Here is a 230,686-nt window from a genome sequence, read left to right as displayed (position 1 = left end):
AGACAGGTAGCAGGCCTTACCGCAAGAGAAATCGAATTCCTCGGTTATTGCCACCAGGACATTTCTTATAAAGAAATTGCAGAGAAAATGATTTGCAGCGAGCGCACCGTTCATTCGTATCGGGACAAATTGCTTTTAAAGCTGAACCGCAAATCAAGGAATGGCCTGACTGCCTACGCTTATGACATTGGTATTATTACAGGTTAGCGACCGTTATGCAGATTTATGTTCATCCTTTTCTTCTAGTCCCCCCTCCCGCTGAAGCCTGCATTTTATCCTCAAGCAGCAGGCGTGATTTGACCGGGTCGGCTTCTATTTCCGCAACGAGTGTTCTTACCAGGTTGGTGATATCATTTTTTACGATGATGAAATGATCGGCAATCTCCTGCTCTGTTACCTTATTAGGGTTGGGGATATCAACAAATCTTTCCGACTCCAACTTTAAGGCCTGGTGATCATTCTGAATCTGAGCGTGAAAGATCTTTTGCTCAATAGGTTGATCTGGATTATCGGCCACGATACCCACAAATTCGCCAGGTGATAAAGTAGCAATAGTGGAAGCGGGAATAGCGCTGTCCAGTTGGGTTGATTTGCTTACAGAGGTGTCCTGCCGGTTGATACTAATGCTGTCACGCTGCTGTACAATTTTACCAAAACGCTCAGACAATTCTTTAGCCGTAGCACCAAAGCTTTGACCGGCAATAATATTACCGCAAAGGTTCATAAGCACATCCGCCTGCTCCTTTCCATAGTCTTTTACTAATTGCTGATAGGTTTGAACGCACAGTATATTGGAAATTAGATAGCTTCTGCAAACTGCTATAAAATTATCCAGGCCATTTAGAAAAATACTCGGCAGCTCATCTATAATAATACTGCATTTATTCTGCCCTTTTTTTAGGATGACTCTTATTAATCGGAAAACATAAAGCGAAAGCACCGCTCCATAGGTCATCACTTTCTCCGGGTTATTGGCAGCACACACGATCTTTGGCGCTGCAGGGTCATTGATGTTCAGCGAAAAGTCATTGCCTGTTAAGACATAATAAATGGAAGGCGAAGACAGGCGCGCCAGTGCGATCTTAGCAGATGCTACCTGTCCTTCCAACTGCTCCATTGCGCGGTTCTTAAAGGCACTGATGAAAGGATTGATCAATGCTTCAATATCCTCATCTGTAGCTAAAATAGGAAACAGGTCCCGGTAGTCCGCCTGCATCAGCTCGATGGCATGAGGCAATGTACAGTATTTGCCATCCTGGTATTTTTTTAAAAACCAGATGACTGCCGTTAGCAGGTTGATAGGCGATTCCACGAAAAATTCGCCTTGTTTCTTGATCCAGTCACGATTTAGTCCCAGTAGTATTGTCCGCGAAGCTTCAGTGGCATCTGTTATATCTCTCATTGCTTGAGGCTCCAGCGGATTGCAGCGGTGCATTGGCGTATCGAAATTGATCACATAAAACTTAGGAGGTACCTTGTAATAGCCTTGGTATTTTAAAAGGTAATTGTAGGCGATCCGGGACAGGTCATCGTATTTAAAATCGTAGAGGAACATAGAGAATCCTTTGCGGATTTGCTGTTCAATGACACTACGAACGACATAATAACTTTTGCCTGCTCCAGGGCTGCCTAACACAAGGCAGCTTCTAAAGGGCGCGACATTAATCCAGCTATTTCTAAGCTTTCCACCATAACGGTAACGTGCCGGGAAGTTCAGTGAGTATTGATCTTCCAGCAGTCGCTCCTCCTGGGGAAAGGTTTCATTTTCTTTATTGAAAATGTCTTTACGCAGTTTGGTTTTCAGCAAACGAGAGAGATAAGTCCCTCCTGAAATCATCATCAGATAGCCTATTGAGGTGGTAATCATGTAACCCGCTGCTACCAGGTTTGTACCGCCCGGAACAAAAAGAAACAGATTAGCCAGGAAATAGAGCGCCAGTCCGCAACCACAATAGGCAAGCGCGGCCTTCAGGTTGACCGTTCCATCTTTTTTGCCTTTAACTCCAAAAAGGAATATGATCAGCAGGACCAGAGAAGAGCTTTTAGCCAGCATCACCGATTGAAAAAAAGGGAGCCGCCTGATATTTCCAACCAGCCGGTCGGTGATCGAAGCCGTCAGTTCCCAGGTGTTAAAAGCCGGGTAGCAAATAATATAAAAGTGAATAAGGAGCACCGCAATGCTCAATAACCGGGTGAAATCAATCACCGATCTTAGTCCTTGTTCGTTTTCGCCTGTCATTGCTCAATTTTTTTAAGTGAAAAAATTGAGAGGGTCGGTATAACAGCGAATCAAACCGGGCATCAACTGTAACGCCGATGATGCAAGCTCAGCGTTTCCGCTTGCGCTTAGGGCGTTTGCTTACATAAAAAGCAATATCCTGTTGCTGGGCTTCCAGGAGGATTTTAATACTATTAAGGAAGGGAGCCGCAAGAAAAGCTCCCGGCAGGGTCAGCTTAGCTAATTCGTTGATTCCATTAATCAGGCCGGCCGTAAGATGAAGCCTGAAGTATTTTTCTATATGCTGTGGAACTGTTACATAGGAAAATTCAGGACTTTCTTTTGAGCCAACAGTGAAGGATTCTGCATCGGAGTTTCCGTGAAGCAAGCGAAGGCCTTGGTTGTAAAGCTGGCCGATAGTAGCAGCGATTCCCAGATCAAAATCTATTTTTTCAAATGCTTTTTCAGACAGGACTTTATTTTTTTGGATTTCGCTACGGAGCTCTTTATCATCTGTTGTGAGACGTGCCAGCAGCTGAGCAGCACTGTAATTTTTTCCCAGATCACTACCATTGAATACGGACATGGAGCGGTGATCGACAAAAGTGACGCCATAAATACGTTCCGGGTTTCGCCTGAATACTACATCAATGTTATCTGCCTTTAGTGCAGCTACCAGCTTGTCCGCATCCTTTACCTCTGTAACAGCTTTATCGATAGCGTTCTTTAACGGCGTCTTAAAACGCCAACGCTGCTCGGCATTCTTTACAAATTTTTCCTCAAGACTGGGAAGCGTTGGTTTACTGTAGATAGCACTGGCTTTAATGGGAACACCCACCTTATTACCTTTCGCATCAGTAATAAAGTAGCAAAGTCCCTTTGCGGCAAACATTTTACTGTCAGGCTCGCCCCTGTCCGCAACCACGTTAAAACTTCGAAGTACCGCGTTTAACTCAGCTAGCGTTGTAAAATTATATTCTCTTACTACTGTCCTTACAATATTAGAAATCGCTTTCTTGGTTCCGCTTTTGCCGTATGATGCGGCTTCCAGGTCAGCAGGTTTTAAATAAGGGCTGTCCTTTTCCCGCCCTTCCGAGGGGACCAATCCAAACCGTTGTTCTATCTCCTTTCTAATCGGCTCTGACTTTTCCTTGCCGATATTATGAAGCGAAATGCGCTGACCATCTGATTGAATATTGGTGGTCACAATGTGCATGTGTGGGTGACCTGCATCTGTATGTCGGTATACCAGGAAGGGCTGCGCGCCTAGTCCGATTCCCTGCATATACCTTTCAGCAATCTGTGTCATTTTTTCGTCGGATAGCTTTTCGGCGGGCTCGAAATTCAGCGAGATATGAACGCAATTTGTTTTTGCGCGGCTATTGCCGGCGGCTAACCGCTCCAGCCGTAGCAGGCGCCCCTTAAAGGTCAAATGCTCCGGCGACGCCGTATATCCCTGTGCCCCGATAAGTGTAGCTAATCCCTTCCTTACCTTCTCCTCGTTATAATTAACGGCCCCTTTTATCGATTTTCCGGTGACAATACGGGCTACCATTTTGCATAAATTTTATCGATCACCTGCTGAATACAATCAATTTTTGACAGCAAATCTTTCTGAAGTTCTGTGCAGGTCTTCAACCAGAAATCTTTATTTGGAATATCTGACAGCTTGTGTATGCGTTTAACCACCTGGTTAAAATTGTTGGATATGATCATTAGTTGCCTGCGGTTTTCAACCAGCTCCTCTATGGTTTTACCTCTTGAGGGGTCTACAACAACCTGCCTGATGGCTTCGCCCAATAATACTGTTCGTGCATAATCACTCAAGGATCGGTTAAGCGTTTTTTGCTGTCTTCTGGCAATTTTTTGATGCTCATTTTTGGTAAGCCTTACCGTTAACCATTCGGTTCTCCGGTCGCTATCCGGGGCTTGGTCCTTACTCGTTTTCATTAGTCCATATGATTTAACTGACAGAATAACCGAGTTCCGAGCGTTATTGTAAAATCCTCTTGCGACTTCGGAGCAAAGGCAAGAGCCGTTTGTGCCACAAACGTACATCTTGCTCCTTTCAAGAGGAAGGTAAACGGCTTCGCCGGGCTTCGCTTTGCCGCCGGTATAAGGCCTGTAAACAGGCTATTCTGTCAGTATGATTAAAAGATATAGTTATTCGACTTTGGGTCAGCTGAATTTATTGGAGTCCTTTCAAAGCGTGCGCTAGAAGGGCCACAGACTCTCGAAGAACTTTTCCACGCTGGCGATGGCCGACAGTACCCTGGCCGTGTGTTCGGAGTGCCCGTCTTTTTTTGCTTTCATGTAAGCGCGGGCGTCAGCAGATACTGCTTCAATGCCGCCTTGAGTCACCTGTGTAGGAGACAGAAAGGGTACAAAGAAATGCAGATGGGTATTGATGGTGTGTAAATTAAACCATCGGTAGGCAGAGCTGCCCGCTACAGCAAGGGTTCCCAACACTCGCTCTTTTGCCTGTGCAGAAAGATCTTCATTAATGAATACTTTCTCTTTTAACGACTCAATATCTGCTATAAATTGTTCGTAGCCGATGCGATCAGCCTGTTTGATCATCTTGAACAGCTGCACAAAAAAGGGATATTCCGGCGCTTTGGGGTCCAGCATTTCCAGCGGATTGGCGGCCGTTTTATTAATGCTTACCAATAAACCAGGTGTCACTTTTTGTATTAGGGCCACGTCAACCGGGTAGTGTTTTGCATAGACGTGCATAATGATTTTGTGCGCCGGTTCGCTGTTACGAGTACGATTGTTAAGCGCGTACACCAGCGCCGAATCTAACATCATGTTGTGGTAAATACCGGTACTGTCGTAATCATTTTTTGTAAGTCTTCCTGCGCTATTAGGCATACTTACCAATGAATTTTGTTCGTCCTGAACTGGAGTGCTTTGTTTTTTCTGACAGCTAAGCATTGCGATTACGGCAACTGCCAGGAGCATTTTTGCTTTCATGTTGATTTGTTTATATGGTGATAAAATGTTTACGGTAATTATGGAAACGGGACGAATGGGTGGTTTTTATCAGAAGTCCGGCATATAATCGAAGGCTTCGTAGGCCCAACTGCTGGTAGCGGCGGCTTCAGTAATGGCTGTCGGAAGGTCGTTATCTGTAACGATTGTTTCTACCAGGGAAGTCATGTCCGTCATCGCTGCGCCTACAGCCCTTATCAACTTCCAGAAGAAGCCGCGGGATGCGGTACGGCCGTCAGCAGACATATTCAGCTCCTCATCATTCAACCAGTAATAAGTAGAATGCCGGGCAACGGAAGCGGCGGACAAAAGCAGCTGCTTTTCCTTTTCCGAGAAATTAGCATCCTTGAGAAAGCCGTCTTCCATCTTAACGAGCTGGGCCTTGAAAGTTGAAAATTCGCCGTTGTCTTTTACAGTTTTAATCTGCTTGTAAATTCCAACGATCGCATTTCTGGCGTCGTTGTTAATGGGCAGTCTTGACAAGTTACCCAGGTAACGACTGGCAGTATCAGAAATAACATGATAAACGGCTTTATCCAGCTGCTCAATGTTTGTATGTGTATTGGTGTGTCCCATTAGGAATACATTACGTCCCCTTACGGTATTCTCGCCACCATTTTCAAGATACTGCCTTACCATCGCTAGCAACCGATTGTGCTCTTTGCCTACAAAATCATAAGGATTTAAATGATTATCGGGAGATACGTTTTCCCGGGCAATCGCATGCCCGATTGGTTGAGGTTGAGTGGTAGCTTCATTTATTTTGTCTTTTTTGGAACAGCTTGCTATTCCAACCGATGCAACAAGAAGCAGCAATAATTTTAGTGTTTTCATCTTTTTATGATTTAAAATGTTTGAAAAAAGTTTGTCCCGTTTTGTCCCGTTTTGTCCCGTTTCCCATAATATTTTGTCCCGCTTTTTTTAAGCGTTTTGTTGACTATTAATGTCTTGTAGAAATTTTTTGTCCCATTTCTAAGCATTGTAGCGTTATGGGACAAACTTTGAATGTCTGTGTTACTGCTTGCTTTCATCGCTGCTTTTGTCTGCATCCAACCAGCGATGAACCGTTGATTTACTTTTGCCGAGTATTACCGCAATCTCCCGGAATGTCTTGCCCTGCTCCTGCAGCAGCCTTGCGATATCCTGCTGCTCATCTTTTTGCCGGATGGTCTTCAGACCTATATGCTCGGCTTCGTTCACATGCTCCTCCACCACTTCAAACCACATAGTATCGGGGTTTAACCGCAGCAGCTTGGCATCATCAGCTTCTTCAAAGTGGCGGGACTTTCCCCGCTTCAATAACCGAAGGTGTTTGCTCTGTCCACTTTTTCTTAAAAAGAAATCTCCATCTGAAAGATCAGTTTTAACGCCGCTGCCGGTTTGCAGATCGCTATCGCTCAAGAGTGATGAAGTATGTTTTCTAAAATGATCGGTTATAACAATAGCTGTCTTTGAGCTTTCGCACAACGCGAGTAAAGTGTACATCATCCTGGTGATCTCTTTATTATTATTGGTATCAGTATCGGTAAAGGCCATCCTGAGGTTATCGATAACGATAAGCACCGGCTTGATACGTTCGACGATCTGAAGTAGCGCAGGAAGATCTTCAGTCAAACTGTTCTTCGTAGTAAATGCTCTGGCTTTAAACCGTTGCTCCGGCAAAAAGGGGCAGGTATTTCTTAGTTCTAGTAATCTTCTGCGTATTGTTTTTTCAGACAGTTCATTGTTAATGTAAAGCGTATTACCGTGTAGGGTAATGGGCTCCCCCAGGAACGAAGGCAGCTCTGAAGCGACAGCCATACAAAGCTGTATACAGAAATAGGTCTTACCGACGCCTCTCGGTGAGGGGAAGTGTATAAGTGTTCCTTCAGGGATATAGTGTCCCAACACAAGCTTCATATCCTCCAGCAACTTCGCTTCCTCTGCCAGCTTTGCAAATGATTTAAGTGTCGGCTTAAAGTAAAAGGATACTTCGTCTGTTATTTTTTTTGTATTACCCATTGCCCCTCAATTGATAGCCCGAAGGAAGCTGAAGCCTTAACTTTAACTCTATGGTTTGTGGGCGCGAAGCCAATTGATACATCCATATCCATTTATTAGCGACCGTTTTCCAACTACGGATGGGCAGGCCTTTCTCCGTTTTCCATTTACCGCGTTGCTGGGATGCAAAAAATGCTTCCGCTGCTTTTCTAACCAGTCCCTTCTGATCGAAGAAGATAACGACTTCGTTAAGTGTCGGAGTACAACCGGAAGCTTTGCCTCTTGCGCTTTTGTTCGTTCCCATAGTTTTTAAGAATTTTTAGAGGTATGTGGCTGCGAAGCCAGCAATCGGGTGATTTCGCTGGAGTCATAATAAAGCACGCCACCAATCTTAGTGAAGGGAAGTGTTTTTTTCTTACGGAGAATCTGTAATGTGCTAGTCGAAATGTTGAGTAGCTTTTTAACTTCATGACTTTTAAGCCAACGTTTGACCGGCTGTCCGTGAAACTCTTTGAGAAGTAATCTGATGTCAGAGAGAAGCTGCTGACGGAAATCGTAAAGATCCCCGAGTGTAATGAGCCTGGTAGAAAGAAGCTCATTACCTTCCCGGCCCTGGTGATAAACTGCTGAAGACATATAGAAATGTTTTCAGCAAAACTGGCTTCGCGTGGCGCCGGTAACACTCAACCTGGGCACTGGTAGTGTGACAATTCCACGACATCGTAGAACTCGTTAGCGGTCTGCTTATAACGTTAAACGGCAGTTGTCATACAAGCCGATTAGTTATTCAATGATTATTAAATTAAACTATAACTTGAATGCCCGATGTCACTATTTATCTGGTATCAAAAAAATCACTATTTTGATGAGTAAAATTGATTATGGGGTCATATTCCGAGTTATATATTAGCGGCTATCCCACGTTTCCCATTAAAAACTCTTACAATCTTCAGATTGTAAACCATCTGTTTCAACCGGAGGATTATATTTCAGAGAGGCGTAAGTATAAAACAAAAAATAGATTGACCTGGGGAGACAGCTATGTTAATAGCAGGGGCACTTTCATTTTTAAAGGATTTAGGCAAACGGTTGGTGTTTGTAAAAGTCGATTGGCGATATTTGGGATGAACATAAGGGCCGCTAGGACAAACTTCATGGATGCTAGGAAGATAGCGGGAGAAAACCAGTATTATAATCAGGAGTATGACTTTTCCATTTCAAAGGTTTCGTTTAAAGATTACTACTTAGAACTTAAATCGATAATTAACAATAAGGCAATTGACTACACCGGCGACAGAAATAGCCTGCAGACTGCTCTGATAACAGATGGACTTTATGTAGCAGGGCAATCTATTCCTGCTGCACTATATTCTATATTAAGCTGCGTCAATGACGATGCCATTGTCGAGTATGACCTTTCCGACGTGATTGACGGAGGGTGGGTCAAGCCCAAAGTCGCTGATAATATCACATCAGAAAAAATAATAATTCTAACAGAGGGCAAAACCGACGCTATATTTATCAAAAAATCTTTGCAACTTCTTTATCCGCATCTTTTTCCTTATTATCATTTTATGGATTTCGAGGGCTATAGAGTTGAAGGGGGAGCATCAATCCTCGTGAAAACGTTAAAGGTCTTTGCTGCATCTAATGTCAAGCATCCAATAATTGCGCTTTTTGATAACGACACAGCAGGTATTGCAGAAATGAAAAAAATACCCGCCAAGCTGCCAAATAACATTAAAGCTCTAAAAATGCCAGACATAAACCTTGCAAAAAAATACCCAACAATAGGTCCCGAAGGAAGCAAACAGATGAATGTTAACGGACTGGCATGCAGTATAGAACTTTATTTAGGGAAAGAAATACTTTCTAAGAATGGCTACTTGTCAAAGATAAAATTGATCAGTTTTGATAACTCACACGGAACATACCAGGGAGTTCTCGAAAACAAAGGAGAAGTTCAAAAGATTTTCACTAAAAGAATGAAACGTCAAGAATATTGGGAAATGCCTGAAATGAAAAAACTCCTAGAGCATATTTTTAGAGCATTTGATAAATAATACGTTATTGTAAAACGACAATATGGCTTTTGCAGATACACCACAGATAGATAGGTATTCAATCAATAGCAATAGATCAGAGCTTGCTCTTGAAGCAGCACTCAATCAATCTTCAGGCTTCATATGTCGAAAAGATATTCCTGACAAAGGCTGTGACTATGACATTGAACTGATCACGGATGGCACTAATGCATCGAACTGGAGGTTTGGCCTTCAGCTAAAAAGTGTTGAAAAACTTACGTTAGTTGCAAACAACGAGTATGTTTCTTATTCTTTTGAAACTTCCCGCCTCGGTTATTTAATGAGAAGGCCCTTGGGAGCAGGGGCAATTGCTCTATACTCGATGGTCAGCGACGTGATATATTTTGATTACGTAGACAATATTTATAATCGTCTCATGGAAGAAAGGGATTCGACAGACTGGATGCAAAATGATAGCGTAAACATTAGGATACCAATATCAAGCATTTTAGATACCCATGGTATTTCAGAACTCCACAGAACATTTTCAAACCGGTTTCTCCGTGGCTCGGTGCTACTTGCCTCTCATGGCGACAAGTATGGCCTACCTACTACCAACATAACAGGTGAAGTCAAATACGACTGGAACAACTTAGAAGACATCAAAAAGATGTTGCGGGAGTACGGTCTACTTCTGTTAAACAGTTACGATCTTACAATCGTCTATGATTTAATTTCTCAAGTTTCGCACAAGGAAATTTGTGCCGATCCCGAACTGTTAAAAATTGCCGCTATCACCTATTGCGAAGTTGGCATGTACGCAGAGGCGTCGCTTTACAATAAAAGATTTACCAAATCAGGAGCAGATTTGCTTTCCGATAGTTTGACAATGGAATATGTCGCATTAAAGATCGATCTCGGATTGGGTAAAATCACGTGGGCGGAATTTTCTGATAGTGCAAAGCTTGTTGTTTTAAGGGATACCAGCGAGCAAAATGCAATTACTGTCGAAATAAATCTTATTTTTTCGGAGTTGGCCGAATTAAAGATTAATGACGACGCGTCATCAGATCTATTAGAACGAATCAACTCGGTTTTTGAGCGGATTGACAAAAGTGAGTCTATCAAAGGTTCTGTGAAGGTGATGCTCAAGATATGGAATGCGGAGAACTACGGCATATTCGTTGATAGAATAAGCTACAACGAAATCACCAATTTCAAGCTCCAAGAAACGCTTGGCGTTACGGCCCCAAAAGAAGATAGAATTGAATACGTGCAAAGAGCTATCAATAGAAGCAGTAATTTTTTAGCGATAATCTCGAAATTAAACGAAGAGGTTGAAAAAGAGAAATCGAAGTTGGGCGGAGCCTACTTAAGGGCCTTGCTAAGTCGAAATTTTTTATCGAAGGAGTTAGAAAATATAGCATTGAATATCACCAAGTCCGAAGATAGCCACCGAAGCTTAATTCACAATCGTATCTCACTCGCCTTAGATGCTCACGATAGATTTGTTTTACTTAATCACTACAGAGAGGCATATACTTCACTCTGTGATGCTCTAGAGTTGATAAAGGTATCGAGGAAGTATTATCGATACGAGGACTCATTTGAAGAGTCAAAAGGTCTTGAAATAAAAGAAAAAATGGAGCAAGAGTTTGGCTTTCCGCCTTACAAAATGGTAATAGAAAATTTGTTGGAGAAAGTAAAAAACAGTGCAGAGTCCGACAATCATGCTGAAGACTATAAATCGCTTGCGAATTTTACAGACGAACAGTTGGAATGGTTTGCCAAACGTCTTCAAAATGCAATGCAATTAGCCCCATCATGTCTTGTCAACGTTCTGGCGGAACTCAAGGCCTATAGAATTTTTGCAAAACGCTGTACAAATTCAAACATAGAGTTATTACAGTTAAATGAAACCGGCTATCTCGAGCCGGTTCGATTTGTACTTAGAACTAAAGACACTAATATCCAAAGTGTCGAAAGTCAAGATGTTGAATATTTACTTCAACAATGGGGTATGTGACAAAACCGGTTACCTTGAGAAAGCACTACTATTATTTGGCTTGGTCAATATGTTCCTAGGACTAGTCTAGTATACTGCAGCTAACTAATTTTGTAATTCGTTGCCTTTTAAGGCATGCCATTGTCTGGTGTTATTGAACGAAATATTGTCAGGATTAAGAGTTTCTGAAATAATTTGATCGTCTATTCCGAGTTGTCGCAATGCAAAAGCTATTTTGAATAGCTTTTCTTCCACAAAAGGCTGATCACTTTCAGGCAATGGATGAGTCATGTACTTCTTCAGTATCCACACTAGCAATTCGGAATGATTCGCGAAGGAAGGCAAATTTTTCTCATCAGTTATCCAGGCCGAGACATAAGATAAACAAGCTTCCAAAGAAGGACCTACCTGGAGCAACAACTTATTTAATATCAGGGCAACTGCTTGTTGCTCAAAAACCTCAAATTCCAATCGTTCCGAAAGTTCGGCAAGAGCCCAGATTACAGACGTGCTTTCTGAACTGCTAAGTCCTTCCCTAAAATCTGAAAATCCGGTGTGGGCAGCATAGAGTAGTTCTACACTAGTTAGAGTCATGGTATAATCGGAATGAACTTCTAAATCACCTTTGTAAAAGCGCAGAAATCTAATCATATCATGTACAATGCTTGTAAAATCTACGATTGAGTTTCCTTTTGAGGGACTCACTCTTTGAACCTCCGAAAGAGCTCCTTTTAATTTTTCATAAATCTGCCTCAAATCCTCTTTGCTAAAGGTCAATCCATGTTTAGGATTGTTTCTCAACGAAAATTCCATGATAGGCAACACTTGTTGTCCACCATGAATTTTTCTACCTTCTATGCCCGTTGCCCATAGTTCAGTGTGATTTAAAACTGCCGATCGAATTTTGTCCATGATACATGGATCATTTTCAGAAAAGAAAAGGGCAACTCGAAGAGACCTACTGTTACTTAGCTTTTCAAAATCCAGATCTTGCAAATGAAGATAAATATTATTAAGTTGAGCTTCGGACAACAAAAAGAAAATATTACCTAGTGTAAAAAGTGCGCTTTCGGGATCATTACCAAGATTATCTATTATGTGATCTATCTCGTGCTTAGCTGCTTCTGGAACTTGATCTATTTTCTTACTTTTCAGAATCCTGTTTGAATTGAGATGATATAGATATGATATGACTGAGTCAGGATTACTCTGAAGCTTAGCTAGTATATCAATTATAATTCTAAAAGCAATTTCACCTTTCTCAATAAATTTGAGACCTGCGTTGATATAGGATTCACAAACTGTGTTGTACTCTTCAAAGGCCTCTCCATTAGCAACCAAAGTAGTCCAAGTAGCTGCAAAGTCATCTTGCCATTGAGACGGAGGGACTGAGGCAAACAGTTCTGTTAGGAATACCATCGCCGACTTAGGCCGGCTTTTGAAAGCGTTAAAAGTAACCTTGACAATAGCGTTACGATGCTCTTTTATTTTAACTGACCAAGCAAAATCTTGCGCCGTTCGTTTTTGAATATTTTCATTCCGATATTGCATCGCATAGTATAGGAAAGGAAAAGGAAATTGTTCGAAGCCCGCTTTGAAAAACTTGTACCAAGTTTCTCTTTGGACGGTAGAAAGAATCCCAATTTGCAGAGGAAATCCAAAATTTATTATTAATGATAGAAACTGGAATGGGGGAAGTTTCCGGAATGGATTCATGTTTGCATAACTGTCAGAAGTAGAAAACCGACCACGTCCATAGGGATGTGTATCTTTCTTTTCTCTTCCAAACGAGTCTACCAACAGGTCGATCAGTTCAAAGAAGGACGTATACCCGGCCTTTTTATATTGCTCTATTCTATTGCGTAATCTGTCTTCGCTAGACCAGCTGTTACTAAACTTGATCAAACGTAGCAGTTCAAGGGAAAAAATTCGCTGTTGTTCAGTGATTAAATTGGAAGCTATTTGAACTTCTAATAACTCAACTGCGCCTTCTACGTTAAACTGGGATAAAAAACCAGCCTTTACATGCGTTTGCTCTATAGGTGGATGCCATAAATTCAGAGACCTTTCCAATCCGTCATAGTCCAATGTGAAAGCGCAGCGTAAAATGCTACATAACATGCTGCTGGGATCGTCAGAAAAGGGTTTTCTCAGAATACTATCAAACTCCTGAAGGCGTGTAGCATCTTCTTTTAAAGTATCTATTGCTACAAGTTCACTTACAATTTCTGGTTCTACAACACTACCGATGGGAATATAGAGTTTGCCAACCAAGTGTGTGAATAGCTTAAACAAATTATTACGACTATCTACATTCAGTCCGGAAAGAAATTTATTATTTATAAGAGTTAGAAAACGGTACTGACCGTATGCACTGTCCTGTGACAAATTCGGAACGGTAATTTTTGACGCAATTGCTGCAATTTGTGCTGCGCTCTCCGAAATCTTCTGATCTTTAAACTTAAATCCATCACTGTCCAACTTTGCTACGTCGTCCCAAAGATGCTGCCATTGTTCTTCGAAAACTGATTCTCGCGGTTTTATAGGTATTGAGATTGAGTCATGTCCTGCCAAAAAATCAAACAAAAGTTTAAGTGCAGAGCCATAACGATTCACTTTGTCTATTATTTGGCCAGTTTCTTTTTCTAGGAAACTAATTACTTCAGGTGATAGTAGCGAGACCTTTCCGATTCTATGATTTTCATAGTATAGCTGTCGGTCATCATTTTTTATGTCGCCATCGCTCATTTCGACGAGATAAATCTTATAATCAGGCTGTTGGTCAAAAAGTGACCCTGATCGGTAAAGTAAATCTCTTACCCAACTGATCCAGGCAGTGAAATTTGGATCAACACCCGAAAAGCCAATTAGGCAAAAAGATTCCTGCAACAACGCAATTCGCATAAGCTGGGTGAAAGCTTCATGTTTATATGGATAATGTTCATAATGCTCTGCAGAAATTATATATTGTTTCCGAGGATCGTTATCAAAGCCGAACTGGTAGCGACTACGTTCCTCTATCGTGCGCAAAGATCCATGGAGCTTTATTATATTCTTATTTTTTTTAAGACTCAATTCCGCGCCACGAGTTACCAAGGTATAACAACTATCAGCTTGAATTTCATTAACTGCGTACTGCTGTTGCTTATTATGTATTTCTGTTTTATCCTGCCTTATTTTATTCTGCAACTCTTTTAGGTCGTTGGATAACTGCTCTCTTTGTTTAAAAAAGTCCTCCGAAGGACCAGTTCCTTCAACCAGAGCGCCGCTGCTGTCCTGTTGATTTAAAACCGTGTCTAAATCATTTAACCTCTTGTTGATCTCCTGTTCCTTTTTTGTAAATTGCTCCAGAGATTGCATAAGATCATGAATTCTATCTGCTAATGCTACATTCTCCTGCATCAACTTTGTGTGCAAATTGGTGTCGACACTTGCTTCTAAAAGAGGGTCATAATTTGTAGTAAAGACATTATTCCAAGGAAAAGAAAGCAAGGTTCTGTGGAGGTTGAGCATATCGTCCGACAATAATATCCGCGTGTCATCGTCATTGATTAAATAATATAGCCCATCGTTCCCTTTTTCAATGGGAGTACGTTTTTCAATATAAGTGACAATTGCTTCTTCATACCCTTTCCTAGAAATATATTCTGAAACGACCTTTAAGTATCCCACCTTTTCAATCATCTTTTGCGTTTGTAGCCGAAGAGCTTGGGCACGTTCGCCCTCTGGCAAATCTTTCTTAAGTCTGCTTTCTATTTCATCCTCATACAGTTCATAGACCAGATCCTGCAACAATTGTATCCAATCCGGAAACTTTGCACTTACATTTTTGCTAAATCCTGCGCCTACTAAGAGAGACATTTTCCTGTTAGCAAGCTTATTTCTGAGCGCCTGTAAATTTTCAATTTGACCCATGTCTGGCTTTGATTTAATTTTTGAAAGATAGCAAACTAACTATTGATATTGTATAATTTAGATCAATCTAATTTAACGTTAGTTAGATGCCAACCAATCTGTGTTCTGTATTTTGATATTTTGAAATAATATTGCACGACGTTATTCAATAATGAAAATAAATTTGTTAGAGCAATGGAAAAGTGATCTGATCTATCGATCTTCCCCACTTCATATAACCCCAGGGTTCGTGAAGCGCGAAACGATTGAAAGGATATATTCCGTTTTGACAGAAACATTTGGCACAAAATTCTTTAACATCCAGCAGATCGGAGTATCGCTTACTAGTAAAAACTGGCTGCACCAGTTGCTCGCTAATAAAGAAAAAATTGGAAGTATAGTTTTGCTGGCCGACTACGCCGATCTTATATTATATGCTAAGTCGTTAGCGCCGCAATACTATAACCAATTAAAAGAGTTACGCCAAAACCCAGACAGCTTAAGAAGTTATTTCTTCGAATTGTATACCTTTCGCTTGTTGGACAACAATAATATTTCCAACGAGAAAAAAATAATTGAAGGAAATCAGGAACGAGAGGGTGTTTGTGCGATCGGAGGAATTGAGTACCTTTTCGAGTGCCGGAAAATCTATATTCCTAACATTCAAGTACTAGATGTAAAAAAGGATCTGTTAGCATTCTTGCTTCAAAGATTTTCAAAAATGAAGGCCGGTCTAGGATTCATCCTATCGATTAAATTTAAAACTAAGCCGGACAATTCTCTTAAATATAAGTTTATGCAGAGAATTGACGTTTTTTACAACGGACTAAACAGTAAATCGTTTAGTTCTATAAACTACCTAGACGAAGATGAATTCGGCTATTTGAGGGTTATAGATTACAGCGTAGAGTCTTTGCTTGAAATCAAAACAGACGAAAACTATGATATTTTATTCTACGTTATTCCGCCGAGCGTGACAACTCCAGGAGTAAAAGGTTTTTATAGAGCTAGCGGAAATGTGACATTTTCGGTTAGCTCGTCGACCTTAATAGAGAGTTTATTCACAAAGATCGCCGAGAAAAGAAAGCAAACTCAAAACAGTTCATTTAAGAGAAAGATATTCTTTTTTGATAACGAAATTTTCGAAGAAACCAGGATGGGAATGTTTCAAAATTTGTACGAAGAAGAAAAAGACATCATCCAAACTCGCATTAACGAAAGTAAATTCAACGACATCCTCTGTATAGTTTCAAGGCATTATAAAGACAATTTGATTCAAACTGAGTTTCATATATTCTGCAAGGAAGAGGACGCGTATGTAAGAGAGGAATTGGCAAGATTAAAAATCTGATCAACAAAAAGTACTTCATTAAATGTAAATCGCTCACTGCAATCTCCAAAGGGCGGTAATAAATACACTACTACAACGCTGCCAATCTTAATCAGAAGGAAGCTATCGTTGGAATCCGATAGCCAAGAATAATTGGCAAACCTGGTTATATCCGTTTTAGAAAGATATAGGCATCTTTCTTACCGCAAGAGCTTTTTTCACAAGCCTAATATCTGCGTATTATACAGAACTAGGGACAAAAATGGGTAGAACTAAAATCAGCCAGCTCTTTTCATTTCATTGATATCTTTTGTACGGTCTTTGAACGAGTCAGCCAACTTTTTGGGCTCTATAACTTTACCTTTTATGTAAGCAACTAACGCATTTAATATACTTTTGGAGCTGTTAAATGAGTCTTGCTGCTCCAACAGTTCTATGCATTCATGTAAAACCGAATCTGGTAGTTTTAGCTTCCTAATTGCTATCGCGTAAAAAAATTCGTTGATCGCTTCCGAGTGCTCATCTTCTAAGTGAAGAATCATATCACCCAAAATAGATTTCATCTGAAGCGCCATTTCTTCAGAAAGGATAAACTTCAGTTCTTCGTTAGTGGCCGCTCTTAAAATGCACGCCTGTATTACTCCATCATTGAACCTAACAAAATTACCAGGTTCAATGACATGACGGACGTATTCGCTCTGCTCAAACTTACCCTTACTCCGCATTTCATTTAAAATAGCCGATACAATAAAGTAAACTTCAGATTGTGTAGCCAAATCAAACGGCCTATCGGCCGGAGCAAATGCAAACCCATTGTTTAGCTTGAGCGGTCTCCCCGCAAACGACCTAAAAAATAGATTATTTTCAAGTCCTTTAGACGATGCGCTATTATTTAACTCCTCTTCTCTCAACTGACAATATTCAATTGCCGGCGCAAATTGTCCCCCAAAATTCTCACAATATTCTTGAAGTTCCTTTACAAAATCGAGCTCCTTATGCCAAGGTGTCGTATTTGCGTCGTTAACGCAGGTAATGCTCTCAACGTTAATTGATCGATGAGTGCTCTTGCCAAACTCTCCGTATCCCAGATTGTTCTCCAAAAATTCTTGTCGCTCTTTATCTTTCGTTCGTGCCAAAAATGTAAAGTACATTCGACGATAAGTCAACTCAAAGCTTCTCAAAGCCCTACTAAGAAACAGAAGATTATCCCCGGTGACAATTGAAGAACTTACAACTACAATAACACCATATTCTTTTGGATTTATAGTCCCAATTTCTGAAAGGGCTATTACATTTTTCTTTTCGAAATTGATTCCTGAGTTTGCTAGAACTTGAATAATTAAATCAGCCAACAATGATGAAGCATTATCCGGTAATACAATCATGTATCGTAAAGATGCTGGTATATTCTGTTGTATAAATTTCTCTAGTCGTTCAAAAATCTTTTTGGAATATTCCGAAGTGTATGTTTTCGTTAGCCATTCTGAAAATAGCTGCTCGACGTTCACGTACACCTCGTATTTTTTGTTTCCGGTCCCTTTTCCATCCTTATAAAAGGCTCGAATTATACTCGGGTCATCTTTTTTTGATTTATAATAGTCGCCAAAATTTTTAAGAAAACTAGGCTTGTCATTTACTGTGATCTTAACACCTTTGACACTCGGCTTCTCTAGCAAGAACACATCACCCTCGACCTTCAATGGAGTAGAGCCATTGTCACAAAGCTTGCACTGCAATCCCTTTTTAACATTATAGCTCACAAACTGATCCAGTCCTTTAGGATTGCTGTCCTTATCATGGTCAAGCTTGCAAACAACCTGCTTTTGATATCTGCGTTCTACTGAAAGACCGTATATCACTGCTATATTTTCCAAATCAATATTTCTGTTTCTATTTTCCTCAGTCATACGCGTAATGATACTACCAGAGGTTGAGGACGATATTAGAAATAGGCTGTCTCTACTTGCTTTAAATTTCGCTTTTTCAAAAAGCTCGTATGACCCAAAGCTTTCCACATGGACAACGTCCATCCCCAGTCCTAATTCTTTCAAAATCGCAATGAGAGCATAGGCCAATGAGTTGATAGATGATGTATCACAATAAATGGTCGAAAACTTTCTGCATTTAAAGTGTCGAGCTATTGCCGAGGCTATGAACATTATCTCGGCACCATTCACAAGCACATTGCCCGTTCTAAGGAAGCGGTCGCAATGCTTGCCGGAAGGAAACACAAAATGATGAGCTGCCTGAGAAATTATTAATCCTCCATGCTCACTGAAAATTTTCGACATTCCTCTTCGGTAAACTTCGTTGAGAAAGTCAACCGACATTGTTTTACCAACTACCTTATTAAGGTTTCCAGTTCCTTGCAGTACATATATTGACAGGTTCTGGTCTTGGTCGTCTATTTGAAACTTAGGGATATAATTGTAGACAGATGAGCCAGACTTAAACATATCCTTAATTTCAGTTTTATTGTAATCGAATCCAAGGATCAACAGGTGATCTGGTAATGAACAATTAAAAAAGTAATCTCGTAGTTGTATTTGGAAATTGTCTATATCGACGCCTACTCCTTTGTAAGGAAAAAATAGCACCAAAAAGTTGGTAGGCTTACTGCAGTCCCCCTTTTGCACATTCTTAATAAAGTTGAAAATATATGAGGTTCTCATGGTTTATTAGTATTTGGTAGTGGAAATGCGAGGGTAATCAAGGCACCTTCCGACTCATTTGCAGTGGTAAATGCATGATTACTGTGGGATATCCAATCTAGCAATTCAATATCAGGATCACCATTGGTTGGAGAAACAGGATGCTTGGCTAAGTCTCGATAGAGGGAGCATCTATTTGTCCTTATTTTTATAAAGCCGCGCAGCTTGCTCAACACAACGAGCACTTCATTTAAACCAAAACCCTTTTGTTCTCCCTTCCAGTCGTCTACGGAGGTTGACCCTTTTCGTAGGCATTCTTTTACAGTAAGGACTTCATCCTGAATTTTAACATCAGAGTTCCAATTGCTACCCATAAAACGTTTTACCAGTCCTGGCCCGCTGTCGAAAACGGAAATTTCCAAGAAGAAAGCTTGTTGCTCTGCAACACTTCCATAGTACTTTGACAAACCCAAATGTCCATCAGCCTTTTTTTCTAAGCTTTCCTTAGTATCTCTAAGCAATTTAATACATACTCCACGGGTATTGGGTGAAAGAATAGTTGAGTTAATAGCATCTGACGTTGCATGTTCATCCGTATTCTTAAACAACTCCCATATTATCTGGTCTATTTCATCACCAATCGAGCTAACAACAGTGTTGAACCGTGTCTTATAAATCTTGCCAACACTGAGAAGGGCACGGTAAATAGTATTTTCGAGTGCAGATGGTGTCTGAACGAAATGTTCGTGTGTAGGATAAAACCAGTGAATTAAGCCTTTTTGTTTTGAATAATGATCAAAACAAGTCAGGTAGACTTGGTCATTAGGCAACCCTTGTAGAAATTCAATTTTCTTGTTCATCCTCTCTGTGTGAGGTTTTAGAACTGCCTTTAGATTTACGCCATCCAGGTCAACAATTTCAACTTTTTTCCAAATTGTAGAAAGTAGAACATACGCAAAAAAAGATTCAGCAAAAGTGTCGATTGCCTTTGAATTATTCTTAGTCGTCTTTAGAATGAGTTTCCCAGGATTTCCTCTCATCCATTTGAAAAATACCTGTAAAACTGATACCTCTATACCAAAACCTTCGAAAGTAAGTTTTGGCGGAAGTTCAATATCTTTTGCAACGCCAACATCGATACTGTTTACAGCGTTTAAAAGCACCTCAACCGCATTGAAATTTAGCTTTGAGGGTATAGGTATACTACTCATTAAGTTGTATGTTTTAACGTTTTGGAAAATGCGTATAGGAATCGCCAAAAGTAGTTGGTCGTTTTCTACAATAGGACGGCATTTCTTTCCAGATAGAGAGTCCTTTCAGAAATATTCGCACATCCTTTCGTGGGCATCTAATTTTATTGATTCGAGCAGTAAAACAGACCATTACTCACGCAATTCACTAATTAGCCATTCTGTTCGTTGTCTTGCGACACTAATAATATCAAGATATGTTCTGTACTTAACGTCATCGCGTTCATTGTGCGAACTCATATTTTGTATAACACGTCCTCCTAACAAAACAATTTCGATTTTTTGGTTATGAAAATAAGAATTTAATTCATCTCGATATTTTATTGCTTGGTTTTCAGTATCTCGATTCAGTGTAAAACTTGGTCGTTTAAATTCGATCAAACACAACTGCCTGCTTAACGTCCTTCCGAACATCAGGTCCGGTCGATCGTCAGGGATCTCTCCGCTATATATCTTACCAAGAACATCATTTATCGCTTTCTTCATCCCAATGTCAGAAAACATAACTGAATAGTCATCACCAAGAAGCCAAGTGTTGTTTTCGAAAGCTCTATGTATTGTCTTCTCAAGCGTTTTCGGATTGTCAATTAATAAATTTAATTCGTCTAAAAAACGGAGTCTATTTATAGCTTGACTTGCAACAATGCTCATTTCTAATAAGCCAAACTCTGACAATGCATCTGCAAACCTTTCTACATCTTCGTTTCGAGTATCTTGAATATTCTGAATAATATCCCAGTAATGATCTTTTTCCATTGCTGCAACCGCCACGGAAATTACAGTACTGATTCGATCATCTGTTTCTCCGTAAAACTTTTCCAGAATTTTATAGAGTGCCTTTTCAGCAAACGGCTTTTTATACTCCGGCAGCTTCTCGAGCTCAAGGTTGATTTTTCTCTGATACCTAGCTCTGGCCATCCTCATATCTGTCGAGAAGACTTCATCAACAGAGCCCTTAAGATTTTCTTTTGTAGCTTCCGATATACTTTCAAACAGTTTGCTATTGTCTATAACAGCTCCAAAGTCCGCTGTAATATCATCCTCTAAAGCATCACAAATTATTTCGCCATATACGCGGCTCTGCAGTTTTTTCGGAATAATTTCATCATCAGATAAAAAGTTTTGTGGACGTCCAATAATCTTATTATTTACCCGAACAGCAATTCCCGACTGTTTAAGCGGCTTTTCTGTTATTGTGTAATTCAGCATTGCATTTTTTCCGTCCGGCAACTTGATTACTGTCGAATACGCCTTCCCTTGTAAATCTAAGACGCCAATACTCTCTCCATTAATAAATATGGAAAAGTCTGCCTCTCTTCCATAATCCCTAATCAATATTTCCTTCAGTCGTTCCGGATTGGGATAAAACATGTTTTGATTTAACCCTTCAAGGGTAATTGACGTACCATGCTTCGTGGGTTCACAATCATTTACTTCAATTGGAATAGGAAACTTTTCAAGATCATAGCCAGCTTTTGCCAAATCTGACTTATTTATCACTAACGTAGTTCGTTTCCCAGCGGAAAACGTTTCTAGAGTCATCTGATCTGCAACCATAAGGCCCGCGAACTTCCCTATTCCTTTACGCCCTTTTACTTTTCTTTTTTTTGAAATGGACAGTCCACCTTTTCTGGAGGTTCTGCTATTGGCAATATTTAGGTATTCATTTCTTACTTCTTTTTCCTTCATTCCCGCGCCATCATCGGTAATAATTACTTTTGGGTGCTCTGCTAATTCTGATGGCAGGTGTATGTAAACCGATTCAGCGTCGGCATCATAAGAATTATCAATTAGCTCTTTAGTTGCTTCTTCGATTGATCGGTAGGTTTCACCCAGAAGTTCCGCAAGCTTTGGATGTACCGTAAAATGAGCGGCTCTCGTCATTGGTGTCAATTTTTGAAATGGGTTTGATTCGCCACGAACATCAAATATCTAAAATTTTTCTTATTTTTTACACTTGCCGGATGTTCAAGGATCATTAAAGTCTCATCCTCAATGTAAATCGTCAGAAAGGTTGATCTTCAGTTGGCTCAAACTCTTGAGTTTCATCTTCATCTTGATCTTCATCAGTATCCTCATCTTCGGCTTCCACTTCTCTTGACAGTGACGTGCCCTGTCCGTCAATACCGTCACTATCGTCATCTTCTTCGTTGGGCTTAAAAAAAGTCACGTCATTCAATAATAGCTGTTCGAAAAATTTATCATTTTGAACTGAAGTCTGAGATCTTCGCAACCAGGTGCCCGCAACACCTTCGTATGCAATGAGCCAATGTTCAGAATAAAGATTAGCACTTGTAACAAGAGAACGCCACCTAGCTTTATCGAAACTCAACTCGGTCAAACCTTCACGCTCTAATGCCAATAGAATGAGAATTACGAAATCATTTTCGCAAGAGTTTAGTTGCCGAACCAATGTTTCCGATAATTCATATTTAACTTGATAATAGAACCATAATGCCCATACCACTTCAAAGTGGTTATCGTGTGTAGCATGATAAGAGATGAAAGAGTCAAAGGCCTCTTTAATGATTGCCTTTTGAATTCTCCTCGGTGCGGACGAGTTCGTTTTTAAAAGTAGGTTCACTACCTGAACTACTACTTTAGGCTCTAAGACAATTGAATTAAGCAGAAACGCTTGAAATATTTGCCAATTCGATCGGGCAACTCTTAATGATCTTAGCTTCGCTACGGCATAAGGCAAAACCATGTCAGCGGGGCATGACCTTGCGAAACTGAAGACCATATCAAAGAAAGCAATAAGATCAAAACGTTGTTGACCATCATCTCTTCGAAACTTGAATGACCGTATTCTAGCCTTCCATTCGCTTTCCAAGATGTCCGGAAGCTCCAAAATCCGTTCTTTTGCCTCGTTGAGTTCAAGTTCATAAGCTCTTAGCAAACGCTGTAATACGGATCTTCCTTTCTCAGCGTCGCCATGACTTTTAAAAAACAGAAAATAATCATCAACATTCCGTATTCCTTTAAAATCCGATATTTCGTTCTGTAGTTCCTCATCAACTTTAGCAAGAATTAGCTCAGAAATAATCCTACTACTATCGGGTCCAATAGGTAGGCCTAATGTCTGTTTGTCTTGACAATTTCGAACCAACATGTCTATGAAATTTCCATAAAGACTGTTTCGATTATTTGCTTTCGCAATGGTTTTGCCATGAATCGCCCACGGGATACTATGAGTGTAAATGGATGCATAAAATCGAGTGACATCTACGTTCAGCAGGTATCTATAACCCGAAGACCTGAGAATTCTCTCGTCGATAAACTTTTTAAAATCCGGTTTGGCGATGTACCGATGATTATCATCATTATAGTCCTCGTAAATAGATAATTCAGATAACTTGTGAATCTCCTCAAGCTCCGATCGGTGTTGGACTAAAGCTTGAGTTAGTTGTAGGTAGTGAAAAGGTCCAGGTACAGTTAAATTCCTGCGATATCCTTTCGTATGCGGAATCGAAAAGGGTAATAGTTTTGAGGAAGAGGGAACGCGGTCATCTCCTTGTAAAAAGCTAGATAGATTGAAATTGCCTCTGCGCACAATATACTCAAGGTCGACGCTAGAAAAGCACGCAGGCAACTCTTCAGGAAAGTACCCAGAGCTAACAAACTTCCCCCATAGCCGTCTTGATAATACGTCCATATTAAAAATATTGGATCATCAAATTACATAAAATTAATTTATCACAAAACTTCCGACATAGACAAATTGCTAAAAGACTTTCCTACGGATAAGGTCTCATTAACTCATTATGTCCATGCCTACGTGCCCTGCCTAAGTTGGCCATTGTGAAACAACAGTGCCTCAACCTTGTCCATATTTTTACTTATCTTCCTCTTTGTAACCTTTGCATACCGCTCTGTTGTTCGGATTGATTTGTGACCTAGCATTTTACTCACAGTTGATAATGGAACATCATTCTCTAGCGTGATAGTGGTGGCAAACGTGTGTCGAGCATCATGGGTAGTAAGATCTAATGATATGCCACACGTCCTTGCAATTAGTTTCAAATCGCTGTTATAAGCCTGATTGGATGCGATCGGCAGTAGCTTATTGGAAACAAGTCGGCAAGGATGACTATTGTACCGTTCAATAATATCAACCGCGATAGGAAGTAAAGGAACGCGTTCGGTAAAGCCTCCGGTATTTACGGTCTTAGTCCTGACAATCTTTAACCATTTCTTTCCATCCAGGCCAGTATATATATCATCATATGTAAACCTTCGCACCTCTTCATATGCGTAACCGGTGAAGCAACTAAAAATAAAAGCATCCCGCTTCTCGTTTAGCGCTTCTCCAAAATCTGTATTGATCAGTTTATGGATATCTACCATTTCCAAAGCTGCTGGCTCTGGCTCAATGTATGTACACTTGAATTTATGAAGAGGGTTGATTAGTTGGTACCCATTTTCAACGGCGCGATCATACACCTGTTTGATCAACTTAATATGCTTCATGGCGGCGTTGTTATCGCAGACATCAACTATAGTTAAGTACTCATAGATTTCTTTGGCATATTTGATCTTGATGCTACTTGCAGGTAAATCGGCGTCTTTAAAACGATACCAGTTAAACGCCTGGATTTTTTCATGAGTAGCACAATGACGTCTAAAAGTTGAAAAGGCGCAAGTACCAGCAACTGCTCTTCTCAAATAATAAAGCAGAATTTCAAAAGAGAGGTCAAGTAATGCCACTTTCGGTATGTCGATACTTTCAAAATGTACAGCTGCTTTTAAGGTAGCTCTTTCAATATCCGTCTTAAGCTGATCATAATTTTTTTCATACTGCGCAACATGATGGGCTTTGACCAACTCATGCTTGAATTTACCCAACTTTCGTTTCTCCAAGTCTAATTCCTTCGCGCGTTCAGATAGTGCTAATACGGTTTTGCGGATATCAAAATCGTTAACCGGTTTTGCTGTTAACTGACCTCCCTTACTACCAATGATAGAAGCGGCTACCTGATCGGAACCGCGAACAGGTATAACAGACTTTGGCTTTTTATCACTAATCCCTTTACGCTTCTTGTATTCATCTCGTAGCATGTCAGAGGATACTGTTTTACCTTGCAATTCCAGCACATCATAAAGCTTCAATAAGGAAGCCTTGATTTCGGTAAGTTCATTATTTACAGCTCTTGCTTGATGAGTTTTTGACGTAATAATTTTTCTTTTATTACACCAGTCTGTAACAAGACATTGTTGACCGGAGGAAAACTCTTTGCGGTCTTCATTAATGGTGATCCGGATGTAAATCGGAGCCAGGCGGGTGGTAGGATTTTCCCGCTTACGGCTGAGGAAAAAAAGAATCGAAAGTTTCTCGTTGACTTTCATAAATGAGAATTTTTAAAATTAAAAATTGCTCACCTTATCCAATCCTGGCGGCCAAAAAGGGGACCTAAATTTAGCTTATAAAAGAAGTCCCCTTTTAGGTCCCCTTTTTTTTCAGTTAGTTTAATATCGGTTCGATATGAGTTTTTTTACAGACGGCTCCGTATCATTAGTTTAAACAAAAACAGCACTCAATAATGAGTGCTGTCTGTGATTCCGCTGGGGCTCGAACCCAGGGCCCCAACATTAAAAGTGTTGTGCTCTACCAACTGAGCTACGAAATCAACCTGTTTTTTCCCGTTTGGGAGTGCAAATATAGAAACCCTGAGCCATTGCACCAAACTTTTTTTAAATAAAATAAAACTTTTTTTTCACCCCGGTAATTTCTCTATAGCATACCCTAACTCCTTCAGCCTGTTAATCAACTTACTTAAGTGATCGTACAGTTTATCTCTCCGGCGTGGATCGGTACCTAAATGTATCAAAACAAAATGACCGTTCAAGCCCTGTTCCCGCTCGCGTTCAAATAGCTTTTCTTGCAAACTCTCACTACTGCGATAGTTAAACAATTCAGGCCAGGTATAATCTGCATTGGTACCCGTACCAGGTGTAAAGTTAATAACCTGAAGTCCCCTCTCATTACACCAGCGCACCGTTTCTTTATTGTACCATTCATATGGAGGGAGATACCATCCTCCACTTTGTGCACCTGCTTCTTTTAATGCCAACAAAGACCGGTCCAAATCACGCTGAAATGAATCCTTTGTTACCAGTAAAGAATCCCTTTTGCTCCAGTCAGCATACAGCAGGTGACGATCCGAATGAGAACCCAGGTAATGCCCCTCGCGAACCATCCGTTGAACGATATTTTTAAACGCCTTGTTACGTATAAAATCACCCGTAAGAAAAAAGCTTCCCTTCACCTTGTGTGCTTTCAGTGCATCTAATATTTTAATGCCCCCTTCGCCGAATTCATGTGCAGAAAAAAGGAGATAAATTTTCTTCTCCCCCGGATTGAGCTTGATAACAGCACCTTCGGCATCATATATTTTATTTTGAATATTATTATCCTGAAGCGAAGACAAATAATAACTCAGGCTGGCTGTCCCATCCATGGTTGGCTCATTGGTAGAATAATCGCCAAAATCATCATGATACACTACGAGGCTGGATTGAAAATCTTTAAACTCGTCTTCGGTATATAGCTTTATACCGATCAGTTTATTCCAGATACTGCCATATACAGGCCCGTCTACCAGCCCCCCGGATATTTTGTACTTATACAGGTAAGTAAACGCCGAATGTGGATCCTTAGGAGCTACTCCTTTTTCCGGCAAATCGCAGATCATACTGGTGCCCCAGGGATTACAACCCAATAACCAATCTCTCATAGCGGCTTCCGCTTCATTATACCGTTGGTCACCAGTTAGTTTTTTATATAAGCTTATTTGAGTCAGCATGCCCACCACCAGGTTGTTGGAGCACCAGATAAATGGCACCCCGTTTAAGAAAGGAGTTCCTTTACCGCGCTCCACAACTTTATCGATACCCTGCTTCATAAAAGAGAGATACTCATTCCTGTTATCCGGATCCAGCTGCGCACCCCAGTAATGGCCCAGGTTTACAAAAGGATACCATTGGTAATGATTGGCAGTATCAGCCCCCATCCATGGAGTAACCGGCTCCATCCTTGCATATTGAATAGCTTCACCCAGGTACTTCTTTTGCTTCGTTAACTGGTATAAGGAAAGCGCCGCCAGCTCCATATCATCGGCATCATTATCTTCTGCGTATATGTAAGGGGCTTTAACGGATAATGTTTGTGTATTGCCCGGGTACTGCCTGCCAAATGCATAAGCATCTTTAGCTTTCACAACGAGTGTTTGAGCAAATGAAGGATAAAACCTTTTCATTACAATAGCACCCAAAGCAAAAGCCGAAGCAAATTTGCCTGCAGAAGAAGCTACACCTCTTGTTTTATTTTTATACTTCTCACCCTGTGGTTGCCCCGTTATAAAATATACCGGCCTGGCAAAGCCCTTGCCAGGTCCATATTTCACACTATCTTTCGTTGGAAGCCGTAAACCCGCATGATCCCGGTCATCGGCTAACTGGTTATAATATTCTTCTCTACCCGGATTCATTTTTACCAGCCAGTCCAAACCCCACTTAGCCTCATCAATAATATCAGGGATCTGATTAGCGCCTTCATTACCCCAGGCATCATAATGATCAGAAAAACTCTGCGGGTTTTGTGTATAGGCAAAAAGCATCTGGTAAGTAGCATTGGCTGATGTGGGAAGGTACTGTAAATAATCAGACGCATCGTGCCAGCCTCCTGATACATCTATATAGGTGGAGTCTTTGGAACCGTCCTTATGGTACATAATAAAACCATCCTGCCGATGACAACTATCTTTTAGAAAAGGGTTATAACCGCTTCGTTGCTGCCGCATATACTTTAAAATAAAATCGGCCGCTCCGTTATAAACCTTATTTTGAATACGAAACCCGGGAGACTTCACCCCTCCGGCTTCCAGGTAATAAATCCCTTCTTTATGGAATGAGGAAAAATCAAGTCGCCAGCTTTGCTGAAAAGCTGCATAAGCTCCGGCTGCCAATGTGGGTCCGGTCCAAACAGCTTCTCCTGTACCGGCATCTATGAGGTTAAACCGGGCAAAGGTGCGATCATCTTTAGCGACCAGCACGGCTACTTTAACGCTGCTATTTGCATATCCCAATTGATTAATTCGTATCCACGCCCGTTGGGCTGTTGTATGTATAGACATCAGGCTGATCAAGAGTATATAGACGGATCTAATCATGATTTGATATTTGAAACTTACCGAGATGTAATTTACTTTCTCAAATTACACAAAGGAGAAGGAAAAATTACACCAAAGATTACTCTTGGCCAAAGACCCCTCCGAACTGGTGTCGTCCGTGCGGGCAATAAAAATATACAAGAGAATTTACAAAAAATCAAAAGGGCCGCCTATATTGGTTTTTGCCGTTTTATAAGTAGGTTTGCCAAAATCATCTTATCCTGTTTTAATGAATGTCCATTTCAAAGACAAAGTAGCGGTTATAACCGGCGGTACCGATGGCATTGGCAGAGCTCTTGTAGAGACTTTACTCAGCTATGGCGCCAAAGTGGCTACCTGTGGGCGCAGTCACGACAAGCTTTATGAATTACAGGCGCAGCACCCTTCACTGCCTTTACATACACTGGTGGCAGATGTGAGCCAGGAAGCCGACTGTAAAAAGTTTATCGACTCTACCTTAAAGGTCTTTGGCCGGATTGATTTACTGGTAAACAATGCCGGCATCAGTATGCGGGGCTTGTTTAAAGAGCTCGAATTGGAGGTGATTAAAAAAGTAATGGATGTTAACTTTTTTGGCGCTATTTACTGCACGAAATTTGCACTGCCAGCTTTAATCGAAAGCAAGGGCACTATAGTAGGCATTTCGTCTATAGCGGGCTACAGGGGCCTTCCGGGCAGAACAGGTTATTCGGCCAGCAAATTCGCACTACAGGGCTTCCTTGAATCGTTGAAAACTGAATTGAAAGATGACGGGGTGCATGTAATGTGGGTGAGCCCGGGCTTCACGGCTTCTAAAATAAGGGACCATGCATTGAACGATAAAGGAGAGCAACAGAAGGAGAACCCGATGGATGAAGGCAAAATGATGACCGCAGAAGAATGTGCTGTGCTGTTACTGGATGCTATCAGGAAAAAGAAAAGAACCCTGGTATTGACATTTACCGGTAAAGAAACCGTGTTCCTGAACAAGTTCTTTCCGGGATTAGCTGATAAGCTGGTACATAAGTTCTATTTTAAAAATAAAGAACTTATTAAATAGACCGTTTTATTACAGCTGGCATAAATTAGTATCGTATATAAAAAAATATATAAATTGCATCGCTCCATTAAGAAGCGGACTGGCAGTAACTCCTAAATGAACTTTGTAACACTTACATCAGATATCGGGCATAACGACTACCTTATCGGGGCCATAAAAGCTCAACTGCTGCAAGCAAGCAACGATCTGCAACTTATAGATATTTCTCACAACATAGCTCCCTTCAACTTTCCGCAGGCTTCTTATGTATGCCGTGGAGCATTTAAGAATTTCCCCGAATTTACTTACCACATCATACTTGTTAACCTGTTTGATAAAAAGCCAAAAAACCTTTTGCTGGCTTTTCATAAAAACCAATATATATTCTGTGCCGACAATGGTTTGTTGAATATGATACTGGAAGAGAAGCCGGATATGGTAATGGGTATTAAACTGGATAAAGCTGCGAACAAGAACACATTATATTGTACCAAGGTCATTGCAGAAACTATCGCCCGTTTAGCCAACGGAGAGTCTATTCAAAAAATTGGCATTCCTGATGTCAGTTTTGTTGAAAAGAATCCGCTGCTTCCACTGGAAAGTGCCAATTTTATTGAAGGGCAGATCATCTTTATCGACAATTTTGAAAATGTTGTAGTGAATATTACCAAAAAACAGTTTGAAGACCAGCGCCAGGGTCGGGGTTTTAAAATTGTGTTCCTGCGGGATGAAATGATCAATAAAATCAGTGAATCTTATGCTGATGTTCCCGAAGGCGAAAAACTGGCGCTTTTCAATAGTGCCGACTATCTTGAAATTGCGATCAACAAAGGCAATGCTGCGGGGCTATTTGGCTTAAAAGGCTACTCAGACAAGGCCAGCCGCTCTTCGGTGATTATGCAAAACCAGCTGTTATACCAGACGGTGAAGGTTTATTTTGAATAAGCAGGTGTCGCTCCGGTATATTTTACGTAATAATTTAGCAGCCATGAAAAAAAACATCTTGCACTTCCTGCTTCTACTCGCTTCATTTGACATATGGGGTCAACACCGTTCAAAAAAAATGATACACAATTAATCGCTATTCTCGATACTATTTATAACGCTGATCAAATCGACAGGGTTAATATGGCTGGAGTTCAAAAGCAATATGGATTGCAGTCCACGCAGGTCGATTCATTATGGAAAAAAATAAACGTTCAGGACTCTATCAATCTCATCAAAGTTAAAAAAATCATCAGCACTCACGGGTGGCCAGGACCTGATAAAGTTGCCGAACAGGGCGCACGAACCATCTTTCTTGTTATCCAACATGCTGATTCCTTAACTCAGGTAACTTATCTCCCTTTACTACGCGAAGCAGTGAAAAAGGGAAAAGCGCGGCCCCAGGATCTTGCTTTACTGGAAGACAGGATATTGACCAAACAAGGTAAAAAGCAGATATATGGTAGCCAACTTACGCAAAGTGGTTCAGAAAGAAAGTCCGTCTTTTTTCCTATAGAAGATGAAGCCAATGTAAATAAAAGAAGAGCCGCTGTGGGACTGGAGCCTATTGAAGACTATGCAAAACGTTTTGGAATTATCTATGTTTCTCCTGCCGCTCCTGCCCAGGAGAAAAAATAATAAATATAATACTTATAACTCCCCGCAATTACGCTGCAGGCACTGTCCAATCCTAACTACCGGTCACTTTGCTCATCCATATTCAAATTGCTATCAAAAGGACTTTTTGTAAAGGGATAAATGCTTTGTTTTACAAATCCCTTAGGATATTCAGCCTCTCTTACACCTGTTCCGGCCGGCCATTCTTTACCAGGTAGATAATACGTACCAAAAATCCAGTCGATAAAGGGGAAGATAGAAGCAAAGTTTTTACCGTAATATTTAGGATCCTCGCAATGATGCCAGTGGTGGTATTGAGGGGTTGTAAAGATATATTTTAAGAAACCGAAATTGATCCGCACATTAGAGTGAATCAACACCGCATGTACTGCAATGAAAATAATATAAGCATTAAACACCGGCTGCGAGAAACCCAGTATATACAAAGGTACAAAAGTCATGGCCCTGGTAAAGAATATATCGATAAAATGGGTACGGCTACCCGCCAGCCAGTCCATATTTTGGGTTGAGTGGTGTACAGAATGGAACCGCCATAAATACACATGGTTATGAAAAATGCGGTGTGCCCAGTACTGAAACAGGTCAGTGGCAAAAAATGCCAGTAATAAGCCTAAAATGAACGGAAGATCAGCCACCCAGGCATGCACTTTATCCAAGCCGATCCAGCCAAAGAACAACATGGCCGGCTTTTGGGTTACCACCCCGAAAAATTGAATAAACAAGTGACTGATAGCAAAATAAACCAGGTCGGTTCTCCACTCTTCATGAAACCTCGATTGTTGATTACGTTTAGGAAAGAATAACTCGAGTGGTACGAAGATGACGGCCATTAACAGCAGATCCAGGAGCAGCCAATCCAGCCCGATATGCCAGGATGTTTTCTCAACACTACGCCCTTCCATGCCGAATGCACCTAATACAACCGCAATGCCCGATAAACCAGCGCCCATTGCAGCCAGTTTGATCTTTTTGCTTAGAATCAAACTGAGCAAAGCAAAAAAGAAAGCTGCAATCACTACTGCCGTGATCAATGTGGCCATGCTTTCACCGGTGTACACTTCCCTGAACTCTGGAGTAGTTAACCGTTCGGGATACCGGAAGCACAGCATACCCCCCAGTGCAAGAATTGAAAGAAAAATGGAACAATAGCCGCTGATATACCCGCGGCCTATTTTTAGTCGTTCATATTTAGCCATAAGTCAATAAATCTCTCTGAACAGTGAAATTACTGATTTGCTTTACAATAATCAGAACAGTAAACAATCTCCGGCCCGATAATAAATGCCGTTAAAAATAAAAACGGATCTGCTAAAAAGCAGCCGGTTTCAATCTTAATCCCAGTGTTTCTTCTAAACCAAACACCAGGTTCATGTTGTGCACGGCCTGCCCGCTGGCACCTTTTAAGAGGTTGTCCAACGCAGAATGCACCACCAGCTTATTACCTGCTTTTTCTAAATGAATAACCGCCTTATTGGTATTTACCACCTGCTTTAAAAATACAGATGTTTTGCTTACCTGTGTAAATGGATGATCTTTATAAAAATCTTCAAACAAAGGATATAATTCTTCTAAAGCCAGATCAGTAGTAACCGTAGAGCTCACAAAAATCCCCCTGGTAAAATCGCCTCGCCAGGGCACAAAACTCAAATCAAAATCAGTATCGTCGCCCTGCAGCTGGTGTAAGGATTCGCCTATTTCTCCCAGGTGCTGGTGTGTTAAAGTTTTATATGCCTGAATATTGTTAGCTCTCCAGCTAAAATGAGAAGTAGCGCTTAATGATTGGCCTGCCCCTGTGCTACCGGTAATGCCTGTTGTATAAATGTCTTTTAATAACCCGGCTTTTGCCAGTGGCAATAAGCCTAGTTGTATTGTGGTAGCAAAGCATCCGGGGTTCGCAATATTTTGGGCACTCTTAATTGCATCTTTATTCAACTCAGGCAAACCATATACAAAAGTGCGGTTAATAGCCGCCTGTACATTATCTTTTCTTAAACGAAAATCGTTAGCCAGGTCAATAATCTTAATGGAATCTTTAACAGGCTCCTCCTGCAGGAATTTAGTAGATTCGCCATGACCGAGGCAAAGGAACAGGCAATCAATATCCTGTAATACTTCGCCACTAAATTTCAGATCTGTATCACCAATCAGGTCTTTGTGTACTTCATAAACATATTTACCGGCATTGCTGCGACTGTGAATATAACCAATATGCACTTCCGGGTGATTGATCAATAACCTGATCAACTCCCCTCCTGTATATCCTGCTCCGCCGATGATTCCTACGTTTATCATAATTATGAAGTTGATAGTTGACAGAAACGTCAGATGATAGTTATGACTTCTTCCGTCAACTGTCATCTATTAACTGCCAGCTCTATTTAGAATTCGCTTGCGTTCTTTTGATTCACGCTTTCTTTTACCAGGTGGTAAATGGCTGTCTGATTGCCAAATATACGCGTAAAGCCTTTTACATCATCGCCGGTAAAACCTGCATTCATTTCACCATAGCTACCAAAAGCACTGTTCATCAGGTCAAACTCACTTTCAATGCCTATTACCTGGTAACGATAAGGATGTAACTGTATAAATACTTTGCCCGTTACATTACGCTGGCTACTTTCGAGATATGCCTCCATATCGCGCATTACCGGATCCAGTATCTGCCCTTCATGTAACCAGGTGCCATAAAACTGCGATATCTGGTCTTTCCACTGTAACTGCCATTTGCTTAACACATGCTTTTCAAGCGCATGGTGGCCTTTTAAGATCAGCATAGGTGCCGCCGCCTCAAAGCCTACACGGCCTTTAATACCAATAATCGTATCACCTACATGAATATCGCGACCGATACCGTAAGGACCGGCAATGGTTTGCAAATACTGGATGGCTTCTGTAGGATGATCAAAAGATTTCTCATTTACTTTCACCAACTCTCCTTTTTCAAATTCCAGGGTTACCTCTTCACTACCTGTTTTAGTAACCTGGGTTGGCCATGCTTCTTCAGGTAATAACCCTTTCGAGTTCAAAGTTTCTTTTCCACCCACACTGGTGCCCCAAAGCCCTTTGTTAATAGAGTAAACGGCTTTTTCGAAATTCATTTCAACACCTTTGCTCTTCAGGTATTCAATTTCCGATTCACGGCTCAGTTTCAGATCGCGGATCGGCGTGATAATCTCTGTGCCTGGCGCAATGATATTTAACACCATATCAAAACGTACCTGGTCGTTACCCGCACCTGTGCTGCCATGGGCCACGGCATCAGCGTTCAGGTGTTTGGCATAGTCAGCAATATGAAGCGCCTGGCTTAACCTTTCGGCGGAAACACTTAAGGGATAGGTATTATTTTTTAAGATATTACCAAATACAAGGTATTTGATAATAGAGTCATAATAGTTTTTAACGGCGTTTACTGTTTTGTGCGATTTCACGCCCAGCTTTTTTGCATGAGCTTCTACCTGCTCTAACTCCTGCTCGCTAAAACCGCCGGTGTTTACGATAATGCTATGCACTTCATAACCTTTTTCTTCGGTTAAATACTTTGCACAAAAAGTAGTATCTAAACCGCCGCTGAAACCTAAAACAACTTTTTTAGCCATCTAATAATTTATTTTAATGAAAAAGTGAATTAAAAAATACTTTTAACGATGAGCCTCCGCCACCATTCTTTTCTTTGCGGCGAAACGGCTTTAAAAACTTCCATTGTTTAAAACGTAACAACCGCTCGAGGCTCGACTGGTTCTCTTCAAAGAAAGCTTTTGTTTCTTCAGGCTCATAATGATCTTTAGGATCATATAACATGGCCGTACACATACAGTTCTTCCTTTCCTTGCTCATCAGGATCTCGTAGTTCACACAACTCTTGCATCCCGCCCAAAATTGCTCATCCTGCGTTAACTCCGAATAAGTAACCGGCTCATATCCCAGTTCGCTATTGATCTTCATTACAGCCAAGCCGGTAGTTAAACCAAATATCTTCGCCTGGGGATAAAGCTTCCTGCTTAAATTAAAAATGGTTTGTTTGATCTTTTTGGCAACGCCACTTTTACGGTAATTGGGCGATACGATCAAACCTGAATTGGCAACATATTCGCCGTGGCTCCAGGTTTCGATATAACAAAATCCGACCCAGTCGCCCCCTTTGGTAAGAGCTATAACTGCCTTTCCCTCATCAATCTTCATCTCAATATATTCGGGACTTCTTTTGGCGATGCCTGTGCCTCTTGCTTTGGCCGACGACTCCATTTCATCGGTAATGATGGTAGAGAATTTCTTATCTTCAGAGTTTGCAACTCTTACTATAATTTCCTGATTGTCCACTATTTGTATTTCTAAATTGTGTTGGGTGCCTGCCCGAAAGTTTGTTAGGTTCCGAATTTTTCCACTGACAGGCGCCTCTGGCGATAGGTATGTCCTGTCAGCATATAGGACAACAGCGTTGCGGACGTGGCGAAAATATAAACACATCAAAGCCAACCGCGTACACACCGGTAGTGATATCCGGGTGAAACATAAAATGTTTGGTATGACTTAAAAGATTGTTCATATAAAAACAAATAGTACTTTAGAGCCGCAAATTTAGTGCAATAAATTAATATTGTATTATTAAAATTTAATTAAGTAAAACCTTTTTATGCCTATAGAACCCATTCCGGCATCAACTGTGCCCCCGAAGAAACGCCGTGGCTGTGCCAGGTACTTTTTCATGGCTGTTTTGGTCATTTTATTGCTGGGATCAGGCTATATCTATTGGAAATTCTATTATCCTTACACCTCAGACGGCGTCAAGTCGGGCTATTTAAATTTTGCAGTGGAAAAAGGCCAGCTATTTAAAACCTTTGAAGGAAAGCTGATACAGGAAGGGATAAGAGGTTCCGCAACCGGCGGTGTACAGTCTAATGAGTTCGAGTTTTCTATAAAGGATAAAAAAGTATTTGATATCCTGAAAATGAACTCGGGCAAGCGATTCGACCTTCATTATAAAGAATACAATGGCGCCCTGCCCTGGCGTGGAAATACCCGTTACATTGTTGACAGCATTATCTCTATGAAAGAGGCCACGCCGGCATCAGGCTTTTAACAGGAAAATTGCAGGCTTTTTATGCAAATCGATGGTTTGCTGCTGCCATTGCTGCACCGTTAGTGTTTTAATTACTTCGTCGGGCCCGGTAATATTAACAGCTACGCATATTCGGGTGGCGGGCTGGCAGGTTTTTAACAGGGTTTCCAGCATCTGATTATTGCGATAAGGCGTTTCAATGAAGATCTGCGTACTGTTTTTCTTATTCGACTCCAGCTCCAGCTCTTTTACCGCTTTTATTCTTTGCTGGTTATCTATCGGAAGATAGCCTGTAAAAGCAAATTGCTGCCCGTTCATACCACTGGCCATTAACGCCAGTAAAATAGAGCTGGGACCAACCAGAGGTGTAACTACCGCTCCCATTTCCTGGGCGACCCCTACCAGTATCTGTCCAGGATCGGCCACGCCAGGACACCCGGCTTCGCTGATAATACCAATGGTTTTACGCTCCTTTAAACAGGCCCGAAAAGCCTGGACCACCCCCTGCTCCGCCTTTCCTATCGTGAACCATTCGTAGTCATCAATAACAATTTCTCTTTTTAGTTGCTTGATGTATCGCCTGGCCGAGCGTTCATTCTCGACAAATAACACATTACATTTCTCTATTGCTTCCAGCAAATAGGCCGGTAGCACATGTAATGCATCTTCATACAAAAAAGTGGGAATAAGATAAACCTGTACAGACATAGCGATTATTTGCACAATGATACTACAATTAGGCGTTTTACGCTTGTTGAACTCTTCGCCTATCTGCCTTACACCACACCTTGCGACAACATGGCTTCCGCAACTTTTACAAATCCTCCTATATTAGCTCCTTTTTCGTAATTGATATGCCCGTGCTCGTCTTTGCCGTATTTAACACAGATCTGATGAATATCCATCATGATCGTTTTGAGCTTGTGATCCACTTTCTCCCTGCCCCAGCTGTAGCGTAGTGAGTTCTGCGACATCTCCAGGCCAGAAACCGCTACACCACCGGCATTGGCCGCTTTACCGGGCGCATATAATACTTTTGCATTATTAAAAGCTGCCACAGCCTCAGGCGTACAGGGCATATTAGCCCCTTCTGCAACACAATAACAACCATTGCTGATCAGCATTTCGGCGTCATCCAAAGCCAGCTCGTTTTGTGTCGCATTGGGCAGGGCTATGTCACATTTAATCTTCCAGGGCTTTTCTCCCGCATAATATTCGCAGCCAAAGTGGTCGGCATACACTTTAATACGGCCCCGGCGCTGATTTTTCAGTTCTTTGATAAACTCCAGCTTTTCCTGGTCTATCCCCGACGGATCGTATATAAATCCTTCAGAATCGGACATCGTAAGCACTTTAGCCCCATGGTTGATACATTTTTCTGCAGCAAACTGTGCCACATTTCCCGAACCGGAAATAAGTATCCTTTTACCAACAAGGGTCTCTTCCCTGTCCTTCAACATTTCTTCCACAAAATAAACCAACCCGTATCCCGTTGCTTCAGGCCGTATCAAACTACCACCCCATTCGAAAGCTTTGCCGGTTAACACACCATTAAATGTCCCCGTTATCCGCTTGTATTGTCCAAATAAATAGCCAATTTCTCTTTTACCCACACCTATGTCGCCGGCGGGTATATCTACATCATTTCCTACATGCCTGTACAACTCCGTCATAAAGCTCTGGCAGAATTTCATGATCTCGTTATCAGACTTATCCTTTGGATCAAAGTCTGCCCCACCTTTTCCTCCGCCCATGGGCAAACCCGTGAGGCTGTTTTTGAATACCTGTTCAAAAGCCAGAAATTTTAAGACGCTGAGTGTAACAGTTGGATGAAACCGCAGCCCTCCTTTGTAAGGTCCTATCGAACTGTTCATTTGAACACGAAAGCCCCTGTTGACCTGTACCTCACCGTTATCATCTAACCAGGGAACCCTGAATATCACCACGCGCTCCGGCTCGGCAATACGTTCTAATATTTTACTGTTTTTATACCTGGGCTGCGATTCTATATAAGGAATAAGTGACTCTGCTACTTCAGTAACGGCCTGTAGAAACTCCGGTTCTCCTGCATTTCTTTTACTAACCAGTTCCAGAAACCGGGTGGTAGATTGATTCATATTGCAACAAAAATTTACATTAACCGGAAAAGTACATAAACACTAATTAATGATCACTATTTTTTTTAGATTTTTTTCAATGCAATGCCATTAATTGATAATAAATATTTACCACAGCATAGAAATATTAAACAAAACTCCAGGTTTTACAAAAAAAAGCAGCCCTCGTGAGCTGCTCCAATCAGTTCTTATAATATTACAGATCAATTCTGTGTTTTACTGCCATAAGCCAGGTCTCCGGCATCTCCCAATCCCGGTACAATATAGCCCTTCGCGGTAATTTCCTCATCAATATCCCCGCACCAGATGGTTGCTTCAGGTACTTCGCGTGTTACGTATTCCAAACCGTCTACACATGCTATTGCAGCAGCAATATGAATATCCTTGGGCTTACCCTCATTTTTCAGGAACTGCACCGTTTTTACCAGCGAAGCTCCGGTAGCCAGCATTGGATCCGAAATAATAATAATACGGTTGTCCAGCTCCGGCGTACTTATATATTCAATCTCTATTTCGAAGCTACCATCTTTGTGATGCTTGCGGTAGGCCGATATAAATGCATTATCGCCTTTGTCAAAATAACTCAATAATCCCTGATGCAAGGCCAAACCTGCACGCAAAATGGTGGCCAATACGGGCTGTTCTGATAGCTTTTTGCTGTTAGAAATACCTAAAGGTGTTTGCGTTTCGACTATTTCGAAGGGTAATGTTTTACTTATTTCATAGGCGATCACTTCGCCAATACGCTCTAAATTGCGCCTGAACCGCATACGATCGTTCTGCACTTCCACATCCCTCAATTCACTTACCCAGTTACTCAGCAGGCTATGACTCTCACTTAAATTTATGATCATTGGTATTGGCTTTTTTTGTTGAGCGATATAATTACTGGTGTGTTTTATTACTTTCGCAAACATACAGGATTTTATATTTTTTATGAGCCCGGCCTGAGAATATAAATGATAGCCCCGCCCGGGCAGGGGCCGGCGTTTGGTGCAGCAGGTGTCGCACCCTTTATTATGGCTCAGGTCGTTGGTCTGCTGGATATCTGCTGTTAAAGCGCTCCTGTCCTTTTTATTACTTAAATTGTTTTAGAACTACCATGGTTTATCGTGCTATAGGCTTAATGAGCGGCAGCTCCCTCGACGGATTGGATATTGTGTTTGCTGAAATTTTGGAAAATGGGGGTAAGTGGAGTTATGAGCTGGTTCATGCGGACTGCATCCCTTACAGCAGCGAATGGATCGAGCAATTAAAAAATGCCACTTCGCTTTCTGCATTAGATTATCAACTCCTGCATACAGCATATGGCCATTATATAGGTCAATGTGTTAATGAGTTTATAGAAAAACATCAGTTGCATTTTAAAGTTGCTGTTATCGCATCGCATGGACATACTACTTTTCATATCCCTGCAAAAAAAATGACGGCACAATTGGGAGACGGGGCTGCCATTGCCGCAACTACCCAGTTGCCGGTGGTTACAGACCTGAGGGCGATGGATATTGCCTTTGGTGGCCAGGGAGCGCCTATTGTGCCGATCGGGGAGCAACTGTTTTTTTCTAATTACCAATACTTCCTTAATATCGGTGGCATTGCCAATATTTCCATTAGCAACGATGGTTATAAAGCCTTCGATATTTGTGCGGCTAACCGTGTTTTGAATATGCTGGCCAACGAAGCCGGACAAGAATTTGACAGGGACGGTGCATTGGCCAGAAGCGGACAGGTAAACCAGGCACTGCTTAATGAACTCAATGGCCTGACTTATTACACCCTTCCTATCCCTAAATCATTAGCCAATAGTTTTGGTACTGATACCGTATTTCCTATTATCAAGAAATACGGACTAACTACTGCGGATGCCCTGCATACTTATGTGGCCCATATTGTAAGGCAGATTAAAAATGCTGTTATGAGCAACCGGGTATCTGCTAATGGAGAAGAACAACTACTGGTAACAGGCGGTGGCGCATTAAACGGTTATTTGATAGAACGCTTACAAGAAGCACTGGGGTCTATAAAGGTTATCATCCCGGATGAGCAATTGGTTCAATACAAAGAGGCACTAATTATGGCCTTAATAGGTGTATTGCGCTGGCGCGAAGAATACAATGTACTGAGCTCGGTAACCGGGGCAACACGTAATAGCGTAGGTGGAGCTATGTGGATGGGACAGGAGGAATAAGGAGGGACGACAGCGGACAGTTGATAGCAGACAGAAGGCAGATGAAATTTTGTGCATGATCGTTCACAGATAAACGCTTGTAGCCGATACTGATCAGCTATGAACTATTGGCTATGAACCATGAACGTTCCCTTCCTACATCATAATCTTTACCACCATTTCCTTTAACAGTTCGGCATCCTCTACCCTGGCGGTATTAATGCCCAGGCTTTTGAGGTTGTAGCTATGCAGCAGCAGCAGTATTTTCTCTACATCCCGGAAGCTGTAAGTTTTTGAAGCCTGTAAATAACTCTTTACGAAAAATGGTCCTACACCAATCTGTTTGGCAATAGCGTCTTCTCCGCCGGAGGCGCCATAAACCATATAGGTTTTATTGAAAAAAGAATACAGTGAGGGTAATACGAGTTGAATGGGCGCTATTTTAGGGTTGGCCGCAAAATACTGGATGATACGTACCGCTTTGGCCAGATTACGTGTAGCAATAGCGTTCTGCAACTCAAATACGTTAAACTCCTTACTGATGCCTACATAATTCTCTACATCTTCTTCGGTAATGGATTTCCGGGTGCCCAGGTTAATGAGTATTTTATCAACCTCATTTTTAATCCGGCTCAGGTCATTACCAATATGGTCTACGATCAGGCTGTTGGCCTTTGGCGATATCGTATAACCCATACTTTTTACAACAGTATTCACCCATTCGGGCAGTGCATTGTCGTATAACTTCTTGGTAACAATATATTCCGTTTTGTCTTTTACCAGTTTGGCAAACTTGGTGCGTGAATCCAGCTTCTTATCCTTAAATGCTACCAATAATATAGTAGATGATAAGGGTGTCTGAATATAGGGCTCCAGCTTATCTACATCTTTCATTTGCTGGGCCTCCTTTACAATTACAACCTGCCTGTCAGAAAACATAGGATACTTGCGGCATGCGTTTAACACATCGGGCCAGGCAGCGTCCTTCCCATAAAAAATGGTGAGGTTAAAAGAGGCTTCACTTTCGCTAAGAATATGATGTTCTGCATAATTTACCAGTTGATCTACATAGAATTCCTCGTCGCCTTCTATCCAATATACTGGTTTATAAGCATTTTTCTTCCAATCTGATATTACCTTATCCACGGACATGCACGCAAGATAATTTTAAATCCCAAAATATTATCAAAATAACGAAGACAGTACCAACCTTTCTTGATTTGGCATAATTTATGTTTTGACTGTAAAGACATTTTTAGAAATATTAGGAAATTCTTTAACCTACTGCGTTAATTTGCAGTTTTTTAGTGCAGTTTTTAAATTAAAAAAATTATTGTTTTATGGCAAACACAAATTATCCCTCTGCCTCTCAGCAGCCATCCAATAATACGCCCTCTGGTTCCAACGGTGGTAGAAACCTTATTATCGGCCTCCTTGTTGCCGCATTACTTGGAACATGGGGCTTCATGCTTTGGAATAAAAATTCGGGCTCTGAAGGCGGAAATGTCTTTTCCGGTACAGATGCTCAGACTGAAACAGTCATGTCTGAATCAGATTCGTTAAGACAAATGTTTAACCTGGCTGAAATGCGCCTGGACTCTATTACAGGAGCTAATAATAACCTGCAGGGTGAAAAAACAGCTTTGCAAAAAGAGATCGATTCAAGAAAAGCTGAAATCAATAAAATATTGAGCAGCAATAATGCTACAGCTGCTGATTTGAAAAGAGCACGCCAGCTGATAGGCGAACTGAATGGCCAGATCGGAAGACTGGAAGCTCAGGTTACACAGCTTAAAGGCGAAAATCAGGAGTTAACAGCACGCAACACGCATTTAACATCTGAAAAAAACGTGTTGAGCCAGAACCTGGACATGCGCACTGCAGAAAATGATGAATTGGCTAACACTGTTGATGTAGCCAGCACATTGGCAGCATCAGGTATGTCAGTTACTCCTTTGAAAGAAAGAAAAAATGGTAAAGAGAAAGAAACCAGCTTTGCCAGAAAAGTAGATAAATTACAGATCGCCTTTAATATCGAAAACAGGATTACTACTTCAGGTCCTGCCGATCTTTACGTGATTGTTACTGACCCTAAAGGCGCTATTGTTCAGAATTCTGAATTAGGCTCAGGAGCCATGACTACCCGCCAGGATGGTGACAGGAACTTTACAGCGAAAATCCCTGTAGAATATGAAACAGGTACCCGTAAAGGCGTTTCTTTCCCCATTAAAAACCTGGAAGGCTTTAAACCCGGTGATTACAAAATTGAAGTATATCATAACGGCTTTAAAATAGGCGAAGGCATCAGAAGCCTTAGGAAAGGAATCTTTGGTTAATAACATCAGAAACCCCCAATATAAATGCCGCCTCAAAAGGGCGGCTTTTCTTTTGATGTATTTCTATATAAAGGTTGTATAAATGAAATTGACAGCTATCACTTTACAACATATGTTCGCAAAAATTGTGGCCCCTTTATCAGGTAAAGCTAAAACCAGCGAAAGGTTTTCACATGAGTTCTACATAGTCGATATGAATTAGAGCCGGGATTTGACAGACATATCACTGATAGTTTTTTAGTCTGCTTATATTATACTGGCATATATTGGTGTAAAAAGGCAGGTCAAACGTATCTGAAAACTTACACGTGAAAGCCCCAATCATACGTAAAGAGCCGGCCTTATTATAGCAAATATGGGTTTAGATAGTTTTAAAAATCCCGCCGGATGATAAAGTAGTGGTAAACCAACCATCAAAATAAGATGCACTTACACCCTGGTACAAAGCAATTTATATTAGTTAACAAACCCCCAGAAAATACCGAATCTGATGATTAAGCCTGCATAAGGATAATCGGGCGTTGCAAAATTGTTATTGGTGAATCCATAAGAGGTCTTGCCATCTACACCAACCAGGCTCCTGAATGTATTGAGGTTTTCGGCACGCAAAAATGCCCTGAACGAATTGATCCGGAAATGAACAAATGCTGCGATATCGGGTAGTTTATATTTTACCATAGTACTGTCCTGGTAAAAAAACTGTCCCAGCAAAGGTGAATAATTATTGGCTTTATAATTAGTGCGATACCTTGTATCAAAACCCATGGCAATTTTGAGATTATTGAAACCCAGGTTGCCTTCGTACATAATACGGTTGCGGGTTAACCAGGAAGGTACATTTACCGGACCATTGCCAATTACCTGTTGAAAATAGTTGTCTGTTATCCATTTGAACTGGTCTTTTTTGCCAAATGCAAATGTTTTATGGGCAGATATCTGCAATAAATTAAATAAGGGGGCCTGGTTGATATTGTAAAAATCAGTATAATAGATATAATTATTCACCAGGTAGTAGTGCCCGGTTAACCTCAACTTCAGCAAAGGCTGATATAGCGTAGCATACAGGTGCGTACTGTTCTCCTTTTTGAAGCTTACTGTATCCTTCATATAGTAAAACGAACTATTGGGATTCGTAATATAAGAAGGACTTCGGTTTACATTTTCAAAACCCAGCTTAAGCGACCCGATTTTCTCGCCGAAAGAGCTTTGAATACTGGCAGCCGCATCGTAGTCTCCTGCGTTCATTCCAATAAAATACAGGTTACCCCTGGCTAAAAGGTCCCAACGTTGGTTTTTGGTGCGGTTTCGATACTCGCCATGTCCCATCAGGTTATAACCCTTATTGATCCTGTCATCGCTGTAGTTGATACCATCCGTGGTTTCAGTAACCCCATCCCTGAATGTTCCCGTTAAGTTTTGCAGGGCAACTCCAAGCTTCAAAAACTGTTGCGTATTCTTTTCGTCAGGGAAAGTGTAAATGGAGAAGTCATTCATTAACTCCTTCCAAAAGTCTTCTCTTCGAAAAAGGGAATTTACTCCAGGCAGATCATAATACTCGTTATAATATTCTGGCCGCGGGCTAGCATCTGAAAAAAGATATTTATAGGCGCTGTATCGAATGGTATGCTCTAACCGTACACGAGGGAAAAACAGCGGTATTACCGTGCTGTCGTTTACCAGCGAATCTTTACGTCCTAGATCGTATTGATGACGCATTACGGCATTAAAATCTTCATAAGTATTACCTGTAGCGATATCCGTGTTAAAAATTCCGGATCCAAAACCCGACTCCCCACCTAATTTGGTATTCACCCTGGACCGATCAGCAAAGTCGGGATTATCGATATAATTCTGATCGTTGAGTATACCTCCGCTTTCGCTACCTTTTAGCTTGTTGGCAATGATGGCTACATAATTGGTATATCGCCTGTCCTGGGTTTGAAACCAGTTGGTTATGGCGTAATTATTATGACTGGTTTTTTGATTACGATAAATACCCGGAGCACCAACCATCCTGTAATGAACGCTGGCGTTCCACTGGGGTTTAATGTTTTGTGTATGCATCAGCTCAATCATTTGTTCGCTGCGCGTACCTAGCAGGTAACTTATTTCCGAGTAGGGCCTTGTAACTGTAAAAAAACGGGCTTTATCTACCGTAAATTTATAAATATCATACGCATGAAAACCGGCATCCCAGCCCGATTTCATAGTAGGAGAGAATAAAAAAGACTGCGCTGCCGCACCTGTATTAGTAAGGTGATAATAGTCTGCCGGAATGGGATATTTTACAGTAAAATCATTAATGGTGGAATCCACCCGGTACGCTCTTGCGGTATCGAGATATCGATAGCTAATCGTAACCGAGTCTTCAAATTTATTCCGTCTTCCTATTGAGTCAGCTCCTCCCCCGGCGTTCGCAATACCTCTGAACCTGTCGCTAACACCCCTGACAGGGTTTTGAGCATATATAGAAAAGCCCACTAAAACCAATACCAGTAAAAAAATACCCCTCATTGAATCTCTATAAAGCTTTTATCAATTCAGTGAATAAATGTGCCAGTTTAGGCTCGGCTGCGTTAGCAGCTTCCAACACTTCCTCATGGGTAATCACATTTTCTTCATCCCTGATACCCAGGTCTGTAATAACACTCACTGCAAAAACTTCCATTCCCATGTGGTTCGCTACAATGCACTCCTGTACCGTGCTCATCCCCACTGCATCAGCCCCTACAATTTTTATCAGCCGGTATTCGGCCCTGGTTTCGAAAGTAGGTCCTGTTACCACAAAATAAACGCCTTCATGTAATTTAATAGAAGCAGCCTGGCCTATTTCTTTGGCCCTGGCAATCAAATGCTTTTTATAGGGTTCGCTCATATCGGGAAAACGGGTACCCCATTCTTCTATATTTTTACCTATAAGCGGGTTAGGCGTACTGAAACTGATATGATCGTTAATAATCATAATATCTCCCACACTAAAGGCCTCATTAACACCGCCCGCCGCATTGCTCAGTAAAAGCGTTTGTACGCCAAGCATTTTTAATACCCTTATCGGGAATACCACTTCCTGCGGAGTATAGCCTTCATAATAATGAAACCGGCCACTCATGGCCACTATCTTTTTACCCGAAAGCTCGCCGAAGATCAATTTACCCGAATGTCCTTTAACCGTAGACACCGGAAAATGGGGTATATCAGTATAAGGCACTTCCTTTTCTATCTTTATTTTTTGTACAAAATTGCCCAGCCCGCTTCCCAATATGATCGCCACCCTGGGTTGCCCTTCATATTGAGCTTTTAAAAAAGCAGCTGTTTCATTTACTTTTTGTACAATAACCTCACTCATACGGATATTATTTTAAGTGAGCAAATATAGTGAAAGGGAATAGCTTAGCAGAAGTTCAAAACGTTAATACCTTTGCAGCCGCTAGTTTTATTAATATTTTAAGACAAAACAGTTTGTCCGGCGCAACAGGGAGGGATTATTGTATGAAATTTCAGATCAGGGAATATAAAGAATCAGATCAACCATCGGTGCTGTTGGTTTGGGAACGATCGGTATCGGCCACGCACCATTTTTTGTCACGAAAAGATTTTGACGCCATTAAAAACATTGTAGCGCAAATACCTTTTGCAAAGCTGAATGTGCATTGCCTGATTGTTGAAAATAAAATAGCGGGTTTTATATCCGTAATTGAGAGAAAAATAGAAATGCTGTTCCTGGCCCCGGAATATATAGGCAAAGGACTGGGTAAGGAATTGCTTCAGTTTGCATTACGTAAATTGGGAGCCTGCCAGGTAGATGTGAATGAACAAAATGAGCAGGCTGTTCAGTTCTATAAGAAATCGGGATTTGTTGTTTCAGAACGATCAGCAAAAGACGATCTCGGTTTCGACTATCCTTTGTTAAAACTGCGCCTGCAACAAACTGAGAAGTAACCATTGCAGTTAATAGTTACCCATAACAGGTAATATATCAAAAAGGCATTTAAACATTGTTGAGGCGCTGCCCTTACACGAGGGCAGGCATTCACGGGAAATCGGCACTCAATGAAATTAAAAAGAGCCTGCCCATATTTGCAGACTCTTCTTTATATGTACGGAGCAATTACTTGTTATATTGAGCATTCAGCTTGTCGATCTTTTTTTGTATTTCGGTGATGTTCTTTTCCGACTTCGCCAAACTTTCTTCTTTATCAGCCACTTTGGATGTTAATCTCACCGCCTGCTTATTATCGCTGGATGCACGGTCGGCGTCCTTTTTCGCTTTTTTAGCCGCACCCGGGTCACCTACATTTGCCGACATCTTTGCTGCCGCTTCTTTGCTATCAGCCGCTGACTGTGCCGCTTTTTCATTTGCTTTCTGTAAATCCGTTTTGAGATCGACCAGATCGTTCTGGTTTTGGGCCAGCTTTATTTTTTCTTCGTATAAGTCTACATTTAATTTTGCCAGGTCCTTATTATACTGTAACACCTTGATCGAATCTTTGGAAACCGCTGTCGTTTGGGCATCTGCAGCCATACCCAATCCCATGGTGGTTAAACTCACTAATAATAGTTTAATGTTTAAGCATTTCATATTAAAAATTTAAGCTGAAGTTGCAAAAACATTGTTTACAAAAAAGCAATATTCGACGAAATGCCCGATTCATTCTGTGAAGCAGAACACCAGGTCAAACTTTGAATACAAACTTTAAACTTTCCTCTTATCTTCGTGCCAAAAGTTTTTTACTATGAACCTTCATGAATATCAGGCGAAAGAGTTATTAAAAAAATACAATGTTCCGGTGCAGGAAGGCTACGCATGCAGTTCTGTTCAGGAAGCTGAAGAAGCCTACCGTAAGATAAAAACTGACAGCGGCAGTAAGTTTGCTGTTGTAAAAGCACAGATCCATGCCGGCGGTCGCGGAAAAGGAACTGTAAAAGAAACAGGCATAAATGGTGTAAAAGTTGCGAAATCTTTAGAAGACATACAGGAGTTTGCACAGGGCATATTGGGTGGTACCCTTGTAACCGTTCAAACGGGACCTGCGGGTAAAGTAGTAAACAAGATATTTGTAGGCCAGGACATGTACTATGATGGACCTAGCGAAAGACAGGAGTTTTATCTTTCTATTTTGTTAGATCGCTCAAGTGGTAAAAATGTGATCATGTACAGTACCGAAGGCGGTATGAACATCGAAGATGTGGCGCATGATACACCTGAAAAAATATTCAAAGAGTTTGTTCATCCTTCAGGCGGTCTTCAGGGATTCCAGGCAAGAAAAATTGCTTTTAACCTGGGATTAAAAGGTGAAGCATTTAAGAACTGCGTAAAGTTCGTGATCAATTTATATAACGCTTATGTAGGATTAGATTGCGGCATGCTGGAGATCAACCCATTGTTCAAGGCTGCCGACGATAAGATCATTGCAGTAGATTGTAAAATGAGCCTGGATGATAACGCGATGATTCGTCACGCCGACCTGGCCACTTTAAGAGATATTACGGAAGAAGATCCAACAGAAGTAGAAGCAGGTAAGCACAACCTGAACTTTGTAAAACTGGATGGCAATGTAGGTTGTATGGTAAACGGGGCCGGGCTTGCAATGGCTACTATGGATATGATCAAATTAAGCGGTGGTGAGCCAGCTAACTTCCTTGATGTAGGGGGTACTGCCAATGCACAAACTGTTGAAGCTGGGTTCAAGATCATTATGAAGGATCCTGCAGTAAAAGCTATCCTGATCAATATCTTCGGCGGTATCGTTCGTTGCGATCGTGTAGCTGCTGGTGTTATTGAGGCCTACAAAAACCTTGGCAATATTGAAATCCCTATCATCGTTAGATTGCAGGGAACCAATGCTACAGAAGCTAAGAAGCTAATTGATGAAAGCGGCCTGAAAGTACAATCTGCGATTCTCTTAAGCGAAGCAGCAGATCTTGTAAAGAAAGCAGTAGCTTAATAATACATATATAAGCAGCTAAATTTTATTATTAAAAGCCTGTAAGAGGTTCTTACAGGCTTTTTTGTTTTTGGTTTTTAACGAATTTCTAATCCCCTGCCGCCGGCTTTGGCCAAGTTATTGTAGCGGTAGGCTGGCAATAGAAAAACTTACACTAAACCTTATCGAACAAACTATGTTATTGAAGCTAAACCGAGGAATACTCTTCTTTGTATTCCTTCTCTCCTCTTTCAACTTTGTACAGGCTCAAAATATCAACGGAAAAGTTATCGGTAAAACCGGTATCGGCTTAAGCGATACTTATCTTTTTAAAACAGGTTCTGCCGACACTGCCATAACAAATACGGAAGGCATTTTTAGTTTAAAAGCCACCCGGGGAGATTCTGTACAAATAAGAAATAGCCTGCTGAATTTAAACCTGTCTTTTGTTGTGCCGGCTGCAGACAGCATTCTGATCAATATAAAAGACAACAGCGAGATTGAAGTAGGGAGCTGGAAAAAGAGCAGTAGTATTAAAGACTCCATCACCGGCCAGGCCCAGACGGTGGTTGATTCGGTAAAAAAACAATCGGCTGTGCAAACCAACAATGCCACAGCCGCTAATGGTGCCGACAGCGCAACCACAACTGCAGCAGTATCTAATACAGGAGACACTATTTTTATAAAAGGTACCGTAACTAACAGTGCAGGAGAGCCCCTGCCTGCTGCCAGTATTGAATATCCCGATGGGAAATTATACACTGCAGGAATTGATGGTAGTTTCTCCATCCCTTTTATCCCCAATGCCAAAGTGCGTTTTTCGGCCGTTGGTGTTGCAGCGCAGGAACGAACACTTACAACCGCTAATGCATTAACGATACAATTGCAGCAAACTACACCCGAACAACTCGAAGAGGTAACCGTAACAGCATTAGGCATCTCCAAGAAAAGCAGGGCGGTTGGATATGCAGTATCGGAGGTAGATGGCAGCGATATCCAAACGGCCAAAGAAGTAAACTTCGTAAATAACTTAGCGGGGCGTGTAGCTGGTGTTCAAATTTTAACTAACAGCGGCTCGATGGGCGGCTCTACCAAAGTTAACATACGTGGTCCTAAATCTATTCAGGGTGACAACAATGCCCTGTTTATTGTTGACGGCATCCCTTTCAGCAACTTAAATACAAACTCCTACGGTCAGCAAATTGGTGGTGGGGGTTTTGATTACGGCAATCCCATCCAGGATATAAACCCTGATGATATTGAGCAGATATCCGTACTAAAAGGTGCGGCTGCCACCGCTCTTTATGGAAGCCGGGGACAAAATGGTGTGGTTTTGGTGACCACCAAAAAATCGGCCGGCGCTAAAAATTTCGGAGTTAACTACAGCTTAAATATACAGTCAGACAAAGTGTATATTTTACCGGAATATCAAAACCTTTATGGAGGGGGTAGTAACGGGAAATTCGATACACTATGGCAGAGCAAAAACCCTGATTACTTTTTATCTGCAGGCGCAGCTACCTATAACGACCCCGTTAAGGGCGGATATGATTTAATGCCTGAATTCAGTGTGGATGAATCCTGGGGACCACGTTTAGACGGAAGGCTGGTAAGGCATTACTGGTCATTCGACAAAAACAAAGGCAATCCGGATTTTGGTGTTACGGCTCCGTGGTCACCTCAACCAAATAACGTGAGGGACTTTTTCCAAAGCGGACTTACCATCACCAATAGTATCAGTATGGGAGGAAGTAATGACCGAGGATCTATACGTATCGCATTTGCAGATACCAGGCAACGCTTCGTATTACCCAATTCAAAATTAGCACGTACCAATGCAGGGATCAACGGAACGTATAAAATAACAGATGATCTGATCGCTTCAGCAGGTGTACGATATGCCTACACTGAAGCTAAAGGCAGACCTGGCACAGGTTTTACCGGCCAAAACATGATGATGCTCTTTAGCGAGTATGGACAGCGCCAGTGGGATATGAACAGGATGAGCGACTATAAATATGCTGACGGTACCCAGAGAAGCTGGAACAGGCGTTCATTTGCTAATGACACGCTGGCATTTTCGAACAACCCATACTGGACCCGATTCGAAGAATACCAGAATGACAGCAGAAGCCGTGTATTCGGATCCTTAGGGCTCGACTATACTGCTACAGACTGGCTTACATTGAGCACCAAGGTTTTTATGGATACCTATAACACTGTACAGGAGGAGAGGTCTGCTAAAGGCTACTTACCAGGAAGCTACCTGCGCAATACGATAGACTTTAAAGAAATGAACTACCTCGCTACCGCAAACGTAAGAAAAGATATCGGCGAGAAGTTTAATGTTAATGTAACAGTAGGTGGCAATATTATGCGTCAGGACGCCAGATTATTTACGGGCAGTACAACCACCGGCTTAGGTTCTGCGGGAGTATACACCCTGACCAACAGCCTCGGGCCGGTTTTAATAACAGAGCAAAATCCACGCAAACAGATCAATTCGGTATTTGGAACAGCGACTGTTGGTTTTACTAATAGTGTATTCCTTGAGTTAACGGGAAGAAACGACTGGTCATCTACCTTGTTACGCAACGGTCGTCCGCGTGCTTACTTCTACCCTTCAGCTTCAACATCTATCATTTTTTCTGACTGGATCAAAAATGCAGAGTGGTTAAACTTTGGTAAGTTAAGGGCAGGTATTGCACAGGTAGGTAACGATACTGACCCTTTTAACCTGTTTACCGTATACCAGGCTCCTGTTCAATTCAGCGGGCAATCAATGACAGGGGTTGATCCCACCCGGAGAAACCCCAACTTGCTGCCTGAAATGAGTACGGAAAAAGAAGCAGGTATAGAACTGAAAATGTTCAATAACCGCTTTGGTATAGACTTTACTTATTATGATCGCATTACCAAAAACCAGATTATCTCCATCCCTGTATCACAAACAACAGGTTTTACCAACTCCATTATTAACCTTGGTAAAATCAATAACAGAGGTATTGAATTACGGGTTGACGGAACGCCCGTAAAGTCTCAAAACTTTAGCTGGAATATTGCAGTTAATTTCTCCAGAAATATCAATAAGGTTCTCGATCTGGCGCAAAATGGACAGGAAATTACCGACCGGGTTGTGATAGGCCAGGAAAGAAGAATGACTCCCCCGGTAGCTTTAGTTGCAGTGAAAGGCCAGCCCCTTGGTACGTTGTATGGATTTGATTATGCATACGATAACCAGGGACGTAAGATACTGGACTCTGCAGGTCTGTATCAGCTAACCAGTACAACAGTTCCTCTTGGCAGCGTGTATCCTGATTTCGTAGGAGGTGTTACCAATTCTTTTACTTACAAGAATATTTCTTTAAGAACGCTTATTGACTTCAGCCAGGGTGGCAAATTCTTTTCCTACACTAATATGTATGGCAAATATTCGGGCCTGCTGGCCGAAACAGCGGAAAACGGTGTCAGGGAAAACGGTGTGCCGGTATCTGGTGTAGTGAAGCAGGCTGATGGCAGCTACGCCCCTTACGCTATGAATGTTCCTGCTAAAACCTACTATCAGGCAAATTTTGGAAGAAATAATAATGTGCATAGCGCTAACATTTATGACGCCAGCTACATTTATTTAAGAGAAGTAACGTTGGGTTACCAGCTACCCCAAGCATGGTCGGAAAAAATCAGCTCCGACAATATTACTCTTTCATTGTATGGAAGAAACCTATGGCTAATTAAGTCTAATGCGCCGAATGTAGATCCTTCCAATTTGGCAAATGGTTCGGGCAACATACAAGGCTTCGAGGGAGGTGCCCTGCCCTCTGTACGTTCCTTTGGTTTAAATCTCAACATTGCTTTCTAATTCAATACTATTAATGATGAAATACCTATATATAATTTCCAGCATCTTTTTTTTAGCTTCGCTTGGCTCCTGTAGCAAATTCGAAGAGCTTAACACTGACCCTACCAAACCCACCGATGCCACTACATCACAGCTGATACTTTTCGCGGAAAAGAAAGCTTCAGACATCCTATATAATACTTTTACCAATAACCGTGTAGGAATGCACTATGCGCAGTACTGGGCAGGAACCGATTCTAAGCAAGACAGCCGGTATAGCTCTTCTGATGCAGGCTCTGCAAACTTATGGTCCATGTATTCTGTGGTACTGCCGGCATTAAAAGAAATAGAGATCATTAACGAAAGTGCTACTAACCAGGCAACAGCAGCCAATCAGAATGCCGTTGCAGGCGTGCTGCGTGTTTGGGTCTTTCACATGCTTACTGATGCTTTTGGCAATGTTCCCTATTCAGAAGCTATAAGCGAACAGCCCTTACCGGCGTACGATGATGCAGCAACTATTTATAAAGACCTTCTTGTAAAATTAGACGGGTACCAGGCGCAGCTCAACCCATCAAATCCTTCCTTTGCAACCGGTGACGTATTATATAAAGGCGACGTGGCTAAGTGGAAGAAGTTTGCTAATTCGCTTATGCTTCGGATGGCTATGCGCATGAGCAATGTGGATGAAGCTACCGCTAAGCCATATATTGAAAAAGCGATTGCGGGCGGTGTTATTGAGAGCAACGCAGATAATGCACTATTTCCTTATACCAGCAATGCTACAGAGGCTTTTCCTTACAATAATATAGAGCGGGATCCTGTACAGTTTGTGGTAACATCCACATTAATTGATTATATGGTTGCCACGGGCGATCCCCGCTTGCCAATGTATGTCAGAACTGTGGCTGGTGTTTACAAAGGTGCTCCTTATGCATCGGGCGACAATAACGCATCAGATGCGAATAATTTTTCGAAACCTTCCTCAAGAGTTTATAGTCCCAACTTTCCTGGTATTCTCTTTACGGCTTCTGAGGCACTGTTTCTAAAAGCGGAAGCCGCCGCCAGAAATATAACTACCGGAAGCGCAGCCACGTTTTATAACAATGGCATCAGAGAAAGTATGAATTTCTGGGGTGTATCGACAGACAATGCTACGACCTACCTGGAAAGAGTCCCTTACAATACAGACCGCTGGAAAAATAGTATCGGCACCCAAAAGTGGCTGGCCTTTTATATGCAGGGGATGCAGTCGTGGTTTGAACGTGTAAGATTAAACTTCAACAAGCCGGACGGCACACCTCTTTTTATTGCTCCTGTAGCAGGTTCTTTAGATCCTACCGTGTCAATGGTACCCAATCGCATCACCTACCCAACAGCAGAGAACAATACAAACCGGGCTAACAAAAATGCAGCCGCCCAGGCTATTGGCGGCGATACCAAAGGCACTAAGCTCTGGTGGCAAAAATTTTAAATCAGTTGTTACTACATAAGCCTGAATGAACTTCAGGCTTTTTTTATAAATAAACTTTATCATTCGTGAACCTTTCAATATTTGTTTTGTTTGTCTTTTGTCGCATGCGGGTATAAGTGCTATGTAAAAAAAATCAAGGTTCACTTGAATTTCTCAACCTTATCTTTTATGTTTGCGAACATTCAGGATTAAGCATTAGCCAATACCCGTTGTTGTAAAAGACTTCATGAATCGCGTAACACACATACTGTTATTTCTTTTACTTCTTTTTGGCAGCTCTTTCGAAACCATCGATATGGTTACGTACAAAGGGCCGCTGAAGTGTGGTGACAATAAACATCAATCTAATAATAAAGGTGACCACCAGGATGTAGCTGTTGATGATCTCATCATCTTAAAATATCGTAATCTTAATTTAAAAGGAGCGGCTGCTAAAAGAACCGCTGCCTTTTATTACGATTTTACCGACGCTGCATCTGCCATATATCAATCGTCACTTTTCGGCGCCGTATCGAACCAGCCCAGGCAACTAGCGGGTTTCGGGCATTTACACCTCTATTACATTTACTGATTCTCCCTCCTTTTCGCGTTGTGCAACGCATAAGCGTTGAACCTTTTAACAGGAAGGACTCTTCTCGCCTGTTTTATTCACCAGAGTTTACACTCCGGCAGGATCTTCTATTCTTAAAATTTAATCATGAATCAGCAAAAAAAGTTTTTCTTATATAGTGTTATATTATTTTTAGCAGCCGGATGCAAAAGCATGTCGCAGGAAAAGGCTAATAAAGACCAGGACAAAGCTTACCCGGTGATTACCATCGCCAAGCGCGACACTACGCTAAGCATCCCTTACGTTGCCGATATACAGGCAGGTAAGAATGTCGAAATTCACTCGCGCATTGACGGTATACTTAATAAGATTTATATCAAAGAAGGACAGCATGTAAAAAAAGGACAGCTATTATTTAAAATAAATGACAGCGAATTAAGAATAGAGCTCAATAAAACTACGGCGGCCTATAAAAGCGCCATGGCCGATGCGCGGGTAGCACAGGTAGAAGTAGAACGTGTGCAAACATTAGTGGAGAAGGGTATTATTGCCAAAACCGAATTAGACCTCGTCACTGCCAAATACAAAGCACTGCTGGCTAAAGCCGATGTGGCGCTGGCCGATAAAAACGCCGTTAACCAGCGCATACAATACACCAGTGTCACAGCACCTTTCGATGGTATTGTTGACCGTATTCCATTAAAAGAGGGAAGCCTTATTACCACCAGCTCATTTTTAACTACTCTTTCGGATATCAGTACCGTTTATGCCTACTTCAATATATCTGAGAATGAATTTTTCCAGATACAAAACGGAGTTAACGATAATAAAGATATCGTGGCAATTAATCTTGTTTTACCCGACGGTTCACAATACCCGCAGGAGGGTGAACTGCAATCAGCCGAAAGTGAGATTGATGAAAATACCGGTAATATAGCTTACAAAGCAAAATTCACTAACCCGGCCGGCCGCTTAAGACATGGAGCATCAGGTAAACTCCTGATCACCCGCCCCTTACAGGATGTTATTTTATTACCTCAGAAAACCGTTTTTGAAATACAGGATAAGAACTATGTTTTTGTGGTAGATAAAGACAACATCGTACGCATGAAAAGTATACAGATCTCTCAAAGACTGGCCGGCTACTACGTGGTTACCGATGGTCTGCAGCCCAAAGACAAGATCCTGTACGAAGGTATACAAACCGTAAAAGAGGGCGACAAAATTACGCCGCGCTCGGCTTAATCATCTTATCCATATAATATATGCAAACGGCTCGGTTAGTAATGATTGAGCCCTGCATCATCATTTTATTTACCTGAAAGCTATAACATGGTTGAAACTTTTATACGAAGACCCGTGCTATCACTGGTCATCTCAATAATTATAACATTAATTGGTGTACTGGCACTTTTCCAGCTACCTATCACCCAGTTTCCCGATATCGTACCTCCCTCGGTAGCCGTAACAGCCCGTTACACCGGCGCCAATGCCGAAGTATCTGTAGATGCGGTTGCGCTTCCTCTTGAACGTGCTATTAATGGTGTTCCGGGCATGACTTATATGTCTACCGTAACCGGTAACGATGGCGTTACCATGATCACGGTTTATTTCCAGGTAGGCACAGACCCAGATGTGGCGGCAGTGAATGTACAAAACCGGGTAACTACAGTACTGGACGAGCTTCCCGAAGAAGTGATTAAAGCCGGTGTTACCACAGAGAAAGAAGTAAACAGCATGCTGATGTACCTGAACATCACTAGTTCTGACAAAAATGTCGATGAGGACTTCATCTTCAACTTTACCGATATTAATATTCTCAAAGAGTTAAAACGTATTGATGGAGTGGGACGTGCAGAGATTATGGGTGCCAAAGACTACGCGATGCGGGTATGGCTGAACCCCGAAAAGCTGCGCGCCTACAACGTTTCAACGGATGAGGTGATCACTGCATTGCGTCAGCAGAATGTTTCGGCAGCACCTGGAAAAACCGGCGAAAGCTCCGGCAAAACCAAGAGCGACCTGCAATACGTGCTTCGCTATACCGGTAAATTCTCTGAGCCTAAGCAGTATGAAAATATTGCGATCAGGTCCAATAGCGATGGTTCTATATTAAAACTGAAAGATGTAGCAGATGTTGAGTTTGGCGCTATGAGCTATAGCATGGTATCCAAAAGCGATGGAAAGCCCGCGGCTTCTATCATGATCAAGCAACGTCCGGGATCGAATGCCAGCGAAGTGATCGATAATATCAAAGCCAAAATGGAAGAATTAAAAGGCTCCTCCTTCCCTCCTGGCATGGAGTACAGTTATGCTTATGATGTATCCCGCTTTTTAGACGCTTCCATAAGCGCCGTTTTAAAAACATTAATAGAAGCTTTTCTTTTAGTGGGCGTAGTGGTGTTCATTTTTCTCCAGGACTGGCGTTCTACCCTTATACCCGTATTAGCAGTGCCTGTGGCTCTTATAGGCACACTGGCCTGTATGTCAATGCTAGGCTTCTCTATCAACCTGCTTACTTTGTTTGCACTGGTTCTGGCTATTGGTATCGTAGTGGATAATGCCATCGTAGTTGTAGAGGCCGTGCACGTAAAAATGGTGGAAGAGCACCTGCCTCCGCTGGAAGCAACTATTGCAGCTATGAAAGAGATCACCGGCGCTATCATCGCCATTACCCTCGTAATGTCTGCGGTATTTGTACCCGTAGCATTTCTAAGCGGTCCCGTTGGCGTATTCTACCGCCAGTTTTCATTAACCCTGGCCTTCTCCATCGTTATTTCGGGTATTAATGCATTAACACTCACTCCGGCACTCTGCGCTATCATGTTAAAACATACTACTCCTGGTAAGAAAAGCTGGCTTGGCCGTTTCTTCAACTCTTTCAACCGCGGATTTGACAAGACGACTTCAAAATACCAATCCGTTTTAAAGCGCATTGCCGGTAAAAACATCATTACACTAGGCATGCTTGTAGCATTCTTTATTCTTACATGGGGTGCAGGAGCCGTATTACCAGGAGGTTTTATTCCAACGGAAGACCAGGGAATGGTATACGTAAACGTGACCACACCTCAGGGAGCCACTGTTGAACGTACCGAGAAGATCCTCGACGATTTAAATAATGCTACCAGGGACATTGAAGAAATAGAAAGCGTTACCACCCTGGCAGGCTATAGTCTTACCAACGAAATCGCCGGGGCTTCCTATGGTATGGGTATGATCAATCTTAAGTCGTGGAATGACAGGGAGCGAAGCGTTGCTGAAGTGATTAAGGAAATTGAACAGCGCGTTGCTACATTAACCGACGCCAGGGTGGAAGTATTTGCGCCACCAACTGTACCGGGCTTTGGTAATACCAGCGGTTTTGAATTACGCCTGCTCAATAAGGGAGCCGGAGATATTGGTGAAACTTCAGACATCACCAAAGAATTTGTTCAGGCCATCAATAGCACTGAAGAAGTAACCAATACTTTTACCAGTTTTGATGCCACCTTCCCGCAATACCTGATACATGTAGACTACGACATGGCGGCCAAAAAAAATGTTACTGTTGATAATGCCATGGGTACCCTGCAAACATTGCTGGGTAGCTACTATGCCACCAACTTCATCCGTTTTAACCAGATGTACAAAGTGATGGTGCAGGCAGGCCCACAGTTCAGGGCAGAGCCGCAGGACGTATTGAATCAATACGTAAAAAACAGCAATGGAGAGATGGTCCCCTTTTCTTCTTTCATCAGGCTCGAACGCCTGTATGGTCCGGAGCAGCTTACCCGTTATAATATGTTTACCTCCGCCATGATCAATGGAGAACCGGCTCCCGGATACAGCAGTAGCGATGCTATTAAGGCCGTTGAAAAAGTAGCCGCTGAAAAACTACCACGCGGATATGATTTTGACTGGAGTGGCATGACCCGGGAGGAAATACTTTCAGGCAACCAGGCTGTATACATTTTTGCCTTATGTCTTTTGTTTGTGTACCTGCTACTGGCAGCACAGTACGAAAGCTTCCTGCTTCCGCTACCGGTAATCCTTAGTTTACCTGCAGGCATATTCGGTTCTTTCATCTTCCTTAAAATGGCAGGACTTGACAATAATATATATGCCCAGGTTGCCCTGGTGATGCTGATTGGCCTACTGGGTAAAAATGCTATTCTTATTGTTGAGTTTGCTATACAAAGTCGCAAAGAAGGAAAGCCGGTTTTGGAGGCAGCGATAGAAGGAGCTACGCAAAGATTAAGGCCTATCCTGATGACTTCTTTTGCCTTCATCGCCGGGCTGATCCCGCTTTGTATTGCATCAGGCGCCGGTGCCAATGGTAACCGGTCAATAGGTGTGGCAGCCTCCGGTGGTATGTTGATTGGTACCCTATTTGGTCTGCTGATCATACCCGGACTGTACGTGCTTTTTGCCCGGCTGTCAGAAAGGAAAAAGAAAAAACCAGTTGTAGTGTCATTACCCCAATCTCAAAATGCAGACAATGAAAAGAAATAAAATAATCATACCGGTTAGCATCTCATTACTGGCCTTTGGCTGTAACGCCCCAAAGCTGAGCTCGGTAAAAGAAATAAAACCTTTACCAGATGCATACGAAGCTAAAATGCCGATCGATTCTAATAATGTTGCGAGACTGCATTTCAGCGACTTCTTCCAGGATCCCGACCTTATCGCCCTGATCAATAAGGTACTTACCAACAACCTGGACAACAAGATCGCCTCGGAGAGAATTAAAATAGCTACGGCTTACCTGGAAGCTAGGCAAGGAGCGCTCCTGCCTTCAGTTACTGCAGGTTTAAGGGCTTCCGGAACGCACTATGGTAAACATACTATGGAAGGGGTTGGTAACTTCGACACCAACCTCTCACCTAATATTGATAACAGCCAGCAGATACCTACTTTCATCACTCCAGATTACTGGCTGGGATTGAGCGCCTCCTGGGAAATTGACCTTTGGGGAAAGCTGAACAGTTTAAAAGGTGCGGCTATGGAAAGATTCCTGGCCACTCAGCAGGGAAAGGATTTACTGAATGCAGCGCTGGTAACGCATACGGCAACCTTATACTATGAGTTAGTTATGCTGGATAAAGAAGTGTCGATCCTGAACCAGAATATCAAACTACAGGAAAAAGCGCTGGAAGTAGTAAAGATACATAAAGAAGTAGGAAGGGCTACCGAGCTGGCGGTTCAGCAGTTTGATGCACAACTATCTAATACAAAGGCTTCCTTATATAGCATCAAACAGGAAATTGTAGCTACAGAAAACAAATTACTGGAACTTACCGGCAGCTATACGGGCGCTATTAAAAGAGGTGCTTCCATCGATACCAGGTCTATCCAATACCTGGCGCAACATGGCAACCCCAACCAGCTGCTGGAATACAGACCCGATATCAGGATGTCCTATCATGAACTGGCTGCATCACATGCCGACGCTAAAGCCGCCCGGGCAGCCTTCTTCCCCAGCCTGACAATCGGCGCTTTTGCAGGGTTCAACTCATTCAACGCGGAGAAACTGTTTAACCCCACTTCTATAGCTTATCAGTTGATTGGAGGCCTTACTGCTCCGGTATTTCAGAAACGTCAATTAAAAGCAGGCTTTAAAGTAGCAACAGCCGAACAGGAAATTGCTTTTCTTAACTACCAGAAAACGGTTAATGGGGCCTTTCAGGAAGTGAAAACCTTACTCAGCTATATCGCCAATAACCAACAGATTTTAACTGAAAAAAGAAAGGAAGTATCGGCTCTTGATAAAGGCTTGCATGTATCGCAGGATCTTTATGTGAACGCCTATGCAACTTACCTTGAAATTATCGCAGCACAAAAAAGTAAGATCAATGCAGAGATGGATTTAATCAAGACAGAGCGTAATCACGTGAACATATTGATACAACTATATAAAGCCCTGGGCGGCGGAGCCGTTGGATCGTAGCCAGATTTTTTATGTTGGGTTTCAAATAGCAGCGGAACGAAAGTGACGCTGCTATTTATTTAGAGGCTATTGCTGATATTGAAGTAAAGCGGCCAGTTCCCTTATACGTTGTTCAGTGATCCAGTTCAGCCACTGTTGTTTTTTTACATCCGGTCTCATCGCATATAATAGCGCCGCTGTTTCATCGCGGTAAGGGATCCAAAGTCTCTGCGTTTTTCTCAGTCCATCTGCATTCACTTCTGTATTAAAATCTGTCAGCGGTTTTTTCCTAAGCTTTATTAATACATCGTTATACACCGCATTCAACCGTGCATCATTATCCTTCATCTCTGCTACACCCTTAGGCAGTTTTCCGCTGTTCAAATTTTCTATCAGTTGTACAAATTCATTTTTTTGCTTTACTAAAGACTCCGTTGCCCAGGCTGCATAGCCACTGCCTCCATGCAACTCTTCGTTCCATACCTTTGCCTCCAAAAAGTTGGCAGTAGCTTTATAAGACTGCTTCAGGTATTTGCCGCTTCCATTTTTAAGACGGGCCGTCAGCAGGCTCAGCCTTTTATGGATTTGAACTTCACTGTCAGCGGCACCTCTCCTGGCACAGTAGCCCATACCATAACCGCTGGTTACATAGTGGCATATATTAAATTCAAACTGCTGCTTCCCCTTCCACACTTGGTAGGCCGTATCTATAGCAATCATTAATTCAGCGGGTACACCGCCGCCACGACTGATCAATTGCAAAAGCAGTTTATTATCCACATCGGCAAAGCGCCCTTTCCGTTGCGAAGCCGCTTCAGCTATTTCCCAGACCGAATAAAACTGATTCATTTTACCCGTATCAATGTCATATTTTTTCACGAAAGCATTCGCGTCAAAGGGTCCGGCTTCGGCAGCATATTTAATACTCCTGATACGTCCTGCTTCGTTGTAAAATTGCATTGCCGGGTTGGCTTGCTTTCCTTTCTCATAGACGGCTAGTATCGAAAAAAGATCAGCTTTAAATAAATTGTTTTGCCTGAAAAAAGCCTCATCTAAAAAATAGCTCATGGCCTCTCCATGCCCCTTCAAAGCTGCTTGCTTGAAATGAAAAACGCGATCATTATCGGCCAGGGCATACCTGTATGCTAAATAAAAATGAGCATCTGCGTTATTCAATAGCGCCGCCTTCTCATATAAGACCTTCGCTTCCTGCTTTTTATCCTGCTCGTATAAAGCATTTGCTTTCTGCACGCACTCCACGGTAGACTGAGCATGGGTAAATCCAACATTACAAATGGTCCAAAAAATAAATAAGCTACATATGCGCATGAATGATTGATTGATCTTATAACGAAGATAGAGATTATACCGGCCCCAAAAGACTACAGAAATTAATACAAAAAAGCGAAAAAATGGTACAAAAAAACAGGCTGTGTTTGCATATGAATGACTTCTTTTGCAAACTGATTGTTTTTAACCGCCATAGGCAGCCCCCCTGCCGGCAGAAAAAATTAAACATGTCTTTAACCGGCACAGAGCTCTTAAATACAAAAAAGCATTTCGAAACCCTTGATGGCCTCAGGGGTATAGCTGCCATAGCTGTAGTGGTATTCCATTTTATGGAGTTTGCAGCACCTAAATATGAAGATAGTTTTATCGGGCATGGTTACCTGGCAGTAGACTTTTTCTTTTGCCTTTCGGGTTTCGTAATAACCTATGCCTATGATGAAAAGATCAAAGAGATTGGATTGGGGCGTTTTCTTAAGCTTCGCCTGATTCGTCTCCATCCCCTGGTTGTCATCGGCTCGGTTATTGGCCTGATCGCTTTTGTGTTCGATCCTTATAGTAATCTCTATCAACAGTACGGCTTAAAGAATGCGATGCTGATGTTTATCTCGGGCAGCACATTAATCCCCTACCCCCTGGTGCAGGAACGCTATTTTAACCTATTCCATCTCAACCCGCCTACCTGGTCGCTGTTCTGGGAATATATTGCCAATATCTTTTATGCCTTACTGTTTTACAGGCTGAAGAGATATGGCCTGCTGCTGCTAATGATTGCTGCAGCATTTCTTCTTGGCTACGAGTCTTACAAATCAGGATATATTGGTGTGGGTTGGAGTGGCGATAATTTCTGGGGCGGTGGCATCAGGGTACTCTATTCTTTTCTTGCAGGAATGTGTGTGTACCGTTTTAAATGGATCATCAACAACCGGCTGGGATTTACCTTCATTAGCATTTTACTGCTGGCATCCTTCCTGGTGCCTTATACAACAGCAACCGCTCCCTTTGTGGATCCGTTGATCGTTATTCTTTATTTTCCTTTAATTGTAGCTTTAGGCGCTGGTATTTCATTGAAGGGAAGGGCGAAAAAGATCTGCGAATTTTCAGGTGCTATTTCCTATCCATTATACATGGTGCATTATCCCATACTATGGCTGCTCTTAAGTTACCTGGAAAAACATCCGCTTTCAATGGATCAAATGTGGGTAGTGATCCCTATTGGAACCGTACTGCTCATTGTATTCGCCTACATCATTATGATCGGGTTGGACATTCCTATCCGGAAATATTTAAGAAGAAAAATAGATTAAGATAGTTGCTGTTTATGGTTGGTTAAATTGTAAAATCCACCGGCTACTCTACAATTTTTTGCTTCACTTTTTTGAAAAGATTCTTCACTTCTTTAGCCTTTCCGGCTACAATGCTTTCGTTATCGCCGGAATCTTCGTCCCGCTCCTGTTGCTTACCGCCACCAGCGCTACCATTGCCCTTGCCCGATGACATAGCAACGTCTTTGTATTGGGTCATTGTCGTTTTCTCCTTTGCAATTATTTCGCCCGCCAGCCATTGTTTTACAAAGCCGGTAACCACATCATTCACCTCTTTACCGGCTCTATAAATCACTTTCCATTTTACCGGTCTGGCTTCATAAGCAGGGTTAACAAATGTGCGGCTGCCGCCAGAGCCAGTTATTTCCGCTTTAAAGTCAACTGTTGCTGCTAATGCCAGGTACTCCTGCAAACGTTTCTTTACCATTACCGCCGGATCGGCCGGGTACATTTTTTCCCACCGTGTTTTATTAGGTGTAGGATCTTTTTGCTGTTGTATCTGTAGCTTTTGTTCTGCAATGGCTTTTTTTGCTTCGGCCAGTTGCTGTTTGGTCATATATCCAGCTGCCTGCGTCAGCGCCTTCTCAGCCTGTACTAAACTTTTTTCAATATTCTGAACTTCTGCCAGGGATAACCGCGGGGGTTCCGAAACCGGTTTTGTTTTAGCCCGAAGCTCCGTATACGCTTCAATAAACTCATGGCTATTGATATACTCTTTTACATAATTACAAACATCTTTGGCTACCGCGGCTTTATCACCTGCAACCATGCTTTTCAGGTTGCGTATATACGGTACTTTAAATGATTTTAATTGCGCATCTAAAGAACTTCCTCCTACATCTTCTACGGCATCGCTTCCGATCGGTGTGGCATCAAAATTCCCCACCAGGTTCTTTAAAATATAGTTTTGGGCATTACTATGCTTAATACCCAATTCGTTAATAATGTCCCTAACGGCAATAAAAGCCCATGTACTCAACGCGAGTACCACTAACAGTGTAGCCTGAATCCGTTTCATAACTTTCTATTTATTGATTGATATAATAAGTTTAAACAAACGGCTCAATAACTATATTTCATCCTCGAAGTATCTGTGCGGATAAGCTTTGCAGCCGGTTGATCATAAATATTCCATACTTCTTCAGTTACCAGTCCGGCTTCGTTTACCTGATACTGATACTCCCAGGTTTGGTAAAGTAACCGGGTTAAGCGATTATAGTAGCTCCTTTTCTGCACCAGGTTTTTCAAAGCTTTTCCAAACCGGTCAGCCAGGCTGGTTTTATAAGACAGCTTATCGGGGATAACAGTGAATTCAAATACAATGGAATCCCGCCGGTTTTGTGAAGGCGTAGTAAAATTCCTGAAATGATTGATCCAGTATTTATAGTTGCCGTTTTCATAGTACATATTGTAGTCATTCTCATAAGTAATATAATTACTGGTCATCCTGGTACAGTAGCCTGCATTATCATAATAGTAGTTGCTGATATTATTGATCGTTTTATCTGCCCTCATACTATATACAGAGTCTATAAAGCCATTGGCATGTACCCGCATATAGCCTGAAAAAGAAGGTTGATTATTAACAACGACCGAACTATTGTAAAATCCATTGCCTTTGGTATATGTTGTTGTATATACAGAGGTATTATTGGAATAACGGGTGGTTTGTATTACTTCGTTGCCTTTATATATAATCGTTGTGGTATCAGTACCCGAAGCTGATATGCGAATCACCTCAGAAAGTTTGTATTCCTTTGCTGCTTCGCCTGGCTTTGCAATATCATCCGATTTTGTACAGGACACCAACAAGAACATCATTGAAACTATTGTACAGGAAGAGATCCTTTTAAAAATTGTTTTCATTATAATTTAAAATTGGTAACGAGATCATTTGCTTTACTCTTCACAGGCGGTCCACTTCCCCGGCGCTATGCTAATAGTGGATGTGGCCGTAGAGAAAGCCGGAGACAGTATCAATATACTCTTAGACTGGGCATAAGCCACTCCACCGAAATTCAATGTATTCAACTGTACTTTACTAAGCAATTGTTCATCGCTAACAGCAGCGGATTTAGGTAATACACAAACGAAAATTACCGGGGCTACAGCGGTATAGATCTCGCCACCCGGATCCGTAAACTTATCGGTGTTTGCATTAATGGTATAAGCAATAGTAGACCAGGCGCCGCCCAAAACAGCAACAGCTGTTGCATTAGCTGTCCAGTTAATAGCTTTCTTATACCTTATTGGCCTGGCATCAATGGGGAATGTTCCGGGCATGGCGATGCTATTGAGTAGCCAGGAACAGCCGGTGTAAGCACCTGCACTGATAGCCGTAGTAGTTACCGTGGCAAACGCAGCGCTGCTTCCATCCGTTGGCCTGATGGAAATTCGTACACCGCCCACTAATAAGCCATCCCTCCAAAAGGCGCCCTGCATAAAGTCGTGTACATTAACACAGATATTTTCGGGTGCAGGCGGAGCCGGCGGAATGGGTGGCTCTGGCTTTTCGGAAGGCCCCATCGTAAAATTCAAAAACTCCTGGAACTGTATCCCTTTTCTAAGGTTCTCCGGAAAAATATTTAATATTGCCTGTTGAAATTTTTTTTCGTCGATAGCGGCTTTCTCCCACAATTCTTTAATAAAGGGATAGAACTCTTTTCGCAAACGCTCCACTGCCCGGATCTGCAGCTCAGGATCTTTTAAACTCTTTGCATATGCCACGGCTGCTTCATATTTTTTGAAATTACCGGTTCCGTCACTTTCAATTGCTTTTTGTAACTGGTTACGAACGGGCTCCAGTATTTCACTTAAATGCTTTTCAACCTCTTCATTGATATGAGTGTTCACCGGCAATTGCTTTAGTAACGTGCCATCGGCTTCACGGGCTTTGTCACCCTTGACTGCAAGTTTTTCGTTTGCTATTTTTGGGGTATATACATCATTGTCAGTTGATAGTTTATCTCTTTTTGTACAGGCAAATAATACAAGCACTATGGAGAGTTGGAGCATAGTTTTTTTCATGATCATTTTTTTAGAGGGTTATTGTTTAATAGCTTTAATTGTTTTAGAATAGGTTTTTACTCCATCTTTGTCGGTTTGTACGATCCTCACGAATACATCATTCCGGCTGGTATCCAAAAGATCATTAGCGGATTTGTTGCACGCAAAGAATGCCCATATCAGTAATGAAAAGAGCAGGTATAGTCGTGTCCAAAGCCTACGACTGCGACAACTTAGCAACGACAGTAAAATAAATATGGAAGCGCCAACAGTCCCGGCGTAAGTGCGCGCAAAGCGATATTGAAGCGGAACACTCGAATTACCGTCCTCTGCCTGCGTTACTATCTTACCGCTGATAATAGTAAAAGAATTGCCGTCGGCCGATGATTCTACCTGGAAATAAGCATTATTGGTTTCGGCCTGCGATGTCCAGTTCACTGCTAATATACCATTACTAACAGAAGCCTCTACCGCACCAAAAATTACGGGCAGCGCTATGGGTTCATCTCCGGCTTTCAGCCAGAATCCACTAAATCCGGTTGTAAAAAAAACAACTTCCCAACGGTTGGCAACATTATCCCAAACAACTTCCTGCGGATGTATCGTTACAGGAGCCCCCGTATACTGGTTTATTACCCCGTTGCCATTACCACTTCTCTTTTCAATGTAGATATTTCCCCTGTAATTGCGGCTATCATTGGCATCAACCGGTAACAGTATTTTAGGCCGTGTAGCATTGTAGCTGTCAAAATCCTCCTGGCTAAAAAATAAGGTAACTCTTGCGGTAGCATTGGATGGATTATTCTGAGGCAGTATATCGTAATGTCGTCTTACATACCTTCGGTCCTGTGTTTCATTTACCCAAACTCTTACTGTGGTAAGACCGTTCAAGGGATCAGGTGTATTGGTCGTATTGATCATGGCAATAGCCGTATTGCATCCTGATAAATAATAGTTATAGTTGCCATCGGCTGTTTGATTAACCGTTGCACTACTATTTCCTGTAGGTATAAGGCCAGGCATTTGCGGCCCCTCGGAGATTTCAACAGATACGGTTGTTTGCTCATGTCCACTGGTGATCAAACAGGTGTATGCTCCGGGTAACAGATTATTGACCTCGGCGGTTCTCAGGTTACCCGGGGTCCATAAATAGGCGTAAGTGCCGTCACCTCCCGAAGCAGTAACCCGGGCAGTGCCATACCCCTGAAAGCAGGTAATATCCGTCTTGCTTATTTCGGCATTCACAGGGGCTGTCCAGCTGATAATAACCCGCCCGTCAGCACCGCTCCTATGGTCGCCGCCACCGCCGCCCGGAGCTGCGCCGGCAGTTGACGGTATGGTATAAATGATATATTCAATAGAGCCGCTTCCCCCGTTTCCTTCGCCACTGCCGCCCGTGTAGCCACTACCAGACATACCATTTGCTGTTCTGGTTGCAGACCCGCCACCACCACCACCATTACCAAATGACTGACCAGGATCCGACCTCACACCATTGCCGCCATTGCCTCCTCGAAAAGTACCTGTACCACCGGCACCTCCAAAAGTATTTACCGCAGCACTGCCTATTCGCTCAAAGCGTGCTGCCTGGCCGCCCCCGGCCACTACCCCACCTGCAGAAGAGCTTCCACCCGCCAGGGCTACCCCTCCTCCTGCACCCACAATAACATTAATACTAGTACCCGGAACAACGGTAATATACCCCCTGGAGAAACCACCGCCGCCGCCGCCGCTTCCGGAATACCTGTAATTAGCAGCCCCTATCGTAGAGATCGTGCCACCTCCGCCGCCGCCCCAGGCCTCCACATATATTTTTGTAATCCCTGCAGGAACCGTAAAGGTTCCGGATGCGTCAAAGGTTTGCGAACCGCTTTGAGCAAATAGAATCACCCGGAATAATAAGATGCTCATCAACATACAATACTTCGGCAATTGCATATAATAGTTTTTATGAAAAGAGATGGATATCAATGGGCTTATTGCCGAATAGCGGTGATGACTTTTGAATAACTTTTTTGGCCATCCGCATCAACCTGTACTACGCGTATGTATAGATTCTGATCACTGCTATCAGCGATATCATTACCGTTCTTTCTGCAAGACAAGACACTCAGGGTACACACCATTATGACGAAACTCAACAGCCATAAGGATTTGCGTTTTTTAAATGTTATTGACAAGCTTAAGAACAGCAGAGCCAGACCCTGTAATTCCACGTAGCTTTTGGTAAATGCGTATTGAAGCGGGATGTCGGAGTTACCATCAAGGGCTTGGGTAAAAACTTTATAGCTGATCGTTACGAAATGCTTTCCGTCTTTCGATGCTTCAACAAGGTAATAAGCATTATTGGTTTCTTTTTGCGAAGTCCAGTTTACCGTAAGCGCGCCATTTCTCAGAAAGGCATCAATGGTTCCAAATGTGACAGGCAATACCTGGTCCTCATCCAGCTTCACCATCCACAGATCGGCAGAGCCATGTGCCCCAGAAATGTCACCATCATTTGAATACGTATGGCCTGCCGCCAGATAACCTCCGTCTGCTCCCCGGCAAATATCATAGAAGATATCGTTGGAGCTTCCACCCAAACATTGCTGCCAAAGCAAACTTCCGTTATTGTCTAATTTAAAAATCCAGGCATCTTTGGCACCTCCCTTGTATCCGGTAATATCTCCATCTGTTGATCCGGTCTCGCCAGCAACCATGTAACCTCCTTCCACCTGTATAATCTTCCTGGCAATATCGTTGTTGGTTCCTCCAACCGCCCGGGTCCACACCGTGTCCAATAAACTATTTAGTTTAACAACCCAGGCATCCGACCCGCCTTTATATCCATGAACATGATCCACATCTACCCCAGACGCATAGCCCGCAACGATATATCCTCCGTCCGAAGTTTGAATAACCGACTGCCCTCCTTCGTATCCCGGGGTGCCCAATTCCTTATCTGCAACAACAGCGCCCTGGCTATTTAATTTAACTACCTTCACGTCTGCTCGATTGGCTGTCGTTGCTTCACCTGTAATAATCGCACCGCCATCGGCAGTGGCGTCTATTGAGTTAACGGCGTATGACAAGAAAGACAACCATACATTAATACCGTCTGATGTATATTTAGCTACAAAATTGCTTCCTCCTACCCAATACCCTCCGCCGGCGGCCTCGCTAACAGCACGTCCTGTTGAACCTGCAACAGTCTGCCATTCTATATTCCCGGCTTCAGACAATTTCACCAGCCAACCACCCGAACCGGTTGTAACATCACCATCTACTATATCATTAGCGTTATTTCTGCCAGTGAAAATATAACCGCCGTCAGAAGTTTGTTTTATATCATTTATCAAATCAATGCCAGAACTACCATACCTTTTTTGCCATTCAATATTACCGTTTGATGCCACTTTAACGATCCAGCAGTCATCCTGCGAATATCCGGGCACCCCGGTCAGATTCCCATCGGTTGAATTGGTACTTCCTGCAATTATATAACCACCATCACGGGTTAGTTCAATGGAGTAAGCACTTTCCTCACCACCTCCACCTATAGCACGCTGCCACTGGGTGGCAGGGGCCTGGGCATTTACGCCTGATACAACTGCATTTAGCATTACTAACCCTGCTATGAAAAATATTTTCATCTGCTTGTTTTTTGTTCTGTAAAAGTGCCCTGTATATGAGCTTTTTCTTATCCTGTAAAAACAGGATATTGAATGAAACCGCATCGCTCATTCGGGCGATACAGCAGTAGTATTCTGCTTATTATTTTTGATAACGCTATGCAAAGCCTATAAATTCCTGTAAAAAGGGGAGTAATTTCATTAAATTCAATTCGTTTATTTGTAAAAACAGAAATATGCGATGGATGTCCACTGCCCAAAGGTTTATAATAGTTGCAGCAGCAATGGGGTATGGATACATAGGAACCGCTCAAACGAAAGTGCTTGATAGCATCAAGGCTGAAATCAATAAACATCCGCAAAGAGATACGTTGCGGGTGAGGATAATAACAGATTATGCACGGGCTGCACTAAACGGAAATACCTCGCAACTATTGCCCTATCTCAACGAAGTAATCAGTATCAGCAAAGAGCAAAACTACCGCAAGGGCCTGCAGGCAGCCTATCACTATAAGCAGATTTATTATTCGGATAAGGAGGATGCAGAAAATGCACGGGCTTACGCTGATACAGCTTTCATGCTGTTAAAGAAAGACACTTCCAAATTCGCGGTAACCTCTTTAGCATGGCTGCACAATAATGTTGCAGGTGACTATGCCAAATTAGCCGATTACAAGCGGGCTATTGATCATTTAACACAAGCAGCTATCATTTTTGAAAAAATAGATCCCGATGCTTTAGCCTCTGTCTACGGCAACATCGCGATCATGTATGCCCAGCTGCTATTGCCTGAACGGGCAATGGAATATGACAGAAGAGCCATTGCAGCAGCAGAGAAAGCTGGAGATTCGTTGAGCTTTGCGCGCCGCAATATAGGCTATGTATCGAGATTACTGGATGCACAAAATTTCAGAGAAGCCACAAAGATCCTGGATAAAATTGAACCTGTTGTTATGAGGCTTGACAATAATGCAACCTATATCTTTTTTTATCAGAACAGGGGGCTTGTAAGCAAACATGAAAAACAATATGAAAAAGCTATTAGTAATTTAAAAAAAGCATACGATTATTCGCTTCAAAATGATAACAAGCAGCTGGAACTAACGATTCTGGATCCACTTAGCGCTGTGCTCACAGAATCGGGGAAACTAAAAGAGGCCAAGCAATATCTCGACTCATTGCTTGCCAAATCTGTGGCCTTTAAAATTCGAACTGCAGAATTAAATGCTTATAATAATCTTGCCCATTGGTACATGCAAAATAAAGACTATGAAAATGCCAATAAATTTCTTTTTAAAAAAAATAAGCTTATCCGACAGCCTTTCTTCCGAAGAGATGAAAGAAAATATTGCCGTTATGGAAACGCGGTTTAAAGTGCAGGGGAAAGACAACGAGATAAAGATATTGCAGGATGAGAAGGAAATACAACAATTGTCTATTCGTCAGAAAAATACGCTGAATTATGTCTTATTCGGCGGCGCTGCTGCCCTTTTAGTTATTTTGGTATTGGGGCTACCGAAACTACAAAAAACCGCCAAAAGCTGCAACTACAGCGCATTACAGAACTTGAAACCCAGCAACAATTAACCGCCACTGAAGCTGTATTACAAGGGGAATCACAGGAACGTACCCGTCTCGCCAAAGACTTTGCATGATGGTTTGGGTGGCATGCTCAGTGGCATAAAATATGCTTTAAATACCATGAAGGGAAATCTAATTAATGACGCCTGAAAATGCGCAGCTTTTGAACGCAGTATAGACATGCTGGATAGTCTATCCAGAAATGCGTCGCGTGGCTCATAATATGATGCCTGAAGCGTTGGTTTAAATTTGGTTTGGACACAGCCCTGCAGGATTTCTGTTTGCATATATCGCAAAGCGGCGCCCTGAAAGTCTCTTACAAGTCTATAGGACTTAACGATATTCAGTATAGAGCAAACCAGTTGCGGTTACCATTTACCGCATGTGCAGGAAACTGATCAACAATAGCATAATGGACAATGCAGCGGCAAAAACCGCCATTGTTTCAATTAAGTGTTACACGATCACACGCTATCTGTAACCGTAGAAGACGATGGTAAAGGGTTTGACCACCACACACTTAAACAAAGCAGCGGTATAGGATGAATAATATTGAAAACAGGATCATTTTTTTTAAACGGCAAACTGGATATACAATCTCTTAATAACAAGGCACGTCTGTTTTGATTAGAATTACCTTTAACCTGACAATAGTGTAGCCAAACGCAAATGGCACAATGCAAATCAATCTCTTTTATAGTTGGATGATCACTATTGATAAATAAGAAGGCATCCAATCGCTACTGGTGCAGGGAAAAAGATATCAACTGGATGGGACATGCCACCAGTGCCGGCGTCCTGCCTGGCTTTCCTGAAAAACCATCAGCCCGATGTCATTTTAATGGACATTAATCTTTCCGATAAAACGGGGATCGATCTGTGTAAAGAGTGAGAAAGTACTTATCCTTCAGTTTTTATCATTGGACTCAGCACTTTTAACCAACATAGTTTATCAGCAAAATGATGGATAACGGGGCGTCCGGTTATATATTAAAAAATGCCACCCCGGCCCGAATTGATGGAAGCTATTCGTACCGTTATAAAAGGAAGGTATTTTTTAGTAATGAAGCCGCTCTTGCTTTGCAACAAAGTCCGGATGTTCATAATATTATTCTTACCCGCGCGAAAAGGAAGTATTAGAGTTAATTGCCGATGGCTTTACCCAATAGTGAAATTGCCGGGAACCTATATATAAGTATCACTACAGTTGATACGCACGGAAAAACCTGCTCGTAAATTTGACAGCGGAATGTAGCCTCATTAGTGCGGAAAGCCTCTCAACTCAACCTTATATGAACGAAAGCTGTGTTTATTTATGCCTGTTGCCTGAATGCCGGTAATATCCTTTTTTTCTCCTGGCAGAATTTTGAGGTGCGGGGTTATACGCCGGCTGTTGTCCTGAGGTGCTCAGGTATCGTCATTTTATCAACCTCCTTAGCAATCAATTTCTCAATGGCCTGAAACTTCCGTTGCTCCTTGGGATTCACAAAAGTAAATGCACTACCGGTTGCTTCCGCCCTGGCAGTACGTCCAATCCGGTGTACATAATCTTCACCATCACCCGGAACATCAAAATTGATGATCAAATCGATATGGTCTATGTCAATACCTCGTCCCAGGATATCGGTTGCCACCAGCACAGGTAGTCTTCCGCTACGGTATTGCATTAGCACGTCTTCCCTGCTATCCTGTTCCAGGTCGCTATGTATTTCGCCCGCTTTAATACCTACTCTTCGCAGATCCCTGGCGAGCTCCTTTACTTTTACCTTACTGCCGCAAAAATAAGAACGCCTTTATATTGTTTTTCCTTAAGCAGGTATTGTATCAAAGGAATTTTTTGCTCATCGTATACCATATAGGCCTGCTGCAATATCTTTTCAGGCGGCTTGCTCATAGCGATGCTGACCTCAACAGGATCTTTCAATATATTTCTTGCCAATATTTTTATTTTGGGAGGCATGGTTGCCGAAAACAGCATGGTTTGCCGTTCCTGGGGTAGCTTGCCGATGATAAACATGATGTCTTCATAGAAACCCATATCCAGCATGCGATCAGCTTCATCTAACACCAGGTAGCGTAAAGACTGTAACTTAACATAGCCCATTTTAATATGAGCCATCATTTTCCCGGGCGTACATACCACTATATCAGCCCCCATGGTCATCGCTCTCTTTTCCTGTATAAAATCATTACCATTACCTCCGCCATATACAGCAATAGAGCTCAAATTGGTGAAGTAGGAAAGTCCTTCCAGGTGCTGGGATATCTGGATCGCCAGTTCACGGGTAGGTACAATGATCATTGCACTGATGCCGTTACTGCTGGTTTCTTCTGTAAGTAACCTGTTGATGAGCGGCAATAAAACGCAGCTGTTTTACCGGTGCCGGTTTGCGCAAAAGCCAGTATATTTTTGCCATTAAGTATATGGGGAATAGCCTGTTCCTGTATAGGAGTAGCCTGTTGATAGTTGGAGGCTTCAATGCCCTCCATTAAACGATCGTCAAAACCAAATTCTGTAAATTTCAATTGTTTGTTGGATTAAAAATGAGCAGCAAAGATACCCTTGTTTAACTCATTGTATAGATATGTATTTCGCTGATACAAAACGATGCTCATGAATATAAATCAGGTTGGATAATTGTCATTGGTGTGTCAGGCATAAATTTCATTTTGTTACTGCTAGGGGTAGCTGGCGTGTTAAGGTGGGCCCTTCGGCGAAGGGTCGTGGCATAGGCTGGTCGACTTGTTGAGCTATAGGCACACAAAAAAGCCTCACAAAATTGTGAGGCTTCTGTAAAAAGAATGGCAGCTACCTACTCTCCCGCATTGTGGTGCAGTACCATCGGCCTTAAGGGGCTTAACTTCTCTGTTCGGTATGGGAAGAGGTGAACACCCTTGGTATAACCACCATAAATTCTTGAGTTGACAGGTTTATAAGTATTTAGTTAACAGGTAAGTCCTTATTAACTTGTGAACTTATCAACTTTTCAACTTGAATAAAATAACATATTGGAAAAAGAAAAAAATTAGAAGAGTACCTAACAAAATAAAATTAAAGCGTACGGGCAATTAGTACTACTCGGCTTTGATGTTACCACCTTTACACCTGTAGCCTATCAACGTAATAGTCTCTTACGGCCCTTAAAAGTAAACTCATCTTGAGATAGGTTTCACGCTTAGATGCTTTCAGCGTTTATCCTGTCCGTACTTAGCTACTCAGCATTGCACCTGGCGGCACAACTGATACACCAGCGGTACGTACGACCCGGTCCTCTCGTACTAAGGTCATGTTCTCTCAATTTACTAACGCCCACCACAGATAGGGACCGAACTGTCTTGCGACGTTCTGAACCCAGTTCACGTGCCACTTTAATCGGCGAACAGCCGAACCCTTGGGACCTTCTCCAGCCCCAGGATGTGACGAACCGACATCGAGGTGCCAAACCTCCCCGTCGATATGAGCTCTTGGGGGAGATCAGCCTGTTATCCCCGGAGTACCTTTTATCCTTTGAGCGACGGCCCTTCCATACAGAACCGCCGGATCACTTTAGCCGACTTTCGTCCCTGCTCGGCCTGTTTGCCTCACAGTCAAGCTCCCTTATACTAATGCGCTCTGCGTACGATTACCAACCGTACTGAGGGAACCTTTGCAAGCCTCCGTTACTCTTTAGGAGGCGACCACCCCAGTCAAACTACCCACCATGCACTGTTTCCCGCGAGGGATTAGATCCTAAATCAAAGAAGGTTGGTATTTCAACGACCGCTCCACAATGGCTGGCGCCACCGCTTCATAGCGTCCCAACTATGCTACACATCCGTAATTCAAAATCAATGCAAAGTTATAGTGAAGGTTCACGGGGTCTTTCCGTCCCGTGGCGGGTAACCGGCATCTTCACCGATACTACAATTTCACCGGGCTCGTGGAGGAGACAGCGTTCAACTCATTAGACCATTCGTGCAGGTCGGAACTTACCCGACAAGGAATTTCGCTACCTTAGGACCGTTATAGTTACGGCCGCCGTTTACTGGGGCTTCAGTCAGAAGCTTTGGATTACTCCGAACATCCTTCCTTAACCTTCCAGCACCGGGCAGGTATCAGGCTCTATACGTCATCTTTCGATTTTGCAGGGCCCTATGTTTTTGTTAAACAGTTGGTTGAACCATTTTACTGAGACCTACCGAAGTAGGTATGCTTTATCCCGAAGTTACAGCATCAATTTGCCTAGTTCCTTCTCCACGGCTCACCCGAGCGCCTTAGAATACTCATCCCGTCTACCTGTGTCGGTTTGCGGTACCGGCCGCTATGCTCGCTTTTCTTGGAAGAACTTTCACACTTGCGCTTCACCCGAAGGATCCACTCAGCTAATCCGTCAGCCTGTAGTGCTAGCATTCTCCGTCACTTTTAATGCATAGTGGGCGCAGGAATATTAACCTGCTTTCCATCGTCTACCCCTTTCGGGTTTGACTAAGGACCGGGCTAACCCTGATCCGATTAACGTTGATCAGGAACCCTTAGACTTTCGGCGATAAGGTTTTTCACCTTATTTATCGTTACTTATGCCTACATTTTCTTTTCTAACCGCTCCAGCATACGTCGCCGTACACCTTCGATGCAGTCAGAATGCTCCCCTACCGATCATGCGCCTAGCGCCGATCATAGAGCTTCGGTTCATAGTTTAATACCCGATTATTTTCCGCGCAGAGCCTCTCGACCAGTGAGCTGTTACGCACTCTTTAAATGAATTGCTGCTTCCAAGCAAACATCCTGGCTGTTATAGAAGCTCTACATCGTTTGATTAACTTAACTATGCATTGGGGACCTTAGCTGCTATTCTGGGTTATTTCCCTCTCGGCCACGGACCTTAGCGCCCGCAGCCTCACTCCCGGTAAACATCTGTTAGCATTCGGAGTTTGTCAGGGTTTGGTAGGCGGTGAAGCCCCCTAGCCCAATCAGTAGCTCTACCTCTAACAGACTTTATAAACCGAGGCTGTTCCTAAAAACATTTCGGGGAGAACGAGCTATCTCTCAGTTTGATTGGCCTTTCACCCCTATCCACAGGTCATCCCAAGACTTTTCAACGTCAACGGGTTCGGTCCTCCAGTGTGTGTTACCACACCTTCAACCTGCCCATGGATAGATCACAAAGTTTCGCGTCTAGCCCCACTGACTAAGCGCCCTATTCGGACTCGCTTTCGCTACGGCTCCGTTGTTTAAAACTTAACCTCGCCAGTGAGGACTAACTCGTAGGCTCATTATGCAAAAGGCACGCCGTCACAACATATAGTTGCTCCGACCGCTTGTAGGCGTACGGTTTCAGGTACTATTTCACTCCCTTATTTAGGGTGCTTTTCACCTTTCCCTTACGGTACTGGTTCACTATCGGTGTCTGAGGAGTATTTAGCCTTACCAGATGGTGCTGGCAGATTCAAGCAGGATTCCTCCGGTCCCGCCCTACTCAGGATACCACTCGTCCACATCAATTTCTGCTTACGCGGCTTTCACGCCCTATGGCTTAATTTTCCAAAAAATTCAGCTTGATGATGCTTTCTAAATGTGGTCCTACAACCCCGGCTCCGCACGCGAAGCCGGTTTAGGCTCTTCCCTGTTCGCTCGCCACTACTTAGGGAATCATTGACTTATTTTCTTTTCCTCCGGGTACTTAGATGTTTCAGTTCTCCGGGTTGGCTCTCTTTCGAGTGATACGTCTTCAACGTAACAGGTTGTCCCATTCGGAAATCCAGGGATATAATACTCGTGTGCAGTTCCCCCTGGCTTATCGCAGCTTACCACGTCCTTCATCGCCTCTCAGACCCAAGGCATCCACCATACGCCCTTAATTGCTTTAAAAAAGTTTATAAAACTTAATTAATATGAGGCCAGTATCTCTACTGGACTTTTTTATTTAGTTTGTTGTAGTTGTTACCCGACCACATTGCTTCAGACCAACCAAAAATTTTGGTGATATAATTACAATTATGATCGATAAACTATGTTAGGTACTCTCCTAACAATATTTTTTCCAATATGTCAAAGAACTTTTAATCAATTTGCCAATCAGCTAATATGCTAATGTGCTAATGATCGTAGTTGATAATATGGTTGCGAACCATCAGACCTTAAAACTATTTTTAAGTCATTATCAGTATGTAAAGAACTATTCTGTGAGGCTTCTTTTAAAACATTACCTCCTACTTTGTGGAGGATATCGGAGTCGAACCGATGACCCTCTGCGTGCAAGGCAGATGCTCTAGCCAACTGAGCTAACCCCCCAGAGTTTTAGTAGACCCGACCAGATTTGAACTGGTGACCCCTACATTATCAGTGTAGTGCTCTAACCAGGCTGAGCTACGGATCTGTTTACTAATGTGCCAATTTGCTAATATGCTAATGTGCTAATGCTTATCAGCTTTTGGCTTTAGATTGCCGCTCTCAAATTTGGCCATCAGGTCTTATGTAAAGAACTTTGTTTAAGTTGACAGGTTTACTGGTTGAAAAGGTAAAACCCTTATTAACTTTTCAACCGATCAACCTTTCAACTTCAATAATATTGAAAGAAAAGGAAACAACAGCACAGATAAGTGCTTGCTCTAAAAAGGAGGTATTCCAGCCGCACCTTCCGATACGGCTACCTTGTTACGACTTAGCCCCAATTACCAGTTTTACCCTAGGCAGCTCCTTACGGTTACCGACTTTAGGTACACCCGGCTTTCATGGCTTGACGGGCGGTGTGTGCAAGGTCCGGGAACGTATTCACCGTATCATTGCTGATATACGATTACTAGCGATTCCAGCTTCACGTAGTCGAGTTGCAGACTACGATCTGAACTGAGAGTAGGTTTTTGAGATTAGCTTCACGTCACCGTGTTGCGACTCTTTGTCCTACCCATTGTAGCACGTGTGTAGCCCTGGGCATAAAGGCCATGATGACTTGACATCATCCCCTCCTTCCTCGCGTCTTACGACGGCAGTTTCACTAGAGTTCCCAGCGTTACCTGATGGCAACTAGTGATGGGGGTTGCGCTCGTTGCGGGACTTAACCCAACACCTCACGGCACGAGCTGACGACAGCCATGCAGCACCTTGCTTTGTGTCTATTGCTAGAAATACCGCTTTCACGGTACGGCACTCGCATTCTAGCCCAGGTAAGGTTCCTCGCGTATCATCGAATTAAACCACATGCTCCACCGCTTGTGCGGACCCCCGCCAATTCCTTTGAGTTTCAACCTTGCGGTCGTACTTCCCAGGTGGGATACTTAATGCTTTCGCTCAGACACACACAGTTTATCGCGTATGTCGAGTATCCATAGTTTAGGGCGTGGACTACCAGGGTATCTAATCCTGTTTGATCCCCACGCTTTCGAGCCTCAGTGTCAATATATGTGTAGCCAGCTGCCTTCGCAATTGGTGTTCTATGTCATATCTAAGCATTTCACCGCTACATGACATATTCCGCTAACCTCCACAATATTCAAGACTAATAGTATCCATGGCAGTTTCCGAGTTAAGCTCAGAGATTTCACCACGGACTTACTAACCCACCTACGCTCCCTTTAAACCCAGTGAATCCGGATAACGCTTGCACCCTCCGTATTACCGCGGCTGCTGGCACGGAGTTAGCCGGTGCTTATTCATATGGTACCGTCAGTCGAGAAAGAATTCCCTTTTTTCGTCCCATATAAAAGAAGTTTACAATCCAGAGGACCTTCATCCTCCACGCGGCATGGCTGGTTCAGAGTTTCCTCCATTGACCAATATTCCTTACTGCTGCCTCCCGTAGGAGTCGGGCCCGTGTCTCAGTGCCCGTGTGACTGGTCGTGCTCTCACACCAGTTAATGATCGAAGGCTTGGTGGGCCGTTACCCCGCCAACTACCTAATCATACGCACACCCGTCTTCTAGCGTGTTGCCACTATAATATCAGTGAGATGCCTCACCAACATGTTACGGGGTATTAATCCAAATTTCTCTGGGCTATCCCCCACTAAAAGGAAGGTTGTGTACGTGTTCCGCACCCGTTTGCCGGTCGCCGGCGGTATTGCTACCCCGCTGCCCCTCGACTTGCATGTATTAAGCCTGCCGCTAGCGTTCATCCTGAGCCAGGATCAAACTCTCCGTTGTAAATGAGTTTGATTGCTGACTATTAAAAATTCTCAAGAAGAAAAATTAACGTGTCAAAAATCGAATGTTATTTGCTTTTGACTTACCTTTCGTGTCGTCTTACGACGATTTGATTGTGCTATTGTTTCCAAACTTTCAAAGAACTTACAACCAATTAGCTAATTTGCTGATGTGCTAATATGCTAATGATTAAAGTGATAATTATGGTTATGAACCACCAGACCTAATGTCATTATCAAATATCTAAAGAACTAATTTCTAAACTTAATGAGCGTAAAATACTACCCCGATATCTCATCATCCGCGGGCTTACCACTCATGGGCGACTCTCTCGCTCCTTTCATCTTTCCTATAAACTTTCTGAAGAACCAAACAACTTTCGTAGTGTTGTTTTTTAATTGGGATTGCAAAGTTAGTATCTTTACTTCAATCTGCCAAATTTTTTCGAAACTTTTTTTGAATTTATTTCTAAAGAATCAATCTCTAAAACCAATCAAAAACCTCTCTAAGAACTATCCGATCAATTATTTTCGGACGGCAAAGATAAGGAGAAATTTCGAAACTCAAACCAACTTTCTTAAAACTTTTTTTTCAAAGCTTTCTAAAGACGCAGACTTAACTGCAAAGGTGGGAAATAAGCGGAATGCTTAAAACTTAAGACATTCATTATTAATTTGTTATCCAGTACCCTAAGGGCTTTTCTAAGAACTTCTTTTCCGCTTTATCTCTCAAACGGGATGCAAATGTAAAAGCTTTATTCTAATTAACCAAATTTATTTTTAATAAATTCAACCTAACCATCTCTCTGCCAAACAATTACAACACTTTAAGAACTACGCTATTCGCTAACGGGTTGCAAATATAGAACTTCTCACAACATCACAAAACTTTTTACACAAATTATTTTAAAAAAAATTGAAAAAGGAGACCTTATACCTGCCCTACATGCCGGTTATTAGCAACTAAAAATCTCGTAACCAGGACTTTATATAGAAATATCGTTTCATTGGCGATCGTCATTTTTGTCAATGTAATAATCGACAAAGGCAATTATGATCCGAATACCTCGTTATGCTGCTCTGCCACCCTTATAAAAGTGGTTCGTTTGGTCAATTCCTTCAGCCGGGCAGCCCCTACATAAGTACAGGTAGAACGAATGCCACCTAACAGATCTTTTAAGGTATCAGCTACCGCGCCCCGGTAAGGAATCTTTACCGTTTTACCTTCTGACGCCCTGTAGTTGGCTACCCCGCCAGCATGCTTGTCCATTGCAGTTTTTGAGCTCATGCCATAAAACAGCTTGTACTTCTCATTGTTCTCCTCGATCACTTCTCCCCCGCTTTCGTCATGTCCGGCCAGCATACCGCCCAACATCACAAAGTCAGCTCCTGCACCAAAAGCTTTGGCTACATCTCCGGGCACTTTACATCCCCCATCAGAAATGATCTGCCCTCCTAAACCATGCGCCGCATCCGCACATTCTATGATGGCAGATAACTGGGGATACCCCACTCCTGTTTTTACCCTGGTAGTGCATACCGATCCCGGACCAATGCCTACTTTAATAATATCGGCGCCAGCCAATAACAATTCCTCAACCATCTCTCCTGTTACCACGTTGCCGGCGATGATTGTTTTGCCGGGATATAAGCTACGCGTTTGTTTTACAAATTGTACAAAATGTTCGGAGTAGCCGTTGGCTACATCGATACAAATAAAATTGAGTTGTGGGTACCGGCTCAGCAATAGTTGCAGCTTATCTGCATCGGACTTACCGGTACCTGAACTTACGGCAATATATTGATATAGTTCATCGTCGGCGCCATCTAAAAAAGCGCTCCACTCTTCAATGGAATAATGCTTATGAATAGCAGTGATAATCTGCTCGGCAGATAGTGCCAGCGCCATATCAAATGTTCCCACAGTGTCCATGTTGGCTGCTATAACAGGCACTCCCCTCCAGGTTTTTCCCGAATGTAAAAATGTGAAATCACGTTCCAGTTCCACATCGGCCCTTGTTTTCAAAGTAGATCGTTTAGGGCGTATCATTACATCTTTAAAACCTAATTTAAGCTCATACTCTATTCTCATATCACTGATTTATTGAAATAATAGAAAAGATATTCAAATTATCTGACTTAACAGACCTGCGATCATTTAACGAAATGCAAAAACAGGGCAAAAAAATAGGCTGCCTCTGATGAGACAGCCTATTTTACAGCTTTTGCTATAATTATTTTTTACCTGCTGCTGCTTCTTCCTGTTTTAATTGTCTTGTCATTACCACAGAAGCAACCGGGATACGAGGAGAGTTCAATATCTCCATATCCGGAGCAACGATATCTTCGATCCTGATATTTTCGTTGATCTCAAGATTATCAATAGGAACTTCAATTGTTTCAGTTAAATGCTTGGGTAAAGCTTTTACTTTTACCGATTTGATTTTAGAAACAAATCTACCACCGGCTCTTACACCTTTAGAGGTTCCTGTGTATTTAAGAGGTACAGTAGCAATAACTTTTTTGTCTTCTACCAGCTCTAATAAATCTACGTGAATTAAGGCATCAGTTACTTTGTCAAACTGAAGATCTTTCAAAATGCATCTGTAAGTTGTTCCATCCACTTTAACTTCCGCTACCTGGAAGTTAGGTGTATACACTAAAGGCTTAAACGCTGCAGTAGACGCACTGAAGTTTACTTCTTTAGCACCCCCGTAAATTACAGCAGGCACATTTCCCTGAGAGCGAACCTGGCGGGTGGCTGACTTGCCAAACTCGGTCCTCAGTTGTCCTTCGATTGTAATTGTTTTCATTTTTATTTTGTTTTAATATTTACTAACTCGTTCTCAGGTTTGAGTGCACAAATAAACTTGTGATACTCTTGTTTTCGAAAGCATGCTTGATCGCTACCGCGAATAATTCAGCCACTGAAATAACTTTTATTTTTGGGCTTTCCTTTTTCAAGGGAATGGTATTACATACTACCAGTTCCTCTAACACGCTGCTCTCTATATTCTCGTAAGCTTTACCGCTCAACAAGGGGTGCGTTATCATCGCTCTTACACTATTGGCCCCTTTTTCTTTGATGAGTGAAGCACATTTGGCCAATGTACCACCGGTATCGCAGATATCATCAATGATCACCACATCTTTCCCTTCTACATCACCAATTAACCGCATGCTTGCTATCTCGTTGGCGCGCTTCCGGTGCTTATCACAAATCACCATATCCGCGTTAAAATAGCTCGCAATTTCCCTGATTCTATTGGTTGCTCCCACGTCAGGGGCCGCAAAGGTAAGGTTTTTTAGCTGTAACTTTTCAATATAGGGAATGAAGACTGCATGACTGTCGAGGTGATCCACCGGGATATCGAAATAGCCCTGTATCTGCGGAGCATGTAAATCCATGGTTACAATACGATCCGCTCCAGCTGCTGTGAGCATGTTTGCCACCAGTTTACTACCGATAGCTACCCTAGGACGATCTTTCCGATCCTGCCTTGCATAACCGTAATAAGGCAAAACGGCTATTACTTTATAGGCCGATGCTCTCTTTGCGGCATCGATCATCAGCAGTAATTCCATAAGGTTATCTCCGGGGGAGTAGGTACTTTGTACTAAAAAGATATAATCTCCTCTCACACTTTCAAGGTAATTAGGAGAAATCTCACCGTCTGCAAAGCGTTGAATGCTAAGCTTTCCGGGGTCGCAGCCAAAATGTTTTGCTATTTCTACTGCCAGTGCTTCGGATGCTGTTCCCGAAAATATTTTAGCAGCATGGGGAATCGATTGAGCTTTATGCATTGTATTCGTGAATGAGCGGCGAAGATATTTTTTTTATTCAATTTATGAGGTTCAAAGCTTTTTTTTTTTGAACAGCCGGTCCACAACCTCTTCATTGCACATAAGAAGGTCCGCTGCCGTCTTTTTAAGAACCGGCCACCCGTATTGAAATACAAAATACTCTTTATTAGAACGATACACTAACCAAAATATTCGTATTTTTAGGATAACTTATGGAATTGAAAAACACCATTAAAGAATGGCCAAAAGACGACAGGCCAAGAGAAAAACTGATCGCAATAGGCGCCAATAACCTAAGTAATTCGGAGCTTCTGGCGATACTAATTCACAATGGTACACCCGACAGATCTGCCCTTACCCTGGCCAAAGATGTATTAAAACTGGGCAATGACGACCTGAATGAATTAGGCACGATCAGTATTAAACAATTAACATCTGTAAAAGGTATAGGAGAAGCCAAAGCCATCACAATAGCTGCAGCCATGGAACTGGGTAGAAGACGCCAAATGGGCCGCATGCCTGTTAAACAGCGGTTCACCACCTCCAGGGAAATGGCAGATTTCCTGAAAGAGCGGCTCAAAGACTACCAACACGAAGTTTTCGCCGTTATTTACCTCAACCGGTCCAGTAAAATTTTGAGTTTTGACATCATCAGCACCGGGGGAATCACCGGAACGGTTGCCGATCCCAGGGTTATTTTAAAACACGCCCTGGAGAAAAATGCGGTCAGCCTTATTTTAAGTCATAATCACCCATCAGGAAGCCTGAAGCCCAGTAAAGCCGATGAATACCTGACTGAAAAGATTAAACATGCGGCCGCTTTTCTTGATATTAAAGTGCTGGATCACGTTATCGTAAGTGATGCTGGCTACTACAGTTTTGCAGATGACGGGCTGCTATAACTAGCGGCTAAAAGACATTTTATAGTCTACTTTTATTTTGCCCGAAGAAATATCGTTGAGCTTTCTTTTCAACAATTGTCTTTTTAACGCGGGTAAGTGATCGATAAACAGTTTGCCTTCAATATGATCATATTCATGCAAAATCACCCTGGCTGTAATACCGGTATAAGTATCTGTATGTGTTTGAAAGTTTTCGTCTTCATACTCTATGGTAACCGATTCAGCACGGGTAATATCTTCCCTCACCTTAGGTATACTTAAACAACCTTCGTTATAGGCCCAGGGTTTCCCATTCAATTCTTTTACATAGGCATTGATGAACACTTTCTTAGCACCTTCATCTCCCGGGTACTCCTGCTTTTCTTCTTCATCCTCCATTGCTTCGAAGATCTGCAATGAGTCTATTACAAACAATCTTATAGATTTATTAATCTGTGGTGCTGCCAAACCAACGCCATTACTGGCATACATGGTTTCCCACATGTTGGAAATCAATTCCTTTAAGCCAGGATAATCGGGCCCTATCTCTTCTGCTACTTTTCTTAAAACGGGATTGCCGTAAGCTACTATTGGGAGAATCATGGCGGCAAAGGTACTAAAAACTGCACGATGTCTATAATTCGAAAAATGTTTACTTTGGTATAGCATATTTTAGATGAAAATTGCAACTGACATAAAAACCGAAGATTGGGAAAAAATTATTCGCACTTTAGTTAAAGAAGGTTGGAAAGTTCGATCAAAATACCGGGGAATTGACGAAGGCGTCGATTATGACCACCTGGTGCTGCAAAAAAAACCGACCGCATTGCTTTTGGCTGGACCAGTTATTTTGAAGGCGAAATAAAATGCAGTGATCATCTATTTGCCTACCTGAGCCAAAAATTTGGAGTGCAATTTGTTTATGGAGATCCAAACGCATTAACACCGGGCTCTTTCGAAAATGAGAAGCCCGATAATATCAGCAACTGGTTGAAAAATCCTTTTCGCAGGAAATGACTTACCCCCATTTTGCGAGGTACTCCTGCAACATAATAGTGGCAGCAATTTCATCTACCAGGGCTTTGTTACGTCTTTGCATTTTTTTAAGGCCCATCTCCAGCATGGCGTCTTTCGCCATTTTTGATGTATAACGCTCGTCTACTGTTTCCAGCGGCATTTGAGGAAAATGTTTTTTCAGGTCTTTGATCGCTTTTTCAACCAGGGGTGTGGCATGGGTATCCGTATCATCCCAGTTTTTGGGCATACCAATAATGATTTTTTCAACAGGTTCCTTTGCGAAATAATCTTTCAGAAAAGATATCAGTTGTTTGGACTCCACCGTAGTTAACCCGGTTGCAATGATCTTTAATGGATCAGTTACTGCGATCCCTGTTCTTTTCAGGCCATAATCTATACAAAGCCATCTTGACATGAGTTAAGGATTGATAGTCTGGTAATGATGAACAAATAGATCTATAACTACGAAAACCGCAAATACCACCGAAGCAATCCCGTTGGCAGTCATAAATGCCAGGTTTACCCTGCGCAGGTCGTTAGGTTTTACAATGCTATGCTGGTAAAAAAGCATGCCGGCAAAAACGGCAATACCGCCCCAATATAACCATCCAAACTGCCCGATAAAGCCTGCAATGATCACACAGGTGGCACTTAATACGTGCAATAACTCCGAAACACGTAAGGCTTTCTTTTTGCCTAATACAGAAGGGATTGAATACAGGTCATTGTTCTTGTCAAACTCCTCATCCTGCAAGGCATAAATGATATCGAAGCCACTTACCCAAAAAATAACTGCGAAAGAAAATAGTATGGGCAACAGATCGAAGCGGCCCGTCACAGCCAGGTAAGCGCCTATTGGAGCCAAAGACAATCCCAGGCCCAGCACGAGGTGGCATAAAGGAGTGAAGCGCTTGGTATAACTATAGCCCAGCACAACTGCCAATGCAATGGGAGAAAGATAGAAGCAAATAGAATTGATAAAATAGGTACAGATGACAAACAGAAGTGAATTAATAATGGTAAACCATAAAACCCTGTCGGCCTTCAAAATTCCGGCGGGAATTTCCCTTACGGCCGTACGCGGATTCTTTGCATCAAAGCTCCTGTCGAGATAGCGGTTGAAAGCCATAGCTGCACTGCGGGCAAAGATCATACATAATATAACCAGTAAAAAGAGATACCATTTTTCCTTAAAAAAGAGACCAACTGAAGCTTGTTCCCCTGGCGCCCGTAACCACATCACACCCAGAAAAAAACCAATAATAGCAAAGGGCATTGCAAAAATGGTATGCGAAAATTTTATGAGGCTTAAATATTTTTTAGCTGTTGACATTTTTCTCACTTTTTAGTATTCTGCTGACTAACTCCCATAACACAACGCCGGCTGCCGTAGCAATGTTCAGTGAATGCTTCATACCGAGCTGTGGTATTTCAACACAGCCATCACATAAACCGATAGTGGTTTGCTCTACACCTGTAACTTCATTACCAAAAACAATGGCTATCGGCTCATAGGCTTCCCAGGCTAAATCGTGCAGATGTGTGCTGTTTTCCACCTGCTCAATAGCATACACTTTGTAATTTTTTTCGCGTAAATCGGCTATAGCATCAGTAGCATTAGCAAAATGGGTCCAGCTTACCGAATCTTCGGCACCAAGGGCGGTTTTTTTTATTTCCTTATGTGGTGGTTTTGCAGAATAGCCGGTTATATAAATGGCTTCTACCAAAAAAGCATCACTTGTTCTGAATACGCTTCCTACGTTATAGGCACTGCGTATATTCTCGAGCACTACGATAATGGGAATTTTGGCAGATGCCTTGACCTCATCTACCGATTTGCGGCCTAATTCCTCCATACTTAACTTTCGCATCGCGCAAAAGTAGCGATGAAAATTGAAAAGTTAAAGGTTTAAAGTTTAAGGGTGTGACAGCGCAAAAAAAATCCGGCTGTGGTTAACAGCCGGACTAAGGATAAGATATGGGTTTGGTTAGTGTAAAACTCTTTTATCTGCCCGCACCAAGGCCAATATTGTAGGCTAACCCTACGCCAATGATACCGGTATTATATTTTTGCGAGGCGTTGCCTACGTTAATAGTTCCCTTATCACCGGTGAATACCTTTGAATAGTGGGCAAAAATATTCCAGTTACGGTTATGGTAACCCACTTCAGGCTTTAAATAAAAACCACCGTCGGGGCGCGCAACTGAGTAATTCGGCTCTACTCTTTCATCACCCGTAATAACGCCGTAACCCAAATCGGTGCCAATATAAATACCTTCAGCTTTGGGGTAGTATCTTACTAATGCCGCTACAGGTACCACTCCGAAACTATTATTATCTAACCGGGTTCCGTTAACATCGTTCTCTTTACCAAAATGATGCTGGTACCCTGTTGCCACACCTAAACCGAAATGTGGAGTTACCAGGTTTTGATACGCCACATCCAGCCCGGCGGCAGCTGCCGAATTATTGGAAGGAACTGATGCACCAGCTAATGCTCCTATTTTGATCGTATTCTTCATACTTTGTGCATGTACTGCTGCTGTTGTAAATAATAGGGCCGCTCCGACTAAAATTGCTTTTCCTTTGTTCATCACTCTACTTTTTAGTTTTCAAATATTGTGTACGATGTTTATGAAAGCTTCTTAAAAATCATCATCCATTCATCGTTACCACAGATTTCGCATATCTAGACAAATGCCGTGCCAATATGGTTGCATTAATAACAATAAAAAGCTGGTGGAAGGCTGTACACATGCAAGCAATTCTTTCTATGCTGTTCTATAGACTATATTTAGCTAGGTACTCTTAATGACAGCATTTCCAATAGCACAGCTGAGACATTTTCTATGGTTGCAATATTGCGTTTTCAGCTCAACGAACGCTTGTGAGTCGTAGGCATTTTTATTTAAAACTCCTAATTGCTGAAAGCCTCTTGTCACTGAATTTCTCTCTGCTAATACAGCTTCCAGCCATTGCAGCGCCTTTTCTTTGATTGCTCCATTGTGGTGTTTGTTGCCATAGGCAAACAGCATTGGCACTACCGTATTAATGACAATATTGTTGACCATATCCTCCCCTATCGGCTTCTTTAAAAACTTAGGATCGTCAATTAAGGTATAATGATAGTTCCAAAAATCATTGGGAGCAACTGCGAACCACTTTTTTACCTCCGTCAATTGCGGTTCTTCAACAATACGGGAAAAAAGATGAGCCGAGTTATGTATCAAAGCAGCTAACTGAGCCAGTCGAATCGTTGGAAAATTTCCAGGTCGCATCCTGAGAAAATGCACAGGAAATACAACCGTACGAAGTTTGTATTTTGTTTTTAAGAATGCGTATTCCTTATCTAATAATAATACATACTTATCCTGGTATTTTGCCCTATTTAGAAGTCCCGCCTGTCCCAGCAATAAGGCCTCTAATTGTATAAGATTACTTTTATGACGGGCCAGCAATTTTATAGAAATACTTTTTGCAATAGCTTCAAAGGTTTCTGCATTTGTTTTTGTACCAAAATTCCGGGCCAGCAACCACCAGAAACTTTCCTCCCAATGCTGTTTATTGCCGCATAGGTAATCTTCAATCAGCATAGCCTTCCGATGTAGTCTTTCTGCAACCAACCGGTCTTTCCAGCTATTTATAGTCAGCCCATCTACTTTATGTATGAGTTGTTCGCAGGCAATAAACCGTTGAGATTGCATCAGGCTGTTGTAACGTCTTATAAGAATTCCAGGTATCAATCCTGAGAGTTCGAGCACCGGCAGGTCATTACGGGGCACATCATCTTCATACACTACATGCAGTACAACGTTTTTATAATTATCATCGCTGTTATGACCATGCTTTGACCAGTCGGAAGTTTTGATATGTAACTCAACTGTTCCGGCCCACAGGGTATGTCCTATTTTAACTTTGGCGTTACTGAAATCGGGGCCCTGATTGGTATTGAGTGTTCCGGGATGAATGATTTCTACAGGGTCGCCCTGTACAGTAAACAGGTTTAGTTTATTGAAGTATTGAAATCTCCATATAAACTGCAGCAGGTTTTCGTTCATAGGTATCTTTTACAGGTGATTGTTCTCCCTGTAAAGATATTAAATATTAGCCAATGCCTGAACAACCCTGTTAACGGGTAGCCCCATTACATTATAAAAATCTCCTTTTATGGACCGGATACCCACTACACCAATCCATTCCTGGATGGCATAAGCACCAGCCTTATCATAGGGTTGATACTTCTCTACGTAGAATAATATCTGTTCGGGCGTCAGCGGATTAAACGTTACTTCTGTCACATCTGCAAACAGCAGCTGTTTTTCTCCTTTTAGAATAGCAACACCCGTCACCACTTCATGTGTGTTTCCCTGCAACCGGGTTAATGTATGAATAGCTTCCTGTTGATCAGCAGGCTTGCCTATAATATCCTCGTTCAGTACAACTACTGTATCTGCTGCAACAATTACTCTATCCTTACCAAAATCTTCCTGTACAGCTTTTGCCTTCTTCAATGCAATATGTATTGCAGCTTCTGTACTCTTCACGCCAACGGGGAAAGTTTCATCTACAGGTTTTACTACTATTTCAAAAGCAACCTCTGCCCACTCAAGCAATTGCTTTCTGCGGGGCGATGAAGATGCCAGCACTATTGTATCCGCCATAAAAAATTATAAATAAATATAAAAAAGCAACATTGATAAAATACCGGTGAACATTGCCATTTTGGTATAACTGCTTAGCTGGTGATATTCGTGTGTCGATTGCGCATTAAGCAGTTTTTTGAAAATATATAACAATGGCACCACAATAGCTACGAAACAATATATTACGGCCCACCACCATCTGAATTGTAAAACATAAAACTGAATAACCAATAACATAATGATCAGAATAGTTAGCCATACAGTAACATATACCTTGGTGGCGTTAATACCCCAAACTATCGGCATGGTTTTACAACCAAATTTCTGATCTCCCGGCATGTCCTCTATATCCTTTACAGCTTCTCTTATGAGTGAAATAATAAATGCAAATCCGGCATAAAGAATCGTAAACCGGAATAACCTGATCTGCCCCGGATCAATATGATTGAAGGCATGCTGAAGAGAATATTTAGAAAGAAAAATAATGATGATCGTCCAGGCGGTTAGTAAGGAAACTATTATATTTCCTATTAACAGATCTTTTTTAAATCTTGCCGAATAAAACCACAACAAAACCACACAAACCAGGTTAGCAATTACCAGGTACCACCGCGCAAAAACATTTACCGCTATCGCCGTACATATAATACCAGCTGCACTTAAACCCAGATGCCAGGCCAATGCCCAACGTCGGCTCAGCTTTCTATCTAGTATCATTTTATCCGGCTTATTCACCAGGTCTATATTGATATCGAAATAGTCGTTGATAATATACCCGGCAGCTGCAATGAAAACAGAAGCTACTACCAGTAGAACAAACTGGAAAGTATTGTGCTCAGGAATATTTCCGGCATAAATGGGCCGGTAAATACAAAACTCAAACACTACCTGCGTTAATACAATAAACACAAGGTTAGGCCATCTGATGAGTTTTAAAAATGGCTTTAACAGCGCCATAAATAATTATTGATTATCCGGTAATTCATAACTGTATTATTAGGTTGAAGCAACTGAAGGTACAGCGTCCCAATGCCCGTTTATTTTTAATACTTTTTCGATAACATCCCTCACACAGCCATCTCCTCCTTTTTTTGAAGAGATATAATGAGCTACCGTTTTAATATCATTAACAGCATCTGCCGGGCAACAGCCCAGTCCTACTTTATCAAATACAGGCAGATCGGGCATATCATCTCCCATGAACAAACAGCCGGCTAAATCAAAACCGTGCTGATCTGCAAGAGCTGCTACAAATGTCCCTTTATCTTTTACCCCAAAAAAAATATCCTGTATACCCAGGTAATTCATTCTTTTTTCAACGGCACTTCGGGAGGAGCCGCTCACGATAAAAATCTTATAGCCTTTTTTTACAGCTAACTGTAAAGCATAACCATCTTTCACATTCATAGTGCGCGCCATTTCACCGCTTTCCAGTACCAACACCCTTCCATCTGTCAGCACGCCGTCTACATCAAAAATAAAAGTAGTTACTTGTTTAAAACTGCTTAAAACATTCATGCATACCTTTTTTGTTTATTTCCCGCAAAAGAATTCTTTAATATATATTATTTTATTAAAAAGGGCGCTTTCGCGCATGCAAATGTAGGCGAATGACCAATATCAAACATTAATCCAGCTGTTTCAGTGGTTGGCCTAAAATACTTTCGGTTAAAAATTCGTACAGTTTTAATAACTGCGGGTGTTTATCCAGCAAAGCCCGGTGTTTATTAATAGTTTCCATATCTCCCCTTGCCGCCGGACCTGTTTGCAGACTGGAAGGAGCAGCATCGTGAAGCCTGTAGAACGTATTATCGATTAGCGGTAATAGCTCCGCAAATTCAATCCCCTCTTTTTTACAATAGGTTTCAGCTAAAGAAAATATATGATTAGAAAAGTTGTTCACCAATACGGCACCAATATGCAGTTTAGTTCGCTTATCAAAATCGGCGCTAAAGGAGGCTTCTTTGTATACCGACCGGGCCAGTTTATTTAAGACATTTTTTGTTTGTTCATTAACTCCTTCAATATATATAGGTATTTCGGGTATCTGTTCCTGCTCCTTACGCAAACTTTGTAAAGGATAAAAAACGCCATAATTATCCGTCACCTCTTTTAACGCATCCATTTTAACAGCTGCAGCAGTATGTGCTACCACTTTTCCCGGCAATCTAAGATCATTGGCTACATCTACGATCGCGTCGTCGGCCACGGCAATTATATATACATCTGCATCTTTGTTGATAAGACTTGAATAGTTGGCCGATTCTGTATTCCACTCATAGGCTAAATCCGATGCGGCGCTCGCATTCCTGCTTAATATCTGTACAATGTGATGGCCGGCTGCAACGAATTTCCGTCCTAATACGGCGGCTACATTACCCGACCCGATAATTACGATGTTCATAATATAAAGATACCAATTAGAAAAGCAAAACGCTGTGATTTACAACAACTCTTAATGCCTATAGCCCTTACCGAAAGATAAACAGCAGTTTTTTTATTTGACCGGTATCAATTTTAAACCAGCAATCTGTCAGTGAGATACAGTAACAGTTAACTTCGTACCGCATGAATGTACAAGGCATTATCATCAAGATCTTTCGCGCAAGACTACAGTTATTGACTGCTATTTCAAAAAAGAGGGCAGGCAACGAGGCCTTTCGCATTTTTTGTACGCCGTATTTCCGGATGGCTTATAAAGAAACGTTATTTGAAAATGCTGAACGGTTATCTTTTAGATTCGGCTCTACAAATACAGTTGGGTATCGCTGGAATAAAGGCGGCGACAAAAAATTGCTCATTGTGCATGGTTTTCGATCTGCCACAGTTAATTTCCTTCATTTTATACCCCCGCTCATGGAGAAGGGCTATGAAATTGTAACTTTTGACGCCCCTGCGCACGGGTTAAGTGAGGGCAAAAGCCTTAATGCCATAGAATATAAAAACTTTATTGGGTCGTTAAACCAGCAATTTGGTCCTTTCGATGCCTTTCTTTGCCATTCATTTGGCGGACTGGCGGTAAGCATGAACCTGGCAGAGCTACCTGAAAACTCCAATATTAAAACCGTACTTATAGCGCCTGCCGCCAATTCAAAGCAGTTAATCGAATTCTTTTTTAAAGAAATGCGCATTAAGGATCAATTAGCGCAAGAACACTTTTATGCAAATATTCATCGGCTTAGCGGTAAAAACATTGAATGGTTTTCAATCGCCAGGTGCGCCGGTAGCATTCAAGGCCCTGTTCTTTGGGTTCACGACAAAGATGATGCTGTTACTCCTATACAAGACGCTTTAGAGATTCAGCAAACCCAACCGGCTAACTTTCATTTTATATTCACATCAGCCCTTGGTCATCGCCGTATTTACCGCGACAAAGACGTGGTTTCGGCGATTATTAATTTCCTGTAAAAAAAGGCAAAAAACCTGCACTTATTTATAAATAAGTGTGCATTTATAAAAAATGTGCTAATCTTGTTCCCAAAAAACGGCTGAAATACGTTTATTTTACCCGGATACGACAATTGGTGGTTCGAGGCTGAAGGGGTAAAAATGGTCAGCGCGTGATCAGCTATGTCCAAAAACTATAATTAAGAGAATTTAATAAATGGCTAAGAATTTACTGATAGTGGAGAGCCCTGCAAAGGCCAAAACAATTGAAAAGTTCCTGGGTAAAGATTTTCAGGTAAAAAGTTGCTTTGGGCATATACGCGATCTGGAGAAAGCAGGAATGGGGATAGATATAGAACATCAGTTTAAACCCCGTTATGTAGTTAGCGATGGTAAAGAAAAGGTAGTGAGGGAGTTGAAATCGCTGGCAGGTAAAAGTGAAGAAGTTTGGTTAGCAACGGATGAGGATCGCGAAGGAGAAGCCATTAGCTGGCACTTATGCGAAGTATTAGGCCTTAATCCAGACACTACAAAAAGGATCGTTTTTCACGAGATCACTAAACCAGCCATCAAAGCCGCGGTTGAAAGACCCCGCAAGCTGGATATGAACCTGGTAAACGCGCAGCAGGCCCGCCGGGTACTGGATCGCATTGTGGGATTTGAACTCAGCCCTGTACTGTGGCGTAAAATAAGCGTAAAGAATAATTTGAGCGCCGGCCGTGTACAAAGTGTTGCGGTTAGGTTGATTGCTGAAAGAGAAAGAGAGATCAATGCTTTTGAAACGCAGAGCAGCTTTAAACTAGAGGCTATTTTTACTTCAACGGACACTACCGGTAAACAAATTAATTTTAAAGCTGAAGGTAAAAGATACAATGATAGCCAGAGTGCTGAAAAGTTTTTACAATCCTGTATTGGCGCTAATTATACGGTGAGCGATATACAGGTAAAACCTGGCAAACGCACACCTGCAGCACCTTTTACTACTTCCACACTTCAGCAGGAAGCCAGCCGGAAACTGGGATACAGTGTAAGTAAAACGATGCTGGTAGCGCAACAGTTGTACGAGAACGGGCATATTACTTATATGCGTACCGACAGTGTTAATTTAAGTGATACGGCATTGGGTGATATCACTAATACGGTGAAAGGAATGTATGGTGAAAATTATCACCAGTTTCGTCGCTATAAAAACAAGAACCAGAGTGCACAGGAAGCACACGAAGCCATTCGCCCCACTTATATGAACAATGCAACCGTTGAAAACCCTGAGTGGAAACGGCTGTACGAGTTAATATGGAAAAGAACCATGGCCAGCCAGATGGCTGACGCCCAGCTGGAAAAAACGACTGCTTCTATCGATATTTCTACCAATAAGGAACAACTGACTGCGTCGGGAGAAGTAATCAAATTTGAAGGTTTCCTGAAAGTTTACAGGGAGGACAGAGACGAAGAAGACATTAATGAAGATGAATCTGCGGAAGGCATGTTGCCTCCTTTGCAGGTAAAACAAGATCTGCCATTGGTGCAAATGACAGCCACTGAAAGATTCACACGTCCTTCCCCGAGATATACAGAAGCTTCGCTTGTAAAAAAACTGGAGGAGTTGGGTATTGGAAGACCTTCCACCTATGCACCCACCATTTCTACCATTATCAAAAGGGAATATGTAGAAAAAAGAGATAAGGAGGGCGTATCGCGTAATTACCAGTTGCTCACGCTGAAAAACGAGCAAATAGCGAAAGCTACGCTATCTGAGAATACCGGCGCAGAAAAAGCCAAACTATTCCCTACTGATCTGGGTTTAGTGGTAACGGACTTTTTGAAGCAATACTTTGACGATATCATGGATTACGGGTTTACCGCCCGTATCGAGAACGAGTTTGATGATGTAGCCGGGGGAAAACTGCAGTGGAACAAAATGATTGATGATTTTTATAGCCCTTTTAAAGAGGATGTAGATAAAACCATCGAAACAGCTGAGCGTATCAAAGGTGAAAGAGAACTTGGTGCCGATCCGCAAAGCGGCAAGCCTGTTATCGCCCGTATGGGAAGGTTTGGACCTATGGTACAGATAGGAAGTGCAGAGGAAGAAGAAACACCTCGCTTCGCTTCATTGCAGAAGGGACAGAGTATTGAAACCATAACCCTGGATGAGGCTTTAGACCTCTTTAAATTACCGGCGGTACTGGGTGAATATGAAGGAAAAGAAGTTTCGGTGAACATCGGCAGGTTTGGACCTTATGTAAAACTGGGCGAAGATTTTATCTCCATACCCAAAGGAGAAGATCCGTTTAGTGTTACGCTGGACAGGGCAATCGATCTGATCAAAGAAAAGCAGCAGGCGGATGCTCCTATTGCTGAGTTTGAAGGAAAGCCGGTAACAAAAGGTAAAGGGCGCTTTGGGCCATTTATCAAATGGAACGACATGTTTATTAATGTGCCCCGCCGTTACAATTTCGATCATCTTTCGCCACAAGACATTAAAGAGCTCATCGAAACCAAGGTAGAAAAGGAAGCCAACCGTTTTATTCAACAATGGCCGGAAGAAAAAATTGCACTGGAGAACGGCAGATGGGGACCATTCATCCGGTTTGGTAAAAAGATGATCAAGCTGGGCAGAAAAGAAGATGGAGAAAAGTACACTGCGGAAGAGCTTGCCGGTGTACCATTAGAGGAGGTTAAAAAAATGATTCTCGCTGAAGAGCCCAAAGCTTTTGACAAGCCTGTAAAGGCTGCTGCCAAGAAAAAAACAGCCGCTAAGAAAAAGGCTGCGCCCAAAAAGAAGTAAATATTGATCAAGATGGAAAAAGGCTGCTTGCTCAAATAGGCAAGCAGCCTTTTTATGTAAAACAACGTTGGTTTTAAAAGCTTTGCGGTAGTAATACCTGGTTAATTTTGTGTATTACACCATTAACATAATGCTGGTCACTCGAGCCTCCGGGTTCGGGTGTAGGATTGATAGTAATAGTTGCCGCGGTGGCATTTACGGCACCTTTAACAGATGCAGCTGTTACCATTGGACCGGTAAGTGTTGCCTGCAAACCAACCCCCGGATGAGCAGGTACAGCGCCATTTAATAATGTGGGTACGTTAGTTTGTGTAGTTGCGAAATTATTTAAGAAAGCCCGGTTTCCTAAAATATGATACACGACAACGCCTTTTACACGTTCTGCCGTTAATACAGGAAAGAGTAATGGATTGCTGAATACTGCTGTTGAACCAACAAGTGCAGTTGTCTGAGCAGGAGCATTTGCGTCGGCGGCCGCATTAGCCACTGCATCAGAGGCGCCAGCGGCTTTGGCCTGGGCAAAAATCGTAGCACGAACAGAAGGAAAAGCCAGATTATATAAGGTAGCCTTAAATGCATCATCTGTTGGAGCAAACACCGTCAGGTTGGCTCCTATATTTTGAAGCACACCTGTTAAAAATCCGGGTGCTGCCGTGCCACTGTCTGCTCTCGCAACAGCTGCTTTAAGGTAGGTCAAATTAGCATCTGTGTTAATCCTATCCCACAAAAATTTTTGAGGAGGGATAACAACGGCGCCCGTTTCATAAATTACACCATTGCCAACAAGTGTTCCTGATGCGTTTGTTATAGGTACATTATTTACAAAATTGCCATTTCTGTTAGAAGGAAATGTGGTTAACCTTAATAAGGCGCTAACAGTTGGCGCGGGATTAATTAATGTTGGGTATTGAAAATTTGGAAAGTTGCCGGGTAATGAACCGAAGGTAATTGCCTGGGGAACCGTATTATAACTCACCATGCCCTGGGCTGTAGCAGTTGTAAAATTTTCACTACCGATAAAGCCCAGGAAAGTTGCATCGGGTGCCGCAACCGGTATGGCGCCAGACGTCAAAAGGTTTATGGCCTGCTTCACAGCCGCATTACCTGGCACAAAAGCGGTCAGTTTAATAGTGGAATCGCTCAGTTTACTTGCTAAACCAGATTTTGCAATAATTGCGTTATATAAACTGTAATTAGCATTAGCTGCAATAGAGGCTGCTATAGCAGGTTGAGAGCCTGGCGAAGGTGCACCGCTATCAGGGTACTGCTCTACATCCTTATTACAGGATAATAAAAGGATACCCAATGCGAATACCGGAATAAAAAGTCGTTTAGTATCTAAAGGTTTCATGTGTTAATTTTTATTGTTTTTTAGCCACATAGAAAAAATATCCATCCTACTATTTAGGATAATGAATATTTTTTTTACTTATTTCATAGTATCACTTTAACAGCTTGATCCGAGATTAAAAAATATTATATCCGAAGCTGATATAGTACAATCCGCCTACGCGGGCATTGCCTATCGCATTTACATAATACTGGTTGAGAATATTGGTTCCTCCGATCTTCACAACAGATTTGGCCTCCAGCAGCCTGTAGCTAACCTGTGCATCCAGTGTATTGATTTTAGGCACCCGTCCATTTGCAAAGTCTCCGTTATAATAAAAAGTATCCTGCCAGCGATATGCCAGGCTAAAAGAAGCCCTGTCCTGGGGACCAAAGCCTGTATTCCCAAAGCTGGCATTAAACCGGTATTTAGGGGCGTTAAAGAAGGAAACAAATCCTTCCGGAACATCGCTTAAAACATCGGATGAAAGATTAGCAGATACGGTAAAGTTGGCGGGCAACCTGTAATCCAGACCCAGGCCAAAGCCATAAGTTTTCACGCCCTCATCAATATTAGTAGGTACAGAATAAATATTTCCATTCAGCGTATCTGACTGACTGATTGCAGCCCCTGCCCTATTCTGCACCAGCAGTGTTCGGGTAATAAAGTCGCGATACTGACCGTAGTAACCATATATGTCAATCATTAACCGGTTATCGGCATGCAGCCCCTTATAACCCAATTCAAAAGAAGATACCGTCTCAGGTTTGTATTTTACGTAGTCGTATTCTCTTTGATTACCCTGACGCAGATCATTCAGGTAATACACTTTATTACCTCTAAAATTGTAGAAATCCCAAAACTGCTCCTGCCCTCCAATTAAACGGGTATTACCTCCTACGTTCAAATTGATCCATTGTTGTTGTGTTGAAGGAAAACGATAAGCTGTCTGGTAACTTACGCGGATATTACTATTGTTTGCCACGGTAAATACGGCGGTGGCTCTTGGTGTAAAACGACCTTTGAAGTTCTCATTCTTGTCGTAACGGCCGCCCAGCGTAATACGTACTACTTCTCCCAGTTTTTTACTTAACTGGGCATATCCTCCAAACTCATTAATAGGGATTGTTCCGGTAGAATCTGCAAATAAGGTTCCTTCGGAGTTCAATACATATCTTTTAAAATTACCACCTACCAGGAAGTCTACTACATTATTAAACATTTCAGAAAAATTATACTGCCCTTCATAGTTATACAGGTCGGTTTTATCAACAAACAGTCCGCCTCCCTGGGAAATTGGTTTTGCTCTCACGCTATCAAAAAGCCTTTTCCATTCTGCGCTGCCGGCATCAGGACGGCCTATATCGGCCGCGGCCCTTGCTGCCAGGTGCGCGTTGTAATCTGTTTGCCCGGCCAGTTTAGAACCTAAAAATGCCTGGCCGTATTGTGCAAACCAGCCGGTAGCACCACCGCTGGCCTTCCATGCTTCGTTGGTTAACCTTGTTGTAACAGTCGCGTTAAATGATTCTCCTGCGTTCTCCTGTGTGGTAGACGCTCTTAAGAACCAGTTTTTGTTTACCAGTTCTATTTTATACTGGCCTATTTTAAGGTTTTTCAAAGAATACCTGTCGCTACCTGTATAAACAGTATTACCCGTGCCCCAGTTACCTGCTACAATTAATTCAGTAGCGGGCGTAAGCTTAAAATTCAAGGAACCACCTATTTTAAGATTCATTGTAGTAGGGTCAATAATCTCCCGCTCCTCGTAACCCGTACGCGACACCAGGATTGGATTTGTGGTTAAAGTACTGATATAAGGAGCCAGAAATGGCGCCTGTGCTGCAACTCCGTTTAAAACCTGCCGGATATCGGCGCTTGTTTCGTCCCCGTATACATTGATACCATCATAATTCGGATCAGTTAAACGGGTTCCTCCTTTAGGTGTTCCGTCGGTACCTATACGTGCATAATTCCTGTAATCCTGGGCAACCCAGTCTTTTGCCTGAATAAATTCCGAAGTAATCTTAAACGCAAATTTCTCAGAAACCTTATGACCCCATCTCAACGCTACATTATGAAAGGGAGAAGCTCCTCTTCCTGCATCACCTAAATGCATAATGCCCTCTTTTAGCTCCAAAGAAAGTCCCTGATATTTAAATGGATTCTTGCTATTGATCAGCAGGGTTCCGTTCATACCGCCGGGCCCATAGAGCACGGAAGAAGCACCTGGCAGCAGATCCATGCTCTCTACATCCAGCTGAGTTAAACCCACTACGGTTCCCACAGAAAAATTTAAGCCGGGCGCCTGGTTATCCATTCCGTCCACAATCTGGTTGAATCGCAGATTGCCGCTGCCCATAAAACCACGTGTGGTAGGTGTTTTGAATGTAAGTGAAGAGGTAACCACATCTACTCCTTTTAAATTAGCTACAATATCATAGTAGCTGGGAGCAGGTGTGTTACGTATGGCAGCTGCTCCTACCCGCTCCACCGTAACCGGCGACTCCAGCAGCCGCTCGCTAAACCTGGATGCCGATACAACAATTTCCTGACCGAGCAAAGGCTTTAACGTTACTGTCAGGAAACCCGTGCCTGTAACAGATACATCCTGTGATTCAAAATTTACCGAGGAAACAGTTAAAGTAACCGGTAAAGAGGTGACATTGATTTGAAACTCCCCGTTTTCATTGGCAACCGCCCCCTGGGTACTACCTTTTAATACAATGGAGGCCGCTGAAATACCTTCACCATTGTCGATATTTTTTACTACGCCTTTAATCGTTTGGGCAAAGGAAATGGTTGCGACAAGACATAGGAAGCCGGTTATGGCAGACAATCTTAATGCAATTCTCATAAAATACTGATTTGTTTGGACAATTGTTCTGTTAAAATAACACTTGTTAGTTTAATTTCAAAAAAAATTGCGGCGGCGGCTAATGAAATGTAAGATGGGATGCTCAATGCAAGATGCGGGATGGTAGATATTTGTTACTCGATGCTGGATACCGGATACCCGGATATTGGTGTTTGTTTCTCAACATTCCTTATTAATTTCGCGCCATGCTTGAATTAAAATTTCCCCAACAAACTAATTTCTACCGTGGTAAGGTTAGAGATGTCTATACTATAGATAACCGCTTACTGGTGATGATCGCTTCTGACCGTATATCGGCATTTGATGTTATATTACCCGAACCTATTCCTTATAAAGGACAGGTATTAAATCAGATCGCTGCTTACATGCTGAATGCAACCAAAGACATTTGTAAGAACTGGCTGCTGGAAACACCTACGGTGAATAGTTCTGTAGGGCAAAAATGTGAACCTTTCAAGATAGAAATGGTAGTGCGCGGGCATTTAACAGGGCATGCCTGGAGAACTTACAGCAGCGGTAAAAGGATCTTATGTGGCGTTGACCTGGCGGAAGGACTAAAAGAAAATGATGCCTTTCCAACGCCTATCATTACGCCCAGCACCAAGGCCAGTGAAGGACATGATGAAGACATCAGTAAAGAAGAAATTATCGCGCAGGGATTGGCAACTGCGGATGAATGGCAGCAACTGGAGCAACTGGCGTTAGCTTTATTTAAACGTGGCCAGGAGCTGGCCCTAAAACAGGGATTGATACTGGTGGATACCAAGTATGAATTTGGCAAGCTGGAGGATGAAATTGTTTTGATGGATGAAATACATACACCTGACAGCTCCCGCTACTTTTATGCAGATGGCTTTGAAGAACGCCAGCAGGCAGGAGAAAAGCAAAAACAGTTAAGTAAGGAATTTGTAAGAGAGTGGCTGATAGAAAATAATTTTATGGGTAAAGAAGGGCAAAAGGTTCCGGAGATGAAAGAAGAATGGATCAGCACCATTTCCAAACGCTATATTGAGCTATACGAAAAAGTAATTGGCGAAGCCTTTCAACCTCAGAAGGTAAGCCCGGAAGAGCAGCTTGAAAAAATATCAAATGCGTTGAGTAAATACTAACGAACAAGGGCCGCAAAATTGCGGCCCTGTTTTTATAGAGAACGGATAAACTACTTATTTAACCAAGGGTGTACGTCTTTGCATCTGGATAGCATTTTTCTTAAAGGAAGCGGCATAACCTTCACTATCTTCCTTGCGTATTACAGAGTTGATAGCATCATTTCGATACCTGAAAAACTCATCTACCTCCAGCCTTATGTTTCTGCCAAATGTCTTATTGTATACAGAACGGCTTCCTCCGGCTTCAAAATCGCCGACAAGAACGTCATTTACTTCCGGCCATAACCCGGCATCACTATCCACACTATACACCACCGCATACTGACCATCGTAGTCCATCTTAACTACTGAGTAAGGAGAATTCACTTCCGAAATATAGGTTACTATTCCTGACTCATCGTTGTTACGAGGATTATCATCATAATAATCTCTTTTTGTACAGCTTGCCAATAATACGATTCCGGCAAAAAACACCAGCGATATGGAAATAAATCTTTTCATTTTTATAAGTTTAGTAGTTTTAACTAATATTGTTTGCTTGTTTAACATATAGAGTATTAAAAAAGCTTCGGGGTTTGTAGTGCATTGTTAAAAAACTTATAATAAATATTCATGCCAACAGCCCTGTCCATTATTTATAAACCCCGATTCAGTTATATGAAATCAATAATCCTATCAGTCATTTGTACCAGCTTTATGCTTCCTGCACAAAATTTACCGGCGCAGCGCCTGATTATCGGCACGTACACAAACAATAATGCAAGCAAAGGCATCTATGTATATGATTTTAATGCAGCCAACGGAGAAGCCCGGGAGATAAGTTCAGCTAAAGCCGGCAACCCCTCCTACCAGGCTGTAGACAAAAAGGGGAATTTCATCTACAGTGTAAATGAAAGTGATGAAGGCAAGATATCTGCATTTAAATACGACAGGTCTGCCGGATCTCTGTCATTAGTAAATCAACAGTCTAATAATGGCAGCGCTCCCTGTTATGTAAGCATTGACAAAACAGGCAAATGGTTGTTTGCCGGTAACTATAGCAGCGGCAATTTAACGGTGCATCCTATTGCATCCAATGGGAGTATAGGTGTCATTCAGCAGGTGGTACAACACAGTGGAAGCGGCCCCAACAAGGGCCGCCAGGAATCAGCGCATGTGCATTGCACTTATATGTCGCCCGACAACCGTTTTTTATATGTACCCGACCTGGGTATTGATAAGGTGATGATCTATCCTTTTAATGCACAAACGGGCAGGTTAGATACAGTACAAAGTAATGCTATTACCGTCCCGGCAGGTGGCGGGCCGCGGCATATTGTGTTTACGAAAAACGGGAAATTCGGATATATCGTCGAAGAGTTGTCGGGAGCTATTACTGCTGTTGTGCGCAAAGGAAATCAACACGCTATTCTTCAACAAATTAATAACCTGCCTGCCCAATATAATGGCGCCAGTGCCGATATTCATTTATCGCCCGACGAACACTTTTTATATACCTCGCACCGGGGTAACAGCACCATACAAATACATAAAATAGATTCCCAAACAGGACGTCTTAGTTTTATAGCAGAACAATCTACCAATGGCAATTTTCCGCGCAATTTCACCATCCACCCTTCAGGCAAATGGCTGTTAGCCGCTAATCAAAAATCAAACGATATAACGATCTTTAAAAGAAATGTTCAAACAGGACTGCTTACTGATACTCAACAGCGTATTTCAGTACCGGCGCCGGTTTGCCTGCAGTGGATTAATTAGGGTGCATCCCAATTTGTCGCATTCTTTTTTTACCGCAGAGAGCATGAGTTTATTGAGTTTATGCGGAGAAATCTCTGCATAAGCTCTTGCGTCTCTCTTTTCCGCAGTTAAATTTCTTTATACTTTTTGCTTGGTTGCGAAAATTGGAATGCGCCCATCGATAAAATCGCAGAGATCTACACATATGGAGTTCGTAACTTTGCAGTTTGCTACAACAATCGGCACATACCTTATTTGTTAAACAAACGGCAGCACATCTGGGGTTTGATTATTGCGGTATTGCTAAGGCGATGCCACTGGATGAGGATGCCCGCCGGCTGGAAGCCTGGCTGAATAAGGGTATGCATGGGCAGATGAAGTATATGGAAAATCACTTTGAGCTTCGTATAGATCCTACCAAACTGGTTCCCGGAGCGCGGTCCGTCATCACCCTTTTACTCAACTATTTCCCCCGGGAGCAACAAAGTGATACTGCACCTAAAATAGCGAAATATGCTTACGGCAATGATTATCATGAGGTGATCAGGGCGAAACTCAACGAGTTTCTTTTTATGATCCGTGAAAAGACAGGCGACATACAAGGTCGCGGATTTGTTGATTCGGCCCCGGTACTGGAACGTAGCTGGGCGAGGAAAAGCGGCATTGGATGGATAGGAAAGAATGGCAACCTGATCACCAAACAAAATGGCTCTTTCTTTTTTATAGCCACGCTAATTACCGACCTGGAACTGGATTACGATGATCCGTTTGCTAAAGACTTTTGCGGTTCCTGCACACGATGTATTGATTCATGCCCTACAGGTGCGATCCTCCCCAATAAGGTAGTGGATGGCAGCCGCTGTATTTCCTATTTCACTATTGAATTAAAAGAGTTGCTGCTGCCGCAGGAAATGAGCAACAAGTTTGACAACTGGATGTTTGGTTGCGATACCTGCCAGGATGTTTGCCCCTGGAACCGGTTTAGCAAACCACATTCGGAATCAGGCTTTACACCCATACCGGAGATATTAAATTTATCGAATAGTGAGTGGCAGGCAATGACAGAAGAAAGCTTCCGCAAAATATTTAAACATTCGCCTTTAAAAAGAAGCAAGTTTAAAGGCATTCAGAGAAACCTGAATTTTATTAAACAGGAATAAATAGAGAAGGCCTAAGATTTTAAACAGAGGACTCAAAGAAAAAGAAACCCGGAGAAAATCTGACTTTAAATATTGACTTCTACTTACCTAAATCACTTTTTAAGCTCATTCAGCCCCCTGGTAATAAAGTCTCCATAACTTTTATCCAGCATTAAACTTGAAAATTTCTCCCAGGGATACCATTTCAGTTGAAAGTCCATGTATCCCTGCAGGGCCAGTGAATCATTGCGTTCATCCTTATTGATCTGCCAGCCGCTGACGATGGGGCTCGAACCTTTTTGCATGGAAACTACCACACTGCTATCGGTAGATTCACTAATGGCGAGGTTGATGCCATTTGCGGTAGCTTTTATCACTCTCCCATCCTTTACCAGCTCATCGCTTAATACTACATTCTCAAAACCAGGATACCATTTCTTCCACTGCGATAGATCACGCACCTGGTTTAATACGCTATCCCGGTTGCTGGCAAGACTGGTCATTCTAAACACCCTTATACGGGAGGGAATGAAAAATGCTACCACACAAGCCATTGCAAAAAAAACAAGGGCACTGATTAATATCAATTTAATATATCGCATAATAGAACCGTAAGTAAAATCTCAAATACAAAGTGATGAACCTGTTTAAACTTTTTAATTAACCACATAGATTCAGTAGAAATCATAGCGTTTAAGACCGCATAGATTCCGCCAGGGCGGAACATAGCTAATCTGTTTTTCTGCTTTCTTTTTTCTACTATTATAATACGTCTGTACTTATGCGCCCCATGCCGGTGTGGGCGGGGTTTAAATGGTATAAACAACTTCAATAAACAATAAACTTTAGATATTAAATTTTAAACTACAAATAATAACGATTATTCCCATTTCATTACTTTCATCACGATGAGGTAGACAATGACGATCCAGATACCGAGTATCCCTATTTCTTTCCAGCAATCAAACAAATGCAGTCCTTCGAAAGATATTTTACGCATGGCATTATTGAACTGGGTAAGCGGTAAAGCCTGGCAAAGATGCTGAAGCCAGGGAGGAAATACATCTATTGAAAAGAAAGTTCCCGATAGCAATATCTGGGGAAAACCGAAAAGGTTAATTAATAACGGGATGCTGGTATCTGATTTTGCTAAACTGGCAAAGATCAATCCCACGCCCATGAGCAAAAACAACATATACACGGTGAGCACCATCATTTCAACGAATGTAAGCGCTCCGTTGATCAATGTAAACTTTAAAAAGAAATGTCCGAAAAGGATCAGTACCGCTACGTTGATCAGTTGAAAAATAAGACGGCTGGCTCCAATACCAATCAGGATATTTATTTTTTTAACCGGTGATGCATAAAATCTTTTCAACACTAATTGCTCTCTCAGGTTAAAGAAAACAAAAGCGATCCCAAACATAGTTGCAAATAAAATAGAAAAACCCAATTGACCAGGCAATACAAAATCAATTTGCCTGTACTTTTTACCAGGAACGACCTGTGGTATAAATGCATACTCCCTATGCAATTTATGTGTATCATCCAACTCTATTTTCAGCGCCTGGTAATCGAGTGTACGCATTAAATTATAAACCGCTCCTCCACTGGCTTCGCTCGACAATAATAGAACCTTGTAATATCTGGAAGAATCGATATTAAAAGGCACTATATTCATTACGGCAGCAATATTGCCTTTGATCAAATCTTCATTTTGCTTTGCCGTATCAGTATAGGGAACGATCTTAATCCTGGAATTCAGCCTGAGACTGTCAAACAAAACGCTTGTGGTATCGCTATAGGGACTTATTGCCACTTTATATGCTTCCGCCGGACGCTCACTGAATGCGCCGAAGATGAGAATAAAAAGGATTGGAAAAAGGAAACTAAAAAACAAAGAAGAGGGCTGACTAAAGATCGCTTTAAAACTTGCTTTGGTAATCGCCCACAATGCTCTTGACTGGCTATAAGACATTTAATAAATGTAAATTTGAAAAAAAATTTAAGAAACCGATGAGCGGCTAGTTAATGGTGAAATCAAAAGGTAATTTAGCCTGCGCCCCCTGCGTCATGGCTTTTACTTCTATCAATTGCCTGTATACCTTATAGTATTCTTCACCTAACTCTTTTTTCATTTTTGTTCCGGCTATTTCCGTTTTATCCATACCCAGTATCCTTTCCAGCAGGCCGCCCTGTTTGGGAAATTCTTTAACTTCATAGCTATTCAGCTTTGCCTTTTTTGCCGCCGCCGCAATAGCAGTTTTCAGTCCTCCATAAGCATCTATCAGCCCAACATCTTTCGCTTTTAAGCCAGTCCACACCCTACCCTGGGCAATAGTTTCAACATATGCTGTATCCTTTTTACGTCCCTGGGCTACACGTTGTTTAAAATCCGCATATATTTTTTCTATACTCGTCTGCACTAATTGTTTTTCCTGTTCAGTCATTGGATGGTCCACGCTTCCTGCATTTGCCAGAGGCCCTGTTTTCACCCCATCAAAAGTAACGCCCAGTTTATTTTTGAAGAAGGTGCTCATATCTGGCACAATACCAAATACCCCGATAGAGCCGGTAATTGTATTTTTAGAAGCGAAAATACTGTCGGCCGGAGCTGCTATATAATAACCACCTGAAGCAGCCACATCTCCAAAACTCACCATTAATGGTTTCGCCTGCTTCGCCAATGACATTTCCCGCCATATATTTTCGCTGGCTAATGCACTACCGCCTCCTGAGTTAATTCTAACCACAATTGCTTTGATGGATTTATCTAACCTGGCTTTACGCAACAGGTCTATGTAATCAGCACTACCAATATTATCTTCGCCGCCCTTACCATCAATAATATTACCCGTAGCATATATAACCGCAATATTGTCTCCTTTGCCTCCCAGGTCTCTGTTGGAGGACGCATATTTTTCAACAGTTAAAAAGTTGATCTTTTTATCTGCATCAATTTTTAAACGTTTTTTAATCTCATCCTTTATTTCATCGTCATACTTTACACCATCAATCAGCTTATGTGTAGCAGCATCTTCAGGCGTTCTAATAGTTCCGGCATCGGCCAGCTGATGAAGTATAGCAGTATCCGTTTTACGGGCTTCCGCTGTTTTTACCAGGAAGTCGTTGTAAATATCATTGAGCCAAACCGTTGTTTGCAACCTGTTTTCATCAGTCATTTTTTCGGCACGTAACGGCTCTGTAGCGCTTTTAAATTTACCGGCATAAAATATTTGTGGTTTAATCTCCAGTTTTTCAAGCGTTCCTTTGAGGAACATATAATTTACACCAAACCCCATCCACTCAAAATAACCTTTGGGAGTTACATATATCTTATCAGCTATATTAGCTATGCTGTAAGCATTCTGAGACATTACATCTGCATGCGCTATAATGAATTTTTTAGACGATTTAAAATCGATCAGTGCATTCCGTATCTCATCACTATTACCAAAGCCATTGGCATTCCCATTCGCTTTTAAAAGAATGCCTTCAATATTTTTATCCTCCTTTGCTTTTTCAATCAACCGGATCAGGTCGTAAAAAGAGGGTGTTTCATCCAGTGACTGGGCTTGCAGCACCGATTGAAAATCTGTAACGGGCCTTTCATCGAATTTTTTACTTAAATCTATTTCCAATACTGATTTCTCTGCCACTACCGGTGCCGATTTGGATAGGGCACTTCCCGCCAGGCCGGCAAAAAAGAAAAATATCACGAAACAAAATACTACCAGCGCTAAAAAAGAAGCCAGAAAGATTTTTAAAAAGGATTTCATAAGAAATAAATTGATACATGTCGGGCTTTGAGTGGACTGCCCTTTTAATATCGCCAAAATTAAAGATATTTCGGATGCAAATTTTTTAGTCTGCTATGGTATTACAGGCTTCCACCTAGATTTCTTTCCCTTTTAGTGGCGGCTTCTGTAAATTTACCGCCCTAAATAAATGTATACAGCGTGTTTACAGATCAAAAAATAAAGGAGACTTATTTAATTATGGGCACTAATTTAGGTGACCGGCCCGCTAATCTGCAACAGGCTATTGTTGAAATTGAACAAAATATTGGCAAGATACTCGATTGCTCATCGGTTTATGAAACTGAGCCCTGGGGGGTCAGCGATCAACCCAGTTTCTATAACCAGGTGTTGAAAGTGGCCACTTCTCTGGATCCATTACAATTGCTTACCGCCACACTGGCTATTGAAAATGAGATGGGCAGGGTCAGGACTGAGCGGTACGGAGCACGGATCATTGACATCGATATCCTGTTTTTTGACGATTTAGTGATCAATACAGACCAATTAACTATTCCTCATCCGCGGATTACCGAACGAAATTTTGTGTTGGCGCCTCTTGCTGAAATAGCACCCGACCTGGTTCACCCGGTGTCTCATCAAACTATATCGGCAATCTGGGGTGCCAGCGAGGATCAGTTAGGCGTAAAAAAAATCTTGGCCAACGAACTGTAGAATTATATTTGCCCCGGTATCATCAACTATTATGGCTCATTATTATTTTAATTTGATTTGCGTTACGAGTTTATTACCATAGAAGGGAATATCGGAGCCGGTAAAACCACATTGGCTACATTGCTCAGCAAGCATTATAATGCCAAACTGGTATTGGAAGCTTTTGCAGACAACCCTTTCCTGCCCCAGTTCTATGAAAATCCCAAACAGTTTGCCTTCCCGCTGGAATTGTTTTTTATGGCCGAACGCTATAAACAATTACAGGAGATGCTGGTGCAAAAGAATATGTTTCACCAACTAACGATCAGCGATTACTTGTTTACCAAGTCCCTGCTATTTGCCAAAGTAACATTAAGCGAAGATGAGTATAAGCTGTATCAACGGTTGTTTGATATTGTACAGCAGCAGCTTATTCACCCACAGCTGCTGGTTTATCTTCATGCCCCTGTATCAAGACTGCAGCAAAATATAAAAAAGCGGCAACGAGCGTATGAGCAAAAAATACCGGATGAGTACCTGCACAGTATACAGGAAACTTACCTGCAATATATTAAACAGCTTCAATTACCGGTATTATTTGTTGATGCGTCTAATGCTGATTTCCTATCCGATGATAAACACTTGCAGATAATTCTTGATGCACTTGATCATGATTATGAACCAGGACTCCACCCTGTTGCTTTGCCTTGATAGGGTTGCCGGGCGATAGTTAACCATTGATCGCTGCCACCTCGCGATCACCGGTTACTTATCATTGATTACACCTCCCTACCTTTGCATACCTAATGGCAAGCGCAAATATCCCCGAAGTACAGTTAGTTAATGACCCTTTTGCAGCAGTTCGAATTCCTGAATACCGAAACCTGATGATTGGCCGTTTTACATTTGTAATGGCTATGCGCATGATTACCACAGTAGTGGGCTGGTGGATCTATCAAATAACCAAAGACCCATTGGCGATAGGCATGATAGGGCTTTCAGAAGTTATACCCGCCCTTGCCCTGGCACTATACTCGGGCCATATGGTGGATACGAATGATAAGAGGAAACTCATTTTAAAAGGTATAGCCGGATATTGTATTGCAGCCCTTGTGTTATTTACATTATCTACTTCCAAAACGCAACAGTTCCTGCACACTACGCATATTTCCTGGTTTATTTATAGCGTATTCTTTTTCACCGGTATATTACGGTCTTTTGTAGGACCATGTTTTAGCGCCATGATCGCTACTATCGTTCCCAAAAACCTGTTACAGAATGCTACTACCTGGAACCAGGGCACATGGCTCTCCGCTTCAGTAACCGGTCATGCTACAGGAGGCTTCCTGATTGCCTTTATTGGCATTTCTTCAACACTTGTTGTGATCAGTTGTCTTGTTTTTCTAAGTCTTCTGTTTCTTTATCAATTGAAACCCAAACCGCCTATCAAAATTAAGATAACAGACAATAATAGTAGCTTCACCCAGGCTCCCGAAAAAAAGACCTGGGCCAGTATTAAAGAAGGCTTGTCTTTTGTATTTCAAACAAAAGCTTTATTAGCTGCCATGGCACTGGATATGTTTGCTGTTTTGTTTGGTGGTGCTGTGGCCATGATCCCGGTATTTGCGAGCGATATACTTAAAATAGGCCCTAAAGGCTTTGGCTGGCTAAATGCTGCTACGGATATCGGTGCTATCTTTATTGTGATCATACTTACCTTATGGCCCATGAAAAAAGGCCAGGGCCGGAAGATGTTGCTGGCTGTTGCCGGGTTTGGCACCTGTATTATACTGTTCGGGTTATCCAAATGGGTTTGGCTATCTTTTTCTGTGTTGGTTGTAGCTGGTATACTGGATGGCGTAAGTGTTGTGGTGCGTGGAACCGTAATGCAACTATTAACACCCGATCATATGCGTGGCCGGGTGAGTAGTGTGAGTGGCATGTTTGTATTGAGCAGTAACGAACTGGGGCAATTTGAGAGCGGTGTGATGTCCCGTGCTTTTGGTGTAATACCATCGGTAATTATAGGAGGATGCATGACTATAGCCGTGGTTGTTACTACCTGGTTTAAGGCACCTACCTTGCGTAAATTTGAGTACTAGTTGATCATCCTCTACCCTTTACTTTATGGATATACAAAGAATTACTACTGACCAGGTATTGTTAGTAACTGACTTATTCAATAAATACCGGATCTTTTACAAACAAGCTTCGGACATAGCATTGGCTGAAAAGTTTCTTACTGAAAGGTTGGCGAATAATGAATCGGTGATCTTCGTAGCTCTGATAAACGAACAACCGGCCGGCTTCACGCAGCTCTACCCCACGTATTCTTCGATGCGTGTTTCAAAAAACTGGATCTTAAATGATCTTTATGTAGAAGCTGGCCAGAGAAAGCAGGGAATTGGAGCCGCCCTGATTAAAACAGCTATGAACTTCGCCCTTGAAGATGGCGCCAGTTACCTGGCATTATCTACCGCGGTTGACAATTATACGGCACAGGCACTTTACGAAAGCATCGGTTTTATAAGGCAGGAGCTGGATACTGCTTTTTTAGACTATCGAATAGCCTTAAAATAAGAAAGCCGGCACTTTCGTACCGGCTTCCAACAACTTAAAAACAAGATCAGTTATATCACTCGCACACGTAAAACACCTTCGATCGCCCTTATTTTAGCGATGCTTTCTTCGCTGCTTACGCTTTCCAGGTCCAAAATAGTATAAGCATAATCGCCACGGCTTTTGTTGATCATATCTTTGATATTGATCTGAGCATCGGCCAAAGCTGTTGATATTTGCCCTACCATGTTTGGAATATTTTTATGAGCTACTGTAATACGCTGAACACCCGATAAAGGCATTTCGCAATTCGGGAAATTTACCGAGTTCCTGATATTACCTGTTTCCAGGTATACCTTGGTTTGTATAGCGGCCATATGAGCGCAATTGTCTTCTGACTCAGGAGTAGAAGCTCCCAGGTGAGGAATAGTAATCACACCGGGCCTGTTGATCATCTTCTCATTCGGAAAATCCGTAACATAACCGCCAACTGTTCCAGCTTCTATTGCAGCCAGTATATCATCATCATTTACCAGTTCGCCACGGGACAAATTGATCACGCGTACGCCTTTCTTCATTTGAGCAAAAGCTTCTGCATTTAATGTGCCCTTTGTTTGGGCATTGTATGGTATGTGCAGGGTGATGTAATCTGCTTTTTCGAAGATCGTTTTCAAATCAGTAGCTTTTTTAACCGCTCTGGACAATCCCCAGGCAGCATCTACCGAAATAAACGGGTCATATCCTAAAACTTCCATACCCAGGTTAACCGCTGCGTTAGCGATCAATACACCAATAGCACCCAAACCAACTACACCCAGCACCTTTCCTTCAATCTCGGGCCCTACAAACTGCGCCTTTCCTTTTTCTACTTCTTTGGCAACATCCTGCGTCAACCCATTGGCCCAATTGATACCATCTACAATTTTGCGGGAAGAGATCAACATAGATGTGATCGCCAGTTCTTTTACTGCGTTCGCATTAGCACCAGGTGTATTAAACACTACAATGCCCTTTTCAGCGCATTTATCCGTAGGAATATTGTTTACACCAGCACCAGCACGCGCAATGCTTAAAAGCGATTCAGGAAACTCCATCTCATGCATCGATGCGCTCCTTAACAGGATACCATCCGGGTTTGCCGCATCATCTGCAATTGTATAGCCTTCACCAAATTTCTCCAAACCGGTTTTGGCTATTTTATTTAATGTTTTAATTATATAAGTCATCTTGCAATCAGTAATTAATAAAAAGTAATTATTTGTTGTTTGTTTCGAATTGTTTCATGAAGTCAACCAGCTTCTGCACGCCTTCCAGAGAGATAGCATTGTAGATGCTGGCACGCATACCGCCTACAGACCTATGTCCTTTTAATTGAACAAAACCTGCTGCTGTAGCTTCTTTGATAAACTTAGCATCTATCTCTTCGTTACCGGTAACAAAAGGAACATTCATTACAGAACGGTCTTTTCCTGCTACCGTGCTTTTGAACAACGATGACTCATCGAGGTAGTTATATAAAGTATTGGCTTTGTCAATATTGGTTTGTTCAATTGCAGCAACACCCCCCTGCTCTTTCAGCCAGGTTAATACCAAACCGATCAGGTAAATACCAAAAGTGGGAGGCGTATTATACATACTTCCGTTCTCAATATGCTCTTTATAATTGAACATAGTTGGAGTAAAGTCCATTGCGTTGCCCGCCAGGTCTTCCCGAATGATCACCACGGTTACACCTGCAGGTCCCAGATTTTTTTGCGCTCCGGCGTATATCAGGCCAAACTTAGAAACATCATAATGTTTGGAAAGAATATCAGAAGACATATCTCCTACCAACGGCACATTACCGGTATCAGGCAATTCAGCAAACCGGGTACCATAAATGGTATTATTGGTAGTGATATGGAAATAGTCTGCATCCTTATCAAACTTAGCCGGATCCAGTTCAGGGATATAGCTGAAAGTTTTATCTTCAGAAGAGGCAATCACATTTACGGCTCCGTAACGTTTTGCTTCTTTGATCGCTTTTTTTGACCATGCTCCCGTGTTTACATAATCTGCTTTTTTATTTTTATTCATCAGGTTTAAAGGAACCATAGCAAACTGCGATGAAGCTCCTCCCTGTAAAAACAAAACTTTATAGTTATCGGGCACCTGCATTAACTCGCGCAATGAACTTTCTGCCGAATCAAGAATGGACATAAAATCTTTTGAACGGTGGCTCATTTCCATCACGCTCATTCCGCTTGTTCCATAGCACAGCATTTCGCTTTGTGCTTTCTTTAAAACCTCTTCTGGTAAAGCAGAAGGGCCGGCCGAAAAATTGTAAACTCTTTGCATTGCCTATTAATTATTGTTTAAAATATTGAGGCGCGAATTTAAACTTATCTAACGTAATTACAATCCTGCACTGTCGATTTTTAACAGTTATGCACATTTAGTGAATAAACAAGTATTTCCCGGCTGGTCAAATAATAACGAAAGACGGGCATTTAGCATAGGTTTTGTGTATAGAAAACGGGGTAATCAGGACCACCACAACACTTCTTAAGCATTATTTAATGTTATAATCAGATTAAAAAGCGGACAGCTGATGTATAATGCGAGGTATAAAAATGATACCGCCGGTAATTAACGCACCTATAGAAACGATCAAAACCGCGGCAGCAGCCAGATCCTTTACAGTCTTTATTTTGTCATGATATTGGGGAGATACCACATCGCAGAGCTTTTCGATAGCCGTATTCATAGTTTCTGCGCCCATTACAGCAGCTATGCAGGCTATGATTAGCCCCCACTCTGCCCCGGATATACCCAGCCCAAAACCCAGTGCTATGGCGAGCACGGCCGACACCAAATGAACCCTGAAGTTCTGTTCGGATTTAACTACCGCTATTAGCCCGCTGACTGCGTAACCAAAGCTTTTCAGCATTTTTTTTATTGAGAATTGTTGCGCCATCGGCAACAAATCTAAACATTTAAGGCCATAGACCTGCTCCTTCAGCAAGAAGCCGGGCTACCATCATTTTTCAAAATTGAAACCAATTTTTGAGGTGTTGAAATAAAGTAATTCATGAATATTGATTTATTTTGACCGCAAATGGCCGATCTGATCAACCGTTGCATGTTCACATTAGTACTTTGCTTTTGGGTAATAGGGGGAATGTGCCAACCGAACGAAATAGTATTAACCGGTAAAGTAACAGACAAAGAATCCGGCGTGGCATTGCAGGGCATATCGGTTTATGTTAACAATACCACCTTTAGTACCCAAACCGATAAAGATGGAAGCTTCCGGCTGGCTAATATTCCTTTATTTAATTTTGAACTGGTTTTTCAGCAGTAAACTACGAAACACAAACGCTTGGCATTGACACCCGGCTCCCTATTGCTCCCCTCAACATTCAAATGCAAAAAAGCACCGCTTTGCTTAATGAAGTAGTGGTAACCGCCAATGTTGATAAAAATGGCTGGGCACTATACGGCAGCACATTTAATAAAGATTTCCTTAGTTATTCATCGTTTGCAAAACAATGCGAAATTGTTAACTATCCTGCGATTCGCTTCAGGCGAATAAAAAAGGATAATATCCTAAAGGCGTACTCGAAAGAACCGCTTAAAATAAAAAATAATGCGCTGGGCTATGAGCTTACTTACTGGCTGAACGAATATGAGCACCGGTTTGCAACACAGGTTGTGTTTTATAAGGGTAACACCCAATTTACCGAGATGAAAGGCAGCAAAAGAAAAATGCAGCATTGGAATAAAAACCGGGAGATAGCTTACCGCGGATCACTGACTCATTTTATCCGGTCTGTTTACGAGGGAAATACAAAAGAACAAGGATTTATCGTTAATCTTATAAAAACCATTCCGTATAAAGACATCAACCTTTACATACCCGGTTTTACTGATACAACCAGTATTCACAGCTCCGCCGCACTGGCTAGATTTATAGATGGCATATATGCTTCCGGGGACAAGGCCTTAGCGGCATCACAAGCCAATAACGCACTGCAATGGCTGGGCAGCAAACGAGACCAAATGCCGTTTGTTATTTCACGTGCTGCTGCCGACAAGACGGTACAGGCCTATTTCTTTGTAAAAAAGTCCCTGGTATCCGACCAGGTTGCGGTTTACACGTTCGATGTAAAAGACACTGCTGCAGTAAGGCGTATACAATGGGAGACTGCCGGTAGTATCATTCCGGATCAAAAAGCTTTGAACCGGATCAGCGGTTATCAAAGCATCACTCCCGATCAACGCGGATATTTAAAAGTTAAACTGTTTTATTCGCGCCCCTTAAATACCAATCTTTTTGTTACCAGGAGCGATAATCAACTATTCCTTCAATTTAAAGATACCTGGCAAATTACTTATACCGGGGAAAGTAAGGATAAAGAATATATCGAAGAAAATGCGTTGCAAAACAATGACTCGGGTTACCAGGAATCTACGCTTAGCATGACGGGATCTCAACCGGTGCTGATTTTACCTAACGGATATTACACCGGTATTTACAGCTTTATTACAGGCGCTTACTGGGCGTATGAAAAAGTGGATAAAATGTTGCCGTTAGATTTCAAGCCCTCAAAATAACGCTATTGATCATTTGGTTTTGGCAGCTGATTTTTTAGCAGGCGCTGTTTTATTTTTCGCTTCCAGCTTCCGGGCCTCCTCTTCCAGCCCCAGGCTAAACAAAGCCATGCTGCATTTACCGCAACCCAATTCCTCGCCTAGCTCAAAGGATTCACGAGCCATTTGAAGATTTCCTATCGACGCGTAATAGCCACCCAGCACTTCATAGCCATTCGTATCTCCCAAGTCGATAGCGCGATATATGATGTCCACAATTTCCTGGTTGGGCGCCCGCTTTTTAATTTGTTTTTTGGAATTAAACAAAGCAGTTACGCCACCCATATCTTCTAAAGTCTTCAAACCGGCATAATCCAAACAAGCTTTTGATAATCCACTATCGCACAAATTTTTAAGTGTATGCTCATAGGTACTGTCGGGGCCTTCAAAGAGCAGGGAAAGCTCGCTACCTCCTTTTTTGATATTATAGTACTGGTACAACAAACCGGCTATCCTGTCAGATTCCCCGGGATCAGTACGTAAGGATTCAACAGTTGTATCCTTTACTTTTTCCCAAACATAGCCATCTACCCAGTCTGAAGCGCCGTATAATTTATTGCCTTTAATAATAAATTTAAAGATGCTTTTATCAGGGTACACAATAAGGCTATCATCTTTTTGAAAATAATAGCCATTACCTATTCCTGTAATATCTACCCTGCCATTGCCATCAAAAGTAAAATATTCGTACATAGCCGTATCGGAGCTGGCTTTGAAATATCCATGCAATGCATTGGTGATCTTTTGTGCAGACAGCGTGAAACTACTTACCATTATCAACGATAGCACCATGCACAGGATTTTATTACACATAAAAGTCATTTGGCATCAAATATATATAAATAAAAAAAATGCGAAACATAAAGCTTCGCATTTAAAAAGTTATTTTGCCAATTATCAGGCTTCGTTGATCGCTGCTATACCCGGAAGCGTTTTACCTTCAAAAAACTCCAGCATAGCACCACCACCTGTAGACACATAGCTTACCTTATCAGTGTATCCGAATTTGTTAACAGCTGCAACGCTGTCACCTCCGCCAACTAAAGAAAAAGCACCATTTTCTGTAGCTTCAGCCACTGCATCTGCAATTGCCTTGGTGCCACCCTGGAACTTTTCCATTTCAAAAACACCCATTGGACCGTTCCATAGAATAGTTTTTGATTTTTTGATCACATTAGCAAACTGGCCTCTCGATTCGCCTGCAATATCCAGTCCCATCCAGCCTTCGGGTATATTATTGCTGGGCGCTTCAGAAGTATCGGCATCTGCAGCAAATTTATCAGCAATAAGGCTTTCACCAGGCAGGTGAATACATACATTCTTTTCTTTTGCCTTCTCTAAAATTTCCCTGGCAGTATCCAAACGCTCTTCTTCACAAAGAGAAGAACCAATATTACCACCCATTGCTTTAAAGAAGGTGTATGCCATACCACCACCAATAATGATGTCTGTAGCTTTGTCCATCAGGTTTTCGATGATCAGTATTTTGTCAGAAACCTTGGCTCCGCCTAATATAGCGGTAAAAGGTTTTTGTGAGTCGCTCAATACTTTTTGTGCACTGTTTACCTCTGCTTCCATCAACAGGCCAAACATTCTTTTCTCTGAAGGAAAGAACTTAGCTATTACAGCGGTTGACGCATGAGCACGGTGTGCTGTACCAAAGGCATCGTTTACATATACATCACCCAGTTTGCTTAATTTTTCAGCAAAAGCTTCGTCACCTTTTTCTTCTTCTTTATAAAAGCGAAGGTTTTCCAGCAACAGCACTTCGCCCTCGCGCATCATATCAGCTGTAAGATAGGCCTGCTCGCCCACACAATCGTTGGCAAATAATACCGGCGCCCCGTCCAGCAGATCGCTTAAATGCTTTACCAGGTGCTTTAATGAAAACTTATCTTCGGGACCGGTTTTAGGGCGACCCAGGTGAGACATTAATATTACTTTACCACCATCGGCCAATATTTTTTTGATGGTGGGCACAGCAGCTTTCATACGCGCATCAGAAGTAATCTCCAGGCTTTCGTTCAAAGGCACATTGAAGTCTACACGTATGAGGGCTTTCTGCCCCTTAAAATTATATTCTGAAAACTTTGACATATAAATATGTTTAGGGCCTGCCTGTCGGCAGACAGGTTTTAAATAAAGTTGAATACATCCAACAACAATGCCTGTCTTTTACGCACAAAATAATGACAGCACTCTTGCCGGTTCTATAAAAATAAAAAGCGGAACGCTTTGTTCCGCCTTTCAATTTGTTATCGCGATTATTTGCTGATTAAGCCTGCGAAATATTTTACTGTACGAACCAGCTGAGAAACATAGCTCATTTCATTATCATACCAGGATACAGTACGAGCGATATGTTTGTCACCCACGTTCATTACTTTAGTTAAAGTAGCGTCAAACAGAGAACCATAGCTGGTTCCGATTACGTCGCTGCTTACTATTTCGTCTTCGTTATAACCGAAGCTTTCGTTGGCTGCTGCTTTCATTGCTGCGTTGATTTCTGCTGCAGTAGTTGGTTTACCCAGGATCACGTTCAACTCAGTGATAGAACCAGTGATTGTTGGTACACGCTGAGCGCTACCATCTAACTTACCTTTTAAGTTAGGTAATACCAAACCGATTGCCTTTGCAGCACCAGTGCTGTTAGGAACGATATTAGCAGAAGCTGCACGTGCACGACGAAGATCTCCTTTAGGATGTGGCGCATCCAAAGTGTTTTGATCGTTAGTGTAGGCGTGGATGGTAGTCATGATACCGATTTCGATGCCATAAGTATCGTCTAATACTTTAGCCATTGGAGCCAAGCAGTTAGTAGTACAAGATGCACAGCTAATGATTGTTTCGCTACCATCTAAAATATCGTGGTTTACATTGAATACAACTGTTTTCAGATCGCCTGTAGCAGGAGCTGAAATTACAACGCGTTTGGCACCTGCAGTAATATGTGCCTGAGCTTTATCTTTATCTGTAAAGAAACCAGTGCACTCTAATACTACATCTACATCATGCTCACCCCATGGAATTTGAGCAGGATCTTTTTGTGCGTAGATCTTAATTTCTTCACCTTCTACTATAATAGAGTTTTCTGTATGAGATACATTTTTATTGAAAGGGCCCTGTGCAGAGTCGTACTTTAATAGGTGCGCAAGTGTGGCGGGGCTTGTAAGATCATTAATGGCTACTACATCAATGCCTTGCTGATTGTAGATCTGACGGTAAACTAAACGTCCAATTCTACCGAAACCATTGATGGCTACTTTTACTGTGCTCATGATTTTTTAGTAATTTAATTTATAAGTACTTTTTTTGGAGGCGTGAAGTTAACGATTTTATGGGATTTAGTGTACCGGATACATCTTATTTTTTGTTCACGTATAAAAGTGGAAAAACATTTTTCAGAAAAAGTTTTGGACATTACAAAGCAGCAACCTATATTTGCACTCCCAAATCGGATAAGGCGCGTTGGTCAAGGGGTTAAGACGCCTCCCTTTCACGGAGGAATCACGGGTTCGATTCCCGTACGCGCTACGAAGGCCAGCTTTTCAGCTGGCTTTTTTAATGCACCCATTTTAACACTGCGGCCTCCGGCCCTAACTACGGCTTTCCCGGCCACCCATTACCAGAGTATTACTAAAACCAGGAATTGAAAATTGAATTATGGCATTTGCTGCGAATAAATTTTATTCGTTAGCGCTACTCTTCCAATCAGCTCCCTATATTTGCACTCCCAAATCAGACAAGGCGCGTTGGTCAAGGGGTTAAGACGCCTCCCTTTCACGGAGGAATCACGGGTTCGATTCCCGTACGCGCTACGAAAAGCCCAATGGCGCCAAACACTAGCAGTTGGCGCCATTTTTTTAGTAAAGCAATTGGTTTCAAATATTTATATCATAACCCAACCACTTCTTCTATTACATTTAGCGCTTATATTTTCGAAAATTGGTTCAACTTTGTAAGAACTGGTCCATTAAGGGTACCGCCCCAAAATGAAGTGTGCGTTTCTTAGCTCTGGGAAACAGCTTAAGAATAGATGGAGGTATCACAGCCTGATCCAGGCTATGATTGTTGACAATGTTCCTGGCTCAGCAATCGACAAGATTAAAAAAAAATCTTGTCGATTATTTATTTGTATGAAGCATGAATAGCGAAGCAGGCATAACTGTTTAGCTCGCTCTTTATTTTTATGAAATACTCAACTTTGCTTTTGATACAGAAGCAGGTTATTGGTGCTGAATAACAACACTCTTAAATTTTTTCGTAAAATTATGTCTTGTTCCTCAAAAGTTAAATAAGCAAGATCTTAAACATGACAGTCCAGACATTACCATTCAGCACGCTTATCTCCATCGATCGAAAATCCCCTACTCCGGTATTCAGACAACTCGCCAATGGTTTGATTGATTTGATCAGGAAAGGACAACTTAAGGCCGGCTATCAATTGCCGGCAAGTCGGGATATGGCCTCAATGCTGAAAGTAAACCGTACAACGATTGTAGCTGCATACGAAGAATTACAGGCTCAGGGCTGGGTTGAACCTATAAAACGAAAGGGGAATTTTGTTTCCACCCACTTACCTATTAGCAGTCCAAAGTCCTTCCAAGCATCCGCTCCGGCCGGGGTTCCCGCCGGGCAACCTAACAAATTTTACAGAACCATCGCCGCTCCACCATCCGGAACAAGGAAGCTGATGCCTCATCAAATGATGATCAACGATGGTTTTCCTGATGCCAGAATTGCTCCCTTAGATTTGATAATAGACCGATACCGGTTTCTTTCAAAGAGGATGAATACTTATAATAAACTGCTATCTGAAGGCTCGCTGGGAAGCAATTCGTTGAGAACCGAGCTTGCCCTGTTTTTATCCCAGACAAGAGCTTTGGATCTATCCCCGGAACAGGTTCTGGTTACCCATGGCGCACAATTGGCGATCTCCATAGCAGCAAGTATGATCCTTCAGCCAGGCAGCTCGGTTATTGTTGGTGACCTAAACTATGTTTTAGCCGACAGGCTTTTTGAGCAGTTGGGTGCCAGGCTTATTAAGGTCAAGGTAGATCAGGATGGGATCGATGTTGAAGCAATAGAGAATATCTGCAAACAGTCAAAACCAAGCCTCCTCTATATCATTCCCCACCACCATCACCCGACAACGGTAACCTTGAGCGCAGAAAGACGGATTAAGCTTTTAGATATCATCCGACGCTACCAGCTTCCAGTGATCGAAGACGATTACGACTATGATTTCCATTACGAGAATGCTCCGATACTGCCATTGGCCAGCGCAGAACATAATGGTTATGTTCTTTACATAGGATCTATTTCTAAAACACTGGCACCCACTATTAGATTGGGATATCTTATTGGAGGGCAAGATTTCGTATGGCAGGCCTCTAAGCTTAAACAAGTGTTGGACATTCGTGGCGATGTGTTATTCGAAGAATCTGTTGCCCATCTGTTCACAACAGGCGATATGCAGAGACATCTTAGAAAATCTGTGAAAGTATATAAAAAGAGGCGAGACCGGTTCTGTGAGCTTCTTCAATCTTCTTTGGGAGACGTCGCAAGGTTTATCGTGCCCAATGGTGGTATGGCTGTTTGGACATTATTTGATCCCGGATATTCAATACCCAAGCTCGCAGAAAGATTGGCGACCAACGGCATTTATCTGAATGACGGAAGCCTTCATAAGTATAAAGAAGACGTCAACGGGATCAGGTTGGGTTTTGCCTCGTTAAATACAAATGAAATGCAAACTTTTGCCCAGGCCCTTAAAAAATCCCGTTGAGCAGGCCCTTCGTATCTATAAACTATTGGGTCGTGTCATCTTTTAATGAGACGTAACTGGAAAAACGTATGTTTATTGTTTTTTTATCCAGTCACTAAACCTGATCTTACCTGGGAAAAATTCACCTGCAGGCACTAACAAAGATCTCGGAATATCTTCAAACATGTACTTGTCATTGTCGTTAGCTATTACTATCCTATCCGATCCCTTCTCTCTCAGGTAACCTTCCACGACATCGCTCATCAATCCGCGGTCAGGACCGGCTATTTCTACTATCTTGTTTTTAGGCTCCTCCAAAGAAAACCTCACTACATAATCTACAACGTCTTCCAATGCTATGGGTTGATAGTCTATTGTTGACACATGTACATTCTTCCCGTCCCCCTGAACATCGATAATTGTGCCTACATGTTCGTGGAATTGAGTTGAGCGGATAATGGTGTACGGTATGCCAGATTCTACCACGGCATCTTCCTGGTGTTTTTTTGCTCTAAGATACCCGATATGCTGTGCCCTATCTGTACCAACGATTGAAAGGACGAGGTGGTGCCTGACACCGGCGGCTTTTACAGCCTTAACCAGATTATTGGCTGCCGTTTTGAAAAAGTTCAAGGCGATTTGCGCTTCAGGCGATGGAGAATTGGAAAGATCAATTACAATATCAGTTCCCTCTAAAGCATTTGCAAGCCCTTCTCCTGTCAGAATATTGACGCCATTTGACGGCGTTCCCACAATTACTTCGTTGCCGGTATTTTTAAGTTTTTCACATACGCCTTTACCTACCAGGCCGGTTCCTCCGATTACTAAGATCTTCATGGATAAATATTTAAATAAAAGAATATGATCTAAAAACAGACGCAATTAATAAGCTGCGACTGCCATTTTCAATGTCAAAATAAGAGATAAAAACGGCGACCCTGACCATCCAAAACTCAGATTTAAGGCAGTCCAGCGGCCAGGCCAGGAGCATTTGCTTCTGCATTCGATACGGACATTATAGCAGGTGATCGTAAGGAAGTGTCTTTAAGAAAGTCAACCTATTCAAACCAGCTAAAAAATAGTTCGACATTTCGCTCATGCAGGGTACCAACTTTTGATAGATTGTAAAATCTTACAAATAATACAACGGCAATCCTATAAAGAATTGCCGTTTTTTAATATTCATCCAAAATACCGGTAATTGATCTGCCCGGTCCCGATTGCTGAACTCCTGAAAATACTTCTATTAAGAAGATGTAAAAGGTTGCACAGATCTTTTAAACTGTTTCATCTTCAGTAGCAGCACCGGGTGCATTTTCCTTAACGGATTCAATGCCTCCATCCCTGCCGGCAGCGCTATCATACATTTGACTACTTCCGATAACCTGCCCATTACCAGCTTTCAGGTTAAAATGAAATTTACCATTGGCAGCTGTTTTACGATCATAGCTGCCATCATCGCCGGCATTCTTTTTTACAGATTCGATCCCGTTTTCGCAGCCAGACTTGTTGGCATAACCTTCGCTGGTTAATATAACCTGGCCATTCCCGGCCTTTAGATTGAACTGAAATTCTCCGTTAGTTCTTTTACTGATTACAAATTTCCCCATAGATATTTTTTTTAGTGATGCACCAATATACACATTATTTATAATATACAAGTAGTATGATCTTTGCATTTTTTGCCACCATAATTAAGAAGCGCTAAAGCATCAATAAACATACGCACGCTCTACAACTCCGTGTAAAGTGCCTGAGCGATTTGCTTAGTATTCATTTTTAAATAAAATATATTGCCACGAATGCACGAATGATAGTACAAAATATTCGTGCATTCTGTACAACAAAATGTTTCAAACCTGTTACCTCGCGCCTTCCCGACTGCAGCAGGCGGGGTTAAATAACATCCGGTTGTTACTGCAAATAAATCACATGGAATCAATGGAATTCGTGGCAATAAAAACAAAACACCTTGCCCAAACGTCAGTCATTGGTCAAAAAGACACAACAACGGCAGTGTAAAATCTTCACCGAAATGACTGGTAAGAGGATATGGATTTTAGTAATTCAAAAACTTAGTAAAAGGTTCTATTACAACTGCTGCTGCACTTCTTCCGAAACCTGAGGCTGTTGCTCTTTGAACAATCCGGCGAAAACCAGCAGGCACACTGTTGCCATTGCTGCCGGGTCTATCCCCTATTTATGTGAGCCTGGTAGTGTAAAAATTGTAATACATTTAGTAGCGATTGTTAATAACAATCAGCAGAATATCCCAATACTACCGCTGCAGGTTTTGCTCCGCGTATAAGGATGGTAGTTGAATTGAATAAAAATCGATACAACCTAAACACGCTACATGCAAAAGCTCCTCTTTTTCCTTACCATATTTGGCCTGAGCACCGCCTGCAACAGGCTTCCAAAGAAACAGCCTGATTCAACCCAGCCGGGCGCCGCCGTTATAGGCTGCATGCCTAAAACTACTGATAAAGCCTGGTACACTGCCGGTACAAAGGCACCCCTGTTAACGGGGCTCGAAGGCATTGACTTTAACATTTCGACCAACAACAAAGAAGCGCAGGCTTATTTTAACCAGGGGATGATGTTGGCCTACGGGTTTAACCATGCAGAAGCAGCGCGTTCTTTTTTTGAAGCCAGCCGGCTAGACTCTACCTGCGCCATGGCCTACTGGGGCTTTGCCTATGTGCTGGGCCCTAACTACAACGCCGGCATGGAAGAAGATAATTACCAGCGTGCCTACCAGGCAATCCAAAAAGCCATTGCCCTTGCGGGTAACTGCACACCCAAAGAAAAAGCTTTGATCTCGGCCTTATCAGCACGGTATGTAGCTACACCTCCGGCAAACAGGGCTGATCTTGATAAAGCCTATGCTGCGGCCATGCAAAAAGTATATCATATTTATCCTGACGATGCGGATATCAGCGCATTGTATACTGAATCACTTATGGATATGCATCCCTGGGACCTATATGATAAAAAAACAAAAACGCCGAAACCCTGGACTCCCGAGATCGTAAATATATTGGAGCAACTGATCCAACAATATCCCCAACACCCCGGCGCTCCGCATTTTTATATTCACGCTGTTGAAGCTTCGGATGAACCGGAACGGGGTTTGGCTGCTGCCAACCTGTTAATGACCCTTGTTCCTGGATCGGGGCACCTGGTGCATATGCCTTCGCATATTTATATCTGGACGGGCGACTATCATAAAGGATCACTGGCCAATATTGCAGCTATAAAGGCAGATAGCACTTATATCACTTCCTGCCATGCGCAGGGCGCCTACCCGCTGGCATACTACCCCCATAACTACCATTATTTAGCTGCTACAGCAACGCTTGAAGGTAACTCCAGGCTGGCCTGGGAAGCTGCAAAAAAAGTACAGGAAAAAACAGCAAAGGATATTATGCTACAACCGGGATGGGGAACATTACAGCACTATTATACGGTTCCTTATTTTGTTGCTGTAAAGTTTGCATTGTGGGATAGCATACTGGCCATGCCCCTTCCGGCAAAGGAGCTGATCTATCCCCGCGCTATCTTACATTATGCCAGGGGCATGGCTTTTTTGGGCAAGCACCAAATAACAAAAGCCGAAAATGAGTTGGGCAGCCTGAAGGAGCTTGCCAGGGACACCGTACTAAAAACAATGACCATCTGGAACATTAACAATATGCAGGACATTGTACAAATTGCCGTGCATGTGCTTGGCGGGGAACTATACAAAGACAAAAAGGAATATAGTACAGCTTATAAAGAGTATGATAAGGCTATTGCTATTGAAGACAACCTGAATTATAACGAGCCTCCCGATTGGTTTTTTTCTGTACGCCATCATTTAGGAAGGGCATTGCTTGAGGCAGGAAGCTATGCCGAAGCGGAGAAAATATACAGGAAAGACCTGGATACCTGGAAAGAGAACGGCTGGGCATTAAGCGGCTTATATGAAGCGCTTCAAAAACAAGGCAAGGCTACCGCGGCAGATGTGAAAAAACGTTTTGATAAGGCCTGGCAATACGCAGATACGGATATTAGTTGGATGCTGAAGAAAAAAGAAGGATAAATTAGTGAACACAATTACATATAGTAACAGAGAGGTGAACTACTATTGTGAGCTATGTTGGCTTGTTGGTATAAAAAGGCTATGCAGCTATATATTTCATTTACCAGGGCAAACCATTATTTTTTTTACTCTTTATTTAAGTTTTTTGTTCTTTGCAATAACTTTATCGTAATATTGCAATTAATAGTTGAAATATGGGGATTACAAAAACTGAAATATTTAATAAGCAGCAAAACCGGCTGGCCACCATTTTAAAGGCGCTGGCTCACCCGGCGCGTATTGCCATTCTTCAGCACATTATAAAATCGCAGGCCTGTATTTGTAACGACCTGGTGGAAGAGCTGGGCCTTGCACAGGCCACTATTTCTCAACACCTGCGGGAATTAAAAAATACGGGAATTATTAAGGGAAGTATTGAGGGTACCAGTATTTGCTATTGTATTGATGACAAAGTGTGGGCACAGGTAAGCAAGGAGCTGTCGGCATTCTTTACCTCATTTACCCCTGTAAAAAGCTGCTGTTAAAAAAATTTACAATCATTCATCGTAATAATGCAATATTATAAACATAAAATAAGAAATTATGAAGCTGTCTGAAATTAAAAGCCTGCTACCGGGCCTTGATACTGTAGCATTTACGTTGCCTGACGGCACCCAAGTGCCGGAACATTTTCATGTAACGGAAGTGGGAATAGTAAATAAACACTTTATAGATTGTGGCGGAACCACCCGCTTTGAAGCTAAAGTTAACTTTCAGCTATGGAACGCCAATGATTATGAACACCGTTTAAAGCCCGGTAAATTGCTACATATTATCAACCTCTGCGAACAGCAACTTTCTATTAACGACAACCTGGAAGTGGAAGTGGAATACCAGGGCGACACTATTGGTAAGTATGCCCTGGATTTTGACGGGGCATCCTTTGTTCTGGTATCTACCGTTACCGATTGCCTTGCCAAAGATAGTTGTGGAGTACCGCCCCAAAAGCAAAAACTATCTTTAAAAGAATTACCGGTTGCTGCTGAAAGCCGCTGCACGCCCGGAGGCGGATGTTGCTAAAGTACCATGCCGGTTAACGTCATCAAAAAATCATTGAATCAAAACAAAAAAAATACATGAAAAAAGTTTTAGTGCTTTGTACCGGCAATAGTTGCCGCAGCCAGATTGCCGAAGGTTATTTAAAACATTTTGCCGGGGATAAGGCGGAGATCTATAGCGCCGGTGTAGAAACGCATGGCGTAAACCCTAAGGCAATAGCTACTATGAAAGCCGATGGTATTGATATTTCAGGCCATACCTCTAACAACGTTACAGAGTATAGTAATATCGATTTTGACTATGTTATTACTGTATGTGATAATGCTAAAGAAAGATGCCCCTTCTTCCCTACTCATGCGGTAAAATTCCATTATAATTTTCCTGATCCTGCAAAATTCCAGGGCACAGAGGAAGCAACTGAAAAGGAATTTGCAAGAGTAAGGGATATGATAAAAGACTATGCTAAAAACTTTGTTGAAACCAATTTATAATGCCTGCAGACCATTGCGCCCCGGCACAGGAACGTAAAAAGCTCTCCTTTTTAGATCGTTATTTAACACTCTGGATATTACTGGCAATGGCCATTGGTGTTAGCATTGGGTATTTTGTTCCTTCGGCCCCCGATTTTATTCATTCATTTTCGAGCGGCACTACTAATATCCCGCTGGCTATAGGGTTGATTTTAATGATGTATCCTCCTTTTACCAAAGTGCGTTATGAAAAACTAAAGGAAGTTTTCAACAATACAAAAGTATTGGGCATATCCCTTTTGCTTAATTGGGTAATTGGCCCGGTATTGATGTTTTTGCTGTCTGTTGTTTTCCTGCATCACTACCCGGAATATATGACAGGCCTGATACTTATAGGGCTGGCCCGCTGCATAGCTATGGTTATTGTGTGGAACGAATTAGCCGAAGGCAGCCGGGAGTATGCCGCCGGGCTGGTTGCATTAAACAGCATTTTCCAGGTGCTGTTATACAGCGTATATGCGTATGTATTTGTTACCGTGTTGCCGCCCCTGTTTGGAATAAAGGGAGTTGCAATTGATATTACTATTGGACAAATTGCCAAAAGCGTGTTCATTTACCTGGGCGTTCCGTTTGCGGCCGGTTTTATGACAAGGTATGTTTTAAGAAAAGCGAAAGGTGATGATTGGTATCAAAACGTATTTCTGCCGAAAATTTCCCCGGTTACGTTAATTGCTTTATTGTTTACCATAGTAGTTATGTTTAGCTTAAAAGGCCAGTTAATAGTTAGCATACCAACAGATGTGATACGTATAGCCCTGCCACTGATCATTTATTTTACAATGATGTTTTTGGTAAGCTTTTTTATTGGTAAAAAAATGGGTGTAGATTATTCGCGTAATACCTCTATTGCCTTTACTGCCGCAGGCAACAATTTTGAACTGGCTATAGCCGTTGCCATTGGTGTTTTTGGCATTAACAGCGGGCAGGCTTTTGCCGGGGTAATAGGGCCATTGGTAGAAGTACCGGCCCTGATAGCCCTGGTGAATGTGGCATTTTGGTTAAGAAAAAGATGGTATTTAAATAAAAGAATAGCTTAACTGCTGCATCAATTCAGCCAGATTTTTTTGTACCAGCTCTACATGCGCATAGTTCACCAAAAAATCAGCATCATACCGGGCCGAACAGTAAGACTTCTGCAGCAAATGGAAAGCTTCCTGTTCTTTTTTTGATACACCGCAAAAACCTTCGGCAACGCCCGGAATTAAAAAGAAGAGGTGTCCTTTTCGAACACCCCTTCTTCCCAAATTGGCTATTGAAAAGTAATTAATTCATGAGATAACCAAGTTTCAATCCTAGCGAAGAATTTATTTCAGCCTTTTGGTTATTTGAGAAATCCATCCTGCCACCTACATACACTTTTTTAGATATACGAAAGTCGATACCGCCAGAAAGCCTGTAACCTACGGTAACACCATTATCAAACTCAAGAATGGACTCACGAACCGACGAAGGATCATCTGCACTTCTTAAACCGGCAGATTTTTCGGAGGAACGTTTCCAGTAGCCTACTGTAGGGCCGATTCCAATATGAAATCCTTTTAAAAACTTATGAAACGGATGATAGACTGCTTTTGCCCACAAGGTATTCCCTGAAACATGTCTAAAGAATGGTTCTTGATAGGCTATTTCCGTAGCAGTTGTATTTTCAATTTTGGGTTCTTTAGTACCCGTTTCAAAAAGCATTTCACCTCCAACTAAAAACTGACCCAAACCCAATCTCGGTTTTTTAACCAAATCTTTTGTCATTCCAGCACCGACACCATAACCCAAAACATCTCCGGTGCCAAAACTTATATATAGCCCTGATAATTGCACATTTTGAGAGATGCATAGTTTTGATGAAAAACAAGCTACATATATCAAAAGCATCTTTAAATTTTTCATTACTTCTAGTTAGATTGAGAAATTCAGATTAATGATAAAAAAAGTTTGAAAACAATTACTAACTTCCTGTAAATATTTTATGCCACATAGTAAATGTAACCGGTGAGGTTCCATTCCGAATGCCCCAACCTCCTCTTTTTCCATGTCCTTGATCCGTAGTATTCATAACTTCAAATACGTCTCTATTCAGTTTTCCCTGAAAGATAATCTGATCATCTGATTTATATGTGATTTTAAAATTCCCCTCGGTGCCGACTGAAAAAGAACCAGAAGTTGTTGATCCAGAGGAATAAGACGTAGTGAGTTTGCCACCAACTTCAGACGTATTTCTGTTATCTTCTTCGTAAACTGCTATAAATTCTTGTAAGTTATCGGTTTCCCAATCTCCATCCCATTCAGCATTAAATGTTTTCCAATTTTCTTTCCTAATATCTTTTCTACTAATATCATTAGGAACGGGAGTAAAGAAATTGTCTGCAACAACTTGACCGTCTTGCATCTTCATATAAGCATCGGCTCTAACAAAACGTATTTCGGAGCCGCCGCCATTCCCTGTGAAGCTGATTAATGCATCATATTGTTTTGTACATCTTACGTCACCAATATCTACTTTTAAAATTCTTCTTGGCAGATTGGGTACGACCACAGGCGGTTCAGGTTCGTAAGCTATGGGTGTTCCTGAATTATTAACAACTTCTTCTTCTATGCCGTTAACACCGATTATTAGCGTCGGATTTTCTTCGGCAAAAGCATCGTTAACCAGAACCTCTTCATAACCAAGAAGTACATTATTGTTGTCATACGCCGGCTTGTAACCAATACCCTCATCAGCATCAGCAGTTGCTGTAACCAATGTTGGCGCTACTGATCCATAGTAAGCAATATCTTCTGCTGACTCAGGTGGGTACGGTTCATAAAGAGTAACTTCAGGTTCAAAAGAATCCCTCGGTCCTTCAGGCTCCCCGACAGCATAAGTATTTTTGACGGCAGATCGAACAACTGTTTTTACTGAATTGGCACCCTTGATTTTGTTTACATAACTAACAAGCTGAAAATCTTTTGTCCCTTCTATTTTAGCATTAATATTTTTTGCAAAAAGCTCTAAACTCAAATTTTGTTCGTTTAATTTTTGCATTAATACTTTGTTTTCTTTGAGACTGCTATTTTCTATGAGCAAATCCCTTAAGTAAACTGCTTTATCTCCTACTGTTCTCGAAGCTAAAACAGCTCTAACCAACTTCACGTTCTTTTGATCTTTATACATTTCTTTAAAAACGTCAGTGATTTTATTCAAATTGGCTACCAATTCTTTCTCTTCTTGTGTTTGAGGAAGTCGCATTACTTTCGTTGGGTCAACTTTTAACTCCGCAGGAGGTGGACTGATGTTTTTTTGGCATGAGCATAGAATAGCTAAAAAAGCTGTTGCTCCTAACAGTTGTTTTTTCATAAACTTTAATTCTAATAGTGTTTTTAATTAATTTGGCTTAAAAAGATTAGCTGCAGCGTTTTTCTTTTCACAACGAATATAATAAATAAAATATATTTAAAAAAGATATTTTATTTATTCAAATGTTTATGGAAAGCGATATACTTCTGTGTTTCAAAAAAGTTTAAACAACTTCAATACCTGCACGCAACCAGCTTATTAAGGCAGATACTTTTTCCCGCACTATCTCCAACTCTTTAAATCCCACTTCAAAACCTTCTTCATACCGGGCGGCGCAATACGATTTTTGAAGTAAGCGGAATGTATCCCTCTCTTTTTGTGTTATGCCGCCAAAGCCTGCTGCTACCTGTGGCGTTAAAAAACTGAGGTACTGGTTGAGGTGGTGAAGATTATGAATACGCAGCTGTAACCCCGTTTGAGATTTAATAAAGGCTGTTAACACCAACTCTGTAGCCTGGTGGTACATAAAAAGCGCCAGCTTATAGTGTTTGCGAACGGTAAAGAGCTGTGCCCCGGCCATATACTCATTAAACAACGTAACGCATTTTTGAAAACCGGTTTGCCCCGTTGGCGAAGTGCTTTCTGCAAGCACATCTTTACTCCACTGTTCCGGTTGCGGGTGGGTGTTATAAATAACCGGGGCGTTTAATACAACGGTTACTGCAAAAGCATTCTTTTCATGCAACTCACGTATAAAGCTGCTGGTTTGCATTACCATGCAGCTAACGGTATGGTAGCGGCTGCAGTGTTGCTCCATTGCTTCCTGGTACATTTTAAGCCGCTTATCATCGCCGCTAATTAATACCAGCAGCCAAAAAGCGCTGGTATGCGCAGCGGCAGCGCCGGGTGGTGCAAATATATTTTGAGCGGTATTTAGTTTTTTGGCTAAAACAAAGATGGTGTTCACCTGTGTAATTGGGGTAATGGTGTCCACCACCTTTGTGGCTATGGCTTTATCTGCCTCGGTGAGATAAAGCGCTGTAGGGTTAGCAACGGTTTGTTCTTTCATAACTGGTTGTTTTTAGTATGCCGATGTTTACAGAACCATTTTTTAAACCACCAGTTTTGGTGTTGATCTCTCCATTGGGTGTACCGGTTTATTGTTTTGCGATTGCCCTCGCCGGGAAACAGCATGCCCACGGCATCCATTTCTTTAAAAAGCTGGCGCATGTCAGCTTCGGTATAGTGCTGCTGCCCGTAGCCGTGTGTAATAAAATAATTAATGAGGTGCTCTTTGGCCGCGCCCCTACCCTCGCGGTTCCAACTGCCGCAGCCCAGGTTATCCATAAAATCGGTGATCATTTGTTTGGGCGTTGTGCCCATCAGGCGGCAGAGCAGCAGGAATGGATAGGGCAAAATGAAATGGTAATGGGCAAGGCGATCCCAGGCGCCGGTTTGCCATTTTAGCTCCGGCTTAGGCTTGCGCTGTTTTTGTTTTCGGTTGGGTGTTTTTTGCATGGCTTGAAGCATTTAAAGGTGAAGAAGATGCACACAGACCAACCGGCAGCGCATAAAAAAGACGTGGGTTGGTCCTTAATGATTCTGAGGGTTACGACACCCTGATCTCAAATAAGAACGCCCACGCCTGAACCTTAAATATAAGGAAAACGCGAGCGATTTACCCTATCCTCCCGAGATCAATGATATGTCGTAATTTCAGAATCGGGAATAAAGCAAATACGCTTATATACGTTATTGTTTAATTTTTTATGTCATAAAAAAAGTTTTACAAAATTGTTATGCAATATAACACAATTGTTACACAATAACAATTTTATTTCCCCCAATAACTCTTTTGATTAAAAATCAATTTATTACAATTCTATAAATTGTGTTTCATAAGAACAATTTATTTACCCAATGAGTAAAACAATAAAGCCTAAAAGAAAACCAGCTCATCTTGTCATGAACAGGTTAGCTGCTGTTTTAAAAGAAGAACGCGTCTCTAATAAGGACCTTGCAGAAGCATTAGGATATGAACCGGCAACTGTTTCTAAATGGGCCACCAATACCATACAACCACCGCTTGCCACATTCTTTCGCATTGCGCTTACCATCAACCGCGATCTGAAAGACTTTTTTATCTCGTCTAAAGACATTGAGGGTGACGAAAAGAAAAAGCTGCTGAAGGAACTGGCGGTGATTGCCGAGAAGGGGAAAAGGACGGGAAAGGGAAAATAAAGCGTTTGGAATAGTGTTGCTATTTTTGAGCAGACTGCTTCTATTGAAACTAAAAATGGAATTACAACTACTACAGCCCAATTTAACAAAGCCGTTTGAAAAGCAGGTAAAAGCATCTGTTAGCAAATGTTTTAAAGACCTGGCCAAAAGTGATTTTACGGTACAGGACTTTAAACATTATATGCTGGCCGGTGCAGTGGCATCTTCACAAATTGAGGGCAGCACGCTGGATTTAAATAGCTTTTTGGTAAGTAAGGCTAATAACAAAAACAGTAAAGAAGTAAAAGAAATTGAGGACCTATTAAAAGCATACCAATATGCCAAACGATACAGCATCAGCCAAAAGGGGTTGCTAAAATGCCATGAAATACTAGCGGGAACATTTAGCCATTTAACCAAAGCACAAAAAGGTAAATACCGTAAAACGCAGGTGGGTATAAGCGGCTGGCAGGGACTGGTTTATTTGGCCCTGGAACCGGCGCAGGTACCGGCCGAAATGGACAAACTGTTTGCGGATATTGAAACCCTTTTGGGCGAAAATTTAACCCTGAAGCAAACGCTTTACTATGCCGCTTATATACATTTTATGTTTGCCAAAATACATCCGTTTGCAGATGGCAATGGCCGTGCTGCCCGGTTGCTGGAGAAATGGTTTTTAGCTGAATGCCTGGGCCCCTTGGTTTGGGGCATACCTACCGAAAAGTATTATTATGATAACCGCCAGGCCTATTATAACAGTTTAAATATTGGCCGGGATTACTATGAAACGCAGGAGCAGCTGGATGCCCTACTACCTTTTTTAACCCTGCTACCTAAAGCGATATGCTATAAACCGGTGGATTGAATGCTAAACCGTTTGGAAGTAGTGTACACTGTGTCACATTATTTACGATTTTGACGGCGGCATATTTGCATTGGGAATCGTTGGCTGTAAAATAAAATAATCCACCATAGTGCGTACTTCAGAATGGCTATTAATTTGAATTTCCACACACTTAATCAAATCGTCAAGTCTGGCTTTTGAATTTGTCAATTTTATATTATCATAAAATTCTGTTGTCAGAATTTCATTTTTCACCTTTTCCAAAATATGAATACATTGACTCAAGGTTAACCCCTGCACAAACTGAGCGTCAAAAGAATTATTCCTTTTGCCATAATCGTTTAAATCTTCAAGCAGTTTAGAATTCATCCGTTGTAGCAGTCCAAATTTCTCGGTCAACAACTGTTTTGTTTCCTTCAAAGGGTCAACCGTACTTGATTTATAAGTCAAATAAGCAAGCCATGTTCCGAAGATCGTGCAAAAGAGAATAATAGCTTCCGACATTAATTTTATTTTATTCAATTTATTAGGCAAATAAGAGCAAACTATCAGACTAAAATTAACGCCAAATTGAGTAAAAAAAGTCTAATGATAGCACAATAGGTGAGTCTTTAATAAGCCCAATTGTATTATAATTGAAGTGTTTGACTGTCTTTATTGTCTAATCTAAAATCGTCTTGCCATTCAAAATCTATTTTTAACGTATTTCCTGATGAACCTTCATAAGCGAAAGCGATAATTTCAATCGAATTTTGCGGCCTAATATCTATCGAAGACGGATAATCGGGAATAATTAAATTTGTTTCACCAGGGAATGTTACAATAACATTTCTTGCTGTCGCCTTTCCCTTATTATATACTTTTATTATTCGCCTTCCTTTTTCACTTTTTACAACATTAGCTTCAATTATTGCTTTCTTTTCAGAGTCCGTTTCTTTTTTAAACCTTTCTAACTGAAATTGATTTATCAACGCATTTTGTTTTTTAATTTTTGCGTCATGTCTGAAATATGTATACAGGGATAACAAAAGGGCTACGGCAGAAATAACAAAAGGTATAATCTGTATAATTGTCATACTATTTAAACTTAATATTTTTATTTCCCCTGAAAGCATCTTTTAGCATTTTATCAAGATCATTTTTTAGATCCCGGGTTACTTCTTTTTTCATGGAATCTAGTTCTTCGGAGATGGTATTTTCATTTAACTGAACTAACTCATCGTATCCCCCTGGATATTCTCTATTACACCTGTTGCATTTTATCCATGTTTTATCTTCGTTGTAATCGAAATTCGATGTGTCGCCACAGGTAACACATCTTAATTGAATTGATTTGCTATAATTATCCTTCATTTTTGCTTTTTTAATTAATTTATTATTGCCTGTGGAGTTACCAATTCCGCTAACTTAGCAACAACATCTGCCATTGATTCATCTATCGTACTTAAGCCACTGCGAGAGCCAAGCAAAGGACTTACTTCGCGTAAATCCTCAAAGGTTGTGTTATGAACAATAGGAACAAGTAAGTCACGAGCTAAGAGAGCAGACAGCTCTTTGTCTGCGATTCCTTCTCCCTTAATGCGTTTAAGAAAAGAAGGAGTAACTAACACAATGCCAACACGGGATTTTGCCAACCCCTTATCGATTTCGCGAAGTAGTGGTGAACCAAGCAAAACATCTTTTTCGCTAAACCAAACTGAAACCCCCTTTGATTCTAGTAAATCATGTAGCTCTTTGGCAGCACCTTGACGATCATCCCAGGCATGACAAAGAAAAACATCCCGCAGATCCAATAATCCCAAACGTTTTTCTACGTTTTCACGTACGGGTGTAAGCGTTCGAATTTCTGCAGGTGTATATAAAACAGTAGAGCCTGCTGAAGACCATCGCGCTCTAGTTCTAGGCTGTCCGCTAATACTGCTACGGCTTACTGAACTATTTGAAGGTGAGTAATAAGTAGAAGAGGGCGAATAATACGAGTTGTAGCCACGACTGTAGCGACTACTACATGCAGGGCAGTTTGCTGCCGCACTTGCTGTTCGATGACCATTTACTGGTGCTGTGCATCTTGCCATATTTAATTTTTTTAATTAAAGAAGTTTTATTTATCATACGAAAACTTTACATACCTATTGATGTAAGAATTAAGACCGCTTCCAGCAGCAGCCAACCTCTTCATATTACTTACATGGTTGCTTCCAGCATACCGATGGCTGTACCGGTACGCTCTACCTGTGTTAAACATTACAAGTATATAATCTGTTCCCGCTTCATAAGCAGCAACACCAGAATCTCTGTTTAAATTTCTATATGGTATCATTTAAATAGTATTAAAAGTTATAATAGTTTTTCAATAAGAAGGATTGCGTCCCATAAATGAGGCGCAACCCTCCGATTAGTTTTTTGTATCCTTCGGCGGATTAGGATCATTCCCATAAGAGTCTTTGTCCCTGATCTTACCGTCAGTACCATGAATAACTACCTCAGACTTTTGATTCTTAGCAATTTCTTTTGCTACTTCAATTGCCTGCTTTTGTGTTTTTGTGACAGCGGTTGCTTTGCCGTTGCCTGCGCCTTTAACCTGCCAACCACCACCGGTATGCTTGGTTACATGCTGACTTTTCCCCATTGCTTTTAAAATTTAAATGGGTTAATAATGCCACAATATGTTATCGGAGTAGTGGTGTTATATCCGGCAGACGGTGTAAAGAAGAGATGACTGGCAACAAATTTGCCTTTGTTAGGTTAGCCGCTTAAGTAGCCGGTTTGAAAATGTTTTCCAAACCCCCTACTTTTGCGACCTGATTGAAAAAATCACTCTTTGAAATGACTGTCTACAACATCATTTCCTGAAAGCCTTTGGTCTGACCACCGGGGGCTTTCACTTTTATAAAAAATTCATTTTCAATAACTGCTCCATATCTGAACTTTTGCCCTTATCAGCCAAAATTGCAGGCAATTGCTGCATTTGCTAACTTTTTTGGTGAAATAAACTAAAAATATACGCAAACTGTCACTGTCATTATTTCACGTTACGACACTGTAAATGTCACATATAAATCCACTTTTTGCAAATATTTCTCAAAAAGCAATTAAATAACCCTTTATTTTGTGATTACAATAGAATCACTTTTTTGAAAATGGCTTAATAAAATGCACACTGGCTTAATAAAGCTAATGGTATTTATGGTTCTATTATTACGGATTCCCGTAACCGCGCCAGGAAGGCCATTTATAAAACCGGTATGCGATACTTAGCGCATCCAATTAAAGTAAACAGTTATGCTTATTGATTTTGCAGTAACCAATTTTCGCTCTATAAAAGAAAAACAAATTTTTTCCATGCAGCCTGTGGCAACAGTTAAGGAATTGCCGGAAAATATTTGCACTGGTAAGGATAACGATTTTAAGATACTAAAATCGATGATCATTTATGGACGTAACGGATCGGGTAAAAGTAATTTATTAAAAGCTTTTCAGGCATTGAAATACCTGGTAATAGAATCTGCCGATTTTAAAACAGGTGATGCCGTAGGGCCCTACGAACCATACAAGCTTGATGTGGAGACAAGCAGCCAACCTGTAGAATTTGAAATTAATTTTTACGGGAAGAAAGGTACACGCTATAATTATCTTATATCATTTAATAATAACGCAATTATACGTGAGCATTTGTATTACTACCCGGGTAGAAAGAAAGCAAAACTGTTTCTACGGGAGGCAGATGCTAAAATAGAAGTGGGAGATTCAATAGATTCGAATTACAGGAAAGTAGAAAAAGGGCTATATCCCAACCAGCTCTTTCTTTCGAAAATAGGCAGCGAAAAAATTGATGCTCTTGTAGAGCCGTATACTTATTTAACCAGGCATTTAAGCACCCATATTGTACATGATACGGATTATGATGAGATGTTAATACAGGTGTTTACGGATATGATGACACAACCTGAAAACAGCCACTTAAGGAACAGTATTGACAAACTGCTAAACGTTGCTGACACGGGTATAGAAGGTGTATCCATTAAGGAAAACAAGGAGGAAGATTTTCGTTTTCCAGACTCTATTGATTTAGAAACGAAGAAAAAGATTCTGGCAGAACTGAAATACCAGGTTAAAACAAGACATAAGCTGTATAAAGAGGGCGTTTTAGTTGGAGAAACTGAATTTAGAATAAATGAAGAATCTACCGGTACCAAAAAATTATTAGCAACCGGAGGCATGATCATAGAAGCGCTTAAAGATGGGGATGTTTTGGTGATTGACGAACTGGATAAAAGCCTACACCCGTTACTTACGAGGGCGTTGATCAAATTATTCAACAACAAAAAGACAAACCCCAAAAATGCACAGCTCATTTTTGCATCGCACGACGTATCTTTATTAACTAACGAAATTTTTCGCAGGGATCAGATTACTTTTTGCGATAAAAATGAGGCAGGCGCGTCCAACTATTATTCTTTAGCAGACCTTAAAGGCGTTCGTAAAGAACTGTCTTATGAAAAATACTATCTCAAAGGAATATTTGGAGCAACTCCTAGTATAAATGAATACGAACTGGATTTTAATATAGCTCCGAATGACTAAATACCGCCTTTCCAGATCCATCAGCCTGCCCGAAAGGGTGTTGGTACTTTGCGAAGGCGAATCGGAAAAGGTATATTTAAGCGGGTATAAAAATGAAGATGCTAACCGCCGGCGGTTAAGCCGGGTAGAAATTGAAATTTATCAGCCAAAAGATTTTTCGCCATTAGGGCTTTTAAAAGAGGCCCGGAAAAAATTGAAAGAGGCAAAGAAAGATCACTATCCCTACAAAAGTGTATGGATTGTTTTTGACAGGGATCAACACGCCCATATTCCTCAAACCATACATGAAGCCCATACATCTGAGCCGGTTATTAATGTGGCTTTTTCACTGGTATGTTTTGAATATTGGATTTTACTACACTTTGAGCGATCCCGCAAACTGTATAACAATTGCGAGCAAATTAAAAAGGTGATTGAAAAAGATTACCTGCCTAATTATGCCAAAACCATGAATTTTTACTCGCTGATAAAAAGCGCCATCAATACCGCTCTTGAAAATGCAGCATGGCTTCATCAGCAAAATCAACCGGATATCAACAACGGCGTGCCATTAGTCAGTCTGCAGGCCTATACCAGCTTTGACCAGCTGATTAGACATTTAGATGAAATCAAAAGCGAATAGTAGTTACTGCCTTTTTTGATAAGTACTACTTTCAGAACTGCCATAATGCGTAACCAACAGTTGGCAGGCTGCTTTTAAGATTGCCCGGATATTTTCCAATAACTAAAATTCACTTATACCCATTGGTTTGGTTTCCCCAACCGGTACCAGGTCTTTCCGGCCGATAAAAGAAATTTCTTTGCCCAATTACGGCATACCGCATGCTCCCCCCGACCGATACAGCAACGATACACGAAGGATACAGCCAGGATACAGCCAGGATACAGAAAGGATACAGCCAGGATACAGAAAGGATACAGAAAATATGCGTTTTGAGATCAGAAGGGATCAGGAAGGATCAGAAGGGGTCAGAAGAGATCATAAGGGATCACAAGGGATTATAAGGGATCAAAAAAATAAACCGGCTGAATAATACCCCAATTTTATACCAGCAAATATTTATTTATTCATTTTTAAAAATTATAGTTATGGGAAGAGTGACTAATTCTATTTTAAGCGGCACATCGGGCCGTACAGGGCGCGTAGTTATTGCCAACGTGCATGGTGTGGAAGTAAGCCGCGCCAGGCCCACCACGCGCAGCAGCTCCACCGACCAGCAAAATGCCCACCGCGAGCTGTTTCGTTTTGCAGTGGCTTTTTTAGGCTTGTACAAATCGTTTGCACGCCTGTACTTTGGCAAGCGCAAAGGGCTGGTAACGCCCTATAACCAGGCACAGGCCAATGTTATGGAAAGCATTCAGCTTGCGGGCAGCGATGTAACCATTAACTACAAACAGGTGGCTATTTCGAAGGGTAGCCTGCTGGAAATGATTCCCGGCAGTGTTAGTGCCGGGGCAGCACAGGCGGTTACGGTTACCTGGACGAATAATGCGCCGCCTGCCAGCAGTAATGAAAGAGACCTGTGCTCGGTTTTTGTGTACCTGCCCATGCGCAGGGACGGCCAGCTTTTTACCAATGTGGCATTGCGCCAGGCTGGCGCCGCCACCGTAACCCTGCTGCCCCTGTACGCGGGCGAAGAAGCGCATGTATGGGCCGCCTTTACCGATAAAGACGGCACTATGGCCTGTAACTCTAAATACCTGGGCTCTGTAACACTTACCTGATTCTTTTTAAAAAAAGAACTGATGCCGGGGTGCTGTGTAAGCCCCCGGCATTTTGCTGTATACCTAATTCGTTTTACAAGCTAATGACGGTAATAAAAATGAAATTACACCCTGCGGTAATATAATGCTGCAGGCATTACCTGTTTATAAAAATGTGGTATGGAATTAACATGTATGCCGCGGAGCGGCTACCTGTTTAAAAGCCACAGGAAGATGTATTGCATGGTAGAAACCCAATAAAATTGAGGAGGTGATGATTGCGTACCTACGGCACGCGAAATATTTATAAACATTATGGGGCTATAAACAGGTTGCTCCTCCGGAGCAAAGACGTTGGGTCAGGGTGGCCTGCTAACATCATATACGGATAATGGTTGCCATTCATATTTTCGCTTTAAGCAGCACTTCGTTTTTATTGGGTGACAAATGATAGTTGCGTACCTACGGCACGCGAAATATTTGTAAACATTATGGAGCTATAAACAGGTTGCTCCTCCGGAGCAAAGACGTTGGGCCAGGGTGGCCTCCCCAATAATATAGGGGTAATGGGTGCCCATCAAATTTTGCTGTACCTATGCGGATGTTAACAACAAACCATTGAACATTAGCTTTTTATTATAATTTAAAGTTTGTACATTCATAGTACTGTTTTCGTTTGCTGATCTATGACCGGCTAATCATGATGAACCAAACGGGAACAGGGTGTGCCTGCTGATTATTTGATGAACATGCTTTTGCCAATATAAAGTGCAATATTGCTACCGGCGAAACAGTTTAATAAACAAACAGTACCCACTACCCTATAACTATCCTACCGGAACTGAGTCTTCGTCAAGCTCAGACTGACAACATTGTTAACACAACTTTTTGTATAACCATTCAAAACATCCAACATGGCAACCAAAGTAAACCTGTCTGTACACCAATTAGAGCTGCTGCAAAAAAAGTATGAAGCATCTGACGCCTTTGAGCTGGTAAACAATAAGGCAATGATGCGTATGCTGCATATTTCTAAAAGCACCCTTTACCGGCTACGCACAGAAATGCATATACCGTATGTTAGAGTAGGCAGGCAAATATTTTATATACGGGGTATGGTGATACGGCAACTGCTGGCGCAACATGAGGTGCTGCCGCCAAAGCGGGCGTAGTTGTGGAAGAAGGAGCCACGAAGACAGGAAGGCACCGCGGTTGGTTGGTGAAAACACGCAACCAAGGCGTAAACTCTTTTGCGGCCCGGACGGAATAAGTTATCTGCCCATAATCCAATAAAAATCAGCTACAGTCCTTTTGAGGTCTACTTTTGATCTACTTTTAAGAACTAAATTTTACAAAAATTACTGCACTTTACAACGCAGGCTTCAGAGCTTTTTTTTATTACATCCTGTAGAATTTGCCTGTCAAGACTCAGATCAGCTATCATTTGTTTTAAACGCGTATTTTCTTCTTTTAGCATTCTTAACTCTCGAAGTTCTGACACGCCCAATCCTACATACTTTTTCTTCCAGTTGTTCAAAGTGGCCTCCGGAACCCCATCTTTCGAAAGTTCTCATTCCCCCTAACGCCCTATTCCAACCGGCGGATCGAAAACACAATCTGCGCCTTCGTAAATTTTGCCTTTTTCATGCGCAATATTTCATTTTTTAAGTTATCAATATTGCTCCAATTTTCTACTTTTAATTGCTACAGTTTTTAGCGAGGAGGTCAATATGATAATAAATTTCTTGAATGCAAAAGGAGAAATAGACATCACCATTAATCTTATGTTTTTGTGTATCTATACTGCTAACAGGAAAACCACTATCATCGGCCTAACCTTGAAATGCATTAATGGTCCCCGACGTTAAATTTTCAGATTCTATTCGATTTTTGCCTATCTGAAATACAACTTTTCGAATTAAAGAATCCTTGCTCAAAATTGCGTCAACGGTATGTACCATTAAATAGTACCTCCTTGACAAGGTATTCCATCTGCTAATCCCAGCCTGTCATTGCTGGCTTTTAATATCCTAAATTTTGTATATTCATTTGTGCGAAGCATTTATATAACCATAATTGCTATTTGGTCAGGACTGATAGCCACTGCGTCACCCTTAATCAAGGCTGATTCAATGAGAGGCCTGAATGAGGTTAACCTATCAGAACTCCAATGGCGTTTTCATCCAGGCGATAATCCGGGTTGGTCTGCATTGCAATTACATGACAATAACTGGGAGAAAGTGTTACCGGTTTTTGGAAATACCCACCCAATAAAAAGTTGGAGTGGCAAGGGATGGTTTCGTCTTTGGATTGATATTGACAGCAATGTGGTAAATCAAACGCTTGCTCTGAGGATCAACCACCAAGGCACCTCGGAGATATATGTGGATGGTCTATTAAAATCGATTATTGGTGTAATAGGAAATGATGCTGGAAGTACCATCGCCAAAAGAAAACCTTACCAGTTGATCCCATTTTTTTTTTCTAAAGCCGGTAGACATTTGATTGCCATCCGCTATGCTAATTTCAAACCTGCTGCACCGTGGTTCCAGGGATTTGAGTTGACCCTAGGAGATCATGCGCAGCTTGCTGAGGGAATTGCAGAGCATCAACGGTTATATGGATACATGCTCATGAGCATTGCGGTGTTGATTGCATTGGGCTTGCTGCATTTATTTCTTTTTCTTTTCTACCCCAGACAGATACTGAACCTGTATTACTCTATTTTTCTATTGATACTGGTTTGTGGGGGCATCACAGTTTATTTGATGGACCAAACCGATAGCCCCCTAGTTAGAAACAATGCAATGCATATTCATTGGGTTTCAAATATTCTCTGGGTGTATGCTGCCTGGATACTACTGTATTCATTGCATTTTCCCATCAAAAAAAGCAAGAGGGTAATAGTTTATGGTATAGTGACTTCATTTTTTATACTTGCTGTTTTGTTGTTTGTTTCCTCATTTGTTTTTTATGCATATATAGCTTTCTCCCTGCTACTAATGATCGATGGTCTCTGGCAGGTATATCAGGCGTACAAGGCCGGAAAACCTCATGTCTGGCTGGTCGGATTGGGAATGCTAACTGTTTTTATAGCTTATCTTTTTGCCGGTTCCAACCTACTGCATAATTGGTCAGATGAAACCCACCGTACCCTCGCAATGTGTATAGGAATTTTAGGCCTTCCTTTTTGTTACTCGCTCTACCTGGCGCTTGATTTTGCCGGCACTAACAAAGCGCTTGCAAGCCAGGCTATCGCAAAGGAAATTGAAAAAAGGGAGCTGATAGAGGCACAGGCAGGTATATTAGAAAGGACGGTAGCTCAAAAAACAGCACAGGTACAGGAGCAAGCCGACCGGCTCCGCGAAATGGATGCCCTTAAGAGCAGGTTCTTTATTAACATTACACACGAGTTCAGAACACCACTCACTTTAATATTGGGCACAACCGATCAACTAGGGAATCAGTACCGTGATGCTTTTCTGGTTCAAAAAATAGAAAGTATTAAACGTAATAGCCAGCAGCTCTTGCAGTTGATTGACGAATTGCTGGAGTTAGGAAAACTGGAGGCCGGCAGAGTGAAGATCAACGAAGCGTATATCGATATCGTTTCTTTTTCAAGAATACTACTGTATTCTTTCGAGTCAGTAGCCGGTCAAAAGCAGGTAGGCCTAGGGTTCTCTTCAAATGTAGAGAAACAAGGTATGAACATTGACCATCAGAAACTGGAAAAAATCATTTTAAATATTATTGGTAATGCTGTGAAGTTTACAGATGCGGGTGGAATGGTAAGCCTTGATCTTCAAAGCAAAGGGGGAAGTCATTTAGTTCTGACAGTTACTGATAATGGCAGGGGAATTGCAGACACCAGATTGCCCTATATATTTGACAGGTTTTACCAGGCAGAAAGTTCAGATACCCGTTTTCAAGGTGGCGTAGGAATCGGTTTGGCGTTAACGAAAGAATTGGTAAACCTCCTGGATGGACAAATCTCCGTTGTTAGTCGGGAGTATGAGGGTACTACCGTAAAGGTAGTTTTACCGTTGTCTGATATGGAGTCTATGGAAATAGAAGGCAGCGAAGTAATGGAGGTTCCGGTTCCTGCTGCTATTGAATTGCCTCCTGTTTTCAATCCCCTGGATGAGCAGCCGCTGATCCTTGTAATTGAAGATCACCGGGAGCTATTGCATTTTATGCGGGAATCTCTTACCGGAAATTTTAAAACGATTGGAGCGGAAGACGGAAATGAAGGCATTCAAAAAGCAATGACCCATATTCCCGATCTCATCATAACAGATTTGATGATGCCTGAGGCAGACGGGTTTTCGGTTTGTAAAAAACTAAAAGAGGACCACCGGACTAGCCATATTCCCATCATTATGTTGACTGCACGTGTAGATAGGGAGAGCAAAGTGGAAGGTTTACAAACCGGAGCAGATGCTTATATTTCCAAACCCTTTCAAAGTTCCGAACTGTTAGCCCTGATACGGAGCCTGCTTTTTAACAGGAGCCTGGTTCGCGAGAAGTATAGTTCGGCCAGTAACTGGAATACGCGCTCCGACATACTCCCTTCGGTCGAAAAAGAGTTTATTATCAACCTTGGGAAAATAATTGAGGAGCATATGGATGCAGAGCAATTTGGCATCGATATGCTGGCCGTAAAGGTAGGCTTGAGCCGGGCGCAACTTCACCGTAAGCTGAAAATGCTTACCGGCGAGACCCCGGGTGACCTGATCCGAAGGCTCCGGATGGAAAAAGCTTTTGAACTACTTAGGAATAACGCCGGCAATGTCTCTCAGGTGTCCTATATGGTGGGGTTCGGCAACCCGGCCAACTTTTCTACCAGCTTTCTGCGACATTTTGGCTTTTCACCCGGTGAAGTGGGAAAAGACTTGTAAAGAAAAGACGTTTTCAAAGGGATTTGCAACATATTCAAAGGCGGTTTCAGGTGAGATATGGGTCCTTTGCTGAGGATATAATTCCTCATCAATAAGACTCAAAACATGAAAAGTTTTTTACTATCCCTTACCTGCATGATTATTACAGGTAACCTGCTGGCCCAAAATAAAGTGCTGCCAGTAATTGACATGCATTTACATGCATTGCCCGCTGATTTTGATGGTCCACCACCAATTGGCATGTGCGCTCCTTTCGAACACTGGTCTGTTCGTGATGCCAAACAAAGCGGACAAGAGTACTATGTGAACACTCTAACGAAAAACCTTTTTTGCGGCGGCCAGCATTTTCTTTCTGCAACAACAGACGACTCCCTGCTTCATGAAACGCTCAAGGTAATGCAGCAATACAATGTGTATGGGGTCGCCAGCGGTCCATTTCAGGTTGTACAAAAATGGCGACAGGCGGCTCCAGACCGCATCCTTCCGGGAATCATGTTTTCACCGACTATGGAGATTTCTCCGGAACAACTCCGGAAATGGTTCAGCTCTGATAGCCTTAAGGTATTAGGTGAGATAACCGGCCAATATGACGGAATAACCTTATCAGATAGTATCATGGAACCTTACCTTACACTGGCAGAACAAATGGATGTTCCAATCAGTGTGCATGTTGGCCCAGGCCCTCCAGGTATTGCCTACGCGGGAGCAGGAAAATACCGGGCCAGACATCATAGCGCTTTGGTATTGGAGGAAGCGTTGATCAAACATCCCAAACTAAGGATCATTGTTGCGCATGCCGGCTGGCCTATGATTGACGATATGCTGGCTGTTTTATATGCACACCCGCAGGTGTATGTAGACCTGGGGATTATTTGCTATGGATTCCCGAAAAAAGAATTCTATGCTTACTTACAAAGAATGATTGACGCAGGATTTGGTAAAAGAATTTGTTTCGGCTCTGATCAAATGATCTGGCCTCAGACAATTAGAGTGGGTATCGAAAGCATAATGAGCGCTCCGTTCCTAACTGAACCACAGAAACGAGACATCCTTTACAACAACGCTGCAAAATTCTTACGACTTACTTCCGAAGAAATGTTTTTGCATCGTTATCCATTCAAAAAACTTAAGGAAAGAGCATTATGAAAATATTATCGTCGGCAATTCTTAGTGCAAGTACTTTGTTATTTACTTTTCATGTTAGTTCTGGATTTTGTCAATATTCTGTAATGACTAATACCACGCCTGTGCAAAGTCACGTAATCGCGGCAGTATCGCCGGAAGCTTTAGTACAGCTGAAGGCAAAACAAATAAAAGCATTAGGAACGTTTGTAAGTTACACCAAGCGGCTTAATACTACAAATAGTAAACTCAATAGCAAGTTGTATACTGTTACGGGTGCAAAATATACAAATGGACACGTTTTTATACAACTTGAGAGTGGACAAAACGAGCGGTAGCTATTTATGGCGAGATATATAAATTATGGAAGCAGCTAGGCAGGTGAAGAAGGCCATGTCGGAACCCCAACAGCCAACGAAGCTAGCTGCCCGGATGGCGTAGGGCGATATAATTTTTTAGCATCGAAGATAAAGCCAATGCTAAGGCTATCTATTGGCGGCCCGGGAAACCTGCTGTCCTTATCGGCGGTAGGATCTTAGATTATTGGGCCGTTCAGGGATATGAAAAAAGTGTATATGGATATCCTGCATTTTATCGAATGATGCCAATAAAAACCTGGAGCCTATTGATATGGCCACCCATTTTGAGCTTGCAAAAAACAATTCGTTAGAAACATTGCTTCATGATTTTAAAATGCTTAGGGAAGAGAGTGTTGCAGCATTAAAAAATTTCAATCTTCAACAGGATGATTTTACAAAAACAGCATTTCACCCTAAAATTTTTGAAGTGAATTTGCAACAGCTTATTGCTACCTGGGTTACACACGACCTAAGCCACCTTACTCAAATTTCAAGAATAATGGCCCAACAGTACAAAAGCGAAGTGGGCCCGTTTGAAGCCTATTTAAAAATACTTAAATGAGCATGATGCAGAGATATCCCATACCGGATATTTTAGTTGCATAAAAAATTAAATGTTGTTACTGCCTTTTGGCCTGTATGGCTTTTATAATTACGGTGCCCGATAAAAACAAAGCACTGCCCGGTAACAATAAATAAAGAGCTAACCTATGAATGGCCATTAAGAGGTATTTACCTTAGGAGCCACCGCCTATGATTGTGCCTGTTGAATGGCCACGATAAACTCTTTTCGGTATTGTGACTTTATTTGTCTATCTTTACATACTGTTAAGAAAGTAACAGAACACTCTTTCAAAGTTCGTTGCAAATTGCAATTAGTATTGATCCTGCTTTAAAGCAGATCTTCTCCTAGTACTTCCTCCCTTGTAATAAGTTGCTGCTTTATTAGAAAATACGGATAGGCCTACCCCTGTTCGAACTTATTATTATTTATCAAATCTTCTTTTATAAAAAAGTTATCATTTAAAAAATCAGAAGCCGCTGATTTTTCTACCACGCTGAAAGACCGTGTTGCAGCCTATTTAACAACTAAAGGCAAAAACCGGTACGGCAACCGGGCCCTGATATTTAAGACAATTTTCATGCTATCGCTGTACTTTGTGCCCCTGGGCATTATTTGCTTTGGCGGTATTGTACATACATGGCAATTGTTTGCCCTATTTATACTTAGCGGGTTGGGAATGGCTGGCATAGGTATGGGTATTATGCACGATGCGCTGCATGGCTCGTACTCTAAAAGCAAAAGGCTTAATAAATGGATGGGTTATACCATGAACCTGATTGGAGCCAGCGATGAAGTATGGAAATTACAGCATAATGTGCTACATCACAGCTTCACTAATATTGACGAGCACGATGACGATATTAACGCTCCCTTCTTCCTGCGCTTTTCACCTCATGCCAAAAGAAACCGCCTGCACCCGTTTCAACATTATTATGTTTGGCTATTTTACGGCTTATCTACAGTGTCGTGGATAACCTCCAAAGATTTTATAAGGCTTAACCGTTACAGGAAATTGGGGCTGGTTAAAGGAAAAGCTGAATATAGGAGGCTTTTGTTAAGGATCATCTTCTGGAAACTTATTTATTTCTCTTACGTTCTGGTATTACCGCTGTTGCTTACTTCATTTGCCCCGTGGATGGTGATGCTGGCTTTTTTAAGTATGCATTTTGTAACAGGCTTTTGTATATCCATCGTATTTCAAACAGCCCATGTAATGCCTGACACGTCTTATCCGCTGCCAGACAATGCGGGTAAACTGGAACATGAGCGGCTGGTGCATCAACTAACTACTACCTGCAATTTTGCCCCGCGAAGCAAGTTATTTTCCTGGCTGATTGGCGGCCTGAATTTCCAGATTGAACATCATTTATTCCCGCACATATCTCATGTACACTACAGGCACCTGGCACCAATTGTTAAGAAAACCACAGAAGAATTTGGTATACCTTATTACAGCTATTCTACATTTTTTTCTGCAATAAAAAGCCATAGCCTGATGTTACGGCAGTTAGGTACAATGCCTTAAAGACCTTTTATACCATCTCAAAACAGTTTGATAAGCTGATGCTTTATCAATCATAAAAATAAACTAATGAAATACATTACAAAAAATAAAAACAACAATAAGCAACCGGGTACAGCTGGTAAAAAGAATATAAAAACGATAGACCCGGCTTTATTGCAGGTACAGCCTGCAACGCAGCAACCGGTAAGTTTTGAAGCGGCATTACCTTTTTCAGATATGCCGGTTCATGAACTGTTAAAGCAAAATATACAAAAAAAAGGCTACAAATATCCAACAGAGATACAGCAGCGCGCCATACCGGCCCTTCTTGAAGGTGCCAACATAATTGGTATTGCGGCTACCGGCACAGGCAAAACAGGAGCTTTTCTGATACCTTTTATTGAACAATTATTACACAACAAAAATAGTACAGGCTTGGTAGTAGTACCAACGAGAGAATTGGCCCAGCAGGTTGCTGAAGAATTTAAGGCGCTGACGACAGGCATGAAATTTCGTGCGGCTTGTTTTATTGGCGGCACAAGCGTGAACGCCGATGTGGCCCGTGCCGACGCACGAAATCATTTGATTATTGCTACACCAGGCCGATTGCTGGACCTGGTAAACAGGAAGGCGCTGCACCTGAACGCAATAGAGGTGCTGATATTGGATGAGTTTGACCGTATGCTTGATATGGGTTTCATCAACGATGTAAAAACTATTGCATCCCTCACCCGTGCGCGCAGGCAAACCCTGCTGTTTTCAGCCACTATGAATGCATCCCAGCAAGCACTGATCCGCCAGATGGTTCAAAACCCACTTACGATAAACGTGAGTAGCGGCAAAAGCGCCAGCAGCAGTGTAGAGCAAAACGTTCTTAAAGTGGCCCCTAACGAAGACAAAATGGAAGTATTGTTTAACCTGTTGAGCGGTGACAGCTTTGAGAAGGTGATGCTTTTTGCAGAAACCAAACGAACGGTAGATAATCTCAATAAGCAACTGGCCCGAAGGGGGGTGAGATCAGATGTGATCCATGGCGATAAATCGCAGCATTACCGTACAAAAGCCATTCAGCAATTTAAAACCGGCCACACGCGCGTATTGATTGCCACTGATGTTGCTTCAAGAGGTTTGGATGTACAGAATGTTACCCACGTAATCAATTACCAGCTACCACAAACTATGGAAGCTTATATTCACAGGATTGGCCGTACCGGAAGAGCCGGTAAAAAAGGAATAGCTTATACATTTATTAATTAATACTTAAAATAGACAATTATGAAACAGGGAACAGTAAAATTTTTCAACGACGAAAAAGGATTTGGCTTTATTACACCACTTGAAGGCGGTAAAGATATTTTTGTACATAAAAGCGGGCTTATACATCAAATTGACGCCAGCGACCAGGTAACCTATAGTACACGCGATACATCAAGAGGACTGGAAGCCATTGAAGTAAAGCAAGTGAGATAAAAATACCTGCTAAGGAGCTCAGCGCTCAGCTATAATATTTGCAAGATTACCTGCAAGTATTATAGTGCTTTGCTACCAGGTAAATGACTATTTGCTGATAATAAAAGGGGCTATTTTAACCGTCATTCGGATCCCGATCCTGATCGAAGTTGTCGAGTGATCTGCTCCGTTCAGGATATCTTTCGATCTCCGCTGCGCTCCGCTCAAAATAACGATTCTTTTTGTCAGGCCCCATTGATTTTTGATGGCAAATTCTTTAGTTGAAATAACCATTGCGGGCGTTTGATACGGCCTCTTTATTTTTTAGTGCACATGCTCGCCAGCACCTTGTGCCCCGGCGTTTGAGCTATTGAAAGTGGTATAAAAATACTACATCACCCACATAGGCGGGTTTTGTTTGATTTTTGATACTGAGAGTTGCCTCTATAACAACTTTTGTGGTTCCCCTTAGGTCAATTATCGATTTAAGCTTAGCCTTTAACTGAACTTCGTCGTCGACCAAAACGGGCTGGCCAAATTTTAGACTCTCTATACCGTAGTTAATTTCCATTTTAAGATTGCGGACATCAGCAATCTGTTTCCATAAATATGGAATTAATGACAATGTTAAATAACCATGTGCAATTGTAACTTTAAATGGGCCTTCCTTTTCAGCCCTTTCCCTGTCAACATGAATCCATTGGTGATCCAATGTGGCATCCGCAAACCTGTTAATTTGAGTTTGATCTATTTTATGCCAGTTAGAGAAACCCAGCTCTCTACCCAAATATGATTTATACTCCTCAAAGTTGTTAATTACCAGCATAAATATTTTTTTAATGAACAGCACCAGCTACCCGCTTTTACCGGGTACGTTACCAATTGGCTGGCATTTGTATTACCAGTTGAATTGTAGTGTGCATTGACCTATTGATATTTTCGATTTGTGATCTCTAAAATAAGTATTCCTGATCAAACCGGGCTATTTCAATGTTTGCTATGATTAGTTAACAGATCTTTTTGGAGTTTAATTTACGAAACGGGAGTGTTTGTTGTATGCATGTAACCCCACTCCCCAACTGCCGGGATGATAATCACCCTGATTGAATTTGCCTCCTACACACTACGGGAAGCCAGCTATATAGTTTACCCTCCCCTTCCAGCCAGTGGAGACACTGGCCAGGGCTATGCTGAGGTTTGTGTCTCACAAACCAGTCGGATGCATTTAAATATAATTGATGCCGGTTTATTATAAAAATACAGGCAATTAAACCCGGGTTGCAGAGATCGTTAACAAACTTGAGAGTAAAGATGAAGAAAACGCGGCAAGAAGGAGCCACGAAGACAGGAAGGCATAAAGAAACACAAAGAAAGTACCAACAAGGCCGTTGATTGGTGAAAACACCGAACCAAGGCGGCAAGAAGGAGTCACGAAGACGGGAAGGCTTATCCCAAATAAAAAGCATCTACCCGTTTTATCACCCTTGCAGGCTGGCCATAAAGTTTTGTAACAGGAAATCAGCGCTTGTTTTCAAAGCCCGTTTTTACTCCCGGCGGATTATCAATAAGAGACTTTCCTATTTCGCGGGGAGCAAAACTAAGTGTATGGTTTTCCTGCTCTCCCTCCCTTTCAGTTGGCGAAGCTGACTGCAGGATAAGATGGGTTTCATTCGATCCGGAATAATAATGCAGCTTGAATGTATAGGTTACCGGTTCTAATTTCCAGTTACCGCTTTTAACCAAACTACCCCATTCATTGGTACGGCCACTGGCCGATTTACTCCACCATCCCCCCTTCCCTTGTCGGGGTGTAACGGTAAGTTGATCACCATCCAACTTCCATGAACCTGTTTCATAAACGTACTGTATCTCTTTCACATATACGGCCCAGTTCTTCATACGAAATAAATAGGTGCCATCCTTAAAAAAAGTATACTCTTTTCTAAAATATCCGCCGGATGGTTGTGCCAATCCATTGGAGTAGCCACTTGTTTCGATGGTATAACGAACCCACAACCCCAGTATGGATGCATTGCTGTGTTCCTTTACTGGCGCCGCTGTCGGGTTATTTATAAGTGTTGAAGCGGATTTTGTTAGCTCTAAAGAATTAATAAAAGCCAGTAATTCATTTTGATACTGATCTGAATTGGTCATTAATACTACACTGGCCATTTGCCCACCACCGGTTGCAGTAAGCAATGTTGCCAACCCTTTTTGTGGGCCATCGGTATAATTAGCCGTTCCTGAAATAATTTCCCAGCCATTTTCTTTGGCAGGCTCCAGCATGGTGGGTTCGGCACTTACCTGTACCGAAGCTTTTACCAGCTTCTGCCAGTCCGTTTTAAAATTCTGATTGGCAGTTGTACCGGATGCAGTAGCTTTTGTAATAAGCGCCACTGCATAAGCGCCGGTTTTTTGATCGGTAACCGATAGTTGTATGCCACCCTCATTTTGTTGTTGCTGCCAGCCGGCGGGTACGCTGAAGGAAACAACATCAAAATTTTGCTTTTGAGCAAGGACAGGACAACTCACCAGGATGAGGCTGTGTAGCATCAATAGTGTATTGAAAAGTTTCATTTTAAGTTTTATTATTTTATCAATATAATGTCGCATCGCAGATACAGCTGCTGGTCGCGCTTTCTTTTTTGCATTTGCCTTTGCGCCGTTTTTGCTGGTTGACAGTTGACAGCTATAATGTTTGGCTGCCATTATTAAGCGAATAATTTCGTACGATCATTAAAGCATTTTCCTCAAAGCTTCCCTATCAAAATTTTTCAAAAAATTGTTGAAGAGCCTTGTAGAGAATCCGCTATCCTTACCAGTCTCATAACGAAATTGAACCTCCATAAAGATGGGTTGGGTAGACTGGCTATTACCAGCAGCAAAATACCGGGGATTTAAAACATACAAAGCAGAGATGTATTCATCTTCGGCATCATAAAATTTACCCAGACTTTCCAGGCGTTTATAGGCTTCATAGGTCCTGTTATTATTATCGACCACTGCCGGCTGCTGCAACCACTCCGGCTTTTGGGTAGCCAGTAACCCTTTCAGTTTTGCTTTTTTGGCTTCATATATTTTGGGATAGGCATCTCTATCCTGTTCCAGCAAAACCATTTTCTTTTTAGCCCAATCAGCAGTTTCATTCGCATAATCCTTTACCATTTTGGCGTGGCTATACAGGAAATTGGCTTTTTCTATTTCGAGGTATTCCAGCATATCCTCCAGGTATTGTTTCCTGCTTACGGGAACCAATAAGGGCACACCCGGTTTGGTTATGAGGTAATGCCTGTCAACCCAGGTATACGAATCGGGGCCACGCTTGTCATATTGGCTTCCCCTCATCCAGTTTTCAACATAACCGTCACCATTAATGATTTTTAAAAAATCAGCATGTTTATTTTTATAGTCAGTGGAACGGTTGGCGAGCATATCCGATTCTGAAATGTATTGCGATACCCTGCTGGGACTATTTTTCTTATCATGCTCAAAGTTGGCTCCGCTCCTGGCTTCTACCGGTATCTCGTAACGGATCTGGCCGTTGATGGTAAATTCGCCTGTTCCGCCAGCTTTGGTCCCCGTAAAAATGGAGGGATTCATATCTACCCGGAATACAGTTCGGTATTCATCTACTATTTTAGGTATATGCTCGGTAACGTGGCAAACGTATTGGTAAACACCCAACTGGTAACCGTACCTGGCGTAGGCATTTTTTCCATAATCGCTGCTGCCCCATGTTGCAAAACTTACCCTGGCGGCACATCCCGTCAATTTAAAATCCCTGCGGCTTGCTTCCTCCAGTTTTTCAATAACAACGAGGTTTTTCATCATTGCAGCTTTTTCGGCTGCAGTGCCCTTTAAATTGAGTGATCCATATTTGGGATTGGTATGGTCGGTATAAATACCTTCCACAGCATCGGCAGTTCCGTTGCAGGGCACTTGTGGCGCAATTATTTTTCCTTTGGTTTGTGCCGTTAAATTTTGAAAGCACAACAATAGCGCAAAACTAATAGCATATAATTTCATCCGTATATATTTTATGTTTTTAATGACCGGGCGCCTGTCGGCAGGCAGGCAACTTTGTGCACTGCCGGGTCAGACGGAGACCGTCAGACCAGATTTATTTACCAAATATGCCGGTACCTTGTACCGACCCTGCCCCGGTGTTAAGGCTGATGCTTACTTCCGCCCCCGCGCTTCCGCTGGCAGGCCCGATACCTGCTTCTGCCTCCACACCTCCTTTTACTACCACATCAGAAATACCATTGCGATCTATTTCAATATCAGCGCCCACGCCTGCGCTTACATTGGCTTGCAGCGGACCTACTTTACCGCCAACGCTTGCTTTAGGGCCTATGCTCACCGTGCAGCTTTTAAATGAATCTCCAAAGCCGGCATGGTCTAAATCCTGGTTCAGTGTTAAGCCCAACGCTGCTGCATTAATAGATGTTTTCAACCCGCTACAATCCAGGTGTATATTGAAGCCCACATTCACGATGCCTAATTGTGCACCAAAATCACTATTAATAGTGCAATTCGGGTCTTTAAAAGCGGTTAGTTTGCCTCCTTTTATTTTACCGGCTCCTGTGCACCCGTAAGTTACACCTAACACTTCAGCTTTAAAAGACAGGTCGCTCAACCATTGTTTTTTTAAACCGGCAATAATACCGGGAAGCAATTCAGGATAGGTTGTATAAAGCGATGCATACGCCATTTCATTTAAAAACTGCTTTTGCACTATTAAATACTCATTATATAAATCCTCATACTTTGTATTATACGCAGCCAGGTAGGTATCTACCGTTTTTACCGATTCGCTGCATAGCACATCATTATTTTCTGTTCCGCCCTGGCCCACATTTTTCCACCGCTCGTTAATCTTATTCATAGCAGCTTCATATTCCTTCTTATATACTGCGCCATCGCCTTTCATAAAAGCAGCCATTTTTTGCAACACGTCATCTTTTTTTCGCTGAAGGTTTTGCAGTACCCTATTTTCCCTTGCATTCATTTCTTCCGAGAACATGGGTGCGCCTACAATTTGCAAGGCACTACTTTGGCTTACCGAACCAGGGTTAGCCAATGCTTTGCTGCTGGCATTCATAAATTGTTTTTGCTGATCTTGCAGCCGTTTCACCATTTCCTTATTCGATTCTTCCGCTAGTTTTTGCAATGGTTGCATCGCCTGGCTTATCTCAACTAAAAATTGCTTTCGCTGCTCTTCGTAAGCTTTCATTGCCGCATACGATTTAGGAAATTCCATGGGGGAAAAATTACCCAGATTCAACAAATCATCGCTTTTGTTGGCCGGTGGAAAATTGTTGTAATCCCCAGAACCGATTTTATAGCCTAATTGTGCCAGTTTATCTTTTCTTGCAGCCGTTGCGCCTTGTTTAAATGCAGTTTTGGCATGGCTGGTTGCAGCAGTTTTATTGCCTTTATTTTCTTCAATAAGACATAGCGTTTCGTTGGCTTGTGCATGAGCAGCAGCTACCATCAATGTACTATCTAAATATTTTTTTGATTGCCCCATATCTCCCAGCGCAAACCAAGCCTGCCCCAGGTTGTTGAGGATAGTGCTGTTCTTTTTAAACCGGGCGTTCAGGTTGTTTAAAATGGGAATGGCCAGCTCAGGAGCTCCCATCATAGTGAGCATAGCTGCATAGTTGTTGAGGTTGTCGGTATTACCTGCATCATCTTTACACACCTGCGCCATTAAACTCAGGGCAATTTGTATGCGTCCCTGCATCCACAGCACGGTGGCTGCACTACCCATTTCATTTGTATCTGCGTTTTTATTTTTTAGTGCTTTGTAAATATCATTTGCCTTGTTTTTAGCAGCGGGTAATACGGCTGAAAAAGTACTATTGCTGGTTGTACCTATAAAGGCGCTCATATTAGCGGTGGAAGGTGTGGCGACAATAGACGCAATACCTTTACTATTTTTGACCGGGATAATGCCATTGGAAATAATTCCATTTTTTACGGTAGCAGGGTTATTATTAATTTTGGATTCAGCGTCTTTTATTTTCTGCCCCATGCCTACACTCCCGGTCATGCTATCGTACATCCTCCTGGCTTCGGGACTCATTTTAGACAGCTGCTCATTCAATTTTTTCTGTGCCTCGGCATAGGCCTTCCTATCCTTTTCCATTTGCTCTTTAGAAGGTTTTTGGGCAAAAGCCGGGATAACAAGTGAAAAGAATAAAAACTGCCAGATTACCTTTTTCATTCCTAAAATATTTATTGTTAAATGATCAATTGCTATCGAACATAAATTCCCCAGGACTGTGAAGCTTTGGTGCCGTCCGTTATGTTGGTTTGTGTACCATTTTTCCAGTATACCGACCTGTTACCGGCACCGCCGCCTTCAATGCCCGATACATATATATCATTTCCAAATGTTGCAATGGAAGTGGCTGTAAAAACCAGGCTGGCATCGGATAAGGTTGTTGCCGTTCCGTTTTTCCAATATTTGGCAATGTTTTTATTATTGACAACTTCCAATCCTGCGCAATACATATCATTGCCTTTTACAAACAGTCCAAAAGCAGCAGTATTACCGGTTTCAGACTGTACCGCCGTTCCATTTTTCCAACACCGTAAGGTAGAGCTGCCATTACTATAAAGTTCATATCCGGCCACATACACATCATTATTATTTACAGCAATGGCCTGAGCATATGTAGTGTTTGTGCCATCAGAAAGTGTTACGGGGTTTCCGTTTTTCCAGTATTTGGCTACATTTTTTCCATTCGCATTATTTTCATATCCCGCCACGTATACATCGTTGCCATTTACAACAATGCTTCGGGCAAATGAAGCGGTACCGGCACTACCTAATGTTACGGGTGTGCCGTTTTTCCAATATTTGGCAAGCGCCACCGTGGTATTATTTACGGGAACCAGTTCATGCCCGGCTGTATATACATCATTACCGCTTACAAAAACGGATACTGCTAAGGTGTTGGTAGCACCATCGCCTAGCTCCACTGCCTTCCCGTTTTTCCAATATTTGGCAACCGCTTTTCCGTTCGCATTATTCTCATATCCTGCTACATATACATCGCTGCCATTTACAACCACCGATCGGGCAGCTGAAGGCAAACCGGTTGTACCCAATGCCACCGGCGTTCCGTTTTTCCAGTACCTGGCTACACTAATATTGGCCGCATTGTTTTCGTAGCCGGCAACATATACATCGGGCACATAAGTAACGGTGCCTCCATTTGCGGTTGCGCTGCCCGACTTTATTAACACCTCGCCGCTTGTATTACCTACGGCAGGTACACTTACTGTAATAGCAGCAGCAGATACAGCAAGTACCGGCGCCGGCACCCCGTTTATGGTAACAGTATTGTTAGCTGCGGTAGTATTAAAATTGCTGCCATTGATGGTAAGCACATCGCCATAATGCACGGTTACGGCTGAAAGAGCATTTACAACAAGACCTTGAGCAGGCGCAGGTGCGTCAGTGTTTTTACTGCAAGATGAAACAAAGAAGGTGCAGGCACAAAAGCCAATCATCAGCAGCGGAATTATCTTTTTCATTTTTGGTAATGTTTGCGAGTGTAAAGATGGAGCATGAAAAGCGGTGAAGCAATCGCCTGAAAAAGCCAAAATTCGGAGACGAAGAATCCCCCGAACGGGGGATAACTTTTTGCCGGACAAATTCATTAATTTGTAGACTAATGCGCACAGGTTTATTTTATAGTATAAAAAAATGGATGCCTCTACTGCAGCTATCATTTTTTTTTAATGCTTCAGCACAAGAAATGCCGAATACAGACAGCCTGATGCAAATAGCCAGGTCAGCAAGGGAAGACAGCATTAAAATAAAAGCACTGCTTGTATTATCTGATGCATATGAAAATAATGACCCTGAAAAAGCCATCTCTTATAGCAGACAGGCGGTAACCATAAGTATTAAATCGGGCTATGAAAAAGGGATCATGAGTGCTTACCGAAACCTGGCCTATATTTTTACGCTTCAATCCCGATATGATTCATTGATGCACTATAACAAATTGGTGTATGAGATGGCAGAAAAAAAGAAAGACGTATTTAATATGGGCGTTTCCCTGTACAATATGGGTGAGGGCTACAAGTATCTGGGAGATTATGAAAAAAGTATTGATCATACTTTCAGGGCCCTTAAAATATTGGAAGGAAAGGGCTACGATAATATAGAAGCTAATTTATATGGTGGATTGCAATCCACCTATTACAAATTAAAGCAGTATGACAAGTCAGTTGGATACGGATTAACAGGAATAGCGCTTGCCCGAAAAAATAAATCGGAAGGAATATTAATTGTGCTTCTTGAAAATATGGGACACTGTTATGCCGATATGAAACAATATGCCAAAGCTGAAGATCACTATGATGAAGCTATTCTTTTGGCCCGCCAGCGACAAGATAAAATTAATGAAACGATCTGTTACGAAGGGAAAATAGATATAGCCCTGAATGAGAACAGATACAATGACATAAAAAAATACGCTGACAAAACGATGTCATTGAGCGTAGAAACAGCGAATGCTTCCGGCATCTGTACCTCTCATTATAACCTTGGTTTGTACTATATGCTAATCAGGGAATATAATAAAGCAAATGAAGAAACGCTGGCTGCCTTAAAAATAGCCCGTGAAAATAAGCTCCTGGAACACGAAGCACAGATTTTGAACCACCTGTCCATCATTAGTGCAGCGAGGCATGATATTTCAGGTTCTATTGAATATGCTAAACTGGCGGAAGAAATTAATAATAAAATATTCACGGACGGAGTGGCTGAAAAGGATGCAGCAATGCGAAACCTATATGAAACCGGGAAAATAGAAACGCAGATAAAACTACAGCAGGCTACCATCAGGCAAAAAAACATACTTAACTATTTTCTCATTGGCGGCGCTTTGGCTCTTGTCGTTATACTACTATTATCCTACCGGAATTATAGAAACAGGCGAAAGATACAACAGCATCGTATCAACGAATTAGAAACAGAAAAACAATTATTAGCCACTCAATCCCTGCTTAAAGGCCAGGAAGATGAACGCAGCCGCCTTGCGAAAGATCTGCACGACGGACTTGGAGGCCTGCTTAGTGGCGTTAAACTTCAATTAGGCGCTATGAAAGGAAATCTTATTTTAACCGAGGAGCATGGCCGCACATTTAATAACGCATTAAACAAGCTCGATGAGTCCATCAGCGAAATGAGGCGTGTGGCGCATAATATGATGCCGGAAGCATTAATGAAGCTAGGCCTCCAACAGGCTTTGCAGGATTATTGCGATAGTTTAAGCGAATCACAACCCTTTACCATCAATACTGAATTTTACGGGTTGGAACAGCGTATGGAGGCATCGGTGGAGATTGTAGTATACCGCATTGTACAGGAGCTGGTGAATAATGCGGTGAAACATTCGGGAGCGACAACCATTTTGGCGCAGGTAATAAGGCAGGACAGTAACCTCAGCATTACCGTGGAAGACAATGGAAAAGGATTTGAAACAGAGCGATCAGGCTCTTTAAAATCAGCCGGCCTGCACAATATACAATCAAGAGTACATTACCTTCACGGGCAAATGGATATACAATCATCACCCGGCAAAGGTACTTCTGTTCACATCGATTGCACAATCAATAACAATGGATAAAATAAAAGTACTAGTGGTGGATGATCATCCCATGGTATTGGAGGGCATGCGGTCTATGCTGACACTCATTAATTTTGTGGCGCTTACCGGTATTGTACCAAATGCATACGAGGCTATGGAAGCAATAAAAAAAGAAGAACCCGCCATTGTGTTCACCGATATTAATATGCCCGAAGTAAGCGGAATAGAACTTACCGAAAAAATAAAGAAAGAATTTCCCGAAGTAAAAATTATAGCGATGAGTACTTTTAAGGAACGCAGCTATATTTCTCAAATGATACAACAGGGAGCATCGGGCTATTTAGTTAAAAGCGCATCGAAGGAGGAAATTGAAGAAGCCATTCTTTCTGTGTACGAAGGGCATTTATACATAAGCTCAGATATTAACATGACACAAACGGAGCAGCAGGAAATAAAAAACATACCGGTAATAAGCAGCAGGGAAAAAGAAGTATTGCAGCTTATTGCCGACGGAAAGACCAATCCCCAAATAGCTGAACAGCTATATCTGAGTATGCACACCGTAGACAGCCACCGGAAAAACCTGCTTACCAAATTTGGAGTCAACAATACAGCTGCCTTAATAAAGCTGGCGGCAAGGCATAATTTAGTATAATAAGGAACCCAAAAAAGATTATAAGTCTCTGCCCTGTGCCGGTTCTTTTTATGGATGCCCGCCTCCTCCTGCCGCGCCGTATATTTGCCCGTTGGCATAGCTGGCATCACTTGCTGCTAGCTGGACATAAATAGAAGCCAACTCTGCCGGTTGTCCCGGGCGGCCTAATGGTGTGCCTTCTCCAAATGTTTTTAATTTTTCCTGTTTGGAGCCTCCGCCTAATTGTAATGGCGTCCATATAGGCCCGGGTGCAACACCGTTTACCCGTATACCTTTTGGCCCCAGCTGCCTGGCTAACGACCGGACGAAATTGGTTGTGGCCGCCTTGGTGATGGCATAATCAAAGAGCTCGGGCGAAGGATCTTCTGCCTGCACCGATGTAGTGGCAATAATGCAGGCACCAGGCTTTAGATGCGGCACTGCTGCTTTTATGAGCCAAAAGGGTGCATAGATATTAGTCTTCATCGTCCAGTCGAACTGTTCGGTAGTAATATCCCCGATAGATTCATGCGATTGCTGGCGTGCGGCATTACTTACAAGGATATCTAACCCTCCCAACTCCTGTACCGCTTTTGCCACCAACTGTGTACAAAAATCCTCACTGCGCAAGTCGCCCGGAATAGCCACCGCAAGCCTCCCTTCCTTACGAATCAATTCAATTACCTCCTTTGCATCGCTTTCTTCTGCCGGCAGGTAGTTAATCGCTACATCGGCTCCTTCCCTTGCGTAAGCAATAGCCGCAGCACGCCCCATGCCTGAATCTCCGCCGGCTATCAAAGCCTTTCTACCAGCCAGTCGCCCCGACCCTTTATAAGACTTTTCGCCGTGATCGGGTCTGGGTTCCATCTTATTAGCCAACGCAGGCCAGTCCTGGTGCTGCTCCTTAAACGGGGGGTTGGGATATTTAGACCGGGGGTCTTCGAGGCTTAATATAAAATGCTGAGAGGGCGCTCCCTCATCCGCCCATGCAGCAGGCATAGCCATTGCAGCTACGCCCGTACCCACACTCACAATAGCCTTTCTCCGGGATATCCAATTTTTGTTGATCATTGGTGTAAAGTTTATTTTCCCTTTTTTTGAGACAAACTTTATACCATGGCCCGAAACGTCCGCCTTGTTATGATGCGCTATACATGTACTTTTTTACTACCTGATATAAAGTCAACCTGTAGAGACAGCTAAATAGAGTTTTCAAATAAATTCGTTTCTCTATTCAAAAAACGATTTGCATCTTCCACTAAAGAAGATAGTACCAATAACATAATATGAAAAAATATTTCTGCCTGCTACTTTTCGCATTGAGCGCTTCACAAGTTTCCATGAGCCAGAACAATAAGCCGGTTACTACAGTTGCTAATAGGAATATAAACAACGAAGCCCGCTCGCTTCAATTGACCCATCAATTAAGAATAAGCGATACAGTAAAACGTGAACAAGTGTATAACCTGTTAAACCATCACCTGAACGCATTGCAACTTATTTTTGACGAGCGTAGAAAATCTATGGATGATGCCGAAAAAAATACTACCGAAGAACTGGCCGATAGCAGAGCCAGAGCCGCATGGGATGCAGCCAACGGACAGCTAAATAAATTATATGCGGCTTTTTTAGGTAAATTATCTAATTTGCTTACCCCTGATGAAACAGAAAGGCTGAAAGACCTGATGACGGAGGGCGGATTGCAGCGTGAGTATAATCATTATCTGGCGCTGTTACCCAACCTGTCGGAACAACAAAAAATGCAGGTAACTGCCTATTTGAAAGAAGCAAGGGAAAACGCGATGAATGCCGCCACTGCTCAAAACCGGGTGGAGTGGTTTATTAAATTCCGTGGCCGGGCCAATAACTACCTGGCAGCCGCAGGTTATGATTTACATAAAGCCACGGAGGAGCTTGAAACGCGCAGCAATAAAACCCGATAATTATTTAAATAAAATACTACAAGTATGGCCATACAACAGCAGGCAATAGACCAACTCTTATCACAACTCAATAACAAGGAAATTAAATTTGCTGATGTACTTCAATTTATTGAAGCATACTACACCCATACACCGGCAGCTTTTAGAAACGGGGAACAGCTGAATGCAGCTAAGGAAAACCAGGGCAGCGCAAAGGTTTTGCGCTTTGCACAGTTAAACAAATTATCTGAAACGGACACGCTGAAGCTGTTTGCTGAACATTACAATGATGTTGTAGCAACACCCAACTCCGTTAATCACCAAAACATCAGGCAGTTTATGCAATCCGGATGGGAGGGCGTGCACTTCGAAAGCGAAGCACTTAACGAAAAGTAATAAACATCCTACATAAAATAGCAAAGCCCCCGAAAACGGGGGCTCTTGCTTATAACTACCAAACCAAACTACTCTCTCTTTATTACACTTTCTCTTCCCGCCATTTTTTAAAGATGGCATTTACGATCCGGTCTACCTCGCGGGATGTTATTCTCCGGTCGTTTAATTCGTCAGTTGCCCATCCCTGTAATATTGTTTTATCGCTTTGGGCATCTACCATTGTAATGCTTATCGTTCCCTCCCTTGTAGGCACGTTATAATTATCGTAGCCTACAAACCTTTGCGGATAATAAACCCTGTAAAACCTCCTGGCATAGGGATTATAAAAAGTTCTGAATCCTCCCCATGAATACATGGGCTCCGAAGCTACCTTTGTTCCCTTCTCAACCAGTACATCATAACTCAATATTACATCGGGGTTACGCTTTACTTCCTTCCATCCCTGCGTTCTGGCCAGCTCTGCACTTACCGCGTCTTTTATACGCTGTTCCGCTATTCCAGCCCTAGATCCCTTTTCATTTTTCTGCGCCCAGGCAAAGGTTTGATAATTACCAAAATTTACGTTCCTGGCTTTTTCTATATGTGCTGTAGGACCACAACCAGAAACGATAAGAGCTATTATTGCAACTATACCCAACAGCGCTATTCTTTTCATCTTCTAAAGTATTGTTACACCTATTAGACGCAAAAACAGCTAAAATGATTACAGTTGTAATGCAAAAAAATTGTGAAAGAAAAATGAAAACTGGGCGTACTTTAAGGAAAGTTTAAGGTATTATTTCAAACAAAAAAACCTGTTGCTTTTCTTTAATATTGAAATTATTATCTGCCACTAAAATCAGGGACCGGTGGCCATTAGGAAGTAGCGGCCCCAAGGTAATACCCTCTACATTATCAATATATCTTTCGAGGGAATTAAAATTGAATAGCAGCTTTTTGGTAGCTGGTGTATATGTTGTGTTTTGATACAAACTCTTTGTGGTACTTACATCCGTTGCTTTTGAAAAATCAGCCAGGTATATTTTGATCACACAATTCTCCACACCTGTAGAAAATGAGCGCTCCAACACTAAAAACCGGTTCTCCCCTATATTTAATATTTCAGGTATCCCGTTAACGCTAAAAGCTGTGTTGGGGATAGGTTCTGCCGCTATTGCATCCAATAAATAGCCATATTGCCCCATTGCTTTTTTAGTTTTTACATCAAACCTGGTGAAGCGAACCGGTGCGTTGGCGTAAGTAGCGGAGGCCAGAGGCCCATCTTCGTGAATAGCGCCTTCCATACTGGCCCACAGGTGCCGATAATCCGGCGAAAAGCTCAATCCCTCCAAAACATCATTTTCTCTTGCTCCGCTATCGCCCACATACATATGCAGGTTGGCGGGAATCAGGAAGCTGTCTTTGAACCGGCCTTTCAGGTCCATTTCGTAAATCCAGGGATTTTGGTAAACCATTCGATTACTGCGAATGGCCTTATCGCCCTCGCTACTCCAAACCAGTGTTTTTGTTTTTTTATTGTAACGGATCGACTCGGGATCTGCAGCATGTTCGGGCAAAATTTTAAGCGCAGGGAATGTATCATTCTGTGCATTCTTCAAGGTTTCAACCGAAAGAAATCTTACCGAATCAATTTTGTAATTGTTGATATCAATAGCTGCCGTATAAAATCGTGCAGCGCTGGTTGCCGAACGTTCATCGCAGATGATGAAATATTTATTTTCTGCGGCATCGTAATCAATACCCGATAACCCTCCTACCCAGGTATTTTGCAGGCGCAGATCATGGGCGATAACATATTCGTCTAAAAATTTAAGGGATGAGACCGGTACAGTTTGGCCGTTTGTTTTAACTGCTTTTTTAGAAGTGCTGCAGCCAGTTAACAGAACCACACTCAATGTAAAAACGGATATAAAATAACGCACGGAGTATATTTTCAACAAAGCTAATGGAATCAACAGGTAAATAAAAAGTTACAAGCCTGTAAGCCGGATTCTGTACTTCATCATACTTCGCCAGGCTCAGTATGACAAGGTGGTTATCATTTATCTGTTCTGTAAGTTACCCTACAGAATCAATCTGCCTACCCTCCCCGATAGTTTTGCAACATTTTGCCGGGCCGGCAAAAGATCGGGGTTTACATGGCATTTCAGCACACAAGGTTTACCCAAAATACTTATTACTAAATATTCCCGTGAGCTTTTACCTCACATTTTCACCTTTTCCCGTAAAAAAACAGGTAGTTATTTTCTGTGGCACTTTCTATCCCCGCTTTACGCGAAGCCCGGCTATTCACCGGTGTGCTGCCCTGTGCTGTCCGGACTTTCCTCCCTTTAAAAAAGGCGATAACCCGGCTTGTAACTGTGCAAAGATAGTTTTTATTTGTTAGCCAGCTGAACTGCATCAATCAGCGGTATTGTGTCACTCACTTGTGCGGTTGAATATATGGCATCTCTAAACTGTAACTAGTTTTTTATTTCAGTTATTGTAACACCTGTAAAGCAATCGTCAGCGCAGTTTTTGGGAAAGTAGCCGCATGTTGAAATCATGCCCCCATTCTTAGCCTCAAAAAAAATAAGGTTTTCATCTTTATCCATGCGTAGCCACACATGTTTAGCCTTATCATATATTTCGTCCAGTGTTAAAGAAGCATTATAACCTTTATGGGTATTCAGTGTTTCCTTGTTTTCTGTCCACTCCGCGTATAGTTTTATTTTAGTTCTATCCTGTTCATCCGGGATCATACTTTTATAAGTTCTGCCAGTAACCTTCCCATTATTGACCTGCACTACCATGGAAGAAGAGAAACCCGTCCAGGAACTCCAGGTTTGTGTATATGAATAACTGTCGTTGTTAGCCGCTTTAAAATCGAGCCAGGTCTTATAACTCCGATAAAATGCATCGCTGCTGTAAAAGCGCTCCTTTTTACATGACTGTATTAAAAACAATAAGCTTACAGTAAAAGCCATCCAATATTTCATAAAACAATGTTTTACTTATTGAACGTGCTTTAAAATAACAACGCAACTAATATTTAAAAAATATCTCGGTGGCACCATACCCGTAACGGGAATCGTATTGATTGACGAAATAGCTTACCTCTTTCTTTAATCTCAATGCATCATGAATCTCGTCCCTTAACTTTCCTGTGCCTACTCCATGAATGACCACCAATGTGGGCTGCATATGAGCCACTGCCAGGTCGTAAAACTTTTCAAAGGTTTTTAATTGCAAGGTCAGCATTTCAAAATTATTCATTCGCTCATGGTTATCGGCAAGTTTTTCGATATGCAGATCGACCACGCTACGGGCCGGCTCCAAATGTTTACGTGCTTCTTTAGCGCTATAAATTTTGAAGCCCTTACTGGCCAGCTTATCCAGCGGCAGCTTTATTTCTTCCGGAGCTTTATCCGGGTATTTATCTAATAACAGGTACGAAAAAGAAGCTTCATTTTTCTTCTTCAACTCTTCTATTCGATTAAATGTTTGTTTGGGTTTTAGTTTAACCACACTCTCAAAATGGTCTGCTTTGCCCTTTTCGGCCACTGGTAGTGAAAAATCGAACTCAAAAGCAGGGCTATCACTCATATCAGAAAAATCGACATCATGGATGTAGAAATTCTCAAAAGGCTGGATGCTGTTCTTAAGTTCAAAGTCCGCTTCGCCGAAGAATGTTAGCTTATAATCAAATTTATAAACTGCTTTGCTATTATTCACCAGGTATACTTTCAGCTTTTCTACGTATTCATCGCCAAATTCATCCGTATCCATTACCGGTAAAAAATTCAGCCAAACGCCATTCTCTATACGGTCCTCCTTTGCTGTTTTTTCTTTCCGGATATCATCCACATATTTTTTGGATGCGGGTTGCGGATTATCTTTCTTCTTTTGTGTAAAGCGTTTGTAATAAGGAAAATCAACCTGGTCGAGGTGCACGGGAAACTTAACGCCCCGCACTTCAATCATCGCCATATTCTTATTGATAAATTCCACAATCTCTCCCTCTTCGTCTGAATGAAGCACTAATACTTTATCTCCTACCTGATATTTCATCAGTAAATTTTTTATTTTTTTAATGGTCTGACAGAACTACGCACTAGCACTCTTTATCTAAAAGAAATCTTAACATGCTTCGTTTCATCTGGCAAAATTACAACAATAAACAGGATTTACAGAATAGCGATCGGAACGGTACGGGCAGCTAATATGTGGCCAGCCAATTTTGATATGCCGCCGCTATGCGGCTTAAACCAATGATCAAAACAATTATTCTATTGATATACCGCCGCTATGCGGCTTCCTGTAATAAACAGTAGAGCTAACATTCTAGCGCTACGAAGCAAATCTGGCAAAGTTTACATTTTGAAACAGTTTATTTCTCTGCCGCCAGTTTGCTATGCCGGTATCCGTATAAAAAGTAGATTGCCAGCCCCAAAGCCATCCACACAAAAAACCATGCCCAGCTGATGGCCGGAATTTCTATTAGCAGGTACATGCAGGTTAATACCCCCATGACAGGTATTAATGAATATTGTTTCTGAATTGTTTTAACAGTAATAATTAAAGCAATTAAAAGATACACCAGGAACAAAATTTCCTGGTAAGCTTCTGCGCCAATGTTTGCTACAGCACTGGTTAAGCGGTCTCTGAACAGGTATACAAACAAAACATACAATGCGGGAATAATGATCCTGCCGTTGATGTAAGGAATCTTAAACTTTCCCGGCTCTTTAGCAATAGGTGGTAACAAAAGCACGCCTCCGCATACCAATATAAAGGCAAACAGGGTACCGATACTGGTAAGGTCTGTTACCAGGCCGCTCTGCAGGAACAAAGCCCCCGCACCTACAATTACGCCGGTAATAATGGTTGAAAAGGAAGGCGTTTGGTATTTAGGATGAATTTTTTGAAATACTTTGGGCAGCAAACCATCGCGGCTCATGCTCATCCAGATACGGGGCTGACCGATCTGGAACACCAGCAACACCGATGTAGTTGCCACGACAGCGCTTACCGAAATGATCTTTTCAATCCAGGGCGCACGCTTTTCAAATACAAAAGCCAGCGGATCATCTACACCTTCGAAGCTGCTATAGCTTTCGATTCCCGTTAATATTAAAGCTATGGCGATGTAAAGCACCGTACATATAACCAGGGAGTAGATCATACTACGCGGCAAATCCCGCTGGGGATTTTTACATTCTTCTGCAGTAGTAGAAATAGCATCAAAACCAATATAGGCATAAAACACAGCCGAAACCCCTTTCAAAACTCCTTCAAAACCATTAGGCATGAAGGGTGTCCAGTTATTAGTATCTACAAAAAAAGCACCCGCTACAATTACAAAAATGATCACAGCAATCTTAAAGATCACCATATAATTGGCAGATTGTTTACTCTCTTTAATGCCTATATAGGCCAGCCAGGTAACCAGGCAAACTATGATAAAAGCAGGCAGGTTAAAAAACACAGGCGAACCTGCAAAACGTGGCGCTTCATTGTACGCTTTAATGGCAAACTGATAGCTCGCAATATCTTTAGGAGATAGATTGGCCGCGTTTTGCTGCAGTTCGGAAGTAGCCTTATTAAAGGCTTGTACTGCAGTTTGCGGGTCCACCAGCATCCAGTCTGGCAGATGAATATTAAACACATGTTCCAGCAGGTTATTAAAATAACCACTCCAGGAGATGGCTACTACAATATTACCAATGGCATACTCCAGGATCAGGGCCCAGCCGATGATCCATGCCACTACTTCGCCAAAACTCACATAAGAATAGGTATACGCACTACCTGAAACCGGCACCCTGCTGGCAAATTCGGCATAACAAAGCGCAGAGAAACCACAGGTAATAGCCGTGATAATAAAAAGTACAGAAACGCCTGGTCCTCCATTAAAAGCAGCGCCGCCGATGGTAGAAAAAATACCGGCGCCCACTACCGCTGCAATGCCCAAAAAAGTAAGATCCTTTACGCCCAGTATTTTTTTCAATCCGGCATCATGTCCATCACCGTAACCTTCCGCCGCATCTTTTAATATATTCTCTATTTTCTTTTTTCGCAGTATAGACATTGTTATGCTTTAAAGTTTTTGGTTTTAGGTTTGAAGTTAAAAAAACTTCACCTTAAATTGAACTTTTAATAATCACGCTTCACCAGCAACAATGCCAGGTCTTTCAGCGGTTGCTTACGTTTAGCCAGTACGGCAATTTCTTCAATATAACCCAAAGCGTCATTGAGAAACAGATCTTTTTGAGCGATCGCCCATTCGTCTATTTTACAGTCCCGGTATAATTGCAATACCCGGGCTACTTTATCAGCGGCATTCCCGTTTAACAATTCCTGCAACTCTTGCCTCTGAGCAGCATTGGCCACTTCCAGCGCCTGAATGAGCAGGAAGGTTTTTTTGTTGGAAAGAATATCTCCGCCCGGTTGCTTGCCAAACTTCTCAGGATCACCAAAGGCATCGAGGTAATCATCCTGCATCTGGAAGGCCAGCCCGATCTTTTTGCCGGCTTCGTACAATAAAGCCAGGTTACCCAGGCTACCGCCCCCTAATATACCGCCCATTTGCAGGCTGGCAGCGAGCAAAACCGATGTTTTAAGGGTAATCATGTGCAGGTATTCTTCGTAAGACACATTATCGCGTAATTCAAAATCCATATCATATTGCTGTCCTTCGCATACTTCTGTAGCCGTTTTATTGAAAAGGTTAAGGATACGCGGAATGAATTCTGGCGATAGTTTATTGATATAGTCGTAAGCCTTTACCAACATTACATCGCCGGCCAGGATGGCTGTAGGCTCATTATATTTACTGTGAACAGTTGGCTGGCCGCGTCGCAACGGCGCTTTGTCCATTATATCATCATGGATCAACGTGAAATTATGGAACAACTCAATAGCGGTGGCCAGATGCCAGGCATCCGGATGTATTTCTCCTAATAATTCGTTTGCCATCAGGCATAAAACCGGCCGGAAACGCTTCCCTCCCAGGGAAAGAAAATAATTATTAGGCTCGTACAAACTGGCAGGCTGTTCCGGGAAATGGGAACGGTTGAAATGTGCTGAAAATTTCTTTGATAAGTCCTCAAATGATTGCATGGGCCAAAAATAGAGAAAATAAGGGCGAATAAGTGTTGTTTTTACAACCGGACGTTGGCACGACGGAAAAGCAGTACCGGAAACTATAACAATACTGAAAATTTTCATCAAAACGGTTTAAATTACAACTCAACAACGCCCTCCCAACATGAAAAAAGTATTTGCCGTTTTTTATTTGTTACCCCTGATTGTATGTGGTTATGCCTGTAATAAAAATGCAATAGCTCAGACACCTGAAAAACCTCCGCAACCAGGCGCTGAGTTTGCATCTGCAGCAATCATCAATCAACGACTCGGCTGCGGCATCAATTTAGGCAATACCTGGGAATCGAGTTGGGATAAAAAGGAAAGTACACCAGCTGATTTTGAAAAAATTGCAGCTAAAGGGTTTACCAGCGTGCGGCTGCCTATACGCTGGGAAATGCCGGAGCGGGCACAATTCACCGCTCCCTATACAATCAGCAATACTTTCTTGAATAAAATCAAATCAGCTGTAGATGACGCGCTCAAGAACAAACTGCATGTTATTATTAATATGCACCACCACGACAGCCTGTATGCACGCCCCGATGAGTTAAAACCGGTGTTTTTAGCCCAATGGAAACAAATAGCGGCTGTTTTTAAAAACTACCCCGACAGCCTTTTGTTTGAAGTATTGAATGAGCCGCATGGAAATTTGGATGCCAGCAGATGGAACACTTTTTTTGCAGAAGCGCTGCAAACCATACGAGAAACCAATCCTAAAAGGACCGTGCTGCTGGGACTTGCAGAATGGGGCGGCGTAAGTGCCCTGGGTAAAGTATCGGTTCCGCAGGATCAGCACTTAATACTTACGATCCATTATTATAATCCCTTTCATTTTACCCACCAGGGTGCCAGCTGGGTAACAGGCGCCAACGCATGGCTGGGTACCCGTTGGAGAGATACAGAACTGGACCGGCAGGAAGTAAAAGACGATTTTAAAGCGGCCATCGAGTTTGCCAAAACAAAAAATATTCCCATCAATGTTGGCGAGTTTGGTGCTTACAGTACTGCGGACATGGATTCGCGCATTAAATGGACGCGTTTTATGGCCCGTTATTTTGAGCAACAACAGTTCAGCTGGAACTATTGGGAATTTAATTCAGGATTTGGCATTTACGATCCGGCTAAAAACACTTACAATACCGGGTTGGTAAACGCACTTACGTCCGATGCAATGGCGGCTCCCACACCTGTTACTTTTATAAACCTTTACACCAGTAACTTTTTGAATCCGCAGGCAGATGGATGGAGACTTTATAACAACGATGCATCGGCATCTTCTACCCTGGGCATAACAAATGGCAAGGCCGTTATTACCATTGCATCAGCAGGAACACAAACCTGGTATATACAGCTGATACGTGCCAATACATCTATAGAAACCGGAAAAACCTATCGGCTCACCTTCAATGCCGCTTCTGACAGCAACCGAAATATCTCCCTGGCATTTCAACAGAGCAGTACGCCCTGGCTGGTTTACGGAAGTAAGCAATTCGGCATTACGAAAAACGAAGAAAATTACCAGTACGTTTTTACAGCCGCCAGTACGGATGCCAAAACCAATCTCGTTTTTTCTTTGGGCAAAAATGGCCTGGCTCCTGTTACACTTTCTAATATCAAGCTTGAAGAAATAAGGTTTTGATGGCTGCAGATTTTGCTTTATTTCTTTCATTATAAAATTAAACGGGCTTCTTTCACTTGAAATAAGCACATAATTCACTTCGACGTTATAATGACGGGGAAAAGTATAATTTATTTTATTTTCAATAAATACTGAAAGTTTAATAAGTTTACAATACCTTTACATTATAAAACAGCCAACATGAATGCAGTGAAACAATCCAAACAAAAATTTATTGACACCTGGGGAGCATTGGGCAGCGATTGGGGTATTAATAAATCGGTAGCACAGGTACAGGCATTACTGCTGGTATCCGATACCGCTTTATCAACAGACGATATTATGGAGGCATTAAAAATATCGCGAGGGAATGCCAATATGAGTTTGCGCCAGCTGATGGACTATGGTATTATTTATAAAAAAGTAGTGGCGGGAGAAAGAAAGGAATTTTTTGTTGCAGAGAAGGATGTGTGGAAATGGGCTATGCGTATTGCCATGATGCGTAAGCAAAAAGAAATCAACCCTGTACTCGCTATTTTAAAGGATCTGAAAAACGACACCAGGGGCGACAAAACAGCCGAGGGAAAAGAGTTTAATAAAATGGTAGGTGAAATACAATCCTTCACCGACCAAATCAGCACTATGGCGGACAAGGTGTTTGAATCGAACCGGGGAGAATTACTGCTGAAATTACTGAAAGTAATTATGTAGTCATGAACTATAATATACTCTGCTATACCATTTACGCAGCCATCACTATATACATCATTATATGGGTAGGTAGATTGTTTCACCGGAGCGGCAGGGTATTTATCATTCGATTATTCAACAACAACACTTCTCTGGCAGATACTACCAATAATATTATACTGGTAGCGTATTATCTTTTTAATATCGGATATGCTGTTATCCAGTTCAGTTTCTGGGAACAGGTTACCAACACAGGCCAACTAATCGCTTCAATCGCGAATAAAACAGGTATCCTGATATTGATATTGGCCGCAACGCACTACTGTAACCTTTTTATTATCTATACACTTTCCAAAAAATCTACATTTATCACACCTAAAACATCATAAAATGGAAAATTTAATTGTAACCGCCTATCTCGTGTACCTGCCCATCGTAATACTACTTACCTATTATGTGGCACATCAACTTTTTAAAAATAGTATTGTATATATGAAAGATATCTTCAATGGTCGCGAAGAGATCGCTAAAGCCACCAACACTTTGTTTAAGATCGGTTTTTACCTGATGAACCTTGGATTTGCTTTGTACATTTTAAAGATAGCAGCAGAGAAGCTTAGTACGCAGGGAGCTATTGAAATACTCAGTATGAAAGTAGGTGGATTTAGTATTTATCTCGGCATTATGCTATTCCTGAATATGTACCTGTTCTTTAGAGGTAAAAGAGTGGCAAGGGAAAAGAGGATGATTACGCAGGTGCCCCTTAAAGCGTAAAATTTTCCATAGTAGTTACTAACAAATCCTTAGAACGCGGCCGACATGATATCAAAATCCTTAAAGAGATTGGGGGCGTTTATAGCCATTATGATTTTGATCAATGTTATTGGGGCCATTCTGTTTACCGTGAGTGACTATTTCCTGTGTTGGTATTTCAATAATAGTTGTGAGATATATTCTTTTCAAAGCAGACTTCTTTTTACTTGCCCGTCTACCTGATGTTGAGTTTATATACAGGATTTTTCCTGATCATAGTAATACTTATGATCGCCAAATCGAAGTACCATCTTTCATTCGGAAAAATGGCAACAATCGGGTGCATTTGCGGGGGTCTTTTTGCGCTAAACACCTCGCATTTAATCTGGTCCTTGTATATAAATTCTCCCGAAAAGGAATACCGGTATATTGTTGTCGTATTGTTAACTATGGGACTAACACCCTATATTATACATCTATTTAGAAAAATCATTTAATGCGAACCTGATTTATGAAACCTAAAATAGTAATAGCCGGCGGCACTGGTTTTATAGGCAGCTACTTTCAAAAAAAGTTTGCTGATGCCGGCTACGAGGTAGTAATCATTTCAAGAGAGGCCAATCATGTAAGCTGGAAGGACGATGCATCACTTTTGAACGCCCTTGAAGGTGCTGCAGTATTGGTTAACCTGGCAGGCAAAAGCGTTAACTGCAGGTATACTGCAAAAAACAAAAAGGCGATACTTGATTCAAGGGTGCATACTACCCAAAAGTTGCAGCAGATAGCTGATCAATGCAAAAGGCCGCCCGTGCTCTGGATTAACTCAAGCACCGCCACTATTTACCGGCATGCCGAAGACCGGCCAATGGATGAAGAAACCGGTGAAGTCGGTTCAGGATTCTCTGTAGCAGTGGCCCGAACCTGGGAAAAGGCATTTTTTGAAAAAGAACATCCTGGTATTAGGAAAATAGCCTTGCGTATTGCTATTGTACTGGGAAGAACCGGCGGCGTTATGAAACCGTTTACCAACCTTGTAAGATTTGGGTTAGGCGGAAAACAAGGTAGCGGGAAACAAATGTTCAGCTGGATACATATTGAAGACCTCTACCAGATCCTGCTATTTTTAATGGAAAATCAAACATTGACAGGCGTCTATAATTGTTCGGCCCCCTATCCTGTCACTAACCAAATATTTATGAGTACCATCAGGAAAATTCTCAGGCCATTGCTACACCTGCCCTCTCCTACTCTGTTATTAAAAGCCGGAGCTATTCTGATAGGAACAGAGACGGAACTCCTACTCAAAAGCAGGTGGGTGCTGCCGCGTAAGCTGCTTGATGCAGGTTACCGGTTCAGGTATCCCGATATCAATTCCGCATTGCATGAGATCTATAAAAAGTAATCCTGGTTGCTACAGTGATTGCAGGCTCCTGATATGTGCCTGAATCACCTGCTTTTCTGCATCTGCGCTGGTTAGGGTGAGTGCGTTATTAAAATGGTTTAAGGCCATCTCATTATCAATGCCTTCGTAAAGTTTGCCTAATAAGGTGAAGTAAAAATGGTTCTGAGGTACCGCAAGAGATGTAGCTTCCCTGATGGCCAGCTCTTTGCCATGAACTTTGGAAAAAACATACACGCGGTTTAATGCAGCCATAGGTGAATAGTCCATCAATAACAACTGATCATATAACTGAAGCACCGTTTGCCATTTTTGTGCAACGTCCTCTTTTATGGTATGCCAGCTGGCTATAGCCGCTTCTAAGTGATACTTGCTGATTTCATTACCTGTAAAAGCCGTTTTAAGATAAAATCGTCCTCTTTCAATCAGCGCGGGGTCCCAAAGGGCGGTATCCTGGTCTTTATACAGAATTAATTCGCCCTGCTCATTTAAACGGGCTTCAAACCTTGAAGCATGAAAGCACATTAATGACAGTAACGCATTGGCTGAGGGCGTATTGGCCACTTCATTAACTACGAGTAAGTGGCAAAGCCGCATAGCTTCCCAGCACAATTCTTTTCTTAGTACGTTGTTCTGCGAAAAGGAATAATATCCTTCATTAAATAATAAATAAAGTGTGGACAACACGGCATCCATCCTGTCTCCAATTTCAGTGACTATAGGATAAGCGATCGGTACATTTTCCTGCCTTAGTTTTTCCTTGGCTCTTTGAATACGCTTATAAATCACTTCTTTATTGGTGAGAAAAGCATCAGCAATTTCCTGCACTCCGAAACCGCAAAGCAGGTTTAACGAAAGAGCCACCTGTGCTTCGGTATTAACAGCGGGATGGCATATCGCAAACATCATAGCCAGTTGGCTATCGTTGATATTTTTATCCGACAGGTCCAACTCTACCTCTTCAGAAAGCCTTTCATTGGATTGCAGCTCCCCGCTTACTTTCTGATCGAAGATTGCGCCCCGCTTCAGGTGATTCCTTGTTTTGTTTTTGGCCACTGTATACAACCAAGCAACCGGATTTTCGGGAACTCCTTTTAAACCCCATAATTCGGTGGCAGATAAAAAGGTATCGCTGACGATATCCTCAGCTGTCTCTATATGCTGTAGACCAAAAAGAGAACAGAGTACCGCTACCATCTTCCTGTACTCTGTTCTGAATAAATGAGGTATCAGATCCTGCTGCAACTTATAAAGTTTTAATGGCCCTTACTTCTACATTACCGCCATAGCCATATACCGGGCAACCCTTTGCCAGTTCTACCGCTTCATCGATCGTTTCCGTTGTCACCACGATATAACCGCCAATGGCTTCCTTTAATTCCATAAAAGGTCCATCGGTAACCATACCATTAGCCCTTACTACCTTGCCGGTTCTTTCTAAGCGGTTGCCACGGTTATTAAGCTTGCCCTGCGCCGCAATACCGCTGATCCAATCGATCCATTTTTGCGTATCAGCCTGCATTTCTTCGGGAGAGAGTTTGGGTATTTCATTTTCATCTCTGCGGAATATAAATAAAAAGTCAGTCATTGTTAAAAGTTTAAATTTTTAGATAATGGTAATTTTTGAGTCATCTTATTAACCGCTGAGAACAAGAGAGACAGAGTTAACGCGGAGTGACTACATGTAATATACACTCCAGACTTCATCATAACTGGACACCTCCTCTGCCGAACCTTCGCGCCCTCGTTTCTTCGCGGTTAAGAGATCTATCGCAGAGAAAAGAGAAACAGAGTTAGCGCGGAGTAGTTTGTATTACATACTCTATGTTTTACTTTACCAGACCTGAACTATATCTCCGCGTAACCTTCGCGTCCTCATTTCTTCGCGGCTAAAGATATTCAGCGCTTAAAAAGGTTACGCAGCCTCTTGTTTCTGCGAAAATTGTCCTACCTGATAAGTACCCACAGCCGCGCCAAATGCAATATTAAAACGATTATAGGTATTGATAGTAGTTACCGCCAGTGTTAGGTCTATCAGCTCCTCTTCAGAAAACTGGCCAGCTGCTTCGTTGTAAATATCATCCGGCACCAGCGTCTCATTTAACCTTGTCAGCGCTTCTGCCCAGGCCAGGGCTGCTCTTTCTTTATCAGAATAAAACGGCGCTTCCCTCCACGCATCTAACACCAGTAAACGCTGTACTGATTCGCCGGCAGCCAGCAGGTCTTTGGAATGCATATCTAAACAAAATGCACAACCGTTAATCTGCGATACCCGGTAATAAATAAGGTGCAAGATATTTTTATCGATAGTAGTTTTGGCCAGATGACCTGCTACCCCGTATAATGAACGCATAGCCGCGTTCCCTTTCTGAAAAAAGTTTAATCTCTGTTCCATGTTTCTGAATTTTAATTGTTATAAAATAGAATAACAATCAGCCTCCAGCGATCTGGACAGAAAATAAACTCTTTTTAAAAATTATTTTTCGTTCACCCATTCGTAGTCCAACTGCCTCTTTTCAAGGTTAGCTGCAATGACTTTAATGCGCACTTTATCACCCATCGTAAATTTCTTGCCGGTGCGGTGCCCTACCAGCGCATAATCGCTTTCCGAGTGACGGAAGCTATCGTGCTCGGCCAGACTTGTTATTGAAACCAGGCCCTCACACATGTGGTCGACTGTTTCGGCCCAGAAGCCAAACTTAGAGACTCCGCTAACAATGGCGTCAAACTCTTCTCCCACATAATTACCCATGAACTGTACCTGCTTGTACTTATTGCCAGATCGTTCACTATCCATTGCCGCGCGTTCCCGCTCACTACAGTGCTTACATTTTTCTTCCATCCGCTTGTCGATCTTCACACTATCTTCCAACACATCCTGTAAAATACGGTGCACCATTACATCAGGGTAACGACGTATGGGCGAAGTAAAATGACAATAATACTCAAAACCCAATCCGTAATGGCCTACATTACTCTCGGTATATTTTGCCTTTGCCATGGTACGGATGCCTAATTGTTGCAATACAGCTTCCTCAGGGCGACCTTTTATGTCTTTCAGCAATTTATTAAAGGATGCGGCAATCGCTTCCGCACTGGATATATCGAACTTATAGCCAAACTTATTGGCAAATGCAATAAATGGCAGCAATTTTTCCTCATCAGGCGTATCGTGAATACGATATGGAAAAGGTATTGCCTTATTATTAATCTTTATTTTAGAAACATGCTTCGCTACATAGCGGTTTGCCAGCAACATCAGTTCTTCGATCAGCTGATGCGCTTCCTTACTTTCTTTTAAAACAATGCCCGTTGGATTGCCTTTTTCATCCAGCTTAAATCTTACTTCAGTAGAATTGAAGTTGATGGCACCTTCGTCAAAACGGTATTTACGCAGGGTTTGAGAGATGTTATTTACAGTCAGTATTACATCCGCATGATCTCCTTCCCCGCTTTCAATGATCTGCTGGGCTTCTTCGTAGGTATACCTCCTGTCTGAATGAATGACGGTTTTACCCAGCCAGTATTGCTTTACTTCCGCTTTATCGGTTATCTGGAATATAGCTGAAAAAGTCAGTTTATCTTCGTTGGGTCTTAAAGAGCATAATACATTGGAAATATGCTCCGGTAACATCGGATTTACCCGATCCGGCAGGTATACTGAAGTGGCTTTTTGGTAAGCTTCGTCATCCAAAGCATTGCCGGGCGTAACATAATGGCTCACATCGGCGATATGTACGCCAATCTCGTGGTTGCCATTCTTCAACTTCCGATAAGATATCGCATCATCAAAATCTTTCGCATCTGCAGGGTCTATGGTAAAGGTCAGCACACCCCGAACATCCTTCCGTTTACTGATATCCTCTTTAGTGATCACTTCCGGTATGCGTGCGGCTATTTCCTGTGCTTCGTCTGAGAAGTTCAGTGCAAAGCCATTGTCCAATAATATAGCTCTCATTGCCTCATCTGCTGCATCGTCTCCGCTTAATACTGACACCACCGTTGCTGAAGGTTTTTTACCTTCGCTGCCCCAGTCCAGTATTCGAGCCACTACGGTTTCCCCGTTCTTTACACCATTCAGGTTTTCTTCGGCTACATACAGATCGGGGATATTTTTATCCTTGTCGCCTAATATAAACGCAAAGCCTTTATTCATCTGTACTTTGCCTATAAACTCCGTTCTTTTCCTTTGTACTACTTCGGTAACCTTTCCTTTGGGCCGGCCTTCAGATCCGCCGGATAGCTTTACACGAACCGTGTCACCATCCATAGCATCTTTAAGGCCATCCGGAGCAATCATAATATCTTCTTCCAGTCCCTCCACAATTACAAAACCACGGCCCGAGCGGGTTACATCCAGACGCCCTTTTAGGGTGCCGGCATCCGACTCACGCTTAGTACGTTTGTTTTGTTTTTGTTGTCCTGCCTTCTTCTTAGGTTTATTGCTTTTACTCATTATCTATGGTTTAAATGTAATGATCAAATCATTGATCTTCTTATGATAACATCTTCAATTTTGGTTCCAAAAAACCAATTATTTTTTGATCGAAAATGCTTCCTTCGTTAAACAGAAACTGATGCTGCACCGGCAAAGCCACCACCGGCAGCTCTTGCAGTTCTTTGAAGTCTGCAAGTCTTACTGCATCTTTTTCTGTAGTCAATATAATTTTATTTGTTTGTTTAATAGCATTATATGCTGTTAAAATCTTTTCAATGTCCTCATCTGAAAAGTGATGATGGTCTGCATAAGCTATGTGAGACCATTCGAATGGCTTTAATTGCAGATAGTCCAGGAGCGGTTGTGGATTTGCTATCCCTGTTACCAATACCGCAGCGGAAATATCATCCCAGTTGATCGTTTTACTTGAAAATATATGGTAAGGCAAACCGTACGCTATTGAGGTAAAGAAAACCTGCTGATGAGGAAATGGCCTGATTTCTTTAACAATCTGCTCCTTCCGCATATATTCAAGGTTGGAATTACACTTGGTTACTACAATGATATCCGCTCTTTTGTAGTTCGATTTCAAATCCCTTAAACTACCTGCCGGAAGGTAGCCATCTTTTGTAAACAGGTTGTTGTATTCTGTTAGCAGTATATTAAAACCCGGTGTTACAGCACGGTGTTGAAAAGCGTCATCGAGTATAATAACACCTGTTTTGGGTTTTTGTTTAATCAATGCTTCTATTGCTTTTGCACGTTCCTCTCCTACCGCAATAGTTGCACCCGGGAATTTTTGATGGAACTGCATAGGCTCATCGCCAATATCCGCTGCTGTAGTTGACCCGTTTGCCAGTACAAACCCTTTTGTTTTTCTGCGATAGCCCCGGCTGATGACGGCTACAGGCGTTTTATTCTCTAATAACCTTAACAGATATTCCACCATGGGAGATTTACCCGTACCACCCACCGACAGGTTACCAACACAGATGGTGGCTACCGCAGGTTGATAAGAACCGATAAGCTTCCAGTCATATAATTTATGAAAAACAAAAGCGCTGGCCTTATACAACCAGGAGAAGGGAACCAGTAAAATATTTCGTTGACGGATAAGTTTGCTAAAATTCATACATCCTTTCGGGTGTGATACAATAGTCTAAAGGTACATCAAATTCGTTGAGGTCCTGTATTTTATCTATTGGTTCATAATAGCTTAATCCAACTTTAATCACATTATCGCTAACCTGCTCTAAAAACTTATCATAAAAACCCTTGCCATATCCTACCCTATACCCCAGCTTATCGAAACATAACAGGGGTAAAATCACCAGGTCGATGGCTTCGGGTGGTATAATGGAAGCCCCTTCGGTTTCCGGCTCGGGCGTGCCGTATTGGTTTTTAATAAACGGGGTGTCGGGTGTAGCCAGCACAGCCTGCATGGTGTAATTTTCAAATTCACAAACCGGGTAAGCTACCTGTATAGCAGGGTTCCTGAAATGGAGATAATCTACAATCGGATCGGTATTGACTTCGGTTTCCATTGCTGCATAAGTAAACAACATATCGATATCCGGCAGTGGCAGGCTTTGAAATTGTATTAGAATCAAATCGTCCCACTTCAATCGTTGCTGAGCGGTGGTGGTCTTTCTTTTGGCGGAAAATACTTTGCGTGCTTCAGATTTTAGCATGGGATTTAAAGTTTCAGGTTTAAGATTCATTGTACCGGATAGCCAACAACCTCTAGGTTTCTAACATTGTATTTCTTAGAGCAATAAAAGGTGTCGTTCCTACGGAACTCAATGTCCCTCCTATCATTTCCCTACCAATATATTGTCCCTCCGGGACTATATATGAACAATCAACGATCATTGCCGGATTGAAAGCATCTTTTCAAATTCGTCCTTGAATACCTTTTCATTTTTAAATGAACGATCTGGTCTTGAATCAAAGGGAATAACGTCACCTTTCTCAAACAAACTCATACCTATTTCATCCTGGTATAACTGTATTACACAAAAAGTATGCTTCACCCAAATATCAATCATAGCCGCTCCGGAAGGAAAACGATTTACTTCGTATCGTAAATTTAGCCCATCGGCCTTTTCAATAATATACGAAATCAGAGACTCCAATAATTAATTATAAAACTATTCGGCTTCGTTTGTAAATACTGAGAAAATCGTTGTGCCATAATTCTTCTCAAAACTATATTTTTCAAAAGTTTTGTAATCATTACGCGGTGTGTGCTCTAATACAAATATCCCATCAGGCGCAATCATATTTTGGGCCACGATGATGCGGGGCAGCTCATCGATCTCTGTTAAAGCGTATGGAGGCCCGGCAAAAATAAAATCATACTGCTGGCTATGACCCTGTAAAAATTTAAATACATCCATTTTTACAAACTTCATATTTTCAATTTTCAAGGCAGCCGCGGTCTTCCTTATAAAATCAAACATTTGGTTATCCTTTTCAACAATCGTTAAATCGCCTGCACCCCGGCTGGCCAGTTCATAACTGATACTGCCGGTGCCCCCGAAAATATCCAATGTTTTGATTCCTTCAAAGTCCATCCTGTTTTGTAAAGTATTGAATAAACCCTCTTTAGCCACATCTGTGGTAGGACGTGTATAAGGCATTTTGGTAGGCGGATGGATCCTGCGACCACCTAAGCTTCCTGAAATAATTCGCATCCGATCAATTCGTTGAGAGAAGTGAAATAATGAGCCGGCAAATCTGTAATAGTATCTATCCAGTTGGCAGGCATTAATGTTATATGAAGGAAATAATCATATAATTCCTGGTACAATTTTGACTGAGTGTCTATCAAACCTGAAAGCTGCAATGCAACCTGCTCCTGGTTAAACGAAAAGACTTCGCAGATCTTCAACAGATAGAAGGCCACATCTGCTGTAGCATGATAAGCATAAGTTTTGCTTAACAGCAGGCTCTCGTTTTTAAAAGCCTGTACCGTAAAAGTCTTTTCAGCAATATTTACTTTAAGCACTCCATGTTCGTAAGCACCTTTAACCGATTTAATCTGCACTGTATGCGCATGTAAATAAGCCGAAGAAGGAAAATTATGTACCAGCCAGGTTAATATTCCGGGAGCAACTGTGTACATATTCGCAATTTGTCTTTCTTCAATTACTTCGGTGATGACATGATCCTGCTGGTCTGCCTGTTCCAGATACATTAAAGGTGCTGCGTCGCTATTGTTTAATGTAGCAGGAAGAAGAGAATTAAAGCCGAAATCAAGCCCGGTGATAATTTTGTAAAAACTTCCCTGCAGGCGCGGATTCTTATTAACAATTTCCTGCAATTGCTTTTCATTTACAGTACCGAACACATACCTTTTAAGCTCCAGGACTTTCTGATCGTCAGGATGATAGATACAAAAACAAAAATGCTGATTACTTACCTGCATAGCCAGGCAATTATCTTCTGGGTATATCTCTTCTTCTGTCGAAAAACTAAACTGCTCCTGCAAAATGTGACTTATTTAATGTTAACCGGGCAAATATCCTATTTAAAATTGAATATTAAAGACGAATATTGATAGCGGATTTACGAAATTTGATGTCTTTTTATTTTAGTATCTATGGCTCAACTCGAAAGCTTACGGGTAAATATCAGCAACCGGCAGATCATTAAAATTGCTACACCGATTGCATTGGCCATGATGGTACCGCAATTAAACTTTATTGCCAACACGGTATTCCTGAGTCATTTAGGCGAAACTGAACTGGGTACCGCAGGCATTACGGGTGTGTATTATTTAATATTCGCACTGGTAGGTAATGGATTAAATAGCGGCTTACAGGCATTAATATCAAGACGCGCGGGTGAAAATAAGCCCCTTGAAATAGGAAGGCTGTTTTTACAGTCAATTTATATTGCGCTTGCATTTTCTTTTGTGATCGTTAGTCTTAATTACCTGATGGTCGATTTATTTCTGTCGTCTGTGTTAAAAAGCGGTGCCGTATTGGAAGAAGCCGTTTCATTTTTGAAGATCCGCGCCTGGGGCCTTCCCTTCCTGTACATTTTTCAAATGGGAAATGCGCTTTTGGTGGGCACCAATAACAGCAAGTATCTCAAATATGGTTTTATAGCTGAGGCACTGGTGAACGTATTTCTCGACTATACTTTAATATTTGGAAAACTGGGATTTCCGGCAATGGGATTTAATGGTGCGGCGTATGCATCCGTTTGGGCTGAAATAACCGGCGCCCTTATTGTGTTCCTCATCATTTTCAAGAAAGGCTTTGTTCAACGTTTTTCGTTATTCCAGGATAAAAGGCCGGATACCCAGACGATCAAAATTATTTTCAATCAGTCTTTACCACTGGTGATGCAGTTTGTATTAAGCGTGAGCGCCTGGTTGTTGTTTTATGTGCTGATAGAACACCACGGAGAGCGGGAACTCGCCATCAGCAACACCATGCGAAATATTTTTGCGGTGTTTGGCATTTTTACCTGGTCTTATGCCAATACCACCAATATGATGGTGAGCAATATTATTGGACAGCAACGCCAGGATGAGGTGATGGGACTGGTTCGAAAAATTGCAAGACTGAGTTTTTTTACGATTGTCATATTATGTATCACGCTGAACCTGTTTCCGGCCACCCTTTTAAGTATTTATGGTGCTGAACCAGGTTTTATTACAGACGCGATCCCGGTGGTGCGTACCATTTCCATATGCCTGATCATGATGTCTGTAGCCGTTGTATGGCTCAACAGCATCACGGGAACCGGTAATACCAAAGTGAATTTAAGAATAGAAATAGCCTCAATAGTTGCCTATACCGTTTATGTATTTATCATTGTAGAAAAACTACGATTATCACTGGTTTACGCATGGGCCAGCGAGTTCCTTTACTGGTTTATCACTTTTATTTTTGCGTGGTGGTATATGCGCAGCGGTAAGTGGAAGGGGAAAGAAGTGTGGAGGTAGGGTGAAGTTGGCTGGTTGACTGGTTGAAAGGTTGACTAGTTTACTGGTTGAAATGTTGACTAGGGTCGCCTGATTAACCAATCAACTTTTCAATTTTTCACCTCCCCGACACCAACTATTACATTCAGTATCTTTGTATAAAAGCTGTACCGATGACTGACTTTTCCAGTTTGGATTTAAACAAAACTTATTCGTATGCCGATTATCTTACCTGGAAGTTCCAGGAAAGGATCGAATTGATCAAGGGGAAGGTTTAATTGTTGAGAAAAGTTGACTGGTTAACTGGTTGATAAGTTAATTGGTTAACAGTGATAGAAGGGTTTACACCTCGTCAACCTTTCAACTTTTCAACTTATCAACTAAACTAAGGATACAACAAATACTTCTTCCGCATCTCCTTATACTGGCTCAAACCTGGTTCCCAGCTTTTACGGATCTCTTCTTCAGATACACCATCGATAATCTGCTTTCTAAAAATGCCGTTTCCGATCTGGATTTCGATATTGTTCATTTGATTACTGAACTTGGATTCGAAAAACTTTTCTTTATGAGGGTGCGCCTTATATAATTCCATGATCCATTGAATGTTGATCTTTCCACTTTTCCGTAATTTCTCTGTATCATAATTACGCAGATCAAGTCCATAACAAACCTCGTTCATAAAAATGGGTGTTTCGGCCATTCCCTTAATAGATATAGGTGTAAAAGAAAAAGAGTACTTACCTTTTAATTCGGGGCTGCCTAAAACAGTAAAGGGGTATTGTGTGCCACGACCATGATTAATATAAACGCCTTCGAACATACAGGTTGAGGGATATAATAAAATTGCCTGCTGTGTGTTTAGATTGGGAGACGGTTTTACCGGTAAAGTGTAAGGCATGCTATGATCGTAATTAGCCACTTTAATGATTTTCAGTTTGCATTTTACCTTATTGGTCAGCCAGCCTTCCCCGTTCGCCATTTGTGCAAATTCGGCTACGGTTAATCCATGCGACATAGGTATGGGAAACATCCCGATTCCGGATTTATATTTCATGTCCAGTACAGGACCATCAATAAGATAACCATTAGGGTTAGGGCGATCCAGGATCAGCATTTCTTTATCACTTTCAGCACAGGCTTCCATCAGCCTGGATAAGGCATTGATGTTCGTATAGAAACGCACACCCACATCCTGTAGATCATATAGCAAAACATCCACATCGGCCATATCCTGTTTAGAAGGTTTATTTTTGGGGCCGTAGAGTGAAATAATACGGATACCTGTAGCAGCATCTGTCTCGTCTTTTATCTTTACACCAGCACTTGCATTGCCTCTGAAACCATGCTCTGGCCCAAAAACTTTTACAATGTTAATTCCCAGGCTTTTTAAACTATCTACCAGATGTTTCTTCCCTATAATGGTGGTTGGATTAGCCATTATTGCCACTCTTTTTCCTTTCAGATAAGGTACATATAACTGAGTTTGATCGGCCCCGGTTATAATTTGTTTTACGGGTTCTTTAACATCATTGTTCCTGTTGAAAGCTGATACAGCAACAGACAACATCAGCAACAAAGCAAGATTTATTTTCATCCTTGTGGTTTTTAGTTTCTTTATCAGGCATCGCCTTTCTGAACGGTTTGGCAAATCTTTTCAAACTTACATGTTTTTTTTGTCCGGGGCGCGTGGGTGGATAACATTTTATCCGACCACAAAGAAGGGAGACGCAGCGCTTACGCTGAGGGTTGCTCTGATCTTTGCGCGATAACTTTGTGTGCGCTTGTTCCTAGCGGAAAAATATCAATGCTTCTTTAAAATGTTATAGCCTGGTTGTTGTAATCAGATTTTAAATTATGGATGGAAGACTTAACCCCGGGACGCTATGACACGACGAAAAACTAATAAAGTCTCGCATCTATTAGTTTTTAAGTTAATAATCATTTGACAACAACGCTATTTTAAAAAGAAAACTACCTTTGCAATTAAACTCAGCTATATGAATAACAAAGAAGTTTATATTCTTTCTGCCGTACGTACACCCATGGGAAGCTTTGGTGGCAGTTTAAAAGATCTTACCGCAACTCAATTAGGCGCTATAGCCATCAAGGCAGCCCTTGAAAAAGCGGGTATTGAAGGCCAACAGGTGCAGGATGTATTAATGGGCTGTGTTTTACAAGCCAACCTGGGTCAGGCGCCTGCAAGACAGGCTGCTAAGTTTGCGGGCCTGCCCAATGAAGTCAATTGTACTACCATTAATAAAGTTTGTGCCAGCGGCATGAAGGCTATTGCGCAGGGCGCACAAAGTATCTTGTTAGGCGATGCAGATATTGTTGTAGCCGGGGGCATGGAAAGCATGAGCAATGTACCGTTTTACGTACCCAATTTAAGATGGGGTAATAAATATGGCAATACCAATCTTATAGACGGCCTGGCGAAAGATGGATTAACAGATGTATATGACGGGAATGCTATGGGCATGGCGGCAGAGTTATGCGCCAGCGAATGTAATATCAGCAGAGAAGAACAGGACGCATTCGCCATTGAAAGCTATCAAAGAAGCCAGGCAGCCTGGGCAGAGGGGCGTTTTTCAGAGGAAATAACCCCTGTAGCCATTCCGCAACGAAAGGGTGATCCGGTAATTTTCGAAAAAGATGAAGAGCCGTTTAATGTAAAATTTGATAAGATACCAACATTAAACCCGGCCTTTAAAAAAGAGGGCACTGTTACTGCCGCCAACGCCAGTACCATGAACGACGGTGCCGCAGCAGTGGTTTTAATCAGCAAAGAAAAGTGTGAAGCGTTGGGATTAAAACCTATTGCTAAAATTTTGTCTTATGCTGATGCAGAACAAGCTCCCGAATGGTTCACTACAACCCCATCACTGGCTTTACCCAAAGCACTTGCCAAAGCCGGACTTACAAAAGAAGAGATCAGTTTTTGGGAACTTAATGAAGCTTTTAGTGTTGTAGGCATAGAAAATACGAGGAGGCTTACACTGGATCCGGCCAAAGTAAACGTCAATGGCGGCGCTGTTTCACTGGGCCATCCCCTGGGAGCCAGCGGAGCCAGGATCATTGTAACGCTGATCAACGTATTGAAGCAACACCAGGCGAAATATGGAGCGGCAGGCATTTGTAATGGCGGTGGTGGCGCCAGCGCCATGGTGATTGAAAAACTATAATTGTATGACAGATCCGAAACAACGCTTCTCCAACCGCGTTGCAGACTACATTAAATACCGTCCGAAATATCCTAAGGGTGTTATTGATATATTAAAAAGAGACATTCATCTTAGCTCACATGATATAGTAGCCGATATAGGCGCTGGCACCGGATTTCTTACAGAGCTATTTCTGGATAACGGGAATTTGACTTATGCCGTTGAGCCGAATGAAGCCATGCGCCAGGCCTGTAGCGACCTCTATGGCTCGGAGGGCCGTCTAAAAATTATTGATGGCTCAGCAGAAGTAACTCATCTGCCAGATCAGGCTATTGACCTAATTGTAGCCGGAACCGCTTTCCATTGGTTTGACCCGATAGAAACGAAAAAGGAATTTATGCGCATCCTTAGGCCAGATGGTCATATCCTGCTGATATGGAACGTACGAAAAGATGATGCGCCATTTACTGCCGGCTATGAAGAAATACTGCATCGCCGGATTCCTGAGTATGAGGCTTCAAAACATCGGAAATTTGATATTGATTTAATAAATAATTTTCTTCATCCCCGTAAAATGAAAACGCAGGTTCTGGCTAACAGCCAATCTCTGGATTGGGAAAGTTTTAAAGGCAGAACACTATCGTCATCGTTTATGCCCAAACAAGGTTTATTGCACGATGAGGTGCTAAGCGAAATGCATGATCTTTATCACCGATACCAGGAAAACGGGCAGGTTTCATTTCAATACGACACCATCATGTATTACACATGATAACAACAATAACGATACTACTATCATTTACTTACATTACTAACATATAGTTCTCATGTACCTCTCTTATAAAACTGAAGCCAGGAACACTTTAAAACTGGCTCTTCCTATTATTTTTGGTGAACTGGCTCAAATGAGCCTGCACCTGATCGATACCGCGATGATCGGCTACACCGGCTATAAGCAACTCGCCGCAGCAGCATTGGTATTAAACGTAATCAACATACCGTTCATCTTTGGCATTGGCATTACTATTTCTGTAGCACAGATGGTATCACTGGCTCATGGTAAGTTTGACAAGCAACTCGTATCCCATTATTTCTTTAACGGGTTTTGGCTCTGCGCTGTATTTGGCGTGCTGATATCGCTGGGATTATTCTTTGGACGCGATATATTATTGCACCTCAAACAGGATCCTGAAGTTGTAGAACTGGCCATGCCTTTTATGACACTGATGAGCTTTTCCATTATACCTATGGTATTGTTTATGACCTTGAAGCAATTTGCCGATGGTTTACAATATACCAAAACAGCCATGGCTTTATCAATAGCAGCTATACCGCTCAACGTATTTTTAAACTGGTTATTGATTTATGGCAATTGGGGCTTGCCCCGCCTGGAGCTGATTGGCGCCGGTTATGCCACTTTGATCACCCGTGTTACGATTTTTGTTTTGCTGGGAATTGTAATACTTAATCACAAGGTGTTTAAAAAATATATGGCCGTTTCCAAAACGCAATGGAAGATCAAAAAAGATACGCTCGTACAGCTTTTGAAAATAGGTATCCCCAGTAGCTTACAAATAGGTATGGAAGCGGGTGCTTTCGCCGTATCGGGTATCCTGGTAGGTACTATAGGTGCAGCGGAACAAGCTGCACACCAAATTGCATTGAGCTCTGCAGCTTTTGCCTTTATGGTATCGCTGGGATTATCGCAGGCAGGTTCTATCAGGGTTAGCCATGCTTTTGGTACTACTAATTGGAAACGTATATCCGTAATTGGTAAAAGTACAGTGGTGCTGGCATTAATTTATGGCGCTGTTTGTTGTATTCTTTTCGCAATTTTTAAACAGCAACTGCCGCTCCTTTTCAATCATGAGGAGAATGTGATCAGCATTGCTGCTGCTCTATTATTGTTTGCCGCTGCTTTCCAGATACCCGATGCTATACAGGCTACCAGTGCCGGACTGTTAAGAGGTATTAAAGACGTGAATGTTCCTACCCTCTTCATTTTTATTGCTTATTGGGTATTGGGTATTCCTCTAGGCTACCTGATGGCTTTTCATTTCGGGATGGCGGAAAAAGGTGTCTGGGTTGGGTTTATCAGTGGCCTGAGTTTTTCAGCTATTTTTCTCACCATCCGTTTTTTGAAGAAAACACGACAGCATTTATCATAGATCTAAAAATCAATCTCCCCTTGCTACGGGGGAGATTGATTTAAAAATAACCTGTTAAATAATTTTAAGCCGCTCTTCCTCAAGATCTATCTGGTACAGCTGCTGCCGAATGATCTCTTCATCAATGGAAGGGTCTTTATTTAATTCGGTGAGGTACCGTCTTTGGCTTTCCAGCAGTTCAACAAAAATAATTTTAGTCTTCTCATTCATCCAGCTATCATCTGCAGCTTTAGCTCTTTCTTCCCATTGCTTTAAAATCTTTTCTATTCCTGCATGGCCATTCAGGTCATTTTCATAACGACTTTTTAGCACTTCATATACATGCTGCTTCAGGCCATGTTTCATTTTTTTGCGGGTTTCCTCCTCTTCTGCCTCGTTGAAAATTCCGTCAAATAAATGCGTACGTTTTATAATGAAAGGCAATGTAAGCCCCTGTACCAACAGGGTTAATAATATAGCCACAAAAGTGATAAACAATATAAGGTCTCTGTGCGGGAACAGGGAACCATTGTCTAAAGTAACAGGTATCGATAATGCGGCAGCCAGAGACACTACACCACGCATACCCGTCCAACCCAGAAGCAATGGCATTAAATATCGTCTTTTCCAGTTGGTTACATGCGGTATCGCCCGTCTTCTGAAAATAAGCGTGGCTACCAATGCAGCATAGCTGCTGATCATTCGCGCTACAATCAACACCACCGTTACCAATACGCCATATCCAATTGCCTTATTTAGCGGAATACCTTTGGACCGGATACCCTGCACAATCTCAGGCAGCTCCAAACCTATGATCAAAAAAACAATACCATTCAAAATAAAAACAAAGCTTTCCCAAACACTATAACCTCTTATGCGACTGGCGCTATTCAGAAAAATCAAGCGTTTGGATGACATATAAAGTCCTCCTACAACTACGGCTAACACGCCTGAGCTATGTAATTGCTCCGCTATCCAGTACATGAAATAAGGTTCAATCAAGGTAAGTGCAATATCAGAAGGGGCATCTGTAGGCAATTTTTTATGTGCCTGCACAAAGAACCAGGCTAATAGCAAGCCAATTCCAGCACCACCGAGTACCATCCATAGAAAACTAACAGCGGCATCCTGCCATATAAATTGTCCCGTGCCTACAGCCACCAGGGCAAAGCGAAAAATGATCAGAGATGAAGCGTCATTCAGCAGACTTTCGCCTTCCAATACTGCTGAAGTTGATCTTGGTATTTTTACAAATTTGGTAATGGCTGCTGTGCTTACCGCATCAGGAGGCGAAACAATGCCCCCTAATAAAAAGCCCAATGCTATAGTAAAGCCTGGAATAAAATGGTTGGCCACAACAGCTACCGACAATGCGGTGAAAAAAACCACCAGGAAAGCGAAGCTGGTAATGATTCGGTACCACTTGCGCATCTCTTTAAATGATATCGTCCAGGACGCCTCAAATAACAAAGGCGGCAGGAAAATAAAGAAGATCAAGTCCGGGTTAATCTTCACTACCGGCAAGCCAGGAACGAAACTAACCAGAAGTCCTGCCACGACCAGTAAAATCGGATACGCAACTTTTAGCTTTACGGCAAACATTTGCAGCAAAACAATAGCCGCTACCATGGCTAAAAAAAACGGCAACAGGGTATGCATTCTACACTAAATTTATTAATAGCAATTAATTACGAAGGTTTAACTGAACTGCAAGTATATTATTTTTTCATATAATACTAACATTTGTTCACCAATTTATTAAACCGATCTACTTAATGATGACTGCTGCCTTTTAGTTCAACCGCTATTCCTTATTCTTCTTCATTTACGTTTTTTAACGCCATTAAAAGGCTGTAAGCTCCTTTAACCACCAGTTTCTTTTGAGCCAGGTCTGCGGGAGAAATGATCGCCGTATAACCCGATTCGGTGGTACCGGTTTGCACTTCGAGCATTTCAAAATTATTTTCCTCTTTTGCCGCAAATACATATTCTTTATTATCAAATCTTACAACTGCCTCTTCGGGTAATGCATTGGATTGGCGGGCAGTTGTTTCAATTTCTGCATTCATAAACATGCCGGGTAAAAGTTTTTGATCATACTGATCGAAATGGCAATGTACTTCTACAGCCCTTTCTCCTGAAAGATTTCTGTTAATCAACATGATGGTACAGGAGTACTTTTTGTCCGGATCAGTATTGGAGTACGCTACGAGTTTTTGTCCTATGGAAAGCTGGTTCACGTCTTTCTCGAATACCGTAAGCGATAAATGTACACCGTTCGGATTCACTAGTTCAAACAGCACATCTGCAGGATTTACATATTTACCCATGTTTACATTCACGGCAGCTACAAAGCCATCAATAGGCGATGTTACCTGGATGCTCCGCGAGATATTACCTGGACCGATCCTGTTGGGGTTTAAACCTGCCAATATTAGTTTTTGAGCCAATGAGTGCACGAGTACATTTTGGGTTTGATAGGCCGCTTTTGCCTGCTCATATACCTTGTCACTTGCAGCCTTACTTTGGTTTAAATCTCTTTGCCGGTTATATTCGCTTTCATTAATAGCAAGCTGGGCTTTTGCTGTAAGATAGTCCTGCTGCAACTGTATATACTGCGGGTCCTCGATGGTTGCCAATACCTGCCCCTTACGCACCGGCATGCCAGGCAACAGGCTGGTTGATTTAATATATCCACCCAGCGGCACACTTACAGAAATCCTGTTGGCTGGCGGCACATCTATCTTTCCATTTACCCTAAGGACAGACGAGATATTCCTGGGTTCCAGATTTCCTGTAGCAATACCCGCATTCTTTAATTGCGCATTGGTGAGTGTAACCAGGTTATCCTGTTTGGCAGACACAGGCTCCTGTTGTTCGTTCTTTTTTTCGCTGCAGGAAAAAAGAATAAAAACAGTTAAAATGATTAAAGTTATTTTCTTCATTGTATAATTTTATAATGTCGCCCCGGTAAGGCGCATCTTTTCTTAATTCTAATTGCTGGTGAAATAGTTAAGATCCGCGACCGCGTTAGCCAGGTTATACAAAACTTCCACATACTCGCTTTGAACCAATACGGCCTGGTTGATCAGCATCACCCATTCCAGGTAATTGATATCGCCATTCGCAAACTGCTGATTGGCTGTTGCTGTAATAGCTTCCGCATTTTTTAAAGCTGTTGCTTCAAAGTATTGTTTGGCATTAATATATTTCTGATATTGAACAAGGACGGCCTGGTAATCGCTCACAAAAGTCTTTAATGAGGTGGCATACTCCTGCTGTGTAAGCTGTTCATTCACCCTGGCCGCATGGATTCTTGCTTTTTGTGCCGTGTTAAAAATAGGAATACCCAGCCCTACCTGTACCGACTGAAAACGGGGCACGCTATTGTACTCTTTATTGTCCGCACCATTCCCCTTCATGCTCATAATATTATAGCCCAATATTAAGTCTGGAATCAGCTTTGCTCTTTCAACCTGTGTAACCGCGCGGGCCGTTTCCTGTTGCTGGGCCAGGTATAATAAGCCCGCATGTTGCTGTAACCTAATCGTATCTATCAGAGGAACGGGTGCTGCTACAATATTCTCCTCAATGATGTTAAACATTGTAGTAGAATTAAGCAAGAGCCGAAAACGGATTTGTGCTAATGCTCGATCCTGCATCAATTGCGACAACTGTATTGCCATTTGTCCCCGCTGGTTTTCTGCTGTCTTTTTCTCCAGCAAATTAGACGCCCCTTTATCAAAGCGCAGGTTGGCTTTTGTTAAAAATGATGAAAACAAGGTATCAGTTCTTTCCAGTATTCTTTTCTTGCCTTCGAGATAAACCAACTGACCGTAAGCCTGCGTTACCTGTTTCTTTAATAATGCTTCATTTACCCCGATGTTCAAAACACTACTCTCCCATTCTTCAGTCAATAATTCCTTTTGAGAACGATGCACTTTCGGAAAACTCAGCGTTTGATTCAGGCCCAGCCTGGCATCCGCATAAATGCTGTTCATTTGACCATACTCTGCTACAATATTGGTTAGTGCTATTTGTTTGCCGGAGCTGATCAATATTTTATGGTATTCCGATTTCAGCCTTTGATTTTTTATACTCAGATTATTGGCTAAAGCCGTATCGATAGCTGCCTGCAGCGAAATAGTTGTTTGCGCCTCTGTTGACTGGCTACTAAACAGTCCCACCAGAATTATGGAGACCGTAATGACCTTTTTAGCGGAGCCTGTTTTCTTTTGAAACATAATATATAAAATAGGTAAAACAAATAAGGTAAGAAAGGTGGCCACCAACAAACCTCCAATAACAACGGTGGCTAACGGACGTTGCACTTCAGCTCCCTCGCCGGTACTTATGGCCATAGGCAAAAAGCCTAAAGAGGCAACAAACGCTGTCATCAATACCGGCCTTAACCGGATTTTGGTACCCTGTATAACAATGCGCGTCAAATCTTTCATACGCTCCTCTGTTCTAAGCCGGTTAAACTCGGCTACCAACACGATGCCATTTAACACCGCTACACCAAACAAGGCGATGAAACCCACACCCGCGCTGATGCTGAAGGGAATACCCCGGATGCTTAAAGCAATGATGCCTCCAATAGCCGAAAGGGGGATGGCCGTATAAATCAGTAATCCCTGTTTCACTGACCTGAATGCAAAGAACAACATCAGGAAAATCAATAGTAGTGAAACGGGTACCGCTACGTATAAACGTTTCTTGGCGGCTTCCAGGTTTTCAAAAGCGCCTCCATAAGTTATATAGTAACCGGCTGGTAGCTTTACCTTTTGTGTTACTTTTTGCTGTAATTCTTCTACGGTACTTTGTATATCCCTGCCCCGCACGTTGAAACCCACTATAATCCTTCGTTGAGAATTCTCCCGTTGAATCTGGTTATAACCATCTACAATATCGATAGCGGCCAGTGTTCGCAAAGGTATCTGCATGCCCTGCGGGGTTGCGATTAACAGGTTTTGCACGTCGGCCAGGCTCTTCCTGCTATCACCAGCCAAACGTACTACCAGGTCAAATCGTTTCTCCCCTTCATATACCAAACCGCTGCTCTGTCCTGCAAAAGCAGCGTTGATCACATTATTGACATCGCTGATGTTCATTCCATACTGGGCTATGGCTGCCCGGTTGTACTGAATCAGGATCTGTGGCATTCCTGTCACCGCTTCTACATACAAAGCGCTGCTGCCATCAACCGTGTTGGCTACATGCCCGAGCTTAGCAGCGTAATACGCCAATGTATCCAGGTTTTCGCCAAAGATCTTACAAACCACATCCTGCCGGGCTCCGGAGATCAGCTCATTAAAGCGCATCGCTACGGGGTACTGAAAACCGAAGGTTACCCCAGGTATTTCTTTCAGCGCTTCCGTCATTTTTGCCTCCATTTCCCCGTAGGTTTTGGCAGAGGTCCACTCATCCCGGTCTTTCAAAACAATGATCATATCCGAGACATCGATAGGCAGCGGCTCTGCGGGCACTTCACTGGTGCCGGTTTTAACCACCACTTTTTCTACCTCCGGAAATCTTTCCCTGATAATACGGGATGCTTTCGAAACCGATTCTATAGAAACATGAATATTGCTACCCGGTAACACCCTGGTTTCTACCGCATAATCACCTTCCGGCAGCGACGGAATAAACTCACCGCCCATCCGGGTTAACAAAACTATAGCTAATGTAAAAAGAGCTAATACAGTTAAAATGATCGGCTTTTGAAAACGCAGGGCTTTTAGCAAATAGCGTTGATAAAAACGCTCCAGCCGGTTCATCATCCGGTCGGACCAGTTTTTTTTGTGTGCTATCTTTTTACTCAGGAACAGCGTACTCATCATCGGTATGTAGGTAAGTGAAAGCATAAATGCCCCGGCCAAGGCAAATGCTACTGTTTGCGCCATGGGCTTAAACATTTTCCCTTCTATACCCTGTAATGTAAATATGGGCAGGTATACCATCAAAATAATGATCTGGCCAAAAACCGCGCTATTCATCATCCGCGAAGCAGAGTATTGAACCTCCTGATCCATTTGAGTTTGCGATAGCTTGTGGATCTTGGAAAAATGCTTACTATGCGTGAGCCGATGCATTACTGCTTCTACAATGATCACCGCACCATCTACAATCAATCCGAAATCAAGCGCACCCAGGCTCATCAGGTTGCCACTTACCCCAAACAGGTTCATCATAATAATGGCGAACAACATTGAAAGCGGAATTACAGATGCCACCAGCAAGCCTGCACGCAGATTTCCTAAAAACAATACCAGCACCAATACCACAATCAATGCCCCTTCCACCAGGTTTTTACTTACCGTACCAATAGCATTGTTGACCATTTTAGTACGATCTAAAAAAGCATCAATAACAACTCCCTCGGGCAAAGTTTTCTGTATCTGGTCAATTTTCTTCTTTACACTTTTGATCACCTCGTTACTATTCGCTCCTTTTAGCATGAGCACAATCGCACCCGAAACCTGTGCTTCGCCGTTAAAGGTCATGGCGCCGTAACGGGTAGCATTGCCCAGCTTTACTTCCGCCACATCCCGCACCAGGAGCGGTACCCCGTCTGCCAGGTTTTTAACAACTATATTTTGTATATCCTCCATACTCCCTACCAATCCTTCACTGCGGATAAATAAAACGCTGGGCCCCTTTTCAATATAAGAACCACCTATATTCTGGTTATTCTTTTCCAGGGAAGTAAAAACATCGCCGATGGTCAATCCATTAGCAACCAGCCTTGCAGGATCAACCGCTATTTCATATTGTTTTAGCAATCCGCCAAAACTGCTTACTTCTGCTACACCAGGAACACCTAATAGCTGTCTGCGCACTATCCAGTCCTGTATAGTGCGCAGTTCCATAGCATCATATTTTTTTTCATATCCCTTTTTGGGCCTGACCGCGTATTGATAGATCTCCCCCAACCCGGTGGTTACCGGTGCCAGCGCAGGCACTCCAAAACCCTTCGGTATCTGGTCCTGTACCTGTTGCAGCCGCTCGTTGATCTGTTGCCGGGCCCAGTAAACATCTATATCATCATCAAATACAAGCGTAACCACCGACAACCCAAAACGGGAAAAGCTTCGCAACTCCTGCAGACCGGGGATATTATTATTCACCTGCTCAATAGGGAACGTAATCAACCTTTCTATATCAGTAGCTCCTAATGAAGGGGATACCGTAATAATCTGCACCTGGTTATTGGTAATATCAGGTACTGCATCAATGGGTAGTCTTTTCACTTCATAAGCTCCATAGCCTATGAGTGCTATAATAAATAGCCCGATGATCAGCTTATTCTTTATGGAAAACTCAATAATTTTTGTAAGCATACATATTTAGTTAATCATTATGCCACGTATACCATTATCAAAATGCTATATGCGCTTTAACACACGAAACATTGCTGTTTCGATAAACCCAATAATTGAAATGATTAACTAAGCCCTGGGAGGTTGCCAGATGCTATCGAGGTAGGCCGAGGAATAAAATTGCCGGGGCTGTAGCGCATTCTGCTGTTCTACGTAAGCCACGACCACCTTGTTTAAAGAAAAGTTAGCCGATGGCACAACCGTAACCACCTGTAATATAGAATAATCTACAGCCTTTAAAGGTAAACGCTGATGGTCGCCGTGTTCGTCATCGGGATGATTAATTTCGGCAGCATAATGCACTGCTATAAAATCTATAAAAGAAGTATTGTTATCCCAGATAACATGTTCGTTGTAATGGTGAATCAAACGGGGCAGCCTCAATAATTCACCAAATAGAGTATTGGCGATGAGGATGAGTAAGAGGAAAAATATTGCCACAAGAGATCTCACGCCCGCGAAAGTAAAGAACTATGCATAAAAACGGGGTGAAAATATTTTTTTAATCAATAAATATTATTGATTCGTTTTATCGCATCAACAATACGAATAAGAATTGGCAGTTGCGATAAATAAAAAGCGACACTTTAACAGCGCCGCTTTAGGAGATTAATATTTTAACTGTACTTTTATTTCTGTATTAATACCCTGTGTGGTACTGGTCCCTGAACGCCATGAGCATCCCATGCATTTTTAACCAGTTCCTGAACACCGAAATACACGTCCCAATAATCGGGTTGGGTGGTATAAGGACGGATGGCTAATGTTACCATTCCATCTCCCACCTTCAGCACACTCACTTCCGGTGTTGGTGTATCCAGTACCTTAGGATGCTCCTTCATGGCAGCAATAGCTACCTCTCTTGCTTTGGCAATATCCATATCAGGAGCAATTGCCATGGTGAGATCTACTCTCAGGTTTCCGTGAGCAGTATAGTTAATAATAGTGCCGGTTGAAAGGGCACCATTCGGAAGGATCACGGTTTTATTATCAGCTGTAAGAATAATCGTATTGAAAATGCCTTGTTCCAGTACAATACCTGTTTGCCCCTGTGCCTCGATCATATCTCCTACTTTAAAAGGCTTGAATAAAAGCATCATCACGCCACCGGCAAAATTGCCCAAAGATCCATTCAATGCTGCACCTATGGCTAAACCGGCACCAGCCAATAATGCAGCAAACGCCGTAATTTTTACACCGATCATCTCAAATACAGATAACATCAGCAAAATAGTTAATGCTACGCGTACTAAAGATGATAAGAAAGTTCTGAGAGAGGGATCGTAATTTCTCTTGATGAAAAGCTTGTTTAGTAACTGGGCTATCTTTTTAATAATCCAGGATCCGATAATGTACACCAATATCGCCCCCACTACCTTAGGTGCATATTCAATAGCCATTTCTTTGGCCTTTAACGCAAAATAAGAAGCCTGGTTCGTAACTGTGTCAATTTGAAGTAAGGTCATTGGTTTGTGTTTAGGGGGTGAAAATAAAAAGCTTCATGCACCCGCTTACACAACTTTCGACGAGTTGGTTCAATTCAAACACCAGCCCCGGCCATTATTCGATAAGATTATAGCTACTAAACAAGAAAATCTTCCCTGGCGGGAGTAAACGCGTCGATTAATGCACCCGCCTCTATACATAAACATCCATGCAATACATTGGGTGGTACAAAATAGCCATCGCCCTGCCTTAAAATTTTGGTCTCCTCGCCTATGGTCAGTTCAAAAGCACCACTTTCTACGTAGCTCACCTGCACATGCGGGTGTTGATGCATAGCACCCACGGCGCCGGATTCAAATTTCACCTTTACCATCATCATTTGTCCATCATGTCCCAGTATTTGCCTGGATACACCATTGCCCAGCTCTTTCCACTCTATATCGCTGTTTACCTGAAAAAAAATTTTATTATACATCATACTAAGATAAAGCAAATGCCTAATAACCAGGATTTCGGGTACAGCACGAAGACGATTTAATATCGGAGCATTGAGCACTTTAATTGCATGCTTGCTGGTTTGGCCGGTTTTATATGACGCCCTACAGGGCTGGCAGATATTTTTTACATATTCTGCTACCAACATGTGGTCTTACAAGACCAGTAATAAGTCTTTTAGCCATCATCTTTATAAATGTGCATTCACTGGCGAACAGTACAATTTCTCTACTAACAGATATCAAATATCCAGTATCAACCATCCATCTGACATCCAATACCCTCATCCAGTAGCTAATCCAGATCTGGTATCCAGCACAATATCCTGCATTTAGTTCCCCATCCCTGAATTATTTTCACTAAATCTGACAATCTGACTTTTAATCTATAACGGTATCAATTTTGATTGAAATCGGAAAAAAAGTCAATATATGGTTCAGGAAAAAGGTACTATTTCAATCCACACAGAGAATATCTTCCCTATCATTAAGAAGTTTTTGTACAGTGATCATGAAATTTTTCTTCGTGAATTGGTTTCTAACGCCGTAGATGCGATCCAGAAAGCGAAAAGACTGGTTTCTTTAGGCCAGTTCCAGGGCGAGCTGGGAGAACCATTGGTTCAGGTAAAACTGGATGCAGAGGCTAAAACGATTACCATTTCTGACAATGGAATTGGTATGACCGCTGAGGAGATTAAAAAATATATTAACCAGGTTGCTTTTTCGGGAGCCAGCGAATTCCTTGAAAAGTTCAAAGAGGCTAAAGATGCCAATGAAATTATCGGCCAGTTTGGTTTAGGATTTTATTCTGCGTTTATGGTTGCGGATAAGGTAGAGATCCAGACCTTAAGTTACCAGCAGGGCGCAGAACCGGCCTGTTGGATATGCGATGGCAGCACCACCTTTGAATTGAGCGAAGGAAACCGTACTGAGCGTGGTACAGATATCATTCTTTATATTAACGAAGAAAATAAAGACTTTTTAGAAAACTACAAGCTGCAAACTATTTTAGATAAGTATGCTAAGTTTTTACCGGTTCCCGTTCAATTTGGCACCAAAACAGAAAGCGAGCCTGATGGTGAGGATGAGGAAGGCAAACCCAAATATAAAGAGGTTGAAAAACCAAATATAATCAATACGGTTAAACCTATCTGGACGAAAGCGCCGTCTGAATTAAAGGATGAAGACTATTTAAGCTTCTACAAAGAGTTATATCCGTTTACAGAAGATCCTTTATTCTGGATCCATTTGAATGTGGATTATCCGTTCAACCTTACAGGTGTTCTGTATTTTCCTAAGATCAAAAATGATGTTGAAATACAACGCAACAAGATCAAATTATTCAGCCGCCAGGTATTTATTACCGATGATGTAAAAGATATTGTGCCGGAGTTCCTGATGCTGTTGCATGGTGTAATTGATTCTCCAGACATCCCGCTGAACGTATCTCGCTCTTTTTTACAGGCCGATGGCAATGTGAAAAAAATCAATACCTATATTACTAAAAAGGTTGCTGATAAGTTAGCAGAGCTATTTAAGAACGATCGTAAGAGCTACGAAGAGAAGTGGAATGACATCGGCGTATTTGTAAAATATGGTATTGTTAGCGAACCCAAATTTGCAGAACGTGCGAAGGATTTTGTATTACTGAATAATGTAAACAAAGACTTCTTTACCTTAACAGAGTATCGTGAGAAAGTAGCAACTGCTCAAACTGATAAAGACGGTAATGTAGTATTCCTCTATTCAGCCAACGCAGACAGGCAGCATAGTTATATCAGTGCGGCAGAAAAGAAAGGATACGATGTATTGTTATTAGATGGTCCTTTGGACAATCACTTTGTAAGCCACCTGGAACGCGATCTGGAAAAAACCCAGATCAAACGCGTAGATGCGGATGTAGTGGAGAAGCTGATCGATAAAGATGAGAAAATTGAAAGCAGCTTAAGTGAAGAGCAAAGCAAGGAGCTGGAAACGGTATTTAAGGAAGCTATCACTAAACCAGGCATGGAGGTAAGCATTGAAAACCTTTCAGCAGATGGACTACCCGTTACTGTTACCATGGATGAGTTTATGCGCCGGATGAAAGATATGGCGGCGATGGGCGGTGGTATGAACTTTTATGGCTCTATGCCCGATCGTTATAAAGTGGCCGTTAATGCCAACCACCCGTTGGCGACTAAAATATTAGCTGAAACCAATAGCGATGCGAAGAAAGCCCTGGCACAGCAGGCATTTGACCTGGCACTATTAGCACAAGGCATGTTGACTGGTGCTGATTTGACCGCCTTTGTTGAAAGAAGTGTGAAGCTGATTTAAATGATCACGATAGAGAATTTCAAGAAAATCGCCGGACAATTTTTGCCCGGCGATTTTTGTTATCTCCGATTATAGACAACTAAAAATTAAACTTGGTTTTGATGGGGTTATCAATACCCCGGTCAGGCGTGTCTTTTGGTACTGCAATCGCTGAATAATGATGTTCTACATGTTGTAAGATATGGGCAACGAGTTCGGCAGAGAGTGACTCGACTGGCGTGACTGCTGTAGCTGCTACCTTATTTTCCTTTGGTGGAGTGGGTGGCAGTATCGACGTTAACGGAGCCATTTTTTCTACTTTAGCAAGCCTGGGCTGGGTAAGTAGCTCTGCCGATATCTTTTTTTTAGGTGAAACTGGCGTCAGAGCCTGTGGCAATGGAGCTTCTATTTTGGTTACCGTTGGTGGCGGTGGTGGTGGTGGAGCCATTTTCCTTTTGCGAGCAGGTGGCGGTGGTGGTGGCGGTGGTGGCGGAAGTTCTATTCCGTATTTTTTTTCGAAAGCCATTTTGTTTTCGGGTGTGGAAACATCTCCGCTTACCTCTTTGCCATTCTTATATTTAATTACCGCTCTGCTATCTTTGCCATTCCGGGTTTCAACAATGAAAACTTCTACATCTGAAGGTTTGCCTTTGGAAACTTTACCAGGAGGTGAAGCTTTGGGTGGTGGCGGTGGTGCCTGGGCATAGATTCGCTCGCTGAACATAAAAACCATTAACCCTAATAGTGGCAGGCATAATGTGGCTTTCAGGCCGGCTATAACCGGGTTCGCTTTCTTTTGTAACATGATGATTCTTTTTTTGGTGATGAAAAAATGAAAGCTGCTGGCCAATGCCTGCGAAGGTTGCGCGCCTGCCCGTTGAAGTAAAAGATGCTGGTAACTGCGCATGTTATCCAGTTCCTTTACCACCGCGGCATCGGCCAGCAGTTCATGATTGATTTTTATAGATCGCTTGTACAAGTAGATGATAGGATTGAACCAACAAAAGACCTGTAATAGTTCAACAAACAAAATATCCCAGGAATGCCTTTGCCTTACGTGCGCCAGCTCATGCTCTAACACTTCTTTTTCTATACGCTGATCCCGGTATTCGTCGTTATTTAAAAATATTGTATTCATGAAGCTATACGGTACCACTGGCTCCCTTAAAAGAACAATTTTAACGCCCTTAAAAACGACGCGCTTATGGCTTCTTCCTGCTATTCTTTTCAAACGCATTAAATTCTTCGCAAACCTCACTGATAACACCAAACTTCCCAATATTGATATAGTAGTCAGCACAATCATCGCATAGTCATTCCAACTGTACTGCTCTTTAATTGGCTGCCCTACACTATTTATAATATAGCTGTCATCAACCGTTACATATACCGTAAATGTGATAAAGGGAATAATATATGAAACTATTAAAGCAGCCAGCAGGTAAAACCGGTTAAAAACAAACATCTTTTCATTCTTAAACAACAGCACATAAAGCCCGTAAAAAGCAGCGCTGCAGGCAATCATTTTTAAAAGATAGACAAGCATATCATTTCTTTTTTTTGATTTCAGAATCAATGATTTTCTTCAATTCTTCCAACTGTGACTTGGTCAAGTTGGTTTCTTTGGTGAAAAAAGAAGCAAACTGCAACACAGAATCATCAAAATAATTTTTGATCATACTACTAACGTGAGTAGAAAAATAATCCGCCTTCTTTATTAAGGGATAATATTCGCGTGAATTTCCATACTGGTTAAATGCAATAACGCCTTTATCCGTCATGCGTTTTAAAAGGGTTGCTACAGTAGTGCTTGCCGGCTTCGGATCAGGAAAGCTTTCAATCAGGTCTTTCATAAAAGCTTTTTCCTTCTGCCAGATGTATTCCATTAACTGCTCTTCGGATTTGGATAACCTAACCATTCTACAACTATAGATTTATTTCTACAAATGTAGAATAAAATTTTATTCCTCCAAATTTTTTATTGAAAGCTACCTTATACCCAAAAGAAAAAGCTGCCTTTAATAAAGACAGCTTCTAAACATTCATCTGAAAAATTATTTTCTTATAGCCTGCACTACCTGTGAATAGCGGGCAGTACCATCTTTATCGGTCTGCTTGATTCGTACAAAGACATCCTGGTTAGTATAACCACTAACATCATCCCCCTTTTTAGTACAGCCGGTATTTAAGATGATTACTGACGTTAACATTATTAATGCAAATACAACCCGGCTACGCTTATTAAAAAGAAATCCCGTCAATGCTAACACACACAAACCAATGCCTGCTAATTGGCCTGGTAAAGTTTTAGTAAAACTGTATTGCAATGCTTTCTCACTGTTACCACCGGGTACCTGGGTTTTAACCTCTCCTATCTTAATAAAATTAGTTCCATCATAAGAAGCTTCAATCTCATAATGATCATTGTTCAGTTCGGAAACAGCCTGCCAGTTTACTGTAAGGGCGCTGCCCGACAAGTTGGCTTCTATGGTTCCGAATACAACAGGCAGACTGGTAGCATAGCTAACCGTATAGTTAACAGGGGAACTCTGCAGACCTACGCCATCCACTACTTTATAAGTAAAGACAGTAGTAGTAACATTGCCAGGGGTGGAAGGACCAGGCTCTATAGTTAATAAAGCAGGGTTGTAATTAGCTACCGGGAAATCACCGGTTACTACTGTTCCGTTATACTTTAATATAAAACCGTTGCTGGGTGGATTTAATATTACGCTTCTACCGCTCCAGCTGGTTTTAACGGGCTGGTCTACCGGATCGCGGCCCTCTAAAGGAATATCGCTCAGGTTGGTTAAAACCGGTTTGCCGGAAACAAATTTATTTTCAGGATAAGCCTCAGGTAAGGCATTTACAGCAAAATTAAGATTTGTTTTATCAGTGCTGGTGTTGGTAAGATTAATGATCCCATCCCCGGAAGTATTATCAACAGCCCCGCCGGTTGTATTGCCACTTACATTTTCTCTTAGTATACCATACCCGACAGGTGGCACAGCAGCGGGTACTGAGCCCCCTACCGCTACGTTTGCAGTAGAATATAAAACTTTTAATCCCTGGTTCGACGCAATGTAAGGTACACCTGTACCTGCTGCAACAGCTTCATTAAAGCTATAGGTACCAGTAGCTGATACCGCAACTTTTGCCATTACCGTTCCGTCGGTTTTAACGATATAAGCATACAACGGAGTAGTACTGCCATTAATACCGGTTTCACTTCCATCTTTAATACCATTACCATTGAGGTCGTTAAACACGGTACCCGAAAGTGCGCTTACCCTAATCTTGATGGTGATATCATCCAACACAAGATCATTGCCATTGGTATTGGATACAAGATCATTGTCTGAATTATAAAAATTAAAGTACAAAGCAGCTCCGGTATAACTTAAAGGCAATGTAAAAGGAAGATTATGATTTTCCCATGCTAACGCTGTATTGCTGGCCGATCTGGCCAGGGTCCAGCTACTGTTAGAGTAGGCAGCACTGGCGTTAGTTATAGACGGGCTTACTGCTAAACCGATCATGCTGTTCTTATAAACAGTTGTGCTTATACTGTTTTGCAAGAGGTTGGCCGCCCAAAAATCAATCGCGTATTCGGCACCTGGAATATCAAAGGCTGATGTTGTATATAAAAAATAAGTTCCCCCTATCTGTCCCTTCTTTGCTGGATTTGCGTTAATCAACATCATATATCCATTAACATCACCAGTTGTATGATCCGGCGCACCCGCGATCCATAAAGAGCTATAACCGCGCGTTGCATTTACTACCGAATAATTACCATCAGTAGTACTGCCGGATCCCGTTTGAGCCGTGTAGGAAGTGGCGCCCGGTAAAATATCGCTGGCCGGACTGGTTGACGGATTTGTTGATCCGGTGCCAAAGCTGCTGTACAAAATAGTTCGATAAACCTGGCTAAACGCCTGCGAACAGGCTACAGAAAATACAACTGTCATAGACAGACAGATAGAATGGATCCTCTTCATGATCTGGACATTTTTTTGTTTAGAATATCTTAGAGGACTTCGGGAATCGTTAGCAACGCCCAAACCATACTGTACAGGTTTACCGGCATCTACCAACAACTCTCTGTTAATGCATATTTGCCTGACGCTTCTTATCTGGCATCAGATATTGCTAAAACTCGTTCTACTATTTGTGAAGAAGGTTAAAGCCATTAAAACCTTATAAGAATCCAGGCGTTATGACATTAGATTGCGAATCTATTATCTATTTAAGAGGCGAATCAGATTTATTCGGTGAAACGGTGGCTGTAGCAGGTGAAATGCCTTTTTCTTTCGCTGTAGTTTTAGATGTTATCGAATTTATGCAGTTGCCATACATTTTCCACATGAATGAAAATTGCGGTGATGGTCATTTCTTTTTAGCTTCTTTGCCAGGCGCCGGATATAGCGCTATCCAGGCCGATTGTATATTAGAAAAGCACTTACATTGCAACATTAACCAGCTGGACGGGCTGGGCTGATATTACACTTGTAATAATAGCATTCAATAGTGAAGAAGTTCTTTTTGTGCCGCATTGATACCACCAATAGCTATTCAAAACCTCAGCATTTTTTACCACATGGTCGTGGGTATAAGCTTTTGTTTTTTGCTGAGGCAAAATCTGGTAGCCATCACCCGTCCAGCAAATCATTGGATTGTGTGACGCTGATTTGATGTAAATGATTCTTTTCGCATCAGACAGTTTAATCACATCGTTACTGATCATTTCTAAACACATATTTCTTTGCCTGGCTATTTTTTGTGCCACCGGCAACATCATGTTTGCCGTATCTGGCTTCGCCATTAGAATAACCAATGAAAGGGTTAGCATTATTAACCTTAACCACGGCGACCGCGCTGGCGGATGATTCCCATCAACTAAAGCCTTTCCCCTTAAGCGATCGGATATCCAAATAAGAGGTAGCACACTATAAAAAGCAAAGCAAATCATGCCAATAGCCTGATGCGTTAACCCATCCTGAACCTGGCCCGACCACACCAGAATGATGATCCTGAAAGTATTGCTGACCATATTCAGCACAATAGAAATCAACAAGAGAAAAAACACCTGTCGCGGGCTGTGTTGTATCTTCAATTTTCTTTCTTTAACAAAAAGGATCATCACCGCTATAAAAAAATTCACCTTTAGCATGTCCAGGCCCATACACCCATCGTTAATGGTTATACCACCTGCCGATGTATGTAGTATGCCCTGCCCTGCTGATTGTATAGCCATCATTTTACCTGCGATCATATACACCCATGTTGCAAGCTGCTGCTTTATAAGGGCACTGTAGCCATGCAAAAAACTATGAAGTGCGGGAGAAGTTAGCCATACCAAAAGCATAGGGAGCAGCACATCCTTTCTGGCATAGCTTCCTGCCAATAAAATAATAGCCGATACAATAGTTAAAAAAAATAATGAGCGATAGCCTAAAAGAAAAGCACCGGCAGCACATAATAATATCAATATGCCCGATACAATATTGGAAAGTGAAAAAGATACTGCACTTCGGTTCAATAGTACCAATATCAATGAGCAGGCCATATACATCCATTCATTTTGAATGTAATATTTCATATCCCCTGCATGCATTACCGTTACAATGATTAGCAGACATAACGGAATTAAAAAAGTGAGGTTATGCCTTAAACGCCCATGCATGCTTTTTTCTTTTATAGACGTAATACAATAAGCCTGCTGCCCCAATAATGATTAATGCCCATTCATGTGGTTCAGGTACAGCGCCATGGTTTTTCATATTCGCGTTTCCCAGGCCATTGTTCTTAACATCGATCGCATTATTCTTATAATCGGCCTGGGTTTCTAAAACTACCAGCGAACTGATCGGGCTTACAATATTGGCATCCTTGGCTAATTCGAGGTACCCCTTATTTATAAGTGCTTCTGAACTGTCTTTAAAGTGGTAGTTTCCCATTAGTTTGTTATAGGCATACATCCGGTACAAATGATTGGTGCCATTGCCAGTTGCGCCTTTTGAATCAGCAGGTAGTTCCCGTATAGACAATCCGGCAAACGGAATATCTATCGAGTTATCTATGATGTTGTCTTTGATAAAAACACCTTCTTCCAATAATGCTTTAAGCTCGCGAGTGGTGCCGTAGTCAGAAAGAATCCATTTTCTTTCATTGAGCGTATTCCAGAAATCATTAGTAAAAGCTGACAAATGATATACTGCGCAACGTTGCCCCTGGTTCATTTTACTGGTGATGATTCTGCCATAATCCGTATCCAGCAGATCTTCAAAATTTGGCGACACCGATGTTGATTTTGTAACTACTAACGTAGTACTATCTAACGAAGCGACCGGAATAAATGAAAAATTCTGGCGGTGCAGTTCATCAAATAATTCATCCCTGTTTGCAGGAGCAACCGTTTTCCATTCGTTATTGAAATATACTTTTTTGTCCGGGCCGTTTATAGCCATTATCGTGTTCCACTCCTCCTGCGACCAGGCCTTATTTACATCTAATACCAGGGTAGCGAACGCTTTTTTATCATGCAGTTTTTTATAAGGCATGGCAGTGTACTCCCGCCCCTTCCAGTTAAAAGTATTGCTGGATAAAGGCTTTACAGGAATAGTCAACCTAAAGTCACTTGCAAATTCCGGTCGTACCCACCAACCATTTTCATCTTTTTTCAATATTCCATTATCTGGTATTGCACTATCATCAATAGTTTGAACTTTCACCATCCGTTCCGCATTTTGAATATCCTGTCCTATAATTTTTATAGGTGTATAGGCCAGTTCCTTACCATTGAGTTCAAGCGGACTTGTAATACCTATTTTCACTTTACGTGGCATCTCTTTGGTAACCGGGAAAACACGAAGACTTACTTTATTTCCTTCTCTCCACTGCACCAGGCTTGGGTCTCTCTGCTGTACACCTACTATGTTATTGTAGGCCTTTTCCGCTTTTTCTTTTGATGTTAATACCGCTTTTTCCTCCACACCATTTATCCAAAGAGACAAAGAGGTTACTATACTATGAGGCGGCATGGATATGGTATAGATCGCTTCGCCATTTCCAAAACCAGTATTAGTTATATTGAAGATGGTTTCTGTATAAGCGAGGTGATAGCCAGGGTATAACATTACCTCACTCCAAAGCTTATTGGTCTTAACGGATTCACCATCCCATAGCCTTTTTTCCTTAATATAATTGTGGTTATAATAAAATCCCAGCACAGATAGCATTTCATCTTCAGTTAACGACAACCTGGGTACAAATACATAGGCGAGCTCAGCTATCGGATTATGCTTAAATTCAAAGGCTCTGTTAGAGCCCGTATTAAAACGAAACAGATCTTCGCTTGCCAAATCCTGAAAAAATGGAGTACTTAAGTTGTACAGAATAATATCTTCGAGTGTACCGTTTAACTCCAGGTTTTTTGTCACCGTTATCCACTCCGGTAAGTCAGCTTTATGGTTGTAATGTGTAAGTGCCAGCGAACGCTCTACTTTGTTTACTGCTGTAGTGAGCAGTATAATTTTTATAATAACAAATACGATTACGGCACCAAAGCCGGAAAAGAAAGGATAAATCATTTCACGGCGGTCTTTTAAATCCCTGGCAATGCGGCTACCGAAATAACAAAAACAAATCAATGGCAGAAATACCAAGCCTCCCATTCCCAGTGCTACCATACCAATAAGTCCCATAGGCATTAATACCACAAAGTATATAACAAACAGCAATAGCATAAACATGGCGATGCCATACATAAAGTACAACAGTTTTATAACCCAATTGTACTTGATAGATGATTGTACAGCTATACCTACTACAAACAACATAGTCAAGGTAGCTAAAGAAAAGCCTGATATTTCGGGAACCAATCGCATATCCCTGTTTAATATAAAGCCGCACCACATCAAACAACTTAATGCGATAACCACATTATTCCTGTACGGATCGGTGCCTCTTTCACCAGAAAGAAAATTGACTATTATGTAAATGATGGTAACAAAATACCCAGCAAAAAAAATACCCATAGATTCAGAAACAATACCCTCTCTTTGATAAAAACCCTTGGTATATATGATTGCCAATACCAGGCTAATGCCTATTCCTAGTAAGCTTAAAGCATTCAATTGACGCAGTGATGATTTCATAATTAATATTAAAAGTACTTTGCAATACAAAGCAATTGATTAAAAAAAACTTCTTATCTACATCTGATCATCCCGGCCAAACAGCGGCCGGACTTCACCTACCCGGCATCAGATAAAATAAAAAGCACTTTGAGATACAAAGTAAGAGTATTGGAATTACATTTCAAAATTATTCCCGGGGGCTGACCAAAAAGGTCAGCCCTTTTCTTTGTGAGAAAGGGGCTGAGTTGTAATTTTAGTTACCACACAAAAATTACAATGGCTAAAGTAAAAACTTCTGTAGTATTTAAGCAATATAGTCCTCAACAAAATTTATTGTTACCACCTTCACTGGAAGAGTTAATAGGCAAGGATCACCTTGTAAGGGTGGTTAATGAGGTAGTTGAGTTGATGGATATCAGCGACCTGATCAACTTATACAAAGGTGGCGGCACCAGTAGCTATCACCCCCGGATGTTACTAAAAGTGTTATTATATGCCTATTGTGTAAAGATCTATACTGGCCGCAAGATAGCCAAGGCACTGAGCCAGGACATTCATTTTATGTGGCTTTCAGCTATGAACCGTCCTGATTTTCGTACGATTAATAACTTCCGCAGCAGCAAAGCCAAACAGGTAATAGAAGCATTGTTTAAAGAGCTGTTGGAGTTTTTGGTAGCTCATCAGTATATCAAGCTGGAAAATTATTTTTGCGATGGAACAACATTGCGTGCAGATGCCAATCAGCATAAAATGGTATGGAAGAAAAATGCAGAGCGGTATGGTCTGAAGGCTGTAGAAAAATGCCAGGAGTTGTTTAAGCAAATAGATGAGCTGAACCGGCAGGAAGATAAAGCCTATGGGCAAGCTGATCTGGAAGAACATGGACAAGCTGCTACCGTGAGCCGGGAAGCAATAGCCCAAAAGGCAGCTACACTCAACGATGTCATACGCAATACTGTTGTAAAGAGCAAACGACGCAAGGCCACCACACTGAAAAAGAAGTTAAAAGATGCTGAAGGCAAGATAGAAAAGTATAACAATCAGATTCAAAAAGCCGGCAACCGTAGTGGTTACAATAAAACTGATACCGATGCCACAGCTATGATGATGAAAAATAAGGTAGAAGTACTGCCAGCCTACAATGTACTGGCAGGTAGCGAGGATCAGTTTATTACCGGGGTGAGCGTTCATCAATCGACCAACGATGGAGCCTGCTTTAATGATCACCTGCACGCCATAGCCAGCCAACAACCTTGCCAGCCCGACAGGATTATTGCTGACAGCATCTTTGGTACAGAGCAGAATTATGAACTGCTACAACAAAATGAAATAGCCAGTTATATGAAGTTCCCGCTATATCACAAAGAACAAACCAAAGCTTATCAGCAAAATTCTTTTCTAAAGGACAACTTTATCTATGATATACTCACAAATACTTATAGCTGCCCTAATAAGCAACTACTTATTTTTAAAGGCAAACACCAACAAACGCATAAACGTACCGGTTACAAATCAGAGGTAAAAGTTTATGAATGTAATAATTGCTCCGGCTGTCCTTTTTATCAACAGTGTTGTAAATCGACTAAAGGGGAGAACCGAAAGATAGAGATCAACGAAAAACTGGAAGCCTTTAAGCAGCAGGCAAGGCAAAACCTTCACACAGAACTGGGACAGTCCTTGAAAAAACAAAGAGGCACAGAGATCGAAAGCTGTTTTGGAGATATAAAACACAATATGGACTTCCGTCGCTTCCACCTGCGAGGTCTTCAAAAAGTAAAAACAGAGTTTATATTGGTAGCTATGGCACACAACCTGAGAAAAGTATCAATAAAAAAACTCAATAAAGCAGCCTGATAAACAAAAAAAGTACGTTTATCACTCATAATATCCCCTATTACTGCAGATATTATTGTGAAACCGAAAACTTAAATAAATAAAGTACAGCCCATATAAGTGAACTGTACTTTTTCAAATATTGAGACGTTTGACCTTTTTAGTCAGCCCCGCATTTAGAAGTTTTGCTTATTGTTCTGCCGGTTAACATCCGCCATTCTCTGGCTCGGGTCGATCTCAATGGTAGCGATGTCTTCCTTCTTTAAGTCGGTAGAGACTACATAAGTTTCACTGGTCCAGCGCCACACGGGGTAAGTTTTACGGGGCATTGCATTCTCTTCCGGTTTTACACCGTACATCAGATCCATCGGGATATAATACAATTCCTGCTTGCCGTCTTCCCTGGTTATTACTAAATCAACAGGCATAGGTATCAGTCCTTTATTACGTAAACGAATCTGGGTTTTTCCATTTTCCTCCCACACATTGTCAATTGCATAGTCGATCGTTTTTGTACTATTTACCCAGAACTCCTTGTACCAGTCCAGTTTCATGTCGCTTACCTTTTCGGCAATTCGTATAAAGTCATCCACATTAGGATGTTTAAACTTCCAGGTATTGTAATAATCCAGTAAGATCTTATCCCGACTTGATGCTCCAACTATATAACCCAACTGCTCTAAAAAAACCGCTCCTTTTGAATAGCTTGCGATACTATATCCGGCGTTGGTATTGAAATGATCTGCATGAGTGGCCAACGGCTCTTCAAAATTACTACGCGCCAGTTTGTAATAACTGTTATAATCAGCCAGGTTAGCCGTGTCTCTATTACCGTTCTTTAACCAAACGCTTACAATGTTCTCTCCATAAGAAGTAAATCCTTCATCCATCCACGGGAAGAGACTTTCATTGGTAGCCAGCACGCCCTGATACCAACTATGAAACCATTCATGTAGCCAGGCGCCGGGACTGGCCAATAAGGTAGCCATTGGATACTCCATACCCCCATCGCCACCTGTAATAAAAGAATACTGTTTGTAGGGATAAGCACCGAAATGTTTTTCCATAAAAGGATATGCTTTTTCGGCCTGACTTAATATATTCTCCCAGTCTGCTTCTTTTTTTCCTGCGGTTTTATACAGCAAATGAAGCGTAATGCCGTCTTTGATTTGTTTGGTCTTATGAATAAACTCAGGATCTGCAGCCCACATAAAGTCATGTACGTTAGAAGCTGTAAATTTCCAGGTAAGTTTTTCAGTGGCAGGTACCACTGGTTTAACGCCGGCGGTCTCATAGCCAAAACCAATCTGGTTGGCGTTTTTCAAATAACCGGTACCACCCAGTATATAATTTCTGTCAATACTGATATTTACTTCAAATTCACCAAAGGGACCATAAAACTCCCTGCCGACATAAGGAGTAGGATGCCAGCCTGCTTTATCATAAGCGCAGATACGCGGATACCACTGGCTCATTGAATAGCGAACTTTTGTTGTAGGATTGTCCCTTCCGCTTCTCCTGATTTGCAGAGGTACCTGGGCTTCAAACTCCATGTCCAGCACTACTTTCTGTCCTGGTAAAATAGCTTTAGTCAGGGGTACCATTAAAATAGTTTCCAGCTCCTCAAATTTCTGCGGAACACCATTTAGTTTTAAAGACTTTACTTTCTGGAAGCCTATTTCCTCTGGCTTTAGGCTATCAATACGGCCTCTCACCCTCGGATCCCAATCTGGCTTTCCATTAATGCTAATTTCACCCTGGCGACGGCTACGGTTATCCATCATACTTCCCGGCTGAAAAGCATTCCAGTACAAATGATAAAATATCTTTTTTAACGTGTCGGGAGAATTATTCCAATACTCTAGCTTCTGCTTCCCGGTAAATTGGTTGGACTGTACATTCATGTCCACATCCATCACATATTTTACTTTCTGCTGCCAATATCCCTGTTGAGCCAAAGCAATTGTTCCCCAAAAACCGGCCAAAGCAACCGTCACAAGTTTCCTGATCATAATCGTTATCCTTAAGTACGAAAAGCGCTAATATAAAATATAAGTTAAGGGAATCCTAACCGTTCAAATAATAAAGCGCCGCGATACCGCAGCGCTTTTACTACAATTTAAATATTATCGATTTCTGAATTAACCAACCAGATGATCAAAACAATAAATACCTTTCTCTCAAAAGAAGAGCAAAATATTCATTTGCAAACACTTACCGATCCTTTATAGCTATTCATTCAAGGTTGCCGCTTTTATTCATCATGTTACTATTCACTCTTCACTATTCGCAACCCGCTTTCCATTAAAGCCCTCTACAACCAGCACAATCTCTCCTTTCACCGTCTTTTGAGAAAAATAAGCAGCCACTTCCTCCAGTGTACCTCTTTTATTTTCTTCGAACATTTTGGTTAGTTCGCGGCTTACGCTACATGGCCTGTCGGCACCAAAATAAGCTGCCAGATCGTTGAGCGTTTTAACTAACCGCATGGGCGACTCATAAAATATCATGGTTCGCTCTTCGGTTTTTAATTTTTCGAGCATGGTGTGGCGTCCCTTTTTCAAAGGCAGAAAACCTTCAAAACAGAAGCTATTGGTGGGTAACCCGCTATTTACCAATGCCGGGACAAAAGCCGTGGCACCTGGTAAACTTTGCACCTCGATACCCTGCTGCACACAGGCCCTCACCAATAAAAAAGCGGGGTCTGAAATACCTGGTGTTCCTGCGTCGGTTATCAAAGCCATTTTTTTACCGGCTGCCAGTTGCTGCACCAGGTGTTCTACAATTTTATGTTCGTTGTGCTGATGATAAGGAGTGAGTGGTTTGGAAATATTGTAATGATTTAACAGGTGTGAAGAGGTGCGTGTGTCTTCTGCAAGTATGACATCTACCTCTTTCAGTACATCCAGCGCTCTGAGCGTTATATCTTTTAGATTACCGATGGGTGTTGGAACAAGATACAACATTACTAAGCTTTATTAGGTCTGAAAATTAAAGATAGCAGTACGTAAGCGACAAATATAACCGGTACTGCCAGCCATTTTAAAAAGATGATTGACAACACAGCGACCAGCAACAAAATAAACTTATCCGTATTGCTTTTTATACTAAAATTTTTAAACTTAAGGCTGATCAATGGAATATTGGATACCATTAAAAAAGATATCAGGACAATGATTACATACAAAACATAGGGATTAGAAAGCCATCCTTCTGCCCAGCTATTGTTTGTATTGACAATAAAGGGTAACGAAGCTATAGTTAAACCTGCGGCCGGCGTAGGCACTCCCTTAAAATAATAAGTCTGTTCTTTATCCAGGTTAAACTTTGCCAAACGCCATACTGCGCAACAAGGAATTAATAGTGCCGGCAACAGATACCATATATTGCTAACCGGTAAAGCAGCTTTGGTTAAAGCCAATTGCAGCAGGCGATACATGATCATGCCCGGCGCTACTCCAAAGGTTACTGCATCTGCCAGCGAATCCAGCTGAGCGCCCATTTCGGACGTGGCCTTAAATAACCTTGCTACAAAACCATCGAGGAAATCAATCACCGCTGCAAGGAATATATATACTCCTGCCACTATCAACCCCATAGAGAAAGTACCGGCATCATTTTTAAACATGAATCCATCATCTTTAAAAATATAAATGATAGCGATGCATCCAAATACCAGGTTCAGTAGTGTAAATAAATTAGGAATTTGTTTCATACTATAAGACCATTGTCAATAGTCCATCGTCCATGGACTTACTTCTTCATTAATCTTTCAATGTCATCTGCTTCAATTGGAATATTCTTCATCAAATCTATATTGCCGTTTTTAGTAAGCCAGAAGTTGTTTTCAATACGAATACCCATTTTTTCTTCTTCAATATAAATACCGGGCTCAATCGTAAATACCATTCCTGCTTTTATAGGCTGATAAAAATTAGGGCCCAGATCATGTACATCGATACCTAAATGATGAGAGATCCCATGGTAGGTATATTTACGGTATGCCCTGTTTTGAGGATCTTCGTTTTTTACATCTGCTTTGGTTAACAGCCCCAGTTTCAGGTATTGTTTCGTAAACTCGTCACCCGCTTTTTCATGGTACTCTGCAATGGTAATGCCTGGCTTCAGAATGCTGGCGCAATAATGATGCACCTGCAGGCAGGCATTGTAAATTTCTTTCTGCCGTTGTGTAAATTTTCCATTTACAGGTACGGTACGCGTAAGATCAGCATTATATCCTCCGTATTCAGCACCAAAGTCCATCAGTATCAGTTCTCCGTCTTTACATTGGTTGTTATTAAAGATATAGTGCAGCACCCGGGCATTGTCTCCACTCGCAATAATACTGTTATAGCCTTCTCCGGTACCACGCTGACTGAGGAAAGAGTGAACAATTTCTGCCTCTATTTCGTATTCCCACACATCTGGTTTTATAAACTTCAATAAGCGACGAAAAGTATTTTCGGTGATATCGATAGCTTTCTGAATTACCTCTACTTCGTATTGCGTTTTAATCGACCGCAGTTCATGCATAATGCGTGCGGCGCGCAGGTAATTATGGAGCGGATAACGATCCTGTATATGTTTGATATATCGTGTTTGCGCAGTATCAAGCCATGATCCTTTACGGTCGTGCTCATTAGAATCCAGGTATATGTTTTCGGCAGCATGCATCCAGGCCTGTAATAAAGCCGGCAAGGCATCTGCCCATACAATTGTTTTAATACCATTGATGGCTGTGGCTTCCGCGGCTCTTAACCGTTTGCCGTCCCATTTTTCTTTTAATTCGTTAGGACGAACCAACACCAATACTTCCCTGTATTTAGGATCCGGATTATCTGGAAAAAGGATGAGCATAGAATCTTCCTGCCGGATACCTGTTAACCAGAAAAGAGAGCTATTAGCTTTGTACTTATACAAAGCGTCAGCATTATGAGGCACTTCTTCGTTGGCTACGAAAATGGCAATGGAATTCTTCTGCATTTTTTTTACAAAACGCTCCCTGTTATTGATAAACAGCTTGGGATTTAACGGTAAGTATTTCATCCGTATATTTTTTATTTTTTGAATTTGGTCGGATGGAACGCCCTTATACACTCTCTCCTGTCTGAAAAAAATTTACATGGGCGTTTCATGTATCTGTTCTATTGATTAAACGATCGTTAAAGGTAATGGAAAACTTGTTGCGACCATCATCCGGATCTATAGAAAATGGGACCGCAATACGGCCCCATCATCCCAAATTTATCATTTCGCTACAATCTGCATCAAAACCGGCGAACCACCCCAATATTCAGCCAGCCAAAAGTAACACCATTTCTTCGTCCTGACTCTGACCAATCTGCAGGTTGTCCCTTATATTTATTAATATGTACCCCTCCCCCAACATCTGCACCAAAGGTTAACATATATTCTTTGTTTAGGTGAAATAGTGCTGTACTTGAAAAGCCAACCGTACCTACCGTTACTTTTTCATCTCTTAAATGAACTTCTGTAGAAAAAGGGAACCCCTGCATAGAAGCCCTGCTCCAATAAGAACGCCTGTATTTTTGTTGTGCGATTGAGTAATACGGACCTATGCCTATGCGGAACCTGCCAAAAAACTTGGTATATACAGCTATATTAAATTTTGCACCGATATGCTTCTGATTAAAAGCTATAAAAGGTGTAACTCCAACACCCACCACTTCGTTCAGCATTAATCTTTCATACTTTGCATACAGGCCATGCGAAAGTTGTTCATCGGGCTGATCGTTGTAAACGGTTTGCGCCGTGTAATATCCGGCAGATAATAAATTATCAGGTAAACTACGTGGATATAATTTCTTATTCTTTAAAATAGTTTCCACTCTTTTCGAAGGCACTGCATCAGAGAGATCCGCCGGTTCCTTACTTTTTAACCGGGGATGAGGAGGACGAGGAGCAGGCCTTTTAAATTCTTCAACCGAACCATTTTCAAATACAATACGTTTGACACTACCCACCGATATTTTATAGTCGGGCCCACCGGGATTTTCAGCCTTTTTATATGATATAACCGATTCGCCGATTTCTGACACCTTGCCTGCAATTACCTTTTTGTTTCGCAAAAAGATACTGTCCTGTGCCGTAACAGAGTTAAATAACATACAGCTTAATAAGGTTAGTAAGACAATTTTCATGTGTTAATTTTTATTTATTTGTGGTCACAGGCCCGCCTGACCGGACGGGCAGGTAATTTTGTATAATCCGCCAGCTGGCGGACATCGCTTTGAGTACCAACCAGTCAGCCGGCTGGCTGGTTTGCTTGAAAATCTTTATAGACATTTCATAGGTTATTGTTTCTGATTTCAGAGATAAACTGTGGATTCTGCTGGTCTGTTATATCGAATAACGCCAGCCCACCCGTTACATAAGCAAAAAGTACATTATCTATTACTATAACATCGCTGTAATTCTTTCCTTGCGTGATGACCTTTTTGACTTCGGGTTTTCTCTTATCCTTTACATTAACCACGGCCAATCCGGCCTCTCCGCAACATACATATAAAGTAGTATCTTGCACACCTAGTCCATAAGGCTGTGGCAAACCGATAGTGCTTAACAACACGGGGTTAAGAATTTTACCACCTGAAACATCATAAACATTCAATACGTTTTGTGTACCACCGCAACGATCATTATTATTTCTTAGTGTAACATAAGCGTAGTCACCATCTGTTACTACCGGGTCGCAGGCTCTGATATGGTTAACCGTTCCCTGCCGTGCCGGATTACGGGGATCACTGATATCATAAATATACATAGCAGCCGTAGACCCTATAAACAGTTTGTCATTATAAGGATAAATCGTTTCTACTTCAAATCCAACTGGAATCGTTTTTTGTAAAGTCATAGTGGCCGGGTCAGCAATATTGTAGACCTTTAAATCGTTATGATTTACCAGGTACAGATAATTTCCTACAATAGTCATCCGGGCTATGGATCCGCTTTTACCGGAGGAAGAATCGTTTGATGCACCGCTATCGCCTTTTTTACAACCCAGGCATAAGGCTGACATCACCACAATAATTATAAAGCTGGCTGTTCTCATACAATAATTTTAGTTAGTTAGTAATAGCATTTAGGATTAATCAGGATAGCTTTTTGCCAACCGGTTATGATCTTACCCGGCTGCTGCACAGGACAGATAAAATAACCCCGTTCGGGCGGAACCGAAAAAGTAGTTTGTTCTGCAAGGGCTTCGGGTACCCGCCTGATAACGCTGACGCCGTTACCATTTAAACGAAGAGCCAAAAGTTCGGTGAAATTGTTGGTAAGAATAGTATTACCTCTAACCGCCACTTCACGGCACCCCCTTAATGTTATAAATCCTGCATTCTTCGGATTTTGCTTATCAGACACATCTATAAGATGTATTCCCTTATCGGTTTCTACCTGGTATACCGTATCGCCCAGAATGTATATTTTGCCACCGTTTTGTACAGGCCGACCTTGCTGCTGATATGTAACCGCCTGTATGGCAGTAGTATCCTCATAAACGGGCTCATAGCCCTGTACTTTTTTGTCTTCTTTGTTACATGCAAACGAAATGGCAAGCACAGGCAGCGCTATTGTTAGCTTTCTTATTCTCATAGCATTTTAATTGTGTTAATTTGGTAATACGAGCATATTACCATAAACGCAACTGCGTACGAAATTTTTTTTAACGGAAATTTTTCTTAACCAATATATAGTGGGAGGAGACTTCTGACCGGAAAGAAATACCGGGTCACAGATATTGATTTTTTTGTAACTAAATCGAATTTTTAGAACAATCCGTAAAGCGTGGAATCTATCTTAGTAATGATATCGCCGAAATGTTCCTCGTTTTCACCAAACTTATTTTTATCAACATCAATCACCAACAAAGGACCTTCTTTATAGCCGGCAATCCACTTGTTATAAAATTCGTTAAGCCTTTTCAGGTAATCGAGCCGGATATTCTCTTCGTACTCGCGTCCTCTTTTTTGTATTTGTCCTACCAACGTTGGAACCGAGGCGTTCAGGTAGATCATCAGGTCTGGCGGTTTTACCATTTTTTTGAGCGTTTGAAAAAATTCGAAATAGTTATCGAAATCCCGCTTGCTCATCAGGCCCATTTCATGCAGGTTGGGTGCAAAAATATTAGCATCTTCATAAATGGTGCGGTCTTGTATAATAGTTTCAGTTCCCTCCTGAATGTCCAGCAATTGTTTTAAGCGCCCATGCAAAAAGTATATCTGTAAATTGAAACTCCAGCGCGGCATATCCTCATAAAAATCCATCAGGTACGGATTATGATCTACATCTTCAAAATGAGGGATCCATTTATAATGCTTGGCCAACATTTGTGTTAATGTAGTTTTACCGGCGCCAATGTTGCCGGCTATTGCAATATGCTTAGGTTTCGATTTCGACTTGGCCATTTTTGCTGTATAATGCCTGAAGTATAAGCCAGGCTCGTTGGTTTAATTTTTAAGACTCGGCAATAGTAAGGCTTTTTTCTATGCTCTAAAAATATTTTAGACCAATGGCCTCCCGTACGGCACTGATCGTCTTATCTGCACTTTCAGCGGCCTTTTGTGCACCTACTTTCAAAATTATATTCAACTCAGCTTCATTAGCCCTGATGTCTTTTGCCTTCTGGCGGATAGGTGCAATATAATTGACCATATCTTCAGCCAGCTGCTTTTTCAGATCGCCATAACGGATATTACAGTTATTGTAGTCAGCCTCAAATTGCGCAATCGTATCCTGCCGGCTTACCAGTTTCATCAGGTCAAAAACGTTTTCGATATAATCAGGTTTTACACTATTGGGCTCCGTGGGACCTGAATCTGTTTTTGCCTTCATGATCTTTTTACGGATCAGGTCATCATCATCAGAAAGATAAATAGTTGCATATTGATTTTCGCTCTTGCTCATTTTCCCGGCTCCGTCCAGGCTGGGCACTTTAAGCAGTTGTTCGCCAAAATTGAAAGCTCTTGGCTCAGGAAACACCTCACCATAACGATGATTAAAACGATTGGCAAAAGTACGCGTCATTTCCAGGTGTTGTTCCTGGTCTTTGCCTACCGGCACCAGTTGCGCGCGATGAATCATTATATCAGCCGCCATTAAAACAGGATAAGTTAATAAGCCCGCGTTTACATTCTCCGGCTGTAAACGTACTTTATCTTTAAAGGTGGTGGTTTTTTCAAGTTCTCCTTTATAGGCCATCATGTTTAGAAACAGGTATAACTCTGTTGTCTGGGGTAAATCACTCTGGCAGTACAAGACCACTTTATTCGGATCAAGACCACAAGCCATATATTCTGAAGCTACATGAAGCACATTTTCCTTTAGTTCTTTTGTATCGGGATGGGTAGTAAGTGAATGCAGATCAGCTATAAAAAAATAACAATCATACTCATTCTGCATCTTTACATAATTACGTAATGCGCCAAAATAGTTACCCAGGTGTAAATTACCTGTAGGACGCACACCGCTTACCACGATTTGCTTACCGGCAGACATGGTTTCTTTATTATTGCTCATAGGGCGCGAAGATAAACAAGAAAATGAGCATTAAAAATACGCTGTTATTGTTTTTTATTGCAACTCTGAGTGCAATTCAACATTTCAAACCTATGCTACTCATAAATGTACAGCAATACAGGCTTGTTTGATTTATCAACAATAGCGCGAAGTTTTTCGAGGAAAGAAGGACTTACCGTTGGACAACCGTTGCTCTGGCAAATATCCTCTTTCGTTTCTTCATCCGGAACGCAGGCATGCGAATGCATTACAACAAAACGTTTTAATGCATTATTATTGGTTTTGTCCAGGCCATATAGTTTATAAGCCAGCCCAAACTTACCATAGTAAGGAGTACCTATCTTATACTTGCCCAAAGAGGTACAGCCACTACCCACTTCATTACTATACTTTCGGCCCTCCAGCCAATATTGATAGCAGTTTCCATGCGTGACCAAACCAGCATCTGTAGTTGAGTCCTTTTGGAGATCATAGATGAAAAATCGCTTAGAGCCGGATGCTAAAGACATATCAATAAAGAAACAAATTTCCCTGTTATAGCTATTCTGATTAACAAACTCCTTTACCAGCATCAAATGTTTATCAGCAATTACCGGTTTACCAGGTGGTAACGACTTACCAGCTGAGGCAGCTGCGCTTTTACTCAATACCGGTAGGGAATACGGTTGAACAACAAATGAAAACACACCTAAACCAGCAATGCAGGTTGCCAGTAACAATTTGTACTTCATAAAACTGCAGTTATTTTACTTTGACGCAAAAACTGCAGTTTCCATAATTTTTATAAAAAGAATATATCAGGATCGGATTACCCCGTTATTATAATTTACCAGAGCCGGTTAAATTTCTGAAGCGAAAACGAAGCACCAACGGCAAGCGAGTAATAGTGGTTGGGATTATCAACTGTTTTATCAGGGAAGTTATCGAGATTTTTAGCAAAAAAACGGTAAGTACCCTCCGCAAATATTTTTATCCTGTCCGTCATTCGGTACTTGAAACCTGCTCCCAGGGGAACCACAAATCCGAACTTTTCACTGGTTGTTTTAGGATCGCCTTGCTGAGGTTGGTAATCGAATAAATAATAAACGCCCGGGCCTCCGTTTATATAGGGCGTAACTTTATGCCTGTGCAGGTTTAAAAACTCATACTCTACTTTAGCGCTGGCTTCAGCAATATAGCCCCTGAACCCACCTTTCAAAGGGTCATTTACTTCCTCTTCTCCGTTTATATTATTGCCGGCAGCCTCACCCATCATTAACTCACCGCGTACATATAATTGATGAGGAAGGATTAGCCGGTGACCATAAAATACTGATCCCGACATGGATGTATGACTGATGAAAGATGCATTTTGACTATAAAAGCCGGTATAAGTAAATGTCCCCAGTGTTCCCCCTACAAAACTCTTCTGAACGAGATTCTTCTGGGCGTCAGCTCCTTTAAATACGCAAATGCCAATCAGCAGACAAAAAAGGTTTCTCACTGGTTTCGTTTTAAGTTTGATTTATTTCATAAATTGCAGTCAGGCGACTATGGCAAAATTAGTTCTCCCTTATTAAGAAACGGTTACCTTAACCCCTGCCATCTCCCTAACCGCGGCTGCAATACCTTCTGCATCATAGCCACACTCCCGATGCAGTTCTTTCGAGCTACCGTGCTCTACAATACGGTCGGGTATACCCAGTATTTTGATCTCGTTTTTGTAACCATGTTCTGCCATAAACTCCAGCACGGCCGATCCGAAACCTCCCACTACTGTTCCATCTTCAACTGTTATTATTTTAGGATAGGTGGCAAGCGCTTCATGTAATAAGGCTTCATCCAATGGCTTTACAAATCGTATATCATAATGAGCCGGATCGATCCCCTCCTGCTTTACACTGCGAATGGAGGCTGCTGCAAAATTGCCCGGATGACCAAAAGAAAGAATAGCAATATCCTGTCCACTCTTTAACCTTCTTCCCTTTCCTATTTCTATCGCTTCCATGGGTGTTTGCCACTCCGGCATCATGCCTTCGCCACGCGGATAACGAATAACAAACGGTAATTCTGTCGACTCCAATTGCGCCGTGTACATCAGGTTACGCAGCTCTGCCTCATTCATAGGCGAGCTGATGATCATATTAGGAATGCAACGGAAATAAGCAATATCATAACAGCCATGGTGCGTTGGCCCATCGTCACCCACCAGTCCTGCCCGGTCCAGGCAAATTACTACCGGTAATTTTTGTATGGCAATATCATGTACTACCTGGTCATATGCCCGCTGCATAAAAGTAGAGTAAATATTACAGTACACTTTTAACCCCTGCGTTGCCATACCGGCACTTAGGGTGGCGGCATGCTGCTCACAAATGCCCACATCAAAAGCACGGTCGGGCATCTCCTCCATCATATACTTTAATGAAGATCCGGAAGGCATGGCCGGTGTTACACCGAAGATCTTATCATTCTTCTTAGCCAGCTCTATAATCGTTTTGCCAAACACATCCTGATACTTGGGCGGTTGTGGCGTATCAAATTTCTTTTTATAGATCTCCCCGGTTACCTTGTCAAATAAACCCGGAGCATGCCACTTGGTCTGGTCTTTTTCAGCCAGCGCATATCCCTTACCTTTCGTAGTAATAATGTGCAGCAATTTTGGACCAGGGATATCCTTCAAATCATTTAAGGTATCTACCAGCTTGCTGATATTATGCCCATCAATGGGTCCGAAATAACGCAACTTCAACGCCTCAAACAGGTTCGCACTGCTGCTCACCATTCCTTTGATACCTTCGGTGAGTTTATGTGCCATAGCACGGGTAAAACTCTTACCTACCGGAAGTTTCCCCAATGCATTCCAAACATCATCTTTAATTTTATTATACGTAGGTGAGATCGTAATATCAGTAAGGTATTCTTTCAATGCACCCACATTCGGATCGATACCAATGCCATTATCATTTAAGATAATCAACATATCGGTATTGGCTACACCGGCATGGTTCATCGCCTCGAAAGCCATACCGGCTGTCATGGAACCATCTCCTATAACAGCTACCACCTTACGATCTTTTTCCCCCTTATATTTCGCCGCCATTGCCATACCCAATGCTGCCGAAATGGAAGTAGAAGAATGACCAACACCAAATGTATCATATTCACTCTCAGATCGCTTGGGGAAGCCGCTGAGACCGCCATATTTGCGGTTCGTCTCAAAATTGTCCTTTCTGCCGGTAATGATTTTATGACCATAGGCCTGATGTCCTACGTCCCAAACCAGCTGATCATACGGTGTATTATATACATAATGTAAAGCCGTAGTTAGTTCTACCACTCCTAAACTGGCAGCAAAATGCCCACCGTGCACACTTACTACGTCTATAATAAATTGTCTTAGCTCTTCGCAAAATTCGTGTAGCTTTTCCATTGGGATCTTTTTAAGATCCTCAGGATTATTGACAGACTGTAGTAACGGACCTGGGGTGATAGTCATTCAGAGAAAAATTATTGCGCAAAAATAAGTATTTTGTTAATGCGCATGGCGATTGACATGACCAAACTGACCTGTATAACGGTTTATCCCCACTTATAAATGCACATAACCATTAATAAACTTTAGAGCAGCTTAAGATCACATTTTAGTTAGATTTGTTACATGATCATAGGAAAAAGACATTACTGGCTTTTGCAGCTGTTTGGTTGGGGTTGTTTCTTTTTGTGGCACATATTCGGAGCATGGTCATTTGATAAGATGAGTATCCCTGAAGAACGGCTTTTAATTATTCAACGTGCCGCCGGATTTAGCATACTGGGCCTGCTAATGACACATTGCCTGAGAATCACTCTTCTAAAACTCAAGGTATTAGCCAAGAGGGCCTCTACACAAATCTGGATATTTCTGGCGCTAACCTTGCTCACGTCCTGTGTGGCCGGCGTTGTGGAAATGATTGTTTATCAGTCCCTTGGCCTCCTAAGCAAAGGTGAAATTTTAATTACCAATAAGTCGCTCATACTCATTTTCTTAAACAATTCACTGGCATGGTTTTCCTATTTTATTATCTGGAGCGCTGTCTATTTCATCTATCACTATGTTAGTGCTGCGCAACGCGAGCAGATCGATAACCTTAAATTGAAGTCCCATATCAAAGAACTGGAGCTCAAAACAATTAAAACCCATATTAATCCACATTTTATTTTTAATGCCCTCAACGGAATCAGGGCCATGGTAGATGAAAACCCGCAAAGAGCCCGAACAGCCATAACGGAACTAAGTAATATACTACGTAGCAGTATCAATATCGACAAATCAGAAACAGTACCCCTCACGGAAGAATTAAATATCATAAAAGATTATCTTGCGTTGGAGCAAATGCGATTTGAGGACCGGTTAATGGTTCAATATGATATTGAAGACAAAACCACCAATCAGCCGGTGCCTCCCATGATGCTGCAAATGCTGATAGAAAACGCAATCAAGCATGGCATCAGCCATGAGATCAATGGAGGATTGGTAAAACTGAGTGCTTCATTGAAGGATAATGTTTTAGACCTGAGAGTCGCAAATACGGGACAATTAAAGGAGCAACAGCAAGGCGGCGGTTTCGGCATCATGAGCATCCAGGAAAGACTTAAACTCATGTATGGGAATAATGCATTGTTCGACATCAAACAATCGTCTCCCCATACCGTAACGGCTATCTTGAAGCTCCCCGTTACCTTATAAAATATATGCTTACATGAGAACAATTATTATTGATGATGAAAGGCTTGCACGCACTGAACTCAATAAAATGTTGCGATCCTTTCCTGATATTGACGTGGTAGATGAAGCTTCTAATGCGGAAGAAGCTATCGAAAAGATCGCAAGCCACCAACCCGAGTTGATTTTCCTGGATATACAAATGCCGGGTAAAACTGGTTTTGAAATGCTCACTGAGCTGGAGTGGGTTCCCAAGGTTATTTTCACTACGGCATTTGATGAATACGCATTAAAAGCTTTTGAGGTGAACGCACTCGACTATCTGCTAAAGCCGATTGACCAGAAAAGACTTGAAGCTGCTATTAAAAAAATAGCAACCGCAGATGCCAGAGAGCATAAACAGGAGGAGATCTATACCAACAATGAAATGCTAACCGAAAATAGCCAGGTATTTGTAAAGGACGGAGACCGTTGCTGGTTTATCAAATTGAACGAAGTACGTCTTTTTGAAAGTGTAGGTAATTACGCCAAGGTATTTTTCGGCCTGCACAAACCGCTTATATTAAAATCCCTTAATGCGTTGGAAGAGCGTCTCGATCCAAAAACATTCTTTAGGGCCAACCGTAAACACATTATTAATTTACACATGGTAGAAAAAATAGAGCCCTATTTTAATAACGGTTTATTGGTAGAATTAAGAGGTGGAGAAAAAATTGAGATAAGTCGTCGCCAAACAGTGAAATTCAAAGAGAAAATGAGTTTTTAGTAAAATTTTTATTTATATAAAATGATAAATCGAAGTATGGCATTTATTAAATCGATAACGCTTGTAACCGGGGTTTTATTAACTTCTGCTACTGCTTTTACGCAACAGATACAGGTTGCGGATGTTACCAAAACCATCAGTTTTCTGGCATCAGATGAGATGAGGGGCAGGCAGGTGTATAGTCCGGAAATTGACAAAGCCGCTGATTTTATAGCCGCGGAATTTAAAAAAGCAGGTCTTCTACCATTTGGAGGTAGCAGCTATCTCCAGTCTTTTATAATGGTCAGTGCCACTCAGCAGACAATTAATGCACAAAGCGCCGGAAAAGATATAGATTCCAAAAATATTGTGGTGCTGACCTCTAAGCCAGAGTTAAGCCTGTCATCTGCCAATATGCAGGTAGCAACGATCCAAGCGGGGGATAATCTTTTCTCCAAAGCCTTTGAATATGCAGGCAGCAGCAAATCTTTACTGATTAAAGTAGATGAAAGTTTCGGCGACCGTTTTTCGAGACTGGTTTTCTTAAAAAGAAACTTTTTTAAAACAGATGCTGATATCGTTTTTGTGTTGGGGAATATCGATACCAAAGATCTTTTGATCAAAGCCACGCATACTATAAAAGAAAATAAACTGGCCAACGTAGTTGGTGTGTTACCTGGCAAAAAGTTAAAGGACGACTATGTTATCTTTTCCGGGCACTATGATCATATTGGAACGGGTAAACCCGAAAATGGGGACAGTATTTACAACGGTGCCAACGATGACGCTTCGGGCATTACGGCCATAATTGAATTGGCAAAACATTTTAAAGCTCAAAAAAACAACGAAAGAACATTGATTTTTGCTGCATTTACTGCTGAGGAAGTGGGCGGATTCGGATCACAGTATTTCAGTAAGCAACTATCGCCAGAAAAAGTTATAGCTATGTTTAACATCGAAATGATTGGCACAGATAGCAAATGGGGGAAGAACTCTGCTTATATAACAGGGTACGAAAAAACCAATATGGGTGATATTCTTCAAAAAAACCTAAAAGGCAGCGCCTTTACTTTCCATCCGGACCCCTACCCTGACCAGCAGTTATTTTACCGGTCAGATAATGCCACCTTAGCAAGATTAGGAGTTCCGGCACATACCATCTCAACTTCTAAAATGGATAGTGAACCCAATTATCACAAAGCTAGTGACGAAGTAAAAACACTGGATCTTATAAACATGACTGAAATTATTAAGTCGATAGGCATCAGTGCACAAACGATCATTTCCGGAAAAGACACGCCGAGCAGAGTAGATACGAAGGAGTTGAGATAATGTACAAAGTAAATATTAAAATAGCTAGTAGGAAGACCTCTAGCTATTTTTTTTGGTTAGCTCAAAAAATATATACCGTTTCGTTTGGTAAAACTGCTTACAAAAAAGTATAAAACCTATTTAGAAAAATATCAACCTATTCCTTCTTACCATTCCCTATTCCCTACTCACTATTTACTATTCCCCTCCCTATTTCTTCAGCGCCTCTCTTACTTTCGGTGCGATTTGAGTTCCGAATACCTCAATAGACTTCATCATACGCTCGTGGGAAGGTGCTCCAACGTCCATATGTGCTGAAAAACGGGTTAACCCAAACAAATCCTGCAGCTCCAGTATCTTGTCTACCGATTCATTTACATCGCCAATTATTAGGTGACCGCCTTGGGCTCTGCCCCGATCAAATTGAGCACGCTGGTAAGGAGGCCAGCCACGCGAACGACCTATCCGGTTCATTTGAGCCGCATAGATCGGGTAGTAATATTCTCCGATATCCTTACTATCAGTTCCAAAAAATGCATGAACATGCACTCCCACTTCAAATTGGTCCATATTATGGCCTGATTGCTCGTAGATATTTTTATTGTATTCGAATAAAGGTTTGAACTGTGCCGGGCTTCCCCCTATAATCGCAAACGTCACAGGTAAACCCAGGGTAGCAGCGCGTACCACCGATTCGGGTGTACCGCCAACCGCCACCCATATTTTCAGCCGGTCGTTCACTGCACGTGGCAGTATGGTTTGTCCTTTTAATTCGGGGCGAAATTTCCCTTTCCAGGATATAGGATCCTGCTGATTGATCTGCAATAGCAATCTTAGCTTCTCATCAAATAAAGCGTCATAATCCTCCAAGTCCTGCCCATAAAGCGGGAATGATTCAATAAAACTGCCGCGGCCTGCCATTAATTCAGCACGACCGTTGGATAAAAGATCAACAGTAGCAAAACTCTGGTATAATTTTACCGGGTCGGAAGAACTTAAAACTGAGACGGCGCTACCCAGTTTAATATTTTTAGTTACTGTAGAAGCGGCGGCCAATACTATTTCAGGCGCAGAAACAGCATAGTCAGGTCGATGGTGCTCACCTATCCCGTAAAAGTCCAGTCCAACCTGGTCCATCAACTTCACTTCTTCGATTATTTCCTGTAAACGCTGTTGCGCGGACTGTGGCTTTCCATTGGCATCTATATGCAGATCACCAAACATTCCTATTCCCAATTCCATAGTTATAAATCTCCTTTATTTTAAATGATTAACAGGGAAATAAAAGAATTGTTCCAGGTTGGCGACTCACATACTTTCAGGCACAAGGGCAATGATGTATGACTGGTTTCAGATAAGAGCTAAACTCCTTCTTCTACGATAAAATTCAGAAATTACAGATTGAGCTTAATGGAAGCGCCATGTATAGCCTGGCTCATTTCAGCAATTAGCGTGGGATCTTTCTCGATAGCATTCCCAATAACAACTACATCTGCTCCCGCTTTGCAATTCAGATAGGCTTTTTCAGGATCGGTTATGCCGCCACCGATAATCAGCGGTGCTTCTACATTTTGAGCTACAGATTGTATCATGCTCTCGCTGATAGGTATTTTAGCTCCGCTCCCGGCATCCATGTAAATCAGCTTCATGCCCAGCATCTCTCCCGCCATCGCCGTGCACATAGCAATTTCATTTTTATCAGATGGTATTGGCGCTGCATTACTAATGTAGGAAACAGTGGTTGGCGCTCCGCCGTCCACCACAATATACCCTGTGGGCATTATTTCCAATCCGCTCTTTTTTACAAAGGGGGCTGACACCACATGTTGCCCAATCAGCAATTCCGGGTTTCTGCCTGAAATAAGAGAAAGATATAAAAGCGCATCTGCATACTTGCTTACCTGCGAGGGACTGCCGGGAAATAGAATAACCGGGATATCGCAACTGGCTTTTATTTGCTGAATAACTTCGTCTAAGTGATTGGAAATAACCAAACTACCGCCAACAAAAAAGTAATCGACCCTTGTTTTGAGTGATAATTGAATGAGTTTTTCAAGAGAAGATGCTGTTACCCCGTCCGGATCTATCAACACAACGAAAGACTTCTGCGCATTCTTCTTCTTTTCCAACAGGGAGTTATAAATGTTCATCTTCATTAGATCAAGGCAGGTTTATGCAAAAATGCAAAAACTTTTTTAAAAAACCGTATTTATTGGGTAAATGATGCCGATCGTTCAGTCTCGTGAATTTCTGTTTATTACCGGTTGATTATTTAACAGCCTTAAATCAAAAGGTAATTTTCTATAATCGGACGAAAGATAATTTGCCCGAATGTTATTATCTTTCTCAAAAATATCATGCGTGTCCGTCTATTATTGTTGTTGATAACAGCAAGTTATTCCATCCAGGCACAGGTAACTGCATTTCAATACTCCAGCATTAAGAAAAGTACAGGTAAAAACGGGGCGGTGGTCTCGGCACACCCACTTGCCAGCCAGGCGGGCTTATTAATGCTAAAAAAAGGAGGTAATGCGTTTGATGCTGCTATTGCTACCCAATGGGCTTTGGCGGTTGTATACCCCGGTGCCGGTAATATAGGCGGCGGCGGCTTTATGGTTGCAACACTGAAAAACCAAAAACCCATCGCGTTGGATTACCGTGAAACGGCTCCGGCCAGCGCTTCAAGAGACATGTATTTAGATGCCGCAGGAAACGCTGTTAGTGAAAAAAGCCTTTATGGGCATTTATCAGCCGGTGTACCCGGTACGGTTGCTGGGCTTTTTGCCTCACACCAGCTTGCTAAATTACCAATGCAGGTGTTGATACAACCGGCCATAGACCTGGCAGAAAAAGGCTTTGTTATTACCGAGGGGGAAGCCCGGGCTCTGAATAGCTCCCGGGATGCATTTGAAAAATATAATACCCAAATACCTGTTTTGGTTAAAACAGATGGGTGGAAAAAAGGAGATACGTTAGTTCAAACAGACCTGGCCAATACCTTGAAACGTATCAAGCATAACGGGCAGAAAGGGTTTTATGAGGGTGCTACCGCCCAACTGATAGTTGACGAAATGAAGCGTGGTAATGGATTGATCAGCCTGGAGGATTTAAAAAATTACAAGGCAAAATTCAGGGAGGCTCAACTTTGCAATTACCGGGGTTATAGTATTATAGGAATGCCCATGCCAAGCAGCGGCGGATTGTTACTTACCCAAATGTTGAAAATGACAGAACCTTACCCAATTGGAAAAATGGGTTTTCAAACCGCAGCATCCGTTCAATTGATGGTAGAAGTTGAGCGCAGGGCCTATGCTGACAGAGCGAAATACATGGGAGACGCAGACTTTTATAAAGTACCCGTGGCCGAGTTATCTGATGGAGCCTATCTCAAAAACCGGATGAAAGACTATCAACCAGGAAAGGCAGGCAGTAGCAAAATAACCGTGGAGGGTACTGTGCCTGGTTACGAAAGTGAAGAGACCACCCATTTAAGTGTAATAGACAACCAGGGCAATGCAGTATCGGTAACCACCACACTTAATAATAACTATGGCAGTAAAACCGTAGTAGCCGGAGCAGGTTTTTTGTTGAATGATGAAATGGACGACTTTAGCGCAAAACCGGGATCACCTAATCTTTTTGGAGCTGTTGGAGGTAAAGCCAATGCTATTGAGCCAGGTAAAAGAATGCTGAGCTCGATGGCACCTACCATTGTACTTAAAAACAACAAACCTTTCCTGGTGGTTGGAACTCCCGGAGGAACCACCATTCCCACATCCGTTTTTCAAACTATTGTAAATATTATCGACTTTAAAATGTCAACCGATGATGCGGTTAACCAACCTAAATTTCATCATCAATGGTTGCCGGATGAAGTTTTTGTTGAAAAAAAATTCTCGTCCCAAACCTGGCAGCAACTCCAAAAAATGGGCTACAAAATAACAGATAGAGGACAGATCGGACGTACTGAAGTAATACAGGTATTAACAAACGGGCGATTTGAAGCAGTGGCCGATCACAGGGGTGATGATAGCGCTGCAACCTGGTAAATGACCTGTTATTCTTTTAGATAAAATACAAAACATGAAAGCGTTAAGTTCTATCGGCCTGCTATTTTTGTCCAATGTGTTTATGACCTTTGCCTGGTACGGACATCTTAAGTTCTTTGGTAAGACAAGTAATCATGCCAACACATCAGTATGGGTAATCATTCTGATAAGCTG

Annotated in this window: 193 protein-coding genes, 5 tRNA genes, 3 rRNA genes, 1 other RNA gene and 2 pseudogenes (2 of these 204 running past the window's edge); 77 read left to right on the top strand and 127 right to left on the bottom strand. The window is 41.9% G+C overall.

Features of this window, described 5'->3' with window-relative positions:
• Positions 1-207 carry the final stretch of a response regulator gene (locus ACLOAU_RS02265; RefSeq protein WP_427860201.1) on the top strand. 438 nt of this gene lie to the left of the window's left edge, so the window shows 207 of its 645 coding nt (coding positions 439-645); its start codon lies beyond the left edge, outside the window; the stop codon is at positions 205-207.
• Between the two features lie 22 nt (positions 208-229).
• Here ACLOAU_RS02265 and mobC read toward each other — a convergent pair whose 3' ends face one another.
• The 8 genes from mobC to ACLOAU_RS02225 form a co-directional block, all read right to left on the bottom strand.
• The gene (mobC, locus tag ACLOAU_RS02260; RefSeq protein WP_427860200.1) at positions 230-2,239 is read right to left on the bottom strand and encodes a conjugal transfer protein MobC; all 2,010 of its coding nucleotides are present in this window, start codon (positions 2,237-2,239) and stop codon (positions 230-232) included.
• Positions 2,240-2,327: 88 nt separating this feature from the next.
• Positions 2,328-3,773 carry a relaxase/mobilization nuclease domain-containing protein gene (locus tag ACLOAU_RS02255; RefSeq protein WP_427860199.1) on the bottom strand — a complete coding sequence of 482 codons (1,446 nt, stop codon included), beginning with the start codon at positions 3,771-3,773 and terminating at the stop codon, positions 2,328-2,330.
• Positions 3,767-4,168, bottom strand: coding sequence for a plasmid mobilization protein (locus tag ACLOAU_RS02250; RefSeq protein WP_427860198.1), 402 nt, complete (start codon positions 4,166-4,168; stop codon positions 3,767-3,769). The genes ACLOAU_RS02255 and ACLOAU_RS02250 overlap by 7 nt, the downstream gene beginning before the upstream one ends.
• A gap of 264 nt (positions 4,169-4,432) precedes the next feature.
• Positions 4,433-5,194, bottom strand: a complete 762-nt coding sequence (locus tag ACLOAU_RS02245) for a hypothetical protein (protein ID WP_427860197.1) — start codon at positions 5,192-5,194, stop codon at positions 4,433-4,435.
• A gap of 69 nt (positions 5,195-5,263) precedes the next feature.
• Positions 5,264-6,046: a hypothetical protein gene (locus tag ACLOAU_RS02240; protein ID WP_427860195.1), complete on the bottom strand. Its 783-nt coding sequence runs from the start codon at positions 6,044-6,046 to the stop codon at positions 5,264-5,266.
• Between the two features lie 180 nt (positions 6,047-6,226).
• Entirely contained in the window at positions 6,227-7,213 is a 987-nt protein-coding gene (locus ACLOAU_RS02235) for an AAA family ATPase (RefSeq protein ID WP_427860193.1), read from the bottom strand.
• Positions 7,206-7,496 carry a hypothetical protein gene (locus ACLOAU_RS02230; RefSeq protein WP_427860192.1) on the bottom strand — a complete coding sequence of 97 codons (291 nt, stop codon included), beginning with the start codon at positions 7,494-7,496 and terminating at the stop codon, positions 7,206-7,208. Before ACLOAU_RS02230 ends, ACLOAU_RS02235 begins: the two co-directional genes overlap by 8 nt.
• Positions 7,497-7,501: 5 nt before the next feature.
• Positions 7,502-7,828, bottom strand: coding sequence for a helix-turn-helix domain-containing protein (locus ACLOAU_RS02225; RefSeq protein WP_427860191.1), 327 nt, complete (start codon positions 7,826-7,828; stop codon positions 7,502-7,504).
• A gap of 245 nt (positions 7,829-8,073) precedes the next feature.
• Between ACLOAU_RS02225 and ACLOAU_RS02220 the strand changes: the two genes are divergently transcribed.
• Together ACLOAU_RS02220 and ACLOAU_RS02215 are read left to right on the top strand one after the other, a co-directional pair.
• Positions 8,074-9,255: a HEPN/Toprim-associated domain-containing protein gene (locus ACLOAU_RS02220; RefSeq protein WP_427860190.1), complete on the top strand. Its 1,182-nt coding sequence runs from the start codon at positions 8,074-8,076 to the stop codon at positions 9,253-9,255.
• Between the two features lie 22 nt (positions 9,256-9,277).
• Positions 9,278-11,242 carry a DUF4365 domain-containing protein gene (locus tag ACLOAU_RS02215; protein WP_427860189.1) on the top strand — a complete coding sequence of 655 codons (1,965 nt, stop codon included), beginning with the start codon at positions 9,278-9,280 and terminating at the stop codon, positions 11,240-11,242.
• A gap of 84 nt (positions 11,243-11,326) precedes the next feature.
• On the opposite strand, the gene ACLOAU_RS02210 is transcribed toward ACLOAU_RS02215, so the two are convergent.
• Positions 11,327-15,136, bottom strand: coding sequence for an SIR2 family protein (locus ACLOAU_RS02210; protein WP_427860188.1), 3,810 nt, complete (start codon positions 15,134-15,136; stop codon positions 11,327-11,329).
• A 229-nt stretch (positions 15,137-15,365) separates the two neighbouring features.
• Here ACLOAU_RS02210 and ACLOAU_RS02205 point away from each other — a divergent pair, with 229 nt between their 5' ends.
• A complete protein-coding gene (locus ACLOAU_RS02205; RefSeq protein ID WP_427860187.1) occupies positions 15,366-16,466 on the top strand; it encodes a hypothetical protein in 1,101 nt (366 codons plus the stop codon).
• Between the two features lie 257 nt (positions 16,467-16,723).
• Here the strand turns inward: ACLOAU_RS02205 and ACLOAU_RS02200 are convergent, their stop codons facing one another.
• The 7 genes from ACLOAU_RS02200 to ACLOAU_RS02170 all read right to left on the bottom strand — a co-directional run bounded on the left by ACLOAU_RS02200 (position 16,724) and on the right by ACLOAU_RS02170 (position 28,514).
• A complete protein-coding gene (locus ACLOAU_RS02200; RefSeq protein ID WP_427860186.1) occupies positions 16,724-19,117 on the bottom strand; it encodes a hypothetical protein in 2,394 nt (797 codons plus the stop codon).
• Entirely contained in the window at positions 19,114-20,307 is a 1,194-nt protein-coding gene (locus ACLOAU_RS02195; protein WP_427860185.1) for a hypothetical protein, read from the bottom strand. Before ACLOAU_RS02195 ends, ACLOAU_RS02200 begins: the two co-directional genes overlap by 4 nt.
• 171 nt (positions 20,308-20,478) lie before the next feature.
• On the bottom strand, positions 20,479-22,230 hold the full coding sequence (locus tag ACLOAU_RS02190; RefSeq protein WP_427860184.1) for a Shedu anti-phage system protein SduA domain-containing protein: 1,752 nt from the start codon (positions 22,228-22,230) through the stop codon (positions 20,479-20,481).
• 121 nt (positions 22,231-22,351) lie between these two features.
• The gene (locus ACLOAU_RS02185) at positions 22,352-24,001 is read right to left on the bottom strand and encodes an RNA-directed DNA polymerase (RefSeq protein WP_427860183.1); all 1,650 of its coding nucleotides are present in this window, start codon (positions 23,999-24,001) and stop codon (positions 22,352-22,354) included.
• Between the two features lie 119 nt (positions 24,002-24,120).
• Positions 24,121-25,692: a site-specific integrase gene (locus ACLOAU_RS02180; RefSeq protein ID WP_427860182.1), complete on the bottom strand. Its 1,572-nt coding sequence runs from the start codon at positions 25,690-25,692 to the stop codon at positions 24,121-24,123.
• A gap of 208 nt (positions 25,693-25,900) precedes the next feature.
• Positions 25,901-25,973, bottom strand: a tRNA-Lys gene (locus ACLOAU_RS02175).
• 87 nt (positions 25,974-26,060) lie between these two features.
• Positions 26,061-28,514 (bottom strand): bifunctional glycoside hydrolase family 9 protein/polysaccharide deacetylase, encoded by a 2,454-nt coding sequence (locus ACLOAU_RS02170; RefSeq protein WP_427860180.1) that lies wholly within the window; start codon positions 28,512-28,514, stop codon positions 26,061-26,063.
• A 229-nt stretch (positions 28,515-28,743) separates the two neighbouring features.
• On the opposite strand from ACLOAU_RS02170, the gene ACLOAU_RS02165 reads away from it, so the two are divergent.
• The 3 genes from ACLOAU_RS02165 (at position 28,744) to ACLOAU_RS02155 (ending at position 31,155) form a co-directional block, all read left to right on the top strand.
• The gene (locus tag ACLOAU_RS02165; protein ID WP_427860179.1) at positions 28,744-29,553 is read left to right on the top strand and encodes an SDR family oxidoreductase; all 810 of its coding nucleotides are present in this window, start codon (positions 28,744-28,746) and stop codon (positions 29,551-29,553) included.
• 96 nt (positions 29,554-29,649) lie between these two features.
• Complete coding sequence (locus ACLOAU_RS02160; RefSeq protein WP_427860177.1) at positions 29,650-30,477, top strand: SAM hydrolase/SAM-dependent halogenase family protein; 828 nt, start codon at positions 29,650-29,652, stop codon at positions 30,475-30,477.
• A 93-nt stretch (positions 30,478-30,570) separates the two neighbouring features.
• A complete protein-coding gene (locus tag ACLOAU_RS02155) occupies positions 30,571-31,155 on the top strand; it encodes a DUF6624 domain-containing protein (RefSeq protein WP_427860176.1) in 585 nt (194 codons plus the stop codon).
• A 56-nt stretch (positions 31,156-31,211) separates the two neighbouring features.
• Here ACLOAU_RS02155 and ACLOAU_RS02150 read toward each other — a convergent pair whose 3' ends face one another.
• The 4 genes from ACLOAU_RS02150 to ACLOAU_RS02135 all read right to left on the bottom strand — a co-directional run bounded on the left by ACLOAU_RS02150 (position 31,212) and on the right by ACLOAU_RS02135 (position 35,472).
• The gene (locus tag ACLOAU_RS02150; RefSeq protein ID WP_427860175.1) at positions 31,212-32,351 is read right to left on the bottom strand and encodes a sterol desaturase family protein; all 1,140 of its coding nucleotides are present in this window, start codon (positions 32,349-32,351) and stop codon (positions 31,212-31,214) included.
• Positions 32,352-32,463: 112 nt separating this feature from the next.
• The gene (gene argC, locus ACLOAU_RS02145) at positions 32,464-33,447 is read right to left on the bottom strand and encodes an N-acetyl-gamma-glutamyl-phosphate reductase (protein ID WP_427860174.1); all 984 of its coding nucleotides are present in this window, start codon (positions 33,445-33,447) and stop codon (positions 32,464-32,466) included.
• Positions 33,448-33,533: 86 nt separating this feature from the next.
• Positions 33,534-34,751 (bottom strand): argininosuccinate synthase, encoded by a 1,218-nt coding sequence (gene argG / locus ACLOAU_RS02140; protein ID WP_427860173.1) that lies wholly within the window; start codon positions 34,749-34,751, stop codon positions 33,534-33,536.
• Between the two features lie 13 nt (positions 34,752-34,764).
• Complete coding sequence (locus ACLOAU_RS02135; protein ID WP_427860172.1) at positions 34,765-35,472, bottom strand: GNAT family N-acetyltransferase; 708 nt, start codon at positions 35,470-35,472, stop codon at positions 34,765-34,767.
• 313 nt (positions 35,473-35,785) lie between these two features.
• Here ACLOAU_RS02135 and ACLOAU_RS02130 point away from each other — a divergent pair, with 313 nt between their 5' ends.
• Entirely contained in the window at positions 35,786-36,232 is a 447-nt protein-coding gene (locus ACLOAU_RS02130; RefSeq protein WP_427860171.1) for a hypothetical protein, read from the top strand.
• Here ACLOAU_RS02130 and ACLOAU_RS02125 read toward each other — a convergent pair.
• The 3 genes from ACLOAU_RS02125 to upp all read right to left on the bottom strand — a co-directional run bounded on the left by ACLOAU_RS02125 (position 36,221) and on the right by upp (position 39,182).
• Positions 36,221-36,919: an SAM-dependent methyltransferase gene (locus ACLOAU_RS02125; protein WP_427860170.1), complete on the bottom strand. Its 699-nt coding sequence runs from the start codon at positions 36,917-36,919 to the stop codon at positions 36,221-36,223. The two genes, ACLOAU_RS02130 and ACLOAU_RS02125, sit on opposite strands and share 12 nt — an antisense overlap.
• 68 nt (positions 36,920-36,987) lie before the next feature.
• A complete protein-coding gene (gene gdhA, locus ACLOAU_RS02120; protein WP_427860169.1) occupies positions 36,988-38,328 on the bottom strand; it encodes an NADP-specific glutamate dehydrogenase in 1,341 nt (446 codons plus the stop codon).
• A 203-nt stretch (positions 38,329-38,531) separates the two neighbouring features.
• Positions 38,532-39,182 carry a uracil phosphoribosyltransferase gene (gene upp / locus ACLOAU_RS02115; protein WP_427860168.1) on the bottom strand — a complete coding sequence of 217 codons (651 nt, stop codon included), beginning with the start codon at positions 39,180-39,182 and terminating at the stop codon, positions 38,532-38,534.
• Between the two features lie 248 nt (positions 39,183-39,430).
• On the opposite strand from upp, the gene ACLOAU_RS02110 reads away from it, so the two are divergent.
• The gene (locus ACLOAU_RS02110) at positions 39,431-40,516 is read left to right on the top strand and encodes an anhydro-N-acetylmuramic acid kinase (protein ID WP_427860167.1); all 1,086 of its coding nucleotides are present in this window, start codon (positions 39,431-39,433) and stop codon (positions 40,514-40,516) included.
• Positions 40,517-40,651: 135 nt separating this feature from the next.
• Here ACLOAU_RS02110 and holA read toward each other — a convergent pair whose 3' ends face one another.
• Positions 40,652-41,647: a DNA polymerase III subunit delta gene (holA, locus tag ACLOAU_RS02105; protein WP_427860166.1), complete on the bottom strand. Its 996-nt coding sequence runs from the start codon at positions 41,645-41,647 to the stop codon at positions 40,652-40,654.
• Positions 41,648-41,835: 188 nt separating this feature from the next.
• On the opposite strand from holA, the gene ACLOAU_RS02100 reads away from it, so the two are divergent.
• Positions 41,836-42,831 carry a DUF8428 domain-containing protein gene (locus tag ACLOAU_RS02100; protein ID WP_427860165.1) on the top strand — a complete coding sequence of 332 codons (996 nt, stop codon included), beginning with the start codon at positions 41,836-41,838 and terminating at the stop codon, positions 42,829-42,831.
• 456 nt (positions 42,832-43,287) lie between these two features.
• On the opposite strand, the gene ACLOAU_RS02095 is transcribed toward ACLOAU_RS02100, so the two are convergent.
• Both ACLOAU_RS02095 and ACLOAU_RS02090 read right to left on the bottom strand, forming a co-directional pair.
• Positions 43,288-45,345: a putative porin gene (locus ACLOAU_RS02095; protein ID WP_427860164.1), complete on the bottom strand. Its 2,058-nt coding sequence runs from the start codon at positions 45,343-45,345 to the stop codon at positions 43,288-43,290.
• A gap of 7 nt (positions 45,346-45,352) precedes the next feature.
• Positions 45,353-46,177 carry a purine-nucleoside phosphorylase gene (locus ACLOAU_RS02090; RefSeq protein WP_427860163.1) on the bottom strand — a complete coding sequence of 275 codons (825 nt, stop codon included), beginning with the start codon at positions 46,175-46,177 and terminating at the stop codon, positions 45,353-45,355.
• A 143-nt stretch (positions 46,178-46,320) separates the two neighbouring features.
• Between ACLOAU_RS02090 and ACLOAU_RS02085 the strand changes: the two genes are divergently transcribed.
• Positions 46,321-46,770, top strand: a complete 450-nt coding sequence (locus tag ACLOAU_RS02085; protein ID WP_427860162.1) for a GNAT family N-acetyltransferase — start codon at positions 46,321-46,323, stop codon at positions 46,768-46,770.
• Positions 46,771-46,939: 169 nt separating this feature from the next.
• Here ACLOAU_RS02085 and ACLOAU_RS02080 read toward each other — a convergent pair whose 3' ends face one another.
• On the bottom strand, positions 46,940-47,410 hold the full coding sequence (locus tag ACLOAU_RS02080; RefSeq protein WP_427860161.1) for a hypothetical protein: 471 nt from the start codon (positions 47,408-47,410) through the stop codon (positions 46,940-46,942).
• Between the two features lie 154 nt (positions 47,411-47,564).
• On the opposite strand from ACLOAU_RS02080, the gene sucC reads away from it, so the two are divergent.
• The 7 genes from sucC to ACLOAU_RS02045 all read left to right on the top strand — a co-directional run bounded on the left by sucC (position 47,565) and on the right by ACLOAU_RS02045 (position 60,546).
• Positions 47,565-48,776, top strand: a complete 1,212-nt coding sequence (sucC, locus tag ACLOAU_RS02075) for an ADP-forming succinate--CoA ligase subunit beta (protein ID WP_427860160.1) — start codon at positions 47,565-47,567, stop codon at positions 48,774-48,776.
• A 181-nt stretch (positions 48,777-48,957) separates the two neighbouring features.
• Positions 48,958-52,614, top strand: coding sequence for a SusC/RagA family TonB-linked outer membrane protein (locus tag ACLOAU_RS02070; RefSeq protein WP_427860159.1), 3,657 nt, complete (start codon positions 48,958-48,960; stop codon positions 52,612-52,614).
• Between the two features lie 13 nt (positions 52,615-52,627).
• Positions 52,628-54,067, top strand: coding sequence for a SusD/RagB family nutrient-binding outer membrane lipoprotein (locus tag ACLOAU_RS02065; RefSeq protein ID WP_427860158.1), 1,440 nt, complete (start codon positions 52,628-52,630; stop codon positions 54,065-54,067).
• 226 nt (positions 54,068-54,293) lie between these two features.
• On the top strand, positions 54,294-54,638 hold the full coding sequence (locus ACLOAU_RS02060; RefSeq protein ID WP_427860157.1) for a hypothetical protein: 345 nt from the start codon (positions 54,294-54,296) through the stop codon (positions 54,636-54,638).
• A 126-nt stretch (positions 54,639-54,764) separates the two neighbouring features.
• Positions 54,765-55,862: an efflux RND transporter periplasmic adaptor subunit gene (locus ACLOAU_RS02055; RefSeq protein ID WP_427860156.1), complete on the top strand. Its 1,098-nt coding sequence runs from the start codon at positions 54,765-54,767 to the stop codon at positions 55,860-55,862.
• A gap of 87 nt (positions 55,863-55,949) precedes the next feature.
• Positions 55,950-59,111, top strand: a complete 3,162-nt coding sequence (locus tag ACLOAU_RS02050) for an efflux RND transporter permease subunit (RefSeq protein WP_427860155.1) — start codon at positions 55,950-55,952, stop codon at positions 59,109-59,111.
• Positions 59,098-60,546 (top strand): TolC family protein, encoded by a 1,449-nt coding sequence (locus ACLOAU_RS02045; RefSeq protein WP_427860154.1) that lies wholly within the window; start codon positions 59,098-59,100, stop codon positions 60,544-60,546. The genes ACLOAU_RS02050 and ACLOAU_RS02045 overlap by 14 nt, the downstream gene beginning before the upstream one ends.
• A gap of 66 nt (positions 60,547-60,612) precedes the next feature.
• Here ACLOAU_RS02045 and ACLOAU_RS02040 read toward each other — a convergent pair whose 3' ends face one another.
• Positions 60,613-61,854 (bottom strand): lysozyme inhibitor LprI family protein, encoded by a 1,242-nt coding sequence (locus tag ACLOAU_RS02040; RefSeq protein WP_427860153.1) that lies wholly within the window; start codon positions 61,852-61,854, stop codon positions 60,613-60,615.
• A 188-nt stretch (positions 61,855-62,042) separates the two neighbouring features.
• Here ACLOAU_RS02040 and ACLOAU_RS02035 point away from each other — a divergent pair, with 188 nt between their 5' ends.
• On the top strand, positions 62,043-63,119 hold the full coding sequence (locus ACLOAU_RS02035; RefSeq protein ID WP_427860152.1) for an acyltransferase family protein: 1,077 nt from the start codon (positions 62,043-62,045) through the stop codon (positions 63,117-63,119).
• 43 nt (positions 63,120-63,162) lie between these two features.
• Here ACLOAU_RS02035 and ACLOAU_RS02030 read toward each other — a convergent pair whose 3' ends face one another.
• The 5 genes from ACLOAU_RS02030 to ACLOAU_RS02010 are packed head-to-tail and all read right to left on the bottom strand — an operon-like array spanning position 63,163 to position 69,778.
• Positions 63,163-64,155: a hypothetical protein gene (locus tag ACLOAU_RS02030; protein WP_427860151.1), complete on the bottom strand. Its 993-nt coding sequence runs from the start codon at positions 64,153-64,155 to the stop codon at positions 63,163-63,165.
• Positions 64,156-64,199: 44 nt separating this feature from the next.
• Positions 64,200-65,003: a hypothetical protein gene (locus tag ACLOAU_RS02025; protein WP_427860150.1), complete on the bottom strand. Its 804-nt coding sequence runs from the start codon at positions 65,001-65,003 to the stop codon at positions 64,200-64,202.
• Positions 65,004-65,036: 33 nt separating this feature from the next.
• Positions 65,037-66,164: a hypothetical protein gene (locus ACLOAU_RS02020; RefSeq protein ID WP_427860149.1), complete on the bottom strand. Its 1,128-nt coding sequence runs from the start codon at positions 66,162-66,164 to the stop codon at positions 65,037-65,039.
• A gap of 18 nt (positions 66,165-66,182) precedes the next feature.
• A complete protein-coding gene (locus ACLOAU_RS02015; protein ID WP_427860148.1) occupies positions 66,183-68,081 on the bottom strand; it encodes a SprB repeat-containing protein in 1,899 nt (632 codons plus the stop codon).
• A 38-nt stretch (positions 68,082-68,119) separates the two neighbouring features.
• Positions 68,120-69,778 (bottom strand): hypothetical protein, encoded by a 1,659-nt coding sequence (locus ACLOAU_RS02010; RefSeq protein ID WP_427860147.1) that lies wholly within the window; start codon positions 69,776-69,778, stop codon positions 68,120-68,122.
• Positions 69,779-69,993: 215 nt separating this feature from the next.
• Here ACLOAU_RS02010 and ACLOAU_RS02005 point away from each other — a divergent pair, with 215 nt between their 5' ends.
• Positions 69,994-71,130, top strand: a complete 1,137-nt coding sequence (locus ACLOAU_RS02005) for a tetratricopeptide repeat protein (RefSeq protein WP_427860146.1) — start codon at positions 69,994-69,996, stop codon at positions 71,128-71,130.
• Positions 71,114-71,344: a hypothetical protein gene (locus ACLOAU_RS02000; RefSeq protein ID WP_427860145.1), complete on the top strand. Its 231-nt coding sequence runs from the start codon at positions 71,114-71,116 to the stop codon at positions 71,342-71,344. The genes ACLOAU_RS02005 and ACLOAU_RS02000 overlap by 17 nt, the downstream gene beginning before the upstream one ends.
• Before the next feature lie 1,373 nt (positions 71,345-72,717).
• On the opposite strand, the gene ACLOAU_RS01995 is transcribed toward ACLOAU_RS02000, so the two are convergent.
• From ACLOAU_RS01995 to ACLOAU_RS01950, 10 genes and pseudogenes are all read right to left on the bottom strand, one after another.
• Positions 72,718-73,062, bottom strand: coding sequence for a helicase-related protein (locus tag ACLOAU_RS01995; protein ID WP_427862670.1), 345 nt, complete (start codon positions 73,060-73,062; stop codon positions 72,718-72,720).
• Positions 73,063-73,100: 38 nt separating this feature from the next.
• Positions 73,101-73,828, bottom strand: a pseudogene (locus ACLOAU_RS01990) (DEAD/DEAH box helicase).
• Between the two features lie 310 nt (positions 73,829-74,138).
• Positions 74,139-74,250: ribosomal RNA gene (gene rrf / locus ACLOAU_RS01985) — 5S ribosomal RNA — on the bottom strand.
• A 137-nt stretch (positions 74,251-74,387) separates the two neighbouring features.
• A 23S ribosomal RNA gene (locus tag ACLOAU_RS01980) occupies positions 74,388-77,186 on the bottom strand.
• 349 nt (positions 77,187-77,535) lie between these two features.
• A tRNA-Ala gene (locus ACLOAU_RS01975) sits at positions 77,536-77,609 on the bottom strand.
• Between the two features lie 10 nt (positions 77,610-77,619).
• Positions 77,620-77,694: transfer RNA gene (locus ACLOAU_RS01970), tRNA-Ile, on the bottom strand.
• A gap of 236 nt (positions 77,695-77,930) precedes the next feature.
• Positions 77,931-79,456: ribosomal RNA gene (locus ACLOAU_RS01965) — 16S ribosomal RNA — on the bottom strand.
• The 16S, 23S and 5S rRNA genes sit together here with 2 tRNA genes alongside, the layout of an rRNA operon.
• A gap of 1,050 nt (positions 79,457-80,506) precedes the next feature.
• Positions 80,507-81,547 (bottom strand): GMP reductase, encoded by a 1,041-nt coding sequence (gene guaC / locus ACLOAU_RS01960; RefSeq protein WP_427860144.1) that lies wholly within the window; start codon positions 81,545-81,547, stop codon positions 80,507-80,509.
• Between the two features lie 142 nt (positions 81,548-81,689).
• Complete coding sequence (locus ACLOAU_RS01955; protein WP_427860143.1) at positions 81,690-82,268, bottom strand: 50S ribosomal protein L25; 579 nt, start codon at positions 82,266-82,268, stop codon at positions 81,690-81,692.
• A 22-nt stretch (positions 82,269-82,290) separates the two neighbouring features.
• On the bottom strand, positions 82,291-83,259 hold the full coding sequence (locus tag ACLOAU_RS01950; protein ID WP_427860142.1) for a ribose-phosphate diphosphokinase: 969 nt from the start codon (positions 83,257-83,259) through the stop codon (positions 82,291-82,293).
• A gap of 212 nt (positions 83,260-83,471) precedes the next feature.
• Here ACLOAU_RS01950 and radC point away from each other — a divergent pair, with 212 nt between their 5' ends.
• On the top strand, positions 83,472-84,161 hold the full coding sequence (gene radC / locus ACLOAU_RS01945; protein WP_427860141.1) for a RadC family protein: 690 nt from the start codon (positions 83,472-83,474) through the stop codon (positions 84,159-84,161).
• On the opposite strand, the gene def is transcribed toward radC, so the two are convergent.
• Positions 84,162-84,743 (bottom strand): peptide deformylase, encoded by a 582-nt coding sequence (def, locus tag ACLOAU_RS01940; protein WP_427860140.1) that lies wholly within the window; start codon positions 84,741-84,743, stop codon positions 84,162-84,164. It lies immediately after the preceding gene.
• Between the two features lie 73 nt (positions 84,744-84,816).
• Between def and ACLOAU_RS01935 the strand changes: the two genes are divergently transcribed.
• Entirely contained in the window at positions 84,817-85,005 is a 189-nt protein-coding gene (locus tag ACLOAU_RS01935) for a hypothetical protein (protein ID WP_427860139.1), read from the top strand.
• A gap of 153 nt (positions 85,006-85,158) precedes the next feature.
• On the opposite strand, the gene ruvX is transcribed toward ACLOAU_RS01935, so the two are convergent.
• The 9 genes from ruvX to ACLOAU_RS01890 all read right to left on the bottom strand — a co-directional run bounded on the left by ruvX (position 85,159) and on the right by ACLOAU_RS01890 (position 92,205).
• On the bottom strand, positions 85,159-85,572 hold the full coding sequence (ruvX, locus tag ACLOAU_RS01930; protein ID WP_427860137.1) for a Holliday junction resolvase RuvX: 414 nt from the start codon (positions 85,570-85,572) through the stop codon (positions 85,159-85,161).
• Between the two features lie 3 nt (positions 85,573-85,575).
• A complete protein-coding gene (locus ACLOAU_RS01925) occupies positions 85,576-86,490 on the bottom strand; it encodes a UbiA-like polyprenyltransferase (protein ID WP_427860136.1) in 915 nt (304 codons plus the stop codon).
• A complete protein-coding gene (locus ACLOAU_RS01920) occupies positions 86,477-87,028 on the bottom strand; it encodes an RNA methyltransferase (RefSeq protein WP_427860135.1) in 552 nt (183 codons plus the stop codon). Before ACLOAU_RS01920 ends, ACLOAU_RS01925 begins: the two co-directional genes overlap by 14 nt.
• A gap of 133 nt (positions 87,029-87,161) precedes the next feature.
• Positions 87,162-87,752, bottom strand: a complete 591-nt coding sequence (locus ACLOAU_RS01915; protein WP_427860134.1) for a hypothetical protein — start codon at positions 87,750-87,752, stop codon at positions 87,162-87,164.
• 204 nt (positions 87,753-87,956) lie between these two features.
• Positions 87,957-89,216 carry a DUF2851 family protein gene (locus ACLOAU_RS01910; protein WP_427860133.1) on the bottom strand — a complete coding sequence of 420 codons (1,260 nt, stop codon included), beginning with the start codon at positions 89,214-89,216 and terminating at the stop codon, positions 87,957-87,959.
• A 39-nt stretch (positions 89,217-89,255) separates the two neighbouring features.
• Positions 89,256-89,819, bottom strand: a complete 564-nt coding sequence (locus ACLOAU_RS01905; protein ID WP_427860132.1) for a Maf family nucleotide pyrophosphatase — start codon at positions 89,817-89,819, stop codon at positions 89,256-89,258.
• A 6-nt stretch (positions 89,820-89,825) separates the two neighbouring features.
• Positions 89,826-90,758: a geranylgeranylglycerol-phosphate geranylgeranyltransferase gene (locus ACLOAU_RS01900; protein WP_427860131.1), complete on the bottom strand. Its 933-nt coding sequence runs from the start codon at positions 90,756-90,758 to the stop codon at positions 89,826-89,828.
• 39 nt (positions 90,759-90,797) lie between these two features.
• On the bottom strand, positions 90,798-91,319 hold the full coding sequence (locus tag ACLOAU_RS01895) for a KdsC family phosphatase (RefSeq protein WP_427860130.1): 522 nt from the start codon (positions 91,317-91,319) through the stop codon (positions 90,798-90,800).
• Positions 91,320-91,428: 109 nt separating this feature from the next.
• Positions 91,429-92,205: a Rossmann-like and DUF2520 domain-containing protein gene (locus tag ACLOAU_RS01890; RefSeq protein WP_427860129.1), complete on the bottom strand. Its 777-nt coding sequence runs from the start codon at positions 92,203-92,205 to the stop codon at positions 91,429-91,431.
• 164 nt (positions 92,206-92,369) lie between these two features.
• Between ACLOAU_RS01890 and ACLOAU_RS01885 the strand changes: the two genes are divergently transcribed.
• Complete coding sequence (locus ACLOAU_RS01885; protein WP_427860128.1) at positions 92,370-93,209, top strand: alpha/beta hydrolase; 840 nt, start codon at positions 92,370-92,372, stop codon at positions 93,207-93,209.
• A 196-nt stretch (positions 93,210-93,405) separates the two neighbouring features.
• Positions 93,406-95,976 (top strand): type I DNA topoisomerase, encoded by a 2,571-nt coding sequence (topA, locus tag ACLOAU_RS01880; RefSeq protein ID WP_427860127.1) that lies wholly within the window; start codon positions 93,406-93,408, stop codon positions 95,974-95,976.
• Between the two features lie 73 nt (positions 95,977-96,049).
• Here the strand turns inward: topA and ACLOAU_RS01875 are convergent, their stop codons facing one another.
• Together ACLOAU_RS01875 and ACLOAU_RS01870 are read right to left on the bottom strand one after the other, a co-directional pair.
• Complete coding sequence (locus ACLOAU_RS01875) at positions 96,050-97,327, bottom strand: fasciclin domain-containing protein (protein WP_427860126.1); 1,278 nt, start codon at positions 97,325-97,327, stop codon at positions 96,050-96,052.
• Positions 97,328-97,442: 115 nt separating this feature from the next.
• Positions 97,443-100,160 (bottom strand): TonB-dependent receptor, encoded by a 2,718-nt coding sequence (locus ACLOAU_RS01870; RefSeq protein ID WP_427860125.1) that lies wholly within the window; start codon positions 100,158-100,160, stop codon positions 97,443-97,445.
• Between the two features lie 206 nt (positions 100,161-100,366).
• Here ACLOAU_RS01870 and ACLOAU_RS01865 point away from each other — a divergent pair, with 206 nt between their 5' ends.
• A complete protein-coding gene (locus ACLOAU_RS01865; RefSeq protein ID WP_427860124.1) occupies positions 100,367-101,290 on the top strand; it encodes a phosphoribosylaminoimidazolesuccinocarboxamide synthase in 924 nt (307 codons plus the stop codon).
• A 54-nt stretch (positions 101,291-101,344) separates the two neighbouring features.
• Here the strand turns inward: ACLOAU_RS01865 and ACLOAU_RS01860 are convergent, their stop codons facing one another.
• Positions 101,345-101,791: a hypothetical protein gene (locus ACLOAU_RS01860; RefSeq protein ID WP_427860123.1), complete on the bottom strand. Its 447-nt coding sequence runs from the start codon at positions 101,789-101,791 to the stop codon at positions 101,345-101,347.
• 156 nt (positions 101,792-101,947) lie between these two features.
• On the opposite strand from ACLOAU_RS01860, the gene ACLOAU_RS01855 reads away from it, so the two are divergent.
• A complete protein-coding gene (locus tag ACLOAU_RS01855; protein ID WP_427860122.1) occupies positions 101,948-103,048 on the top strand; it encodes a lactonase family protein in 1,101 nt (366 codons plus the stop codon).
• Between the two features lie 206 nt (positions 103,049-103,254).
• Entirely contained in the window at positions 103,255-104,187 is a 933-nt protein-coding gene (queG, locus tag ACLOAU_RS01850) for a tRNA epoxyqueuosine(34) reductase QueG (protein WP_427860121.1), read from the top strand.
• 92 nt (positions 104,188-104,279) lie between these two features.
• On the opposite strand, the gene ACLOAU_RS01845 is transcribed toward queG, so the two are convergent.
• The 3 genes from ACLOAU_RS01845 to sppA all read right to left on the bottom strand — a co-directional run bounded on the left by ACLOAU_RS01845 (position 104,280) and on the right by sppA (position 107,945).
• Positions 104,280-104,768, bottom strand: a complete 489-nt coding sequence (locus ACLOAU_RS01845) for an SRPBCC family protein (RefSeq protein ID WP_427860120.1) — start codon at positions 104,766-104,768, stop codon at positions 104,280-104,282.
• Positions 104,769-105,046: 278 nt separating this feature from the next.
• Positions 105,047-106,144 (bottom strand): ABC transporter permease, encoded by a 1,098-nt coding sequence (locus tag ACLOAU_RS01840; RefSeq protein ID WP_427860119.1) that lies wholly within the window; start codon positions 106,142-106,144, stop codon positions 105,047-105,049.
• Positions 106,145-106,190: 46 nt separating this feature from the next.
• Entirely contained in the window at positions 106,191-107,945 is a 1,755-nt protein-coding gene (gene sppA / locus ACLOAU_RS01835) for a signal peptide peptidase SppA (protein WP_427860118.1), read from the bottom strand.
• 180 nt (positions 107,946-108,125) lie between these two features.
• Between sppA and folK the strand changes: the two genes are divergently transcribed.
• The 4 genes from folK to ACLOAU_RS01815 all read left to right on the top strand — a co-directional run bounded on the left by folK (position 108,126) and on the right by ACLOAU_RS01815 (position 111,197).
• Positions 108,126-108,638 carry a 2-amino-4-hydroxy-6-hydroxymethyldihydropteridine diphosphokinase gene (gene folK, locus ACLOAU_RS01830; RefSeq protein WP_427860117.1) on the top strand — a complete coding sequence of 171 codons (513 nt, stop codon included), beginning with the start codon at positions 108,126-108,128 and terminating at the stop codon, positions 108,636-108,638.
• 57 nt (positions 108,639-108,695) lie between these two features.
• Positions 108,696-109,328 carry a deoxynucleoside kinase gene (locus tag ACLOAU_RS01825; protein ID WP_427860116.1) on the top strand — a complete coding sequence of 211 codons (633 nt, stop codon included), beginning with the start codon at positions 108,696-108,698 and terminating at the stop codon, positions 109,326-109,328.
• Between the two features lie 95 nt (positions 109,329-109,423).
• Positions 109,424-110,719 (top strand): MFS transporter, encoded by a 1,296-nt coding sequence (locus tag ACLOAU_RS01820; protein ID WP_427860115.1) that lies wholly within the window; start codon positions 109,424-109,426, stop codon positions 110,717-110,719.
• Between the two features lie 25 nt (positions 110,720-110,744).
• The gene (locus tag ACLOAU_RS01815; protein ID WP_427860114.1) at positions 110,745-111,197 is read left to right on the top strand and encodes a GNAT family N-acetyltransferase; all 453 of its coding nucleotides are present in this window, start codon (positions 110,745-110,747) and stop codon (positions 111,195-111,197) included.
• 50 nt (positions 111,198-111,247) lie between these two features.
• Here the strand turns inward: ACLOAU_RS01815 and ACLOAU_RS01810 are convergent, their stop codons facing one another.
• The 3 genes from ACLOAU_RS01810 to ACLOAU_RS01800 form a co-directional block, all read right to left on the bottom strand.
• Positions 111,248-112,402, bottom strand: coding sequence for a phosphoglycerate dehydrogenase (locus tag ACLOAU_RS01810; protein WP_427860113.1), 1,155 nt, complete (start codon positions 112,400-112,402; stop codon positions 111,248-111,250).
• Positions 112,403-112,430: 28 nt separating this feature from the next.
• Positions 112,431-113,513, bottom strand: a complete 1,083-nt coding sequence (gene serC / locus ACLOAU_RS01805; protein ID WP_427860112.1) for a 3-phosphoserine/phosphohydroxythreonine transaminase — start codon at positions 113,511-113,513, stop codon at positions 112,431-112,433.
• A 235-nt stretch (positions 113,514-113,748) separates the two neighbouring features.
• Positions 113,749-114,105 carry a diacylglycerol kinase family protein gene (locus tag ACLOAU_RS01800; protein ID WP_427860111.1) on the bottom strand — a complete coding sequence of 119 codons (357 nt, stop codon included), beginning with the start codon at positions 114,103-114,105 and terminating at the stop codon, positions 113,749-113,751.
• Between the two features lie 231 nt (positions 114,106-114,336).
• Here ACLOAU_RS01800 and ACLOAU_RS01795 point away from each other — a divergent pair, with 231 nt between their 5' ends.
• Positions 114,337-114,519, top strand: coding sequence for a carboxypeptidase-like regulatory domain-containing protein (locus tag ACLOAU_RS01795; protein WP_427860110.1), 183 nt, complete (start codon positions 114,337-114,339; stop codon positions 114,517-114,519).
• A 62-nt stretch (positions 114,520-114,581) separates the two neighbouring features.
• On the top strand, positions 114,582-115,772 hold the full coding sequence (locus tag ACLOAU_RS01790; protein WP_427860109.1) for a hypothetical protein: 1,191 nt from the start codon (positions 114,582-114,584) through the stop codon (positions 115,770-115,772).
• A gap of 9 nt (positions 115,773-115,781) precedes the next feature.
• Here ACLOAU_RS01790 and ACLOAU_RS01785 read toward each other — a convergent pair whose 3' ends face one another.
• From ACLOAU_RS01785 to gap, 3 genes are all read right to left on the bottom strand, one after another.
• Positions 115,782-116,600, bottom strand: a complete 819-nt coding sequence (locus ACLOAU_RS01785) for a hypothetical protein (RefSeq protein WP_427860108.1) — start codon at positions 116,598-116,600, stop codon at positions 115,782-115,784.
• Positions 116,601-116,705: 105 nt separating this feature from the next.
• Positions 116,706-117,905, bottom strand: coding sequence for a phosphoglycerate kinase (locus tag ACLOAU_RS01780; RefSeq protein ID WP_427860107.1), 1,200 nt, complete (start codon positions 117,903-117,905; stop codon positions 116,706-116,708).
• A 167-nt stretch (positions 117,906-118,072) separates the two neighbouring features.
• Positions 118,073-119,086: a type I glyceraldehyde-3-phosphate dehydrogenase gene (gene gap, locus ACLOAU_RS01775; RefSeq protein ID WP_114793292.1), complete on the bottom strand. Its 1,014-nt coding sequence runs from the start codon at positions 119,084-119,086 to the stop codon at positions 118,073-118,075.
• Between the two features lie 184 nt (positions 119,087-119,270).
• Here gap and ACLOAU_RS01770 point away from each other — a divergent pair.
• The 3 genes from ACLOAU_RS01770 to ACLOAU_RS01760 all read left to right on the top strand — a co-directional run bounded on the left by ACLOAU_RS01770 (position 119,271) and on the right by ACLOAU_RS01760 (position 121,596).
• Positions 119,271-119,342 (top strand) — tRNA-Glu (locus tag ACLOAU_RS01770).
• 212 nt (positions 119,343-119,554) lie between these two features.
• Positions 119,555-119,626 (top strand) — tRNA-Glu (locus ACLOAU_RS01765).
• Between the two features lie 494 nt (positions 119,627-120,120).
• Positions 120,121-121,596 carry an aminotransferase-like domain-containing protein gene (locus tag ACLOAU_RS01760; protein ID WP_427860106.1) on the top strand — a complete coding sequence of 492 codons (1,476 nt, stop codon included), beginning with the start codon at positions 120,121-120,123 and terminating at the stop codon, positions 121,594-121,596.
• Between the two features lie 72 nt (positions 121,597-121,668).
• On the opposite strand, the gene ACLOAU_RS01755 is transcribed toward ACLOAU_RS01760, so the two are convergent.
• Together ACLOAU_RS01755 and ACLOAU_RS01750 are read right to left on the bottom strand one after the other, a co-directional pair.
• Complete coding sequence (locus ACLOAU_RS01755) at positions 121,669-122,412, bottom strand: SDR family oxidoreductase (RefSeq protein WP_427860105.1); 744 nt, start codon at positions 122,410-122,412, stop codon at positions 121,669-121,671.
• A gap of 440 nt (positions 122,413-122,852) precedes the next feature.
• Entirely contained in the window at positions 122,853-123,185 is a 333-nt protein-coding gene (locus tag ACLOAU_RS01750) for a YegP family protein (protein ID WP_427860104.1), read from the bottom strand.
• A 746-nt stretch (positions 123,186-123,931) separates the two neighbouring features.
• On the opposite strand from ACLOAU_RS01750, the gene ACLOAU_RS01745 reads away from it, so the two are divergent.
• The 5 genes from ACLOAU_RS01745 to arsB all read left to right on the top strand — a co-directional run bounded on the left by ACLOAU_RS01745 (position 123,932) and on the right by arsB (position 128,264).
• Entirely contained in the window at positions 123,932-125,659 is a 1,728-nt protein-coding gene (locus ACLOAU_RS01745) for a tetratricopeptide repeat protein (RefSeq protein ID WP_427860103.1), read from the top strand.
• A gap of 194 nt (positions 125,660-125,853) precedes the next feature.
• Positions 125,854-126,183 (top strand): ArsR/SmtB family transcription factor, encoded by a 330-nt coding sequence (locus ACLOAU_RS01740; protein ID WP_427860102.1) that lies wholly within the window; start codon positions 125,854-125,856, stop codon positions 126,181-126,183.
• 58 nt (positions 126,184-126,241) lie between these two features.
• The gene (locus ACLOAU_RS01735; RefSeq protein ID WP_427860101.1) at positions 126,242-126,718 is read left to right on the top strand and encodes a DUF6428 family protein; all 477 of its coding nucleotides are present in this window, start codon (positions 126,242-126,244) and stop codon (positions 126,716-126,718) included.
• 56 nt (positions 126,719-126,774) lie between these two features.
• Positions 126,775-127,188 (top strand): arsenate reductase ArsC, encoded by a 414-nt coding sequence (locus tag ACLOAU_RS01730; RefSeq protein WP_427860100.1) that lies wholly within the window; start codon positions 126,775-126,777, stop codon positions 127,186-127,188.
• Positions 127,188-128,264: an ACR3 family arsenite efflux transporter gene (gene arsB / locus ACLOAU_RS01725; protein ID WP_427860099.1), complete on the top strand. Its 1,077-nt coding sequence runs from the start codon at positions 127,188-127,190 to the stop codon at positions 128,262-128,264. The genes ACLOAU_RS01730 and arsB overlap by 1 nt, the downstream gene beginning before the upstream one ends.
• Here arsB and ACLOAU_RS01720 read toward each other — a convergent pair.
• The 5 genes from ACLOAU_RS01720 to ACLOAU_RS01700 all read right to left on the bottom strand — a co-directional run bounded on the left by ACLOAU_RS01720 (position 128,244) and on the right by ACLOAU_RS01700 (position 132,016).
• Positions 128,244-128,471 (bottom strand): hypothetical protein, encoded by a 228-nt coding sequence (locus tag ACLOAU_RS01720; protein WP_427860098.1) that lies wholly within the window; start codon positions 128,469-128,471, stop codon positions 128,244-128,246. The genes arsB and ACLOAU_RS01720 overlap by 21 nt on opposite strands.
• Before the next feature lie 19 nt (positions 128,472-128,490).
• The gene (locus ACLOAU_RS01715; RefSeq protein WP_427860097.1) at positions 128,491-129,111 is read right to left on the bottom strand and encodes a hypothetical protein; all 621 of its coding nucleotides are present in this window, start codon (positions 129,109-129,111) and stop codon (positions 128,491-128,493) included.
• A 58-nt stretch (positions 129,112-129,169) separates the two neighbouring features.
• Complete coding sequence (locus ACLOAU_RS01710; RefSeq protein ID WP_427860096.1) at positions 129,170-130,558, bottom strand: hypothetical protein; 1,389 nt, start codon at positions 130,556-130,558, stop codon at positions 129,170-129,172.
• Between the two features lie 163 nt (positions 130,559-130,721).
• A complete protein-coding gene (locus tag ACLOAU_RS01705) occupies positions 130,722-131,567 on the bottom strand; it encodes a HEPN domain-containing protein (RefSeq protein WP_427860095.1) in 846 nt (281 codons plus the stop codon).
• Positions 131,564-132,016 (bottom strand): hypothetical protein, encoded by a 453-nt coding sequence (locus tag ACLOAU_RS01700; protein WP_427860094.1) that lies wholly within the window; start codon positions 132,014-132,016, stop codon positions 131,564-131,566. The genes ACLOAU_RS01705 and ACLOAU_RS01700 overlap by 4 nt, the downstream gene beginning before the upstream one ends.
• 402 nt (positions 132,017-132,418) lie before the next feature.
• On the opposite strand from ACLOAU_RS01700, the gene ACLOAU_RS01695 reads away from it, so the two are divergent.
• Both ACLOAU_RS01695 and ACLOAU_RS01690 read left to right on the top strand, forming a co-directional pair.
• Positions 132,419-132,739: a helix-turn-helix transcriptional regulator gene (locus tag ACLOAU_RS01695; protein ID WP_427860093.1), complete on the top strand. Its 321-nt coding sequence runs from the start codon at positions 132,419-132,421 to the stop codon at positions 132,737-132,739.
• 55 nt (positions 132,740-132,794) lie between these two features.
• A complete protein-coding gene (locus tag ACLOAU_RS01690; RefSeq protein ID WP_427860092.1) occupies positions 132,795-133,583 on the top strand; it encodes a Fic family protein in 789 nt (262 codons plus the stop codon).
• A 42-nt stretch (positions 133,584-133,625) separates the two neighbouring features.
• Here the strand turns inward: ACLOAU_RS01690 and ACLOAU_RS01685 are convergent, their stop codons facing one another.
• The 5 genes from ACLOAU_RS01685 to ACLOAU_RS01665 form a co-directional block, all read right to left on the bottom strand.
• On the bottom strand, positions 133,626-134,066 hold the full coding sequence (locus ACLOAU_RS01685) for a hypothetical protein (RefSeq protein WP_427860091.1): 441 nt from the start codon (positions 134,064-134,066) through the stop codon (positions 133,626-133,628).
• Between the two features lie 125 nt (positions 134,067-134,191).
• Positions 134,192-134,638, bottom strand: coding sequence for a COG1361 family protein (locus ACLOAU_RS01680; RefSeq protein WP_427860090.1), 447 nt, complete (start codon positions 134,636-134,638; stop codon positions 134,192-134,194).
• 1 nt (position 134,639) lies between these two features.
• Positions 134,640-134,915, bottom strand: coding sequence for a hypothetical protein (locus ACLOAU_RS01675; protein ID WP_427860089.1), 276 nt, complete (start codon positions 134,913-134,915; stop codon positions 134,640-134,642).
• Between the two features lie 14 nt (positions 134,916-134,929).
• The gene (locus tag ACLOAU_RS01670; protein ID WP_427860088.1) at positions 134,930-135,637 is read right to left on the bottom strand and encodes a toll/interleukin-1 receptor domain-containing protein; all 708 of its coding nucleotides are present in this window, start codon (positions 135,635-135,637) and stop codon (positions 134,930-134,932) included.
• 320 nt (positions 135,638-135,957) lie between these two features.
• A complete protein-coding gene (locus ACLOAU_RS01665) occupies positions 135,958-136,191 on the bottom strand; it encodes a DUF2188 domain-containing protein (RefSeq protein ID WP_427860087.1) in 234 nt (77 codons plus the stop codon).
• A gap of 653 nt (positions 136,192-136,844) precedes the next feature.
• On the opposite strand from ACLOAU_RS01665, the gene ACLOAU_RS01660 reads away from it, so the two are divergent.
• The 5 genes from ACLOAU_RS01660 (at position 136,845) to ACLOAU_RS01640 (ending at position 141,022) form a co-directional block, all read left to right on the top strand.
• Positions 136,845-138,146, top strand: coding sequence for an AAA family ATPase (locus ACLOAU_RS01660; RefSeq protein WP_427860086.1), 1,302 nt, complete (start codon positions 136,845-136,847; stop codon positions 138,144-138,146).
• Complete coding sequence (locus ACLOAU_RS01655) at positions 138,139-138,768, top strand: RloB family protein (protein WP_427860085.1); 630 nt, start codon at positions 138,139-138,141, stop codon at positions 138,766-138,768. Before ACLOAU_RS01660 ends, ACLOAU_RS01655 begins: the two co-directional genes overlap by 8 nt.
• A 200-nt stretch (positions 138,769-138,968) precedes the next feature.
• Positions 138,969-139,151: a hypothetical protein gene (locus ACLOAU_RS01650; RefSeq protein ID WP_427860084.1), complete on the top strand. Its 183-nt coding sequence runs from the start codon at positions 138,969-138,971 to the stop codon at positions 139,149-139,151.
• Between the two features lie 84 nt (positions 139,152-139,235).
• The gene (locus ACLOAU_RS01645) at positions 139,236-139,871 is read left to right on the top strand and encodes a DUF6266 family protein (protein ID WP_427860083.1); all 636 of its coding nucleotides are present in this window, start codon (positions 139,236-139,238) and stop codon (positions 139,869-139,871) included.
• Positions 139,872-140,764: 893 nt separating this feature from the next.
• A complete protein-coding gene (locus tag ACLOAU_RS01640) occupies positions 140,765-141,022 on the top strand; it encodes a helix-turn-helix domain-containing protein (RefSeq protein WP_427860082.1) in 258 nt (85 codons plus the stop codon).
• Positions 141,023-141,192: 170 nt separating this feature from the next.
• On the opposite strand, the pseudogene ACLOAU_RS01635 reads toward ACLOAU_RS01640, so the two are convergent.
• Positions 141,193-141,396 (bottom strand): annotated as a pseudogene (locus tag ACLOAU_RS01635) (transposase); the annotation flags it as partial.
• A gap of 586 nt (positions 141,397-141,982) precedes the next feature.
• On the opposite strand from ACLOAU_RS01635, the gene ACLOAU_RS01630 reads away from it, so the two are divergent.
• The 7 genes from ACLOAU_RS01630 (at position 141,983) to ACLOAU_RS01600 (ending at position 149,768) form a co-directional block, all read left to right on the top strand.
• The gene (locus ACLOAU_RS01630) at positions 141,983-144,748 is read left to right on the top strand and encodes an ATP-binding protein (protein ID WP_427860081.1); all 2,766 of its coding nucleotides are present in this window, start codon (positions 141,983-141,985) and stop codon (positions 144,746-144,748) included.
• Between the two features lie 105 nt (positions 144,749-144,853).
• Positions 144,854-145,894 carry an amidohydrolase family protein gene (locus tag ACLOAU_RS01625; protein WP_427860080.1) on the top strand — a complete coding sequence of 347 codons (1,041 nt, stop codon included), beginning with the start codon at positions 144,854-144,856 and terminating at the stop codon, positions 145,892-145,894.
• Between the two features lie 436 nt (positions 145,895-146,330).
• Entirely contained in the window at positions 146,331-146,540 is a 210-nt protein-coding gene (locus tag ACLOAU_RS01620) for an LGFP repeat-containing protein (RefSeq protein WP_427862669.1), read from the top strand.
• A complete protein-coding gene (locus ACLOAU_RS01615; protein ID WP_427860079.1) occupies positions 146,501-146,791 on the top strand; it encodes a hypothetical protein in 291 nt (96 codons plus the stop codon). Before ACLOAU_RS01620 ends, ACLOAU_RS01615 begins: the two co-directional genes overlap by 40 nt.
• 580 nt (positions 146,792-147,371) lie before the next feature.
• Complete coding sequence (locus ACLOAU_RS01610) at positions 147,372-148,319, top strand: fatty acid desaturase family protein (protein WP_427860078.1); 948 nt, start codon at positions 147,372-147,374, stop codon at positions 148,317-148,319.
• A 66-nt stretch (positions 148,320-148,385) separates the two neighbouring features.
• The gene (locus ACLOAU_RS01605) at positions 148,386-149,555 is read left to right on the top strand and encodes a DEAD/DEAH box helicase (protein ID WP_427860077.1); all 1,170 of its coding nucleotides are present in this window, start codon (positions 148,386-148,388) and stop codon (positions 149,553-149,555) included.
• An 18-nt stretch (positions 149,556-149,573) separates the two neighbouring features.
• On the top strand, positions 149,574-149,768 hold the full coding sequence (locus ACLOAU_RS01600) for a cold-shock protein (protein WP_427860076.1): 195 nt from the start codon (positions 149,574-149,576) through the stop codon (positions 149,766-149,768).
• Positions 149,769-149,855: 87 nt separating this feature from the next.
• On the opposite strand, the gene ACLOAU_RS01595 is transcribed toward ACLOAU_RS01600, so the two are convergent.
• From ACLOAU_RS01595 to ACLOAU_RS01570, 6 genes are all read right to left on the bottom strand, one after another.
• Complete coding sequence (locus tag ACLOAU_RS01595) at positions 149,856-150,041, bottom strand: hypothetical protein (RefSeq protein ID WP_427860075.1); 186 nt, start codon at positions 150,039-150,041, stop codon at positions 149,856-149,858.
• A 73-nt stretch (positions 150,042-150,114) separates the two neighbouring features.
• Positions 150,115-150,573 (bottom strand): MaoC family dehydratase, encoded by a 459-nt coding sequence (locus ACLOAU_RS01590; protein ID WP_427860074.1) that lies wholly within the window; start codon positions 150,571-150,573, stop codon positions 150,115-150,117.
• A 692-nt stretch (positions 150,574-151,265) separates the two neighbouring features.
• Positions 151,266-152,324, bottom strand: a complete 1,059-nt coding sequence (locus ACLOAU_RS01585) for a hypothetical protein (RefSeq protein WP_427860073.1) — start codon at positions 152,322-152,324, stop codon at positions 151,266-151,268.
• A 159-nt stretch (positions 152,325-152,483) separates the two neighbouring features.
• Positions 152,484-153,773 (bottom strand): hypothetical protein, encoded by a 1,290-nt coding sequence (locus ACLOAU_RS01580; protein ID WP_427860072.1) that lies wholly within the window; start codon positions 153,771-153,773, stop codon positions 152,484-152,486.
• 94 nt (positions 153,774-153,867) lie between these two features.
• The gene (locus tag ACLOAU_RS01575; RefSeq protein ID WP_427860071.1) at positions 153,868-155,979 is read right to left on the bottom strand and encodes a tetratricopeptide repeat protein; all 2,112 of its coding nucleotides are present in this window, start codon (positions 155,977-155,979) and stop codon (positions 153,868-153,870) included.
• A 32-nt stretch (positions 155,980-156,011) separates the two neighbouring features.
• A complete protein-coding gene (locus ACLOAU_RS01570; RefSeq protein WP_427860069.1) occupies positions 156,012-157,298 on the bottom strand; it encodes an IPT/TIG domain-containing protein in 1,287 nt (428 codons plus the stop codon).
• A 224-nt stretch (positions 157,299-157,522) separates the two neighbouring features.
• Here ACLOAU_RS01570 and ACLOAU_RS01565 point away from each other — a divergent pair, with 224 nt between their 5' ends.
• A complete protein-coding gene (locus ACLOAU_RS01565; protein WP_427860067.1) occupies positions 157,523-159,403 on the top strand; it encodes an ATP-binding protein in 1,881 nt (626 codons plus the stop codon).
• A complete protein-coding gene (locus ACLOAU_RS01560) occupies positions 159,396-160,019 on the top strand; it encodes a response regulator (protein WP_427860066.1) in 624 nt (207 codons plus the stop codon). The genes ACLOAU_RS01565 and ACLOAU_RS01560 overlap by 8 nt, the downstream gene beginning before the upstream one ends.
• 48 nt (positions 160,020-160,067) lie before the next feature.
• On the opposite strand, the gene ACLOAU_RS01555 is transcribed toward ACLOAU_RS01560, so the two are convergent.
• A complete protein-coding gene (locus ACLOAU_RS01555; protein ID WP_427860065.1) occupies positions 160,068-161,069 on the bottom strand; it encodes an SDR family oxidoreductase in 1,002 nt (333 codons plus the stop codon).
• A 215-nt stretch (positions 161,070-161,284) separates the two neighbouring features.
• On the opposite strand from ACLOAU_RS01555, the gene ACLOAU_RS01550 reads away from it, so the two are divergent.
• Positions 161,285-161,941 carry a DUF3826 domain-containing protein gene (locus ACLOAU_RS01550; RefSeq protein WP_427860064.1) on the top strand — a complete coding sequence of 219 codons (657 nt, stop codon included), beginning with the start codon at positions 161,285-161,287 and terminating at the stop codon, positions 161,939-161,941.
• Positions 161,942-161,965: 24 nt separating this feature from the next.
• Positions 161,966-162,316, top strand: coding sequence for a HopJ type III effector protein (locus tag ACLOAU_RS01545; protein ID WP_427860063.1), 351 nt, complete (start codon positions 161,966-161,968; stop codon positions 162,314-162,316).
• Positions 162,317-162,398: 82 nt separating this feature from the next.
• Here the strand turns inward: ACLOAU_RS01545 and ACLOAU_RS01540 are convergent, their stop codons facing one another.
• The 7 genes from ACLOAU_RS01540 to ACLOAU_RS01510 form a co-directional block, all read right to left on the bottom strand.
• The gene (locus tag ACLOAU_RS01540) at positions 162,399-162,971 is read right to left on the bottom strand and encodes a DUF4136 domain-containing protein (RefSeq protein ID WP_427860062.1); all 573 of its coding nucleotides are present in this window, start codon (positions 162,969-162,971) and stop codon (positions 162,399-162,401) included.
• 112 nt (positions 162,972-163,083) lie between these two features.
• The gene (locus ACLOAU_RS01535; RefSeq protein ID WP_427860061.1) at positions 163,084-164,238 is read right to left on the bottom strand and encodes an esterase-like activity of phytase family protein; all 1,155 of its coding nucleotides are present in this window, start codon (positions 164,236-164,238) and stop codon (positions 163,084-163,086) included.
• 43 nt (positions 164,239-164,281) lie between these two features.
• Positions 164,282-164,675, bottom strand: an RNA gene (gene rnpB, locus ACLOAU_RS01530) — RNase P RNA component class A.
• A 103-nt stretch (positions 164,676-164,778) separates the two neighbouring features.
• Positions 164,779-165,294, bottom strand: a complete 516-nt coding sequence (locus ACLOAU_RS01525; RefSeq protein ID WP_427860060.1) for a hypothetical protein — start codon at positions 165,292-165,294, stop codon at positions 164,779-164,781.
• A gap of 46 nt (positions 165,295-165,340) precedes the next feature.
• Positions 165,341-166,366: a Smr/MutS family protein gene (locus tag ACLOAU_RS01520; protein ID WP_427860059.1), complete on the bottom strand. Its 1,026-nt coding sequence runs from the start codon at positions 166,364-166,366 to the stop codon at positions 165,341-165,343.
• A 319-nt stretch (positions 166,367-166,685) separates the two neighbouring features.
• Positions 166,686-168,386, bottom strand: coding sequence for an amino acid permease (locus ACLOAU_RS01515; protein WP_427860058.1), 1,701 nt, complete (start codon positions 168,384-168,386; stop codon positions 166,686-166,688).
• A 65-nt stretch (positions 168,387-168,451) separates the two neighbouring features.
• On the bottom strand, positions 168,452-169,525 hold the full coding sequence (locus ACLOAU_RS01510; protein ID WP_427860057.1) for a polyprenyl synthetase family protein: 1,074 nt from the start codon (positions 169,523-169,525) through the stop codon (positions 168,452-168,454).
• A gap of 40 nt (positions 169,526-169,565) precedes the next feature.
• Between ACLOAU_RS01510 and ACLOAU_RS01505 the strand changes: the two genes are divergently transcribed.
• The 5 genes from ACLOAU_RS01505 (at position 169,566) to ACLOAU_RS01485 (ending at position 173,907) form a co-directional block, all read left to right on the top strand.
• Complete coding sequence (locus ACLOAU_RS01505; protein ID WP_427860056.1) at positions 169,566-171,083, top strand: cellulase family glycosylhydrolase; 1,518 nt, start codon at positions 169,566-169,568, stop codon at positions 171,081-171,083.
• 180 nt (positions 171,084-171,263) lie between these two features.
• Complete coding sequence (locus tag ACLOAU_RS01500; RefSeq protein WP_427860055.1) at positions 171,264-171,773, top strand: GbsR/MarR family transcriptional regulator; 510 nt, start codon at positions 171,264-171,266, stop codon at positions 171,771-171,773.
• Positions 171,774-171,775: 2 nt separating this feature from the next.
• Complete coding sequence (locus ACLOAU_RS01495; RefSeq protein ID WP_427860054.1) at positions 171,776-172,141, top strand: hypothetical protein; 366 nt, start codon at positions 171,776-171,778, stop codon at positions 172,139-172,141.
• Position 172,142: 1 nt separating this feature from the next.
• Positions 172,143-172,526 (top strand): hypothetical protein, encoded by a 384-nt coding sequence (locus tag ACLOAU_RS01490; RefSeq protein ID WP_427860053.1) that lies wholly within the window; start codon positions 172,143-172,145, stop codon positions 172,524-172,526.
• A 490-nt stretch (positions 172,527-173,016) separates the two neighbouring features.
• The gene (locus ACLOAU_RS01485; protein ID WP_427860051.1) at positions 173,017-173,907 is read left to right on the top strand and encodes a TIGR01777 family oxidoreductase; all 891 of its coding nucleotides are present in this window, start codon (positions 173,017-173,019) and stop codon (positions 173,905-173,907) included.
• A gap of 9 nt (positions 173,908-173,916) precedes the next feature.
• Here the strand turns inward: ACLOAU_RS01485 and ACLOAU_RS01480 are convergent, their stop codons facing one another.
• From ACLOAU_RS01480 to ACLOAU_RS01440, 9 genes are all read right to left on the bottom strand, one after another.
• Positions 173,917-175,149 (bottom strand): RNA polymerase sigma factor, encoded by a 1,233-nt coding sequence (locus ACLOAU_RS01480; protein WP_427860050.1) that lies wholly within the window; start codon positions 175,147-175,149, stop codon positions 173,917-173,919.
• Between the two features lies 1 nt (position 175,150).
• Complete coding sequence (locus ACLOAU_RS01475; RefSeq protein ID WP_427860049.1) at positions 175,151-175,492, bottom strand: YciI family protein; 342 nt, start codon at positions 175,490-175,492, stop codon at positions 175,151-175,153.
• 327 nt (positions 175,493-175,819) lie between these two features.
• Positions 175,820-176,299 (bottom strand): carboxymuconolactone decarboxylase family protein, encoded by a 480-nt coding sequence (locus ACLOAU_RS01470; protein WP_427860048.1) that lies wholly within the window; start codon positions 176,297-176,299, stop codon positions 175,820-175,822.
• An 81-nt stretch (positions 176,300-176,380) separates the two neighbouring features.
• Positions 176,381-178,360: a ribonuclease R gene (gene rnr / locus ACLOAU_RS01465; protein WP_427860047.1), complete on the bottom strand. Its 1,980-nt coding sequence runs from the start codon at positions 178,358-178,360 to the stop codon at positions 176,381-176,383.
• Between the two features lie 40 nt (positions 178,361-178,400).
• Positions 178,401-179,474, bottom strand: coding sequence for a tetraacyldisaccharide 4'-kinase (gene lpxK, locus ACLOAU_RS01460; RefSeq protein ID WP_427860046.1), 1,074 nt, complete (start codon positions 179,472-179,474; stop codon positions 178,401-178,403).
• Positions 179,464-180,063, bottom strand: a complete 600-nt coding sequence (locus ACLOAU_RS01455; RefSeq protein WP_427860045.1) for a 5-formyltetrahydrofolate cyclo-ligase — start codon at positions 180,061-180,063, stop codon at positions 179,464-179,466. Before ACLOAU_RS01455 ends, lpxK begins: the two co-directional genes overlap by 11 nt.
• A gap of 147 nt (positions 180,064-180,210) precedes the next feature.
• Positions 180,211-180,477 carry a hypothetical protein gene (locus ACLOAU_RS01450; protein ID WP_427860044.1) on the bottom strand — a complete coding sequence of 89 codons (267 nt, stop codon included), beginning with the start codon at positions 180,475-180,477 and terminating at the stop codon, positions 180,211-180,213.
• 15 nt (positions 180,478-180,492) lie between these two features.
• Positions 180,493-181,038, bottom strand: a complete 546-nt coding sequence (locus ACLOAU_RS01445) for an RsmD family RNA methyltransferase (RefSeq protein WP_427860043.1) — start codon at positions 181,036-181,038, stop codon at positions 180,493-180,495.
• Complete coding sequence (locus tag ACLOAU_RS01440) at positions 181,014-181,835, bottom strand: DUF3822 family protein (protein WP_427860042.1); 822 nt, start codon at positions 181,833-181,835, stop codon at positions 181,014-181,016. Before ACLOAU_RS01440 ends, ACLOAU_RS01445 begins: the two co-directional genes overlap by 25 nt.
• A 111-nt stretch (positions 181,836-181,946) precedes the next feature.
• On the opposite strand from ACLOAU_RS01440, the gene ACLOAU_RS01435 reads away from it, so the two are divergent.
• On the top strand, positions 181,947-183,302 hold the full coding sequence (locus ACLOAU_RS01435; protein ID WP_427860041.1) for an MATE family efflux transporter: 1,356 nt from the start codon (positions 181,947-181,949) through the stop codon (positions 183,300-183,302).
• A gap of 364 nt (positions 183,303-183,666) precedes the next feature.
• Here the strand turns inward: ACLOAU_RS01435 and ACLOAU_RS01430 are convergent, their stop codons facing one another.
• A complete protein-coding gene (locus ACLOAU_RS01430; protein WP_427860040.1) occupies positions 183,667-184,878 on the bottom strand; it encodes an exo-beta-N-acetylmuramidase NamZ family protein in 1,212 nt (403 codons plus the stop codon).
• A 403-nt stretch (positions 184,879-185,281) separates the two neighbouring features.
• On the opposite strand from ACLOAU_RS01430, the gene ACLOAU_RS01425 reads away from it, so the two are divergent.
• Genes ACLOAU_RS01425 through ACLOAU_RS01415 form a run of 3 tightly spaced genes read left to right on the top strand, consistent with a single transcriptional unit; the run spans position 185,282 to position 188,613 of the window.
• Positions 185,282-186,466, top strand: a complete 1,185-nt coding sequence (locus ACLOAU_RS01425; RefSeq protein ID WP_427860039.1) for a thiolase family protein — start codon at positions 185,282-185,284, stop codon at positions 186,464-186,466.
• A gap of 4 nt (positions 186,467-186,470) precedes the next feature.
• Positions 186,471-187,217, top strand: coding sequence for a class I SAM-dependent methyltransferase (locus ACLOAU_RS01420; RefSeq protein WP_427860038.1), 747 nt, complete (start codon positions 186,471-186,473; stop codon positions 187,215-187,217).
• 55 nt (positions 187,218-187,272) lie between these two features.
• Complete coding sequence (locus tag ACLOAU_RS01415) at positions 187,273-188,613, top strand: MATE family efflux transporter (RefSeq protein ID WP_427860037.1); 1,341 nt, start codon at positions 187,273-187,275, stop codon at positions 188,611-188,613.
• Between the two features lie 54 nt (positions 188,614-188,667).
• Here ACLOAU_RS01415 and ACLOAU_RS01410 read toward each other — a convergent pair whose 3' ends face one another.
• From ACLOAU_RS01410 to ACLOAU_RS01385, 6 genes are all read right to left on the bottom strand, one after another.
• On the bottom strand, positions 188,668-190,251 hold the full coding sequence (locus ACLOAU_RS01410) for a Na+/H+ antiporter (RefSeq protein ID WP_427860036.1): 1,584 nt from the start codon (positions 190,249-190,251) through the stop codon (positions 188,668-188,670).
• Between the two features lie 152 nt (positions 190,252-190,403).
• The gene (locus tag ACLOAU_RS01405; RefSeq protein ID WP_427860035.1) at positions 190,404-191,537 is read right to left on the bottom strand and encodes an efflux RND transporter periplasmic adaptor subunit; all 1,134 of its coding nucleotides are present in this window, start codon (positions 191,535-191,537) and stop codon (positions 190,404-190,406) included.
• A gap of 48 nt (positions 191,538-191,585) precedes the next feature.
• A complete protein-coding gene (locus tag ACLOAU_RS01400) occupies positions 191,586-195,935 on the bottom strand; it encodes a CusA/CzcA family heavy metal efflux RND transporter (protein WP_427860034.1) in 4,350 nt (1,449 codons plus the stop codon).
• A 108-nt stretch (positions 195,936-196,043) separates the two neighbouring features.
• Positions 196,044-196,427, bottom strand: a complete 384-nt coding sequence (locus ACLOAU_RS01395) for a hypothetical protein (protein WP_427860033.1) — start codon at positions 196,425-196,427, stop codon at positions 196,044-196,046.
• A 176-nt stretch (positions 196,428-196,603) separates the two neighbouring features.
• Positions 196,604-197,440, bottom strand: coding sequence for a mechanosensitive ion channel family protein (locus ACLOAU_RS01390; protein ID WP_427860032.1), 837 nt, complete (start codon positions 197,438-197,440; stop codon positions 196,604-196,606).
• Positions 197,441-197,556: 116 nt separating this feature from the next.
• Positions 197,557-197,898: a cupin domain-containing protein gene (locus tag ACLOAU_RS01385; protein WP_427860031.1), complete on the bottom strand. Its 342-nt coding sequence runs from the start codon at positions 197,896-197,898 to the stop codon at positions 197,557-197,559.
• 448 nt (positions 197,899-198,346) lie between these two features.
• On the opposite strand from ACLOAU_RS01385, the gene htpG reads away from it, so the two are divergent.
• The gene (gene htpG / locus ACLOAU_RS01380) at positions 198,347-200,233 is read left to right on the top strand and encodes a molecular chaperone HtpG (protein ID WP_427860030.1); all 1,887 of its coding nucleotides are present in this window, start codon (positions 198,347-198,349) and stop codon (positions 200,231-200,233) included.
• Positions 200,234-200,312: 79 nt separating this feature from the next.
• Here the strand turns inward: htpG and ACLOAU_RS01375 are convergent, their stop codons facing one another.
• From ACLOAU_RS01375 to ACLOAU_RS01365, 3 genes are all read right to left on the bottom strand, one after another.
• Positions 200,313-201,758 carry a M56 family metallopeptidase gene (locus ACLOAU_RS01375; protein WP_427860029.1) on the bottom strand — a complete coding sequence of 482 codons (1,446 nt, stop codon included), beginning with the start codon at positions 201,756-201,758 and terminating at the stop codon, positions 200,313-200,315.
• Between the two features lies 1 nt (position 201,759).
• On the bottom strand, positions 201,760-202,131 hold the full coding sequence (locus ACLOAU_RS01370; protein WP_427860028.1) for a BlaI/MecI/CopY family transcriptional regulator: 372 nt from the start codon (positions 202,129-202,131) through the stop codon (positions 201,760-201,762).
• A 135-nt stretch (positions 202,132-202,266) separates the two neighbouring features.
• Entirely contained in the window at positions 202,267-204,213 is a 1,947-nt protein-coding gene (locus ACLOAU_RS01365; RefSeq protein ID WP_427860027.1) for an SdrD B-like domain-containing protein, read from the bottom strand.
• Between the two features lie 218 nt (positions 204,214-204,431).
• Here ACLOAU_RS01365 and ACLOAU_RS01360 point away from each other — a divergent pair, with 218 nt between their 5' ends.
• On the top strand, positions 204,432-204,713 hold the full coding sequence (locus tag ACLOAU_RS01360; RefSeq protein ID WP_427860026.1) for a hypothetical protein: 282 nt from the start codon (positions 204,432-204,434) through the stop codon (positions 204,711-204,713).
• On the opposite strand, the gene ACLOAU_RS01355 is transcribed toward ACLOAU_RS01360, so the two are convergent.
• Complete coding sequence (locus ACLOAU_RS01355) at positions 204,675-205,814, bottom strand: archaeosortase/exosortase family protein (protein WP_490390942.1); 1,140 nt, start codon at positions 205,812-205,814, stop codon at positions 204,675-204,677. The genes ACLOAU_RS01360 and ACLOAU_RS01355 overlap by 39 nt on opposite strands.
• A 61-nt stretch (positions 205,815-205,875) precedes the next feature.
• The gene (locus tag ACLOAU_RS01350; RefSeq protein WP_427860024.1) at positions 205,876-208,371 is read right to left on the bottom strand and encodes an XrtN system VIT domain-containing protein; all 2,496 of its coding nucleotides are present in this window, start codon (positions 208,369-208,371) and stop codon (positions 205,876-205,878) included.
• 258 nt (positions 208,372-208,629) lie between these two features.
• Between ACLOAU_RS01350 and ACLOAU_RS01345 the strand changes: the two genes are divergently transcribed.
• Positions 208,630-210,207: an IS1182 family transposase gene (locus ACLOAU_RS01345; protein WP_427859941.1), complete on the top strand. Its 1,578-nt coding sequence runs from the start codon at positions 208,630-208,632 to the stop codon at positions 210,205-210,207.
• Between the two features lie 155 nt (positions 210,208-210,362).
• Here ACLOAU_RS01345 and ACLOAU_RS01340 read toward each other — a convergent pair whose 3' ends face one another.
• The 12 genes from ACLOAU_RS01340 to dxs form a co-directional block, all read right to left on the bottom strand.
• Positions 210,363-212,198: a M1 family metallopeptidase gene (locus ACLOAU_RS01340; protein ID WP_427860023.1), complete on the bottom strand. Its 1,836-nt coding sequence runs from the start codon at positions 212,196-212,198 to the stop codon at positions 210,363-210,365.
• 261 nt (positions 212,199-212,459) lie between these two features.
• Positions 212,460-213,152: a 16S rRNA (cytidine(1402)-2'-O)-methyltransferase gene (gene rsmI, locus ACLOAU_RS01335; protein ID WP_427860022.1), complete on the bottom strand. Its 693-nt coding sequence runs from the start codon at positions 213,150-213,152 to the stop codon at positions 212,460-212,462.
• A 2-nt stretch (positions 213,153-213,154) separates the two neighbouring features.
• Positions 213,155-213,901: a CDP-alcohol phosphatidyltransferase family protein gene (locus ACLOAU_RS01330; RefSeq protein WP_427860021.1), complete on the bottom strand. Its 747-nt coding sequence runs from the start codon at positions 213,899-213,901 to the stop codon at positions 213,155-213,157.
• Positions 213,902-213,939: 38 nt separating this feature from the next.
• Positions 213,940-215,232, bottom strand: coding sequence for an aminopeptidase P family protein (locus tag ACLOAU_RS01325; RefSeq protein ID WP_427860020.1), 1,293 nt, complete (start codon positions 215,230-215,232; stop codon positions 213,940-213,942).
• 221 nt (positions 215,233-215,453) lie between these two features.
• The gene (locus tag ACLOAU_RS01320) at positions 215,454-216,347 is read right to left on the bottom strand and encodes a hypothetical protein (protein WP_427860019.1); all 894 of its coding nucleotides are present in this window, start codon (positions 216,345-216,347) and stop codon (positions 215,454-215,456) included.
• A 146-nt stretch (positions 216,348-216,493) separates the two neighbouring features.
• Positions 216,494-217,258, bottom strand: coding sequence for an LVIVD repeat-containing protein (locus tag ACLOAU_RS01315; protein ID WP_427860018.1), 765 nt, complete (start codon positions 217,256-217,258; stop codon positions 216,494-216,496).
• Positions 217,259-217,275: 17 nt separating this feature from the next.
• Entirely contained in the window at positions 217,276-217,800 is a 525-nt protein-coding gene (locus tag ACLOAU_RS01310; RefSeq protein ID WP_427860017.1) for a hypothetical protein, read from the bottom strand.
• 173 nt (positions 217,801-217,973) lie between these two features.
• Positions 217,974-218,612: a deoxynucleoside kinase gene (locus ACLOAU_RS01305; protein ID WP_427860016.1), complete on the bottom strand. Its 639-nt coding sequence runs from the start codon at positions 218,610-218,612 to the stop codon at positions 217,974-217,976.
• Between the two features lie 85 nt (positions 218,613-218,697).
• Complete coding sequence (trpS, locus tag ACLOAU_RS01300) at positions 218,698-219,723, bottom strand: tryptophan--tRNA ligase (RefSeq protein WP_427860015.1); 1,026 nt, start codon at positions 219,721-219,723, stop codon at positions 218,698-218,700.
• A 95-nt stretch (positions 219,724-219,818) separates the two neighbouring features.
• Positions 219,819-220,454 carry a murein L,D-transpeptidase catalytic domain-containing protein gene (locus ACLOAU_RS01295; RefSeq protein WP_427860014.1) on the bottom strand — a complete coding sequence of 212 codons (636 nt, stop codon included), beginning with the start codon at positions 220,452-220,454 and terminating at the stop codon, positions 219,819-219,821.
• Between the two features lie 95 nt (positions 220,455-220,549).
• Entirely contained in the window at positions 220,550-221,206 is a 657-nt protein-coding gene (locus ACLOAU_RS01290) for a DUF6089 family protein (protein ID WP_427860013.1), read from the bottom strand.
• 72 nt (positions 221,207-221,278) lie between these two features.
• Positions 221,279-223,201 carry a 1-deoxy-D-xylulose-5-phosphate synthase gene (dxs, locus tag ACLOAU_RS01285; protein WP_427860012.1) on the bottom strand — a complete coding sequence of 641 codons (1,923 nt, stop codon included), beginning with the start codon at positions 223,199-223,201 and terminating at the stop codon, positions 221,279-221,281.
• 162 nt (positions 223,202-223,363) lie between these two features.
• Between dxs and ACLOAU_RS01280 the strand changes: the two genes are divergently transcribed.
• From ACLOAU_RS01280 to ACLOAU_RS01270, 3 genes are read left to right on the top strand one after another with little or no spacing between them, the layout of a single operon-like run.
• A complete protein-coding gene (locus ACLOAU_RS01280; RefSeq protein WP_427860011.1) occupies positions 223,364-224,431 on the top strand; it encodes a sensor histidine kinase in 1,068 nt (355 codons plus the stop codon).
• 13 nt (positions 224,432-224,444) lie between these two features.
• Positions 224,445-225,173 (top strand): LytR/AlgR family response regulator transcription factor, encoded by a 729-nt coding sequence (locus ACLOAU_RS01275; RefSeq protein ID WP_427860010.1) that lies wholly within the window; start codon positions 224,445-224,447, stop codon positions 225,171-225,173.
• 36 nt (positions 225,174-225,209) lie between these two features.
• On the top strand, positions 225,210-226,484 hold the full coding sequence (locus tag ACLOAU_RS01270) for a M20/M25/M40 family metallo-hydrolase (RefSeq protein WP_427860009.1): 1,275 nt from the start codon (positions 225,210-225,212) through the stop codon (positions 226,482-226,484).
• 189 nt (positions 226,485-226,673) lie between these two features.
• Here ACLOAU_RS01270 and ACLOAU_RS01265 read toward each other — a convergent pair whose 3' ends face one another.
• Positions 226,674-227,705, bottom strand: a complete 1,032-nt coding sequence (locus ACLOAU_RS01265) for an LLM class flavin-dependent oxidoreductase (RefSeq protein WP_427860008.1) — start codon at positions 227,703-227,705, stop codon at positions 226,674-226,676.
• Positions 227,706-227,857: 152 nt separating this feature from the next.
• On the bottom strand, positions 227,858-228,619 hold the full coding sequence (locus tag ACLOAU_RS01260) for a phosphoglycerol geranylgeranyltransferase (RefSeq protein ID WP_427860007.1): 762 nt from the start codon (positions 228,617-228,619) through the stop codon (positions 227,858-227,860).
• Between the two features lie 201 nt (positions 228,620-228,820).
• On the opposite strand from ACLOAU_RS01260, the gene ggt reads away from it, so the two are divergent.
• Both ggt and ACLOAU_RS01250 read left to right on the top strand, forming a co-directional pair.
• Positions 228,821-230,512, top strand: a complete 1,692-nt coding sequence (gene ggt, locus ACLOAU_RS01255; RefSeq protein ID WP_427860006.1) for a gamma-glutamyltransferase — start codon at positions 228,821-228,823, stop codon at positions 230,510-230,512.
• Between the two features lie 34 nt (positions 230,513-230,546).
• On the top strand, positions 230,547-230,686 hold the 5' portion of the coding sequence (locus ACLOAU_RS01250) for a DMT family protein (protein WP_427860005.1). The gene runs 232 nt beyond the window's last position; 140 of the gene's 372 nt are visible here — the first part of the coding sequence; the start codon lies at positions 230,547-230,549; its stop codon lies off the right edge, out of view.

The organism is Paraniabella aurantiaca, assembly GCF_050309965.1.
Lineage (GTDB): Bacteria > Bacteroidota > Bacteroidia > Chitinophagales > Chitinophagaceae > Niabella.
Note: the sequence above shows the minus strand (reverse complement) of the source record. Positions and strands in the feature narration are given on the sequence as shown.

Bases quoted from the DNA above. Each gene is read 5' to 3' on its own strand.
- ACLOAU_RS01710 (WP_427860096.1), bottom strand. From the start codon at position 130,558: ATGAAAAAACAACTGTTAGGAGCAACAGCTTTTTTAGCTATTCTATGC.
- ACLOAU_RS01400 (WP_427860034.1), bottom strand. From the start codon at position 195,935: ATGCTTACAAAAATTATTGAGTTTTCCATAAAGAATAAGCTGATCATC.
- gdhA (WP_427860169.1), bottom strand. From the start codon at position 38,328: ATGAATCAATCTACCACCCGGTTTCTGGAACTGGTTAGTAAAAGAAAT.
- ACLOAU_RS01870 (WP_427860125.1), bottom strand. From the start codon at position 100,160: ATGAGAATTGCATTAAGATTGTCTGCCATAACCGGCTTCCTATGTCTT.
- sucC (WP_427860160.1), top strand. From the start codon at position 47,565: ATGAACCTTCATGAATATCAGGCGAAAGAGTTATTAAAAAAATACAAT.
- ACLOAU_RS01585 (WP_427860073.1), bottom strand. From the start codon at position 152,324: ATGAAACTTTTCAATACACTATTGATGCTACACAGCCTCATCCTGGTG.
- ACLOAU_RS01680 (WP_427860090.1), bottom strand. From the start codon at position 134,638: ATGACAATTATACAGATTATACCTTTTGTTATTTCTGCCGTAGCCCTT.
- ACLOAU_RS02160 (WP_427860177.1), top strand. From the start codon at position 29,650: ATGAACTTTGTAACACTTACATCAGATATCGGGCATAACGACTACCTT.
- radC (WP_427860141.1), top strand. From the start codon at position 83,472: ATGGAATTGAAAAACACCATTAAAGAATGGCCAAAAGACGACAGGCCA.
- ACLOAU_RS01915 (WP_427860134.1), bottom strand. From the start codon at position 87,752: ATGAACAAAGGAAAAGCAATTTTAGTCGGAGCGGCCCTATTATTTACA.
- ACLOAU_RS01605 (WP_427860077.1), top strand. From the start codon at position 148,386: ATGAAATACATTACAAAAAATAAAAACAACAATAAGCAACCGGGTACA.
- ACLOAU_RS01760 (WP_427860106.1), top strand. From the start codon at position 120,121: ATGACAGTCCAGACATTACCATTCAGCACGCTTATCTCCATCGATCGA.
- ACLOAU_RS01685 (WP_427860091.1), bottom strand. From the start codon at position 134,066: ATGTCGGAAGCTATTATTCTCTTTTGCACGATCTTCGGAACATGGCTT.
- ACLOAU_RS01505 (WP_427860056.1), top strand. From the start codon at position 169,566: ATGAAAAAAGTATTTGCCGTTTTTTATTTGTTACCCCTGATTGTATGT.
- ACLOAU_RS02130 (WP_427860171.1), top strand. From the start codon at position 35,786: ATGCCTATAGAACCCATTCCGGCATCAACTGTGCCCCCGAAGAAACGC.
- ACLOAU_RS02040 (WP_427860153.1), bottom strand. From the start codon at position 61,854: ATGCGCATATGTAGCTTATTTATTTTTTGGACCATTTGTAATGTTGGA.
- ACLOAU_RS01525 (WP_427860060.1), bottom strand. From the start codon at position 165,294: ATGAAATATTGGATGGCTTTTACTGTAAGCTTATTGTTTTTAATACAG.
- dxs (WP_427860012.1), bottom strand. From the start codon at position 223,201: ATGACTATCACCCCAGGTCCGTTACTACAGTCTGTCAATAATCCTGAG.
- ACLOAU_RS01320 (WP_427860019.1), bottom strand. From the start codon at position 216,347: ATGAAAATTGTCTTACTAACCTTATTAAGCTGTATGTTATTTAACTCT.
- ACLOAU_RS02190 (WP_427860184.1), bottom strand. From the start codon at position 22,230: ATGACGAGAGCCGCTCATTTTACGGTACATCCAAAGCTTGCGGAACTT.
- holA (WP_427860166.1), bottom strand. From the start codon at position 41,647: ATGTCCGTGGATAAGGTAATATCAGATTGGAAGAAAAATGCTTATAAA.
- ACLOAU_RS01495 (WP_427860054.1), top strand. From the start codon at position 171,776: ATGAACTATAATATACTCTGCTATACCATTTACGCAGCCATCACTATA.
- ACLOAU_RS01675 (WP_427860089.1), bottom strand. From the start codon at position 134,915: ATGAAGGATAATTATAGCAAATCAATTCAATTAAGATGTGTTACCTGT.
- ACLOAU_RS01795 (WP_427860110.1), top strand. From the start codon at position 114,337: ATGTGCCAACCGAACGAAATAGTATTAACCGGTAAAGTAACAGACAAA.
- ACLOAU_RS02080 (WP_427860161.1), bottom strand. From the start codon at position 47,410: ATGAAATGCTTAAACATTAAACTATTATTAGTGAGTTTAACCACCATG.
- ACLOAU_RS02170 (WP_427860180.1), bottom strand. From the start codon at position 28,514: ATGATTAGATCCGTCTATATACTCTTGATCAGCCTGATGTCTATACAT.
- ACLOAU_RS02030 (WP_427860151.1), bottom strand. From the start codon at position 64,155: ATGAAACGGATTCAGGCTACACTGTTAGTGGTACTCGCGTTGAGTACA.
- ACLOAU_RS01755 (WP_427860105.1), bottom strand. From the start codon at position 122,412: ATGAAGATCTTAGTAATCGGAGGAACCGGCCTGGTAGGTAAAGGCGTA.
- ACLOAU_RS01860 (WP_427860123.1), bottom strand. From the start codon at position 101,791: ATGAAAAGATTTATTTCCATATCGCTGGTGTTTTTTGCCGGAATCGTA.
- ACLOAU_RS01745 (WP_427860103.1), top strand. From the start codon at position 123,932: ATGCAAAAGCTCCTCTTTTTCCTTACCATATTTGGCCTGAGCACCGCC.
- ACLOAU_RS01350 (WP_427860024.1), bottom strand. From the start codon at position 208,371: ATGAAATCATCACTGCGTCAATTGAATGCTTTAAGCTTACTAGGAATA.
- guaC (WP_427860144.1), bottom strand. From the start codon at position 81,547: ATGAGAATAGAGTATGAGCTTAAATTAGGTTTTAAAGATGTAATGATA.
- ACLOAU_RS02090 (WP_427860163.1), bottom strand. From the start codon at position 46,177: ATGAGTGAGGTTATTGTACAAAAAGTAAATGAAACAGCTGCTTTTTTA.
- ACLOAU_RS02200 (WP_427860186.1), bottom strand. From the start codon at position 19,117: ATGAGAACCTCATATATTTTCAACTTTATTAAGAATGTGCAAAAGGGG.
- def (WP_427860140.1), bottom strand. From the start codon at position 84,743: ATGATTCTCCCAATAGTAGCTTACGGCAATCCCGTTTTAAGAAAAGTA.
- ACLOAU_RS02155 (WP_427860176.1), top strand. From the start codon at position 30,571: ATGGGGTCAACACCGTTCAAAAAAAATGATACACAATTAATCGCTATT.
- ACLOAU_RS01670 (WP_427860088.1), bottom strand. From the start codon at position 135,637: ATGGCAAGATGCACAGCACCAGTAAATGGTCATCGAACAGCAAGTGCG.
- ACLOAU_RS02250 (WP_427860198.1), bottom strand. From the start codon at position 4,168: ATGAAAACGAGTAAGGACCAAGCCCCGGATAGCGACCGGAGAACCGAA.
- ACLOAU_RS01580 (WP_427860072.1), bottom strand. From the start codon at position 153,773: ATGAAATTATATGCTATTAGTTTTGCGCTATTGTTGTGCTTTCAAAAT.
- ACLOAU_RS02045 (WP_427860154.1), top strand. From the start codon at position 59,098: ATGAAAAGAAATAAAATAATCATACCGGTTAGCATCTCATTACTGGCC.
- serC (WP_427860112.1), bottom strand. From the start codon at position 113,513: ATGCAAAGAGTTTACAATTTTTCGGCCGGCCCTTCTGCTTTACCAGAA.
- ACLOAU_RS02150 (WP_427860175.1), bottom strand. From the start codon at position 32,351: ATGGCTAAATATGAACGACTAAAAATAGGCCGCGGGTATATCAGCGGC.
- ACLOAU_RS02125 (WP_427860170.1), bottom strand. From the start codon at position 36,919: ATGTCTGTACAGGTTTATCTTATTCCCACTTTTTTGTATGAAGATGCA.
- ACLOAU_RS01270 (WP_427860009.1), top strand. From the start codon at position 225,210: ATGGCATTTATTAAATCGATAACGCTTGTAACCGGGGTTTTATTAACT.
- ACLOAU_RS01665 (WP_427860087.1), bottom strand. From the start codon at position 136,191: ATGGGGAAAAGTCAGCATGTAACCAAGCATACCGGTGGTGGTTGGCAG.
- ACLOAU_RS01415 (WP_427860037.1), top strand. From the start codon at position 187,273: ATGTACCTCTCTTATAAAACTGAAGCCAGGAACACTTTAAAACTGGCT.
- ACLOAU_RS02210 (WP_427860188.1), bottom strand. From the start codon at position 15,136: ATGGGTCAAATTGAAAATTTACAGGCGCTCAGAAATAAGCTTGCTAAC.
- gap (WP_114793292.1), bottom strand. From the start codon at position 119,086: ATGAGCACAGTAAAAGTAGCCATCAATGGTTTCGGTAGAATTGGACGT.
- ACLOAU_RS01370 (WP_427860028.1), bottom strand. From the start codon at position 202,131: ATGGTTAGGTTATCCAAATCCGAAGAGCAGTTAATGGAATACATCTGG.
- ACLOAU_RS01645 (WP_427860083.1), top strand. From the start codon at position 139,236: ATGGGAAGAGTGACTAATTCTATTTTAAGCGGCACATCGGGCCGTACA.
- ACLOAU_RS01750 (WP_427860104.1), bottom strand. From the start codon at position 123,185: ATGGGGAAATTTGTAATCAGTAAAAGAACTAACGGAGAATTTCAGTTC.
- ACLOAU_RS02085 (WP_427860162.1), top strand. From the start codon at position 46,321: ATGAAATTTCAGATCAGGGAATATAAAGAATCAGATCAACCATCGGTG.
- ACLOAU_RS02220 (WP_427860190.1), top strand. From the start codon at position 8,074: ATGGGGTCATATTCCGAGTTATATATTAGCGGCTATCCCACGTTTCCC.
- ACLOAU_RS01520 (WP_427860059.1), bottom strand. From the start codon at position 166,366: ATGAAATATCAGGTAGGAGATAAAGTATTAGTGCTTCATTCAGACGAA.
- ACLOAU_RS01820 (WP_427860115.1), top strand. From the start codon at position 109,424: ATGGCAAGCGCAAATATCCCCGAAGTACAGTTAGTTAATGACCCTTTT.
- ACLOAU_RS02240 (WP_427860195.1), bottom strand. From the start codon at position 6,046: ATGAAAACACTAAAATTATTGCTGCTTCTTGTTGCATCGGTTGGAATA.
- upp (WP_427860168.1), bottom strand. From the start codon at position 39,182: ATGATCATAAATTTAAGTGAGAGTCATAGCCTGCTGAGTAACTGGGTA.
- ACLOAU_RS02095 (WP_427860164.1), bottom strand. From the start codon at position 45,345: ATGAGGGGTATTTTTTTACTGGTATTGGTTTTAGTGGGCTTTTCTATA.
- trpS (WP_427860015.1), bottom strand. From the start codon at position 219,723: ATGAGCAATAATAAAGAAACCATGTCTGCCGGTAAGCAAATCGTGGTA.
- ACLOAU_RS01430 (WP_427860040.1), bottom strand. From the start codon at position 184,878: ATGAAAATAAATCTTGCTTTGTTGCTGATGTTGTCTGTTGCTGTATCA.
- ACLOAU_RS01815 (WP_427860114.1), top strand. From the start codon at position 110,745: ATGGATATACAAAGAATTACTACTGACCAGGTATTGTTAGTAACTGAC.
- ACLOAU_RS02185 (WP_427860183.1), bottom strand. From the start codon at position 24,001: ATGGACGTATTATCAAGACGGCTATGGGGGAAGTTTGTTAGCTCTGGG.
- ACLOAU_RS02195 (WP_427860185.1), bottom strand. From the start codon at position 20,307: ATGAGTAGTATACCTATACCCTCAAAGCTAAATTTCAATGCGGTTGAG.
- ACLOAU_RS01475 (WP_427860049.1), bottom strand. From the start codon at position 175,492: ATGACTGACTTTTTATTTATATTCCGCAGAGATGAAAATGAAATACCC.
- ACLOAU_RS02165 (WP_427860179.1), top strand. From the start codon at position 28,744: ATGAATGTCCATTTCAAAGACAAAGTAGCGGTTATAACCGGCGGTACC.
- ACLOAU_RS02245 (WP_427860197.1), bottom strand. From the start codon at position 5,194: ATGAAAGCAAAAATGCTCCTGGCAGTTGCCGTAATCGCAATGCTTAGC.
- ACLOAU_RS01630 (WP_427860081.1), top strand. From the start codon at position 141,983: ATGAGAGGCCTGAATGAGGTTAACCTATCAGAACTCCAATGGCGTTTT.
- ACLOAU_RS02235 (WP_427860193.1), bottom strand. From the start codon at position 7,213: ATGGGTAATACAAAAAAAATAACAGACGAAGTATCCTTTTACTTTAAG.
- ACLOAU_RS01470 (WP_427860048.1), bottom strand. From the start codon at position 176,299: ATGGAACAGAGATTAAACTTTTTTCAGAAAGGGAACGCGGCTATGCGT.
- ACLOAU_RS01705 (WP_427860095.1), bottom strand. From the start codon at position 131,567: ATGAAAGAACAAACCGTTGCTAACCCTACAGCGCTTTATCTCACCGAG.
- ACLOAU_RS02050 (WP_427860155.1), top strand. From the start codon at position 55,950: ATGGTTGAAACTTTTATACGAAGACCCGTGCTATCACTGGTCATCTCA.
- ACLOAU_RS01570 (WP_427860069.1), bottom strand. From the start codon at position 157,298: ATGAAAAAGATAATTCCGCTGCTGATGATTGGCTTTTGTGCCTGCACC.
- ACLOAU_RS01375 (WP_427860029.1), bottom strand. From the start codon at position 201,758: ATGCTTGTCTATCTTTTAAAAATGATTGCCTGCAGCGCTGCTTTTTAC.
- ACLOAU_RS01410 (WP_427860036.1), bottom strand. From the start codon at position 190,251: ATGCATACCCTGTTGCCGTTTTTTTTAGCCATGGTAGCGGCTATTGTT.
- ACLOAU_RS01340 (WP_427860023.1), bottom strand. From the start codon at position 212,198: ATGATCAGGAAACTTGTGACGGTTGCTTTGGCCGGTTTTTGGGGAACA.
- ACLOAU_RS01355 (WP_490390942.1), bottom strand. From the start codon at position 205,814: ATGAAATATTACATTCAAAATGAATGGATGTATATGGCCTGCTCATTG.
- ACLOAU_RS02065 (WP_427860158.1), top strand. From the start codon at position 52,628: ATGATGAAATACCTATATATAATTTCCAGCATCTTTTTTTTAGCTTCG.
- ACLOAU_RS01275 (WP_427860010.1), top strand. From the start codon at position 224,445: ATGAGAACAATTATTATTGATGATGAAAGGCTTGCACGCACTGAACTC.
- ACLOAU_RS01390 (WP_427860032.1), bottom strand. From the start codon at position 197,440: ATGACCTTACTTCAAATTGACACAGTTACGAACCAGGCTTCTTATTTT.
- ACLOAU_RS01555 (WP_427860065.1), bottom strand. From the start codon at position 161,069: ATGATCAACAAAAATTGGATATCCCGGAGAAAGGCTATTGTGAGTGTG.
- ACLOAU_RS01425 (WP_427860039.1), top strand. From the start codon at position 185,282: ATGAATAACAAAGAAGTTTATATTCTTTCTGCCGTACGTACACCCATG.
- ACLOAU_RS01905 (WP_427860132.1), bottom strand. From the start codon at position 89,819: ATGGCGGATACAATAGTGCTGGCATCTTCATCGCCCCGCAGAAAGCAA.
- ACLOAU_RS01865 (WP_427860124.1), top strand. From the start codon at position 100,367: ATGCTTGAATTAAAATTTCCCCAACAAACTAATTTCTACCGTGGTAAG.
- rsmI (WP_427860022.1), bottom strand. From the start codon at position 213,152: ATGTTGTATCTTGTTCCAACACCCATCGGTAATCTAAAAGATATAACG.
- ACLOAU_RS01295 (WP_427860014.1), bottom strand. From the start codon at position 220,454: ATGAAGTACAAATTGTTACTGGCAACCTGCATTGCTGGTTTAGGTGTG.
- ACLOAU_RS01265 (WP_427860008.1), bottom strand. From the start codon at position 227,705: ATGGAATTGGGAATAGGAATGTTTGGTGATCTGCATATAGATGCCAAT.
- ACLOAU_RS01625 (WP_427860080.1), top strand. From the start codon at position 144,854: ATGAAAAGTTTTTTACTATCCCTTACCTGCATGATTATTACAGGTAAC.
- ACLOAU_RS02100 (WP_427860165.1), top strand. From the start codon at position 41,836: ATGGCAAACACAAATTATCCCTCTGCCTCTCAGCAGCCATCCAATAAT.
- ACLOAU_RS01925 (WP_427860136.1), bottom strand. From the start codon at position 86,490: ATGTCAACAGCTAAAAAATATTTAAGCCTCATAAAATTTTCGCATACC.
- ACLOAU_RS02000 (WP_427860145.1), top strand. From the start codon at position 71,114: ATGGAAACGCGGTTTAAAGTGCAGGGGAAAGACAACGAGATAAAGATA.
- ACLOAU_RS02230 (WP_427860192.1), bottom strand. From the start codon at position 7,496: ATGGGAACGAACAAAAGCGCAAGAGGCAAAGCTTCCGGTTGTACTCCG.
- ACLOAU_RS01955 (WP_427860143.1), bottom strand. From the start codon at position 82,268: ATGAAAACAATTACAATCGAAGGACAACTGAGGACCGAGTTTGGCAAG.
- ACLOAU_RS01540 (WP_427860062.1), bottom strand. From the start codon at position 162,971: ATGAAAAGAATAGCGCTGTTGGGTATAGTTGCAATAATAGCTCTTATC.
- ACLOAU_RS02060 (WP_427860157.1), top strand. From the start codon at position 54,294: ATGAATCGCGTAACACACATACTGTTATTTCTTTTACTTCTTTTTGGC.
- ACLOAU_RS02180 (WP_427860182.1), bottom strand. From the start codon at position 25,692: ATGAAAGTCAACGAGAAACTTTCGATTCTTTTTTTCCTCAGCCGTAAG.
- ACLOAU_RS02110 (WP_427860167.1), top strand. From the start codon at position 39,431: ATGGTTTATCGTGCTATAGGCTTAATGAGCGGCAGCTCCCTCGACGGA.
- ACLOAU_RS01780 (WP_427860107.1), bottom strand. From the start codon at position 117,905: ATGTCAAAGTTTTCAGAATATAATTTTAAGGGGCAGAAAGCCCTCATA.
- ACLOAU_RS02005 (WP_427860146.1), top strand. From the start codon at position 69,994: ATGCGATGGATGTCCACTGCCCAAAGGTTTATAATAGTTGCAGCAGCA.
- ACLOAU_RS01895 (WP_427860130.1), bottom strand. From the start codon at position 91,319: ATGAATGTTTTAAGCAGTTTTAAACAAGTAACTACTTTTATTTTTGAT.
- ACLOAU_RS01640 (WP_427860082.1), top strand. From the start codon at position 140,765: ATGGCAACCAAAGTAAACCTGTCTGTACACCAATTAGAGCTGCTGCAA.
- ACLOAU_RS02015 (WP_427860148.1), bottom strand. From the start codon at position 68,081: ATGCAATTGCCGAAGTATTGTATGTTGATGAGCATCTTATTATTCCGG.
- ACLOAU_RS01445 (WP_427860043.1), bottom strand. From the start codon at position 181,038: ATGCGAATTATTTCAGGAAGCTTAGGTGGTCGCAGGATCCATCCGCCT.
- ACLOAU_RS02010 (WP_427860147.1), bottom strand. From the start codon at position 69,778: ATGAAAATATTTTTCATAGCAGGGTTAGTAATGCTAAATGCAGTTGTA.
- ACLOAU_RS01855 (WP_427860122.1), top strand. From the start codon at position 101,948: ATGAAATCAATAATCCTATCAGTCATTTGTACCAGCTTTATGCTTCCT.
- ACLOAU_RS02020 (WP_427860149.1), bottom strand. From the start codon at position 66,164: ATGAAAAAAACTATGCTCCAACTCTCCATAGTGCTTGTATTATTTGCC.
- ggt (WP_427860006.1), top strand. From the start codon at position 228,821: ATGCGTGTCCGTCTATTATTGTTGTTGATAACAGCAAGTTATTCCATC.
- ACLOAU_RS01950 (WP_427860142.1), bottom strand. From the start codon at position 83,259: ATGCATAAAGCTCAATCGATTCCCCATGCTGCTAAAATATTTTCGGGA.
- ACLOAU_RS01280 (WP_427860011.1), top strand. From the start codon at position 223,364: ATGATCATAGGAAAAAGACATTACTGGCTTTTGCAGCTGTTTGGTTGG.
- ACLOAU_RS01405 (WP_427860035.1), bottom strand. From the start codon at position 191,537: ATGAAGAAAATAACTTTAATCATTTTAACTGTTTTTATTCTTTTTTCC.
- ACLOAU_RS01315 (WP_427860018.1), bottom strand. From the start codon at position 217,258: ATGAGAACAGCCAGCTTTATAATTATTGTGGTGATGTCAGCCTTATGC.
- ACLOAU_RS01590 (WP_427860074.1), bottom strand. From the start codon at position 150,573: ATGCTGGTAATTAACAACTTTGAGGAGTATAAATCATATTTGGGTAGA.
- ACLOAU_RS01715 (WP_427860097.1), bottom strand. From the start codon at position 129,111: ATGAAAAATTTAAAGATGCTTTTGATATATGTAGCTTGTTTTTCATCA.
- ACLOAU_RS01660 (WP_427860086.1), top strand. From the start codon at position 136,845: ATGCTTATTGATTTTGCAGTAACCAATTTTCGCTCTATAAAAGAAAAA.
- ACLOAU_RS01790 (WP_427860109.1), top strand. From the start codon at position 114,582: ATGCAAAAAAGCACCGCTTTGCTTAATGAAGTAGTGGTAACCGCCAAT.
- ACLOAU_RS01360 (WP_427860026.1), top strand. From the start codon at position 204,432: ATGACATTAGATTGCGAATCTATTATCTATTTAAGAGGCGAATCAGAT.
- ACLOAU_RS01420 (WP_427860038.1), top strand. From the start codon at position 186,471: ATGACAGATCCGAAACAACGCTTCTCCAACCGCGTTGCAGACTACATT.
- ACLOAU_RS01845 (WP_427860120.1), bottom strand. From the start codon at position 104,768: ATGCGATATATTAAATTGATATTAATCAGTGCCCTTGTTTTTTTTGCA.
- ACLOAU_RS01890 (WP_427860129.1), bottom strand. From the start codon at position 92,205: ATGAACATCGTAATTATCGGGTCGGGTAATGTAGCCGCCGTATTAGGA.
- rnr (WP_427860047.1), bottom strand. From the start codon at position 178,360: ATGAGTAAAAGCAATAAACCTAAGAAGAAGGCAGGACAACAAAAACAA.
- ACLOAU_RS01305 (WP_427860016.1), bottom strand. From the start codon at position 218,612: ATGGCCAAGTCGAAATCGAAACCTAAGCATATTGCAATAGCCGGCAAC.
- ACLOAU_RS01560 (WP_427860066.1), top strand. From the start codon at position 159,396: ATGGATAAAATAAAAGTACTAGTGGTGGATGATCATCCCATGGTATTG.
- ACLOAU_RS02055 (WP_427860156.1), top strand. From the start codon at position 54,765: ATGAATCAGCAAAAAAAGTTTTTCTTATATAGTGTTATATTATTTTTA.
- htpG (WP_427860030.1), top strand. From the start codon at position 198,347: ATGGTTCAGGAAAAAGGTACTATTTCAATCCACACAGAGAATATCTTC.
- ACLOAU_RS01365 (WP_427860027.1), bottom strand. From the start codon at position 204,213: ATGAAGAGGATCCATTCTATCTGTCTGTCTATGACAGTTGTATTTTCT.
- ACLOAU_RS01885 (WP_427860128.1), top strand. From the start codon at position 92,370: ATGAATGTACAAGGCATTATCATCAAGATCTTTCGCGCAAGACTACAG.
- ACLOAU_RS01730 (WP_427860100.1), top strand. From the start codon at position 126,775: ATGAAAAAAGTTTTAGTGCTTTGTACCGGCAATAGTTGCCGCAGCCAG.
- sppA (WP_427860118.1), bottom strand. From the start codon at position 107,945: ATGAAATCCTTTTTAAAAATCTTTCTGGCTTCTTTTTTAGCGCTGGTA.
- ACLOAU_RS01260 (WP_427860007.1), bottom strand. From the start codon at position 228,619: ATGAAGATGAACATTTATAACTCCCTGTTGGAAAAGAAGAAGAATGCG.
- ACLOAU_RS01485 (WP_427860051.1), top strand. From the start codon at position 173,017: ATGAAACCTAAAATAGTAATAGCCGGCGGCACTGGTTTTATAGGCAGC.
- ACLOAU_RS01595 (WP_427860075.1), bottom strand. From the start codon at position 150,041: ATGGTTATTTCAACTAAAGAATTTGCCATCAAAAATCAATGGGGCCTG.
- ACLOAU_RS01345 (WP_427859941.1), top strand. From the start codon at position 208,630: ATGGCTAAAGTAAAAACTTCTGTAGTATTTAAGCAATATAGTCCTCAA.
- ACLOAU_RS01690 (WP_427860092.1), top strand. From the start codon at position 132,795: ATGGAATTACAACTACTACAGCCCAATTTAACAAAGCCGTTTGAAAAG.
- ACLOAU_RS01900 (WP_427860131.1), bottom strand. From the start codon at position 90,758: ATGGCGCTGTTAAAGCCATTTTTAAAACTCATCAGATGGCCTAACCTT.
- ACLOAU_RS01550 (WP_427860064.1), top strand. From the start codon at position 161,285: ATGAAAAAATATTTCTGCCTGCTACTTTTCGCATTGAGCGCTTCACAA.
- ACLOAU_RS01500 (WP_427860055.1), top strand. From the start codon at position 171,264: ATGAATGCAGTGAAACAATCCAAACAAAAATTTATTGACACCTGGGGA.
- ACLOAU_RS01545 (WP_427860063.1), top strand. From the start codon at position 161,966: ATGGCCATACAACAGCAGGCAATAGACCAACTCTTATCACAACTCAAT.
- ACLOAU_RS01435 (WP_427860041.1), top strand. From the start codon at position 181,947: ATGGCTCAACTCGAAAGCTTACGGGTAAATATCAGCAACCGGCAGATC.
- ACLOAU_RS01840 (WP_427860119.1), bottom strand. From the start codon at position 106,144: ATGTCTTATAGCCAGTCAAGAGCATTGTGGGCGATTACCAAAGCAAGT.
- ACLOAU_RS02225 (WP_427860191.1), bottom strand. From the start codon at position 7,828: ATGTCTTCAGCAGTTTATCACCAGGGCCGGGAAGGTAATGAGCTTCTT.
- ACLOAU_RS01875 (WP_427860126.1), bottom strand. From the start codon at position 97,327: ATGAAACCTTTAGATACTAAACGACTTTTTATTCCGGTATTCGCATTG.
- ACLOAU_RS01515 (WP_427860058.1), bottom strand. From the start codon at position 168,386: ATGTCTATACTGCGAAAAAAGAAAATAGAGAATATATTAAAAGATGCG.
- ACLOAU_RS01385 (WP_427860031.1), bottom strand. From the start codon at position 197,898: ATGATGTATAATAAAATTTTTTTTCAGGTAAACAGCGATATAGAGTGG.
- arsB (WP_427860099.1), top strand. From the start codon at position 127,188: ATGCCTGCAGACCATTGCGCCCCGGCACAGGAACGTAAAAAGCTCTCC.
- ACLOAU_RS01330 (WP_427860021.1), bottom strand. From the start codon at position 213,901: ATGAAACAAATTCCTAATTTATTTACACTACTGAACCTGGTATTTGGA.
- ACLOAU_RS01810 (WP_427860113.1), bottom strand. From the start codon at position 112,402: ATGACTTATATAATTAAAACATTAAATAAAATAGCCAAAACCGGTTTG.
- ACLOAU_RS01655 (WP_427860085.1), top strand. From the start codon at position 138,139: ATGACTAAATACCGCCTTTCCAGATCCATCAGCCTGCCCGAAAGGGTG.
- ruvX (WP_427860137.1), bottom strand. From the start codon at position 85,572: ATGTCAAGATGGCTTTGTATAGATTATGGCCTGAAAAGAACAGGGATC.
- argG (WP_427860173.1), bottom strand. From the start codon at position 34,751: ATGGCTAAAAAAGTTGTTTTAGGTTTCAGCGGCGGTTTAGATACTACT.
- lpxK (WP_427860046.1), bottom strand. From the start codon at position 179,474: ATGAATTTTAGCAAACTTATCCGTCAACGAAATATTTTACTGGTTCCC.
- ACLOAU_RS02255 (WP_427860199.1), bottom strand. From the start codon at position 3,773: ATGGTAGCCCGTATTGTCACCGGAAAATCGATAAAAGGGGCCGTTAAT.
- ACLOAU_RS01510 (WP_427860057.1), bottom strand. From the start codon at position 169,525: ATGAAAATTTTCAGTATTGTTATAGTTTCCGGTACTGCTTTTCCGTCG.
- ACLOAU_RS01800 (WP_427860111.1), bottom strand. From the start codon at position 114,105: ATGCTGAAAAGCTTTGGTTACGCAGTCAGCGGGCTAATAGCGGTAGTT.
- ACLOAU_RS01615 (WP_427860079.1), top strand. From the start codon at position 146,501: ATGGCCACCCATTTTGAGCTTGCAAAAAACAATTCGTTAGAAACATTG.
- ACLOAU_RS01910 (WP_427860133.1), bottom strand. From the start codon at position 89,216: ATGAACGAAAACCTGCTGCAGTTTATATGGAGATTTCAATACTTCAAT.
- ACLOAU_RS01455 (WP_427860045.1), bottom strand. From the start codon at position 180,063: ATGAATCTTAAACCTGAAACTTTAAATCCCATGCTAAAATCTGAAGCA.
- ACLOAU_RS02035 (WP_427860152.1), top strand. From the start codon at position 62,043: ATGTCTTTAACCGGCACAGAGCTCTTAAATACAAAAAAGCATTTCGAA.
- ACLOAU_RS02215 (WP_427860189.1), top strand. From the start codon at position 9,278: ATGGCTTTTGCAGATACACCACAGATAGATAGGTATTCAATCAATAGC.
- ACLOAU_RS01920 (WP_427860135.1), bottom strand. From the start codon at position 87,028: ATGCGAAAGTTAAGTATGGAGGAATTAGGCCGCAAATCGGTAGATGAG.
- mobC (WP_427860200.1), bottom strand. From the start codon at position 2,239: ATGACAGGCGAAAACGAACAAGGACTAAGATCGGTGATTGATTTCACC.
- ACLOAU_RS01740 (WP_427860102.1), top strand. From the start codon at position 125,854: ATGGGGATTACAAAAACTGAAATATTTAATAAGCAGCAAAACCGGCTG.
- ACLOAU_RS01565 (WP_427860067.1), top strand. From the start codon at position 157,523: ATGCCGAATACAGACAGCCTGATGCAAATAGCCAGGTCAGCAAGGGAA.
- ACLOAU_RS01575 (WP_427860071.1), bottom strand. From the start codon at position 155,979: ATGAAAAAGGTAATCTGGCAGTTTTTATTCTTTTCACTTGTTATCCCG.
- ACLOAU_RS01695 (WP_427860093.1), top strand. From the start codon at position 132,419: ATGAGTAAAACAATAAAGCCTAAAAGAAAACCAGCTCATCTTGTCATG.
- ACLOAU_RS01325 (WP_427860020.1), bottom strand. From the start codon at position 215,232: ATGAAATACTTACCGTTAAATCCCAAGCTGTTTATCAATAACAGGGAG.
- topA (WP_427860127.1), top strand. From the start codon at position 93,406: ATGGCTAAGAATTTACTGATAGTGGAGAGCCCTGCAAAGGCCAAAACA.
- ACLOAU_RS01935 (WP_427860139.1), top strand. From the start codon at position 84,817: ATGAAAATTGCAACTGACATAAAAACCGAAGATTGGGAAAAAATTATT.
- argC (WP_427860174.1), bottom strand. From the start codon at position 33,447: ATGATAAACGTAGGAATCATCGGCGGAGCAGGATATACAGGAGGGGAG.
- ACLOAU_RS01490 (WP_427860053.1), top strand. From the start codon at position 172,143: ATGGAAAATTTAATTGTAACCGCCTATCTCGTGTACCTGCCCATCGTA.
- ACLOAU_RS01610 (WP_427860078.1), top strand. From the start codon at position 147,372: ATGCTATCGCTGTACTTTGTGCCCCTGGGCATTATTTGCTTTGGCGGT.
- ACLOAU_RS01650 (WP_427860084.1), top strand. From the start codon at position 138,969: ATGCTCCCCCCGACCGATACAGCAACGATACACGAAGGATACAGCCAG.
- ACLOAU_RS01310 (WP_427860017.1), bottom strand. From the start codon at position 217,800: ATGAGAATAAGAAAGCTAACAATAGCGCTGCCTGTGCTTGCCATTTCG.
- ACLOAU_RS01735 (WP_427860101.1), top strand. From the start codon at position 126,242: ATGAAGCTGTCTGAAATTAAAAGCCTGCTACCGGGCCTTGATACTGTA.
- ACLOAU_RS02025 (WP_427860150.1), bottom strand. From the start codon at position 65,003: ATGAAAACAATTTTTAAAAGGATCTCTTCCTGTACAATAGTTTCAATG.
- ACLOAU_RS01600 (WP_427860076.1), top strand. From the start codon at position 149,574: ATGAAACAGGGAACAGTAAAATTTTTCAACGACGAAAAAGGATTTGGC.
- ACLOAU_RS01785 (WP_427860108.1), bottom strand. From the start codon at position 116,600: ATGGTGCTATCGTTGATAATGGTAAGTAGTTTCACGCTGTCTGCACAA.
- ACLOAU_RS01700 (WP_427860094.1), bottom strand. From the start codon at position 132,016: ATGCAAAAAACACCCAACCGAAAACAAAAACAGCGCAAGCCTAAGCCG.